At 62.1% G+C, this 165086-nt stretch carries 133 protein-coding genes and 2 tRNA genes (1 of these 135 only partly in view); 67 read left to right on the forward strand and 68 right to left on the reverse strand.

Annotation, left to right across the window (positions count from 1 at the left end):
• The 10 genes from Q5H92_RS21040 to Q5H92_RS21085 form a co-directional block, all read left to right on the forward strand.
• On the forward strand, positions 1–3152 hold the 3' portion of the coding sequence (locus tag Q5H92_RS21040) for a DUF4175 family protein (protein ID WP_305013532.1). The gene continues 418 nt to the left of window position 1, outside the view; the window shows 3152 of its 3570 coding nt (coding positions 419–3570); its start codon lies beyond the left edge, outside the window; the stop codon is at positions 3150–3152.
• Positions 3153–3318: 166 nt separating this feature from the next.
• The gene (locus Q5H92_RS21045) at positions 3319–3765 is read left to right on the forward strand and encodes an ATP-binding protein (RefSeq protein WP_305013533.1); all 447 of its coding nucleotides are present in this window, start codon (positions 3319–3321) and stop codon (positions 3763–3765) included.
• A gap of 16 nt (positions 3766–3781) precedes the next feature.
• A complete protein-coding gene (gene ybeY / locus Q5H92_RS21050; RefSeq protein ID WP_369811170.1) occupies positions 3782–4279 on the forward strand; it encodes an rRNA maturation RNase YbeY in 498 nt (165 codons plus the stop codon).
• A 200-nt stretch (positions 4280–4479) separates the two neighbouring features.
• Positions 4480–5211, forward strand: a complete 732-nt coding sequence (locus tag Q5H92_RS21055; RefSeq protein WP_305013534.1) for a GNAT family N-acetyltransferase — start codon at positions 4480–4482, stop codon at positions 5209–5211.
• A 218-nt stretch (positions 5212–5429) separates the two neighbouring features.
• Positions 5430–7298, forward strand: a complete 1869-nt coding sequence (mnmG, locus tag Q5H92_RS21060; RefSeq protein ID WP_305013535.1) for a tRNA uridine-5-carboxymethylaminomethyl(34) synthesis enzyme MnmG — start codon at positions 5430–5432, stop codon at positions 7296–7298.
• Between the two features lie 470 nt (positions 7299–7768).
• On the forward strand, positions 7769–8677 hold the full coding sequence (locus Q5H92_RS21065; protein ID WP_305013536.1) for a class I SAM-dependent methyltransferase: 909 nt from the start codon (positions 7769–7771) through the stop codon (positions 8675–8677).
• Positions 8678–8712: 35 nt separating this feature from the next.
• The gene (locus Q5H92_RS21070) at positions 8713–8970 is read left to right on the forward strand and encodes a hypothetical protein (protein ID WP_305013537.1); all 258 of its coding nucleotides are present in this window, start codon (positions 8713–8715) and stop codon (positions 8968–8970) included.
• The gene (locus tag Q5H92_RS21075) at positions 8954–10588 is read left to right on the forward strand and encodes an Ig-like domain-containing protein (RefSeq protein WP_305013538.1); all 1635 of its coding nucleotides are present in this window, start codon (positions 8954–8956) and stop codon (positions 10586–10588) included. The genes Q5H92_RS21070 and Q5H92_RS21075 overlap by 17 nt, the downstream gene beginning before the upstream one ends.
• 1028 nt (positions 10589–11616) lie before the next feature.
• Positions 11617–12111 (forward strand): DUF4385 domain-containing protein, encoded by a 495-nt coding sequence (locus Q5H92_RS21080; protein WP_305013539.1) that lies wholly within the window; start codon positions 11617–11619, stop codon positions 12109–12111.
• Between the two features lie 146 nt (positions 12112–12257).
• Positions 12258–12770, forward strand: a complete 513-nt coding sequence (locus tag Q5H92_RS21085; RefSeq protein ID WP_305013540.1) for a hypothetical protein — start codon at positions 12258–12260, stop codon at positions 12768–12770.
• Between the two features lie 186 nt (positions 12771–12956).
• Here Q5H92_RS21085 and Q5H92_RS21090 read toward each other — a convergent pair whose 3' ends face one another.
• Positions 12957–14360: an inorganic phosphate transporter gene (locus Q5H92_RS21090; RefSeq protein ID WP_305013541.1), complete on the reverse strand. Its 1404-nt coding sequence runs from the start codon at positions 14358–14360 to the stop codon at positions 12957–12959.
• A gap of 303 nt (positions 14361–14663) precedes the next feature.
• On the opposite strand from Q5H92_RS21090, the gene Q5H92_RS21095 reads away from it, so the two are divergent.
• The 11 genes from Q5H92_RS21095 (at position 14664) to Q5H92_RS21145 (ending at position 35498) form a co-directional block, all read left to right on the forward strand.
• Positions 14664–16166 (forward strand): glycine--tRNA ligase, encoded by a 1503-nt coding sequence (locus Q5H92_RS21095; RefSeq protein WP_305013542.1) that lies wholly within the window; start codon positions 14664–14666, stop codon positions 16164–16166.
• A gap of 215 nt (positions 16167–16381) precedes the next feature.
• The gene (locus tag Q5H92_RS21100) at positions 16382–20101 is read left to right on the forward strand and encodes a DUF7948 domain-containing protein (protein WP_305013543.1); all 3720 of its coding nucleotides are present in this window, start codon (positions 16382–16384) and stop codon (positions 20099–20101) included.
• A gap of 116 nt (positions 20102–20217) precedes the next feature.
• Complete coding sequence (locus Q5H92_RS21105; RefSeq protein ID WP_305013544.1) at positions 20218–22662, forward strand: efflux RND transporter permease subunit; 2445 nt, start codon at positions 20218–20220, stop codon at positions 22660–22662.
• Positions 22663–22829: 167 nt separating this feature from the next.
• Positions 22830–26234 (forward strand): isoleucine--tRNA ligase, encoded by a 3405-nt coding sequence (gene ileS / locus Q5H92_RS21110; RefSeq protein ID WP_305013545.1) that lies wholly within the window; start codon positions 22830–22832, stop codon positions 26232–26234.
• 167 nt (positions 26235–26401) lie between these two features.
• Positions 26402–27073 (forward strand): lipoprotein signal peptidase, encoded by a 672-nt coding sequence (locus Q5H92_RS21115; protein ID WP_305013546.1) that lies wholly within the window; start codon positions 26402–26404, stop codon positions 27071–27073.
• A 150-nt stretch (positions 27074–27223) separates the two neighbouring features.
• Positions 27224–27892, forward strand: coding sequence for a lipoprotein signal peptidase (locus Q5H92_RS21120; RefSeq protein WP_305013547.1), 669 nt, complete (start codon positions 27224–27226; stop codon positions 27890–27892).
• A gap of 506 nt (positions 27893–28398) precedes the next feature.
• The gene (locus Q5H92_RS21125) at positions 28399–30459 is read left to right on the forward strand and encodes an ABC transporter ATP-binding protein (protein ID WP_305013548.1); all 2061 of its coding nucleotides are present in this window, start codon (positions 28399–28401) and stop codon (positions 30457–30459) included.
• A gap of 336 nt (positions 30460–30795) precedes the next feature.
• Complete coding sequence (gene rnr, locus Q5H92_RS21130; RefSeq protein ID WP_305013549.1) at positions 30796–33282, forward strand: ribonuclease R; 2487 nt, start codon at positions 30796–30798, stop codon at positions 33280–33282.
• Between the two features lie 213 nt (positions 33283–33495).
• Positions 33496–34467 carry a polyprenyl synthetase family protein gene (locus Q5H92_RS21135; RefSeq protein WP_305013550.1) on the forward strand — a complete coding sequence of 324 codons (972 nt, stop codon included), beginning with the start codon at positions 33496–33498 and terminating at the stop codon, positions 34465–34467.
• A gap of 6 nt (positions 34468–34473) precedes the next feature.
• The gene (locus Q5H92_RS21140) at positions 34474–35124 is read left to right on the forward strand and encodes a rhomboid family intramembrane serine protease (protein WP_305013551.1); all 651 of its coding nucleotides are present in this window, start codon (positions 34474–34476) and stop codon (positions 35122–35124) included.
• 101 nt (positions 35125–35225) lie between these two features.
• Positions 35226–35498 (forward strand): PLD nuclease N-terminal domain-containing protein, encoded by a 273-nt coding sequence (locus tag Q5H92_RS21145; protein WP_305013552.1) that lies wholly within the window; start codon positions 35226–35228, stop codon positions 35496–35498.
• Positions 35499–35605: 107 nt separating this feature from the next.
• Here the strand turns inward: Q5H92_RS21145 and Q5H92_RS21150 are convergent, their stop codons facing one another.
• A complete protein-coding gene (locus tag Q5H92_RS21150) occupies positions 35606–36259 on the reverse strand; it encodes a hypothetical protein (RefSeq protein ID WP_305013553.1) in 654 nt (217 codons plus the stop codon).
• Positions 36260–36386: 127 nt separating this feature from the next.
• Here Q5H92_RS21150 and Q5H92_RS21155 point away from each other — a divergent pair, with 127 nt between their 5' ends.
• Both Q5H92_RS21155 and Q5H92_RS21160 read left to right on the forward strand, forming a co-directional pair.
• On the forward strand, positions 36387–37238 hold the full coding sequence (locus tag Q5H92_RS21155; protein WP_305013554.1) for a glycerophosphodiester phosphodiesterase family protein: 852 nt from the start codon (positions 36387–36389) through the stop codon (positions 37236–37238).
• 258 nt (positions 37239–37496) lie between these two features.
• Complete coding sequence (locus Q5H92_RS21160) at positions 37497–37883, forward strand: helix-turn-helix domain-containing protein (RefSeq protein ID WP_305013555.1); 387 nt, start codon at positions 37497–37499, stop codon at positions 37881–37883.
• Positions 37884–38097: 214 nt separating this feature from the next.
• On the opposite strand, the gene Q5H92_RS21165 is transcribed toward Q5H92_RS21160, so the two are convergent.
• Both Q5H92_RS21165 and recF read right to left on the reverse strand, forming a co-directional pair.
• Complete coding sequence (locus Q5H92_RS21165; RefSeq protein WP_305013556.1) at positions 38098–38406, reverse strand: DciA family protein; 309 nt, start codon at positions 38404–38406, stop codon at positions 38098–38100.
• Positions 38407–38478: 72 nt separating this feature from the next.
• Entirely contained in the window at positions 38479–39591 is a 1113-nt protein-coding gene (recF, locus tag Q5H92_RS21170; protein ID WP_305013557.1) for a DNA replication/repair protein RecF, read from the reverse strand.
• 74 nt (positions 39592–39665) lie between these two features.
• Here recF and pdhA point away from each other — a divergent pair, with 74 nt between their 5' ends.
• The 12 genes from pdhA to recJ all read left to right on the forward strand — a co-directional run bounded on the left by pdhA (position 39666) and on the right by recJ (position 54579).
• Complete coding sequence (gene pdhA / locus Q5H92_RS21175) at positions 39666–40832, forward strand: pyruvate dehydrogenase (acetyl-transferring) E1 component subunit alpha (protein ID WP_305013558.1); 1167 nt, start codon at positions 39666–39668, stop codon at positions 40830–40832.
• A gap of 115 nt (positions 40833–40947) precedes the next feature.
• Positions 40948–41727, forward strand: coding sequence for a tetratricopeptide repeat protein (locus Q5H92_RS21180; protein WP_305013559.1), 780 nt, complete (start codon positions 40948–40950; stop codon positions 41725–41727).
• Between the two features lie 156 nt (positions 41728–41883).
• Positions 41884–42360, forward strand: a complete 477-nt coding sequence (gene ribH, locus Q5H92_RS21185; RefSeq protein ID WP_305013560.1) for a 6,7-dimethyl-8-ribityllumazine synthase — start codon at positions 41884–41886, stop codon at positions 42358–42360.
• A 184-nt stretch (positions 42361–42544) separates the two neighbouring features.
• The gene (locus tag Q5H92_RS21190; protein ID WP_190926318.1) at positions 42545–42928 is read left to right on the forward strand and encodes a TraR/DksA family transcriptional regulator; all 384 of its coding nucleotides are present in this window, start codon (positions 42545–42547) and stop codon (positions 42926–42928) included.
• A 156-nt stretch (positions 42929–43084) separates the two neighbouring features.
• The gene (locus Q5H92_RS21195) at positions 43085–45076 is read left to right on the forward strand and encodes a pseudouridine synthase (RefSeq protein ID WP_305013561.1); all 1992 of its coding nucleotides are present in this window, start codon (positions 43085–43087) and stop codon (positions 45074–45076) included.
• Positions 45077–45185: 109 nt separating this feature from the next.
• On the forward strand, positions 45186–45926 hold the full coding sequence (locus tag Q5H92_RS21200; protein WP_305013562.1) for a type III pantothenate kinase: 741 nt from the start codon (positions 45186–45188) through the stop codon (positions 45924–45926).
• Positions 45913–47250, forward strand: coding sequence for a BamG family beta-barrel-assembly machinery protein (gene bamG, locus Q5H92_RS21205; RefSeq protein ID WP_305013563.1), 1338 nt, complete (start codon positions 45913–45915; stop codon positions 47248–47250). The genes Q5H92_RS21200 and bamG overlap by 14 nt, the downstream gene beginning before the upstream one ends.
• Before the next feature lie 23 nt (positions 47251–47273).
• Positions 47274–47834, forward strand: a complete 561-nt coding sequence (gene lptC / locus Q5H92_RS21210) for an LPS export ABC transporter periplasmic protein LptC (protein WP_305013564.1) — start codon at positions 47274–47276, stop codon at positions 47832–47834.
• A gap of 24 nt (positions 47835–47858) precedes the next feature.
• Positions 47859–48122, forward strand: coding sequence for a hypothetical protein (locus tag Q5H92_RS21215; RefSeq protein ID WP_305013565.1), 264 nt, complete (start codon positions 47859–47861; stop codon positions 48120–48122).
• A 175-nt stretch (positions 48123–48297) separates the two neighbouring features.
• On the forward strand, positions 48298–50421 hold the full coding sequence (locus Q5H92_RS21220) for a peptidylprolyl isomerase (RefSeq protein WP_305013566.1): 2124 nt from the start codon (positions 48298–48300) through the stop codon (positions 50419–50421).
• A gap of 245 nt (positions 50422–50666) precedes the next feature.
• A complete protein-coding gene (locus tag Q5H92_RS21225) occupies positions 50667–52493 on the forward strand; it encodes a tetratricopeptide repeat protein (protein ID WP_305013567.1) in 1827 nt (608 codons plus the stop codon).
• A gap of 346 nt (positions 52494–52839) precedes the next feature.
• Positions 52840–54579 carry a single-stranded-DNA-specific exonuclease RecJ gene (gene recJ, locus Q5H92_RS21230; protein ID WP_305013568.1) on the forward strand — a complete coding sequence of 580 codons (1740 nt, stop codon included), beginning with the start codon at positions 52840–52842 and terminating at the stop codon, positions 54577–54579.
• A 40-nt stretch (positions 54580–54619) separates the two neighbouring features.
• Here recJ and Q5H92_RS21235 read toward each other — a convergent pair whose 3' ends face one another.
• Positions 54620–55207, reverse strand: coding sequence for a hypothetical protein (locus tag Q5H92_RS21235; protein WP_305013569.1), 588 nt, complete (start codon positions 55205–55207; stop codon positions 54620–54622).
• A 62-nt stretch (positions 55208–55269) separates the two neighbouring features.
• Complete coding sequence (locus tag Q5H92_RS21240; RefSeq protein ID WP_305013570.1) at positions 55270–55626, reverse strand: DoxX family protein; 357 nt, start codon at positions 55624–55626, stop codon at positions 55270–55272.
• A gap of 192 nt (positions 55627–55818) precedes the next feature.
• On the opposite strand from Q5H92_RS21240, the gene Q5H92_RS21245 reads away from it, so the two are divergent.
• Both Q5H92_RS21245 and Q5H92_RS21250 read left to right on the forward strand, forming a co-directional pair.
• Positions 55819–56979, forward strand: a complete 1161-nt coding sequence (locus Q5H92_RS21245; protein ID WP_305013571.1) for an acyl-CoA dehydrogenase — start codon at positions 55819–55821, stop codon at positions 56977–56979.
• Positions 56980–57137: 158 nt separating this feature from the next.
• Positions 57138–58064 carry a helix-turn-helix domain-containing protein gene (locus tag Q5H92_RS21250; RefSeq protein ID WP_305013572.1) on the forward strand — a complete coding sequence of 309 codons (927 nt, stop codon included), beginning with the start codon at positions 57138–57140 and terminating at the stop codon, positions 58062–58064.
• A gap of 133 nt (positions 58065–58197) precedes the next feature.
• On the opposite strand, the gene Q5H92_RS21255 is transcribed toward Q5H92_RS21250, so the two are convergent.
• From Q5H92_RS21255 to Q5H92_RS21265, 3 genes are all read right to left on the reverse strand, one after another.
• Positions 58198–58785, reverse strand: coding sequence for a Riean_0653 family protein (locus tag Q5H92_RS21255; protein ID WP_305013573.1), 588 nt, complete (start codon positions 58783–58785; stop codon positions 58198–58200).
• A gap of 272 nt (positions 58786–59057) precedes the next feature.
• The gene (locus Q5H92_RS21260; protein ID WP_305013574.1) at positions 59058–59825 is read right to left on the reverse strand and encodes a hypothetical protein; all 768 of its coding nucleotides are present in this window, start codon (positions 59823–59825) and stop codon (positions 59058–59060) included.
• Between the two features lie 207 nt (positions 59826–60032).
• Complete coding sequence (locus Q5H92_RS21265) at positions 60033–60383, reverse strand: DUF4157 domain-containing protein (protein WP_305013575.1); 351 nt, start codon at positions 60381–60383, stop codon at positions 60033–60035.
• Positions 60384–60717: 334 nt separating this feature from the next.
• Between Q5H92_RS21265 and Q5H92_RS21270 the strand changes: the two genes are divergently transcribed.
• The 4 genes from Q5H92_RS21270 (at position 60718) to Q5H92_RS21285 (ending at position 65590) form a co-directional block, all read left to right on the forward strand.
• Positions 60718–61446, forward strand: a complete 729-nt coding sequence (locus Q5H92_RS21270) for a C40 family peptidase (RefSeq protein ID WP_305013576.1) — start codon at positions 60718–60720, stop codon at positions 61444–61446.
• Positions 61447–61726: 280 nt separating this feature from the next.
• Entirely contained in the window at positions 61727–63412 is a 1686-nt protein-coding gene (locus Q5H92_RS21275) for a DUF1800 domain-containing protein (protein ID WP_305013577.1), read from the forward strand.
• Between the two features lie 101 nt (positions 63413–63513).
• Positions 63514–65088, forward strand: coding sequence for a DUF1501 domain-containing protein (locus Q5H92_RS21280; RefSeq protein ID WP_305013578.1), 1575 nt, complete (start codon positions 63514–63516; stop codon positions 65086–65088).
• A gap of 190 nt (positions 65089–65278) precedes the next feature.
• Entirely contained in the window at positions 65279–65590 is a 312-nt protein-coding gene (locus Q5H92_RS21285; protein WP_305013579.1) for a hypothetical protein, read from the forward strand.
• Positions 65591–65669: 79 nt separating this feature from the next.
• Here Q5H92_RS21285 and Q5H92_RS21290 read toward each other — a convergent pair whose 3' ends face one another.
• The 4 genes from Q5H92_RS21290 to Q5H92_RS21305 form a co-directional block, all read right to left on the reverse strand.
• The gene (locus tag Q5H92_RS21290; RefSeq protein WP_305013580.1) at positions 65670–66803 is read right to left on the reverse strand and encodes an energy transducer TonB; all 1134 of its coding nucleotides are present in this window, start codon (positions 66801–66803) and stop codon (positions 65670–65672) included.
• 53 nt (positions 66804–66856) lie between these two features.
• On the reverse strand, positions 66857–67318 hold the full coding sequence (locus Q5H92_RS21295; protein WP_305013581.1) for an energy transducer TonB: 462 nt from the start codon (positions 67316–67318) through the stop codon (positions 66857–66859).
• A gap of 144 nt (positions 67319–67462) precedes the next feature.
• A complete protein-coding gene (locus Q5H92_RS21300; protein ID WP_305013582.1) occupies positions 67463–69916 on the reverse strand; it encodes a penicillin acylase family protein in 2454 nt (817 codons plus the stop codon).
• 168 nt (positions 69917–70084) lie between these two features.
• Positions 70085–70969, reverse strand: a complete 885-nt coding sequence (locus tag Q5H92_RS21305) for a septal ring lytic transglycosylase RlpA family protein (RefSeq protein WP_305013583.1) — start codon at positions 70967–70969, stop codon at positions 70085–70087.
• Between the two features lie 346 nt (positions 70970–71315).
• On the opposite strand from Q5H92_RS21305, the gene Q5H92_RS21310 reads away from it, so the two are divergent.
• Entirely contained in the window at positions 71316–72236 is a 921-nt protein-coding gene (locus Q5H92_RS21310; RefSeq protein WP_305013584.1) for a DUF72 domain-containing protein, read from the forward strand.
• Between the two features lie 87 nt (positions 72237–72323).
• Here Q5H92_RS21310 and Q5H92_RS21315 read toward each other — a convergent pair whose 3' ends face one another.
• From Q5H92_RS21315 to Q5H92_RS21375, 13 genes are all read right to left on the reverse strand, one after another.
• Positions 72324–72914 (reverse strand): arylesterase, encoded by a 591-nt coding sequence (locus Q5H92_RS21315; protein ID WP_305013585.1) that lies wholly within the window; start codon positions 72912–72914, stop codon positions 72324–72326.
• A 209-nt stretch (positions 72915–73123) separates the two neighbouring features.
• On the reverse strand, positions 73124–73426 hold the full coding sequence (locus tag Q5H92_RS21320; RefSeq protein ID WP_305013586.1) for a DUF4286 family protein: 303 nt from the start codon (positions 73424–73426) through the stop codon (positions 73124–73126).
• Between the two features lie 101 nt (positions 73427–73527).
• Entirely contained in the window at positions 73528–73974 is a 447-nt protein-coding gene (locus Q5H92_RS21325; protein WP_305013587.1) for a DUF6526 family protein, read from the reverse strand.
• A gap of 116 nt (positions 73975–74090) precedes the next feature.
• The gene (locus Q5H92_RS21330) at positions 74091–74498 is read right to left on the reverse strand and encodes a hypothetical protein (protein WP_305013588.1); all 408 of its coding nucleotides are present in this window, start codon (positions 74496–74498) and stop codon (positions 74091–74093) included.
• A gap of 84 nt (positions 74499–74582) precedes the next feature.
• Positions 74583–75824, reverse strand: coding sequence for an MFS transporter (locus Q5H92_RS21335; RefSeq protein WP_305013589.1), 1242 nt, complete (start codon positions 75822–75824; stop codon positions 74583–74585).
• A 172-nt stretch (positions 75825–75996) separates the two neighbouring features.
• Positions 75997–76962 (reverse strand): cation diffusion facilitator family transporter, encoded by a 966-nt coding sequence (locus Q5H92_RS21340; protein WP_305013590.1) that lies wholly within the window; start codon positions 76960–76962, stop codon positions 75997–75999.
• A gap of 41 nt (positions 76963–77003) precedes the next feature.
• Positions 77004–78446: a T9SS type A sorting domain-containing protein gene (locus Q5H92_RS21345; RefSeq protein ID WP_305013591.1), complete on the reverse strand. Its 1443-nt coding sequence runs from the start codon at positions 78444–78446 to the stop codon at positions 77004–77006.
• A 61-nt stretch (positions 78447–78507) separates the two neighbouring features.
• Positions 78508–79206: a ClpP family protease gene (locus Q5H92_RS21350; RefSeq protein ID WP_305013592.1), complete on the reverse strand. Its 699-nt coding sequence runs from the start codon at positions 79204–79206 to the stop codon at positions 78508–78510.
• 126 nt (positions 79207–79332) lie between these two features.
• Positions 79333–79599 carry a hypothetical protein gene (locus tag Q5H92_RS21355; RefSeq protein ID WP_305013593.1) on the reverse strand — a complete coding sequence of 89 codons (267 nt, stop codon included), beginning with the start codon at positions 79597–79599 and terminating at the stop codon, positions 79333–79335.
• A gap of 3 nt (positions 79600–79602) precedes the next feature.
• On the reverse strand, positions 79603–80178 hold the full coding sequence (locus Q5H92_RS21360) for an RNA polymerase sigma factor (RefSeq protein ID WP_305013594.1): 576 nt from the start codon (positions 80176–80178) through the stop codon (positions 79603–79605).
• 117 nt (positions 80179–80295) lie between these two features.
• Complete coding sequence (locus Q5H92_RS21365; protein ID WP_305013595.1) at positions 80296–82842, reverse strand: T9SS type A sorting domain-containing protein; 2547 nt, start codon at positions 82840–82842, stop codon at positions 80296–80298.
• 114 nt (positions 82843–82956) lie between these two features.
• Positions 82957–85395, reverse strand: coding sequence for a TonB-dependent receptor (locus Q5H92_RS21370; RefSeq protein ID WP_305013596.1), 2439 nt, complete (start codon positions 85393–85395; stop codon positions 82957–82959).
• Between the two features lie 169 nt (positions 85396–85564).
• Positions 85565–85909 (reverse strand): hypothetical protein, encoded by a 345-nt coding sequence (locus Q5H92_RS21375; protein WP_305013598.1) that lies wholly within the window; start codon positions 85907–85909, stop codon positions 85565–85567.
• Between the two features lie 142 nt (positions 85910–86051).
• On the opposite strand from Q5H92_RS21375, the gene Q5H92_RS21380 reads away from it, so the two are divergent.
• Together Q5H92_RS21380 and htpG are read left to right on the forward strand one after the other, a co-directional pair.
• Positions 86052–86558 carry a hypothetical protein gene (locus Q5H92_RS21380; protein ID WP_305013599.1) on the forward strand — a complete coding sequence of 169 codons (507 nt, stop codon included), beginning with the start codon at positions 86052–86054 and terminating at the stop codon, positions 86556–86558.
• Between the two features lie 136 nt (positions 86559–86694).
• The gene (gene htpG, locus Q5H92_RS21385) at positions 86695–88524 is read left to right on the forward strand and encodes a molecular chaperone HtpG (RefSeq protein ID WP_305013600.1); all 1830 of its coding nucleotides are present in this window, start codon (positions 86695–86697) and stop codon (positions 88522–88524) included.
• Positions 88525–88698: 174 nt separating this feature from the next.
• Here the strand turns inward: htpG and Q5H92_RS21390 are convergent, their stop codons facing one another.
• Positions 88699–89652, reverse strand: a complete 954-nt coding sequence (locus Q5H92_RS21390) for a ligand-binding sensor domain-containing protein (RefSeq protein ID WP_305013601.1) — start codon at positions 89650–89652, stop codon at positions 88699–88701.
• 306 nt (positions 89653–89958) lie between these two features.
• On the opposite strand from Q5H92_RS21390, the gene Q5H92_RS21395 reads away from it, so the two are divergent.
• Complete coding sequence (locus Q5H92_RS21395) at positions 89959–92067, forward strand: alkaline phosphatase (RefSeq protein ID WP_305013602.1); 2109 nt, start codon at positions 89959–89961, stop codon at positions 92065–92067.
• Between the two features lie 194 nt (positions 92068–92261).
• Here Q5H92_RS21395 and Q5H92_RS21400 read toward each other — a convergent pair whose 3' ends face one another.
• Positions 92262–93176, reverse strand: a complete 915-nt coding sequence (locus Q5H92_RS21400) for a class I SAM-dependent methyltransferase (RefSeq protein WP_305013603.1) — start codon at positions 93174–93176, stop codon at positions 92262–92264.
• Between the two features lie 129 nt (positions 93177–93305).
• Here Q5H92_RS21400 and Q5H92_RS21405 point away from each other — a divergent pair, with 129 nt between their 5' ends.
• On the forward strand, positions 93306–94271 hold the full coding sequence (locus Q5H92_RS21405; protein WP_305013604.1) for a YpdA family putative bacillithiol disulfide reductase: 966 nt from the start codon (positions 93306–93308) through the stop codon (positions 94269–94271).
• Between the two features lie 54 nt (positions 94272–94325).
• Here Q5H92_RS21405 and Q5H92_RS21410 read toward each other — a convergent pair whose 3' ends face one another.
• From Q5H92_RS21410 to Q5H92_RS21420, 3 genes are all read right to left on the reverse strand, one after another.
• Positions 94326–94796: a lipocalin family protein gene (locus Q5H92_RS21410; RefSeq protein ID WP_305013605.1), complete on the reverse strand. Its 471-nt coding sequence runs from the start codon at positions 94794–94796 to the stop codon at positions 94326–94328.
• A gap of 197 nt (positions 94797–94993) precedes the next feature.
• A complete protein-coding gene (locus tag Q5H92_RS21415; RefSeq protein ID WP_305013606.1) occupies positions 94994–96376 on the reverse strand; it encodes an SGNH/GDSL hydrolase family protein in 1383 nt (460 codons plus the stop codon).
• A 31-nt stretch (positions 96377–96407) separates the two neighbouring features.
• The gene (locus Q5H92_RS21420) at positions 96408–97736 is read right to left on the reverse strand and encodes an OmpP1/FadL family transporter (protein ID WP_305013607.1); all 1329 of its coding nucleotides are present in this window, start codon (positions 97734–97736) and stop codon (positions 96408–96410) included.
• 152 nt (positions 97737–97888) lie between these two features.
• Between Q5H92_RS21420 and lptB the strand changes: the two genes are divergently transcribed.
• The 3 genes from lptB (at position 97889) to Q5H92_RS21435 (ending at position 100684) form a co-directional block, all read left to right on the forward strand.
• A complete protein-coding gene (gene lptB, locus Q5H92_RS21425; RefSeq protein WP_305013608.1) occupies positions 97889–98620 on the forward strand; it encodes an LPS export ABC transporter ATP-binding protein in 732 nt (243 codons plus the stop codon).
• A 156-nt stretch (positions 98621–98776) separates the two neighbouring features.
• Positions 98777–100330, forward strand: a complete 1554-nt coding sequence (locus Q5H92_RS21430; RefSeq protein WP_305013609.1) for a GH3 auxin-responsive promoter family protein — start codon at positions 98777–98779, stop codon at positions 100328–100330.
• A gap of 144 nt (positions 100331–100474) precedes the next feature.
• Complete coding sequence (locus Q5H92_RS21435) at positions 100475–100684, forward strand: hypothetical protein (RefSeq protein ID WP_305013610.1); 210 nt, start codon at positions 100475–100477, stop codon at positions 100682–100684.
• Positions 100685–100748: 64 nt separating this feature from the next.
• Here Q5H92_RS21435 and Q5H92_RS21440 read toward each other — a convergent pair whose 3' ends face one another.
• Positions 100749–101531: a TIGR00266 family protein gene (locus Q5H92_RS21440; RefSeq protein WP_305013611.1), complete on the reverse strand. Its 783-nt coding sequence runs from the start codon at positions 101529–101531 to the stop codon at positions 100749–100751.
• Positions 101532–101684: 153 nt separating this feature from the next.
• Here Q5H92_RS21440 and Q5H92_RS21445 point away from each other — a divergent pair, with 153 nt between their 5' ends.
• Positions 101685–102293: a toxin-antitoxin system YwqK family antitoxin gene (locus Q5H92_RS21445; RefSeq protein ID WP_305013612.1), complete on the forward strand. Its 609-nt coding sequence runs from the start codon at positions 101685–101687 to the stop codon at positions 102291–102293.
• Between the two features lie 12 nt (positions 102294–102305).
• Here Q5H92_RS21445 and Q5H92_RS21450 read toward each other — a convergent pair whose 3' ends face one another.
• The 9 genes from Q5H92_RS21450 to Q5H92_RS21485 all read right to left on the reverse strand — a co-directional run bounded on the left by Q5H92_RS21450 (position 102306) and on the right by Q5H92_RS21485 (position 110826).
• Entirely contained in the window at positions 102306–102701 is a 396-nt protein-coding gene (locus Q5H92_RS21450; protein WP_305013613.1) for a hypothetical protein, read from the reverse strand.
• Between the two features lie 112 nt (positions 102702–102813).
• Positions 102814–103134 (reverse strand): T9SS type A sorting domain-containing protein, encoded by a 321-nt coding sequence (locus Q5H92_RS26725; RefSeq protein ID WP_369811171.1) that lies wholly within the window; start codon positions 103132–103134, stop codon positions 102814–102816.
• Positions 103016–103963, reverse strand: coding sequence for an FG-GAP-like repeat-containing protein (locus tag Q5H92_RS21455; protein WP_305013614.1), 948 nt, complete (start codon positions 103961–103963; stop codon positions 103016–103018). Before Q5H92_RS21455 ends, Q5H92_RS26725 begins: the two co-directional genes overlap by 119 nt.
• A 124-nt stretch (positions 103964–104087) precedes the next feature.
• Positions 104088–105638, reverse strand: coding sequence for a glutamate--tRNA ligase (gene gltX / locus Q5H92_RS21460; RefSeq protein WP_305013615.1), 1551 nt, complete (start codon positions 105636–105638; stop codon positions 104088–104090).
• Between the two features lie 145 nt (positions 105639–105783).
• Positions 105784–105975 carry a hypothetical protein gene (locus Q5H92_RS21465; RefSeq protein ID WP_305013616.1) on the reverse strand — a complete coding sequence of 64 codons (192 nt, stop codon included), beginning with the start codon at positions 105973–105975 and terminating at the stop codon, positions 105784–105786.
• A gap of 59 nt (positions 105976–106034) precedes the next feature.
• A complete protein-coding gene (locus Q5H92_RS21470) occupies positions 106035–106418 on the reverse strand; it encodes a RidA family protein (RefSeq protein ID WP_305013617.1) in 384 nt (127 codons plus the stop codon).
• Positions 106419–106551: 133 nt separating this feature from the next.
• On the reverse strand, positions 106552–108387 hold the full coding sequence (glmS, locus tag Q5H92_RS21475; protein WP_305013618.1) for a glutamine--fructose-6-phosphate transaminase (isomerizing): 1836 nt from the start codon (positions 108385–108387) through the stop codon (positions 106552–106554).
• 89 nt (positions 108388–108476) lie between these two features.
• The gene (locus Q5H92_RS21480; protein WP_305013619.1) at positions 108477–110030 is read right to left on the reverse strand and encodes a DUF4270 family protein; all 1554 of its coding nucleotides are present in this window, start codon (positions 110028–110030) and stop codon (positions 108477–108479) included.
• On the reverse strand, positions 110014–110826 hold the full coding sequence (locus tag Q5H92_RS21485) for a glycogen/starch synthase (protein ID WP_305013620.1): 813 nt from the start codon (positions 110824–110826) through the stop codon (positions 110014–110016). Before Q5H92_RS21485 ends, Q5H92_RS21480 begins: the two co-directional genes overlap by 17 nt.
• A 118-nt stretch (positions 110827–110944) precedes the next feature.
• Here Q5H92_RS21485 and panC point away from each other — a divergent pair, with 118 nt between their 5' ends.
• The 4 genes from panC to Q5H92_RS21505 all read left to right on the forward strand — a co-directional run bounded on the left by panC (position 110945) and on the right by Q5H92_RS21505 (position 114199).
• Entirely contained in the window at positions 110945–111790 is an 846-nt protein-coding gene (panC, locus tag Q5H92_RS21490; RefSeq protein ID WP_305013621.1) for a pantoate--beta-alanine ligase, read from the forward strand.
• Positions 111791–111883: 93 nt separating this feature from the next.
• The gene (locus tag Q5H92_RS21495; RefSeq protein ID WP_305013622.1) at positions 111884–112930 is read left to right on the forward strand and encodes a lysylphosphatidylglycerol synthase transmembrane domain-containing protein; all 1047 of its coding nucleotides are present in this window, start codon (positions 111884–111886) and stop codon (positions 112928–112930) included.
• An 84-nt stretch (positions 112931–113014) separates the two neighbouring features.
• Positions 113015–113494 (forward strand): D-glycero-beta-D-manno-heptose 1-phosphate adenylyltransferase, encoded by a 480-nt coding sequence (gene rfaE2, locus Q5H92_RS21500; RefSeq protein ID WP_305013623.1) that lies wholly within the window; start codon positions 113015–113017, stop codon positions 113492–113494.
• A gap of 27 nt (positions 113495–113521) precedes the next feature.
• On the forward strand, positions 113522–114199 hold the full coding sequence (locus tag Q5H92_RS21505; RefSeq protein ID WP_305013624.1) for a zinc metallopeptidase: 678 nt from the start codon (positions 113522–113524) through the stop codon (positions 114197–114199).
• 74 nt (positions 114200–114273) lie between these two features.
• On the opposite strand, the gene ettA is transcribed toward Q5H92_RS21505, so the two are convergent.
• Positions 114274–115938, reverse strand: a complete 1665-nt coding sequence (gene ettA, locus Q5H92_RS21510) for an energy-dependent translational throttle protein EttA (RefSeq protein WP_305013625.1) — start codon at positions 115936–115938, stop codon at positions 114274–114276.
• A 279-nt stretch (positions 115939–116217) separates the two neighbouring features.
• Between ettA and Q5H92_RS21515 the strand changes: the two genes are divergently transcribed.
• The 3 genes from Q5H92_RS21515 to Q5H92_RS21525 all read left to right on the forward strand — a co-directional run bounded on the left by Q5H92_RS21515 (position 116218) and on the right by Q5H92_RS21525 (position 118665).
• Positions 116218–117534 (forward strand): DUF349 domain-containing protein, encoded by a 1317-nt coding sequence (locus Q5H92_RS21515; protein ID WP_305013626.1) that lies wholly within the window; start codon positions 116218–116220, stop codon positions 117532–117534.
• Between the two features lie 102 nt (positions 117535–117636).
• On the forward strand, positions 117637–117858 hold the full coding sequence (locus Q5H92_RS21520; protein ID WP_035561220.1) for a DUF2795 domain-containing protein: 222 nt from the start codon (positions 117637–117639) through the stop codon (positions 117856–117858).
• 129 nt (positions 117859–117987) lie between these two features.
• A complete protein-coding gene (locus tag Q5H92_RS21525) occupies positions 117988–118665 on the forward strand; it encodes an ABC transporter ATP-binding protein (RefSeq protein WP_305013627.1) in 678 nt (225 codons plus the stop codon).
• A 52-nt stretch (positions 118666–118717) separates the two neighbouring features.
• On the opposite strand, the gene Q5H92_RS21530 is transcribed toward Q5H92_RS21525, so the two are convergent.
• From Q5H92_RS21530 to Q5H92_RS21540, 3 genes are all read right to left on the reverse strand, one after another.
• On the reverse strand, positions 118718–119887 hold the full coding sequence (locus Q5H92_RS21530) for a lycopene cyclase family protein (protein WP_305013628.1): 1170 nt from the start codon (positions 119885–119887) through the stop codon (positions 118718–118720).
• 150 nt (positions 119888–120037) lie between these two features.
• A complete protein-coding gene (locus tag Q5H92_RS21535) occupies positions 120038–120781 on the reverse strand; it encodes an LOG family protein (RefSeq protein WP_305013660.1) in 744 nt (247 codons plus the stop codon).
• Between the two features lie 370 nt (positions 120782–121151).
• Positions 121152–122381: a Glu/Leu/Phe/Val dehydrogenase dimerization domain-containing protein gene (locus Q5H92_RS21540; protein WP_305013629.1), complete on the reverse strand. Its 1230-nt coding sequence runs from the start codon at positions 122379–122381 to the stop codon at positions 121152–121154.
• A gap of 297 nt (positions 122382–122678) precedes the next feature.
• Here Q5H92_RS21540 and Q5H92_RS21545 point away from each other — a divergent pair, with 297 nt between their 5' ends.
• Positions 122679–122945, forward strand: a complete 267-nt coding sequence (locus Q5H92_RS21545; protein ID WP_223827754.1) for an ArsR/SmtB family transcription factor — start codon at positions 122679–122681, stop codon at positions 122943–122945.
• 50 nt (positions 122946–122995) lie between these two features.
• On the opposite strand, the gene coaE is transcribed toward Q5H92_RS21545, so the two are convergent.
• The 8 genes from coaE to Q5H92_RS21585 form a co-directional block, all read right to left on the reverse strand.
• The gene (coaE, locus tag Q5H92_RS21550; protein ID WP_305013630.1) at positions 122996–123601 is read right to left on the reverse strand and encodes a dephospho-CoA kinase; all 606 of its coding nucleotides are present in this window, start codon (positions 123599–123601) and stop codon (positions 122996–122998) included.
• A 1-nt stretch (position 123602) separates the two neighbouring features.
• Entirely contained in the window at positions 123603–124334 is a 732-nt protein-coding gene (locus tag Q5H92_RS21555) for a YbbR-like domain-containing protein (protein ID WP_305013631.1), read from the reverse strand.
• A 2-nt stretch (positions 124335–124336) separates the two neighbouring features.
• Complete coding sequence (gene yajC / locus Q5H92_RS21560; RefSeq protein WP_369811172.1) at positions 124337–124669, reverse strand: preprotein translocase subunit YajC; 333 nt, start codon at positions 124667–124669, stop codon at positions 124337–124339.
• A gap of 23 nt (positions 124670–124692) precedes the next feature.
• Positions 124693–125199, reverse strand: a complete 507-nt coding sequence (locus tag Q5H92_RS21565; protein ID WP_305013632.1) for a DUF1573 domain-containing protein — start codon at positions 125197–125199, stop codon at positions 124693–124695.
• Positions 125200–125299: 100 nt separating this feature from the next.
• Positions 125300–126298, reverse strand: a complete 999-nt coding sequence (locus Q5H92_RS21570) for an isocitrate/isopropylmalate dehydrogenase family protein (RefSeq protein WP_305013633.1) — start codon at positions 126296–126298, stop codon at positions 125300–125302.
• Between the two features lie 126 nt (positions 126299–126424).
• Positions 126425–126736 (reverse strand): YtxH domain-containing protein, encoded by a 312-nt coding sequence (locus Q5H92_RS21575; RefSeq protein WP_196287239.1) that lies wholly within the window; start codon positions 126734–126736, stop codon positions 126425–126427.
• Positions 126737–126985: 249 nt separating this feature from the next.
• Complete coding sequence (gene nusB / locus Q5H92_RS21580; RefSeq protein ID WP_305013634.1) at positions 126986–128182, reverse strand: transcription antitermination factor NusB; 1197 nt, start codon at positions 128180–128182, stop codon at positions 126986–126988.
• Between the two features lie 146 nt (positions 128183–128328).
• Positions 128329–129420, reverse strand: coding sequence for a Glu/Leu/Phe/Val dehydrogenase dimerization domain-containing protein (locus Q5H92_RS21585; protein WP_305013635.1), 1092 nt, complete (start codon positions 129418–129420; stop codon positions 128329–128331).
• A gap of 274 nt (positions 129421–129694) precedes the next feature.
• On the opposite strand from Q5H92_RS21585, the gene Q5H92_RS21590 reads away from it, so the two are divergent.
• Together Q5H92_RS21590 and Q5H92_RS21595 are read left to right on the forward strand one after the other, a co-directional pair.
• On the forward strand, positions 129695–131479 hold the full coding sequence (locus Q5H92_RS21590; protein WP_305013636.1) for an ABC transporter ATP-binding protein: 1785 nt from the start codon (positions 129695–129697) through the stop codon (positions 131477–131479).
• Between the two features lie 71 nt (positions 131480–131550).
• Entirely contained in the window at positions 131551–131946 is a 396-nt protein-coding gene (locus Q5H92_RS21595) for a VOC family protein (RefSeq protein ID WP_305013637.1), read from the forward strand.
• 64 nt (positions 131947–132010) lie between these two features.
• On the opposite strand, the gene Q5H92_RS21600 is transcribed toward Q5H92_RS21595, so the two are convergent.
• A complete protein-coding gene (locus Q5H92_RS21600; RefSeq protein WP_305013638.1) occupies positions 132011–132469 on the reverse strand; it encodes a T9SS type A sorting domain-containing protein in 459 nt (152 codons plus the stop codon).
• 190 nt (positions 132470–132659) lie between these two features.
• Between Q5H92_RS21600 and Q5H92_RS21605 the strand changes: the two genes are divergently transcribed.
• The 4 genes from Q5H92_RS21605 to Q5H92_RS21620 all read left to right on the forward strand — a co-directional run bounded on the left by Q5H92_RS21605 (position 132660) and on the right by Q5H92_RS21620 (position 134593).
• A tRNA-Pro gene (locus Q5H92_RS21605) sits at positions 132660–132733 on the forward strand.
• A 105-nt stretch (positions 132734–132838) separates the two neighbouring features.
• Positions 132839–132912, forward strand: a tRNA-Pro gene (locus Q5H92_RS21610).
• Between the two features lie 131 nt (positions 132913–133043).
• Positions 133044–133730 (forward strand): outer membrane beta-barrel protein, encoded by a 687-nt coding sequence (locus Q5H92_RS21615; RefSeq protein ID WP_305013639.1) that lies wholly within the window; start codon positions 133044–133046, stop codon positions 133728–133730.
• A 143-nt stretch (positions 133731–133873) separates the two neighbouring features.
• A complete protein-coding gene (locus tag Q5H92_RS21620; protein WP_305013640.1) occupies positions 133874–134593 on the forward strand; it encodes a hypothetical protein in 720 nt (239 codons plus the stop codon).
• 144 nt (positions 134594–134737) lie between these two features.
• On the opposite strand, the gene Q5H92_RS21625 is transcribed toward Q5H92_RS21620, so the two are convergent.
• Positions 134738–135256: a hypothetical protein gene (locus Q5H92_RS21625; RefSeq protein ID WP_305013641.1), complete on the reverse strand. Its 519-nt coding sequence runs from the start codon at positions 135254–135256 to the stop codon at positions 134738–134740.
• 88 nt (positions 135257–135344) lie between these two features.
• Between Q5H92_RS21625 and Q5H92_RS21630 the strand changes: the two genes are divergently transcribed.
• Positions 135345–136055: a hypothetical protein gene (locus Q5H92_RS21630; RefSeq protein WP_305013642.1), complete on the forward strand. Its 711-nt coding sequence runs from the start codon at positions 135345–135347 to the stop codon at positions 136053–136055.
• 9 nt (positions 136056–136064) lie between these two features.
• Here the strand turns inward: Q5H92_RS21630 and Q5H92_RS21635 are convergent, their stop codons facing one another.
• Entirely contained in the window at positions 136065–137855 is a 1791-nt protein-coding gene (locus Q5H92_RS21635) for an ABC transporter ATP-binding protein (protein ID WP_305013643.1), read from the reverse strand.
• A gap of 136 nt (positions 137856–137991) precedes the next feature.
• Between Q5H92_RS21635 and Q5H92_RS21640 the strand changes: the two genes are divergently transcribed.
• Positions 137992–139089 (forward strand): DUF5700 domain-containing putative Zn-dependent protease, encoded by a 1098-nt coding sequence (locus Q5H92_RS21640; RefSeq protein ID WP_305013644.1) that lies wholly within the window; start codon positions 137992–137994, stop codon positions 139087–139089.
• Positions 139090–139271: 182 nt separating this feature from the next.
• Here Q5H92_RS21640 and Q5H92_RS21645 read toward each other — a convergent pair whose 3' ends face one another.
• The 9 genes from Q5H92_RS21645 to Q5H92_RS21685 all read right to left on the reverse strand — a co-directional run bounded on the left by Q5H92_RS21645 (position 139272) and on the right by Q5H92_RS21685 (position 159957).
• Complete coding sequence (locus Q5H92_RS21645; RefSeq protein ID WP_305013645.1) at positions 139272–141173, reverse strand: T9SS type A sorting domain-containing protein; 1902 nt, start codon at positions 141171–141173, stop codon at positions 139272–139274.
• A gap of 156 nt (positions 141174–141329) precedes the next feature.
• Entirely contained in the window at positions 141330–145778 is a 4449-nt protein-coding gene (locus Q5H92_RS21650; protein WP_305013646.1) for a DUF7948 domain-containing protein, read from the reverse strand.
• Between the two features lie 146 nt (positions 145779–145924).
• The gene (gene truA, locus Q5H92_RS21655) at positions 145925–146683 is read right to left on the reverse strand and encodes a tRNA pseudouridine(38-40) synthase TruA (protein ID WP_305013647.1); all 759 of its coding nucleotides are present in this window, start codon (positions 146681–146683) and stop codon (positions 145925–145927) included.
• A gap of 30 nt (positions 146684–146713) precedes the next feature.
• Positions 146714–148156, reverse strand: coding sequence for a T9SS type A sorting domain-containing protein (locus tag Q5H92_RS21660; RefSeq protein ID WP_305013648.1), 1443 nt, complete (start codon positions 148154–148156; stop codon positions 146714–146716).
• Between the two features lie 169 nt (positions 148157–148325).
• Positions 148326–148535 carry a PID-CTERM protein-sorting domain-containing protein gene (locus Q5H92_RS21665; protein ID WP_305013649.1) on the reverse strand — a complete coding sequence of 70 codons (210 nt, stop codon included), beginning with the start codon at positions 148533–148535 and terminating at the stop codon, positions 148326–148328.
• Positions 148536–148597: 62 nt separating this feature from the next.
• Positions 148598–151972: a beta strand repeat-containing protein gene (locus Q5H92_RS21670; RefSeq protein ID WP_305013650.1), complete on the reverse strand. Its 3375-nt coding sequence runs from the start codon at positions 151970–151972 to the stop codon at positions 148598–148600.
• Positions 151973–152371: 399 nt separating this feature from the next.
• A complete protein-coding gene (locus Q5H92_RS21675) occupies positions 152372–153781 on the reverse strand; it encodes a T9SS type A sorting domain-containing protein (RefSeq protein WP_305013651.1) in 1410 nt (469 codons plus the stop codon).
• Positions 153782–153971: 190 nt separating this feature from the next.
• Positions 153972–154184: a PID-CTERM protein-sorting domain-containing protein gene (locus Q5H92_RS21680; RefSeq protein WP_305013652.1), complete on the reverse strand. Its 213-nt coding sequence runs from the start codon at positions 154182–154184 to the stop codon at positions 153972–153974.
• A 70-nt stretch (positions 154185–154254) separates the two neighbouring features.
• Complete coding sequence (locus tag Q5H92_RS21685; protein ID WP_305013653.1) at positions 154255–159957, reverse strand: DUF8693 domain-containing protein; 5703 nt, start codon at positions 159955–159957, stop codon at positions 154255–154257.
• Between the two features lie 407 nt (positions 159958–160364).
• Here Q5H92_RS21685 and Q5H92_RS21690 point away from each other — a divergent pair, with 407 nt between their 5' ends.
• Positions 160365–160523: a hypothetical protein gene (locus Q5H92_RS21690; protein WP_305013654.1), complete on the forward strand. Its 159-nt coding sequence runs from the start codon at positions 160365–160367 to the stop codon at positions 160521–160523.
• 86 nt (positions 160524–160609) lie between these two features.
• On the opposite strand, the gene Q5H92_RS21695 is transcribed toward Q5H92_RS21690, so the two are convergent.
• The 3 genes from Q5H92_RS21695 to Q5H92_RS21705 form a co-directional block, all read right to left on the reverse strand.
• A complete protein-coding gene (locus Q5H92_RS21695; RefSeq protein ID WP_305013655.1) occupies positions 160610–160750 on the reverse strand; it encodes a T9SS type A sorting domain-containing protein in 141 nt (46 codons plus the stop codon).
• 296 nt (positions 160751–161046) lie between these two features.
• The gene (locus Q5H92_RS21700; protein ID WP_305013656.1) at positions 161047–161253 is read right to left on the reverse strand and encodes a PID-CTERM protein-sorting domain-containing protein; all 207 of its coding nucleotides are present in this window, start codon (positions 161251–161253) and stop codon (positions 161047–161049) included.
• 63 nt (positions 161254–161316) lie between these two features.
• Positions 161317–165086 (reverse strand): beta strand repeat-containing protein (locus Q5H92_RS21705; protein ID WP_305013657.1); only part of this gene is annotated, 3770 nt, incomplete at its 5' end.

Here is a 165086-nt window from a genome sequence, read left to right on the forward strand (position 1 = left end):
GCCTGGAGCAGCGTGCCGCCCAGATGGGCGACATTTCCTTCGCCAAGGGCATCGACATTCAGCAGCAGAGCCGGCCACTGTGGAAGTACGCGGCCATTCCGGCGTCCGTGCTGCTGCTACTGCTGGCATTTTATCCCAGCTTTCTGGTGCAGGGCACCGAGCGCATCTGGCACTACAAGCGGGCATATTCGCCGCCGGCGCCGTTTCAATTTCTGATTAAGAACCCCAAGCTGACGGCTTTTAAGGGCGAAGATTTTACGCTGGACGTGGGCGTGGCGGGCCAGGCTCTGCCGGCCGATGTCAGCATTGCCTTCGACGAAGGCGAGCGCAAGCTGAGCAAGGTGGCGGGCCAGGGCGACCAGTTCCGTTACACCTTCGAGCAGCCGCAGGGCGACGTGACGTTTCAGCTAAAGGGTGCCGGCTTTGCCTCGCCCGAATACCAGCTCACGGTGCTGGAACGGCCCAATCTGCGCGATTTCAAGGTTAACATCACCTACCCGGCCTACACCGGCAAGGCGGCCGAAACCATTGAGAACGGCGGCAACCTGACGGTGCCCGAGGGCAGCACGGTGCGCTGGGAATTCGCCACGGCCGCCACCGATGAGTTGGCCCTTGTATTCCAGAACCCCGACGAAACCCTGGCCGCCACCGGCGACGACGGCACCTTCGTGGCTGAGCGGCGCATTATGCGCTCGCAGCCCTACCTGCTGCGCCTGAAAAACCCGGCCAGCCTCAACCGCGACCCCATTTCCTACCAGCTCACGGCCGTGCCCGACTTGGCCCCCACGCTCACGCTGGAAGCCTTTGCTGATACCGTGACGCGGCGCTACCTGGCCCTGGGCGGCACCGTGCGCGACGACTATGGCCTGACCCGCCTAAGCCTGCACTACGCCCTGCGCCGCGCCGGCCAAGGGCCTAATGCCGCGCCCGTCCGCCAGGGCAGCACTGCGCTAGGCCTTCCCCGCGAAAGCTCCGGCACCTACGCTTACACCTGGAACCTGAACCCGCTAAACCTGCAGCCCGGCGACCGCCTCGAATACTACGTGGAGGCCTGGGACAACGACGGCGTACACGGCCCCAAGGCCACCCGCACCCGCCCAGCCGAGTTCCGCCTGCCCAGCCGGCGCGAGCTGAAACAGGAAATGCAGGCCCAGGCCCAATCGGTGGCCAGCCAGATGAGCCAGGCCGCCAAGCAAAGCGAGAAGCTGGAGCGCGAGCTGGCCAAAACCCAGGACAAGCTCAAAACCAAGCGCGACCTGAGCTTCCAGGACCGCAAGCAGCTGGAAAACATGCTGGACCAAAAGAACCAGCTGAACCAGCAGATGGAGCAGATGCAGAAGATGTTCGAGCAGCTGCAGCAGAAGCAGGACCAGGCCAACCCCAAAAGTGAGGAGCTGGCCAAGAAAGCCGAGGAGCTGAAAAAGCTCATGGATAACCTCCTCGACCCCGAAACCAAGAAGCTCTACGACAAGCTGAAAAAGCTGCTGGAAGAGCAGAAGCAGCCCGATGCCGAGATGCAAAAGCTCCTCCAGCAGCTCGAAAACAAGGAAAACACCCTGCAAAAAGAGCTGGACCGCGCCCTCGAAATGTTCAAGCAGATGCAGCTGGAGCAGAAGGCCGAGGAAACCGCCAACAAGCTGGAAGAGCTGGCCAAAGACGAGGAAAAGCTGGCCGAAAAAACCGCCCAGAACGACAAGGAAAACCCCGACAACAAGCTCTCGAACCAGGAGCAGAAGGCCAAGCAGGAGCAGCTGAAGCAGGAGCAGGCCGAGAACCAGAAGGAATTCGAAGACCTGAAAAAGGACCTGCAGGACCTCAAGCAGATGGATAAGGAGCTCGACAACCAGAACGGCATGGACGAGCAGAAACCCGAGCAGGAGCAGACCGACCAGGACATGCAGGAAAGCCAGCAGAGCCTTAGTAAAAACCAGAACTCCAAGGCCGCCGCCAAGCAGAAAAGCGCCGCCCAGCGCATGAAAAAGATGGCGCAGAAAATGCGCGACCAGATGAGCGAGGAGGAAAGCGACCAGGCCCAGCAAAACATCGACGACCTGCGCGACATCCTCGAAAACCTACTGACCCTTAGCTTCGACCAGGAAAACCTGATGAAGGATTTCCGCAAAGTGGACCAGAGTGACCCGCGCTTCGTGCAGTTGGGTCAGACGCAGCGCAAGCTGCGCGACGACGCCAAAATCATCCAGGATTCGCTCTACGCCTTGGCTAAGAAGGAGCCCAAGATTCAGAGCTTCGTGACGCGCGAAGTGGGCGAGATGAACGGCCGCATGGACGAGTCGCTCACCCACATTCAGCAGCGCGACCTGGGCCGCGCTACCGCCACCGAGCAGCAGGCCATGACCAGCATGAACAACCTCGCCCTGATGCTGCAAAACTCTTTGCAGCAGATGCAGCAGGAGCAGCAGGCCGGCAAAGGCCAGCCCCAGCCCGGCGACGGCAAGCCCGGCAAGGGCAAGAAAAAAGGCAAAGGCCAGGGCCAAGGGCAGGGCAGCAAGCCGGGCCCCGGCAGCATGGGCAAGATGCAGCAGCAGCTCAACGAGCAGATTCAGAAGCTCTCGCAGAGCGGCAAGCAGGGCCGCCAGATGTCGGAAGAGCTGGCCAAGCTGGCCGGCCAGCAGCAGATGCTGCGCCAGGCCATGCAGCAGCTCGACAAGCTGCAACAGGGCCAGGGCAAGCCCGGTGGCAAACCCGGCGCGGCGGGCCAGCCCGGTGGCGCCGGCCAGCCCGGCGAAGGCCAACCCGGCCAGGGCAAGGACGGGAAAGATGGCAAAGAAGGCGGCCAGAATGGCAAAGACGGCAAGGGCGACCAGGGCGGCGGCGGCACCGGCGAGCTCAAGAAAATGATGGAGCAAACCGAAACCGACCTCGTGAACAAGCGCCTCACCGAAGAAACCATCCTGCGCCAGCAGCAAATCCTCACCCGCCTGCTGGAAGTGGAGAAATCGGCCCGCGAGCGCGACCAGGACACCAAGCGCGAAGCCCAGGCGGCTCAGTACAAACCCCCGGTTTTTCCGCCGGCTTTCGATAAATACAAGGGTACCAAGGAACGCCAGACGGAATTACTACGTAGTACCCCCCCGAACCTCACCCCGTACTACCAACGCGAGGTGGGCGAGTATTTCCAAAAAATCAAGTAGCCGGGCCTTCCATTCCATCCAAAACGGCCGCTGTCTCGTTAAGTGTTTAGCAATCTGTCGAAACCCTTTGGCGGCGTGCCACGCAAATTCTTGTGGCGCTTTGCCATTTAAAAGACTATTTTTGCCGCCCGCACAACTTGCCGCCGCTCTTCCTACAAACCGCCTTATGAAGCAGGTAAAAATTCAGATTCCGTCGCTCGTCGAGAACATCCGCGTAGTCGAAAGTTTCATCGATAACTCCAAGGATACCTTTCAGATTGAGGACGATATCTACGGCAACATCATGGTGGCCGTGACCGAAGCGGTGAACAACGCCATTCGCCACGGCAACAAGTTCGACAAGGACAAGAACGTCTACTTGTCGCTCTACGTGGAGCCCCAGCAGCTCAAATTCGAAATCGAAGACGAGGGCACGGGCTTCAATTACGACAACCTCGACGACCCCACGGCGCCCGAAAACCTCGAAAATCCGGGAGGCCGCGGCATCTTCCTCATCCGCCACCTGGCCGATGAGGTGGAGTTCAGCAAGGAGGGTCGCCGCGTGCTGCTCACGTTCCAGCTGGCTCCCGCGCCCGCCGACGAGCCCTCCACCGCCGACCAAATTGCCGCATAAAGCTGCCTGACGCTGCATGATGAGCACCCCGCCGGTGGGCCCGCCCCACCACGAAAGCTTCCCCCCCGGCGAGCTCCACCACGAGGCCCCCGGCATCGAGTTCATGGTGGAAGACGTGCCTGCGTTCGAGCTGTCCGACGCCGAGGAGCTGATTGGCTGGATTGAGCGCGTGGCGCGGGTGCATGAACACCGCATCGTGCAGCTCACCTACATCTTCTGCTCCGATGACTACCTGCACCGGCTCAACGTCGAATACCTCGACCACGACACGCTGACCGACGTCATCACTTTCGATAATTCGGACGACGCCGACATTCTCGAAGGCGACATCTTCATCAGCGTGGAGCGCGTGCGTGAGAATGCCCAAGACCTCGGCATCCCCTTTCGCGACGAACTACACCGCGTCATGATTCACGGTGTGCTGCACCTGCTCGGCTACCACGACAAAGACCTGCTGAGCCAAACAGCCATGCGAAAAAAGGAAGACGACTGCCTATCGCTTCGCACTTTTTAGCTCCTTCTGTTAACTAAAAACACCGACGCCCGCCCCAAAAGCGGGCGTTTGGCATATAGGGTGTAGAGACGCAATATCTTGCGTCTCGTCGTTGCTGATGTTGTTATGACCGCGCCGCCGATGTGGTTTTGCGTGGCCCCGACCGTTCAACGACGAGACGCAAGATATTGCGTCTCTACCTCGTTCTATCATCTTTTCTCATGTCTGCTTCCCCTTCCGGCTTTCCCATCATTCGGGGCGATGCCTTGGACTTCTACCTCGCCCAGGGCTACTACCGCATGCAGCAGGAGTTATTCACCTGCCACTTCGTGCCCTTCGGCAAACGCCTCTACACCGCCCACTGGCTGCGACTCGACCTAAGCCGCGTAACCTGGGGCCCGGAGCAGCGCCGGCTGCTGCGCCGCAACGCTCGGTTTACGGCCACCGTTCGACCATTCCGCCTCACCGAGGAATACGAGGCGCTTTATGCCCGCTACCACGCCTCCATCACCTTCGATGCCGCCCCCACCATCGAAGCCGTGTTACTCGGCGGGGAGCCGCACAACGCCTTCAACACCCAAGTCATCGAATTGCGCGACGGCGAGCGCCTGATTGCCGTCGGCATCTTCGACCGCGGCGAACGGACGCTGGCCGGCATCCTCAATTTCTACGACCCCGAATACCGCCAATTCAGCCTCGGCAAATACCTGCTGCTGCTGAAAACCGACCATGCCCGCCGCCTGGGGCTCGATTATTACTACCCCGGCTACCTGGTGCACGGCTACCCGAAATTCGATTACAAGCTATTCGCCTGCGCGGCGGCCACCGAGGTTTTTGATAACGTGCGAGGCTTCTGGCAGCCGTTTTCCTGGGAAATAGTCAACGCCCATTCAGCCGAACTGCTGGATGAATGGCTGCCCGAGGACCTGCGAGGAATGGTTGATAAAGCGTAAACCGTCCTGCTTAACCTGAATTCTTAAACCCGCAAGCCGTTTCACGTGAAACTGGTGTTGGGCGTGGAATGCGTAATTTTGTAATTATCAATCGCGCAAGGTTTCGCAAGGTTAAAAGAGGTTTCGCAACGCGTGGAACCGCCTACTCCTGCTTTGTGTAGATGATGAGAACCAAAACCTTGCGAGACCTTTTTTAACCTCGCGAAACCTCGCGCTATATGTTTCAGCAAGAAGAATACGACGTCATTGTAGTGGGCGCGGGCCACGCCGGCTGCGAAGCCGCTGCCGCCGCTGCCAACCTCGGCTCGAAAGTGCTGCTGGTGACGATGAACATGAACACCATCGCCCAGATGTCGTGCAACCCGGCTATGGGCGGCGTGGCCAAGGGCCAGATTGTGCGCGAAATCGACGCGCTGGGCGGCCAGTCGGGCATCATCACCGACCAGACCATGATTCAGTTTCGGATGCTGAACCGCTCGAAAGGCCCCGCCATGTGGAGCCCACGCGCGCAAAGCGACCGCATGCGCTTCGCCGAAGCCTGGCGCCTGACGCTGGAAGGCATCGCCAACGTGGACTTCTGGCAGGAAGCCGTGACTGGCATTGTGGTGGAAAACGACACCGCGGTGGGCGTGAAAACCGCCCTCGGCATCGCGTTTCGCGGTAAGTCGGTGGTGCTCACCAACGGCACCTTCCTGAACGGCCTCATCCACATCGGCGAGAAGAATTTTGGGGGCGGCCGGGCGGCGGAGAAGGGCAGCCGGGGCATCACCGAGCAACTGGTGGAGCTGGGCTTTGAGGCCGGGCGCATGAAAACCGGCACTCCGCCCCGCGTGGACGGCCGCAGCCTCGACTACTCCAAAATGGAAGCGCAGGGCGGCGACGAGGTGCCCAGCAAATTCTCTTACCTCGACACGCCGCGTCTCACCCAGCAGCGCCCCTGCTACATCACCTACACCAACGAGCGGGTGCACGACATCCTGCGCGAGGGATTCGAGAAGTCACCCATGTTCCAAGGCCGCATCAAGGGCCTGGGGCCGCGCTACTGCCCCAGCGTGGAAGACAAAATCAACCGCTTCGCCGACAAGGACCGCCACCAGATTTTCGTGGAGCCCGAGGGTTGGAGTACCGTGGAATGCTATGTGAACGGCTTCAGCAGCTCGCTGCCCGAGGACGTGCAGTACCGCGCCCTGCGCGAAATCGCGGGTTTTGAGAACGCCAAAATGTTCCGCCCCGGCTATGCCATCGAGTACGATTTTTTCCCGCCCACGCAGTTGGCGCTGACGCTCGAAACCAAGCTGATTGCGGGCCTGTATTTCGCAGGCCAGATTAACGGCACCACGGGCTACGAGGAGGCCGCCTGTCAGGGCCTGATGGCCGGTATTAACGCCCACAACAAAGTGCACGGCAAAGCACCGTTCGTGCTCAAAAGGAGCGAGGCATACATCGGTGTGCTCATTGATGACCTGGTGAACAAAGGCACCGACGAGCCATACCGCATGTTCACGAGCCGCGCCGAGCACCGCATTCTGCTGCGCCAGGACAATGCGGATTTGCGCCTCACGCCGCTGGGCCACGAACTGGGCCTGGCCTCGGATGAGCGGCTGGAGCGCGTGCGGATGAAGGAGGCGCAGACCGCCGAAATCGGCGTGCTGTTCCAGAAATTCGCCATCGAGCCGGCCGAAATCAACCCGCTCATGGTGGAGCTGGGCTCGGCCGAAATCCACGAAAAAACCCGCGCCGTGAACCTGCTGCGCCGCCCCAACGTGGAGCTGGCCGACCTGCGCCGCGCCCTGCCCGCGCTGGACGAGGCGCTGGCCGCTTTCGATGCCGAGGCGCTGGAGCAGGCTATCATCAACATTAAGTACGAAACCTACTTGCTGAAAGAGCAGCAGCAAGCCGAGCGCATGCAGGAGCTGGAGAACTTCGTTATTCAGGGCCGGCTCGACTACCGCGCCATGCCCGCTCTCTCGCACGAGGCCCGCGAAAAGCTGCTCAAGATTCAGCCCGAAACCATTGGGCAGGCCTCGCGCATCAGCGGCATTTCGCCGGCCGATGTGTCGGTGCTGATGGTGTATCTGGGGCGGTAGGATGAGTGCCGTGGCTCAATCTGGTGCTGTGCCAGCGTGGCGCTCTTCAAAGCGTAATTTTATAGCTACCCTGCTGCTTGTAGGCGTCCTGATTGGCGGCGCGCCCTGGCTGTATAATTCGGACCTGCTATCACTGCTGGCCTTTGGGCTATTGGTGGGTTTGTTTATGATGGGCGGGCTGGCGGTTGGCTCGTTACTCCAGAATCTCTGGCGGCAACAGTGGCAACGCTCGGCAATTTGGTTGCTGTTGGCTTTGCTCAATTTGGCTGGCTGGTGGGTAAGCTACCGAGTGTGCATTGAAGCAGTGCAGCTAACCCTCTCCCCCGATGCCCCGGCTTTAGGCCCCTTATTGCAAGGGGCATTCAGGTGACGGCTTGATAATTCCGCCGGTTCTTACTCCAACGCCTTATTTTTGTCTTCGGTCTTCGTAATCCATTTCGGTGGCCAGCTTTATCTGTTTGCCCAAATCCGTGTCCTACGAACGTTTAGATAATTGCCCGGTCTGCGGCAAAACCGACTTCAAAAACAAGCTGGTGGTGGAAGACCGCACGGTGAGCCACGAAAGCTTCGCCATTGTGCAGTGCGCGGGCTGCAGCTTTCAGTTTACCAACCCGCGGCCGAGCGAGGCCGAAATCGGCAAATACTACGAGTCGGACGCTTACGTGTCGCACAATAGCGCCGCCCAGGGATTCGTGAATAAGGCCTACAAGGTGGCGCGGTTTTTCACCATGCGCCGCAAGGTGAGCTTGCTGAACAAGCTGGCGCCGCGCCGGGGCAAGCTGCTGGACTACGGCTGCGGCACGGGGCATTTCCTGGCGGCGGCCAAGTCGGGCGGCTGGCAGGTGGCCGGGCTGGAGCCCAACGCCCGCGCCCGCGAGGAAGCCAGCCAGCGCCTCGGCCAGCCCATCGGGCAGGAGAGTCTGGTGCAGTTTCAGCCCGGCACGTTCGATGCGATTACGCTCTGGCACGTGCTGGAGCACATTCATACGCTGAATGAGACACTGGCCCAACTGGTGGCGCTGCTGAAGCCCGAAGGTGTGCTGCTCATTGCCGTGCCCAACGTGGAAAGCCTCGACGCCCAGCACTACCGCGAGCTGTGGGCCGCCTACGACGTGCCCCGCCACCTCTACCACTTCGCGCCCAAAACCATGGTCCAGCTGCTCAAGAAGCACAAGCTGGCCATCCGCCAGACGCTGCCCATGCCGCTCGATGCCTATTACGTGAGCATGCTCAGCGAGAAGCACAAGGCCGAGCGGGCGGGCGGCCTGCTCACCGTGCTCAAGGCCGGCTACAAGTCGAATGTGTACGCCGAGGAGCACGAAGGGCAGTATTCGAGCTTGCTGTACGTGGCCGGGCGGCGCGCCCCGGCCGGCGCCTGATGCGGCGGGCGGCGCGCCGGTGGGGGAGGGGCTTGGTGCTGGCCGCGTGCCTGCTGCCGGCCGCCCGCGCCCAAACGCTGCCCGCCACGCCGCCCGCGCCCGTCGTGGCGCCGCGCCCGGACTCGGTCAAAACTCCCGCGCCGACCTTTGTGGCCGATACCGCCCGCACGGTCACTGTCGTTACCACCGAGCCGAGCGATGCCGTGACGCGCCGCCTGGCGTGGCGCATCGGGGCGGCCATTGTTGTTCTCACGCTTTCCACGCTGCTTCTCTATAATGTCCGTTCGCGCTGAACTGCTGGCTCTGCTGGCGCTGGTTGCCTTGCTTGAAAGCTGCGCCGCCGTGGCCCCGCCCCTGGGCGGCCCGCGCGACCGAATTGCCCCGCGCCGCATCAGCAGCTCGCCCGACAGCGCAGCCCGCAACGTGAAGCAGCAGTTTGTGCGGCTCATCTTTTCGGAACCCGTCGTCACCAAAGACCTGAGCAAAAACCTGCTCATCACGCCCCAGCTGGCCGAAGACAACCCCTACAAGCTGCGCGAAGACCGCAACTCCGTCACGCTGCTCTTCGACAAGCCGCTGGACCCGAACACCACCTACAGCTTCAATTTCCGCGAGGGTATTGTGGACATCACCGAAGGGCTGCCGGCTAAAAACGCGGTAGTCAACTTCAGCACCGGCGCTGTGCTCGACTCGGGCCGCGTCACTGGCACCGTCACCGACCTGCTCACGGCCAAGCCCGTGGGCGAAGCCAGCATCGGCCTCTACCGTACCATCGACACGGCCGGCGTGCGCCGCGGCCGGCCCTACTACACGGCCCTCACCGACAAGGAAGGCAAGTTCAACCTGGGTTTTTTGAAGGACGGCACTTACAAAATCTACGCCATCGGCGACAAGAACAACAACGGCCGCTACGACGACGGCGAGAAGATTGGCTACCTGCCCGCGCCCATCACCATTGCCGGCCGCACCGGCCAGCCCGTGGTCCTGGTGCTTACCCAGCCCGACCGCCGTCCGCCGTTGCTCACCACCCGCACGCCCAGTCCCACGCAACTGCGTTTGGGGTTCAACGAAGCCTTGCGCACGGCCACCCTCATCACGCTGGGAGCCGGCCCTAAGCCCGAGGTGCTGGCCGAAGCTACCCAGCTCACCGACCGGGGCCGTACGCTGGTGCTTTATAAAACGCCCGATGTGGGCGACGGCCGCTACCTCCTCACCATGGCCGACAGCACCGGCAATGTGGGCCGCGACACCCTACAGGTGAAGTTCCCGGTGCCGCCGGCCACGGCCAAAAAAGTAGCCCTTCCCACGTTGTATAACGTGGAAGGCAGCCCCCGGAAGGTGTACCCCGAAGGCCAGGTACGCTTCCAGTTTCTGGTGCCGGTACGGGTGGCCAGCGGCAAGCCCTTCGGCACCCTCATCGAAGATTCAACCAAGCGCCGCCCCCTGCGCCTGCCCGCCGACGGCACCCTCAACGCCGACCGCACAGAGCTAGGCGTGCGCTTCAACAGCAAAGCCAAAACCCGGCTCGAAATCGTGCTCGACAGCACGGCCATCACCGCCATCACAGGCCAGGACCTGCGCCTGCGGCCTCTGCGCCTGGGTATCAGCGAGCAGGACGTGTCGACCAGCCTCTCGGGCACAATCACCACGAAGGAGAAGAACTTCGAGCTGCAGCTCCTCGATTCCAAGCTACAGGTGGTGGCCAGCCTGGCCTCGCCCAAAGGCAAGTACCTATTCTCCGACATCGCGCCCGGCACCTACCGCCTGCGCGTGCTCATCGATGCCGACGGCGACGGCCGCTGGCGCGGCGGCGACCCCAACCTGCTCCTCCCGCCCGAGCCCGTGTACCTCGACCCCAAGCCCCAGCAAATCCGGGCCGGCTTCGATATTGAGGAGCCGCTCAGCTTTTAGATAACCATTCCAGAGACTTTTCCGAGCCCCGGCCGGGCGGCACCTCTTCGGTTGAGGGCCGTTTGACCGGGGCTCTGGCGTTGGGGGTGGTTTTGAAGTCGCTACGCGGTGTCTCGGGTTGCATAGTGGCAGTGTAAGATGAGGGAGCTTTTAAAGCAATTTTCAGGTGGATGACTGGACGATGTCGGGGCGGGGCTTGCCCCCGCCCGCCGTTATACAGAATCGTTGCACTGGCGCAAGCGTCCGGGCGGGGGCAAGCCCCGCCCCTACATCGTTCAAATGCCCTAACCTGCCGTCAGGTGTTCGGCGTCAGTTGGGGTAGCGGTTAGCACCGCTTAATAGGTAATTAACACGCCCACCACAGCCTTTCGTGGATAACCAACCTTTGATTCCAGTTACTGCGGGCCGTTTTGAGCAATAATCCACCGGTTTTCCACGGGCTTTTCCACAGCGTTTTCGGCTTGTGGGAAATTTCGGGGATAACCTGGGGGAAACATGGGGAGAAGCGGGGGATAAATGGGGTACAAGTTTTTTTGGTGCTTTCAGCGCCCACACAGGGCATTTTCCCCGTGGATAACCGTGGATAACTTCCCCAGCCCAGCAGCCCTTCCCACACCCTCACTTTTCGTGGGGATAGGGAAATGTGGAAACCCGGTGTAGATGTTGAAAAATGAATTAACCTGTAGATAATCAGTAATTTGTTTTCCACAATGCCGCTGTATAGCGCGTGGATAAGGCCACTGTTTCCCCCACGTTATCCACGCTGGGGATAACCTCGCGGGCTTATCCACTTATCAACGGACCTAATGAGTGGAAACAAAAAGAGTTTTTAAGAAAAAAATTTAATCAAAAATTAAAAGTGGGGAAAACCCAAAGAGGAAAAGTCTGAGCTCCCAAAAGCCGGCTTCCAAAAAAAAGATGCCCAGCCGCCGCACTTCGCCAAAAGCCGGCTTGCGGTTTCGGCGCGAATCCGTATGGGTTATGCACACCGCGCTGATTGCGTTTCAAACCTTGATTCAGGTTCCCCCATGCCGTTCGATTACACTCTCGATTTCCACACCGTCGATTTCCGCCAGCACCCCGAGCTCTACCGCGTGGGCCGGGGCGAGCAGGGCGTGCTGCTGGTGCAGCCCTACAAGGGCGAAATTTTGCCGCACTGGCGATTCAAAGACGCGGCGGCGGCCCGGGAGTCGTCGGAGACGATTTACAGTCTGTTTGAAGCGTATTTGAATGCCCACGATTTTGTGGGGGCCGACATGGCCCGCAAATTCATCCAGATGGGTTTCACCCGGGCCCGGCGCTACGCCAACCACAAGGGCGGCAAGAAATACGCCGGCCCCGTGCCCGACGATAAAAAAGGCCAGAGCGGCGCCCACGGCCGCGCCGAGCTGCCCCGCACCACCCACCCCGATGTGGATAAGGTGGAAGCCGCCGCCATTTTCAAGCGCAAGTGGGACGAGGCCAAGGCCAACCCCGAATATATCCGGCAGAAGGAGGCGTTTGTGGAAAAGTATGGCAAGTGAGGGGATAAGTCAGCATTAAAAAAGAACGTCATGCCGAGCGCAGCGCAGCATCTCGCCCGCCTCCAGTAAACCTTTCGATTGGATTGCATTGCGCGGGCAAGATGCTGCGCTGCGCTCGGCATGACGTTCTGTATCCCTGCCTACCTTTGCTTACCATCCCTTACCCCAACCGCATGAGCACCACGCAACCCTCCAGCATCGAGGAAAACGAAATTATCCTGGGCACCGGCATGGGCCCCCTGCGCTTCGGCGCCACCATGGACGAAGTGCGCACCCTCGTGGGCGAGCCCGAAGAAATCGAAGAGTCCGACGACGACGACGATTTCGAGCACCAGGCCTGGAACTACCACGAGGAAGACTACCTGCTGTCGCTCTACTTCGACCGTGAAGACGATTTCCGCCTAAGCTGCATCGAAACCGACAACCCCAACATGCGCCTCTTCGGCGAAGCCATTTTCGGCCTCAGCCTTGACCAGGTGAAGGCGCTGATGGCCCGCCACAACCAGCCCACCCCCGAGGTGGAAACCATGGAAGAGGGTGCGGTGCGCCTCTCCTACGAGAAGTCGATGATTGACCTCTACTTCGAGGAAGGCGAGCTGCAGTTCGTCAATTTCGGCGTCTTCATCAACGACGACATGGAGGTGCAGTGGCCTAAGTAGAGGTTGGGTTATCCACATTTACCCGGTTTTTTACTGTGGATAAGTGGACAAGTCACTAAAAACAGCAGGGTTATCCCCCAAAATTGTCCTTTTACTAGCAAGCGACCCTTTTGCTAATTTGCCGAGCATGAAAAAGGCTGCCCCGTTGAAGGGCAGCCTTTTTGGCGTTTTAGCGGTTAGTTTCTGTTAGCCCAGCACGGCGCGGAACAGCAGGAACAGCAGGCCCGACAGTACCATCGTGACGGGCAGCGTGAGCACCCAAGCCAGGGCAATGTTGCGCACCATGCCGGGGTTGATGTTCTTCACGCCGCGGCTGGCCACCATGCTGCCCGCGATGCTCGACGTAAGCACGTGCGTGGTGGACGAGGGCAGGCCGAACTGCGTGCTCACGCCAATCATGGCGGCGGCCACCAGCTCGGAGCTGGCGCCCTGGGCGTAGCTCAGGTGCTCCTTGCCGATGCGCTCACCGATAGTTTTCACGATGCGTTGCCAGCCAATCATGGTGCCCACGGCCAGCGAGGTGCTCACCATGAGCAGCACCCACCAGGGCGCGTAGTCAGTGAAGGTTTTCATTTCCTTCGTGGCGTCGTCGTAGGTCTTGCGGTCGGCAGTGCTCAGGCTCACCTTCTCGGAGCCGAGGAGCTTCTTGGCGCGGTTGGTGAGCAGCAGCACGTCGCGGCGGATTTCGAAGCGCGTTTGCTGGGGCAGTTGCTTAATGTCGGTTTTGCCGGCGAAAATCCGGTCGAGGTCGCCGGTTTCGGCCTGGATTTCGGCCAGGTTTTTCTGGTCGTCGGGGCTGAGCTCGGCGGGGTTGACGCGGCTCATCACGTACTCTACTTTGGTGAGGGACTCGCGCAGGTCGAGCGGGTTTTTGGTTTCGTCGAGGGCGAAGCGGAAGGGCACGATGCCGATGAGAATCAGCATCACTAGGCCCACGCCTTTTTGGCCGTCGTTCGAGCCGTGGAAGAAGCTCACCAGCGTGCAGGTGGTGATGAGCAGCAGGCGAATCCAGAGGGGTGGGGGCTTGCGCTTGTGCGGCTCCTTGAAGATGGCCTTGCTGGGCGAAAAGCGCTTGAACAGGAACATCATACCAATGGTGAGCGCGAAGCCCAGCAGCGGCCCCACCAGCAGCGCAATGCCCGTTTCGCCGGCTTTAGACCAGTTTACGGCCGCGCCGCGCGAGCCTGGCAGCAGCGAAAATGCGATACCCACGCCCAGAATCGAGCCAATGAGGGCGTGCGAACTGGAAGCCGGGATGCCATAGTACCAGGTGCCCACGTTCCAGATGATGGCCGCCAGGATGAGGGCGCCCACCATGGCGATGCCGTGGTACACGTTCTGGTCGACCAGCGTTTCGACGGGCAGTAGGTAAATAATGCCCATGGCCACGCCGATGCCGCCGGCAAACACGCCAATGAAGTTCCAGAACGCCGACCAGACGACGGCCACCCACGGCCGCAGCGCGTTGGTGTAGATAACGGTGGCCACGGCGTTGGCCGTGTCGTGGAAGCCATTCACGAACTCGAACGCGCAGGCGGCCAGCAGGCATACGCCGAGAAGCAGAAGCACGTGAGGTTCTAAACCAAACATAAAAGGCGGTTTTGTGGGAAATTGATTGTAATCATGGGTCAAAGGTAGGGAGGTAGCTCAGAGCCGGTATGTTACCGAATTGTGACGCGGAGCGAAGGAACATCGAGAAAGAACGTCATGCTTATCTGGCGTCCGCGTGGCTAAAGCATCTCTACCGCGCAACGCAATTCAATCGATAGGATTAGTGGTGGCGGGCAAGATGCTGCGCTGCGCTCGGCATGACGTTCTGGAAATCACAGCTCAGATTTCGCGCCTTCTACGCACAAGTTTCAGCTTCAGCCGCATCGGCCTACTTTTGCGGGCATGAACCCAGCATCTGAACCTGCCCAACTAAAAGACATTGTGGCCCACGCCAAGGAATACGGCTTCGTGTTCCAGTCATCGGAAATCTACGACGGCCTAGCTGCCGTGTACGACTACGGCCCCAACGGCGTAGAACTGAAAAACAACCTCAAGCGCCTCTGGTGGGATGCCATGACCCAGCTCAACGGCAACGTGGTGGGCATCGACGCCGCCATTTTTATGGACCCGCGCACCTGGGAGGCCAGCGGCCACATCGCCGGTTTCAACGACCCGCTGATTGACAACCTCGACAGCAAGAAGCGCTACCGCGCCGACGTGCTGCTCGAAGAAAAAGCCGCCGAGTACGAAAACGCCGGCGACCCCGCCCGCGGTGCGGCCCTGACGGCCGAAATGGGCCGCCTGCTCACGGCCAACGACCTGGCCGGCGTGCGCCAGCTCATCCTCGACGAGAAAATTCTCTGCCCCATCTCGAAAACCGGCAACTGGACCGAGGTGCGCCAGTTCAACCTGATGTTCTCGACGCAAGGTTCGGCCGTGGATTCGGAAGCGCCGCCCGTGTACCTGCGCCCCGAAACGGCCCAGGGCATTTTCGTGAACTTCCTGAACGTGCAGAAATCGGCCCGCATGAAGATTCCCTTTGGCATTGCCCAAATCGGCAAGGCCTTCCGGAACGAGATTGTGGCCCGCCAGTTCATCTTCCGGATGCGCGAGTTTGAGCAGATGGAGATGCAATTCTTCGTGCGCCCCGGCACCGAAGGCGAGTGGTACGACACTTGGAAGACTTCGCGCCGCAAGTTCCACGAGGCGCTGGGGCTGCCGGCCGCCAAGCTGCGCTACCACGACCACGACAAGCTGGCCCACTACGCCAAAGCGGCCGTGGATATCGAGTATGAATTCCCCTTCGGCTTTAAGGAAATGGAGGGCATCCACTCGCGCGGCGACTTCGACCTGACCCAGCACCAGAACTTGAGCCGCAAAAAGCAGCAGTATTTCGACGCTGATATCGACCCCGCCACCGGCAAAGCCTACGGCAACTACGTACCCTTTGTGGTGGAAACCTCTGTGGGCGCCGACCGCCTGTTCCTGGCCACGCTCTGCAACGCCTACCAGGAAGAGCAAATCACGGAAGGGGAGGGCGACACCCAGACCACCAAAACCCGCACCGTGCTGAAGCTGCACCCCGCCGTGGCCCCCGTAAAAGCAGCCATCTTCCCGCTGGTGCGCAAAGACGGCATGCCCGAGAAAGCCCAGGAAATATTCGATTCGCTGAAGTTCGACTTCCGCCTCGTGCTGGAAGAGCGCGACGCCATCGGCAAGCGCTACACCCGCCAGGACCTCATCGGCACGCCCTTCTGCATCGTGGTGGATGGCCAGACGCTGGAAGACGAAACTGTGACCGTGCGCCACCGCGACTCGCGCGAGCAAACCCGGATGCCGATTTCGGAGCTGCGCGCCTACATCGGCGAGGCGGTGAGCTTCCGCCGCATTTTTGAGCAGCTGTAAGGCGCACAGTAACTGACGTCAACGAAAAGCCCCGGTCCCGAAGAAATTCGGGGCCGGGGCTTTTCGTTGGAAGCTATGGCTCAGTATTTGATGAATGTTTGGTGAAGAATAAATCGGCAATAATGGCTCTTAATAGGCAATCCGGGGCTGGATTGCCTGCGAAAGTCACTAGATACCTCCTTCAATAATCCACACTCCATTTATTTTTTTACTGCATGTCCAAATCTACTTTGGTTGGGCTCCGCATCAGCGGAGCTTTGTTTTTAATGGGACTCAGCGGCCTGGCTCAGGCGGCATCGAGGCCAGCCACCGAACCGGTAGCGGCCCACCCAAAAACGGTATCGGCCACGCAGGAGCCCGGCGGCCAGTTTGTGCAAAACCGCAAGCAGTGGCCCGACCAGGTGCTTTATGCCGTGGACGTGCCCATGGGCAAGCTGTTTTTGGGCAAGAACAAGCTAACCCACGCCCTCTACGACGTGCACCAGGCCGATGAGTTCCAGCACCACGGCGCATCCGCCAATGCCCGCGTGAAAGCCCACGCCTACTCCGTGACCTTCGACCGGGCCAACCCGAACCCGACCATCGAAACCACCGGCAAGGTGCCCACGGAGCGCAACTACTTCCTCGGCAACGACCCCAAGCTGTGGGCCACGCACGTGCCCGCCTTTGCGGAGGTGCGCTACGGCCAGCTGTATCCCGGCACCGACCTGCGGGTGTACAGCCAGAAAAACTCGCTGGAATACGATTTTGAGCTGGCGCCCCAGGCCGACCCCGCCCGCATCCGGCTGCGCTACGATGGCGCCGACCGCCTGGGCCTGGCCGAAGATGGCGCCTTGCGCATCACCACGTCGGTGGGCGAGGTGATGGAGCAGCGCCCCTACGCCTACCAAGTGGTGAACGGCCAGCGCAAGGCCGTGCCCTGCCATTTCCAGCTGAAAGGCCAGGTGGTATCCTTTGCGTTGCCCGCGGGCTACGACCACGCCCAGCCCTTGGTCATCGACCCGGTGCTGGTGTATTCTACCTACTCGGGCTCGACGGCCAACAACTACGGCTACACGGCCACCTACGACTCGGTGGGCAACCTGTACGCGGGCGGCGTGGTGTTCAGCCAGGGCTTCCCAGTGACCACCGGGGCTTATGACGTGAGCTTCGCAAGTTTGCGCGACATGGGGATTCTCAAGTTCAACCCGGCCGCCACTACGCCCGCCGCCTCGCTGCTGTACGCTACCTACATTGGCGGCTCGGGCACCGACCACCCCCACAGCATGATTGTGGACCACGCCGGCAACCTAGTCATTCTGGGGTCTACAGATGCCAGTTCGTTTCCTACCACCAGCGGCGCCTACGACGTATCTCACAACGGTGGAACCGATATTGTGCTCTGTAAGCTCAACAACAGCGGCAATACACTGCTGGCCTCTACCTTCATTGGTGGCAGCTCCGGCGATGGCCAAACCATTGGCACGCTGCAAAAAAACTACGGCGACAACTACCGCGGCGACGTGCAGGTAGACACCCAAAACAACGTGTATTTCACGTCCGTGACCCAATCCAGCACCTTTCCGGTGGTGGGGGGCTTCCAAGCCACGTTTGGGGGCGCCAGCGATGCCGTGGTGGGCAAGCTGAACTCCACGCTCAGTACCTTGCAGTGGAGCTCGTTTCTGGGCGGCACGGGCGATGAGTCGGGCTTTTCGCTGCAGGTCGACAGCGTGCGCAACGTGTTTGTGAGCGGCGGCAGCACCAGCGCCACCCTGCCCGGCACGGCCGGCAGCGCCGGGCCCAGCACCCACGGCGGCACCGAAGGCTTTGTGGCCTACATTGCGGCCAGCGGCAACACCCTGCGGCGCACGGCCTACCTGGGCACGTCGGGCTACGACCAGGCGTATTTCGTGCAAATTGACCGCGCCGGCGCCGTTTACATCCTGGGCCAAACCGATGGCACCTACCCAGTGACGGCTGGCAAGTATTCGGTCACGAATTCGCGCCTATTTATTCACAAGCTGAACCACGACCTGACCACCTCGCTGTTTTCGACGCAGGTGGGGGCGCCGGCTACCACCGGCGTTAACTTTTCGCCCACGGCTTTTCTAGTCGATAACTGCGGCCAGCTTCTGCTGTCGGCCTGGGGCGGCTCGTTTAACCTGGGGGCCATTACGGGGGCGCCGGTCACCCCGGGAGCCATTCTATCCACGCCCACGGGCGGGTCGTTCTACCTCATGCAGCTGGCCGCCGATGCCACCAGCCTGGTGTACGGTTCTTACTTTGGCACCAACTCGCCCCACGTCGATGGCGGCACTTCGCGCTTCGACAAGCGCGGCATCATCTACCAGTCGATGTGCGTGAGCGGCGGCATCGTGACCACGCCCAATGCGTATTCGGCCACCAACCGCAGCACCTACAACAACGCGGCTTTCAAGATGGACATCCTGCAGCTGCAGGCCTCCTTTGTGCAGTCGAACACCCCCACCGGCCCAAACATTCGCCGGGGCTGCGCGCCTTTGCTGGTGTATTTCCGCCCGGCCTCCCAGGCCGGTACCAACCTCAACTGGCAGTTCGGCGACGGCGGCACTTCGACTCAAACCACCGGGGTGAACCACCTCTACACCACCCCGGGCCGCTACGTGGTGCGCCTCACGGTGCTGGACCCCACGGCCTGCCTGCAAAACCGCACCGCCACCGACACCGTCGAGGTATACGCCGTGCCCACCTTCCAGCCCAGTGCCGACCGCACCATTTGCCGGGGCACTTCGACCACGCTCACGGCCGGCCCGGCCACCGCGGGCGTTGCCTACGTGTGGACCCCTGCCACTGGCCTGAGCAGCCAAAACGGCCCCACCGTGACGGCTACGCCCCTCGTGACCACCACCTACTACCTCACGGCTACTTCGCTGGGGGGCTGCCTGGTGCGCGACACGGTGGTGGTGCACGTGCGCCCGGCCTTGCAGGTGGCATTCACTCCCTTGGCCACGGCCACGGGCAACACGGTGCTGCGGGCCGGCTGCGCCCCGCTGAACGTGTTTTTCCGCCGCGACACTCCGCAGGCCGGCACCAGCCTGCAGTGGAGCTTCGGCGACGGCACCACCTCGGCCCAGGCCGGCGTGGTAAGCCATGTGTTTAATACCCCGGGCCGGTACGCGGTGCAGCTCACCGTGAACGACACCTCGGCTTGCCCCATTTCCCGGACCGTGACCGATACCGTGACCGTGTACGCCGTGCCCACGGCCTTGGCCGGCCCCAACCAAACCATCTGTCTCGGCGCTTCCGCCACGCTCACGGCCGGCAATGCCGGCGCGGCGGGCACCACTTTCCGCTGGAGCCCGACAACGGGCCTGAGCGCCACCACCGGCGCCCGCGTCACGGCCACGCCCGCTGCCACCACCACCTACACCCTGACCGCGACGGCTCCCGGCGGCTGCACCAGCCAGGCCACGGTGGTGGTGCAGGTGAACCCGCAACCGGTGGCCGTGCCCGGCACCACGGCCCGGGAGGTCTTCACCAACACTCCCGTGGCCTTCACCAACGCCAGCACCAGCGCCACCGACTACCTCTGGGACTTCGGCGACGGGCAAACCAGCACCCTGGCCACCCCCACGCACACCTACACCCAGCCCGGCGACTACCGAGTGCGGCTGCTGGCCCGGGTGGGCACCGCGTCCTGCACCGATGAGAAAACCCTGCTCATCATTGTTCGCCGCTACGACCTGCCCAACGTCATCACCCCCAACGGCGACGACCGCAACGACACCTTCAAGCCCTTCGTGAGCTTTCTGCCCGTCGATATCAAAATCTTCAACCGCTGGGGCCGGCTGGTGTATGAGAAAAAAGGCTATACCGACAGCTGGGGCGACGCCAGCACCCCCAGCGGCGTGTACTACTACCAACTGACCGGGGTCGAAGGCGCTAGCTGGAAAGGCTGGGTGGAAGTCGTGCATTAAACCGCAACGCCCCCAATCCGTTTGATGAAATACCCCCGGCACCCTGCCGAGGGTATTTTTTTGCGAGCCACCGCCCGCCCGCCTGTTGCGTAACTTTGCCTCTTAAGCAGGATTTTATGTGGGAAAAGCTCGCCGTCTTCATCATCCGTTTCCGTCTCTCGCTGGTCGCAATACTAGCCGCCATCACCGTCTTCATGGCCTACAAGGCCAAGGACGTGGAAATGACCTACGACTTTGCCCAAGTGGTGAGCGAGCAGGACCCGGACATGCTCTATTTCAAGCAGTTCAAGCGGACCTTTGGGGAAGACGGCAACGTGCTGGTTATCGGCCTGCAGGACAGCTCCATCTACAAGCTGGGTAACTTCAACGAGTTCCGCCAGCTCACCGATACGCTGGCTAAAGTGCAGGGCGTGAACGGCGTGCTCAGCGTGAGCAAGCTGCTCAACATCAGCAAGGACACGGCCAGCAACAGCTTCAAAGCCGCGCCCATCTTCAAAGCTCCGCCGCGCAGCCAGAAGGAATTGGATAGCCTGATGCGCGTTGTGAACAGCGTGGAGTTCTACAAAGGCCAGCTCATTAGCCCCAGCACCGGGGCCACGCTGCTGGCTCTTACGATGGACCCGAAATACCTGAACTCCTCGAAGCGGCAGGCGGTGATGAACAACATTCTGGGCTTCGCGGCGCAGTTTGAGAAGAAAACCAGCATCAAGCTGCACTACGCCGGCCTGCCCTACGTGCGCTCCACCATGACGAGCAAGGTGGCCGGGGAGATGAAATTCTTCACCATCCTGGCCATGATTGTGACGGGCATCACGCTGCTGGTGTTCTTCCGGACGTGGTCGGCGGTGCTGTTTCCGCTCATTGTGGTGGGCGTCACCGTTATCTGGTGCATTGGCTCGATTGTGCTGCTGGGCTTCAAAATCAACCTGCTCACGGGCCTGATTCCCAGTATCATCATCGTCATCGGCATCCCGAACTGCACCTACCTGCTCTCGCGCTACCACTACGACTACCGCAAATCGGGCAACCAGATGCTGGCCATGACGCGGGTAATCCGCAAAATAGGCCTCGTCACGCTGATGAACAACACGACTACCGCCGTGGGCTTCATCGTGTTTGCCTTCACCGACATCGCCATTCTTTACCAGTTCGGCCTGGTCGCCACCATCAACATCTTCGCGGCTTTCATCATCAGCTTCATCCTGATTCCGGCCGCCTTCACCTACCTGCCGCCGCCCACGCCCAAGCAGTTGGAGCACCTTGATGCCGCGCCCCTCACCAAGCTGCTGGAGTTCTTCGACCACCTCGTGCTCGACCGCCGGCCCACCGTCTACATCGCCGCGCTGGTGCTGGTGGCGGGGGCCGCCATCGGCATTTCGCGCATCGAAGCCGTGTCGTACATGGTGGACGACCTGCCCAAGAAAAGCTCCGTGAACTCCGATTTGGCCTTCTTCGAAAGCCACTTCAACGGCGTAATGCCGCTGGAATTTGAAGTTGACACGCACAAGAAAAAGGGCCTTTTCAAGCTGAAGAACCTGGAGAAAATTGACCAGTTCGAGAAGTACCTGCGCACCCAGCCGGAGCTGTCGCCGCCCGTCAGCTTGGTTACTTTCCTCAAGGCCAGCACCCAGGCCTTCTACAATGGCAACCCGTCGTTTTACCGTCTGCCCGATAACTCAGAGAAGAACTTCATCCTCAGTGCGCTAGCCAACTCCGGCGGCTCGGCTGGTGGCGCGGGCATGAACAGCAAACTGCTCCGCTCTTTCATCGACAGCACCAGCCAGAAGGCCCGTATCAGCCTGAAAATCGCCGACATCGGTTCCCAGAACCTGGATACGCTGATGAACACGAAAATCATCCCGGAGATGAATCGCATCTTCAAAGGGACGGGCATGGATATCCGCCCCACGGGCACGACCATCATCTTCACGAAGGGCAACGAATACGTTATTCACACCCTGCGCGACAGCCTGTTCATGGCTTTCGGACTGGTGGGTTTGGTGGTGCTCATCCTCTTCCGCTCGTTCAAAACGGTGCTTTTTGCGCTCATTCCCAATGCCGTTACGCTGATTCTCACGGCCGGCATCATGGGCTATTTCAACATTGCGCTTAAGCCCAGCACGGCCCTGATTTTCGTGATTGCGCTGGGGATTGATGGGGATAACTCCATCCACTTGCTGGCCAAATTCCGCCAGGAAATGGCCCTGAACGGCGGCCGGGTACGCGAAGCCGTATCTGTGACGCTGAGTGAGGCGGGCACCAGCATGATATACACGAGCATCGTGTTGTTCGTGGGTTTCAGCATCTTCGCCTTCAGCGAATTTGGCGGCACCAAGGCCTTGGGAATGCTAATGTCGGCGTCGCTGTTGATAACCAACTTCTCCAACCTGATACTGCTGCCCTCTCTGCTCGTGACGTTTGAGCATGGCAAAGGCGACACGGATACCAACGCCCTCATTCGGCACTACGATGAGTCGTACCACGAGGAGGATGATGATGCCGACCTGAACCTGAAAGAAATGCACAAAGCCTCCGACTACGAAGGCGATTACTCGATTTAACTGAACCAGCGGACTCCTAAAGAACGTCAAACAAGGAACGTCATGCTGAGCGCAGCCGAATAATCTCTACCGCGCAACTACTCCCGATGATTGGGTTTACTGTTGCGGTAGAGATGCTTCGGCTGCGCTCAGCATGACGTTCTAAAGAATTGAAAATAACCCAATTCATGAAATACCCCGAATACAAGCAGCCGCTCAACTACGGCCAGCTCGGCGAGGACATCCTCGCCTGGTGGAAGGAGCACGGCATCTTTGAAAAGAGCGTGAGCAGCCGCGAAGGCCAGCCTACGTTCGTGTTTTACGAAGGCCCGCCTTCCGCCAACGGCGCGCCCGGCATTCACCACGTCATGGCCCGCACGGTGAAGGACATTTTCGGCCGCTACCAGACGCTGCTGGGCAAGCAAGTGCCCCGCAAAGGCGGCTGGGACACCCACGGCCTACCCATCGAGCTGCAGGTGGAGAAGGAGCTGGGCATCACGAAGGAGGACATCGGCAAGAAAATCAGCGTGGAGGACTACAACCAGCGCTGCAAGGAAACCGTCATGCGCTTCAAGGCGCAGTGGGACGACCTGACCGAGAAAATGGGCTACTGGGTCGACCTCAACGACCCCTACGTGACCTTCGAGCCGGAATACATCGAAAGCTGCTGGGCGCTGCTCAAGAATCTCTACGACAAAGGCTTGCTCTACAAGGGCTACACCATCCAACCGTATTCGCCAGCCGCTGGCACTGGCCTTTCGTCGCACGAGCTGAATCAGCCCGGCACCTACAAGGACGTGAAGGACACGACCGTGGTGGCGCAGTTCAAGGTGAAGCATACAGAGGTTTCGGAGAAGCTTTTCGCCGCTGCCGGACCTGATGCCAACGTGTACATTCTGGCTTGGACAACCACGCCCTGGACTCTGCCCGCCAACACCGGTTTGGCGGTGGGCAAGAATATCCCGTACCAGCTCATCCGCACCTTCAACCCCTACACTTACGAGCCCATCCACGTGGTGCTGGCGAAGGCGTTGATGAGCCGTTATTTCAACGAAAAAGGGGCTGCGGCGCCGCTGGAAGGCTATGCCGAAGGCGACCACAAGGTGCTGCCTTGGCGCGTGGAAGGCGAGTTTACGGGCGCTGATTTGGTGGATATCAAGTACGAGCGCCTGTTCGATTTTACGCCCTTCGAAGGCGAGGAGCGGGCTTTCCGCGTCATCAACGGCGACTTCGTGACCACGGAGGACGGCACGGGCATCGTGCACATCTCGCCCACGTTTGGCGCCGATGACTTCCGGGCCGCGCAACTGGCCGACATCCCGGCGCTGATGGTGCCGGATGCCGACGGCACGCTCGGCCCCATCGTGGACCGGACGGGCCGCTACGTGCCCCAAATGGGCGAGTTTGCGGGCCGCTGGGTGAAGAACTACGACGGCCACGACGAAACCGGTGCCGACTATAAAACGCTGGACGAGAGCATCGTCATCAAGATGAAGGGCGACGGTACGGCCTTCAAAGTGGAGAAGTACGAGCACACCTATCCGCACTGCTGGCGCACCGACAAACCGGTGCTCTACTACCCGCTCGATTCCTGGTTCATCAAAACCACGGCGGTGAAGGACCGGCTCATCGAGCTCAACAAAACCATCAACTGGAAGCCCGAAAGCACCGGCACCGGCCGCTTCGGCAACTGGCTGGAGAACCTGGTAGACTGGAACTTAAGCCGCTCGCGCTACTGGGGCACGCCGCTGCCCATCTGGCGCACCCAGGACCGGACGGAGGAAATCTGCATCGGCAGCATCGCCGAGCTGAAGGCGGAGATTGACAAGGCCGTGGCGGCCGAAGTCATGACCCACAACCCCTACGCCAACGGCGAAAAAGTGGACCTGCACCGGCCCTACGTGGACGATATTTTCCTCGTCAGCCCCACCGGCCAGCCCATGTACCGCGAGGCCGACCTCATCGACGTGTGGTTCGACAGCGGTGCCATGCCGTACGCGCAGTGGCACTATCCGATTGAAAACGAGGGCCAATTCCAGAAGAATTTCCCCGCCGATTTCATTGCCGAAGGCGTGGACCAGACGCGCGGCTGGTTCTTCACGCTGCACGCGCTGGCCGTGATGTTGGAAGACTCCGTGGCCTTCAAAAACGTGATTGCCAACGGCCTAGTGCTCGCCAAAGACGGCCAGAAGATGAGCAAGCGCCTCGGCAACGCCGTCGACCCGTTTGCCACCATCAAGCAGTTCGGCCCCGATGCCACCCGCTGGTACCTCATCGCCAACGCGCCACCGTGGGACAACCTCAAGTTCGACCCCGCCGGCGTGACCGAAGTGCAGCGCCGTTTCTTCGGCACGCTCTTCAATACGTACTCGTTCTATGCGCTTTACGCGAACCTGGACGAGTTTCAGACCAGCGAATTTGACCGCGTGCCGCACGCCGAATTGAGCGAGCTGGACCGTTGGGTGCTGAGCAAACTGCAGTCGCTGATTGTGGAAGCGCGCGGGCACCTGGACAACTACGACCCCACGAAGGCCGCCCGTGCCATCCAGGATTTCGTGACCGACCAGCTCTCGAACTGGTACGTGCGCCTCTCGCGCCGCCGTTTCTGGAAAGGCGAACTCACTCAGGATAAGCGCGCTGCCTTCGAAACCTTGCAGGAATGCCTGGTGGTGGTGGCACAGCTGATGTCGCCCATCGCGCCCTTCTTCGGCGAGTGGCTGTATAAGAACATGACCGATGGCATGCGCGCCGAGGCCGTGGCCAAAAACACGCCCCTGGCCCCGGAATCGGTGCATCTGACGCTGCTGGTGGAGGCCGACACGGCCCGCATCGACCCGAAGCTGGAGGAGCGCATGGAGCTGGCCCAGCGCATCAGCTCGCTGGCCCACTCGCTGCGCAAAAAGTCGGTGCTGAAGGTGCGCCAACCCCTGCAACGCATCCTGGTGCCGGTGCTGAACGACACGACCAAGGAGCAAGTCGGCCTCGTGGAGGACCTGATTTGCGCCGAAATCAACGTGAAGCACATCGAATTCCTCGACGACGAGAGCGAAAGCGGCGTGCTGGTGAAGTCGGTGAAGCCCAATTTCAAGCGCCTCGGCCAGCAATACGGCCCGCGCCTGAAGGCCGTAGGTGCCCGCATTCAGCAGATGACGGCGGCCGAAATCTCGAAGCTGGAGAAGGAGGGAAGCCTCACGGTGGAAGTCGATGGCCAGCCCATCACCCTGGCCCCCGACGATGTGGAAATCCGTACCGACGACCTACCCGGCTGGCTCGTGGCCACCGACGGCCCCCTCACCGTGGCCCTCGACGTGACCCTGACCGACGAGCTGCGCCAGGAAGGCCTCGCCCGCGAGCTGGTGAACCGCCTCCAGAACCTGCGCAAAGACTCGGGCCTGGAAGTGCAGGACAAAATCCGCGTCACGTTGGCAGATGCACAGCCCGAGCTCACTGCCGCCGTGGCCGCGTTCGGCGACTACATCCGCACCGAAACGCAGGCCCTCGCGCTCACCTTCGCGGCCGATGTGAACGGCGGCTCGGTGCTCGAATTTGATGACTACTCCGTGCCGGTCCGATTGGAGGTCGCAACTGCCTGATGCTGAACGACTCGCCGGGAATAAAAAACCCCGGCGAGTCCTCGGTCGCACAAACAGTCAATAAGCTCGTCTTTGGTCGCACAAAACCTCAGACAATCAGTTGTAAAAGGTACAAAAGGACGGTAATAAAACAGGCCGTCGCTCCCGCCACTTTTGGCCCCGTCTGCATGCATCCAACGCTCACCACTCGCCAGCAAAACGCGGCTAAATTCTTCCTGCTGGCGCTGTTCGTCATTGCCCTCGACCAGCTCTCAAAGTGGGCCGTGCACACCTACATGCAGCCCGGCATGGCGGGCGAAATCCCGCTCATCGGCCACTGGGCCAAGCTGCACTACACGCTGAACCCCGGCATGGCCTTCGGGGCCGAGCTGCCCGCGCCGTATGGTAAGCTGGTGCTCAGCGGGTTCCGCTTGATGGCCGTGTTTGGTCTGAGCTACTACATCATCCGCCTCTGCAAGCAGCGCGCCGCTGGCGGCTACATCGCCTGCATGGCCCTCATCCTCGGCGGCGCCGTGGGCAACCTGATTGACTCGGTTTTCTACGGCATCATCTACGACAACGCGCCGTTTGGCTCGCCCACGCGCTGGTTCTACGGTCAGGTCATCGACATGCTCTACGTGGACATCTACGAAGGCTTCCTGCCCCAAAACTGGCCGCTGATAGGAGGGAAGTACGTCTCGCTCTGGCCCATCTTCAACATCGCCGATTCCTCCATTTTCATCGGCGTAGCGCTGATTCTGCTAAATCAGAGCCGTTTTTTCAAGCAGGAAGAGCCTGTGTCCGTGACTGAGAAACAGAGCGAGCCGCTGGTAGCTCCAGATTCGGAGAATCTGGGGTAGCGAACTGTAGCGTGGACTCTGCGAGTCCGCGCCCGTACGGGTGTCGTTCGGGAATTGTCGGGATGCGCGGACTCGCAGAGTCCACGCTACAACTTGCGGCATGCCGTTCTTTGTCCTTTCGTTCTGCTAAAGGACAACTTCCCCACTAAAATGCACCCAACGCTCACCACCCGCCAGCATTCTGCGGCTAAATTCTTCCTGCTGGCCCTGTTCATCATCGCGCTAGACCAACTCTCGAAGTATTTGGTGCACACCTACATGCAGCTCGGTTCGGCCGGCGAAATCCCGATTTTCGGCCAGTGGGCCAAGCTCACCTACACGCTGAACCCCGGTATGGCTTTCGGCGCCGAGTTGCCTGCGCCCTACGGCAAGCTGGTGCTCACTGGCTTCCGCATGCTGGCCGTGGGCGGGCTGATTTACTACATTATTCGCCTCTGCCGCCAGCGCGTGGCGGCCGGCTACATCGCCTGCATGGCCCTCATCCTCGGCGGCGCCGTCGGCAACCTGATTGACTCGATTTTCTACGGAATTATCTACAATAATGCCCCTGTAGGCTCGCCCACACGCTGGTTCTACGGCCAGGTAATCGACATGATTTTCGTGCCGCTGTACGTGGGTTATTTCCCCAAATCCTGGCCCCTCATCGGCGGCTCGTATAGCAACGGCTTCCCCATCTTCAACATCGCCGATTCGTCCATCTTCATCGGCGTCGCCTTTATTCTGCTCAACCAGAACCGCTTTTTCAACGAATCGCAGCCCGCTGCCGCTCCCAACGAGCCCCAGCCCCTAGTCGCCGCCGATGCTGAGAAGCTGGCGTAGTAGGGGAGAGGCAGCGTGGATAGAACGTCTTACCGAATGCGGTGAAGCATTTTACTGTTTCGGTTAGACCATCCTACACATCCAAAAAACGACTACGGTAAGTAACAGGAATCCGATGCCGTAACGGATAGCTTGGCTGTAATGGCCTGTGGCTAGTTTCCATAGAAACAGAACCAAATTGGCACCCATACCCAAGAGGGCTACTACGAACGAACCTATCAGTGGATTCAAGGCGGCTGAGCTGCCGTAATTCATGGCCACTACCAAAGCACATACCAATAAAATACTCCAAATAATGGCGTTTAAGTGCTTCGCGTTATTGTTTGAGTTAGGAGAAGGGGATGCAGGCGTGGGGCGCATGGAGGACAAGAAAAGAGGCTTTCCATTGGGTAAGATACGTCGTTGGCTACTACCAATCTTAAAATGCTCAAATACCTCCTCTGTATCTAAAATCATACTTTGCTACGTTCAACATTACGTTCTTGCGTATCTAAAGCCCTCCCTCCGTGCCCAACCCGCTGCTCACCGTTTCCAACCTCACCATTGACTTCTCCAGCCACCGCGGCGACGTGCGGGCCGTGGACAACGTGTCGTTTGAGCTGCATCGGGGCGAAACGCTGGCCATTGTGGGCGAATCCGGCTCGGGCAAATCCGTGACGTCGCTGGCGCTGCTGGGGCTGATTCCGATGCCGCCCGGCCTCATTGCCAGCGGCCAGGCAATCTTCCAGTCCGAAAAGCTGGGCCAGACCGACCTGCTGAAACTCTCCGAAACCGACCTGCGCCAGGTGCGCGGCAACGACATCGGCATGATTTTCCAGGAGCCGATGACCTCGCTGAACCCCGTGTACACCTGCGGCAGCCAGGTGGTAGAAGCCCTGCGCCTCCACACTGACCTCAGCGAGCAAGCCGCCAAGGCCCGCACCATCGAGCTATTCACCGAGGCGCAGCTGCCGCGCCCCGAAGCCATTTTCGGCAGCTACCCGCACGAAATCTCGGGCGGCCAGAAGCAGCGCGTGATGATTGCCATGGCCATGGCCTGCCGCCCGGCCCTGCTCATCGCCGACGAGCCCACCACGGCCCTCGACGTGACGGTGCAGGCCCGCATGCTGCGCCTGATTGATGACCTGCGCCGCCAGCACAACACGGCCGTCCTCTTCATCACCCACGACCTCGGCGTGGTGGCCGAAATCGCCGACCGCATTCTGGTGATGTACCGGGGCAAGGTCGTGGAACAGGGGAGGGTGCTGGATATTTTTTCAAATTCGCAACATCCGTACACAAAAGGCCTTTTGGCGTGCCGTCCGCGCCTCTCGGTGGGCAAAAAACGCCTCCCCGTGGTGGCCGATTTCATGCGGGAAGACGCCAGCGGGCAACTTTTGGCCCAGCCCGCGCCCGTACTTCCGCTGCCAGATGAGGCACTTGTGGAATCTTCGCCCGAAGTGGAGGCCCAGCAGTTACACGATAAAATCGAAACCGCCAAAACGTTCCCCGTGGAACATGGCGTTTTGGGGGATGTTCCACGGGTGGAAGCGGGCGCGGTCCCGTTCACCTCACCCCCTGACCCCCTCTCCCGCGGAGAGGGGGCACCGGCTCTGCGCGGTGATGCAGCAACCGTTTCAGAAGAAGCTTCTGCCGCTACTGATTCTTCGGTTTCATCTTTGGCTTCTTCTCAAACTCTAACCCAGCCGTCAGGCTCCCCCTCTCCGCGGGAGAGGGGGCCGGGGGGTGAGGTGAACGGAACCGCGCCGCTCCTGGAAGTAAAAAACCTCCAGGTCTACTTCCCGCTCCGCAAGGGCTTCTTCCGCCGCGCCACCGATTACGTGCGGGCCGTAGATGATGTCAGCTTCACGCTCTACCCCGGCGAAACCATCGGCCTCGTGGGCGAGTCCGGCTGCGGCAAGACCACGCTGGGCCGGGCGCTGCTCCGCCTCACGGAACCAACGGCGGGCAGCATCCTGTTTGAAGGGACCGATTTGGCGAAGCTGTCGAGCGGGGACTTGCGCCGCCGTCGGCGCGATTTGCAGCTGGTGTTTCAGGACCCTTACGCGGCTCTTAACCCGATGCTGACCGTGGGCGAGGCCATCTGGGAGCCGATGCGCGTGCACAACGTGGGCGGCACCCGCCAGCAGCAAAAGGCAAAAGTGCTGGAGTTGCTGCGCACCGTGGGGCTGCGCGACGAGCATTTCCAGCGCTACCCGCACGAGTTCAGCGGCGGGCAGCGGCAGCGCATCTGCATTGCCCGGGCGCTGGCCTTGCAGCCCAAATTGATTGTCTGCGACGAGTCGGTTTCGGCCCTCGACGTCTCGGTGCAGGCGCAGGTCCTGAACCTGCTCAACGACCTCAAACGCGAGTTCGGCATCACTTATCTGTTCATCACGCACGACCTGTCCGTGGCCCGGTTTATGAGCGACCGGCTGCTGGTCATGCACCAGGGCCGCATCGTGGAAAGTGGCCCGGCGGCGGCCATCTATGCCGCCCCCCAACACGAATACACCCAGGGCCTGCTAGCCGCCATCCCGAAGGACAGCCTGGCCGACATCGAAGCCGCCGTAGCCAGCCGGGCGTAGCTGGGCTGTAGCGTGGACTCTGCAAGTCCGCGCATCGTTGGTCGATTAGTCGTTCGCCCAGGCGCGGACTCGCAGAGTCCACGCTACAAGGTTCGCGCTACTCCGTGCTTGCCTCAATACCTTGCGCCGCCAGACGCTACTTAAGCAGCGCTGACGAAGCTCCAGATTCTGGTTGCTACTGCGTCAATCCCAACCCCGCGCGGACTCGCAGAGTCCACGCTACAACCTCCCGGCCCGGCCCGCGTTTCACTAAGCGGCGCGGCCCAGCCAGCCACTCATTTTTCCGCTCTCGCCGCCTGCGACCAAACCACTTTTCGGCGGCCACTTTTACCCCAAATGAATACCCCCGAAAACTCCCGGGCTCCCCGCGCCAAGCGTGAAAAGCCCGAACCCGCGGCCATCACCCAAGACCAAGTCCTGCGCGTCTTCGCCGACAACCCCACCAAAGTCCTCGCCTACCGCCAACTCTCGCGCCGCCTCGGCGTCACGACCAAGGGCCAGCGCGAGGAGATTTTTGCCCACATCAAGGTGCTGCGCAAAAACGGCCTCATTACGCTGCTCCAAAACGACGAATACCGCCTCGCCGATACCGACGCCGTAGCGGCGGCTTTGATGCCGTCCAGCGCCAAAAAATTAACCAAAAAAGGCGACTCGCCCATCGCCCCGCCCCGCAACCGTTCGGTGCAGGCCGAGTTCGGCCAGGACCCCATTGTGCACCGCCGCCGCTCGGCTGGCTTCGACTACGTGGACGGCGACGACCGCCCCGAGCGCGCCCCGTCGAACACGGTCATCGGCACCGTCGATTTGGCCACGCCCAACTTCGCCTTCGTGGTGCCGGAGGGCACGGGCGAGCACGACGACATCCGCGTGTTCACCGACCAGCTCAAGTTTGCCCTGCAGGGCGACGTGGTGCGGGTGCGCCTGCGCAGCGGCTCGCGCGACGGCCGGCCGATGGGCGACGTGGTGGAAGTCCTCAAGCGGGTGCGCCCCGAAATCGTGGGCCGCATCCAGATTCAGGGCACACTCGGCTTCGTGAAGCCGGATAACCGCAAGGTGTATTTCGACGTGTTTGTGCCGCCGCATTTGCTGCACGAATCGCGCAACGGCGACAAGGTGCTAGTCCGCATCAACGAGTTTCCGGAGGACAGCAGCCGGCAGCCGGTGGGCGAGGTCATCCGCAACTTCGGCGCGGCCGGCGGCAACGAGGCCGAGATAAACGCCATCATGGCCGAGTTCGGTTTGCCCTTCGAATTCCCCTCGGAAGTGGAGGAGGAATCGGAAGGCATTAGCGAGGTTATCGAGCAGGATGAAATTGCCCGCCGCCGCGACTTCCGCGCCATCACCACCTTCACCATCGACCCCGCCGATGCCAAGGATTTCGACGATGCCCTGAGTATTCAGAAGCTGGAAAACGGCCACTGGGAAATCGGTGTGCACATCGCCGACGTCACCCATTACGTGCGCCCCGGCACCGAGCTGGAGCGCGAGGGCAAGCACCGCGCCACCTCGGTTTACCTGGTCGACCGCGTGATTCCGATGCTGCCCGAGCGCCTCTCCAACGGCCTCTGCTCGCTGCGCCCGCACGAGGACAAGCTGACTTTTTCGGCCGTGTTCGAGCTCGATGAAAACGGCAAGCTCTACGAGTCGTGGTTCGGCAAAACCATCATTCACTCCGACCGCCGCTTCAGCTACGAGGAGGCCCAGGAGCGCATCGAAAGCAAGGAGGGCGAGTACGCCGAGGAGATAAATCTGATGAACGACATGGCGCATAAGCTGTGTGCGCTGCGCTTCAAGCAGGGCGCCATCACCTTCGAAACCCAGGAAGTGAAGTTCCGGCTCGACGAGCACGGCAAGCCGCTCGGCGTGTATGTGAAGGAGCGGAAGGACGCCCACAAGATGATTGAGGAGTTCATGCTGCTGGCCAACCGCAAGGTGGCCGAGTTCGTGTTCAACCTCAAAAAGACCAAGCCGCGCTTCACCATGGTGTACCGCACCCACGACGCGCCCGAGCCCGAACGCCTCCAGACCTTCGCCCTCTTCGCCCAGAAATTCGGCTACAAGCTCAAGCTCGAAAACCCGAAAAAAATCAGCACCGAGCTCAACAACCTTAGCTCCGAGGTGATGGGCAAGCCCGAGCAAAACGTGCTGCAGGGCCTGGCCATTCGCACCATGAGCAAGGCCATCTACACCACCGAGCCGCTCGGCCACTTCGGCCTGGCCTTCGACCACTACTCTCATTTCACCTCGCCCATCCGTCGCTACCCCGATATGATGGCCCACCGCCTGCTGGAGCACTACCTGCTCGGCGGCAAGAACGTGGCCGTCGAGCCTGTGGAGGAAGAGTGCAAGCACTCCTCGGCCCGCGAGAAACTGGCGGCCAACGCCGAGCGCGCCAGCATTAAGTTCAAGCAGGTCGAGTTCATGGCCGATGAAATCGGCAACACCTTCAAGGGCGTGGTATCGGGCCTGACGGAGCGCGGCATGTATATCGAAATCGAGGAGAACAAGTGCGAGGGCATGGTCCGCATCAGCGACATCCCCGGCGACGAGTACGAGCTCGACAAGGACAACTACCGCATCGTGGGCCGCCGCAACAAGCGCATCATCCAGTTCGGCGACGAGATGATGGTAGTTGTAAAATCCGCCAACCTCCTCGACCGCACCATCGACTTCGAGCTGGTGGACGACCGTCCCGACCATGTGAAAAAGCGCGAAGCCGACGAGCGCAAGCAGCGCAACAGCGAGCCCCGCGGCTACCGCGACCACAGTAGCGGTGGGAAGGGTGGAAGTAAGGGTGGGTTTAAGGGTAACAAGCGCCGCTAGGCGAACCCTGACGCCGGAACCTCACCCCCGGCCCCTCTCCAAAAGAGAGGGGAGCCTGACGATAACAGAAGCCCTGACTCAGCCAGAGTCAGGGCTTTTTTGTTGATACCGTCAACACTCAACTTACCCTTATAAGCGCCGCCCTGGCTCCCCTCTCTTTTGGAGAGGGGCCGGGGGTGAGGTTACCCGCGCCTGCCGTTCTTTGCACCACCTATGACCCCAGCCGACTTCCCCGCTAACATCACCGCCGCCCTCGCCCAACTCGATTACGGCCAAGCCCCCGACACCCTCTACGCCCCCATCCGTTACATCATGGGCCTCGGTGGCAAGCGCATCCGCCCGCTGCTCACGCTGCTCGGCGCCCACCTCTTCACCGACGACCTCAGCGGCATCCTCAAACCCGCACTGGCCACCGAAGTCTTCCATAACTTCACCCTTCTCCACGACGACCTGATGGACCAGGCCCCCCTGCGCCGCGGCCAGGCCACCGTGCACGAAAAGTGGAACCCCAACGTCGCCATTCTCTCCGGCGACGTGATGCTGGTGCGGGCCTACGAGCTGTTCCTGGAAGTGCCGCCGGCGCTGCTCCCACGCATCCTCGCCCGCTTCAGCCAGACGGCCGCCGAGGTCTGCGAAGGCCAGCAGTGGGACATGAATTTCGAAACAGAGCCCCAGGTCAGCATCGCCCAGTATCTGGATATGATTCGCCTGAAAACGGCCGTCCTCCTCGGCTTCTGCCTGGAGTTGGGCGCCCGCCTGGCCGGCGCTTCGGAAGAGGACTCCGAGCACCTCCGCCAGTTCGGTACCGATATCGGCCTGGCCTTCCAGCTGCGCGACGACCTGCTCGACGTCTACGGCGACGCCGCCACCTTCGGCAAGCGCGTGGGCGGCGACATCATTTCCGACAAGAAAACCTTCCTCCTGCTCTCCGCCCAGGCTCAGGCCAGCCCCGCCCAGAAAGCCACCCTAGCCCAGCACATCGGCCAACCCGTCGCCGATGCCGAAGCCAAAGTAGCCGCCGTGCGTGCCATCTACGACGAGCTCGAAATCCGCCCCCAGACGGAAGCTCTCATCAACTCCTACTTCCAGGATGCCCTCCAGCACCTGGAGCGCGTAGCGGTGCCCGCAGCCCGCAAAGAACCCCTTCATCGCCTCGCGCTCCAGCTCATGGACCGCGAAAACTAACCGCCTGTGCTCAATCCCATCTATATTCTCATTGGTCTCACGGTCGTCATTTCCATCTATGCTTGGTCGAAACAAGAGCTGATGGATTCCTGGATAATGCAGCCCTACCTGATGGCCCGTTCATCAGGCCAATGGTACCGCCTGCTCACCTCTGGCTTCCTGCACGCTGACTGGGCACACCTTCTGTTCAACATGTTTGCCTTCTACTCCTTCGGCCCGGTGGTGCTCGAGGCGTTGGTCGAAGGTTATGGCCAACTGCCCGGTATAGGCCTGTTTCTGGTGCTCTACCTCGGCGGTATTATCCTCTCCGATTTGCCCTCCTACTTCCAGCACCGCGACGACCGGGGTTACCGCAGCCTTGGGGCCTCGGGAGGCGTGGCATCGGTCTTGTTTGCTAGCATCCTGCTATTCCCGGTCAACACCAATGGCGGTGGCATCATCATCTTCCCCATTCCCTTTCCTATTCAGCCGTTCCTGTTTGGCTTCCTCTACCTCGTCTATTCCTACTACATGGCCCGCCGCCGGGCCGACAACGTGAACCACGACGCTCACTTCTACGGTGCGCTCTACGGCGTCGTGCTGCTCCTTGTCCTGATGCCGGCTGCCGGACCCGCCTTCATCGAACAAATTAGCCTGTTTATTAAGTCAAAATTCTGATTATCAACAAATTGTATTTAAAAATCTGACTTTTTATATCTATTTGAAGAGCATTCCGTAATGATGGGCAAGTACATTCTTTCACTTTCCCTTCTTTCACAATGAACACCCTTCGCCACTTCGCTTCCCGCCTGCCTCTCACGGCAATGTTGCTTCCCCTGATGTTGCTGGCCACTTCCTGCAGTCGCTACAACGACAACGGCAGCCTCTCCATTGCCGGTGTCATCTACCTCATTCTTGCCATCGCGGCCGTCATCAGCCTGTTGAAGCAGGACTGGGATTTAGGCAAAAAACTTATCTGGGGGGTTATTATTTGGGTTGCCCCCATACTCGGCTCAATCATCTACTTCCTGTTTTCGGGGCGTAAATCGTAGCCGTTTTCGATTTCATTTAAATAAAAAAGCCCCGACCATCTGGCCGGGGCTTTTTTATTTGAGTATTGCGGTTTCGCCAGTGATTGGTGCTAATGCCACGAAGTTATTTACTGGTTAAGCAGCCGCTTTTTTTCCAGCCGTGCCACGCCCCGCAGCAACTCGCCGCTGTTCGTAATCTGCGTCATTTGCCAATGGTCGCCCTGGCGGCGCATCTTCACTTCTACCACCATCGTGGTGTCATACTTAGGCTGGGTCACCTCAAGCCCCACGAAGGCGTTGTCGCCCTCCTCGCGGGTGTACTTGATACCTTTAAATTCACTTTCCGGGCTCACCACTCGTCCCGCCAGTCCCGTCAGCGAGATGTTCACCAAACGCTTCGGCGCCGCCGCCGCCGCCGCTTCCAGCGAACCCGTTTCGACGTAGCGCTGCACCTCCTGATGGGCTGCCTTGGCCAGCGCCGGCTTCAGCATACGCAGGGCGCCGCCCATCATTAAACTGCCACCAGGAAGCAGCGACGTCAACGCCGAGCCTTGCTGTGCTACGTCATCCACCAGATGGCTGGTCACGCTGCTCACATCCACATACTTTTCGAAAGCCGCCATGTCATGGCTTTGCACCGCCGCCGCTGCCGAAACCAGCGCGCCCTTGGGGCCATTCTTTAAGCTTTGGAAGTAATAATATCCTCCCCCTACCAAGGCTAATAGCAATACGAGAATTAACAGTCTTTTCATGTAAGCTTCGCTGTGAATGATGAGCTGCAAAAATACCCGCATTTCACGGCTTTGCGACGAGTAACGTATCCATCAGCATCCATTCCTCATTCTTTACTGTGGGCTTTACCTCGCGCTTAACCCATACGACACTTCACTTCCCTCCATCATCGTACCCATGCCTGCGCCCCAAACATCCGAAATACACGGTCACCGTGGTTGTCGTGGCCTTCGTCCCGAGAACACACTGCCCGCGTTCCTACATGCCCTTCAACTCGGCGTTGACGTCATTGAAATGGATGTCGTTATCTCGGCCGACCACCAAGTAGTGGTTTCCCACGAGCCTTGGTTCAATCCGCTCATTTGCCTCGACCCCGCTGGCCATCCCATTGCATCCGGTAGCGCCCGGCTGCACAATCTTTTCGAACTCGATTACGCTTTCATTCGCCAATTCGATTGCGGCTCCCGGGTCCATCCCGGCTTCCCTACACAGGTATCGCAGCCTTGCTACAAGCCCTTGTTACGGGAGGTCCTCAGCTTCATCGAAGCTGCTGCGGTGCGGTTGCCCCGTTCACCCGTTGGCTATTCTATCGAGATAAAAAGCAGCCCCGACGGCGACAATATCTTCCATCCATCTCCCGATATTTTTCTGTCGCTTGTGCTGGCCGAGCTCACCGCCGCCGGGGTAGTTTCCCGGACCACCCTACTTTGTTTCGACCCACGAATTCTTCGGCTGGCTCACCAACAACACCCAAACTTAGCAACCTGCCTCCTTGTCGAAGACCAGCGCCCCTGGTCTACTAGTCTTAACGAGCTTGGTTTCTTGCCTACCACCTTCGGTCCGGATTTCACCACTGTCACAGCAGAAGCTGTTCAGATGTTACGCAAGGATTTCCCCGGCCTTCGCCTTGTGCCATGGACAGTGAACGAGGTTGCCGACATGCACTTGATGTTCGAACTCCGAGTTGATGGAATAACCACAGACTATCCTGACCGCGGAATCCATCTGTTTGCCGCTACAACAGTATAAAAGGCGCTCCTCCTACACATCTAAGGGATTATACGAACTGTCAGCCCGTGTACGCCAAAACATGCATTTGTAAACAATGTTACAACATAACATGTTGTGTAACGCTTTGCTTGTATAGTGTAATTACTGTTACAGTGCGTTAAATGTATCATAATTTCATTTTATGTACAGTTACAATGTAATCTTATTGTTCGAACAAGTTTGTTTAATTCGAATACATATTACATATTTGCACAAGCGTTACGCAACTACCTAAATATGCCACACCAAGGCGAAATCCTGCAAGAAGCCATCAAAAACAGTGGTATTTCAATCACGCGTATTGTCGATGAGATGGGCATTACACGTCCTACTATCTATCGTAAATTCAAAGAAGAGACAGTTGATTACAACTTCGTAAAGCGAATTGGTGATATTATAAATCACGACTTTTCAAATGACTTTACATCTGTTCAACAATCAGCTTTGCCATTTGTAACATCTGCACAAAAACCTATTGTTACAAGTGTCGTTACATCTCGTGTAACACAACCGCAATCAATTGATACTGACCCTTCCAAACAGCTTTTATTACTCCAATCAAAGTACATAGCCTTATTGGAGGCCTACAACGAGCTTTTGCTGAAAGTGTATGGGCCGAAGTGACAAAAATGTTCCACGTGAAACATTTTTGTCCGTTTATTTACCCAGCGATGAATAGGATACAAAATGAGCACTAGGCGCTGAACATTGACACACAATCAAGATTGAGGCCAGCCAACACAAAGACATTCGTGACTGCCTAGTTCTAAGGAATGGCTTGAGTAGAATACCGCTAATAACAGGAAGCGTAAAGAGCCGGCCTGAAACAGATAAGCTATTAAAGGAAGATAACCTCTTTAATAACCGTTTCGCCAACCTCGGCATTGATAAGCTCCGCCACCCGAGTCTTTGCCATGAGGAGTTCGTGTTTGAGTGGGGCAGAGGTAAGTCGAACAAAAAGCCGACCTTGATTAACATAAACCTCTTTGGTTTTTAGAGCGACTGCTTTCCCCATCACCCGCTCCCAACTCGACACGACTGTTACCTCATTGAGCTTGCCCTGCAAGCGGTAGGCTTTCACTAACGCTTCGAGTCCTTCCTTAAGAGAAATGTCACCGGAACGAGAAGGGGAAGAAGGCTTTTTCACTGGGTCGGATGGGGCAAGCCGAAGGCACTATTTTGCATGCCTTCGGAAAGCCACAAAGGTACCGTCGGTAAACTAGACTGGCGCAACGGTACCGTTTTGGACCCGGAAACGAATGATAGGAATAGCAACCCGGGCAAGCGCCTGGTCGGTACGCTCCAGATTGGTGTCGGTGAGAAAAACCTGGCCGAAGATTTCGTCGGCCACAAGTTCAAGCAGGCGGGCAATGCGCTTGTCGTCGAGACGGTCGAAGATGTCGTCAAGCAGCAGCAACGGCTTGTGCTGCTGCTTGGCAGCCAGCATCTCAAACTGCGCCAACTTGAGCGCAATAGCAAACGACTTCTGCTGGCCCTGGGAAGCGTGGCTCTTTACTGGCATGTCTTCCATCAGAAAGATAAAATCGTCGCGGTGCGAGCCGGTGGTACTGCGTTGCAAAGCAAAATCGCGCCGCTCGTTTTGTCGAAGCAGTTGCGCAAAGTCGGTGCCGAGCAATTGGCTCTTGTAGGTGAGCGTAACAAATTCCCGTCCATCAGCCAACTGCTGATAGTGCCGTTGGAAGATGGGTACGTACTCGGCCAGGAAAGCTTCGCGTAGCTGAGTGAGCTGCTGGCCCAGAGGAGCTAGCTGTTCATCAAGGGCCAGCAAGTAGTCGCGGTCGAATCCATGGGAGGGACGGTCGCCTTGCTTCAGCACGGCATTGCGCTGGCGCAACAAGGCATTGTAGGAAATGAGAATTTCCAGAAACTCATGGTCTAGTTGCGACATGAAACTGTCGAAATACTTGCGGCGCTCCTCGCTGCCTTGGCGAATGAGGTCAGTGTCGTAGGGCGAAATCAGGACGGCGGGGTAGCGACCAATGTGGTCAGCCATGCGCTCATAGGCCTGCTTGTTGTGCGTGAGTGTCTTTTTCTGGCCCTGGCGCAGGCTTACTTGAATGGTTTCGGGACTGGTTGGTAATTCTGATGAAAAAACACCCTTAACTACAAAGAAATCAGCGCCTTGCTTAACGCAAAGGGTATCGGATGATGTTATGGCGCTCTTAGTCAGCGACAAATAGTGAATGGCGTCCAGCAGATTGGTTTTCCCGCTGCCATTGTCGCCAATGAAGCAATTGAGGCCGGGGCTGAGACGCAGGGCGGCATCGTCGTAATTTTTAAAAAAGAGCAGCTGCAGGGAGTCAAGGGTCATAGGGTTCGGTATTGCCAGCTCTTTTACGTAATTTCGCCCTCCCAACGCGAAATATTCTTTTCCTCAAACGTGCTATGGCGGATACGAAAGTAAAAGCGGCTTCTAAAAAAACGACGGCGACCAATGGCGCAGCAGCCAAAGGCAACAGCAAAGCCGCTGCCACCAAGAAACAGCCCGACCCGGTGATGCCGGGCACCGACGCGCCCGCCCTGGCCGCGTCGGGCACGGACCTTTCCAAGCAGGCGAAAGCCGGGACCAACTTCCCGAAGGAAACCTACCTGCAGTGGTACGAGCAGATGCAGCTCATGCGCAAGTTTGAGGACAAGGCCGGCCAGCTCTACGGCCAGCAAAAAATCAAGGGCTTCTGCCACCTCTACATCGGCCAGGAGGCCTGCGTAGCGGGCGCGGTGTCGGCGCTGGAGAAGGGTGATAAATACATCACCGCTTACCGCGACCACGCCCACCCGCTGGCGCTGGGCACCTCGCCCAATGCCGTGATGGCCGAGCTGTTTGCCAAAGCCACCGGTTGCTCGAAAGGCAAAGGCGGCTCGATGCACATGTTCGACAAGGAAGTGGGTTTCATGGGCGGCCACGGCATCGTGGGCGGCCAGGTGCCAATGGGCGCGGGCATTGCCTTCGCCGAGAAATATAACAAGACGGGCAAGCTCTGCATTTGCTACATGGGCGACGGCGCCGTGCGCCAGGGCGCCCTGCACGAAGCCTTCAACATGGCTATGCTGTGGAAGCTGCCGGTCATCTTCGTCATTGAGAACAACGGCTACGCCATGGGCACGTCGGTGCAGCGCACCTCGAACGTCACCGACCTCTACAAAATTGGCCTGAGCTACGACATGCCCTCCGAGCCGGTGAACGGCATGCGCGTGGAAGACGTGCACGAGGCCGTGGCCCGCGCCGCTGAGCGCGCCCGCGCCGGCGAAGGCCCCACGCTGCTCGAGTTCAAGACCTACCGCTACAAGGGCCACTCGATGAGCGACCCGGCCAAGTACCGCACCAAGGAAGAGCTGGAAGACTACCGCCACCGCGACGCCATTGAGGGCGTGCGTCACACCATCCTGAGCCAGAATATGGCCACGGAAGCTGACCTCGAAGCTATCGACGAGAAAATCAAAGGCCAGGTGCAGGAGTCGGTTGATTTCGCCGAAACCTCGCCCTTCCCCACGCCGGATGAGCTTTACAAGGACGTGTACGTGCAGGCCGACTATCCTTACATTCACGACTAAACGGACAAATCTGTCGGCTACTGATAATTAGCTGTTAACTTTGACGGATTCCGACCATTCTGATTTTAAATAAAAGGCTAGCAGCTGAGAGCAAATAGCTAGCAGCTTCTCTTATATGTCGAAGATTCCTTACACTGGTAAAAGCCAGCAGGCCCAGCAGAACCGCCAGGGGCAGCAAGTAACCCAGAACGTGCCGGTCGACCCGCTGGCCCCGGCCGAGAACCTCGCCCCCGAAAATCCGCTGCTGGAAGACCCGGACGCCCTGGCGGCCCGTTTGGCCGAGTCGGAAGATTTCGTGCGCAACAACCGCAACGTGCTACTGACCATTCTGGCGGTGGTGGTGTTGGCGGTGGTGGGCGGCTTCGGCTACTACACCTGGCGCAACCAGCAGGACGAAAAGGCCCAGGCCATGATGTTCCGCGCGGTGAGCAACTGGGAGTCTGACTCGCTGAACCAAGCCGTGAAAGGCGATGGCAAAGCGCCCGGCCTGGTGACCGTGGCCAACGAGTACGGTAGCACCAAAGCCGGCAACCTGGCCAACTTCTACGCCGGTGTGGCTTCGCTGAAGCAGGGTAAGTTCAAGGAAGCCCTCGACTACCTCGAAGATTTCAGCTCCGACGACTACCTGGTGCAGAGCCGGGCCTACGCGCTGATGGGCGACGCCCAGCTGGAGCTCAACAAGCCCAAAGAAGCCGCCGACCTCTACGCCAAAGCCGCCGACCACAACGCCAACGAGTACTTCTCGCCCGGCTACCTGCTGAAAGAAGGCACGGCCCGCGAAATTGCCGGTGACAACGACGGTGCCGTGAAAGCCTACGACCGCATCATCACCGAGTATCCCACGGCCCAGGAAGTAGCCGAAGCCCGCCAGTATAAAGCCAAGCTGGACAAATAAGCTTCTGCTGCGCCCGAATGACAAGCATCAAATTGCGCTTCCTCTAAGTTGAGGAGGCGCAATTTTTTTATTGCGTGGTACCAAACCTTTGCGGCAGCCGGTCTTTTCAAGCATGGGCGGCGCTGACCAACTTACTATTCAGACCAACGACACGACATGGCAACTGCTTTGCAAAACCTGAGCGACTACGACGCTTCAACTTTTATTGACATCAGCGAAAAGCGGTTTGGGCTGGTGGTAGCCGACTGGAACCGCGAGATAACCGACATCCTGAGCGCCGGAGCGTACGAAACACTGCTCAAGCACGGTGCTAAGGCCGACAACATCTTCCGCAACGCCGTGCCCGGCAGCTTCGAGCTGACGCTAGGAGCCCAGTTTCTGGCGCAGCACGAGGAGATAGATGCAGTGATTTGCCTAGGTGTGGTGATTCAGGGTGAAACCAAGCACGACGACTACATCTGCCACGCCGTGGCGCAGGGCGTTACCAACGTGGCGTTGAAGTTCAACAAGCCGGTCATTTTTGGGCTTGTCACGACCAACACCCTGGAGCAGGCTTGGGACCGAGCCGGCGGCAAGCACGGCAATAAGGGCGTGGAAGCTGCCGTGGCGGCCATTCAAATGCTGGGGTTTTAGCCAGGCAAGGAAAAGCGGCCCGAACCGCGTAACTTTGCACCCGCAAAATGAGGCCTGCAACGGCTTTAAGCCAAGGGGGTAGGCATTTTCAAGCGCTACTAAACCATTTAGCTTCCCGAAGCGTTGCCGCTACACCACGGGTAGCAATTTCTTAACATACTTCGCAGTCTTTTTTACCCATTCGATGAACGACGACAACATTCGCTATTCCCGGGAGGACTTGAACGAGTTCGACCAGATTATTCAGGAAAAACTGACGGCGGCCCGCAAGGAGTTGTCGTTCATCAAGGAAACCCTGAACCGCAGCAACGACTCCGGCACCGACACCACGGCCTCGTCGGCCAAGGTACTGGAAGACGGCGCCGACACGGCCGAGAAAGAAAGCATGAACCAGTTGGCCTCGCGCCAGATGAAGTTCATTCAGCAGCTCGAAAACGCCCAGGTCCGCATCAAAAACGGCACCTATGGCGTGTGCATCGGCACGGGCAAGCTCATCCCCAAGGAGCGCCTGCGGGCCGTGCCCCACACCCAGCACTCGATTGAAGCCAAAATGGCGCGGCGCGACTAGCCAGCCAACTTTTTTTGGAAGTCGGTACGGCATAGCCGGCAGTTAGAATTTTATTCGGGTTGATGACGTTGACCCGCTTCTGACTGCCGGCTACTTCGTGCCGACTCCTTTTTTTAACCAGTACCGTAGCGATACGGCACGCAAATTTTTCTCCCCATGGGCAAGAAACATTTCTCCGATAATAACAGCAACAAGGCGGACCGTCGCGGCGGCCGCCCCAGCACGGGCGGTCCCGGCGGCTTCGGCAACAGCGCCGGCCGCAGCAACGAACGCGGCGGCTCCGAGCGCGGTAGCTACGGCAGTGACCGTGGCGGCAACAGCCGCGGCGGTGAGCGCCCGGCCTACGGCAATGGCCGCCCGGCCAGCAACGGTGCCTTCGGGCGCCCCGCTACCAACGGCGCCTTTGGCCGTCCTTCGGGCGGAGCCTTTGGCGGCGGTAAGAAATTTGAGGGCGGCGAAAAGCGCCCGTATGGCAGCAGCTACGGCGGCGGCCAGCGCGAAGGCGGCAGCGGCTTCGGTGGCGGCAAAAGCTTTGGCAATGACCGTCCCTTCGAGCGCCGCGATGAGCGTCCCCGCCTGGGCAAGGAGCAGCGCACCGGCACCAGCTACGGCCGCACCGCCGAACCGCGCCCCGAGCGCAGCAGCTTTGGCGGCGCCCGCGACGAGCGCCGTGGTTCGGCGCCTGAACCGCGCCCCATCCGCGAGTATCAGCCCAAGGAAAACTGGAGCGGCCAGCCCTACCGCCGCGACGGCGAGAAGGCCGTGCCCCGCGGCCAGCCCGGCGAGCGCAACCGCAAATTCCAGAAGCAAAACCCCAATGAGGATGCCGAAAGCCGCGCCCCGCGCGTCGGCGGCAGCTTTGGCCGCAGCACGCCCCGCGAGCCCGAGAACTTTGACCGTAACGCCGACCGCGGCGAGGAACGGGGCCCGAACCGGCCCATCCGCGCCGCCCGCCCGTTTGTGGCAGAGCCGCCCCAGCCCCGCGAGGAGCGCAACGACCGCCGCGATGCCAACATCGAGCGCGCCAACGCTGGCGACGCCGACTACCGCGCCGACCAGGCCGCGTTTGGCCGGAAGTTCACGCCCGGCGCCTTTGGTCGCCGCGATGGTGCGCCCGGTAGCCGCAGCACCGGTGAGCGCCCCGGCGGCTACGAGAAGCGCAGTACCGAGCGCTGGACGCCCGCGCCCGGCAGCTTTGCCGAGCGCCGCGAGGCCCTGAAAGCAGCCGAGCGCAGCGTGCGCCGCTCGGGCACTGGCTATGGCGCCACGCCCGACAAGCCGCGTGCGGCCCGGCCCACCACTCAGGAAAACCGCGCCGACAAGCCCAAGTATGGCGAGAAGCCTGGCGAAGCGCCCGACTACAAAAACCTGAAGCACTACGAGCAGGACAAAACCCGCGGCAACAAGCGTCGCCGTGAAGAGCTCGAAGACTTCGGTGCCGATGAAACGCGTCTGAACCGCTACATCGCTAACGCGGGCATCTGCTCGCGTCGGGAGGCCGATACGCTGATTGCCGCCGGCGAAATCCGGGTGAACGGCGAGGTGGTGACGGAAATGGGCTACAAAGTGCAGCCTGAGGACACGGTGCAGTACGGCAAGACCAACCTCAACCGCGAAAAGGCGGTGTACGTGCTGCTGAACAAGCCCAAGGACTTCATCACCACCACCGAAGACCCCGAAGGCCGCCGCACGGTGATGGACTTGGTGGCCGGCGCTTCGAAGGAGCGCATCTTCCCGGTGGGCCGCCTCGACCGCAACACCACGGGCCTGCTGCTTTTCACCAACGACGGCGAAGTGGCCCAGAAGCTCTCGCACCCCTCGCACAAGAACAAGAAAATCTACCAGGTCGAACTCAGCCAGCCGCTTACGGAGGAAGACCTGCGCAAAATTTCGGAAGGCCTGGAGCTGGAAGACGGCAAAGCCGTGGTGGATGACGTGGCCGTAGTGGCCGGCAACGCGCACTTTGTGGGCATCGAAATCCACATTGGCCGCAACCGCATTGTGCGTCGCATTTTCGAGCACCTCGGCTACGAAGTGGTGGCGCTGGACCGCGTGCAGTACGCCGGCCTCACCAAGAAGGACCTGCCCCGCGGTAAGTGGCGCTTCCTGAGCGAGCAGGAGGTCATTCGGATGAAGTACTTCCTGTAAGGCTTATCAAGGGGTCAACTCACAGTTATGACTTGGGCAACTCATTACTATGAGTTGCCCAAGTCATAACTGTGAGTTGACCCCTTGCTTGCTTTCGCTAACTCCTAGCATGCGAACCCTTGTATTAGATATCGGCAACACGGCCGTGAAGGCCGGCTGCTTCGATGGCCTGGCCTTGCGTGAGATGGCCGTTGGCCTTACGCCGGCCGCCGTGCGGGAGCTGGTGCAGCGCTGGCAGCCGCAGCACGTCATCGTGGCTTCGGTGGCGGAGGCAGCGGTGCTGGCCGTGGAAGAGCTGCAGGACCTGGTGCCGGGCCGCGTGCTGGGTTTTAGTCCGGGCACCACGCCGGTGCCGTTGCGCAATGCCTACGCCACGCCCCACACGCTGGGCGCCGACCGGCTGGCCGCCGCTGTGGGCGCCGCCGCCCTCCGGCCGGGGCAGCCCACGCTCATCATCGATGCCGGCACGGCGCTGAAGTTCGACCTTGTGACGGCCGACGGCACCTATCACGGCGGCAGCATCGGGCCCGGGCTGCAGATGCGGCTGCGGGCGTTGCACACCTTCACGGGGCGGCTGCCGCTGCTGGATTTGCCCGCGCCCGATGCAACGATTCCGCTGGTGGGCGACTCCACTACCGGGAGTCTGCTGAGCGGGGTAGTGAACGGGGCCGTGGCCGAAATCACGGGCCTGCTGGCCCAATACCAGGCGCAGCACCCCGGCCTGGGCGTACTGCTGACCGGGGGCGATGCTGCTTTTCTGGCGGCCCGGCTCCCGGCTCGTATCTTTGTTGTGCCTGAGCTGGTGCTGCTCGGCCTAAATCGGATTTTAGCTTATCATGTTGAAGAATAAAGTGATGGGGTGCAAGGGCGCAAGCCTGGCGTTGGCAGGGATGATGGTGCTCGGAGCGGCCGGCGCGCAGGCGCAGGGGCTCGGCAATTCGCCGTACTCGCGCATCGGCCTTGGCGATTTTAACGCCAACACCGGCGGCGTGCGCCAAATGGGCATGGGCGGCGTAGGTCTGGCTGCGCCCAACAACGTCAATGTGAACGAGTTGAACCCGGCCCTGCTGTACTACACCGGCCGCACCACATTTGAGGCGGGCTTTAATGGCCAATACAAAACGGTGAAGAATGCCACGGCGTCGAACCGCAGCGGCAATGGCAACCTGGGCTACTTGGCGCTATCGGTGCCGCTGAGCACCAAGTGGGGCGCTGCCGTGGGCTTGAAGCCGCTCAGCACGGTCGATTACGAATCGAACATCCTGCAGGATGTGACCGGTACCTCGGCGGCCACGGTACTGAAACAGTACAAAGGCACGGGCGCCATTTCGGAGGCTTACCTGGGTCAGGGTTTCCGCATCACCAAAGCGCTGACGCTGGGCTTCACAGCCTCTTACGTGTTTGGGACGGTTGATGAAACGACCGGTACCACGGTCATCATCAACAACAGTATGGCCGCGCTGGAGCGGTCGGTGGAGCGGCAGCACGTGCGCTATTCCGACTTCGGCTTCCGGGCCGGGGCGCACTACCGCCAGAAGCTGGGCAAGGCGCTCAACATGAACTTAGGCGGTGTGTACAGCTTTGGCTATAACCTCAACGGCCAGCAAACCAACACTCAGGAACGGGAAGATGCCACTTCGGGCGCACAGCTCATTCCCGCTACCACCCTGAGCAACACGCGCGGCAGCAGCTACGTGCCGGCCCTGACGCAGGTAGGCGTAAGCTTCGACAACGACAAAAACTGGAGCCTCAACTTGGACGTGGCCCAGCAGCAGTGGTCGAAGTTCCGCAGCATCAACGCGACGGGCCCGGCCCTGGCCAACACCCTGCGCTTCGGCCTGGGCGGCGAGTTTACACCCGACCCGGGCTCGGTGGAGCATTATTTTCAGCGCGTGAGCTACCGCGGCGGCATCAACTTGGCGCAAATGCCTTACCAGCCGAGCGGCAAAACCCTCTATGACCGGTCGGTGAGCTGGGGCTTTGGCTTTCCGCTGCCCACGGCTACGGCGCTGGACGCCACCACCATCAGCCTGGCCTTCACCTACGGCATGCGCGGTAACACCGACGTGCTGAACTCGACCCTGGGCACCAGCAACGTGCAGGAAAGCTACATCCGCGGCCAGCTGGGCATCACGCTCAACAACCGTTGGTTCATCAAGCGCCGCCTGCAATAATCGGTTTTCCTAACCCTATACCAATGCACGTACTCGTAAAATTGGCAGGGAGCCTGGCCGTGGCGGCCACTGTAGCGTTGGCCGGCTGCGACAAGCAGAAGCTCAGCGGCCCACTAACCCCGTACACGGGCCCGCTGATGGAAACCACCAACGTGCTGACCCTCATCAGCGACTCGGCCAAGCTCAAATTTCAACTCACGGCCCCGCTCGAGCAGCAGTTCGAAAACGGCGACGTCATTTACCCCAAAGGCATGGTGGTGACGTTCTACTCGGCCGATGGCAAGAAAACAGTCATCAATACCCTCACGGCCAATTACGGCAAGGTGGACAAGGGCAAGAACCTCTACATCATGCGCGGCAAGGTGCAGGTGGTGAACTTGCCCAAAGAGCAGCGCATGGACACCGAGGAGCTGTTCTACGACAAAACCAAACAGGTGATTTACACCGATTCGGCCATGGCCGTGCGCATGGAAACGCCCACCGAAATCCTGTCCGGCAACGGCCTGTGGGCCAAGCAGGACCTGAACCCTTACCGCATCTACCACCCCACCGGCATCATCGATAAGGTGGGCACGGGCTTGTAGACATCCGCCCCCGCGGCTTTCCTTATGACTTTTGACAAATCTCTGCTGCGCACCGTCCTTTTCGCCGTGGGCGTGGTGGCCATGGTCATCGGCATTTACCAGACGATTTACTACAACGACCTGGGCCGCAACTACTGGATTTTCATGGTGTCGATGACGTGCTGGATGCCGCTGCTCTACTGGCGGCAGCAGGAGCGGCTCGAAGCCAAAGTAGCCGAGCAAAAAGCCAAATTAGCCCAGCAGGCCCGTGCCAAAACACCGGCCAAATCGACCAAAAAACGTCGCTAAAAACCTGCCGGACGACTAACGAACTCGTGCCCAATGCCTGAGCTACGGGAACGATTGGGAGGATTTTTGGGCCGATGGCAGCACTTAAAATTGGGTAAAACTTTGATTGCCGGTCAAATTCTGGTTATTTTGCGCCTCTTTTGACCAACACGACTTCGATTCTTTTGACAAGTAAATGGCTTTAATTAACACGATTCGGGAAAAATCTGGCTGGGCGGTAGGCACCGTGGCCGTCGGGATGCTGCTCTTCATTGTGGGCGGCGACCTGGTGGGCGGCAAAAACCGCCTCTTCAACCGCAACGATTCTGTGGTGGGCGAAGTGGCCGGCCAAAAGGTAGAACTCGCCGACTACAACAACGCGCTGGAGCAAGCCAAGCAGGCCTTCGCGGCCCAGCAGCAGCGCCAGCCCGACGAGCAAGCCCTCGGCTACTTGCGCGACCAAGCCTGGAACCAGACCATCTACAACCTGGCTTTCCAGCCCGAGTACGACAAGCTGGGTTTGAAAGTGTCGGACGACGAGCTGGTGGATATGGTGCAGGGCGACAACATCAGCCCCGGCATCAAGCAGGCCTTCACGGACCAGAAAACCGGGCAATTCGACAAGGCCCGCCTGATTGACTACCTGAAAAACCTCGACAAGCTGCCGCCCGAAAACCAGCTGGCCTGGCACAATTTCGAAGCCAACCTGCCCATTGAGCGTCTGCGCAACAAGTACAACGCCCTGCTGAAAAACTCGGTGTACGTGACGTCGGCCGAAGCCAAGCGCTTCGATGCCAACCAGAACGCCAAGGCCACGGTGAAGTACCTATTCGTGCCTTACGGCAGCATTTCCGACTCGGCCGTGAAAGTGACCGATGCCGAACTGCAAGCTTACCTCGACAAAAACAAGGGCAAATACAAAGTAGAAGACGGCCGCTCGGTGGAGTACATCAGCATTCCGGTGGTGGCTTCGAAGGAGGACAGCGCCGCAGTGAAAACTTCGATGGCCGAGCTGACCACGCAGTTCGCCTCGGCCCCGGTCGATTCGCTGTTCGTGTCGGCCAACTCGGAGCAGCCTTACAACAAGGCCTTCCGCAGCCCCGCCGACCTGCCCGAGCAGCTTCGCAAGCAGCTGCCCCTGACGCAGGGCCAAATTTATGGCCCTTACGCCGAGAACGGCACGTACTCGCTATATAAGGTGAGCGGTACCGGCACCGGCAAGCAGGCCGCCGCCCGCGCCAGCCACATCCTCATCAAGGCCGACGGCACTACGCCCGAAGCCAAAGCCGCCGCGAAAGCCAAGGCGCAGGACATCCTGAACAAAATCAAAGGCGGTGCCGACTTCGCGGCCATGGCCCGTCAGTTCGGCACCGACGGCACCAAGGACCAGGGTGGCGACCTGGGTTGGTTCGGTCAGGGCCGCATGGTGCCCGAGTTTGAGAAAGCTATTTTCGGCGCCACCAGCACCGGCCTGCTGCCCAACGTGGTGGAAACTTCGTTCGGCTACCACGTCATCAAAATCACGGCCGTGCCCACCAAGCAAACCTATCAGGTGGCCGAGGTGAAGAAGACCATCGCACCGAGCGACGCCACCCGCGAAGCCGCTTACGCCAAGGCCCAGGAACTGAAAGGCCAGGCCACCGACCTGGCCAGCTTCCGCGCCCTGACCACCAAAGACAAAACCCTGGTGAAGCAGGAAGCCAAGAACCTCGACCGCGGTGCCCGTAGCGTGAACAACCTGCAGAACGCCCGCGAAATGGTGCGTTGGGCCTTTGGTTTCAGCCCGAACGGTGGCGAAACCAAAGTGGGTGACATCTCGGAAGTGTATGAGATGGGCGACCAGTATGTCATTGCGGCTCTCACCGATGAGCGCGCCAAAGGCACTGCCACCATTGAAAGCCTGCGCCCCGAACTGACCGCCTTGGTGCGCAACGAGAAAAAAGCTGCGCAAATCATCAGCAAGCTGGGCACCAGCGGCACGCTGGAGGAAATGGCTGCCAAATACGGCCCCACTGCCCAAGTAGGCACGGCGCCCAACGTGGTGCTGGGCCAGGGCAGCATTGCCAACATCGGCTTCGAACCGCTGGCCGTGGGCCGTGCCTTCGCGCTGAAGCCGGGCCAGAAGTCGGCCCCCATCCAGGGCGAGCAAGGTGTGGTGGTAGTACAGCCCGAGAGCGTGACGCCCGCCCCAGCTCCCGCCAACCTGAAGAACGTGCAGCAGCAGCTGGCGCAGCAGCGCGCCCAGCAGCAGGACAGCAAGATTTACGAGGCCATCAAGGCCCACGCCAACGTGAAAGACAACCGCACCAAGTTTTTCTAGGTCGTCAATCCACGAGTTTGAAAAGGGCCGTACCTTCGGGGACGGCCCTTTTTTGTTTTTGAGGTCTTGTAATCTGCCGGAGCCGTGTGGCGCGAGTACCCCGAGGCTCCGCTTCGGCTTGTTGAACGAGGCAAACGCGCGTCGAAGCGGAGCCTCGGGGTACTCGCGCCACACGGCCCGAATGTATTGAACGAACCCACCGCAGGCCAATGTTTACCTGGATGCCAATTACTCAGCTCTTCCTTATGCGTCCGTATTCTTTTCTGATTGCTGCGTCTTTGCTTACGGCCGCCCCGGCGCTGGGCCAGCAGCCCGCCAAAGGCTGGGCACCCATGAGCAGTACGGCGCTGGCCCAGGACTACGCCCGCCGCGGCGAGCACGAGAAGGTGGTGTTTCTGTTCGAGAAGCTCTCGACGGAAGAGCAAGCCAGCCTGGCCGTGTTCCCAATTTACTTGAGCGCGCTGCAAGCTCTGAAGCGCTACAAGGAGGCCGAGAAAATAGCTAAGAAAGCGGTGAAGCTGCACCCGGAGGATGCCTCCATGGGCATCGCCCTGGGGGGAGTGTATGCCGCGGCCGGCGATAAAGCAGCGGCCGATAAGCAGTGGCAGAAGGTGCTGGCCCAGCTCACTACCGCCCAAGTGGTGCCGGTGGCCACCGAGTTTGGCCGCCGCGAGTTGCCCGAATGGACCGAGCGCACCTACCTGCGCGGCCGTACCCTGGCCAAAAACGACACCGAGTACGCCCCGCAGCTCATCCAGCTCTATACCCAAACCCAGAACCAACCCCAGGTGCTGGCCGAAACCCTCCACCTCGTAGCCCAGGACGAGAAGCAGCTGCCCTTTGTGCGCAACATGCTGCAAAACGCCCTGCGCGAGGAAAAAGACTTCGACGCACTGGAAAAGATGCTGCTCACTGCCACCCAGGAGCACCCCGACCAGACGGCCTACAGCGAACTGCTGCTGTGGCTGCAGGTGCAGCGCAAGGACTTCAGCGGGGCCTTGGTGCAGGCGCGGGCGCTGGACCGCCGCAGCCAGAGCGGCGGCGTGCGGGTGCTGGAGTTGGCCGCCATCGCCCAGCAAAATAAAGATTACGAAAGCGCCATCGACGGCTTTGCCTACGTGGCCAGAGAATACCGCAGCGGCCCTTATGGCAACCTGGCCCGCCAGCGCCTCCTGCAGGCCCGCGAGGCCCAGGTGAATACCACCTATCCGGTGGACTTAACCAAAGTGCGAGCCTTGGTTGCCGACTATGAGCAGCTGCTGACCGAGCTGGGCCGCACGCCCGACACGGCGCCCGTGCTGCGCAACCTGGCCAACCTTTACGCCTTTCAGCTCGGCGACCGGCCCAAGGCGATGACCTTACTGCAGGAGGTCATCGACATGCCCCGGGCCAGTGAGGAGGTGATTGACGAAGCCAAAATCACGCAGGGCGACCTGTATTTGCTGAAAGGCGAACCCTGGGAGGCCACGCTGCTGTATTCGCAGGTGGAGAAGTCGCACAAAGACTCGCCGCTAGGCTATGAGGCCAAGTTGCGCAACGCCCGCCTGAGCTACTACGCCGGTGACTTCAAGCTGGCCCAAAGCCACCTCGACATCCTGAAAGAGGCCACTACCCGCGAAATCGCCAACGACGCCATGCAACTCTCGCTGCTGATTCAGGACAACACCGTGGAGGACACGCTCGGCCTGGGCCTGAGGGCCTACGCGGCTGTGGAGCAGCTGGTGTTTCAGAACAAGATAAAGGAGGGCATTGCGGGCCTCGATGCGTTGCTGGAGAAGTTTCCCGGCCACTCCCTGTCCGACGACACCTACTACCTCAAGGCCCAACTGCAGCGCCGCACCGGCGACTTCCCCGGCGCCATCGCCACGCTGGAGCGCATCACCAATAACCCCAAATACGACGTGCTGAGCGACGACGCGTTGTTCCTGCTGGCCCGCATTCAGGAGGAAGACGTGAAAGACAAGGTGAAGGCACAGGAACTCTACAACCAGGTGATTACCAAATACCCTGGCAGCATCTACGTGGCCGAGGCCCGTAAGCGCTTCCGCCGCCTGCGCGGCGATGGGGTGTAGAAGTAGGGGGAAAAGAACGTCATGTCGAGCTTGCCGAGACATCTCGCGTGCCACCACTAATTCATTTCCCTACTACTGGATTACTGCCACACGCGAGATGTCTCGGCAAGCTCGACATGACGTCCAGTTGTAGCCTACCCAAAAAACACGAACATCAGCGCTAGCACCAAGATGAACGTGCCGTACATCAGCACATCCGTCCCGATGTATTGGCGGTATTTCCGGTAAAAGTCTTGCAGCTTGCGCATTGTGGGCGGCAGTAGGAGAGGGCCGGGGCCAAAGGTAAGCCGGCGGGAATGGGGCGGGGTTTGGTCGTACTTTTGACACCATTTTGACGAAGTATCCGATGCCCATATCCGCGAGTAAGCGCTGGAATTATATCCCCGAAACCGACCCTGCCGTAGCCCACCGCTTAGCGCAGGCCCTGTTCATCGCCCCTGAAATAGCCGCCTTGCTGGTGCAGCGTGGCCTCGACACGCCCGAAGCGGCGGCCGCCTTCTTCCACCCCGACCTGCGCCAGCTGCCCAACCCGCTGCTCATGCGCGACATGGACCGCGCCGTGGCCCGCTTGGCCCACGCCCTGCAGGCCGGCGAAAAAGTGCTGGTGCTGGGCGACTACGACGTGGACGGCATCACGTCCGTGGCCACGGTCATCAGCTACCTCACGCCCCTTTTTGGGGCCGAGCGGCTGCGCGACTACATCCCCGACCGCTACACCGAGGGCTACGGCATCTCGCAGAAAGCCATCGACTTTGCGGCCGATAATAGCTTCAGTCTCGTGGTGGCGCTCGACTGCGGCATCAAAGCCGTGGAGCAGGTGGCCTACGCCGCCAGCCGCGGCGTCGATTTCATCATCTGCGACCACCACCTGCCCGGCGAGGAACTGCCCGCCGCCGTGGCCGTGCTCGACCCCAAGCGCGCCGACTGCCCGTATCCCTACAAAGAGCTGTCGGGCTGCGGCGTGGGCTTCAAGCTGATGCAGGCGCTGGGCGAGCACCTGGGCCTGCCGACGGAGCCGTTGCACGATTTGCTGGATTTGGTGACGGTGAGCATCGCGGCCGACATCGTGCCCATTACCGGCGAAAACCGTATTCTGGCCTCTTACGGCCTGCGCCGTTTCAACGAGGACATTGCCCTGCTGCGCCCCGGCCTGGCCGCCCTGCGCGAGCTGGCCACCCTGCGCGAAGGCCCCCTGGGCATCAGCAGCCTGATATTCGGCTTCGCGCCGCGCATCAACGCGGCCGGCCGCATGGGCGACGCCCGCCGCGCCGTGGCCATGCTGCTGGCCCCCGACCAGCAGGAGGCCCGCTACACCGCCGAGGTGGTGGACCAGATGAACCAGCAGCGCCGCGGTTCCGACCAGCACACCACCCAGGAAGCCCTCGACATGATTGCCGGCGACCCCCTGCTGCAAAACGCCCGCGCCACTGTGCTCTACAAGGCCGACTGGCACCAGGGCGTGCTCGGCATCGTGGCCTCGCGCTGCTTGGACCAATACTACCGCCCCACCGTCATTCTCACCCAGCGCGACGGCAAGGCCACCGGCTCGGCCCGCTCCGTGGCGGGGTTTGACGTGCATGAGGCCTTGGAGGCTTGCGCCCCGTTGCTCGACCAGTTTGGCGGGCACCGCGCCGCCGCCGGCCTCACCCTGAAGGTGGAAAACGTACCCGCCTTCCAGCGCCGCTTCGAGGAAGTGGTGGCTGACACCCTCACCACCGAGCACCTCGTGCGGCCCGTGGAAGTGGCCGCCGTGCTGCCCATCGGCCGCATCACCGAAGAATTTTTCAACGAGCTGCGCCGCATGGAGCCCTTCGGCCCCGGCAACCCCAACCCGGTGTTTGCCTCGCGGCGCCTCATTGCCGTGCCCCACAGCGCTCGCATTGTGGGCCAGGGCCACCTCAAGCTGCGCCTCGCCTCGGCCGACGCTCAGGGACCGGCCGTGGACGCCATCGGCTTCGGCCTGGCCGACTACCTGCCCCAGATTGAGGAAGGCCAGCCTTTCAGCGCCTGCTACACTGTGGAACTGAACGAGTACCGCGGCCAGCGCAGCGTGCAGCTCCGCTTGCTGGACGTGCGCTGGGAGTAGGAAACCTCGTTTCTTCCTTGCGAGCAGGCAGGAATCGCTGTTATTCCGGTTTGGGCGTGGGCAGCGGGGTGAAGTAGAACAGCGTCTTTCTGGCCACTGAAGCCAGCGACGATTGGGTGACGTGCTTCAGGTAATTGCCCCGCACGAACAGCCAGTACGACGCTGGCCGGCTGAGCAGTTCGATGTATTCGAACGTTTCGAGTCGGGTGAGGCGGTGGTCTTCGTAGCGCTCCAAAAGGACTTTGCGGCCCTTCGCATCGTAATAGGCCACCTTCTCCAACTCAACGCCGAAGCGGCGCTTGACGACCTGTCTTTTGACAAGGCCGATGCCGCTGGGCGTTTTGACGCCGGAGTAGTCGATGTTGCCGCTGAAGGATGTTGCATAGGTTTTCACTCGGTGGTGCAGCCCGCCAAAGGTCCCTTTGGACGACTTAAAAAAGCCCATGTGCCCTTCGGCCTCCGTGCGCAGCTTGCCTACTAGGCGCAGTAGCGAGTCATTGGCAGCGGCATAACGGTCTTTTTGAATTTGCGCCAGCGTTTCGGGTGCAGGACGGGGCGGGACGGTCTGGGCCTGAGCCACCGTGCCAGCGGCCAGAAGCAACGTGGCGAGAAGGAGAAATGACTTCATTAAGTAGATATGAAAGGGCAGAATTTTGAAGGGAATATTCTGCCACAAGGTACTGTGCAGCCCTACTTCCGCATCACCCGCCACACCCACCACAGCAGCGGCAACTGCAGCGGCAGCCGGCCCCAGGCCACCCACCCGGGAATGCCCAACTGCTCGTGAATGAGCGCCATGTACACATTGGCCGGAAACACAGCGAGCAGCAGCGTCAGCAGGCCCCAGCCGGCTATGCGCCGCGTGGCATCAAACAGCAGCCCCAGGCCGCCCAGAATCTCGAAAACCCCGCTCACGTACACCAGTGCCAGCGGATTGGGCAGCTGTGGCGGCATGATGGCCAGGTAAGTAGCCGGGTGCACAAAATGCCAGATGCCAGCCAGCACAAAGAGCAGGGCCAGCGCGTAACGACTGAGACGGAGAAGCATAGGGCGTAAAAGTCGCGCAGAAAAACCCGGCAGAAGCGCGCCGCGTTTGCGCAATAGAAAAGCCCGGCAACTGAGGAATCTTTTGCTGCTCAGCGGTTGTCACTGACGCACGGCCAGGGTCTACGGCTCACCTTGCCTAACGCCCGTTAGCAATGTACTTTTGTGTCATCATTTAATCATTCCCACCGCCCCATGCAAACCGCCACATCCTCTAGTATTTACCAGTTGACTGAAGAACAGCTTGCCGTGCGCGACGCGGCCCGCGATTTTGCCCAGAGCGAACTGTGGGCCGGCGTGATTGAGCGCGACGAGCACCAGAAGTTCCCCACCGAGCAGGTGAAGAAAATGGGTGAGCTCGGCTTCATGGGCATGATGGTGAGCCCCGAATACGGCGGCTCCGGCCTCGACACCGTGAGCTACGTGCTGGCCATGGAGGAAATTTCGAAGGTGGACGCCTCCTGCTCGGTCATCATGAGCGTCAACAACTCGCTGGTGTGCTGGGGCTTGGAAAAATACGGCACCGAGGAGCAGAAGCGCAAGTACCTGCCGCGCCTATGCTCCGGCGAAATCATCGGCGCATTTGCCCTGAGTGAGCCCGAAGCCGGCTCCGACGCCACCAGCCAGCGTACCACCGCCGAAGACAAAGGCGACCACTACCTGCTGAACGGCACCAAAAACTGGATTACCAACGGCACCACCGCCTCGGTCTACCTCGTCATCGCCCAAACTCACCCCGAGCTGAAGTCGCGCGGCATCAACGTCCTCATCGTCGACAAGGACATGCCCGGCTTCATTCAGGGCCCGAAGGAGAACAAGCTCGGCATCCGCGGCTCCGACACCTGCTCGCTGATGTTTACCGACGTGAAAGTGCCCAAGGAAAACCGCATCGGCGACGACGGCTTCGGCTTCAAGTTCGCCATGCAGGTGCTGGCCGGCGGCCGCATCGGCATTGCCTCGCAGGCCCTGGGCATTGCCTCCGGCTCGCTGGAGCTCAGCCTGAAATACGCCAAGGAGCGCAAGGCGTTCGGCGTGGAAATCGCCAAGCACCAAGCCATTCAGTTCAAGCTGGCCGACATGGCCACCAACGTCGACGCCGCCCGCCTGCTCTGCCTGCAAGCCGCCTCCGATAAGGATGCCGGCGCCGATTACGGCAAGTCTGGCGCCATGGCCAAGCTCTTCGCCTCGAAGGTGGCTATGGACTCGGCCGTAGAGGCCGTGCAGATTCATGGTGGCTACGGCTTTGTGAAGGAATACCACGTCGAACGCTTCATGCGCGACGCCAAGATTACCCAGATTTACGAGGGCACTTCGGAAATTCAGAAAATTGTGATTTCGCGGGATATCCTCAAGTAAGCCCCGAATTGCCTAAAATTCAGATTCATTGCACAAAACCCAGCCACTTTTTGGCTGGGTTTTTAGTTTTTGTGAATTTCAAGGTGTTATCTTGCACTGCGATTTGTACGCATCCGTGTAAATCGTATCGCTAAAAGGCCGCATTGGCACCTCGAATTATGGAAGATTACAATAAAGTCATTGAATCGTTGGGCGTCCGCTACATCAAAGCGAAGAACCTGGTGCTGCACCAGCCGTTCACCGTGCGCAACTCCTACGACGTTGGTAATAACCTTATTCTGCTACACAAAGGGCGCCTGACTTTCGGCGAAGAAGAGATGGTGGTGGAAGAAGGCGAAATGCTCTTCATTCCCGGCGGCCGCCCCACCCGCGTGAGCTACGGCGTGGACCAGAAAAACCGCGTCATCACCAACGACGACCTCATTACCAACAAAGACAAGTTTTTTCACTCCAACGACAACCTCGACCTCATCGGCGAAGCCGAGGAAAGCCACAGCTTCGTGAGCTTCGAAGCCAAGGTGTTCGATTCGGTGAACTTCTTCGCCTCGCTCGACGTGCCGGCCTTCCTCATCTCGGGGCAGCAAAAGCTGGCCAACCTGGTGATTAAAGTGGTGGAAGAGAGCATTCAGGACCTACCCGGCCGCGAGCGCCTCATCAACATCTACACCGAAAACATTGTGGTGGAAGTGGTGCGCTACGTGCTGCGCAATAACATGTTTGTGGAGCAGCTGGCCACCAACAGCACCTACTTCAAAGACCCGCGCCTGATTGACCTGTTCAACTACATCAAGGAGAACCTGGGCGGCGACCTGTCGAACAAAGTCCTCTCGGGCGTGGCCAACGTGAGCGAGGACTACGTGGGACAGTATTTCAAGATGCTGACCAACATCAACCCGCAGGACTACATCGAATACCAGCGCATGGAGCGCGCCGTGTTCCTGCTGCGCACCACCAAGAAAAGCATCCGCGACATCGGCAAGGAAGTAGGCTACAAAGACACCGCCTATTTCTGCCGCCGCTTCAAGATGATGTTCGGCATCCCGGCCGGCAAGATGCGCCGCCGCGAGTCGGCCATGAACATCTAAACGCTATCAGTCTCACCGTTGAACAAAAAGCCCTGCTTCAAACGAAGCAGGGCTTTTTGCTTGGCCTATGTAAGCGTCGATAAGGTAATACTTATCAAGGCGAGGTATTTCAAATGCAAAGTGGAGAAATGCCTCATGGCTGCTTGCGGTCAAAACGCCCCTCGGTTACTTTAATAGTCTTTGTTGGGTCGAGGTTGCTGACGGCAGTGAACTCAAAAGAGCCGGCAGCTATACGTTTGACCATCACATTGCTTATGTCAACATATGTCAAATTAACAACTCCTTGGTGCTGTGTGTCAGTATAGTAGACTTCACTTGCATTGTCTTTGGGAAAGAAAGCAGCATAACTTAGGCATTGATAAGGAGACGCCGCAGGTAAAATCGGGGTTGACTTATTCAAAAGGTAAGGCCCGACCAATAATTGATTTTTGTAATCGGGCACGCTGTTTAGAAAAAGGTGCAGGCTGCCTTCCCGGTCGCCGAACTTTCCATTTAGGCGCAGGTAATAGGCGCTATCGTAGGCAAAGCCGCCGCCCATGCCTTCGACCTTGCCCAAGCCGCTGCCGTAGCCCGAGGCCACGAACACCTGACCGTTGATGCGGCAGCCGGCGGTGTTGGCCCCGGTGTGGGTGGCGGCGGGCAGCCCGGCCTCGGGGTCGTCCTTGGAGCAACTGCTGGCGGCAATTAGTAGCGTTAGCAAGAAATACACGGCAGGTTTCATAGGGAAGTAATGATTGAGAGGGACCAAGTCTAAATGTAGATTTGTATAGGCACGAATCGATTTTTAAATACTCCAAAATCCGACTTTTAAATTGGTCATCTTCACGCCTATCCAGTATTCAAAAACAGGCTCAGGTTACCTTGGCGAAGTAAATCGACCGCCTAGAAAAGGACTTTAGAGATTTCGTGCTGCTCTGCCACCATGGTACACTGGCCACAAAAAAGCCCCGCTTCAAATTTGAAGCGGGGCTTTTTTTAGTTCTTTAAAGTAGCTTATTCGATGCTGCGAAAGCCGTCATCTTTCGAGCGCTGGCCGTGGTCGGTGAAGGCTGAAGCACCGGTGCTCGTTTCCGAACGGCCGCTGCCAGACTTGATGCCTGCGTTATCGGCGCTGCTGCCGCTGCCGTAGCTGGAGCCGCTGCCACCGTAGCGACTGCCGCTGTTGCCATAAGGCGAGCCGCTGTCGGAGCGGCTGGCGGCGCCGGAAGCCGATTTGCGGCTCGTGGAGGCATCCGGAGCCTGGTAGCCGTAGCTGCGGCGGCCGTAGCTGCCGGTGTCGCGCTGCTTGCCGTAGTTGTAGCTCGCGCTGTCCGAGGACGACGAGGACTTGCCTTTTCGCAGGGCCAGCCAGCCCAAGCCGGCGGCCAGAATGGCACCGCCCACTACTTTTTGGGTGGTGCTGAGCTCGTTCACGCGGGCCACGGCGCGGTTGCCGAGGTCTTTCAGGCTCTGAGGCAGTTGGTTCACGCTGTCGAGCACGCCAGAGTCTTCAATCCATTTTTTGCCGCTGTTCAGGGCGGTGTCGAGTAGGGTGCCGTCCTGGGCGTTGGTTTGCTGGCCTTCGCCTTGGCGGTCGGTGCCGGCGTTGGCCGTGGTTTGGCTGCTGGCGTCCGGCGTAGCTGACGTGCTTTGCGCGCTGGGATTGGGGGCCGACTTGCGCGAGGAGGCCGAGGCGCCGCTGGCCGTGGCCGAAGTATTTTGCGAAGTGCGGCCGGCGTCGGCGGCGTTCGGCGTACCGAACTGGTCTTGCTGGTTATCCATGATAAGGAGACGGGAGGGAATGTGGAAAGAAAGGAAGAAGGTGCTTCCGCACGTAGCGGGCAAGCGTGGGTTTTATTCGTAATCGGCAGCCGGGAAGTTGCATGAAGCGGGCTTTATTTTGGTGAAGGCCCAAATTCCATTGGCGCAAAAAAGCCTTGCCGATTTTGCGGCAAGGCTTTCTGAATGAACTGATAACGGAGCGGTGGGCTAGGAGGGGCGGGCGTGGCGCGGCAGGGGACGCAGCACGTAGTCGGGGTTGGCCAGCACCACGCGGCGGGCTTCTTCGCGGGCTTCCACTTCATACTTGTTGAGGTAGTAGCCCACGCGGGCCGACTCGACCAGGTATTTCCAGAGGAAGGGCAGCAGGCCGTGTTCGCGGTACTGGCGCAGGTGCACGGCCTCGTGGGCCACCCATTCGGCATCGGCCAGGAATTCTTCGCGGGAGGTGCCGCTCAGGTGCACCGTCTGGCCCACCACCATGGCCACGCGCGGGGCTTTCAGTACCATGCGGGCAATGCGGGCCAGGGGAGAGCCGGTCCAGGTTCGGGGAGTTTGCATAAAGCAAGATAGCGAAATAGTTGAGCCGCGCTATTACGGCAAAGCTCGAAGCATGGTTGCAAACAGAAAGAATAATATTGGTTGAATTAATTGTGCTTAATAAAGAATATTTGAATTTTTCTTGTAAAAAGTGCGGTGCTTATGAAAAGTTTAACCTAGCTTTACCCAACGACCTATTCCAACGCGAATATAAATTTCCCGGTCCGACTTCTTTTCTACTGCTTTTCACTTGGCCCAACACGGCTTCGCCTATCGCCTAAGAAATCTACTAGCCCGGCTCTTTTTGCGCTTCTGCAGAAACCCGGATTTGTGCCCCAACCCCTAACGACGGACAATGAAAAATACGATTCTGTATTGCCTCGCCGCTGGCTCCCTTGCTCTCTCCTTCTTCTTTGAACGCGCCCCCGATGCTTCGGCGACGGCCCGTGCCATGGCGGCACCGGTCGCGGCCGAAGCATCGCTGCTTCCGGCCCTGACGATGGACGAGCCTGCTCTGGTAGCTAATCGCGGCGGCGGTACGCCCGCCAACACGCCGGTCGAAAAGCCCGCTGCGCCCACCGCCGCCGAACTGGCTGCCTCGCGCGACTCGCTCACCTACCACTACTACGCGCAGACCCTGGGCCTGCACCTGGCTTTCAACGAGAACAAGGACCTGCTCCGCACCGTCACCGATTGGATTGGCGCTCCCTACTCCTACGGCAGCAACTCGCGCCGCGGCACCGACTGCTCGGGCTTCGTGACCCGCGTGTTTCGTGAGGTGTACGGCATCAACCTGATTCACTCGTCGCGCGCCATGTTCAGCACCACCAAGCGCGTGGCCAAGAGCGAGATGGAAACCGGCGACCTGGTGTTTTTCCGCCGGGGCAAGGGCCCGATTTACCACGTCGGCATCTACCTGAAGGACGGTAAATTTGCCCACTCGGCCACCAACGGCGGCGTGATGGTGAGCTCGCTCAATCAGCCTTACTACCACCGCAACTTCTACGCCGCCGGCCGCGTGCGCGCCGCCAAAGCGGCTGATGAGGCGTTGGTAGCCGCTGCTACCGTTCCCACGCAGGAATAGGTTTCGTTTGCCATCATGCAAGGCATAACGCCCGGCCCCATCGGCCGGGCGTTTTTTTTGGTCCATTCACCAAGTAAATGAGGCCGTTGGCGGGAAAATTCATCGGAAGCTTATGCAGAAAGCGGCATATTGTGATTAAACCCCGGGCAGCCGTTTGGGTCTAGGGTAAACCATTGGGCCAGAAGTAAAAAGCGGCAGACTTCGGCAGTGGATTTCGGTTTCAATTTTTACGCGCTTGCTTATGAATCGTAGACATTTCCTCCATCGAAACGCCGCCGTAATGAGAGCCCCGGCCGTGGCTGTGCGGAAGGCGCCCGCCGCCACGCAGCAGGACCCGCCCGAAACCGTGAGCCGCTACGCCAACAAGGTGCTGCCTACGTTCGCGTCGCGCCTCACCAGCACACTCACCCCCTACACCGGCACCTGGGGCGAGGCGCAGGCCGCGCACCTGCTACGCCGCTGCTTGTTTGGCCCCACCCGCCCCGAGATTCAAACGGCCGCCGCTTCCACCCTCACGGCCGTGCTCAACGGCCTGCTCACGGCCCCCGCCACCGCGCCCGACCCGCCGCTGAATGTATCCACTACCGACACCAGCGTGGCCATCGGCACGACCTGGACGGCAGAGGTGTTCGACCAGAATTTTGAGGGGGTGCGGCGCACCTCGCTGCGCGACTGGTGGCTGGGCCAGTTGCTGACGCAAAACACCTCGCTGGCGGAGAAAATGACGCTGTTCTGGCACAACCATTTCGTGGTGGAGTTTGGCGACATCAACGATGCCCGCATGGGCTACGAGTACTGCCGCCTGCTGCGCCAGCACGCGCTGGGCAACGTGAAGCAGCTGGCCAAGGACGTGACCGTGACGCCGGCCATGTTGCGCTACCTCAATGGCAACCAAAGCGTGGTGGGTGCCCCCAACGAGAACTACGGCCGCGAGCTGCTGGAGCTGTTCACGGTGGGCAAGGGCCCGCTGATTGCGGCCGGCAACTACACCAACTACACCGAGGCCGACGTGCAGGCCGCCGCCAAAGTCCTCACCGGCTGGCGCGACCAGGCCGCGCCGGTGGGCAGCTACTTCACCGCCAGCCGCCACGACACGACTACCAAGACGTTCTCGTCGGCCTTCGGCAATGCCACCATCACCAGCAGCGGCGCTACGGAGTACCAGAGCCTCATCAACCTGATTTTCCAGCAGGCCGAGACGGCGCGCTTCATCGTGCGCAAGCTCTACCGCTGGTTTGTGTACTATGTGATTGACGCGCAGGTCGAAACCGACATCATTCGGCCCCTGGCTACGTTGCTGGTTTCCAGTAATTTTGAAGTGGCGCCGGTGCTGCGCACGCTGCTCAGCTCGGAGCATTTCTTCGATGTGCAGAATCAGGGCTGCCTCATCAAGAACCCGCTCGATTTCACGGTGGGGCTGTGCCGGCAGATGCAGGTGGCGTTTCCGCCGGCTTCCGGCGCGGTGGCGCAGTACGGCATGTGGAATTACCTGAACGCCGTGACGTCGCTGCAGCAGCAGGTTATCGGCGACCCGCCGAACGTGGCGGGCTGGGCGGCTTACTACCAGACGCCGCAGTTCCACGAACTATGGATAAACGCTGTGACGCTGCCCCGCCGCAACCAGATTACGGACCTGCTCATCGGCTCCGGCTACACGCGCAACGGCGTCAAGATTGTGATTGACGTGCTGGCGCTCACGCAGTCCTTCCCGGCCGCCACGGCTTCGGATTGCAACCTGCTCATTGCCGAGTATGTGAAGCTGATGGTGCCCATCACCCTCACGGCCAACCAGCTGGCTTTCCTGAAAACGGCGCTGCTGCCGGGCCTGCCCGATTTTGAGTGGACCGTGGAGTGGCAGCAGTACCTGGCCGCGCCCACCAACACGGCCAAAAAAGCCGCCGTGACCACCAAGCTGCAAGCCATGCTACGCGCCCTGATGGGCCTGGCCGAGTATCACCTTTCTTAAGCTGTTAGCTGACAGCTGCTAGCTGTTGGCTCTCGCAAATTCTCATTCGTCAATTGAAGCTGCTGGCTAATGGCTAACAGCTCCTAGCTAACGGCTTATTTATGAAACGTCGCGAATTTCTACAAACCACGGCTGCGGCCGCTGCCGGCACGGCTTTTTTGAGTGGAATGCCGGTGGGAGCCTACGGGTACTCGCCCGAGCTGGCGGCCCTCACCAATGCCACCACGCAGTCGGATAAGGTGCTGGTCATCATTCAGCTGCAGGGCGGCAATGATGGCCTGAACATGATTATCCCGCTCGACCAGTATTCGGCCCTGATGGCGGCGCGGCCTAACATCGCGCTGCCCCAGAACCAGGTGCTGACGCTCACCACGGCCACGGGCATTCACCCGGCCATGGCCTCGCTCCAGAACCTGTACCAGAACGGCAAGCTGGGCGTGGTGCAGAGCGTGGGCTACCCCAGCCCCAACTTCTCGCACTTCCGGGCCACCGACATCTGGACTTCGGGCTCCGACTCGAACGTGACCTGGAACACCGGCTGGGCCGGCCGCTACCTCGATGGCGAATACGCGGGCTTCCCCACCGGCTACCCCAACACCCAGAACCCTGACCCGCTGGCCATCAGCATCGGCTCGGTGGTGAGCAACTGCGTGCAGGGCCCCAGCGTGAACATGGGCATGGCCATTGCCAGCACGTCGTCGTTCTATCAGCTGTTGAGCGGCGGCGTGGACGCGGCCCCCAACACCCCCGCCGGCCACGAGCTGACGTTTATTCGGCAAGTGGTGAGCCAGACGCAGGTGTACACCACCACCATTCAGGCGGCGGCCCGGCGCGCCCAGAACCTCTCGCCGCTCTATCCCGCCGCCGGCCAGAACTCGCTGGCCGACCAGCTCAAAATAGTAGCCCAGCTGGTGGCCGGCGGCCTGCAAACGCGCATCTACGTGTGCACGCTGGGCGGCTTCGACACCCACACGCTGCAGGTGCCCGCCACGGGTAGCACTACCGGCGGCGCCCACGCCACGCTGCTGGGCAAGATTGCTGAGGCTGTGAACGCCTTCCAGGACGACCTGAGCCGCCTGGCGGTGCAGGACCGGGTAGTGGGCATGACCTTCTCAGAATTCGGCCGGCGCATCAAGGCCAACTCGGGTTTCGGCACCGACCACGGGGCCGCCGCGCCGCTGTTCGTATTCGGCACCAAGGTGAACCCCATCGTGCACGGCGCCAACCCCACGCTGCCCGCCAATGCCGGCGTGAACGACAACATCCCGATGCTCTACGACTTCCGCAGCATCTACACCAGCATTTTGCAGGACTGGTTCCGGGTGACGCCGGCCACGCTCACGCAGCTTTTCGGCCGCAGCTTCCCCTACGTGCCCGTGCTGCGGCCCGGCGCGCTGGCGACGGCCAAAACCCAGGACGTGGCCGATTTTACGGTGTATCCCAACCCCGTGGCGCGCGACGGCCGCACCACCGTGGCCTACGACAGCGCCGGCGGCCACGTGCAGGTGGTGCTGCTCGATGCGCTGGGCCGCGAAGTGCGCCGTTCCGTTGACCGTGTGCTGGCCAGCGGCCCGCAGTTCCTGCCGCTGGACCTGAGTGGTTTGGCTCCGGGAGCTTACCACTGCCAGGTGCGCGAAGCCCAACGGACGGGCTCGCGCATCGTGGTGGTCGAGTAGGCCGGCAAAGCATCAGGAAATAACCGACAATGGATTTGGCTGACCAAGAAAAGGTTAGTTGAATCCATTGTCGGTTATTTTAAATGAATGTATCGAAAAAGGTAGACGGCGCCCGGGGTTTTGCGTAGAGGATTTTCCGGGGCAGGCGCCCCGTTTCCCTTCATTCCTCCTTCAAAAATCCCTTCTTTCTATGGAAGCGCAAATCGAACAACAACTCGAAAAAATTCTGCCTGAAGACCTTGCCCGGACCTTCGAAAGTGCCTACCACGTATTCCAGGGTAACCACGACCACATGGACGACCTGCTGAAAAACGGCGGCATCCTCCTGCGCAAGGCCACCCGGAATTTCACGCCCACTCAAATGATTCTCGGCATCGCGGCCCTGGCTGCCGTGGCTGTGGTGCTCATCAACCGCGCCACCGATGACGACCACGAAGGCGAAGCCCACGACGTGAGCAAAGACGACAACAAGCGCCAGCTTGGCGATAAAGACAAGAAATAGAATAGGTTCGACCCCGAACCCAGAAAAGCGGTGCCAGCCCAGGCGCCGCTTTTTTTATGCCCTGCCCGCGCTGGTTGGGCTAGCGAATATTGACGACAACCGGCACCACCAGCCGCACCGCCACGGGTTGCCCGCGCTGCCGGCCGGGTTCGAAGCGGGGCAGGCGCAGCACCGCCGCCAGCACTGCCTCATCCACGGGCCCGCTGATGCTTTGGCGCATCACGGGGCGGGTCACGCGGCCGTCGGGCTCTACCACGAAGCTGACCTGGCCGTCGCCGTTGGTGATGTGCTCGGGGTAGGCAATCAGCTCCTGCAGAGTTGCTTGCACGGCGTCGGGGCCTGGCCGGCCGGGCAGGGTGGGCATTTGCTCAACCTGACTGTATACTTGGTTTTCGGGCACCGGGGGCGCCGTGCCGGCGGGTGGGGCCGGCGGCCGGAACCAGATGTTGAGGGTTTGGTACACGGCCACGGGCTGGTCGTCGTAGCCCAAGGCAGGCTGCCAGCGGGGCATGGCGCGCACAAAGCGCAGGGCCTCGTCGTCGCAGCTGGCGCACAGGGAGCTTTGGACCTCGCAGGCACCTAGCCGGCCATCGGCCTTAAGCACCGCTCGCACAGCCACGCGGCCCTGCAGGTCGCGCTGACGGACCTCGGCCGGCGTGGTCAGGTTCTTTTCGATGTACTGTTCCAGCGCCGCCTCGCCGCCGGGGAATTGCGCCTGGCGGGCTACCTCATTAGCAGCAAATACGTGGCGCGGCGACAGGAACATTACCGGCAGCGTGAGCAGAGTGGCTACGGGCTGGTTGTAAAAGCGGCCGGGCACGAGGCGCGGCAGGCGCCTGACGGCGGCCAGCGCAGCCGCGTCGCAGGCGGGGTTGAGGGACTGCACCACGGTGGCCTGCCGCCCCACGCCGCTCACCCCAATGACGACGCGCACGAACACGCGGCCCTCCACGCGGCCCTCGCGGACTTCGGCAGGCAACTGCACAAGCTTCTGCACGGCTTTCACCAACGCTACATTGCCCCCGCCGCCGGGCAGGGCGGGCATTTGCTCTACCTGGCTGAATACTTGGGTGGTATCGACGGCGTACTGGCCGTAGAGCTGCGCGACGGCGGGGCGAGCCAGACCGGGCAATAGCAGGAAAAGCAGCAGCGTGAGCCGCACCCCGGCGGGGTAGGCTAGGCGGCAAGCCGGTCTGAAAATGCGGGCATCCATACCGCAAAGGTATTGCAGACGCAAAACGACGGGCAATACCTGCGCGGGGCCAGCTATTGGGCCGCGGGCGGTGCTGCCACGGCAACTACGGGGAACACAATGGGCAGGCGCATCTGCACGGGCACGCGCTGGCCCTGCTGCCGGCCGGGCAGCAGGCGCGGCATCTTCTGCACAGCCGCTAGCACCGCACCATCCGGCCCGCTGCCGATGCCGGTGTCAATATAGCCATCCTTGAAAAGGCCATCGGCGCCAATGGTAAAGGCCACTACTACCCGACCCTTGCCACTTCTGGCCACGGCGGGATTGGTGCGCAGTATCGAGCGTTGAATGCCTTCGATAAGGGCCTGGCTGCCCCCGCCCGTGGGCAGCTGCGGCAGCTGCTCCACGTTGGTGTACACCTTCGCGGGCTCGGTGGAGGTGCTGGACGAGGGCGCGCCCTGCGCGGCCACGGTAGCAGGAGCCGTTGGCGCAACGAAGCAGCTCAATACCAGCAAAGCAAAATGACGGGTTTTCATGGCAAGGCCAAGGGGCGGTTTGAACTGGCAGAAAAAGGATTAGAGACGCAATGTTTTGCGTCTCGTCGGCCGCGCCGTTTGAGTGTCGGGCGGGCATCGTTCAACGACGAGACGCAGAATATTGCGTCTCTAATCCATAATAACTTATTGGCCTTGCAAGGTCCAGGCCGTGGACACGCGCGGATGGGCCTCCTGCACCGAGCGCAGAAACACCAGCTCGTCGAGCTGACCAACGCGCCAGGTTTCCAGCATATTGTTGTAGAAGGGCGAGCCGGGGTTGCCGCTCTGCCCGCCGGGGTACACGCCGTAGGCGCGCACCTGCGGGCCCAGGGCCACCACCATGCGCCAGCTGGGGCCGTTGCGCTCCGAAGTGGCGTTCACGATGCCCGCGCCGCCGCCGCAGTCCACGTCCATCTGCCCGAAGCCGGGGAGCTGGAGCAGGTGCAGAATGTCGGTGCTTTTCTGGCTGGCCCAGCGCCACTTGGGCGAGAGCGGCCCGAACTTGCGGGTGAGCGAGTCGGTGGCGAAGCGCAGGCTTTGCAGCGCCAGCTGCGGCAGCGTTTCCTTGGCCGGCGTGCGCCGGTCGTCAATCCACGGCGAAGTTGGTTCGCTTAGAATCAGGTTGTTGGTGCGGTCGCGGGCGGGGTAGCGGTAGGCCGGGCCGGTGGGGTCGGTGGGGAAGTCGTCGTCCCAGAGGCGCTTCACTAGGTCATTATACCAGAGGTTGAACACGCTGGGCCCGATGGCGTCGGCGGTGTACTGGTAGCGCCAGCGGCGCATTTCGGCCAGCACCCGGCCTTCAGGCGAGTCGGGAGTGGGCGGCGCGGCGCCGGCCGCTGGCTCGCTCACCAAGGCCAGCATTCGCGGCAGAATGAGCTGGGCGTTGAGGTCGAGCACGTCGTTCTGGAGCTGGCGCAGACTGTCGGGCGTCACCTGCGTCATGGCGGCCAGGCGCTCGTTGATGCGGTGGCCGCGCTCGTAGTTGGCGTAGGTCCAGTTCAGGTAATAGGGATAGTCGGGCCCGGCCGAAAACTGGTTGGCCGAGCTCACGAAGCCGCGCGCCGGGTTCTTCACGTGCGGGTTCTGGGCGGCCGGAATCCAGCCTTGCCAGTCGTAGGCCGGGTCGGTGCCGTCGAGGATGAACTTGCCCTGGTCGCGCCATTTCAGCGGGAATCGGCCGTTGGGCCAGATGGCAATATCCTTTTCATTATCAGCGAAAATGAAGTTCTGGGCCGGCGAGCCCCATGTAGTCAGTGCAGCCGTGTAGTCGGCGTAGGTGCGGGCCCGGTTGAGCCGGTAGAGCGTCATGATTTCGTCGGCGCCGTCGTGGGCCGTCCAGCGCATGGCGTGGGCAATGGGCGTCTGGTTCAGGAAAGGCTTTTCAGGCTTGTCGTACACCACCGGACCGTGGTGGGTGTAGAGCACGGTATCGAGCCGGTCGGGCTGGCCGCGCACCTTGATGCGCTCCACCACGCGGCGCACCGGCTTCCAGCGGCCGTCGTGCCAGTATTCGCGCTGGGTGTTGTCCTTGAATTTCAGCTGGTAGAAGTCGAGCACGTCGGCCGCCACGTTGGTCACGCCCCAGGTCGCGTTTTCATTGAAGCCGATGATAACCGTGGGCGCGCCCGGAATGGTGACGCCGTACACGTTCACGCCCGGCGCGCTCAGCTGAATCTGGTACCAGATGCTGGGTAGGTTGAGTTGCAAATGCGGGTCGTTGGCCAGCAACGGGTAGCCGGAGGCCGACTTCGCGCCGCTCACCGCGAAGTTGTTGGAGCCCAGCTCGGCGTCGGGCTCGTCACGCAGCTGCTGGGCCGCGTAAGCCGCCTCAAACGACTTCGGCACCGGCGGCGCGGCCAGCGGCTTGAAATCCAGCGGTGTGCCCACCGGCACAATGGGGTCTTCGCGGGTGGGGTAGTCCGGAAACAGGTCCTTGGTCACGGCCGGGCCGTACTTGCGCAGGATGTTGCTCATGCGCAAATCGTCGGTGCGTCCGCTCAGGTCCCAGGCCATGTACTTGAGCAGCAGCGCACATTTCAGCGGCTCCCAGGGCTCGGGCTGGTAGTCGAGCAGCTTGTACTCAAACGGCAGCGTCTTGGGGCTGAGCTGACCTATATAAGCATTCACGCCGTCCGAATACGAGGTGAGCACCGTGCGCGTGGTGGGGTCGGCCATCATCGTCTTCAGCGAGTTTGCCGCGCCGAAGGGCAGGCCCATGCGCCGGAAAAACTGGTCGGTTTCGAGCCGGGCCGGGCCCACGATTTCGGCCAACCGGCCGGCGGCCACGTGGGTCACGAAATCCATCTGCCAGAGCCGGTCGCGGGCCGTGAGGTAGCCTTGGGCGAAGTACAGGTCGTGGTCGTTTTGGGCGAAGACGTGCGGCACGCGGTGGTCGTCGTAGCGCACCGTCACGGGGGCCTGCAGGCCGGGCAGGGCCAGCGTCTGCTGGGCCGGGAAGTCGCCAGCCACCTCGCCGTTTTGCCAGAAGCCGCGGTAGGGGCTCAGCAGCTTGCCAAACGGCGGCACCGTGCCATGCGGCGTGTTCAGCGCCCACACGAGCGTGAGGCTGGCGGCCAGGGCCAACAGGGCTTTAAGCATGTTCGTTGTCAGTTGCTGGTTGTCAGTTGTTAGGTCGCTGGCCAAAAGCAAAGGCCAATTAACGACAATGTCGCCAATTGGCCTTCACCTAATGGTGTAGCGTCAACTCAACAACCGCTTTCTAGGCAAGCGGCCTAACAACTGACAACTAAAAACAAACAACTAAACTCATCGGAGCGCCACCTCGCGCACCAGCCCGCCGATGCCCCAGACGAGCAGCTGCTGACGCACGGCTTCGGCCTCGGGCTTCTCTCCGAACTGGCCCACGAGCACGCGGCTGCGCTGGCGGCCATCGAGCAAATCCTGCGACACCTCCACTTTCAGGTCGGGCATCAGGGACTTGATGCGGGCCTGCACAGCCACGGCGTTGGCCGCATCCACAAACGAGCCAGCCTGGATGAGGAACCCGGCGGGGCAGCTCACCACTTCGGCAGCGGTTACCACCTGGCCTTTGGTGAGTGTGGAAGCGGCAATGAGGGCGCCGTGCGCATCTACCGAAGCCGAATCAGACAGTACGGCCGGGCTGGCCGGAATCGAGTAGGTAGTGAAGGCGGCGTCGGGGTTGGGGTCGGCGGCGAAGAGGGCGGCCAAGTTTTCGGGGGTGGTGGCGGGGCCCAGGGGCGTTTCGTCGGCCACCACTTCGGCTACCACGGTGGCGGCGCCGCACTCGGTGATGCCCAGCGGGCGGGCGGCAATTTCCGAAAGGTCGAGGATGCGCTGGTGACGGAAGGGGCCGCGGTCCGAAACGCGCACCACCACCGATTTGCCGTTTTTCACGTTTGTGACGCGCAGCCGGGTGCCGAAGGGCAGGGTTTTGTGGGCGCAGGTGTATTTGAAGCGGTTGTAACGCTCGCCGCTGGTCGTTTTCCGTCCCTGAAACTGACTGCCATACCAGGAGGCCCGGCCGCGCAGCACGGTGGTGCGGGCGCTAGGGGCGGAAGCTGCGTTGGTGGTGCCACCGGTGGTGGCGTGCGCCGGAGCGCTCAGAAACGACAGCAGAAAGAAGAAGCAACTGGAAAGGACGAGTACAGTAGAGCGGCGAAATAAAATCATGCGTTTTGCAGATGGTGAGCAAAACAAACATAGGGCTACCCGCCGGGGCAATTGCTAAGTTTCCCATCCTGCTACCAAGCCAATTGGTCAAAAAATTGTCCTTTTTCCATAAAACTTGCATTTAATTAATCTTCATGTTGGCCCGAAAAGTAGCCGTGAGGTTGTCTCAAACTATATTTTGCCGAAACCGGGTCAATCCATTGCGCAGGTGCAAAAATTAGATTATGCGACGGGTATAAAATTTGGGCATTGGCCGCCCGGCTATCTCCGAAACCCGGTTGCAAAAGTCCGGTTTTATTCGTAAGTGCAGTGCCGGCTGCCGGGGCCCAAACCGTACCTTTGTCCCATGGATTTTGGCCGCCTGCCCGACCTGCGCTACGTTGATTTTCGGCTGCCGCCCGACCACCCCGAGACGGCCCGCGTGCTGGCCAAGGCCCGCGCCACGCAGCCCGCGCCCGCCCGCCTGCACGTGGGCTGCCCCATCTGGACCAACAAGGAGTGGCTGGGCAGCTACTTCCCCGCTGGCATCAAGGAGCCCGATTACCTGCACTACTACGCGCAGCAATTCAATAGCATCGAGCTGAATACCACCCACTACCGCATTCCGGATGCGGTTACGGTACGCCGCTGGCGCGAGGCCGTGGGGCCGGGTTTCAAGTTTTGCCCCAAGCTGCCGCGCAGCATCAGCCACGAGCGGGAGCTGTTTCAGGCCGACGACCTGGTGGTGACCACGGCGCGGGCATTCGAGGGGCTGGGTGAAAACCTGGGCTGGGCATTCCTGCAGCTGCCGCCGCACTTCGGCCCCGAGCACTTGCCGCGGCTGGAGCGTTTCCTGCTCGACTTTCCCGAAACCGTGCCGCTGGCCGTGGAGCTGCGCCACCCGCGCTGGTACGCCGACCACGGCCTGGCCGACGCCGTATTCGCCACCTTCGAAGCCCTGAACAAAACCCTGGTGATAACCGACGTGGCCGGCCGGCGCGACGTTCTGCCCATGCGCCTGACCACGCCCGTGGCCTTCATTCGTTTCAACGGCCATGGCCTGCACAGCACCGACTACCAGCGCGCCGACGCCTGGGCCGAACGCTTGGCCGCCTGGGTAGCCCAGGGTATCCACGACATCTACTTCTTCATTCACCAGAAGGACGTACGCCACGCCCCAGTGTTCGCCCAATACTTATTGGAGAAGGTGCGCCTGCTGACCGGTATTGTGGTGCCGCCGCCGTTCATCATCCCACAGCCGGTGCAGGGCAATTTGTTTGGGTTTTAACAGGGCTTTTCAATGCGCTAAAACGTCATGTCGAGCGCACGCGAGATGTCTCGGCTGCGCTCGACATGACGTTCTGTTTGAAACTCGTCAGGAACTGACAGGCTGCGCCAGCAGCGGGCCCAGCACCTGCCACACGTTTTCGGCCAGGATTTTCTGGCCGGCGGGGTTGGGGTGCACGCCGTCGGGCAGGTTGAGTTCGCGGCGGCCCAGCACGCCTTGCAGCAGGAAGGGCACAAAGGGCAGGCTATTTTTCTCGGCCAGGGTACGGAACAGGGCTTTGAACTCGGCCGCATAGTGAGCGAGGCGGTGGCCGCCGAGCGGGCCCAGGTCGAAGGGGAATTCGAGGCCAGCCAGCACGATTTGGGCCTGCGGATACTGGCGGCGCACGGCGTCGATGATGAACTGCAGGTTCTGGGTGGTTTCGCGCACTGGGATGCCGCGGATGCCGTCGTTGGCCCCCAGAGCTAGCACGAATACATCGACCGGGTGGCGGGCCAGTACCGAGGCCAGGCGCTGCCGGCCGCCGGCGCTGGTTTCGCCGCTCACGCCGTAGTTGTAGGCTTTATAGGAAAGGGTTTGCTCGTCGAGGCGCTGCTGGAGTAACGCGGGGAAACTTTCGGAAGCGCGCAGGCCGTGGCCCGCGGTGAGGCTGTCGCCGAAGAAGATGATGTTTTTCATATTGTGCTGTTTCAACAGCACGGAGGCCGTTTTCGTGCCCGTCAGGGTGGGCTGTTTGGGAAGATGGAATGCTGGAAAAAGGCCGTCATGCTGAGCGTAGCCGAAGCATCTCTACCGCGAGAGTAAACGAGTTACTTGCGCGGTAGAGATGCTTCGGCTACGCTCAGCATGACGGCCTTTTTATCCTTGAAAAACCCAGTAGTCCCAGCCTACTCCACCACTTCCAGGATGGTGCGGAACGAGACGTACTTGCCCGCGAAATGCTTTTCCATATCCGCCCGAAGAGCCGGGGCGCAGATGTTCTGGTAGTCTTCAAGCTGCTCCAGGCCGATGCAATAGTATTGCGCGGCGTAGGTGATGCCGCCCTCTTCCTCGTTGAGCAGGCGCAGGAGCTGGCTTTTGAGGAAAAAGCCGGTTTCCATCACCTCGGGCATGTGGGTGGTGCGCATGTAGTCGAGCCATTCCTCGGCGGCGGAGGGCTCAAGGCTGCTGGTGACGTTGTAGAGAATCATACTTCGTATGGTGGATTGGTGGGGTGGTGGATTGGTGGATTGCGTGGGGTGGTGACGCAAGGGCATCGTCCACCATTCCACTAATCCGCTAATCCACTAAATCAAACGCGCATGGCGTCGAACTGAAAATCGGTGATACGGGCCTGAATATCTTTGGGTAAAAGCTTTTCCGACGCAGCGGCCTGGGCCAAGGCGGGCAACTCGGCATCGCCGGCCAGACGCAGGCTCAGGATTTGAGGGAGGGTGAGCTGTTTTTCGAGGGACGCGAAGCGCTGGCCGCTCACTTCAAAATAGCGCTGGCGCACCTCGAGCCGGCAGATGCGGTCCTGCAATTGCAGGGCGTAGTGCTGGCGCAGCATCACGAGCACGCCCAAGCCGATGACGGCCAGCGCGGCCACCGTGAACCACAGGCGGGCAATCTGGTCGTCGTCGCCGGCCACTTTGGTATAGCGCAGTACGGCGTAGCCAGCCATGAGCAGGGCTAGGGGCAGCAGCACGAAATGGTGCCACGGGTAATACATGGTGGTGTTTTTGGTGGGGGTGGCCATGCGGAAGGGGGCGTTTGAGGGAGGCGAAAGTAGGGGAGAGAGGCGGAAAGCCGGGCAATAAAAAACTCCGGCCGGAGCCGGAGTCTTTCAGTAGATACGACGCGCTGGGGGCGTGGTTACTTCATTTCCTTGGCACGTTTTTTTTCGGCCTTGGCCATGTCGCGGGCGGCGCGCTCCTGCTTCTTGGCTTCGGAAGCGGCCTGGCGCTGCTCTTTGAGCTGGGCTTTCTGGGCTTTTTCCTGCTGACGCTGCTCGCGGAGCTGCTTCTTCAGGTCGCTTTGCTGGTTGGCGTTGTCTTTGAGCTGGCTGCGGGTGTCGCGGGCGGCCTGGTCGGAGTTGTTGGTTTGCTGCTTCTGGGCCTCGTAGGTGGCTTTGGCGTCGGCAGCGCGTTGGGCCTGCTGCTCGGGGGTGAGCGGCGTGGCCATGGCCGGGTCGGCGGTGGGGGCCGGAGTGGTTTGGGCTGAGGCGGTAAAAGTGCTGGCTACGGCGGCGAACAGGGCAGCCGCGAAAAGGAGAGATTTCATGGGAGGGAAGTGAATCAGCTACCTGCTGACTGCTCCCTCAAACGCAGGGCCGGGGCGGAAGTTGGAATTTGATTTTCAATTCCTTTATTCTTCTACATAGTTCAGGTCCTTGCCGTAGCTCTCGGGCAGGGTGCTCACGGCCCAGAAAGCCACCACCAGCGTGAGCCCGCCCAGCACCGCTGCGCCCGGAATGAAGCCCAGCTGCCCGCTCAGATACTTGAAGGCCGGCACCAGCCCCACCACGGCGCCGCGCGCAAAGTTGGGCGCGGTGGTGGCCACGGTGGCCCGCAGGTTGGTGCCAAACTGCTCGGCCGCCACCGTCACAAACAGCGCCCAGAAGCCCACCGACACGCCCAGCACAAAGCACACGCCGTAGAATGTGGCCGGCGAAGCACCCTTCACCCCAAACAGATACACGGCCACCAGCGTGGCGCAGAAGCCCAGAAACACCTTCAGCGCCTTGTTGCGCGAATGCCAAACTTGGCTGAGCGCGCCGCTGAAAAAGTCGCCAAACACCAGCCCGAAGTAGCACCAGAACACCGCCAGCCCGGCCGTGACCTCGCCCGTGAGGCCCAGGGCCTTGCCAAACTCCGGCGCCAGCGTGACGAGAATGCCCACCACGAACCACAGCGGCACCCCAATCAGCAAAATGCGCAGGTACTTGCCCAGTCGGGCGGGCTTGGTGAACAGGCTGAGAAAATTGCCGCGCGCCACCCCGGCCTGCGCCTGCACCTGCTCAAACATGCCCGACTCGAACACGCTCACCCGCAGCAGCAGCAGCGCCAGGCCCAGCCCGCCGCCTACGAAATAGGCCTGCCGCCAGCCAAACCCGGCCACCCAGTAGCCCAGCATAGCCCCGCTCACGCCCACGGTGGCCACTATCATGGTGCCGTAGCCGCGTTTTTCCTTGGGCAGGCTTTCGCTCACGAGGGTGATGCCCGCGCCCAGCTCGCCAGCCAGCCCGATGCCTGCGATGAGCCGCAGCCAAGCGTACTGGTCGATGGTCTGGACGAAGCCGTTGGCGATGTTGGCCAGCGAATACAGTAGAATGGAGCCAAAGAGCACCGAGAGCCGGCCCCGCTTATCGCCCAGAATGCCCCACAGGATGCCGCCGAGCAGCATGCCGCCCATCTGCATGTTGATTAGAAACAGGCCCTGGTCGGTCATGGCCGGGGTGCCGGGCGTCACGCCCAGCTCCGTGAGGCTGCTCACGCGCACGATGCTGAACAGAATCAGGTCGTAGATGTCGACGAAATAGCCGAGGGCGGCCACGATGACGGCGGCGCTGAAAAGAGTGGCCTTGGGAATGGGATGGGACGGTTGCATGGCCGAAATGTACTGCCAGCCAGCCGGAGACAGGATAATAAACGGTGTAGAGACACATCATTGCGTCTCGTCGTTGAACGCCAATCAATAGAATTCTAGAGCAAACGAAGCCCGCATGGCGCGGACGACGAGACGCAATTAGGCGTCTCTACATCGTTCTGTACGTGGCTGTTCAGGGGTGGACTGCCAGCGCTTGCGCCTCCGGGCTGGTTTCGTGGCAGCCGCTGTGGCAGCCGCCGGGCGTGGGGCCGTCCTCCACCTGCACGGTGGTGTGGTGGATGTGGAACTCGGCTTCCAAACCCTTAGATAGCGCAGCCAGCCAGGCGGCATCGGCGCCGCCGGGGCGCACGAGGTGGGCCATGAGGGCCGCGTCGTGGCCTGAGCTGCTGAGGCTCCAGATGTGCAGGTCGTGGACGGACTGGACTTCGGGCTGCTTTAATAAATAGGCGCGCACAGCCTCCAACTCAATGCCGTCGGGCACGGCCTGCAGGCCCAGACGGAGACTGTCGCGCAACAGGCCCCAGGAGCTGTAGGCGATGATGCCGAGAATGATGAAGCCGATAACCGGGTCGAGCCAGGCCCAGCCGGTGAGCAGCACGAGGCCACCGCCGGCTACCACGCCGGCACTTACCAGCGCATCGGTGAGCATGTGCAGGTAGGCGCCGCGCACGTTCACGTCACTTTTCTGGCCGCTGCGGAAAAGCAGGGCCGTGACGCCATTCACCAGAATGCCGATGCCGGCCAGCAGCATCACCCAGCGGCCGTTCACGGGCTCGGGGTGGCGCAGGTGGTCGATGGTTTCCCAGAGGATAAAGCCGAGGGCGGCGTAAAGCAGGGCCGTGTTGAGCAGCGCGGCCTGAATGGTGGCCCCGCGGTAGCCGAAGGTGTAGCGCTGCGTGGCGGGCCGGCCGGCCAGCCAGGCGGCGCCCCAGGCCAGGGCCAGGCTGAGCACGTCGCTCAAATTGTGGCCGGCATCGGAGAGCAGGGCGGCCGAGTTGGCCCAGAAGCCGCCAATGGTTTCGGCCACCACGAAAGCCAGGTTGAGGCCGATGCCAATGGCGAAGGCGGCGTTGAAGCCGCCGCCGGGCGGCGGGGCGGCGTGCTGGTGGCCGGCGTGGCTGGCGTGGTCGTGGGGCATGAGGGGCTAAACGCTGAATCGAGGGCAGGGTTCTGGGGCGGCTACTGCACCACCACCCGGCGGCTGAGGGTGCCCGTGGCGTACTCCACCCGCAGCACATACACGCCCGGGCGCAGCGCCTCGGTAGCCAAGCTGAACTCCGCCGTGGGCGGCACCGGCTGAGTGAGTACCGGGCGGCCCAGCACATCCAGCAGCACCAGCCGCCGGGGCCGGGCCGTGGCCGCGAGTTGGAGGTGCAGCTGGTCGTGCGCGGGGTTGGGATACACGACCAAGGCGTCGTCCGCTGCTGCTGCCGAACGGCGGGCCAGCGCCCCGGGAGCCAGCAGGCGGGCCAGGCCGTAGCGCCGCTGCCCGGCAATGCGCGGGAAGGCGCCGGCCACCAAGAGGTTGCCGTTGGGCTGCGCCACCAAGGCATATACGGCCGAAAAAGGAGGGCCAACCTGCGCCGGGTCCAGGTAATCGGGGTCGGGCGACCCGTCGGGCAGCAGGCCGCGTAAGGCAAAAGCACCCACTGCGCCACCAATGATGACCTTGCCCGTGGGCAGCGCCACTACGGCGTTGAGTTGCGTGGCGGGCATCACATTGGGCAGCGGCGAGGTGAAGGCGGGGTCCAGGGTGCCGTCGTTGAAGAAGCGCGCCACGCTGGCCCGCGTTTGGTTGCCCACGCTGATGAAGGCCCCGGCCAGCACAAACCCGTTGGCGGTGTTGGCCATCGAGAGCCCCCTGCCGGCCACGGTCTGGTTGGCGGGCACCGTGGTAAAGGCGGGGTCGAGGCCGCCGTTGGGCAGCAGGCGCCGCACCATCTCCAAAGAGGTGCCGTACATGTTGCCGGCCACCAGCAGCTTGCCTGACGGCTGCAACAGCAGGGCATTCACCGAGCCCGAATACGGCACGGCCGGCACGAAGCTGGCATCGGGCTGGCCGTTGGGCAGCACCCGCAGCACGTTGGGCACCGCGCTGCCGTTTGGCCCCGCCGCCACAAAATAGCCGCCCAGCACAATGTTGCCATCGGGCTGCACCAGTACCGCCCGCACCTGGGGCGTGAGGCTGGTGGGGGTGCGCATGTTAGGGTTGAAAGTAGCATCGAGCGCACCGCTGGACGAAAGCCGGGCCACGCCCATGCGAGCCTGCCCGTCCACGGCTGTGAATTCGCCCACGGCCAGCACACGGCCTTGCGCATCGGTGGCCAGGGCCAGAATCTGGCCGCCCGCAAACGCGGGTGCAACAAAGGTGGTGTCCACCTGGCCGTTGGGCCACAATCGCACGAGGCCGGCCACGGCCCGGTTGTTAAACATAGTAAAGTCGCCGGCCACCAGCAGGCGGCCGTCGGGCTGCTCCACCAACGCCCGCATGGTGGCCGGCTGCTGGCTGGCCGTGAAGGCCACCGTGGGCTCAAATGCCGGGTCCAGGCTTTGGGCCAGCAATGGGCAGTGGGCTGCGCTGGCCAGCGCTAACACCAGCAGCAACGGAGTAGAAAATGACATAAAGAAGGTCGGAACGGGGAAGATGCCTACAATATAAGGCGCCCTCCCGGCCCATGCCAGCTCAGGCGGGAAGCCGCGTCAGCACCTCGTCAATCAGGCCGTATTCCTTGGCCTCATCGGCCCGCATCCAGTAGTCGCGGTCCGAGTCGTCGTGGATTTGCTGGTAGGTTTTACCGGTGCGCTCGGCGTAAATCTGGTATAGCTCCTGGCGCAGCTTCACCACCTCGCGGGCCGTGATTTCGATGTCGGCCGACGGCCCCTGCACGCCGCCGCTGGGCTGGTGAATCATGACGCGGGCGTGGGGCAGGGCCGAGCGTTTGCCAATGGCGCCGCCGCAGAGCAGGAAAGCGCCCATGCTGGCCGCCAGCCCGGTGCAGATGGTAGACACATCGGGCTGCACATACTGCATGGTGTCGTATATGCCCAAGCCGGCGTACACGGAGCCGCCCGGCGAGTTGATATAGAGCAGAATGTCCTTGCGGGCATCGGCCGATTCCAGAAAAAGCAACTGGGCGTTGATGATGTTGGCGATGTTGTCGTCGACGGCCTGGCCGAGGAAGATGATGCGGTCCATCATCAGGCGCGAAAACACGTCGATTTCGCGGAAATTATGCGGCCGTTCCTCGATAACAGAGCGGGTCATGTTGTTGATGTGTGGCCGGGTCTGGCCTTCGGCGTGGGTGAGGTACTGGTCTATGGCAAGGCCGTTGAGGCCCTGGCCGTGGACGGCAAATTTTCGGAATTCCTGTTTGTTGAGCATGAGAAAGGTGATGGTGATAAGCGAAAACGAAAAGGCATCAGCCGCCCGGCCTCGCCAAAAATGACGAAGGGCGGGGCTGACCCGGGCGGAAGGTTTTGTCAGGTAGGGGCAGGGCTCAACGGCCGGCTACCAGGGCTTCAGTTGCTGCCACAGCCGGGCCCAGGGGCTGGCGGGCGGCCCATAAAGCCGGGCATGGATGCCGGCCAGCTCCCGCCGCAGCTGGCGCCGGCCGGCCAGGCGCAGGCCCTGATACAACTGCTGCTGGGCAGCCGTGTCGGCGGCCAGCTCGCCGTCGAGCAGCAGGCGCAGCTGCCAGTCTTTGGCCGGTAGCGTAGCGGGGCCATTCAGCAGTTGCTGCTCAATCAGGCGCAGGCGTTCGAGTTCGGGGCGCATGGCTTAGTATTCGATGGTTTCGGTTCGAAAGGCCGCCCGCACCGACTCGCGCAGCCGCTCCAGGCACTTAAACTTCTGCACCGTGGCCGAGCGCACGGAGCGGTAGTCGTGGTCGGCGGCAATTTGGGTGAGGGGCTGCTGGAAATAGTAGAAGGCCAGCAACATGCTTTTGCATTTCGCGCCTAGCTGCTCCACATAGTCAAGCACGGCGAAGCGAGTTTCTTCGGTTTCAGAAGCGGCATCAGCGGCCAGCGGGCCGGGGTCGTCGGGCAGGGCCTCGTGCGGGAGGCGGGCGCGGCGGCGCAGCTCGTGCCGCCACAGGTTGCGGCTGATGCCCACCAGGTAGGTGCTGGCGGAGGAGGTGAGCGTCAGGGTGCCGCCCACAGCTTGCTCGTACAGAATCACCAGCGCATCGTGGAAAATATCCTGTGCATCCTCGGCCGAGCCGCCGTGGCCGCATATATGCCGGCGCACCGGCGGGAAGGCTTGGCGATAGAGCTGCGTGAGGGCCTGCTCGCGGTTGGCGAGTAGGGCGGCGCGGAGATTGGGGGCAGATGAGAAATCAGGCGAAAGAACCATGGCGATGAGCGTTGTACCTAAGTAATCCACTTTTCAGCCAACTATCACCGCATCTATCAAAAAAACAGCTTGCCTCCGGCTGGGAAGCAAGCCGCTCAAGTGCCTACGAAGCCGTCGTTACTCCAGTACGACGCGCCGCGTGACGGTGCTCGTGGCGTATTCTATACGCAACAAGTAGATGCCGGGCGCCAGGGATGCCGTGGGCAGGCTCATTTCCGATTGAACCACGGGCTGACGAAGCACGGGACGGCCCAGCGCATCGAGCAAGGCCACCGACTGCGGCCGGGCCAGGGCATCGAGCCGCAGGTACAGCCGGTCATGGGCGGGCACGGGGAAAACCGCCGTTGCGGGCTGCGGCTGCCGGCTGCCCACGGCCAGCACGCCCGGCGCCAGCAGCCGAATCAGGCCCGCGCGGGCCTGCTGGCCCACCCGCCGGAAGGTCCCCGCCACCAGAATGGCGCCGTCGGGCTGCACGATAATGTTGCGCACCTGGCCGTCGGAAGGGCCTTGGGTAAAGTCGAACGTGCCATCGAGTTGGCCATCGGGCAGCAGGCGCTGCAGGCTGTAGGGGACGCCGCTGCCCACCAGCAGGCGGCCGTTGGGCTGCTCGGCAACCGCCGTCACCACGGTGGTGGCCCCGGCAATGAGAGCGGCTTGAAACGTGGGGTCGGGGCTGCCGTTGGCCAGCACCCGCACCACGCCGCCCGAGGCCACCGTGCCCGCGCCGCCCAGCTCGCCGAAGACCAACTGCCGGCCCGTCGCATCGCGCACCACCCCATAGGCCTGCGCGCGCGGGGCACCCGTTACCTGGCGAAGCGATACGGCCAGAAAGCTCGGGTCGAAGGCACCGGTGGCCAGATGACGAGTGAGGGCTGCACCGACGGAAGAAGTGTTGAGCAGCAGCGCGGTGCTGTCGGGCTGGGCAATGAGCTGGCTTTGCACCGAGGCCGGCACGTTGGTCCCTAACTGGTAGGCGGCATCGAAGGCGCCCGTGGCGGTGAGGCGCGCCCCGAGCGTGACCGAGTACGTGCCCGCTGGCTGCACAATGCCGGTGAGCAGCACCCGACCGTCGGGCTGCAACGACAGGCCCTGCACCACGCCCAGCCGCAGCCCGGCGCTGAACGTGGCATCGGGACAGCCGCTGGGCAATAGGCGTAGCACGCCCGCATACGAGGCCGGGTCGTCGGTGAGGCCGCTCACCAGCAGCTTGCCATCGGGCTGCAGCGCCAGCCGTGGCTCCACAAACCCATTGGCCCCGGGCACCGCATCCAGCAGCGGAAACAAGGCGCAGCCGGCCCGGTAGCTGGCGTCGAGGCGACCGTTGGGCAGCAGGCGGGCCAGGGCAGCCAAGGCCGTGCCGTTGACTTCCGAAAAGCCGCCGGCAATCAGGATTTTGCCATCGGCCTGCACGGCCACGCTGCTCACGTAGCCCGCCGTTTGGAGCGCGGGCTGCCAGGCCGGCGCGTAGGCTCCGGCGGCATCGAGCACCGCCACCGGGGCCGCGGGCGTGCCGGTGGCAAACAGCTTGGCCGCACCGGCTGCCGCCAGCACTTGGCCCGTAGGCAGCACCTGCACGCTCTGGGCTTCCTGCGCGGCGCTGCCGAGCAGCGGCACCAGCCAGGTGGGGTCGTAGGTGCCCGCCGCACTGATGCGGATGAGAAAGCTCTGCTGGCTGCCGCCGGCCGTGTGCATGCCAGCCAGCAGAATGGCTCCGTTGGCCTGCGCCTGCACCCGGGGCCACTTGGTGGTGCCGATGAAAGAGCTGAGCGAAACCGTGGCATCAAGCTGAAAGCTGGCGTCGAGGGCGCCCGTGGCGGGCAGCAGGCGCGCCAGGGTCCGGCTGTAGTTGGTAGCGGTGAGGTGGGCGCACAGCAGCCGGCCATCGGTGGGCTGCACAATAAGCTCGCGGCACCAGCTGCCGGGCGCCAGGTCGGGCAGGTAGCTGGCATCGAGGGCGCCGCTGAGCTGCAGGCGGGCCAGGCCGGGCCGTAGCGTGCCCTGCACCTGGTCAAAGTTGCCGCCGACCAGCACGCGCCCATCGGCCTGCTGGGCCAGGGCCGATACCTCGTCGCCCCCAAAAGCCCCGCCGTACTGCCGGGAAAAGGCGGTGTCGGCCATGCCGTCGGCCTGCAGGCGCGCCAGGCCGGTGGGCAGGCCCAGCAGCACGCGGCCATCGGCCAGCACCAGCAGCGCCTTAATCGGTGCGAACGGGGCCGGGGGCGAGGTGAAGGTACTGTCGCGGCGGCCGTTGGGCAGCAGGCGCACCAGGCTGGCGCAGGGCTGCCCACTCACCCGGGCCGTGTCGGCAAACTGCACCAGTAGCTTGTTGCCCGCCACTTCGCGCACGGACTCCACCTGCCAGGTGTTGGCCTGGACGCGGGCGTTGAAACCGGCATCGGGCAGGCCGGTGGGCAGGTAGCGCACCAGCCCGCTGCTGGCCTGCCCGTCGGCGTAGTCAATATCGCCCACGACGATGCGCGCGCCGTCGCTGAGCTGCAACGCCCCGCGCGCTATGGCCGGCCGCCGCAAGGTGGGCGACTGAAAAGCTGGGTCGAGCACCGGCCCGTACGGTACCTGGGCCGCGCCGATTAGCGGCCCGGCCAACAGCATCGCCATCAAAACCAACCCGTGCCAGCGGCACCGCAGATAGAAAAAACCGGGCATAACATTCGGAAAAGGAGTGGACTAGAAAGAGCCGCTGCCGGCCCCATCGGTTGCAGACGCCGCGCGCCGGCCCACCCGCTTTTCCGGACGCCATGCCCGGCTCACAAGCTATTTCTACTTAAAGCTGAGCGGCACCACCACCCGCACGCTCACATTGCGCCCTTGGTTGAACACGCCGGTGCGGCCGTTCGCGGCATTAAAATCGGCGTATTTCAGACGGCTGAGGTGGCTCTGGTAGCCCACGTCGAACAGGTTGTTGGCCGTGACGAAGAGCGAGAACAGCGTGCGGCCCTGGGCGTCGGCCACGTCGGTGCCCACGCCGGCGTTGAACAGGATGTAACCCGGCGTGGCAGTCTCGGTGTCGAAGGCCGAGAAGTAGCGGTTCTGGGCGAAGGTGCGCTCCATCTGCAGGCGGGCGTACGGATTGGTGAGGCGCTTGCCCTGGCGGCGGAAGTTGGCCCGCAGCTCCGACTGTAGCCGGTCGGCCGGGATGAAGGGCAGGTATTGCTGGGCGGCTTCCACGTTCAGCTGCCGGGCGCGCACCATCGAAAACGAGTTTTCGAAGTGCAGCCAGTCGAGCGGGTGGGGGTGGAAGTCGAGGCTCACCTCGCCGCCGTAGAGGCGGGCCTGGCCCTGCTCGTACTTGTAGGCGCCGGTGTTGTCGCCGCGCAGTGAGTCGGCCCCGCTGGCCGTGAGCAGGCGGCGCGTGAAAATGTAATTGCTGATGCTGTTTTCAAACGCATCGACGCTCAGGCGCACGTGGTCGGTCACGTAGCTTACGCCAGCGTCCACCTGCAGGCTGGTTTCAGCGGCCAGATTGGGGTTGCCGATTTCGTAGCGAATGGTACCCTCGTGCTCGCCGTTCGAGCCCAGCTCGGCAATGTTGGGCGCCCGGAAGCCGCGGGCTAGGTTGGCCTTCACCGTCAGGCGCTCATTGAGGCTGTAGGCCAGCCCCAGGCTGCCGCTGTAGTTGTGAAAGTTGCTCTTGAAACCGGGAAACTTCGTTTCGGCCGTGGGGTCGGTGCTGGGCCGCTCGTTGGCGTCGAGCAGCAGGCGGTCGGCCGAAATCTGCCGGATATCATAGCGCAGCCCGCCGCTGATGTCCAGCGCGCCAATGGTTTTCTTGGCCACCCCAAACACGCCGCCCTCGTTCACGCGGTAGGCCGGAATCAGAAATTCCACGCCCAAGTTGCGGTTTTGCTGGTGCAGGCCGGTGCTGCCCAGAGTCAGGTTCCAGCCGTTTTTCTCGGGCAGGAAGTAGCGCAGCGCGTAGTCCACGGTGCGCAGTTGGAAGTAGAGCGAGGTTTCCGACGGGTCAAGCACGTTGCCGAACTCGCGCCGCAGGTTCTGCTGGTAGCTCACCTGCAGGGTGAGGCGCCCGCCCTGGTCGCCCAGAATGAAGTTGTTGTCGGTGCCGATGCGCAGGTGGTTGATTTGCTGCTGGGGCACGGCCAGGCCGTAGCCGCGCAGGTCGGCGTCGGTCACGGGCACGCTCACCGTCGAATCGCCGCTGGGCACGTCCTTGGTGAAGCGGCCGGTTTCGTCGCGGGCGCCTTCCGTTAGCCCCAGTCGCTGGTTGAACGTGCTGAAGGTCAAGTGTGAATAGCCCCAGCTTTTGTTCACGCCCACGTAGCCGTTGGCGTCCCATTCGTTGAAGCCGGAGTTGTACACGCGGCCGTCGTAGCGGTTCTGGTAGGCACCGGCCACCTTGCGGGTGCCGCGCACCAGCCAGTTCAGGCCATTGAGGTTGCCCGCGTTCAGCAGCGAGTAGCCCTGCTGGTGGTTGTTGGTCTGGTAGCTGCCCGTGGCCGTGCCGATGATGCGGCCCTCGGCCACGGGGTCGGGCGCCACAAAGTTGATGACGCCGGCCATGGCATCAGACCCGTACAGCAATGAGCCCGGCCCCTTAATAATCTCGGCCCGGTCCACGCTAAACTCGTCAATCTCAATGCCATGCTCGTCGCCCCACTGCTGGCCTTCCTGCCGGGCGCCGTTGTTCAGGGTCACCACGCGGTTGTAGCCCAGCCCGCGCACCACGGGCTTGCTGATGGCTGCGCCGGTCGTAATCTGGGCCAGGCCGGGCGTATGGGCAATGGCATCCACCAGGTTAGTGGCCGAGGTCTGATTCAGCCGCGTCCGGTCGACCACCGAGGTGGGCACCGGCGAGCGCCGCAGCTGCGTGGCCTGCGACACGCCCGTCACCACCACCTGCCCGATTTCAGTAGCCGCCGCCGTCAGCTTGATTTCCAGCGGCTGGCCCGTGCCCGTGTCCACGGTCTGCGTCACGGTGTTGTAGCCCAGCGAACGGACTTGCAGGGTGAAGCGCCCGCGCGGCAGGTTGGCGAAGCTGAACGAGCCGTCGGGCCCGGTGGCCGCGCCCTGTTTCAAGTCATCAAACAACACGGTGGAACCCGGCAAGGCTTCACCAGTGGCGGCATCCAGTACGCGGCCGGTGAGGGGTGGCGCCACGGCCCGGCCGCGGGTGGCCGCCGGGGCATTCTGCCCGCTCTGGGCCAAGGCCGGCGTAATGGAACTGCCGAGTAAGCCCAACATAGTGAACGCAGCAGGGCGGATTTTTAGAAAATCAGATTTCGATAGGAAAGCAAACATGAAATGAAGGGAAGGGCCGCGCCAGGGCGGCATAAGCGCATGCGCCGGCCCCCGGACCGCGGCGCAGTCGGGGCAGGGCGTAGCTTAAAAATCACAGAAGCCGGGGTGCCGCTTAGGCGGCGGGTGGCCCGCGCAATTGGGCGGGCTGCCGGGCAATCCAGGGCGCCGTGGCCACGGTAGGCACAGGCGCGGTGGCAAAGCACGGCCGGGCCAGCGGCAGCGGCGTCAGCACGGGCGCGCCGGGCAGAAAGGGCACGTTGTACAGCTCCTCCACCGGGCAGTGCTTGTGCTGCTTGCCAATGAGGGCTTTGCCCTTGTGGTGGAAGGCCAGCGCGTGGGCCGGCTCGTCGGTGGTGTGTTCGTGCGGGTGCAAGGCCAGAATCCACGCCTCGGGCAGCAGCGTCCGCACGAGGCAGAGCAGTAACAGCAGGGCGAGATGAGAACGCAGGGCTTGCACGGTGCAAAGATGGGCGGAAACAACAAAAGCTGCCCACAGAAAAAAAAGTTGCCGAAATTGCGGCTTCAGGCAATCCGCAGCCCCAGCCTCTTACGTACGGCCCTCGGTTCCTAGCTTGGAACTGCCTGTTTTCCGCCTTTTTGTGATAATTACCAGCATTCCGGACCTTGCGCTGCAGTACGACGAAGCCCTGAGCTTGTTGCGCGTGGAATGGGCGGCGGGCGAGGACATGCGCTCTTTCCGGGTCAGCGCCGAGCAGTTGCTGAAGCTGGTGAATCAGCACGGCATCAGGCACATGCTATTGGAAATGAATACCTTTCCGGACATCTCGGTGTATGACCAGGTGTGGCTGGGCGTGAGCTGGATGCCCGTGCTGGTGAAGCTGCCGCTGGAGCGCGTGGTGCTGGCCATTCATCGGCGCCGGGTGCACAACCAGCTGGCCATCGACTCGCTGATTGCCTTGTTTCGGCCGTTCATCAAGTTCGATATCCAGTTTTTTTCCACCGCCACGCCCGGCCTGCACTGGCTCAGCGACTACTCCAGCCGCATCCCGGAGCTGCTTAGCGAGTGGGACGCCGTACACGGCCGCGGCCTCGCCCACGGCGGCGTGAGCGAGCCCCGGCCCGCCTACGGGCATCGGCCCGAATAGTAGCTGGCGCTGCGGTTGCGCTGTCAATCTGACAGCCGATTACCCCTTGGAACGGGCTTTGAATACCGGGCCGTACGCGCCAGGGTCCTCCACGCCCGGCCATTCCGTCTGTCTTCAACCGTTTCCAATTTATCCCATGCAAGAAACCGGCTCCATCTCCATCCACACCGAGAACATCTTCCCCATCATCAAGAAGTTCTTGTATTCCGACCACGAAATTTTCCTGCGGGAACTGGTCAGCAATGCCGTTGATGCCACCCAAAAGCTGAAAAGCCTGGCCCAGCTGGGCGAGTACCAGGGCGACCTGGGCGAGCTGAAAGTGCGCGTGACCGTGGACAAAGAAGCTCGCAAAATCACGATTTCCGACCACGGCCTGGGCATGACGGCCGAGGAAATTAAGAAGTACATCAACCAGATTGCCTTTTCCGGTGCCACCGAGTTTGTGGAGCAGTACAAGGAGAAGGATGCCAACGCCAAAGACCAGATTATCGGGCAGTTCGGTCTGGGCTTCTACTCGGCCTTCATGGTGGCGAAGGAGGTGGAAATCTGGTCGAAGTCGTACAAAAACGATACCCTGACGGCCCACTGGATTTGCGACGGCAGCACGCAGTTCACGCTCGATGAGCCCACCGGCGAGCACGCCAAAGCCGAGCGCGGCACCGACGTGGTGCTGCACGTGGCCGAGGATTCGGACGAGTTTCTGGAAGAGGCCCGGCTGCGCACCATTCTCACCAAGTACTGCAAGTTCCTGCCCATTCCGATTGAGTTTGAGGGCGAGGTTATCAACCAGACGACCCCGATTTGGACCAAGCAGCCCTCGGAGCTGACCGATGAGGACTACAAGAAATTCTACCAGGAGCTCTATCCCATGAGCATGGACGAGCCCCTGTTCTGGATTCACCTGAACGTGGATTACCCGTTCAATCTGACGGGTATTCTGTACTTCCCGAAGGTGAAGGACGAGCTGCAGTTCTCGCGCAATAAGATTCAGCTCTACTCGCGCCAGGTGTTCATCACCGACGAGGTGAAGGACGTGGTGCCCGAGTTCCTGATGCTGTTGCACGGCGTCATCGACTCGCCCGACATCCCGCTGAACGTGTCGCGCAGCTTCCTGCAGGCCGACGCGGCGGTGCGCAAAATCAACACCTACATCACCAAGAAGGTGGCCGATAAGCTGAGCAGCCTGTTCAAGCAGGACCGTGCCGGCTACGAGGAAAAATGGTCCGACATCGGCATGTTCGTAAAGTACGGCATGCTCTCGGACGAGAAGTTCTATGAGAAAGCCAAGGACTTCGTGCTGCTCAAGAACGTGGATGGCAAGCTGTTCACCATCAACGAGTACACCGAGCACATCCAGGCCAATCAGCAGGATAAGAACGGCAACACCGTCATCCTCTACACCAACGACGCCGAGCATCAGCACAGCTTCGTGGCCGCCGCCCAGGAGCGGGGCTACGACGTGCTGAACTTCGACCACATCCTCGACCCGCACTTCGTGGGTCAGCTGGAGCAGAAGCTGGAAAAAACCAGCTTCAAGCGCGTGGATGCTGACACGGTGAGCAAGCTCATTGAGAAGGACGATGCCGCCGAAAGCGTGCTGACCGAAGAAGACACCAAGAAGCTGGAGGAAACCTTCACCACGGCCATCGCCAACCCGGCCATGCACGTGAAAGTGGCCGCCCTGAGCCCGCAGGATGCCCTGGTGGTCATCACCCAAAACGAGTTCATGCGCCGCATGAAGGACATGCAGCGCACCGGCGGCGGCGGAGGCATGCAGATGTTCGGCGCCTTCCCCGAGTCGTACGACGTGACCGTGAACGCCAACCACCCGCTGGTGGCTAAAGTGCTGGCTGACGGTGGCGACAAGCTGGCCAAGCAAGCATTTGACCTCGCGCTGCTGTCGCAAGGCCTGCTGAAAGGCGAGGCGCTGACGGCGTTCGTAAAGCGCAGTACGGAGCTGCTGTAACCGTTCACCTCACCCCCTGACCCCCTCTCCTGCGGAGAGGGGACACCGGTCTTGCGTTATCTATTGATGACAATCTATTTTAATGAAAAAGCCTGCGTAAAAGCAGGCTTTTTCTTTTTTGCGTCAACTTACATAAAGTTCATAACCGGTGCCCCCTCTCCGCGGGAGAGGGTGTCAGGGGGTGAGGTTACCCGCCAGGGCTTTGGCAGGCACACCTTGCGCCAGCCGCCGCAATTCCTTGCCCGTCAGCACTGCCACACCTTCGGCGCCCACCAGCCACAGCCGCTGCTGCTTATCCGTTTCCAGCAGCACCGGATTGCCCGCATCAGCAGGCAGGGCCACCAGCACCAGCAGCCGCTTGGGCTCTACCTTGTCGGTGGCGGGGGCGAAGCTGGCGAAACCGGCGGGCTCGTTGGGCAGCAGGAGCAGGCCCTGCGCGGTGGCGAACAGGCGGCCCAGGCCCGGCACAGCGGCCACGCCCGTCAGCTCATTGCCGGGCCGGCCGATGAACTTCACGGTGGGCAGCTCCTCCTCGGCCGCGCCACGCTGGCCGTTGTGCTCGAACACGCAGATGGCGTCGGACATGATGACCCAGAGGTTGCCGGCGTTATCGGGCAGCAGCTTTTCCACGATGTTGTCGGGGATTTCGTGGTTGGCCACGCCTTCCTCGTTGTAGCGCGTCCACTCCGCGCCCTGCTTGCGGCTGAGGCCGATGCTGGTGGCAATCCAGACGGCGCTGTCGGCCGTGGCCACGCCGCCGTTGATGGCGGGCGTGTGCAACTCCTGCGTGAAAGCGTTGCCAGCCCAGCGGAACACGCCCGGGCCGTTGGCGCCCACCCACATGGCGCCCCGTGCATCGCGGAAAACGGCCGTGATGCTGGGCGCAGCGTCGGGACCGGGCAAGGGCAGCTGGTGCATTTTGAAAGAGGCCGTACTCACGCTTTGCACGCCCGCGCGGGTGCCCAGCCACAGGGCCGTATCGGTGGCGGCGGCGCACTGAATGGGCTGGCTAAGCTGCTGCTTGCGCACGAACGACCGGCCTTCGAGCCGGAACACGCTGCGCTCCGTGACGAGGTAGGTAGCGCGGCCGGCGTGCAGTAGGGCCACCGGCTTTTCGTGGCCGGGCACGGCATATTGCGGGCGCGGTTTTGCCGGCGCGGTCGCAGCAAAACTGAGCAGCGACAGACTTAGCAGGACTGAACAGAGGCGGGAGAAAGAGACGAAGGATGCAGCAAAAAACATGCGAGGACCGGCAAAGCAAAGGTTGCCGCAAAGGTAAAATCTGCTAGATAAGGTCTTGATTAGATAATTATTATCAATTGACAGGCCTGGCTTTTTAATAGTAATGAATGGTTGACGCGGCCGTAACGCCGGCCTCACGGGGGCCAGGGAATTTTGCGGCCGAAAACCAGTCACCTCATTTTTTAGGGATTTATGAAAGGGAAACTTTTACTCAGCGGCGGCCTACTGCTGGCGGCGCTGGCCGGGCAGGAAGCCCGCGCCCAGGCGGCCAACAACAACGTCATCATCTACATCGGCGACGGCTTCGGGCTGGCCCCGAAAACGGCCGCGCGCATGGCCATGGGCCAGGGCACCAACGGCAAGCGCTTCGCTTCCGACGCCAACTTTCAGGTGCTGAGCCTCGACAAGCTGAAGTACAACGCCACCGTCACCACCCACTCGCTGAACTCGTGGATTACGGACTCGGCCCCCGGCGCCTCGGTGTATGCCTGCGGCAAGCCCGGCAAGCAGGACAATGAGGTGATTTCGCTGAACCCCAGCTCGGGCGCGGCCATCGAAACCATTCTGGAAAACGCCAAGAAGCAGGGCTACGCCGTGGGCCTCGTGAGCACGGCCCGCATCACGCACGCCACGCCGGCCGCCTTCGCCAGCCACATCTGGTACCGCGACCTGGAGGACTACATTGCCGCCCAGTACATTGCCTCGACTCAAACCCAGTACGAAGCCATTTTTAACAGCAGCCCCACCACCTCGTACCGCTACACGGCGGCCCGCGACTGGGTGCTGCCCACCCCGAAAGTAGGCGTGGAGCTCGACGTGATTCTGGGCGGCGGCGCCCGCCACTTCATGCCCCGCACCCGCACGGCCGCCAGCTCCTACGAGGCCATCGTGGACCGCAACGGCACGGCCATCATCGACCCCGCCACCGGCAACGCCGCCACGCTGCGCGGCAACCGCGCCGACGACGTGGACCTGGTGAGCTACGCCGTGAACCAGCGCAACTACGGCTACGTGAACAGCCGTGACGCCCTCAACAATCTCAACCTGAGCCAGTACGGCGTGGGCGGCAAGAAACTGCTGGGCCTGTTCAACAGCTCGCACGTGAACTACGAGCAGGACCGCCAGACCGGCGCCGCCTGGGAACCCTCGCTGGCCGAGATGACCCACATGGCCATCGAAGTGCTGAAGGCCAAGAGCAACGGCAAAGGCTTCTTCCTGATGGTGGAAGCCGGCCGCATCGACCACCTGGAGCACGCCAATACCGGCGGTATCTCGGTGGTGGCCAACGCGGCGGGCGTCAACCAATACACCGTCGATTCGGACCGCCCGACCTACGCCACCAACGGCGGCGAGGCCAACTACACGGCCACGCCCAGCACGCCCCGCACCACCAACGTGTACGCTTCGGACTACATGATTAAGGAGGTAATGGCTTTCGACTACGCCGTGGCCGAGGGCCGCGCCCTGCTCGGCACGCCCTCCACTACCGGCAACACGCTTATTTTTAGTACTTCCGACCACGAGTGCGGCGGCTTTGCCGTGACGGGCCTGCACGACGAGGCCGACGCCCAGAACAACGGCACCAAAATCCGCACCTACTCGGGCCAGATTACCAAGTCGGTAGCGGCCGAAGCGGGCTACGCCACCCCCACCAACCTGGTGCGCGGCGACGGCGGCACCGGCGGCTGGTTTCCTGATTACGTGATGAATACCTTCCAGGGCAAGCAGTACCCGCAGCCGGCCTCGGCCACGGGCAAGCGCATTGTGGTGGCCTACGGCTCGAACCCGCTCACCAACGGCAACGGCGTGCGCGCCAGCACCGGCGTGGGCACCAACCAGGGCGGCACCCCCGGCAACCACACGCCCCAGGACATCTGGGTGGGGGCCGAAGACAACACCAACAACCCCTTGCACGCGGCGGCCATCACCGGCCAGGGCCTGCTCGACAACACGTCCATCACGCCCGTGATGGCCCGTTTCCTGGGCCTCACCAGCTTCTACACCACCATCACGCTGCGCACCACGCCCGGCAAACCCGACGAATTGCCGGGCCTGCAGCTGAGCCCCGTGCCCTTCCTCAACCAGTTTAACCTAGCCTTCACGCTGCCCACCGCCGGCGCCGTCACCGTCGAATTGTTCGACGAGATGGGCCGCCGCGTGCAAAGCGTAGTGACGAACCAGAATTTCAGCACCGGCGCCCACTCCGTAGCCGTGGACGGCAGCCGCCTCAGCGCCGGCCTCTACATCGCCGCCGTCACGATGAACGGCCAAGTCGTGAGCAAGCGCACGATTAAGCTGTAACGGCGGAACCCCACCCCCGGCCCTCGCCGCTTGATGCGCGGAATCCTCTGGGGGAGGGGAGCCTGAAGATTTTAACGAAAAGGCCCCAACTCATCTTTGAGTTGGGGCCTTTTCATGAACATTCATTCTATTACACCGTGGCTCTCCTCCCCCAGAGGATTCCGCGCATCAAGCGGCGAGGGCCGGGGGTGGGGTTACTTCACGTTCCGCGCCACCACGAACATTCTATCCCCAAACCGCCCCGTCAGCTTGTTCAGGTAGTATGTAGGGTACTGCCCGGCCAGCTTGCTCACTTTCTCCACCACGCTGCCGCCCAAGCGAATGTTCTTCGGCGGCTTCACCGGGTTCAGCAGCTCCGCCACTTCGAAGCCCTGCTTTTTGAGCATTTTGGTGATGGTGGCCGGGGTGAACTCGAACAGGTGGTAGGGCGGAATATCCATCTTGCGCTCCTTGCCCAGCGCGCCGTAGGCCGCGAAGCCCAGCCGCACGGCGGGCAGGTTGAGGGTGGCCGGCAGGGCCAGCACCAGCAGCCCGCCCGGCTCCAGTATGCGGTGGAACTTGGCCAGCGTGGCGCTGGGCGAGAGCAGGTGCTCCAGCACGTCGCCCATGTAGGCCAGGTCGAACTGGTTTTCGTGGAAGTCCTCGGTGGTTTCGATGTTGCCCGTGACGACGGGCAGGTGCAGCTCGCGGCGGGCAAAGTCGGCCGCGTGCTCGGATATTTCCAGCCCGTGGGCTTCCCAGCCCAGCCGCTCCAGGCTTTTGAGGGTGTAGCCGGGGCCGCAGCCCACGTCGAGATAGCGGAACTTGCGGCCGGGGTATTTCGCCAGAATGTAGTTCGTGAACTTGTCGGGCCGAACCTGGTTTAGAGCGTCCTGCTTCTGGCCTTCTTCGATGAACACCACGTCCTGCTGGGTGCGGTCGTAGTTGGGGCGCTCCGTGAAATAGTCTTTGCCGTATAGCCGTTCCAGCTGCGCCGGCGTGGGCTGCGGGTCCAGAAACATCAGGGCGCAGCTGCGGCACTGGGTGCCTTGCAGCCGCTGGCCTTCAAATTCGTAGTAAAAGGGCAGCTTCTTAAAATCGGTGCTGCCGCACAAGTCGCAGGTACGCATAATAGTAATAGTGGGGCGGGCTTCAGCCCGCCGTGCAAAGTTAGCCCCGCTTACATTGCTCTCGGCCTGCGGGCTGGCAGCCGTGGTCTTACATTCAATTTCCGGCGGGCTGAAGCCCGCCCCACCATCATGCTCGACGTTCTCATCATCGGGGCCGGCCCCGTGGGCCTGGCCTGCGCCCTCGAATGCCAGCGCAAGGGCCTCAGCTCCACCATCGTGGAGAAGGGCGCGCTGGTCAATTCCATCGTGGGCTACCCCACCAACATGGAGTTTTTCTCCACGCCCGACCTGCTTGAAATCGGCGGCTACCCCTTTCCCACGGCCCACTACAAGCCCCTGCGCGAAGACGCCCTCGACTACTATCAGCGCGTGGCCCGGAGCGAAAAGCTGGCCATCCGCCTGCACGAAACGGTGCTGAGTCTGAACGGCGAGCAGGGCAATTTCACCGTCACCACCGACAAAGGCGAAATTCCGACTCGCAACGTCATCGTGGCCACCGGCTTCTACGACCTGCCCAACCCGCTCGGCGTGCCCGGCGAAGACCTGCCCCACGTAAGTCATTACTACAAAGAGCCTTACCAGCATGTCCTGCAAAACGTCGTCGTCATCGGGGCCAAAAATTCTTCGGCTAAAGCCGCGCTTCAAATGACCCGCGCCGGTGCCCGGGTCACGCTCATCGTGCGCGGCCCGGAAATCAGCAATTCTGTGAAATACTGGATTCGGCCCGACCTCGTCAACCGCATTGCCGAGGGCCGCATCACGGCGCACTTCAACACCACCGTCACGGCCATTACCCCCGAAGCGGTCGAAGTCCTCATGCCCGACGGCCCACGCACCATTCCCACCGATTTCGTGTACGCCCTCACCGGCTACCACCCCGACGAAGCCTTACTCGGCCGCCTCGGCGTCGAGCCCGACCCGGACGACGAAGCCCGCGCCCCGCTCTTCGACCCCACTACGCACCAGACCACCCGGCCCGGCGTGTTCGTGGCCGGCACCGTGTGCGGCGGGCGCGCCACCAGCCGCTGGTTCATCGAAAACGGCCGGCACCACGCCCAGCTCATTGCTGCTCACCTCAACGGCCTTATGCGCTAGCCTGCCAAAGCCTTGCCGCTGGAGGGGCTTTGGCAGGTTAGGTCTGGTTTCTGGTTACCCCTTCCGATAAGTGATAGTAAACGTGTAGTTTACGTTGTTTTGCACGGCGCTGGTGGTGATTTTGAGTGAAGAATCCGTCAGTTCCTGAATGTTGAGGCTTTGCGGCGAGCCGCCCTGGGGCGTAATGGTAATGATGGTCTGGTCGGAATTGAATACCCAGGTGCCAGTGGTGGTTTGCGGGTCGGTCTGGGTGCATTTCACCGCCCCCTCGTCGTCCTTGAACACGTTAGGCTTTTCGAAGCGAATGAAGTCATCCTTCTGGCACGACTGAAATTGGCCGTACACATCGGTGATGGTTGCCCCCGCCACTACCACGCCGGGGCTGACCGTTTCGGCCGACACAATCCAGTTTTTATCCGACAGCAGGTCGGTTTTGGAAGGAGCCGGAGTTTCCTTGGTTTTGCTGCAGCCCAATGTGAGCAGGCCCAACGCTACGGCGGCAAAATACGAGTACGACTTTTTCATAAGATGGATATAGAAGGGTGGGAGTGAATGACGGCAGCGCAACAGCGCAACAGTGAAGTCGGCTTAAAGCAAATATATTTAGATTATCTAATTATAAGTGTTTAACTAAAAAATATAAATGTGAAAGAACAAAAAAAGGTCCTTTGCCATCGCGGCAAAGGACCTTTTTTAGGTTTAGTATTCTTAAATAGAATGCATTACGGGAACAGCACGCCGCGGTAATCGTTCGGGGCCACTTGTGGCACCATCGAGCCGTAGTAAGCATTGATAACGCGGATGAATTCGTTTGCCACCACCGCGTAGCCGCGGGGCGTGGGGTGCACACCGTCAAGGCTGAACAGGTTGCCCGAAGCAAACGTGGCCGTGTTATTCACGGCATTGGTCACGATGCCTTGCGAGGCAATGCTGTTGAAGAACGTGTTCATGTCGGCCAGGGCCAGCTTGTTCTGACGGGCCGTTTTGGCGATGATGGCGTTAAGTTGGGTGGTGCGGTTCACAACGGTGGTGATTTCCGTAGCGTCCAGCACGTACTGGTTCGGCACGGGGTTGGTGGGCGTCGAGCCGGCGCCCGTGGCCACTACCCCCTGTGCGGTCAGCGTGAGCAAATCGGCCGAGGTAGCGAGGCGAATCACCGGCGCGGTGGCTGTGCCCGTCGTAATAAACACGCCCGGCGAAGCCGCGTTGGCCGCTTTGAAAGCGGCTGCTACTGCCGTCACCGTCACCGTGTTGAAGTACGGAATATTCGTCACATTGGGAATATTGGCGCACACGCCTTTCACCGTGCCATTCTTGGAAATGGCGGCGATGATGTTGCGGTAGCCCTTGCCGAAGCTGGTGGTGTCCGTCAGGCCGCTGAAGGGGTTGGTAGCCGAGGCTACGCCGCCGGCCGTGGCATAAGTCAGTACGTCGTTGTTGCCCATCCAGCACGAGAAGAACGTGGGCGTTTTCTGACCGATGTAGGTCACGTAGTCCTTCGAGGTGCGGTCGGCTGCCGGCAGCAGGCGCTGGTAAAAGTTGTTGAGCGAGCCATACGCGGCGGCAGCGCCGCGCGTCTGGGCATCCACGACGGCGTTGCCAGTCGAGGAGGCGGTTTTGTCGGCGCTCAGCACCGAGATGCCGGGCACGCCTAGGTTGTCGGGCTGCGCGCCGGTGTAGGCCTCCAGCTCGGTGGGAAATGCGGCATTGGTGCCGGTGTAAGCCACCTGCTCGCCCAGGTAGTTGTTGGCGGCAGAGGGCTGCACAGGAACAGCGGCACCGTTCACCAGCTGCAGCTTCACGTAGCCCGAGCCATCTTTTTTGGCGGCCGAGAAAGCGGGCTGCACGAAGCTGGCTGGGCCTTTGCCGGTTTTGGCAAACTGCTGGGCCAGAATGGCGGGGTACGAAACGGCCTGCACCTCGTTGTAGAGGCCGCCATCGGAGTAGCCCGAGGTGAGGGAGTTGCCCACGGCCACGTAGCTGCTGAAATTCAGCTGGCCGGCGTCGGCAGTGGGGCGGTTATCGTCCAGCTCGGGCTGGCAGCTGCCCAGCGTCAGGCCCAACAGGGCCAGGGCCGGCAAAGAATATTTAGGAGAGAAAGTCATGGTTGTGCGTCAGTCAGGAAGCCGGTGGGAATTAGAATTTAACGTACAGCCCCACGCCGGGAACAGCAATGGTCGTTTTGTAAGTGCCGGCCACGCGGTCGGTGGTGCCGTTGTTCAGCAGGTCGCTCTGGCTCTGGCTGCGCTTCAGGAAGTCCTCGAACAGGAACGACGCATCGATGCCGAAGCGCTTGCCGAACTCGTAGGAAGCGCCGGCCGTCAGGCCAATGCGGTCGGCATCAGGGGTTTCGGGGCTGATGTAGCCGTCCTTCACGGCCGCCATGTCGTAGAAGCCACCGGCGCGCACCGTCAGGCCATCGGTCACTTTGTACTGGCCGCCGAGGCGGAACGCCAGCGCGTCCTGATAGTAGCGCTTGGCCGACGATGTGGTGCTGCCGCCCAGCAGGCCGGGCGTGCCCACCACGGCCGGCGTGGTGGCGGTAGCGGCGCGGTCGCCGTAGCCGTTGTTACCGCTGAAGGTGAAGTCCAGCGTCCGGTAGGCGCTCCAAAACACCAGGTTGGCGTCGGCCGAAATCGTCAGCTTCTCGTTGGGCATCACCGCCACGCCCACGCTGGCGGTGGCCGGCAAGGGCAGGGTGGCCGAGAAATTGGTGGCCGTGAAGTTGCCGCCGGTCGAGTAAATCACGTCGCGCAGGCGCACGTCGCCGTTCTCAATCTTGGCGTCCACCTGCGAGCGGTAGCTCACGCCCACGCTCAGTTTATCGCTGGGCTTGAAGTAGATGCCGGCATTGTAGCCGAAGCTCTGCTTGGCTTTGCCGTTGAGGGTGACGTGGGGCGTGGGGGCGCCGGTCTGGGCCGTGAGGGGCACGTCTTTCTGCAGGTCCACGTCGCCGTAGGCCAGCATCACCAGGCCTGCGCCCACGCTCAGCTGCGGCGTGATGGCGAAGGAGGCCGTGAGCTGCGCGAAAATGGAGCGCAAGTTGATGTCGGTCAGGCTGTAGCGGCCTTCCCAGTTCTTATTGTAGTGCAGCTCGCTGCCGAAGGGCGTGTAGGCGCCGATGCCGATTTTCCACTTGCCTTCCTTCGGGCCGAAGGCGGCGTAGAAGTTGGCGGGCGTCACGAGCTTGTTATCGAGCGTGCTCTGGCCGCCCCCGCTTTCGGGAATGAAGGCGTTGCGGGCCAGGGCAGCGTTGAAGCCCACCTGCACGCCGTTGTCGCGCACCATGGCCAGGGCGCCGGGGTTGTAGAACATGGCGGCCTGGTCCAGCGTCAGGGCTACTCCGACGCCGCCCATGCCGATGTTTTTCTGCCCGCCGAGGTTCACCTGAAAGCCGCTGGCCGATGCAGCCGACGCGCTGACCAGCAGCGTGCCCCCCGCAAGGAGTAGTGTTTTAACCGTCATATTAAAAGTAAAGATTTGGGGTGGGTGTGATTTAGGGGTTAAAAGTAACGGAAAAAATCAACCCAAATGTTAGGCTTGCCGAATATTTTGGGGCGTTCAATCGTTTGGAACCAATTATTCTTCCCTTCGTCCCAACCCGTACCTTTGCCCGCATGATTCTTCGCGCCGACCACCTGGTTAAAAAATACAAAGCCCGCACCGTCGTCAACGACATGTCGGTAACCGTGGAGCAGGGCGAAATCGTGGGCCTGCTCGGGCCCAACGGCGCTGGCAAAACCACCTGCTTCTACATGATGGTGGGCATGGTGAAGCCCAACTCCGGCCGCATCTTCCTGGATACCACCGAAATCACGACCATGCCCATCTACCAGCGGGCGCGGCTGGGCGTGGGCTACCTGGCCCAGGAAGCCAGCGTGTTCCGCGACCTGAGCGTGGAGGAAAACATCATGGCCGTGCTCGAGATGACCAGCATGAAGAAGGACGCCCGCCAGGCCAAGGTGGAGGAAATGCTCGAAGAATTTAGCCTGGGCCACGTGCGCAAAAACCTGGGCAAGGTGCTGAGCGGCGGCGAGCGCCGCCGCACCGAAATCGCCCGGGCGCTGGCCGTCGACCCCAAGTTCGTACTCCTCGACGAGCCCTTCGCTGGCGTCGACCCCATCGCCACCGAAGAAATCCAGGGCATCGTGGCCAAGCTCAAACACCGCGGCATCGGCGTGCTCATCACCGACCATGACGTCAACTCCACCCTCAGCATCGTGGACCGCGCCTATCTGCTCTTCGAGGGCAAGCTGCTGAAAGCCGGCACCGCCGAAGAGCTGGCCAGCGACGAAACCGTGCGCCGCGTGTACCTGGGCAAGAATTTCGAGCTCAAGCGCAACGTGTAGCGCAATCTGATTCACAGAACGTCATGCCGAGCGTAGCCGAGGCATCTCGTGTGCTGCAGTAATTCTCTTCTTCAACGATTGAGTTGCTACTCTACGCGAGATGCCTCGGCTACGCTCGGCATGACGTTCTTTTGCATCCGGCTGTCCTTTCATCCCATGCTTGACCAACTCCTTGCCCGCGCCGTTCAATGGAGCAGCCTGTCCCGGCTGGCCCGCGTGCGCGAGCAGCCGGAAAAGTTGCAAAGCCAGCTGCTGGCCCACTTATTGCGCCAAGCCCAAGCCACCGAGTGGGGCCAGCGTTACGGCTACCGCGAGCGCCCAACGGCCGCCGAGTTTGGCCGCCGCGTACCCGTGAGCACCTACGAAGAGCTGTACCCCGAGCTGGAAAAGGTGCTGCGCGGGCAGCCTGATGTGCTGTGGCCCGGCCGGCCGCGTTGGTTTGCCAAAAGCAGCGGCACCACCAACGCCCGCAGCAAGTTCATCCCCGTCACGACTGAGGCGCTGCACGACTGCCACTACCGCGCCGGCCGCGACATGCTGGCCCTGAGCACGTACTTATACCCCGAAGAGCGGCTACTAGCTGGCAAAACGCTCTCATTGGGCGGGGCGCACACCGCCAACCCATTCCGGCCACAGGAGCCGGCCTCGCGCACCGGCGATGTGTCAGCCGTCATCATGGCGCAGCTGCCGGGCTGGGCCGAGGGGCTGCGCACGCCCCCGCTGCACCTGGCGCTGCTTGATGAGTGGGAGGAAAAAATCGAGCGCATTGCCCACCACGTGCTGCGCCAGGACGTGCGCGTGCTGGCCGGCGTGCCCACCTGGATGGTGGTGCTGCTGCGCCGCGTGGTGGCCCTGGCCGGCGCCGACAACATCATGCAGGTGTGGCCGCAACTGCGGCTGTTTCTGCACGGCGCCGTGGCCTTCGGCCCCTACCGCGAGCTGTTCCGCCAGCTTATTCCCGATGCGCGCATGCGCTACCTCGAAATCTACAACGCCTCCGAGGGTTACTTCGCCCTGCAGGACCAGCCCGACAGCGAAGACCTGCTGCTGCTGCTCGACCACGGCATCTACTACGAATTCCTGCCCGCCGACCAGTGGAACACCGTTCACCCCCAGCCCGTGCCACTGGCCGAAGTGGAGCTAAACCGGCCATATGCGCTGGTCATCAGCACCAACGCCGGGCTGTGGCGCTACCTGGTGGGCGACACCGTGCGCTTCACCTCGCGGGCGCCCTACCGGGTGCGCATCACGGGGCGTACCAAGCACTTTCTCAATGCTTTCGGCGAAGAAGTGGTGATTGAAAACGCCGAAGCCGCCGTGGCCGCCGCCAGCCAGGCCACCGGTGTGGCCGTACGCGACTTCACGGCCGCCCCCGTTTGGTTCGCGGCCGGCGATGCGGCCTCGCGCGGGGGCCACGAGTGGGCCGTGGAGTTTGCTTCGGCCCCGGCCCGGCCCGATTTGGACCGTTTTGGGGCTGTGCTCGATGCCACGCTCTGCGAGCTCAATTCGGACTACGCGGCCAAGCGCCACCGCAGCCTGGCCCTGGCGCCGCCGCAACTGCGCGCCGTGCCCGCGGGCACGTTTGAGGCATGGCTGGCCGGGCAGGGCAAGCTGGGCGGGCAGCACAAAGTGCCGCGTCTGCTCAACACCCGGGAGGTACTGGAAGCGGTGCTGCGGGCGGCCACGCAGGTCGTCAGGCAGAGCGGATAAGCGCTTGCTGCTGAATGCACCAACTATTTTTGCAGAATGAAAATGAGCTTTGGCCGAGGGAAATGGCATATTTCGCCGAATGCCTTTTCACGCAAGCAACGGAATTAACGGATATGTAGTAATATTACCGTAATATTCCTGCCTATGTCCAATGTTACTCAAATTCCGTCGGCACGTAAATCGGCGTATAAACGTCCTTACAAATCGCGCAGTCAGCGCCGGGAAAGAGACCGTCGCAAGCACGACGAATCGAAAGACGTTAAATTCTTGATGCGCGTCGGCGTTGGCGTGGCGCTGCTTCTTGCCGTGGCCGTAGCGTTTGCCGTGCAGGGCATGGGCGAAACCGGCCTGTAGGCCCCGCCAGCTTCGCCAAGGTAGGATAGGCAACATCGATGCCGGCTCTGGGCCAGCCTTGGTTTTACTCGTCCAGCACGCCTCCAAGCAGCCCGCCTAGTACGGAGCCGCTTTCTTTCCGCGCATTGCCGCCAGACGGCGCCAGCGCCTGAATCAGCTTTTTAACGGGCATCGACTGTATCCAGACGCGGCCGGTGCCGCGCAGGGTGGCCAGTAGCAGGCCTTCGCCACCAAATATCATCGATTTGAGGCCGCCGGCCCGGGCCACGCTGAAATCAATGCCGGGCTCGAAGGCCACCACGCAGCCGGTGTCCACGCGCAACAATTCGTTATTTAGTCGTTTCTCAATAATGGTGCCGCCGGCGTGTACAAACGCCTTGCCGTCGCCGGTAAGCTTCTGCAGGATAAAGCCTTCGCCGCCAAATAAGCCGGCCCCGAATTTCTGGTTGAAGTGCAAGCTGATTTTGGTGCCCCGGGCCGCCGCCAGAAAGCCGTCTTTCTGCACAATGAGGCCGGCGGGCATCTCGCCTAAGTTAATGGGAATGATAGTACCGGGATAAGGCGCCGAAAACGCCACCCGGCTTTTGCCGTAGCCGCCGCGGTGGGTGAAGTGCGTGAGAAACAACGACTCACCGGTGATGAGGCGGGTGCCGGCCGAAAATAGCTTGCCCATAAAGCCCTGGTCGGGCTCGGAGCCGTCGCCCATCTTGGTTTCAAACGCGATGCCTTCTTCCATGTACACCATGGCCCCGGCCTCGGCAATGACGGTTTCGTTGGGGTCGAGCTCAATTTCCAGCACCTGAATGTCGGAGCCGAGAATGCGGTAGTCAACGTCGTGGGATTGCATGGCGCAGAAGGAAAGGGTTGGTGCTGCCAAAGATAGGAGCGGGCTCGAAGTGGCACCGAAAAAACTTATGCCTCAGCCGAACAATATTTCGAGGAGCTTGCGTTAGCAAAGTGTTTCAACTAAATTTATAGTTAAACTCAACCCCTTCAGCTTATGCGTCTTTCCCGCTTGCTGCTATTGTGCGGCCTCACCGCCTTGCTAGGCGCCTGCGCCAGCTCAAAGCCATCCAGTCAATACGGCCGGCGCGGCTTCTGGCGCCCCAACCACTTCGATGGCCACGGCCGCGAAAACGGCCGCTGGCGCACTTACTACGACGACGGCAAAAAGCAGCCATTCACCACGGGCCGCTACCGCCACGGCCGGCCCATCCGCACCTTCAACTACTACAGCCCCACGGGCCAACTCGACCATACCGAACAATACCAGAAAGACGGCCTGTGCGAGGTGACCTACTGGCACCCTGACGGCCAGATGGCCCGCAAAGGCTCGGCCCAGTGGGTGACCGGCAAGGGCCGGGTCCCGCGCTTCTACTGGTATGGCCAGTGGACGAGCTACACGCCCGCCGGCCAAATCACCGACGTGCAAACCTATACCGACGGCACCATCACGCGCGCCGAAAAGTACGAAAACGGCCAGCTCTCCCGCGTCGAAACGTACGAAGGCAACCGAAACACACGCACCGAAATCTACCAGAACGGCCAGCTTTTCAAGGTCGAAACCTACGAAAAAGGCTTGCGTACTGGCGTTATCAATACGCTGTAGGTCAGGCGCGTTCTACTCGTCGGCCGGTAGCTCGCTGCGCGTTTCGGCGGCTTCTTTGTCGGGGTCTTCTACTGATTTTTTGCGCTTGGCCTCGCGGCTGGTGCGCTTCATGAAGTCCTCGTCGGATTCTTCTGGCTCGGGGTTGTGCTCGGCATCGGCAATGGGGAATGCTTCGTCCTCCGATTCGTCGGGGGCCGGCTTTTCGCCAAACTGGCCGGCGCGGTCCACAAGCTTTTTGTCGCGCACGTGGCGGCCCAGAAACTGGTTTATCTGCTCGATGCTATAGTTGGAGGTAATTTCGCCCAGCGGGTTCACGCCAATCTCGAAGCCTTCCAGCTCTTTGTGCACGCGGGCTTTTTTGTCGGGGTCGACAGCGGATTTCTTGGGCTTGACAGGTTTCTTGGCCATGATGGAGAAAGGCAGGAGCGGACGAAAGGTGTTTCTGAGCTCTACGCGAAAACCTGCCATGAGGTGGCAGCCGGCGGTCTAAACGTGCACCGCACCACGCCACGGGCAGCCACTATTCCAGCAGTAGCCGCTGGCTATGCGTCCCCGAGCGAAGTATGTAAAAGCCCCGGGCCAGCTCAGCCGGCAGGGTCAGGACGGCGGATTCGCCGGGATAGGGCCGGGTATAGACCAACCGGCCGGCTGCGTCGAAAAGACAAATCGGGGACTGGGCCGACAATCCCGTTACCCGAAGCACCGACTGAACCGGATTGGGGCTAACCACCAAGCCTTGCGCGGCTTGGGTTGCGGGGGGGGGCCGCCAGCGCCAGGTTGCCATTAAAACGAATGAAGGCGCCGCCGCCCGCATTGGGGCCAAGGAAATCCAGGTCGCCATCGCCATCTAAATCACTCAGCGAAATATTGCCTCCGCAACCATTGGAAATGGGAATTGAATAATTGGCGGTTCCGGCGAAAAATCCTTGTCCGTTGTTGACCATCAAGGCAATGTTGTTGGTGTTGACCACGATATCCAGGTCGCCGTCGTTGTCTAGGTCGCCTATGGCCAAGCCGCAAGGGTCAGGCCGCACAGTGGGAGACGGATTTGCCGGTGCCAGCGAAAATATGCCGCTACCGTTGTTGAAACAAACGTCGACGCATCGACGGCTAATGTTGGCCGACAGCATATCTAAGTCGCCGTCGTTGTCAACGTCGCCCGCTACCAACGCAAAAGAGCCCTTGAACAGGGTTGGGTCATATCCGGTGCTGAAATACCCACGGCCCGGACCCGAAACCCCCGCCCCGAATTGCCATACGTAGGGGCGGGAGAGGGCCAGCCCGGCGGTGTTTCCGGCCGCCGTGGTGGCGGTGACTGAAATGAGTTCTCCTGGACTAAAGGAATAGGTAGGCGTAAAAACCAGCGCGTTGCCGTTGGCCGCCACCGAGCCCGCACGGCTTGAGCGCATGCCACCGCGTTGCATCGAATGAACTTTCAGCGCGTTGACCGAACTGCTGGCTAGAGCCTGATTGAATGCAGCGCTAACCGTTGCGTTTGGTAGCAAACCAAGCTGATTGACAGCTGGTGTGGTAGCCGTAACGGACAGCTGAGCCATGGCCAGTCCGGGCAGCAAACTCAAAGAAATCGGTACAAAAAGGCGTACAAAATGGGAGATAATGAAAGGGTTTTGGAAAGGAAAAGGATTGTAAATCAGTCCTGAAAACGTCAAAAAATATGCCTATAGTGTAGTTCATATTACGATTATGCAGAAAACAGCAAAAGGCCCGTCGGGCATCACTCGTTGTATACGAGTGATGCCCGACGGGCCTTTTGATAAGTAAAAACGACTAAAATTAAGCCGCAGCGGGCAGCGTAGCCACGGCTGTGCGCAGGCGCTCGGTCACTTCCGGCACGCCCAGAATCACGAGCGTCTCGAACAGGTCGGGGCCGGCGGCGGCGCCCGTCACAGCCACGCGCAGGGCCTGCAACACCTGGCCGGGCTTGAGGCCCTGGGCCGCCATGGTGTCGTTGAACAGTGTTTTCAGGCCTTCAGCCGATACTTCGGGCGCCGTGGGCAATGCTTCGGCGTAAGCCGTGAGGGCGGCGGCCACGGCGGCGTTCCACTTCTTGCTCACCACGGTTTCATCGTACTCCGTGGGGGCCTGGAAGAAGTACTTGGCTTCCTGCCAGAAGTCGTTCGGGAAGCTCACTCGCTCCTTCATCACGCCCACAATCTGCTCGGCTTTCTCCTGGCTGCACACAATGGCGTGCTCGTGCAGGGCCTGCAGCAGGTAGGGCGCCAGCTCGGCGTTGGACTTGGCGCGCAGGTAGTGCTCGTTGAACCACTTCACCTTGTTCTGGTCGAACTTGGCCGGCGACTTGCTCACGCGCTCAATCGAGAAGGCCTGAATCAACTCGTCCATCGAGAAAATCTCCTGCTGCGTGCCGGGGTTCCAGCCCAAGAAAGCCAGGAAGTTTACCAGCGCCTCGGGCAGGTAGCCGTCTTCGCGGTAGCCGCGGCTGATGGTGGCTTCGCCGGTTTCAGCGTCGGTGCCATGCCATTCCAGCGGGAACACGGGGAAGCCCAGGCGGTCGCCGTCGCGCTTGCTGAGTTTGCCGGTGCCGTCGGGCTTGAGCAGCAGGGGCAAGTGGGCAAACTGGGGCATGGTGCTTTCCCAGCCCAGGTAGCGGTAGAGCAGCACGTGCAGCGGCGCCGAGGGCAGCCACTCCTCGCCCCGGATGACGTGCGAGATTTCCATCAAATGGTCGTCCACGATGTTAGCCAGATGGTAGGTCGGCATGCCGTCCGACTTCATCAGCACCTTGTCGTCAATGGCCGAGGAATGCACCACCACCCAGCCGCGAATCAAGTCCTGAAAGCGAACTTCTTCTTTACGAGGTACTTTTAGACGAATAACGTACTGCGCGCCGCCATCAAGCAGGGCCTTCACCTCGTCCTCGGGCAGGGTGAGGGAGTTGCGCATCTGAGCGCGGGTGATGCTGTTGTACTGCGGGTTGGGCACCTTGGCGGCCTGCAAGCGGGCGCGCATGGCGTCCAGCTCCTCGGCCGTGTCGAAGGCGTAGTAGGCGTGGCCGTCGGCGATGAGCTGGTCGGCGTACTGCTTGTACATGGGCTTACGCTCGCTCTGCTTGTAGGGGCCGTGGGGGCCGCCCACGCCCTGGCCTTCGTCAATCACGATGCCGCACCAGGCCAGGGCTTCGAGGATGTACTCCTCAGCGCCCGGCACGAAGCGGTTTTGGTCGGTGTCTTCGATGCGGAGGAGCATCTTGCCGCCCAGCTTGCGGGCCAGCAGGTAGTTATACAGGGCCGTGCGCACGCCGCCAATGTGCAGCGGGCCGGTGGGCGAGGGAGCGAAACGCACCCGAACTTCTCTTTCAGTCATAACGGAAAAAAGCGCGCCCCGGAGTTCGGAACGCGCTGCAAAGGTCGGGGTCATTTATCATTTAACAATTATCATTTAACATTTAACAGCCGTTCGGCCTGACCATCAAGAGCAAGTCGAACGGCTGTTAAATGTTAAATGATAATTAGTCCCGGTTCCTGAAGCCCAGCCAGAGCACCAGCCCCAGCAGCGTGATGCCGCCTCGGATAGCCCAGGCTATGGTCGGGCCCCATTGCTCAATCCAGGTCAGGAAAACGTAGTGGAGGTTGGGGTTAATGAGGGGCAGTACCAGTGAAATGAGCCCAATGATGAGCAGTCCGAGTCCAAGTTCTTTCATGCGAGCAGGGGTTAGGGGTTGGAAATGAATGCTTCCCAACGCCTGCCCTGCCCCGGATATTATGCGCCCACGGCAATGCACGAAATTTCCACCTGCACGTCGCGTGGCAGGCGAGCCACTTCCACCGTTTCGCGGGCCGGCGCCGTGGCCTCGTCGAAGTAGGAGCCATACACCTGGTTGATGGCCGCGAAGTCGCCGAGGTCCTTCACAAAGATGCTGCACTTCACCACGTCGGCCAGCGTGAGGCCCGCCGCGGTGAGAATAGCCGTCAGGTTTTTCAGCACCTGATGCGTCTGGGCTGTGATGTCGCCCGCCACAAGCTGCCCGCTGGCGTCCAGCGGAATCTGGCCCGAAACATAAACGGTGTTGCCCGCCTTCACGGCTTGCGAATAAGGGCCGATGGGGGCCGGGGCCTGGTCGGTAAGGATAATTTGGTGAGGCATACGGTGAAACAGTGAAGGGTGAGATGGTGAGTTTGTCGCCGCAAATAACGCGAAAAGCCGCCCCTGTTTCCAGAAGCGGCTTTTTTGGGGCAAGCGTTAAAAGCTCACCATTTCACTATCTCACAACTCACCACTACTCTACCGTTACCGATTTGGCCAGGTTGCGGGGCTGGTCCACGTTGCAGCCGCGCAGCACGGCAATGTGGTAGCTCAGCAGCTGCAACGGAATCACCGATACCAGCGGCATCAGCACTTCGCTGGTGTGAGGCACTTCAATCACGTACTCGGCCATGGCCGGAATCACCTTGTCGCCCTCGCTCACGACGGCGATGATGCGGCCTTTGCGGGCCTTCACTTCCTGAATGTTGCTCACCACCTTCTCGTACGAGCTGTCGCGGGTGGCAATCACCACCATCGGCATGTTCTCGTCAATCAGGGCAATAGGGCCGTGCTTCATTTCAGCGGCCGGGTAGCCCTCGGCATGAATGTAGCTGATTTCCTTGAGCTTGAGTGCGCCTTCCAGCGCTACGGGGAAGTTGTAGCCCCGGCCCAGGTACAGGAAGTTGGTGGCATCCTTGAACTCCTCGGCAATTTCCTGAATCTGGGCATCCAGCTCTAGGGCCTTGGTCACTTTGGCCGGAATGGTGTCCAGCTCCACCATCAGCTCGCGCAGCTTGGTGTCGGTGATGGTGCCGCGTTTCTGACCCATAATCATGGCCAGCAGTGTGAGCACCGTCACCTGGGCCGTGAAGGCTTTGGTGGAAGCTACGCCGATTTCGGGGCCGGCGTGGGTATAGGCACCGGCGTCGGTGGCGCGGGCAATACTGCTGCCCACCACGTTGCACACGCCGAAAATGGTCGCGCCCTTGCTTTTGGCCAGTTCGATGGCGGCCAGCGTATCGGCCGTTTCACCGCTCTGCGAAATGGCAATCACGATGTCGCGCTCCGTGATAATGGGGTTGCGGTAGCGGAACTCCGACGCATATTCCACTTCTACCGGAATGCGGGCCAAGTCCTCAATAAGGTACTCGGCCACCAAGCCAGCGTGCCAGCTCGTGCCGCAGGCCACGATGATGATGCGCTGGGCGTTGATAAATTTCTGCTCGTAGGCCCGGATGCCGCCCATGTTGAGGTGGCTGGCGCCCAGTTCCAGGCGGCCGCGCATCGAATCAAGAATGGAGCGAGGCTGCTCAAAAATCTCCTTCAGCATGAAGTGAGGATAACCACCTTTCTCAATGCTGTCGAGCTCCATCTCCAGCTTCTGGATGTAAGGCGTCTGGCTCACGTCCTCTTTCGAGCGGATTTCCAACTGGCCATCGCGAATGACCACGATTTCGTAGTCGTTCACGTACACTACTTCGTTGGTGTATTCAATGATGGGCGTAGCATCGGAGGCAATGAAAAACTCGCCGTCGCCAATGCCAATCACCATCGGCGAGCCCTTGCGAGCAGCGATGAGCTGGTTGGGAGCGTCCTTGCTGAGCACCACAATGGCGTAGGCACCCACCACTTCGTGCAGCGCCAGGCGCACGGCTTCCTCCAGCGAGCAGCTATTCTGCTTCTGAATCTCCTCAATCAGGTTCACGAAAACCTCCGTGTCCGTGTCGGAATGGAACGTGTGGCCCTGCTGCTGCAAGTGGGTTTTCAGCGCCGCGTAGTTCTCAATGATGCCGTTGTGAATGATGGCAATGCGCTCCGATGTGGAGTAATGCGGGTGGGCATTCTCGTCGTTGGGCTCGCCGTGGGTGGCCCAGCGGGTGTGGCCCATGCCCACGTTGGCGTGCGTATCCTTCGCGCTGATAAACGATTCTAGGTCGGCGACTTTGCCTTTCTTCTTATAGACCGTCAGGTCACCGTTGAGCAGCGCGACGCCAGCAGAATCGTAGCCGCGGTATTCGAGGCGGTGAAGACCTTTGAGAATGATGGGGCAGGCCTCACGATGGCCCAAGTAAGCAACAATGCCGCACATGGCAGGAAGGGTTAAATTCGAAAAATATTGATAATCAGAGAGGTCAAAAACGTAAGTCAGACCTTAAGCAGTACCGCAGATGAAAGGTATTAGCGCTTCCGCGAGTAGTACACGCGCAGGCGGATGTTGGTGGCATCCAAGGCTGCCCGGTTGAGCGACAGCGTACCGGACGACCGGATGCTGGGAGTCAGCACCAGATACTTCGGGTTCGCCGCCGGGTCGTTATACAGGTAGTTTTGCAGGTACGAAGTTACCGGAATGGTGTAGTAAGACTGAGCTGCCGCGTTGGTGAGCAGGCCGGTCGCCGGGTAGCCCGTGCCAACGGGGCTCTGGCCATCGGCCTGCACCACCCGGTCGACCGGCAAATAGTTGATGGTGCGCTGCAGCACCGCGTTGTTGGCGTCTACTTCCAGCGCGTACAACTGGCTGGGGTTGGTGTACAGCACGTTCGTGTATGGCTTGATGGGCACAATCAGCTCGGCCCGGTTGATGACCACGCCGCTGGTGTCGGTGGACTGGGTCAGCGACTTCAGCGTCACGCGGCCCTGCAGAGTCACGCGCGTGGCTAGGCCCGTGCCTTCCTGCGCGTAGCTGGTGCCGCTCAGCGCCGCCGCAGATACCGCGCCGGAACGAGTGGCCAAAGCTGCTAGCGGGTTCGGCAACGTGTTGTCGACCGTGGTGTAGTAGCGAGGGTCGCGCGAGGAGGGCAGCCCGAGGCCACTATAAGCAGGGCCGAAGTAGATGGAATACACGCGCTTCAGGGTATCGGCGGCGTGGTAATACACCACAATGCGCGATTTGTAGCCTTTGCTGAAGCTCACTAGGCTGCCCGTGTGGTTGACGTTGGGCAGAATGGCAATGCCCTTGAGGGCCGCATCGAGCTTGGCCTGCGAGAAGCCGGGCGCCTTAAGTTGGGCAAACAAGTCGGTGGCAAACTGTGAGGGCACGGCGCTGACGGGCGGGCGAGTGCCGCTGGCGGGCGCGGCCGTGCGCTGTAGCACCAGCCGCACCGTTGGGTCGGGCACGGTGGTGGTCACAGCGGGAGTGCCCGTCGTGGTCGCCGTGGCCGCCACAGCGGCTGTCACCACTTGCGTCTGCGTCCGGTCGAGCCGGCTGGTCAGGTTCTGGCCCAACCGGCCCTGCGGCGTCAGGTCGAGCGCGGCCGGCGTGCTGCTGTCGTAGCCGGCCTGTCGCTCGTCGAGCGGCGCGGCCAGCTTGAAAACATCAAAGCTTACCGGCGCCGACGTGCTGCCGTACACCCGGTCGAACCCGGCCACAAGCACCACCGAATCCAAGCGGGTGGTGGTGTACAGCGAAGGCAGCGAATCGGTCGGAATGCCGCCGGTCGCCGTAATGATGGTGTTGATGCCGCCCGCGTCGACGACGTTGGAGTACGTGCCGGCAACGGTGGTGCCGGCCACGTTATCGGCCAGACGCCCCACCATAAAATGGTCGGCTTTGAGGGTTTGCACTGGCGAAAGGCGCACGGTGGCCACTTCCAGCGGAATGTCTTTGTAGGAAGTGTTGACGGCCGTTGTTTCGGGCAGGTCCACGTTCAGGTCGGTGCCCTTGTCGCAGCCGGCGAGCACCGCCACAGCGGCTACGGCAACGAGGGGAGCACAGCGGCTAGTTAGCCAATTCATTGTACAGCGCTAGGTAAGAGGAGTGCAGGTTTTCATCGGTAGCTACCTGGCTGAGCTTGTTGTGGAGGGCGTATTCGTGAAACATGCCGTTCATGTTTTCGCTGAAGTCCTCGTCGGACCGCACCACAGTGTCAGCATACTCCATGCCCATTTTGATGAAACCGCTGAAATCGGCGGTTTTCAGCGAAGCCAGCATCTGGTCGTCGATGTCAAGCATCTTCGCTTTTTCCAGAATGTTGCCCTCAAATTTGTCGTCGAACTCGTTGTTGTAAATCGAGAACACCGACTTGGCATCCTTGAACACCGGGTCTTTCTTGTAGGTCGTTTTCAGGTAGAGCGGAATCAAACCGGTCATCCAGTCGGAGCAATGCACAATGTTGGGCGACCAGCCCAGCTTCTTCACCGTCTCGAGCACACCTTTGCAAAAGAAGATGGCGCGCTCGTCGTTGTCGGCGTAGAATTTGTCATTTTTGTCGACCAAAGCCGACTTGCGGTGGAAATAATCTTCGTTGTCGATAAAGTACACCTGCAGCTTGGCCGTCGGGATAGAAGCCACTTTAATCACCAAGGGCTTTTCGTCGTCGCCCACGGCGATGTTGATGCCCGAGAGGCGCACTACTTCGTGCAATCTATTTTTGCGTTCGTTGATAATGCCGAAACGGGGCACGAAAATGCGAATTTCGCAGCCCATCTCCTGCATGCTGGCGGGTAGGCGCCGGAGCATTTCAGCCACTTTCGTGGTCTGCAGAAACGGGTCAATTTCGGTGGCCGCGTAGAGGATTCGTAGCTTCGACATAAGGGATTATTGAAGAGAATGGGACAAGGCCATACTATGGGTGCACAAAATTAAACAATTTTGAGCGGAAAATCAATAAAACCTACTCCGGGGGCCGCTCCAGTTGCCTCCTTTCTTTATGCAGATACTCAATACCGCCGCCGCGTTGCACGCCTTCACCGAACACGCCCGCCAGACGGGGCAGCGCGTGGGCTTGGTGCCCACCATGGGCGCCCTGCACGATGGGCACCTGCAGCTGGTGCAAGCCGCCCGCGCCGAATGCAACGAGGTGGTAGCCACCATTTTTGTCAACCCCACGCAGTTCAACAACGCCGAGGATTTCCGCCTCTACCCGCGCGTGCCGGAAGCCGACGCGGCCCTGCTGGCGCCGGCCGGCTGCACGGCTTTGTTCGTGCCCTCGGTGGAGGAAATGTACCCTCAGCCTACCGTGCTGCGCTTCGATTTTGGCGAGCTGGAGCGGGTGATGGAAGGGGCGCACCGGCCCGGCCATTTCAACGGCGTGGCCACGGTGGTGAGCAAATTGTTCCACATGGCCTGTCCGCACCGCGCTTATTTTGGACAGAAGGACTGGCAGCAGGTGGCCATCATCCGGCAACTGGTGGCCGACTTGTCGTTCGACCTGGAAATCGTGACGTGCCCCACCATCCGGGAGGCCGACGGGTTGGCCATGTCGTCGCGCAACCGGCGGCTCGACGGCCCGGCCCGGGCCGTGGCGCCGCTGCTGCACCAAGTGCTGGCCGCCGCCGCTGCCCAGGTGCGCCAGGGCGTGCCCCCGGCCCAAGTGCGTGCCGCCGCCGAAGCCACGCTGGCCCGCGAACCGCTGCTGACCCCCGAATACGTGGAAGTGGCCGACGCCCAGACCCTGCAGCCGCTGGCTGCCTACGCCCCCGGCCGGGCCGTGGTGCTGTGCCTGGCCGCCCACCTAGGCGGCGTGCGCCTGATTGATAACGTGGTGGTGGAATAAGGACGGGAAGAAGCTGGCGGGGCGGGGCGTAAGTCGTTTTACCTTTGCCGGGATTTTGCCTTCGGCGCCAGCTTCTATTTGTTCGACTTTCTATTGAAAACGGTATTCAACATTCTTAAATACGCGCTGCTGCTCAGCATCTCGGGCGCACTGATGTGGTATGCGGTGCGGGGGCAGGACTTGTCGCGCATTGGCCACTACATTGCCACGGCCAACTACTTCTGGCTGGCCATTACGCTGACGCTCTCTGTGTTGGGTTACTTCAGCCGAGCCTACCGCTGGCAGATGCAGCTCAAAGCTGCGCAAAATCCGGCGCCTTATTGGGCGGTGTACCACGCCAGCATGGTGGGCAATCTAGCTAATCTGGTGCTGCCGCGTATGGGCGAAGTCATTCGCTGCTCGGTGCTGCGACGCACCAGTGGCGTGCCGGTGCAGGTGGCTATTGGTACGGTGGTGACGGAGCGGGTGATTGACGTGCTGGTGTTGTTGGGCCTTATCGGTAGCTTGCTGCTGCTGGATTTCAACACCTTCTGGAACTTTGTGACAGAGCACGTGCTAGGCGACCAGTATGCTGCCGTGGCCCGCAACCGAACGCCGCTGCTCATCGCAGCTGTGGTGGGCGTGCTGCTGCTGTTGGTAGCAGGCTTCGCGCTGTTTCGTAACCTGGAGCGGCTGCGGCAAAACGCTATTTTCAACAAAGCCATTGTGTTTGTGCAAGGCCTGCTGGCGGGCGTGTTCAGCGTGGTGAAATTGGAAAACAAATGGCTGTTTTTATTCCATACGGTCTTCACCTGGGTGGTGTATTACCTGATGGATTATCTGGCATTCTTCTGCTTTCCCGAAACGTATAACCTCGACATGCGCGCCGGTTTGGCTGTGCTCACGTTTGGGGCGCTTGGCATGGCAGCGCCGGTAGCCGGCGGCATTGGGCCGTTCCACGTGATGGTGCAGGGCGTGCTGATGGTGTATGGGGTGAGCCGGGAAGCCGGCATTGCCTATGCGCTGGTGGTGCACGGGGCCCAGACGCTGCTGGTGGTGCTCATGGGCGGCATCAGCTTCGTGGCCGTAGCCGCCGCCGACAAGGGCAGCGTGCTGACCGAAGCCGAAGCCCTGGCCGATGAGCCGCTTACCAGTGAGTAAAATGGTAAATGAACAGGTGTGTAAATTCTTTGCTTCTCCTGCTGTTCGCACATTTGCTCACTTACTCATTTACCGTTTTACCGCATGTGGACGAAAGATAAAATCCTGACCCGGGAGCAACTGCCCGCCACTGTGGCCGCCTGGCGCGAACAGGGCCGCAAGGTGGTGTTCACCAACGGGTGTTTCGATTTGCTGCACCTCGGCCACGTCGACTACTTAGAGCAGGCCCGGCACCTGGGCGACGCCCTGGTGGTGGGGTTGAACACCGACGCTTCGGTGGGCGCCCTTAAGCCCGGCCGGCCCATTCAGGACGAGGACGCGCGGGCCCGGATTCTGGCCTCGCTGGCCTTTGTGGATGCCGTGGTGCTCTTCGGCGAGCCTACGCCGCTGGCCCTCATCGAACTGGTGCAGCCCGATGTGCTGGTGAAGGGCGACGACTATGCCATCGACGGAATTGTGGGGCATGAGTTGGTGTTGAACAGGGGCGGGCAGGTGCTAACCGTGCCATTGGTGCCGGGGTATAGCACCTCGCGCATCGTGGAGCGCATTTTGCACACTCCCTAGCCGTTCTCACTTTTTTCTTTTTCAGCCATGTATTTTCTGTTGATTTTGCTGATGCTCGTTAGTTGGGGCATTCAGTGGCGTCTGCGCAGCAAGTTCAAGCAATACGCCCACGTGGGCCTGCATGCCAACTTGTCCGGGGCGCAGATTGCCGAGCTCATGCTGGCCGACCACGGCATCACCGACGTGCGCATCATCAGCACCGAGGGCCGCCTCACCGACCACTACAATCCCACCGACAAAACCGTGAACCTGAGCGAGGGCGTGTACGCCGAGCGTAGCGCCGCCGCTGCCGCTATTGCGGCCCACGAATGCGGCCACGCCGTGCAGCACGCCACCGCCTACTCCATGCTGCAATTTCGCTCGGCCATGGTGCCGGCCTTGAGTGCCGTTTCCACCTATATGCCGTGGATTCTGCTCGCCGGCGTGTTCCTGATTAACCGCTCACTGATTCCGCTGGGCGTGGGCATTGTGCTGTTTTCGCTCACCACCCTGTTTTCGTTTGTGACGCTGCCCGTCGAATTCGACGCCTCGCGCCGGGCCCTGGCCTGGATGGACAAGCGCGGCGTGGTGACTGTGCAGGAGCATGCTATGGCCAAAGATGCCCTCTGGTGGGCGGCCATGACGTACGTAGTGGCGGCCATCAGTTCGTTGGCTACACTGCTGTACTACGTGAGCATTTTCATGAGTGGTAGCCGGCGCAATTAACGTCGTTGCTTATAATACCTCATAAAAAAAGCCGCCCCGAAAGAGGCGGCTTTTTTGTGCAAAAAGGGTGGCGATTACCCCAGCTTCTTGTACCGCACGCGCTTCGGCTCCACGTCGCCCAGGCGCTTGCGCTTGGCTTCCTCATAGTCCGAGAAGTTACCCTCGAACCACACCACCTCCGAGTCGCCCTCGAAGGCCAGGATGTGCGTAGCCAGCCGGTCCAGAAACCACCGGTCGTGGCTGATGATGACGGCGCAGCCGGCGAAGTTTTCCAGCGCGTCTTCTAGGGCCCGGATGGCGTTCACGTCCAGGTCGTTGGTGGGCTCATCGAGCAGCAGTAGGTTGGCGCCTTGCTTCAGCGTCATGGCCAGGTGCACGCGGTTTTTCTCGCCGCCCGAGAGCGTGCCCACCTTCTTCTCCTGGTCGCCGCCGCCGAAGTTGAACTTGCTCACGTAGGCGCGCGAGTTCACCGGGCGGCCGGCCAGCAGCATGGTTTCGGTGCCGCCCGTGATGGTGTCGAACACCGACTTGCTGCCGTCGAGCGTGTCGTGCTGCTGGTCGATATAGGCCGTCTGCACCGTGGGGCCCACCTCAAACGTGCCCGCGTCGGGCTGCAATTGGTCGGTGATGAGGCGGAAGAGCGTGGTTTTGCCCGCGCCGTTCGGCCCGATGATGCCCACGATGCCGCCCTGCGGGAGCGAAAAGCTCAGGTTCTCAAACAGCAGCTTGTCGCCGAACGACTTGGTGATGCCCTCGGCCTCAATCACCTGCGCCCCCAGGCGCGGGCCGTCCGGAATGAACAGCTCCAGTTTCTGCTCCTTGTCCTTGGCTTCTTCGCTGGCCAGCTTGTCGTAGTTGGCCAGGCGGGCCTTGCCCTTGCTCTGGCGGGCTTTGGGTGACATCCGCACCCATTCCAGCTCGCGCTGCAGGGTTTTGGCGCGCTTGCTTTCCTGGTTTTCCTCCTTGGCCAGGCGGTCGGTTTTCTGCTCCAGCCACGATGAATAGTTGCCCTTCCACGGAATGCCCGAGCCGCGGTCCAGCTCCAGAATCCAGCCCGCCACGTTGTCGAGGAAGTACCGGTCGTGCGTCACGGCGATGACCGTGCCCTTGTACTGCTGCAAGTGCTGCTCCAGCCAGTACACGCTTTCGGCGTCGAGGTGGTTGGTGGGTTCGTCGAGCAGCAGCACGTCCGGCTCCTGCAGCAGCAGGCGGCACAGCGCCACGCGGCGTTTCTCGCCGCCCGAGAGATTGCCGATGAGGGCTTCTTCGGGCGGCGTGCGCAGGGCGTCCATGGCGCGCTCCAGCTTGGTGTCGAGGTTCCAGGCGTCGAGCTGGTCCAGCCGCTCCTGCACCTTGCCCTGGCGGTCAAGCAGCTTGTCGAAGTCGGCATCTTCGGCCCCGAAGGCTTCGTTGATTTCGTCGTATTCCTTCAGCAGGGCCACGGTTTCGGCGGCGCCTTCTTCCACCACCTCGCGCACGGTTTTGGTGGGGTCGAGCTGGGGCTCCTGCTCCAGGTAGCCCACCGAATAGCCGGGCGAAAACACCACTTCGCCCTGAAACTGCTTGTCGACGCCGGCAATGATTTTCAGCAGGCTCGACTTACCCGAGCCATTGAGGCCGAGCACGCCGATTTTGGCGCCGTAGAAAAACGAGAGATAGATATTTTTGAGAACTTGCTTCTGGGGTGGGTAAATCTTACTCACGCCGGCCATGCTGAAGATGATGGTCTGGTCGCTCATGGGATTGGGAAGGGGCTAATGGACGAATTTCGGACGCAAAGAACGACAAACCCGGCTTGCGGGCCATGCGCCGGCCGGCGGCATTTGCGCGCCGGTGGCCGGCCGGGCTCAGCCGTTGAGCCGGGGTTTCGGCCACGTTTCCTTGCTGCTACATCTTTTCATCACGTTTTTCACGTAAACTTGTAGTCCCTTCCCGGCCCACGTTCCAGCAGCACCACCCCTTTTTAACCCCTTCTGCCCCCGTATTCCGCCCTCCTGCCCACGAGTTTACACATTAGTATGGAACCAACCGACCACTTGCTGGCCGAAGCCCAGCGCTACGGCTATGTGGAAGCCGACGGCGTGTGGCTGCGCCCCGTGCTTGCCCAGCCCGCCCGCCAGATTGGCCTGGTCAAAGACACCGCCGCCGCCGCCCTGCTGTATTTTGCCCAACGCTTCGAAACCCTGCGGGCTAAAGTTGATGAGTTGCTGGCCAAAATGGACGCCAGCGACAACAAAGGCTCCTTCCTGATGAAGGCCCTGCACCTCAAAGAACAGCTGCTGACCTACGACGGCCTCGGCGACTTTGTGGCGCTGCACCGCCGCCTCACCGACGCCGAAGAAGCCATTGCCGTGACCGTGGCCCAGAACCGCGAGAAAAACCTGGCCACCAAGCTCGGCTTCATTCAGGAAGCCGAAGCCCTGGCCGACACCGTGGAGTGGGTTTCGGCCAGTGAAAAAGTGAAGGACCTGCGCCAGGGCTGGCTCAAAACCGGCCCCGTCGACAGGGCCATGACCGACGAGTTGGAAGGCCGCTTCCAAACCGCCATCCAGGAGTTCTTTGACCGGCGCAAGGCTTTCCAGTCCGACAAGAAGGCCATGACGATGCGGGTGCAAAACCGCTACCGCGACCTCATTCAGCAAGCCGAAAACCTCAAGAATTCCGACCAGTTCGAAACCACTTCCCGCCAGCTCAAGCTGTTGCAGCAGGCTTGGCGCGAAGTAAACGGCACCCTGCCCAAAAAGCAGGCATCGGAACTCTGGACGCGTTTCCGGGCAGCCAACAATCACTTTTTCGAGCGTCTGAAAGCGCACATTGCCACGCAGCAGGCCGCCGGCGCGGGCGCCGCGGCCACGCCCGAGCAGTTGCTGGCCCGCAAGCGTGCTCTCGCCGAGCGCGCCGAAGCCCTGATGGCCGTGCCCCCGCAGGAGGCCATTCATCAGGCCAAAGCCCTGCAGGCCGAATGGAAGCAGGTGGGCACTGTGCGCGGCGAAGAATCGGACCGCATCTGGCAGCGGTTTATGGTGGCTTGCGACAAGATATTCGAGCTCAGTGCCTTGGAATACCACCTGCGCAAGCGCGCGGCCACCGAGGCCCTGCCCACCAGCCCCGCCGAGCGCGCCCGTTTCCGGGCCAGCACCCTGCGCGAATTGCTCAAGGAAGACCACGCCGAACTCGAAACCTTGCGCGACAACTTGGACAAGCTCAGCCCCAGCGCTGCCAACGATGCCTTCCGGCAGATGCTGCAAACCAAAGTCCGGTCCTTCGAGCGCAAAATCCGCACGAAAAACGACCTGATTGAGCTATTCAGCCAACAAGCGCAAGCCGCCGGTTAAAACTTTGGGCCGCGTTTTGCGTTGCCGAAAAGGCCGCTGTTTCAGGCTTGTTTCCTGACCGGAAATTGTTACCTTCGCCCACCCTTTTTTATCCGACTCCCTATGTATTGGACACTCGAACTGGCTTCTTACCTGGAAGATGCCCCCTGGCCCGCCACCAAAGACGAACTGATTGACTTTTCCATCCGCTCGGGTGCGCCCATGGAAGTGGTCGAAAACCTCCAGGCCCTGGAGGACGACGGCCAGCCCTACGAAAACATCGAGGAAGTGTGGCCCGACTACCCCACCAAGGAGGACTTCATGTTCAACGAGGACGAGTATTAATCTAAATGGTGAGTTATGAATTATGAGTTGGCCGGTGATTTATTTCCCAAACAGCTCATAACTCACAATTCACAACTCATAACTCCCGCGCTCAACGCGGAAAATCTGGTTGCGGGCTACCCCGGAAGGGTGTTGGTCCGCAACCTTTTTTTGTGCCTGCCGGGCCCGGCTTTCGTGGCCGTAGTGGGGCATAATGGCAGCGGCAAAACCACCTTGTTTCGGGTGCTCACGGGCCAGTTGCCTTACCAGGGTAGCGTGCAGCTGATGGGGCGCGAAGTGCGCGGGCTGCGCCGGGCCGCCGCCGCAGGCCTGCTGAGCTACCTCCCGCAACGCGGCAGCCTCGATTTTGCCATTGCTGTGCGCGAGCTGGTGGTGATGGGCCGCTACCGCCACCACAGCCTGCTCAGCGCCTACGCTCCGGCCGACTATGCTCTGGCCGATGCCGCGCTAGCCCGTGTGGGAATGGCGCATCTGGCCCTCCGCAACTTTACCCAACTCTCTGGTGGCGAGCAGCAATTGGTATGGCTGGCTCAGCTTAGCCTGCAGGACGCACAAGTGTATCTGCTCGATGAGCCTACCCAGCAGCTCGACGTCTATTACCGCCGCCAGGTGTTCAGCCTCGTGCACGACTGGGCCACCACGCAGGGCAAAACCGTGCTCTGCAGCACCCACGACCTCGACAACCTACCCGAGCTAACGGGCTACCTGCTGAATCTGTCGGAACCCATGCCACAGTTGCGGCCCATCAGTGCGGCCACCGTGCAGGAAGCGCGCCGGTGGCTGGAGCAAGCGCCGGTATTGTATTGAAAAGGAGCGTTATGTCGAGCTTGCCGAGACATGACTTTGCTTTGCTCACCACTCACCGACGCCTCCCCGGCCGGCCGCGCAGCATCTGCAAGATGGAGCGCATAAACGGCCACGGCGTCACCGAGTTCATTACTCGGAAGTTATCGGCCCACGAGGTGGTTTCGTCTAGAAAGCGGAAAATGCGCTCCACCGGGTTGCGCTCGAATAGTTGCCGGAAAATGTCGCGTGTGGTTTCGCCCCGGCGCTTCATGATGTCGAGTAGCAAAGTGTCGAAAAGGTGAAACTGCCACTTGTCGCCGGTGGCATCCTGAGGCGGGTGGCCGGTGCTGGCTAGCGCTGCAACAAGCCGCGCCGAGTGCTGCTGGATGCGCTTGAAGGCATAGCCCGTGCTGGGCTTGGCGCGCCCCCCGCGCGTGCCCAAGTTGATGATGTGCGCCCCGTAGCGGGCAGGCAGCGGGTGGTCCGTCATCGGAATAGCCCCCACTTCTTCGGCCGTAATGCGGTATGTTTTGGCCCCAAGTGTCGTGCTTAAGTATTCGCGTAGGGCCGCTTCGTATTCGGCTTTTGGTAAAACGGTTTCTGAAAATAACGTGTACTCTACCAATGCTTTGCGGGACGTGTAGGGCAGCACGTAGATAAATCGAGCTTCTTGGTGCTGTTCGCCGCGGAAGTCCATAAACTCCATCGTGGACGGGTCGAACACATCCGCGGCGGTTTCGATTTCCCAGCCTACAAAGTGCTGCAATAGGTAACGGTGTTTCGCAGGTTGCTTCAGCTTCACTAAGTCCGGTGGGCGGCTATCGAAGCCGTAGCCAGCCGTGAAATCCCCCGTGGCGGTGGTAGCCCGTACGCCGGCCACCGTATTTTCCAGCCCGGTCACGCTGCCTTGCTCGAAGCGGAATTGCGGATTATCGGCCAGGGCGCGCCGCACAAAGCGGTAGTAATCCAGGCCGTTGATGGTTTTGTAACGGTAGCGCCCCAGGTCGATAACACGCTCGTAGCCGGGGCTGCGGAAGGCAATCTGCCGCCACTCGTGTGCCACAATGCCATCGAAAGCAGTCGGCTCATCGGCCCAGAACGACCAAGTGCGGTCGTTCTGGTTTTTGGCCTCGGGTTCGATGAGCAACACTCTTTTCGTGGCCAAACGCGGCTCCTGGGCAATGTGAAAAGCCAGGCTCAGGCCCGCTGCGCCACCGCCCACAATGAGGTAGTCAAATTCCAAAGTAGGGGAGGCCGTAGCTGATGACATATGACGAAACCCGCCAGGCTGGCGGCAAACGGACGAAGCTAGCCACAAAAAAAGCCGCTTCCGAAGAAGCGGCTTTCCTTTGCAATGGTTTCGAAACCGCACATTATCCACCGAATCCGTGGCTTAGAAGTTCGGCGACAGCAGGTACTTGTGGTAGAAGTCGTCGATGATTTTCACGGCTTCACTGGCGTCGTCCACAATCTGCACCAAGTTCAGGTCTTCGGCCGAAATGTTGTGCTCCTCGTGCAACATCACGTCTTTAATCCACTGAAACAGGCCGTTCCAATAGGCCGAGCCCACCAGAACGATGGGGAAGCGGCTGATTTTTTTGGTCTGAATCAGCGTCATAGCCTCGAACAACTCATCCAGTGTGCCGAAGCCGCCGGGCATGCCCACGAAAGCCTGCGCGTACTTCACAAACATCACCTTGCGCACGAAGAAGTAATCGAAATCGATGCACTTATCCTGGTCAATGTAGATGTTGTGGGTTTGCTCAAAGGGCAATTCAATGTTGAGGCCCACCGACTTACCGCCTTCGGAACGGGCGCCCTTGTTGCCGGCTTCCATGATGCCGGGGCCACCACCCGTGATAACGCCATAGCCATGGCGCACCAGCTTGGCCGCAATCTCTTCGGCCATTTGGTAGTACTGATTGTCGGGCTTGGTGCGGGCCGAGCCGAAGATGCTCACGCAAGGGCCAATTTTGGACATCTTCTCGAAGCCCTCCACAAACTCGGCCATCACCTTGAAAATCTGCCAGCTGTCGGCTATTTTAATCTCGTTCCAGTCCTTGTCCACGAAGGCTTTGCGCAAGCGCTGTTCGTCTTCCAAGGCCATGGCGCTTTCGCCGTTGGCGGACTGGCGCATCTCCGTGATGGAAGTTAGCTTGTCGTCGTTGACGTTGGGTTGCTTGATGGTTTTGCCGCTGCCGGCGTTCAGCATGTCGTCAGCAATTTTGGTTTTGCTGGTTTTGGGTTTTTTCAGCGTAGACATATTATTCAGTTGGGAATTCTTTCAAAAACAAAATCGCCCCGAAATCGGGGCGACCAAAAGTAGGGCGTCAAAGTTATCGAATTGTTAGCAAATAAAAATGCTGCGGGTTTTAAGGACGTAAAACAACCAGAATGGTCATGCTGAGCGCAGCCGAAGCATCTCTACCGCGAGAGCAAACGAATTGCTATTGCGGTAGAGATGCTTCGGCTGCGCTTGGCATGACCGTTCTTTTTCGCCGGTTTTCCTACACCAACTGCCGCAGCGCCATCTCAAACGAGCGCTGGGCAATGCCGGTGGGCTGCGCATTCTCAGCGTGGGTGCGCTCCAGCGCCGCGCCGATGATGCGCGAGGTATCGGCAAAAATGGCTTGGTCGGTGATTTCGGCGCCCGTTTCCATGAGGTAGGCAAACACGCGGGCCATGCCGCAGTTGGCGATGAAATCGGGAATCACAGCCGTGCGCTCGTCGGCAAATACGCCGGTGGGGCCGAAGAAAATTTCGGGGTCGGCAAAAGGAACATTGGCCCCGCAGCTAATCACCTGGAGGCCGCCGGCCAGCAGCTGCTCCACCTGCCCCCGCGCCACGAGGCGCGACGACGCGGCGGGAATAAAGATGTCGGCCCCTACGGACCAGATTTTCTCGTTGATTTCATCGAACGGCAGCAGGTTGCTGTCCGTCAGGGTGTTGCCTTGGCGGGCTAGCAGCAGGGCCCGCACTTCTTCCAGGCCCAGGCCTTCGGTGCTCAGCAGCCCGCCGGCCCGGTCGATGATGCCCACAATGCGGACGCCCTGCCCGGCCAGGTAGTAGGCCGCCGCCGCGCCTACGTTGCCCCAGCCCTGAATGATGGCCCGCTTGCCGCGCAAATCGGTGCCGGCCCAGAGGCGATAGTAGTGGCGCACGGCCTCGGCCACGCCGTAGCCGGTGATGAGGTCGGCAATGGTGTATTTCCGGGCCAGGTCGGGCGAGAAAGTGGCGTCTTCCACCACTTTAATCACACCTTGGCGAAGCTGTCCCAGCTTCTGGATTTTTTGGGGTTCGGTGGCGCGGTAGTGGCCATTCACCACCCCTTCCTGCGGGTGCCAAAGACCATATTCTTCAGTAATAGGGATAACCTCATGTATCTCATCCACGTTAAGGTCCCCACCAGTGCCGTAGTAGTTTTTCAGCAGTGGAATAACGGCCCGGTACCATCGTTCCAGTACGCCGCGCTTGCGCGGGTCCTGTGGGTCGAAATTGATGCCCGATTTTGCTCCGCCAATTGCCGGCCCTGATACCGTGAATTTGACCTCCATTGTTTTTGCCAGGCTTTCCACCTCGCGCTTGTCGAGCCCCTTGCGCATGCGCGTGCCGCCCCCGGCGGCGCCTCCGCGCAGGGAATTGATGACGACCCATCCTTCGGCTTCGGTTTCGGAATCCTGCCACTCGAAGACAATTTCGGGGCGCTTGTTTTCAAATTTTGTGAGGAGGTCGAGCATCGGCTGAATCCAAAAAAACGTCTCTGATAACTGAACCCTAAAGGTACGGGCCCGGCAGTGGTCCGGCCATTACTTCAAATTGTATTTCGAGTAGAAATAAAATCTGTAGATACTTAAATATTATAGGCAAAATACCCGATTCTGCCCCTATTTTGCATAAGTCTTCAGGAACTACCACCGTAGTACAACTGTATTGCACTTATTCTACTCTTCCTTTTTTCCCGTTCACTTTTTATCGACTTCATGAAACCATTGCATTCGCGTGTTGAAGCGCAACAGTTGGACCGTGCCGCGGCTATGCTTAAGGTTCTCTCGCATCCCAAACGACTGGCTATTGTTGACCTGCTGGGCAAAACCAAAGGCAAAGACAGCCAGATGTCCGTTACCGATATCTACCAGGCCCTCGACCTGCCGCAGGCCATTGCCTCGCAGCACCTCATCACCCTCAAAGACCGGGGCGTGCTGAAATCGAGCAAAGTGGGTACCAAGATTTATTACTCCCTGGCAGTGCCGCAGCTGCTCAAGGTAATCGACACTTTGGAGGACTACTCGGGTCGGCTGTAACCTTAGCAGACTAATTTAAGAGGAGGCTGTTTCGGAAGGAGCAGCCTTTTTTATGTGCCCGCCGGCTGGCTGAAGGCCGCGTGCAGGGCCAGCACCTGGGGCAGCAGCGGCTGCACGTCGTCGTTGGTCAGCACGTAGTCGGCCCGCTGCATTTTTTCCTCTTCGCTCATCTGCTTCGCCATAATGGCCTGCACGTCAGCAATGGAGCGGTGCGGGTCGCGCCGCAGTACCCGCGCCTCACGCACGGCCAGCGGCGCAAATACCGTGATAATGCGGTCGAGTTGCTTATAGGAGCCCGCCTCAAAGAGCAACGCGGCTTCCTTCAGCACATAGGCGTGGCCGGCGGCGGCCTGGGCTGCCGCCCAGGTTTCAAAATCGGTGCCTACGTGCGGGTGCACCAAGCCGTTGAGCTGGGCCAGTAGCGCGGGGTTGTTGAACACGGTGCCAGCCAGCACCGAGCGGTTTAGCCGGCCAGCGGCATCGTACGTATCCGGCCCAAAGGCGGCGCTGAGCTGCTGACGCAATTCCGCGCCGTTTTCCATCAGCCAGCGGGCGCGCGAGTCGGCATCGTATATAGGGACGCCCAACGCCTGAAACAAGCGGCTGGCAATGCTTTTGCCCGAGCCAATTCCGCCGGTGATACCGATGCGTAGCATATCAGTTTTTGGATGTTTTGGAAGTCCGGCGTCGCCCACGTACGGATTCAGCGGCCTGAGCCATTTGGTTGATGCGGATGGTGGACACCGACGGCCGCACCCGCGTGGGCGTCACCAAATCTACTTCGGTGCCATCGGTGTCGGCCGTGCCGGGAGGCAAAGCCACTGGGTAAGGGCTGGGCAGGGCGTTTATCAGCGTGGCAGGGCCTCGAAAAGCAGCCACGGCAGGCGTTAAGCGCACTGATTTTTCCATCGCTGAATCGGAAACCAGCACCAGGGGCAGCCGCCGGGTGGCGTAGCGGTCGAAAGTGAGGCGGAGGGTATCGCCGGCCCATTCGTTTACCTGCACGCCTTCTAGGGCGGTTTGCAGGCCGCGGCGCCAAGCTTCGGGCGGCAGGTATCGGGTGCCGGGCAGGGGCACGGGGCGCAGGTCGGCGGGGTGCGTGCCCCAGCCCATGTTGGCCCGTAGCAGGCGCCAGCCCTGGCCCGTGACGGTGACCGGCAGCGCCGCGGGCAGCGGCCGTAGCGGCACGTAACGGGCCGAGTCGTAGTGCCAGGCCAGCGGGCAGCTCACGCGGGTGGTGTAGGTTTTGTTCAGAGCATTCATCTGCCAGAACAAGCCGGCTGCCAGCAGGCAGGCCGTCACGGCGCGGTAGAAGCTGGGTTCCTGGCCCGCAAAAGGCCGCACAAACCAGCGCACGAGCCGGCCGGCCCGGGTCAGCGGCCCAGCCATGACTAGCTGGCGGCGGGCACTTCCGCAGCCGCCGCCGTGGTTTTGCTGCCTACTTCGCGGGCAATGGCCGAGCGGTCGAAGCGCAGCTTTACGCCGCGGTCCACTTCCACCACCACGGTTTCGTCGGTGAGTTCCACCACCAAGCCGTGCAGGCCGCCGATGGTGACGATACGCGAGCCCTTGGCCAGCGACTGGCGGAAGGCTTTCGCGTCGGCGGTGCGCTTCTGCTGCGGGCGCACCATGAAAAAATAAAACACCAGGCCAATGGCGATGGGGATAATTAGCTGGGTCACATCCAGTCCTCCGGCAGCCTGTAAAAGCAAAGTCAACAACATAGCGTTAAGATTAAAAGGATGAATTAGAGGGGCTTTTTATCGCCAGCCGTTAGCACGTTACCTTTGATGAGGATGGTGGTGATGTTGGGCTGGGTGTTGGCCCGCACGGCCACCTGTTTGCTGATGATGCCCTGCTTGCCGTGGCTATCGAACTGCACTTCCATTTTGCCCTCGGCGCCGGGCGCAATGGGCTCTTTGGTCCAGCTGGGCGTGGTGCAGCCGCAGGAGGCCACCGCATCCTCAATCAGCAGCGGCGACTTGCCAGTGTTGGTGAAGGTGAAGGTGTGGCGTACTTTGCTATCGGGTTGAATATCACCGAAGTCAAATTCCGACTCGGCAAATTTCATTACCGGAGCATTGGGGTTCACGGCTTCGTTTTCGCTCACCACATTGGGGTTGTCCACAGTGGGGTTGGCGGCGTCGGAGACTTCGGTGGCGGCGGCGTTCATGCCTTCGGTACCCACTTCGTTCTTGTCGCGGTTGCAGGCGGCCAGCAGAAGCGTGGCGGCCAGGAGAATCTGGTATTTCATAATATGTAGGTTAGCAGTAAGTATTAAGTAGTGAGTAGATAGACTGTTCCATTGGAAATCTAGCCTATCTACTCACTACTTAATACTTACTACTAATGAATTACAGCTTGGCAATAATGCTTTGAGCGAACTGGCTGGTGCTGGCCTGCCCGCCGAGGTCGCCGGTGCATTCGGCTTTGTTCAGTAGGGTGGCTTCCAGGGCTTTGTCGATTTGGTCGGCTTTGGCGTGCTCGCCGAGGTGGTGTAGCATCATCAAGGCCGAGCGGAGCAGGGCGGTGGGGTTGGCTTTGCCTTGGCCGGCAATGTCGGGGGCGGAGCCGTGCACGGCTTCGAAAATGGCCATGTTGTCGCCAATGTTGGCGCCGGCCACCACGCCCAAGCCGCCCACCAAGCCAGCGCAGAGGTCCGACAACAAGTCGCCGAACAGATTGGTGGTTACAATCACGTCGAACTGCTCGGGCTTGCCCACCAGTTGCATACACATATTGTCGATGATTTTATCCTCGAACACAATCTGCGGAAACTCCAGGCTGGCTTCTTTGCAGGCGTTAATCATCAGCGTGCCAGCCATTTTGATGATGTTGGCTTTGTGGGCCAGCGTCACCTTTTTGCGGCCGTGCTTGGCGGCGTAGGCAAAGGCCGCGCGGCATATTTTGCGCGAGCCTTCTACCGTGACGCGGGCAATGGCATCGGCAATGCCGAGGCGCTCGTCCCACAGTTCCAGACCGGAGTACAGACCTTCGGTATTTTCACGGAAGAGCACCAGGTCAATGCCCTCGTAGCGGGTTTGGATGCCGGCCGTGGTTTTGCTGGGGCGTACGTTCTGGTAGAGGTCGTACTTCTGGCGCAGCGTCACGTTGATGCTGCGGAAGCCCTTGCCTACCGGCGTGGTAATCGGGCCTTTGAGGGCCACCTTATTCTTTTCCAATGACTTGAGCAAGGCATTCGGAATCAGCTCGCCCGACTGGTCGAAGGTAGTTTGGCCGGCGTTCTGCTCTTCCCATTGCACGGGGACCTGCGCTGCGGCGAAAATGTCGGTTACCGCTTTCGTGATTTCGGGGCCTATGCCGTCGCCGGGAATAAGGGTTACTACGTGCATCGTACGGGGTAATGAGTGGTTGGGAGTAAGCACAAAGGACGGAATGGATGAATGAGTGAAGACTGAAATTTATCGGTCGTTCCCTCATTCACCCATTCCGTCAAGTACTTAGCAGCCCGAAAAAAATTAAGCGCCCTTGCGGGAATTGATTTGGTTGATGAGCTGGTCGACGTCGCCGAGCAGTTGTTCGGCTTTGGATTTGGCGTCGGAAATCACGCGCTGGCCTTCGCTTTTGGCCGAGGACTGGCCCAAGCCTTCGCGGCTGGTCACCAGGCTGTCGGTGAGGTCGGCCAGCACGGAGCGGTATTTCTCCAGCTGGTAGCTGAGCCAGGAACGGGTTTCGCTGCCGGGTTCGGGGGCGTAGAGCAAGCCAAGGGCCGCGCCGGTGAGCGCGCCGCCTGCGAAGCACAGGATGCCGGTGGTGGTTTTGCTGGCCATGGTCGTCGAGGTTAGGGGAAGAAAGGTGAGAATGTTTTCAGGGCTGCGTACGCAGAAACGCGGCCGTAGATGCAAAAGTGGCTATGTCTGCTTAATGTTGCACGTCATGCAGAGCGCAGTGAAGCATCTTGCGTGCAATAGTAATAATTACTTGTTGCAACGAAGCGAGCGAGATGGTTCGCTTCGCTCTGCATGACGTTTTGCTACGACGTTCTTTTGGCGCCAATGCGCTATCAACAGGCCAGACGATTACTGGTTGTCCAACAGGCCGCGGCCCGATTTGCGAATGTCGCCGCTGGCGGCCAAATCCGTCGCCAGCTTGTCCAGAATGCCGTTAACAAATTGTTTGCTTTTGGGCGTGCTGTAAAGCTTGCTGATTTCAATATACTCGTTGATAGTGACTTTCACCGGAATGCCGCGGAAGAGCTGCATCTCGGTGAGGGCCATTTTCAGGATGATTTTGTCGAGCAGGGCCACGCGCTCCACGTCCCAGTTCTGCACCGAGCCGGCGATGAGCTTCTCCATCTTATCGTCCTCGATGAGCGTCTGCTTGTAGAGCGTTTCGGCAAACTCGCGGTCGTCCTGCCAGTTGGCCGAGAGGTTCATGAGCTCCTGCTTCTCGTCGGCGCCGAAGGGCAGCATCTTGAGCGTCTTCAGCACCAGGTTGCGCACGATGGGTCGGTTTTCCTCCCAGTTCAAATCATCGGCTTCGAGCTGGCGCGGCAGGGCTTCACCCTTGAACACAAAGTCCTTATAGATGTGCCGCAGGATTTCGAGGTCGGTGTCGTAGTCCATTTCGGGCTGGGCGATGTCCTTGCCGGCCAGGTAGGCCTGCACGGTTTCGTCGGCCTTCATCTCGTTCCAGGCGGCGCGCAGGGCTTCCACTTCGGCCGCGCCCTCCCAGGCCAGCTTGCGCCGGATGGTGGTGCCCTGCAACTGCTCGTTGGCCATGAGCTTGGCAATGGCCTTGTTCTGGTGCAGGCGGGTGGCGTCGATGGCGTTTTCGCTGGGGCCCAGGCGGCGGCGCTCCTCACGGCTCTGCTCTTCCTCAATCACGCCCAGCAAGGCGGCGGGCAGGTTGAGTAGGTGCAGGTACTGGTCGTGAATGCTTTCGGCGCCCACCAGCAACTGGCCGGCGTAGAAATCGGCGTCCTTCTTCACCTGGTTCTGGAAGGAGTTGATGGCGTCGGTCACGGCCTTGTCCACGGCCTTGTCGTCCGTTTTCTCGGGCATGGTGCCGGTGCGATACCAGTCGCGCAGCTGGGCTTCGCCCAGCTTGCGCTGGCCTTCCAGCATGCGGCGGTCGGGCGCCTCTTTGGCCGTCAGGTCGGGCTCGAAAGCAGCCGCGATGCGGTCCTGCGCCAGCATTAAATCGGCTCCCACCGCCTGGTGGTAGGAGTAGAGCGACTGCATGACTTTGATACGGAGGAGGCGGCGGTTGAGCATATTGGTCTGGTAATCAGTATTGGTTTCAGTAGTCGAAAAAAGAACGTCATGCTGAGCGCAGCCGAAGCATCTCTACTGCACAAGTAATCAATGCTGTTGCAACGAAGCAATAGAGATGCTTCGGCTGCGCTCAGCATGACGTTCTTTTAATACGTCGACTTCACCCGGCCCACGCTGGCGATGCGCTCCTTGGCCTGCTTGATGGCGGCGGCCTGCGGGTGCGTGCCTTCTTCTTCGGCTTTCGCGAGCACCTGGAGGGTGAAATCGTAAATCTTTTCGGTTTGGGTGAGGGCGCCCTGGCGGCTGGCTCCCGTCACTTCGGAATACACATTGATGAGGCCGCCGGCGTTGATGAGAAAGTCGGGGGCGTATACGATGCCGCGGCGCACGAGCTCGGGGCCGTGCTGGTTTTCCACTTTGAGCTGGTTGTTGGCGCAGCCGGCCACCACCTGGCACTTGAGGCGGGCAATGGTGTCGTCATTCAGCGTGGCACCCAGCGCGCAGGGCGAGTAGATGTCCACGTCCTGGTCGTAGATATCTTCCAGGCCCACGGCTTTGGCGCCGAAGCGGTTGGCGGCGTCGAGGGCGCGGTCTTCGTAGTAGTCGGTCACGATGAGCTTGGCGCCTTCTTTCTGGAGGTGCTCGAGCAAGTAGGTGCCCACGTGGCCCACGCCCTGCACGGCAATGCGCTTGCCGGTGAGGCTTTCGGAGCCAAAGGCTTTTTTGGCGGCGGCTTTCATGCCCATATACACGCCGTAGGCCGTCACGGGCGAGGGGTCGCCGGAGCCGCCCATGCTCTCGGGCAGGCCGGCTACGTGCTTGGTTTCCATGCGGATGTACTCCATGTCCTTGGTGGTCATGTTCACATCTTCGGCCGTGATGTACTTGCCGTTCAGGTTCTGCACGAAGCGGCCAAACTTGCGCAGCAGTGCTTCGGTCTTCAGCGTTTTGGCGTCGCCGATGATGACAGCCTTGCCACCGCCCAGGTTCAGGCCCGAGATGGCCGCTTTGTAGGTCATGCCGCGCGAGAGGCGCAGCACGTCGTTCAGCGCCTCGGCGTCGGAGGCGTAGTGCCACATGCGGGTGCCACCGAGCGCGGGCCCGAGCACGGTGTTGTGGATGCCGATAATGGCCTTGAGGCCCGTCTCGTGGTCGTGGCAGTACACGACTTGCTCGTGCTGGTGCTCCGCAATCTGGCCGAAAATCGACTCAGGGGCGACAATTTTGGTTTCAATCATGGGAATGAATTGAAGGTTGGTGGGAATTGTGGGAATGGATGGTTGGGAACTGTGCGGCGTAACTTTGTTGGGACTTATACCTATACGGAAAAACAAGAACGTCATGCTGAGCGGAGCCGAAGCATCTCTACCTCAATACTAAAAATGAATTAGTTGCGCGGTAAAAGATGCTTCGGCTCCGCTCAGCATGACGGGCTTTCTGAATGGGTGCTTGGCCTTTCAAGCCGCAAAAGTACCGCTATTTTCCCGAACCGGCCCTTTCCCCACCCTACCCGTGCGCGCCCTCTCCGCTGTTAACCCCTTCATCTTCCGCTACAAGTGGCATTTCCTCGCCGGGGTGCTGTTTGTGGCGCTGAGCACGCTGCTGGCCATTTTCCCGGCCCAGCTGGTGCGCTACGCCTTCGATTTGGTGAACGAGGGCATAGACCTCTACCACCTTTACGCCGGGACCGAGGCGCAAAAGGGCGTGTACCAGCTGTTTGGACGCAATGTGCTGTTTTACGGCGTGCTTATCATCGTGTTGGCATTGCTGCGCGGCATCTTCCTGTTCTTCATGCGCCAGACGCTCATCGTGATGTCGCGCCACATCGAAAACGACCAGAAAAACCAGATTTACCAGCACTACCAGTCGCTGCCGCTCAGCTTCTACCGCCGCCACAGCACCGGCGATTTGATGTCGCGCATTTCGGAAGATGTGAGCCGGGTACGGATGTACCTGGGGCCAGCCATTATGTACTTTCTACAGCTCGTGCTGCTGTTCCTGCTCATCGTGCCGCTCATGCTCATGGTGAACGTGAAGCTGACGCTCTACACGCTGCTGCCGCTGCCGGTGCTGTCAGTCAGCATCTTCTACGTCAACAACTTGATTGAGCGCAAGTCCGACGAAATCCAGCGGGCGCTGTCGGGCATGACGACGTTTGTGCAAGAGGCTTTTTCGGGCATTCGGGTGCTAAAATCCTTCGTGCGCGAGGCCGATTCGCACGAGCAGTTTGCCCAGGCCAGCAACGACTACAAGGAGAAGTCGCTGAGTTTGAACTTCGTGAACTCGCTGTTCTTTCCGCTCATCCTGTTCCTCATCGGCCTGAGCACGCTCATTACGGTGTGGGTTGGGGGCCAGGAGGTTATTCGCGGTACCATCACCACAGGCACCATAGCCGAGTTCCTGATTTACGTGAACCTGCTCACCTGGCCGGTCACGGCGCTGGGCTGGACGTCCTCCCTCGTGCAGCGGGCGGAGGCCTCGCAGGCCCGCATCAACGAGTTTCTGGACCAGAAAACCGACATTATCTCCCGCCAGAACGTGGAGCGCGAGCTGGCCGGCGACATCGTGTTTGAAAACGTCTCGTTCACCTATCCCGACACCGGCATTCAGGCCCTGAAAGACGTGAGCTTCCGCGTGCGGCCGGGCCAGACGCTGGCCGTCATCGGCAACACGGGCTCGGGCAAAAGCACGGTGGCCGCGCTGCTCTGCCGCCTCTACGACGTGACGGCCGGCGGCATCAAAATCGACGGTACCGACGTGCGCGACTACTCCCTGCGCGCCCTGCGCGGCCAGATTGGCTACGTGCCGCAGGACGTCTTCCTGTTCTCCGACACCATCCGCAACAACATCAACTTCGGCCTCGATGCGCCCGCCGAAACCCGGATGCTGCAAGCCGCCAAAGATGCCGACGTGTACGAAAACATCCTGGCCTTCCCCGAAGGCTTCGATACCAAGGTGGGCGAGCGGGGCATCACCCTCTCCGGCGGGCAGAAGCAGCGCGTGAGCATGGCCCGGGCGCTGGTGAAGGAGCCCAAAATTCTGATTCTCGACGACTCACTTTCGGCCGTCGATACCAAGACGGAAAATGCCATTCTGGGGTCGTTGCAGCGCATCATGGCGGCGCGCACCAGCCTCATTATCTCACACCGCGTGAGTTCGGTAAAGCTAGCCGATGAAATCCTGGTGCTCGATGACGGCGTAATTGTACAGCACGGCACTCACGATGCGCTGATGGCCGAGACGGACGGGCTATACCGGGCGCTGTATGAGCGCCAGTTGCAAACGGAAGAAGCGTAACGTAGCGCGGACTTTTAGTCCGCGACCCAAGTCCAATCACTCGCGGACTAAAAGTCCGCGCTACTGACCTCATGACCCAACGCCTCGCCCTTGTCACGCTAATTGTTCGCAATTACGACGAAGCCATTGCCTTCTACACTCAAGTGCTGGGCTTCCATCTAGAATCTGACCTAGACATGGGCGGCGGCAAACGCTGGGTAGTGGTGGTACCGCCCGGCCCGGGCGGGGGCAGCGGCCTGCTGCTGGCCGAAGCCAAAACTGAGGAGGAAAAAGCCGCCGTGGGCTGGCAGGGCGCCGGCCGCGTCTGGCTGTTTCTGTACACCGACGACTTCTGGCGCGACTACCCGGTGCTGCAAGGCCGGGGACTAAAGTTTCTGGAGACGCCGCGCAGCGAAGTATATGGGCACGTGGCTGTTTTTGAGGACCTGTATGGCAACAAGTGGGACTTGCTGGAGCCGTTGGGATAAACCCGCTCAAAACGGAAAAAGGCCGCCCTGCTTAGCGAGGCGGCCTTTTTTTATAAATTCCCAATTATTGCCCGATGATGACGCGGCGCATGCCGGTTTTCTCATAAGCGGTGCAGTGCACGATGTAAGAGCCGGCCGGCAGTTGGCTTACGTTGAGCACGGCAGCAATCTGGCCGTTCATCATGGTGTGGGTGATGACGGGGCGGCCGCCCGCGTCGGTCACTTCCACGCGGGTGGGGCCGGGGTTGTCGGTTTTCACAGTGAGCTTGCCGCCTACCGACTCGGCTTTCACCTTGATGGCGTTGGGGTTAGCTGCCGGAGTTTCGGGGGCGGGGGCGATGAGGGCGGTGCCGGCCGGCGTGGTGGTAGGGGCGGCTACCGGGGCGGGGGCAGCCACGGCGCCGTTAGGCAAAATGGCCTCTTCTTTGGCCGGCGCGGCGGCTGGTGCGGCGCCAGGGGTTTGGGCCTGCGCTGCCACCGATATCAGGGCGCTGGCCAGCACGAATAGTAATAACTTTTTCATAAGTAGGATATGAGCGGGATGAAGTAAAGTGGCTACTGTAAAGCTACGCAATTATGAGGCCGAATTGGGCCAGGCAGGTGCCTGATGCAAAGCGGAAACGCCTTTTAAACGGGCTTATTGCAAAACTTTATTTGGACCTGGCTTGCATTAGAATCAAATAAAACCTTACCTTTGTCGCTCCAATACCAATCGGGGTGTAGCGTAGCCTGGTATCGCGCCAGCATGGGGTGCTGGAGGTCGTAGGTTCGAATCCTGCCACTCCGACTGAAAGAGCAGCCGCTCTCCAAAAGCCTCCGAACTTCCGGGTTCGGGGGCTTTTTTCGGCCACTCATTGGAACTAGAAAACAGGTCGCCCCATCGGCCTGATTTCGGGGTGTAGCGCAGCCCGGTAGCGCGCGTCGTTCGGGACGACGAGGCCGTAGGTTCGAATCCTGCCACCCCGACCCGAAAACAAACTGAAAAGGCCCGTTCCAATGCTGGAACGGGCCTTTTCGATTTTAAGCCTTCGCGGCCCGGCTGCTCTGCCCGGTCTCCCTACCTTTGCGGCTTATCCGTTTTTCACCTTATTTCTCCAATGAAAAAAGTACTTCTTTTCGCGCTGTTGGCCGCCAGTGCCCAAGCCAGCCACGCCCAAAGTATTGCGGCGGGCACCGTTTCGCTGGGTGGCAGCGTGGGCTACAGCCGCAACACCGGCAAATACAGCTACACGCAAGGCTCCACCAGCTACACGCAGGAAACGACCAGCAGCCAGTTCACTTTTACCCCATCGGTGGGGTATTTTGTGAAAGACAACCTGGCCATCGGACTCAACGCGGGCTATTCGGCCTACCGCAAGTCGTACACGAGCTACACGCCGGCGCCGACCGTAGTGCGGGCCGAACTGGACCCCACCACCACGCTGCGCCTGGGCGCCTACGTGCAGTATTACAAGATGCTGACCGAGCAGTTTGGCGTTCTGGGCACACTCAGCGGGGGCTACCAAAGCTCGCGCGATTCGCAGTACAACGGCAACGTTATTCAGGAATTCAAAAATTCGGGCTACTACGCGGAGCTGACGCCGGGCATCATTTTCTTCCCCATTCCGAAGCTGGGCATCAGCGCATCCATTGGTTCGCTGGCCTACAATCACCTGAGCTACGACTACCCCACTGCGTCCAACAACCCGGCCCCGGCCGGGTACGAAAGCACCGCTAGCACCTTCGGCGCCCGTTTCGGGCTCGACCAGCTGTTGTTTGGCGGCACGTACTACTTCGGGCACTAATTATTTTTCGCCTTCGCAAAAAGCCTTTAGCTAACCAGCTAAAGGCTTTTTGCATTTTGGGCAAGAAGAGGTGAATGCTTGACCTTCATGGAATTATCATCGTAGACACGTTATTTTCATCAACATATTTACTACTTCCTGTCATGAAACAACCCCTTACGCTGCTGGTCCTGCTGGGGGCCGCCTGGGGCGGAAGCCCCGCCCGCGCGCTGGCCCAATGCCATTTTGCTTACGTGCCGGTGTATGCGCACCACACCTGCCACTGCCGCCACGACTCGTGCGAGGTGAAAAAGCCGTTCGTGCCCGCGCGTTGGGGCGGCTACCTCGGCGCACTGGGCATGGTCGACCAGCAGCGCACGCCCTACGCCGGTGTCGATGCGATGGGCTACTATTGGTTGCGGCCCCGCTGGGCTACCGGCCTGCGCGGCAACCTCACCGGCAAAATGCCCGTGGGGGCGGCCCCCGAAACCGTCGGGGCCCAACAGCCGCTGGTGGACCAGTACGCTATTACCTGGACCAACAACCTGCTGCTGCTCGACCAGCCCCGCTGGCGCGTGATGGCCGTGGCCGGCGCCGGCGTGGGCGGCGCCCGCCTCTACGACAAAGCCGTGCAGGTGGCCACCAAAGGCAACTGTGGCTGTGGCACTACAGCCAAAGAAGTGGCCGGGGCCGCCGCGCCGGTGACGGAAGTGGGCTTGGCCGCGCTATACAAGCTGAAAGGGCCCGATGCCCCCTGGCTGACGCTGCGCGGGGAGTACCGGCAGTGGAACGGCTCGGCTCCCTTCGGCCTGCCGCAGCAGTTTTCGAGCTACGTGCTGAGCATAGGTGTGAGCCTGCCCGATGCGCCGCCAAAGGGGCGGTGATTGGGGTAGGGTGATAAAAAGAGAACGTCATGCTGAGCGAAGTCGAAGCATCTCGCGTGCCATAGCAACCCATTCGATTGAGTTACTACCCCACGCCAGGTGCTTCGACTTCGCTCAGCATGACGTTCTCTTTTCTTCTACTTCCTATTTCACTCCAATCCAGACCTCCGAAGCGTCATTGGCGCCGAAGCGCTCGAGGTAGAAGTCGCCGCGCTGGGTGAGCTTCTGGGTTTTGATGGCTTCGAGGGCAGCGGGGTAGAGCTTGTTGGGTGCCAGCAGGTAGCTCACGCCCGCTAGGCGGGCGGCCACCACGCGCTGGCCGGCGGGCACCAGGCGGTAGCGGAAGCCCGCTGGCAAGGGCTTGGTGGTATCGGCCACAGCCAGGCCGATGAAGGCGGTGATGGTGTCGTGGGCGGTTTCGGGGTCGTTGAGGTAAAGGTTGGCGAGGTCGCCGCCGAGGCGGGCCTGGGCGTCTTTGGCGCTTCGGAAGAGCTGGCCGAAGGCATCGCCCGTGACTTTGCCGTGGTAGGGCTGGCCGGCCAAGTAGAGCGGCGCGGCGGTGGTTTCGAGGGCTACGGTGGGGCTGCGGTTGCCGCCGAGGTAAACGTAGACGCCCGCGGCGAGGACAGTGAGCAGGATGATGGCGAGGAAGAGGTAACGCACAGTGTAAGAGAATGGTCTATATTGCAGGGAGGTAGGACGGCCACGCCGGCCCGCTAATTTGTCCAGCCACAAACTTACTCGCGCGCCCATGAAGCTCTACCTAATACTCTTGGTGGCCTTGCTGGCGGGAGGCCGGCCGGCAGTCGCACAAGCGCCGATTGCCCCCGCCGAGTGGGCCCCGCGCCGGTGGACGGTGGGCGTCCAAGCCGCCTTCTACCCGCGCATTGCCTACGAGCCCGCCACCGATGGGAGCGGCGCAGTTTTCGTGCGGCCTTGGCCGTTGATGCCCACCATTGCCTACCGGATAAAGCAGAAGACCAGCCTGGAACTGGGGCTGTTGCTGCGAACGATGCCGCAGCGCACCAGCGCCTTCAGCGATGGCTATGGCACCAGCGTTACGCAGGCTAACGCCACCTCCTGGGCGGTGCCCATCATCACGCGGGCGCACTTACTGCTGCCTAATCCGGGGCGCTGGCAGGCCGATTTTGAAATTGGCTTTATGCCCCTGTCAGCTTCTTACCGCCAAGAACAATTTTATACCAATGCCCAGACGGGCCAGCAATCAAAGTCCGGAGAGGTTAGCTACTCCTACAACGACTTCCTGTTCGTGGGCGGGGTGGGCGGCGCCTATGTCCTCACGCCCAACCTGCGGCTCACGGCCGATGCGCGGGTGACGTATTCGGTGCTGCTGGCCGTGGTCGGGGTAGCGCTTTCGAAATACGGCATTCAGAACAGCATCTCGGCCTTTGCCCCGGCCCTGAGCGGAGGCATGAGCTATCAGTTTGGGAAGACGCTCTGAGCCGACCGGCTATTTTCCGTCTGGCGAAGTGTCCGCCACCACGTACTGCATGCGGTAGAGCTGTGCGTAGTAGCCGCCCTCGATGCGCAGCAGTTCCTCGTGGGTGCCGGTTTCCTTGATTTCGCCTTTGTCGAGGACGATGATTTTATCAGCTTTCTGGATGGTGCTCAGGCGGTGGGCGATGACGAGCGAGGTGCGGCCCTGCATCAGCTTTTCGATGGCGGACTGAATGAGTTCCTCGGTTTCGGAATCGACCGACGAGGTAGCTTCATCGAGCACGATGACGCGGGGCTGGTACACCATGGCCCGCACGAAGCTGATGAGCTGGCGCTGGCCCACCGAGAGCGTGGCGCCGCGCTCCATCACGGGGTAGCCGAGGCCGTCGGGCAGGCGCTCGATGAAGCGGCGGGCGCCCACAAGGTCGGCCGCTTCCCAGATTTGCTGGTCGGTGATGGTTTTGTTGCCGAGGGTGATGTTGTCGCGGATGCTGCCGGCGAAGAGGAAAACGTCCTGCAGCACCACGCCGATTTGGCGGCGCAGCAGACTGAGGTCGTACTCGCGCAGGTCGCGGCCGTCGATGCAGATGCTGCCTTCCTGAATGTCATAGAATCGGCTCAGCAGGTTGATGATGCTGGTTTTGCCGGCGCCGGTGGCGCCCACGAAGGCGATGGTCTGGCCGGGCTTCACGTGAAAGCTGATGTCCTTGAGCACCCAGTCGGGCTCGTTGTAGGCAAACTTGACGTGCTTGAATTCCACGTCGCCCTGGATTTCGGCCGGCGCAAAGGTGCCGGTGGTGGCTATCAAATCCTGGTTATCGAGGAGCTTGAGCAGGCGCTCGGTGCTCACCAGGCCCAACTGCAGGGTATTGAACCGGTCGGCAATCTGGCGGATGGGGCGGAAAAACAGCGCGTTGTACATGATGAAGGCGATGAGCGCTCCCTTCGAAATCGAGCCCTCAATCTGGCCCTGGGCGGCGTACCACACCAGCAGTCCTACGCCAATGGCGCCCAGCACCTCGGCCACCGGAAAGTAGATGCTGTAGTAGAGCACCGAGCGGATGTTGGCGTCGGTGTGCTCCTGGTTGATGGCTTTGAACTTGCGGTATTCGCGGTCTTCGTTGTTGAAAATTTGGACCACGTTCATGCCCGTGAGGTGCTCCTGCACGAAGCTGTTGAGCTTGGCCACGGCCGTGCGCACGTCCTGAAACGAGCCCTTAATTTTCTCCTTGAAAACATAGGTGCTGAAGAGCAGCGGCGGAATGACGGACAGGCTGATGAGCGTCAGGCGCCAGTCAATCCAGAACATGAAGGCCATGATGAAGAGCAACTGCAGAATGTCGCCCACCATGGCGGCCAGGCCCTCGCTGAACACATCGGACAGGGTTTCGACGTCGGAGATGTTGCGCGTCACGAGCACGCCGATGGGCGTCTGGTCGAAGAATTTGAGCTTGAGGCTGAGCAGGTGGCGGTAGAGGTCGGTGCGGATGTCGCGCACGATGTATTGGCCCAGCCAGCCGCCGTAGTACGTCTGCAAATAGCTTACGCCGGCGTGAGCCACCAGCAGCACCAGCAGCAGCAGAAACATGGTGTTCAGCCCGCGCATGTCGTTCTGCTCGATGCTGACATCGACCATGCGCTGGATGAGGAAGGGGCGCAGCGTGCCCAGCACGGCTGTGGCCACGGTGAGCACCACGAGGCCGATGAACACGCGCCGGTAGGGGCGCACGTAGCTGAGCAGGCGGCGCAGCACGGCCCAGTCGAATACCTGACCAGTTTTGGTAGCGGAAGTGGTGGGGTCCATAAGTGGAACAAAGGTCGGGAAGAAACCGCGGGCGGGGCCAAAGAGTTGGCGAGCGTTTATTGCTGGGGAGAATTGGCCCAGGCAACGGTCAAGCGCTTTTCTTCATCTTCGGGTACATCACCCTTCCTGCAACGCCATGACCCGTCTGCTTCCAACTTTATTTCGCTTTCTTTTCTTTGGCCTGTGCCTGCTGCTGGCGGGCGCCGGCTGGGCCCAAACCGTGAACGTGGACGCTGTGACGCGCTACTGGGAAATCACCGACGGCCTGCGCCAGAATAAGCCCATCACCGACGCCGTGTGGCAGGAGTTTCTGGAGATACCCGGCAACAAGGTGTATGCGCGCGGCATCTTCTCGCCCGAAGACCTGGTGGCCTACCGCCGGGCCATGGAGGTGGTGTACATGCCCCGCTACGACTCGCTGCGGCAGGTGCGGCTCAAAAAACAGTCGTGGTACTATGTGCTGGTGAACGACTATAAGGAGCGCGAGGCCGAGCACCGCGCCTTCATCGCCACGGTGGCCAAGAGCCCGGAGGCCATCGACCTGATGTACCAGAAAGCCTACCAGTACCTGCCCGCCCGCAACCACACCAAGGTGGCCAACCTGAAAATCTACTACGAAGCCCTGGGCAACGACGCCACCTCGCAGCAGGAAGGCCTGTTCTACAGCCTGCGCGCCACTTTCGACGCCCGCGAAGTGCAGCCCGGCCTGCTCGAAGGCCACGAAATGCACCACCAGCTGCGCACCGGCCGGGACTTCGGTTCCATTGCCGACGACGACCTGGGCCTGCTGGAAATCCTCTACAGCACCCAGAACGAGGGCCTGGCCGACCTCATCGACAAGCCCGCCACCCTGGCCCTGCCCGGCGACACCCACAGCATCCGCGAGTGGGCCCTGGACCCCGCGCCCGCCTTCCTGCACAAGCTCGATTCTACTATTCAGGCGCGGGCCAAGGGGGGCGCCCCGGCTTCCGGGCGCTACTACCGCCGCCTTTCCAACGGCTCGAACGGCCACGTGCCCGGCTTCTTCATGGCGCGCACCATCCAGCGCAACGGCTACCTCAAACCGCTCATCAAGGCCGCCGACGACCCGTTTGCCTTCTTCTACCTCTACCAGAAGGCCGCGAAAAAAGACAAGGAGCACGCCCCGCTCTTCTCCGACGACGCTATGCGCTACCTCAAAGCGCTAGAGGCCCGCTACCCCAGGCCCAAAGGCCACCCCGCCGCCGCTTCCTAGCCCCCGACCTGTACGCCGCCTACAAGCGCGCCCACCGCGTGGGCAGCACCGGCGGCAAGAGCGGCAAGGAAAAGGCGCAGTAGGGAAAGAGGGAAGGAAACGTCAAATCGGCTGTCATCCTGAGCATTCTGCAATTAAAGCAGGATGTTCAGGATGACAGCCGATTTAGTAGCTGACCGCGTCTACTCCACTACCAGCTTTTTGACAAATGCCACGCCGGCCACCGCCACGCGCACGGCATACATGCCGGCCGGGCGGCTGCCGAGGTCGAGGCGCAGGGCGCCGGTGCCGTCGGGCGCGATGACCAGGGCGTGAGCCGGGCCCAGCGTGCGGCCCAGCGCGTCGAGCAGCTGCACGGTGGCCGGGGCGCGGGGCGGCAGGCCGGCCAGGGCCACCGTGGCCTGCCCGCCAGCGGCGGGGTTGGGAAACACCGTGGCCTGGGCGGCAAAGGTGCGGGCCTGCTGGGCGGCTGTGGGCGAGCCAAAGGGGTAAAGCGTTTGGGTACTGGAGCAGCCGAGGTTATTCGTCACGGTGAGCGTGACGGGGCTGCCCGGCGCGGGCGGGGTAGCGAAGCGGTGGGGCGGCGGGGTACGGCCCTCGAAGAAGGTGCCGTCGGGGAAGTGCCAGCGCCAGCGCTCCAGGGTGGCGTAGCGGGGGCCGGCGGCGGAGAGGTCTACGAGGCGCAGCGTATCGCGGGCGGGGCTGAGCGTGAAGCGGGCGCTGGCCGTGGGCGGGCGCTGGCACAGGAGCGTGGCGGCGGGGTAGGGCGCGCCTACATTGGCGAAGCGGGTGAGCAGCCCGGCCTGGTCGTTGGTGGTGACGCCGTTCGCGGTGTGGGGAATGAGGCGCCGTCCGACCAAGGTAATGGTGCCGTTGGCTTGCAGGGCGGTTTGCTGGGAGGCGGGCTCAAAGTAAGTTTCCCAAACCGGGGTGGCCCCGCCACTGCGGGCGGGGGTATATTCAGCCAGATAGCCCCAGTTGAGGTTATTGAGGGCGACGGGGGTGCGGTAGCCCGTTATTAAGTAGTTGCCATTGGCCAGCACCTGTACATGGTCGAGGCCGGCGTCGGGGTCCTGCGTGGTGAGGCCACTCACCCGCTGCTCCCACTGCACGGCGCCCAGGCTGTCGAACTTGGCCAGGTAGCCGGTAGGTGCAAAGTAGAGCGAGAGTACGGGCAGGTACTTCTTGGCGTACACGTTGCCGGCCACCACAAAACCGCCGTCGGGGGTGGGCTGCACGTCCTTAGGCTCGTAGAGTTCAGAAATGCTGCCGAAATACTCGCGGGCTAAGCGAATGGTGTCGCCGTTGGCCTTGAGGCGTTGAAGCCAGCCGCTACGCACCACGATGGGGTTGCTGGCATAAGGCGCCTGCCAGCGCCTGCCTTTCTGGCCCACCAGCACGTAGGAGCCGTCGCGCAGGGCGGCCATCGTCGTCACGCTCACCCCGTCGGGGGCGGTCGTGTTGCCCGGGTACTGGCGCCGCCACACCACGCGCTGAGCTGAGTCGAGGCGCACGACTTGCACGGCGTCGAGGGTGCTGTAGCCGTTCGACGCGTAGGGCTGCGTGTCGACCGTGTGGGCCCACAGGGCACCGTCGGCGGGCAGGCGCAACGCCGCCGTCGGCGCATTGCTGAAATTGCTGAAGCGGTACTGGGGCAGGTAGCGGGGCCGGCCGCGCCAGGTGCCCAGCGAATCGGTGCGGACACTGAAACAGGCCATGTTCAAGGAATTGGCTAGGCCCGACGTATCAGTGCAACCGGTGATGAGCCAGTCGCCGCCGCGCAGGGGCAGCAGGTTGAGGTAGCGGCCGCTGTTGAGGCCGTAGCCCCGGCTCGATAGGGTGTCGCCTTGGCTGTTGAATCGCCATAAGCGAGAGCTTTGCTGCACTATTGCTCGGTTACTCGCGTAGCGGACGAACCCTCCTATAACAGCCAGGCGGGAGGGCCGAACCGGTTGCATTTCTCCGACTGAAATAGCTACGTTGGGGGCCTCCCCAAACACGCGCTGCCACACCCGTGTGGGCTGGGCCGAGGCCGACGTGCTGAGGCCCATCCCCAGCATCCAAATCCAGAAAGAGAAACGCATAGGCTTGCTTAGTTTCATGAGCTTACTTAGTTTTTAATGGCCAGTCAACGCGGAGCGGTCGGACACTATACCCGGTGCATAGTCCTGCAAGGGTAGCTCGAATAGAATATCGTTAAGGAGTATTACCCGGTAACGGGTTGCCCGTCTATTCCCCGCCTACCGCACGATTTCCACCCAGCCCTTTACTCGCTCGCCGCCATCGGCCCGGCTGAAGAGGTAGTAGTAAAGCCCAGCGGGCAGGCCCGCGCCATCCCAGTCGTTGTGGTACTCGGGCACGTCGAACACCCGCTGGCCCCAGCGCGAGAACACCTGCAGCCGGCCCGGGCAGCCGCCCAGCCGCGGGGCAAAAAAGTCGTTCTGGCCGTCGTTGTTTGGCGTGATGATGTTGGGGAGTAAGGCGGCCTGCACCTCCACCGGCGCCAGTGTTACTTGGCGCTGGCAGGGGCCGGGCGGGCCGCTGCCATTGGGCAGCATGGCCCGGGGCACGAAGCGGCCATCGGCGTAAGTATGCTCCACGGTGGCGCCAGTGGCGGCGGGGCTGCCGTCGCCAAAGTCCCACTCCACCTGGCTGGCCGTGGCGCCAGAGGCCGCAAAGCGCAGGCGTAGCGGCGCCACCGGGTTATCGGCGCAGTCGAGGGCCGTCCAGGTGGCAGTGAAGCCCGGCGCGGCCGGTATCGTAATGCGGTAGGGCGCCGTGGCGCAGCCACCGGGCAGCTCGTAGTAGAGCGCCACGGTGCCCGGCGTGGTGGGCGGGGTGAACATGCCGTTGGCCGTTACGCCCGGGCCGCGCCAGGTGCCGCCCGCCGGCGACGCGCGCAGCTGAAACGGCCCCTGGCTGTTGCAAAGCGTGGTATCGGTGGGCACCTGCACGTTGGGCACCACGCTCACCACCACGGTTTGCGATACCACAATGGGGCAGCGCAATTCGGGGAAATCCCAGGTGTAGGTGAGGGTGTAGCGCCCGGGGCCCACGTCGCCGGGGTTGAAGCGGTTGCCCACCACGCCCGGCCCGCCAAACGTGCCGCCCGCCGGCGAGGCCGAGAGCACCACGCCGTGCGGCGGCGCCGCCAAGCAGATGCTCACCGCCCCCACCGGTGCAAACAGCACCAGCGGCAGTGGCAGCACCCGCACCTTTAGCTGCCCGGCATAGGCGCAGCTGGTATCGGCCGGCGTGGGGCCGGTGTACGACAGCGTTTGCACCCCCGCCAGCGCCGCCGAAGGCGTGAACGTAAAGCCCGCGCTCACCGAGCCCGCCACGCCCGGCCCCGTCCACCGGCCGCCGGGCGGCGTGGCGCTGAGGGCCTGGGGACCGGCCGCGGCGCACACGATGCTGTCGGTTACGCTCAGGGTGGCCAGGCCGGCGCTGCGCACAAAGACGAGCCGGCGGGCGCGGCCGGGGCAGAGCGGCGTATTGCCGGGCGGGCCGGTGTAAAACAGGTACTGACCGCCCACCAACTGCGGCGTCGGCGTGAAGGTGTAGCCCGTGGCCAGCGAGCCCGTGACGCCCGGCCCGGCCCAGGTGCCGCCCGCCGGGGTGCCGCCCCACAGCCGCATGGGGCCGCCCGAGAGGCAATAGGCGGTGTCGCGCGGCACCCGGGCCGTGCCGCCCGCGGGCAGCACTAGGATGCGCATCGTGTCGGTCACCGGGGTGCAGTCGGCGTCGCCCTGCAGGGAATATACCAGCAGGTGCGGTCCCCCCACCATCGCCACGGTGGGAGAAAACGAGAAGTGGTCGATGGAGCCCAGCACGCCCGGGCCCGTCCAGATGCCCCCGGGCGGGGTGCCAACCAGCTGAATCGGCGGGTCATTCGCACACATCATCAGAGGAGGGTGGGGCGTAATGACGGGCTGGACTTTTACCACCATCACCAGCGTCGCCACCACGGGGCAGCGCCCGCCCGTCACCTGATACACAATGCTGTGGTTGCCCCGGCCGGCCAGCATGGGGTCGAACAGGGAAGTGCCCGGCACCACGCCCCGCCCCGTGAACGTGCCCCCGGCCGGCGTGCCCGTGAGCTGCACCGGCGCCACGGTAGTGCCCGGCAGCAGGCAAAACACCTGGCGCGGAGCCGTGAGGGTGGCCGTGGCCTGGGGCAGCACCGTGATGCGCCGCGTGCTGGTGCCGGCGCAGCCGCTCACGGCGGCCGGGCTGGTGTAGGTGAGCACCTGCTGCCCCACCGGCGCCGCCGAGGGCACAAAGAAGAAGCCCGTGCTCAGCGAGCCCGACACGCCCGGCCCCGTCCAGGTGCCGCCCTCGGGCGAGCCGCTCAGCAGCACGGGATTGCCCCGCGCGCACACCGACAGCGTGTCGGTGCCGGCCGGCGAAGTATTGGCCTGAAATGCAAACTTGAACGCGGCGTTGTTGCAGTGGGGCGAGCCGTTGGTGCTGGTGTAGGTGCCCGCGCCGGGCGGCACCGGAATGCCCGTGCCGCCGCCCTGGTCGCAGGCGCACACGGCCTGGTAGAGCACATTCTGGCCGTCGAAGCGCGACATGCCGCCGTCCACATGGTCGTCGGCGGTGGTGCCGAAGAAGGTGGCGTAGTCCAGCCCGCGCGCGCCGTCAGACAGCTGCATTAGGTAGAAATCGACGCCGTCGGTGGCGCGTTGCAGGGCGTCGGGGGTGGTGGGCAGGCCGGTGGTGGAGCCGTTGTTGGGGTCGAGGCCGCCGCCCCAGCCGGCCAGGGCCATGCGTCCGTAGCAGTCCACCCCAAAGGCGGTGGGCGAGATATCCGTAGTGGTGCGCCCGCTGCCGAACACGGTGGCAAAGCCTGCCGTGCGCAGGTTGGGCTGCAGCTGCTGAATGAACTGCTGCCCGTGCGCCACGTGGTAGCGCGTGGTATCCAGGCCCGGCCAGGTTGGCCCCAGCGTCTGGCCCAGCACATACACCCGCCCGCCCGGCCCCGAGCGCACAAAAAACGCCTGGTCGTAGCCGCTCGTGCCCAGATAGGTTGATTGCGTGAGGGCCCCGGCGCCCGTGAGCCGGGCCACAAAGCCATCCACATTGCCGGCCAGGCCGACCTGATACCCGCTGGCCGACCCGTTCAGGGTGGCGCTGGTGGTGCCGCCGGCCACCAGCAGGTCGCCGCCCACGTCTTCGCGCTGCAGCGAGTAAATGGCATCGGCGCCGGCGCCGCCCACCAGGGTGGTCCAGCGCACCCGGTTCAGGGTGGAGTCGAGGCTGGTGACGAGGCCATCGGAGCTGCCGCCGCGGTAGGCGCCCGCCACCAGACCGGGGAAATTGGCCGAGCCCGTGACGCTGGCTACGTACACGTTGCCCTGCGGGTCGAGGGCGAGGTCGCCGCGGAAGGCGTCGCCGTAATTGTGGCGCAGGCGGGGCGCGGCGGCGGCCGGGTCGAGCAGGCCGTCGGTGCCGGTGCCGCCCAGGTAGGTGCTGGCCCGCAGGCCGCCCCCGCTGGCACTCAGCCGCGTCAGCACCAAATCGGACCCGCCGGTGAGTACAAAGGGCGAATTCAGCCCAAATGGCGCCACTGCTGGCCCACCGCGCAGGCTGCGATTGAGAGCCGTGGTGGTGGTCGGGTAGTCGGTGGAAGAGGTGGTGCCCAGCAGCAGCAGCTCGTTGCGGGCATTCACCAGCAGGCTGTGCGGAAACTCCAGGTTGTTGCCGCCCAGGTAGGTGGCCCAGGCCCGCGCCGTCGTCCCCGTAGCGCTGGCATTGAACTTCATAATGGTAATGTCGATGCTGCCGCTAAAAGCCGTCAGGTAAGCCCCCGAAGTAGTTGGGTAGCCTGGTTCAAACACCACGCCGGCGGTGTAGAGGTTGCCCCGCGCGTCGTGGGTGGCCGCAAAGCCCCAGTTCTCCACCGAGGAGCCCGTGTAGGAAGCAAACTGCACCGCCGGGTCAATGACGAGCGGACGCTGCCGGTCGTAGGCGCCCAGCCGGAAGCTCACCGCCGTGCCCTGCAGCTCGAAGGCGCAGGCCACGGCTTGGGGCTGGCCGGTGGTGGGGTCGGTTTGCCAGGCGCGGGGCGCCAGCTCCGTCAGCAGGCCGGCGGTGGTGCGCACTTCCAGGCGGCCGGTGGCGGGGTCGAGGCGCAGGGCGTCGGCGCCGCGATAGTTCCAGCGGGCCTGGGCGGGGTCGGCGCCGGGGGCCAATAGCAGGTCGTACTCAAATTGCTGCGCGGTGTTTTCCTTCAGCACCAGGTCAATACCGGGCCAGAGCTGGCGGTAGCGCAGGCCGTACCAGGCGCGCACATCGCGGGCCCAGCGGCGGGCGTCGGCGCCGCGCAGGTAGTGGCGGCGGCCGGGGGCGGCCGCTTCAGCAGCCGGTTCCAGCGTGGCAGTGGGGGAGGGGGCGATGAATTCCAGGCGCAGGCCGTGGGCTTTCACCTGTCCGCCGGGCAAGATGGCCGGCTTGCTTTCCGCCTGTGGCCCATGGCCCGGCAGACCGGTGGTGAGGGCGTAAGTCAAGCCAGTAGCTTCCACAAACAGCCGGGCGCTGGGCGCTACCTGGGCGGCGTAGCGCGCCCGAGCGTCCCATTGCCCCCGGTTTTCAATAAATTCCAGCGTGGGCCGGGCCTGCTGCCCGCGCACGGGCAACGACAACAGCGCGCCCCACAAAATGAGCAAGGTAAAAAGTAGACGCATAAGCAATTCAGTGGAAGAAGGATAGCAGTAAAGCTAGACCGCAGCGCACAAAAACCATGCGCTGTTTCCGCTTTTCTTCATCTTTATTTCCAATGGCTTGCCATGAAGCAGTGCCGAAATCCGAAGCCAGGCGTTGGCCGGCCTGGCTACTCCGGCTCCGGCACCACGCCTTCTTCGTACTCCACCCGGCTCAGGAACAGGCCGCAGGCCGGGGCCGCGTTGCCGGCATCCACCCGCTTCTGGGCCCACAGCAGCTCCTGGAACTGGCGCGGCGTGAGCTTGCCCCGGCCCACATCGAGCAGGGTGCCCACCACCAGCCGCACCATGCCCCGCACAAAGCGGTTGGCCCGGATGTGGAAGCGCCAGCCGCCCGGCGCGGGGTGCCAGCCGGCGGCCGTGCAGTAGCACACGTAGTGGTTTTCACCGCCTTTCACCTTCGAAAACGTGGTGAAATCGAACTGGCCCACCAGGTAGCCGGCGGCCTCGTTCATGGCCGCCACGTCGAGGGGGCGGTCCACGTACAGGGCGTGGTCACGGCGGAAGGGGTCGGGCTGCGTCACCACAAAGTAGTCGTAGTTGCGCTCCTCGGCTGAGAAGCGGGCGTGGGCCCCGGCGGGCACGGGGTGCAGGCGCAGGGGGGCAATGTCGGGCGGCAGGGCACGGCGCAGGCGGTAGAGCAGCTGGTCGAGCGAGAGCGTATCGGGCAGCTCGGCATCGAAGTGGGCCACCTGGTGGCTGGCGTGCACGCCGCTGTCAGTGCGGCCGCTGCCCAGGCAGTAGGTGGGGTGGCGTAGCACTTGGCTCAGGCAGCGGTCGAGCTCGGCCTGCACGGTGGGCATGCCCGGCTGAATCTGCCAGCCGCAGTAGGAAGTGCCGTCGTAGGCGAGGTGCAGGAAGTAGCGCATGAAGCGCAAAAGTACGGCCCCGGGTGCGTGCTACTCCACCACCACGCGCCGGGCCAGGGCCGCGCCGCCGGCCCGCAGCCGCAGCGTGTACACGCCCGGCGCCAGCCCGGCCGTCTCGACCCGGAAGCTGGCCCCGGACCCAGCGGGGCGGCGCACCACCTGGCCCAGCGCGTTCAGCAGCTCGGCGTGCGTGGCGGGGGCGCCGGCCGGCAGCGTCACCGTGAAGGCGTCGTGGGCGGGGTTGGGGGCCAGGGAGAGGTCGGCAGCGGTGGGGCGGGTGGCAGACAAGTAAGTGCCGGTATTGAGAAAAACACCAACCGCGCTGTAGCTAAGCGCAACGATATCCAGCCGGCCGTCGCCGTTCAGGTCGTGCAACAGTACCCCGACGGGGTTGCTGTTGGGCCCGGTGGGGTAGCTGCCAGTGGCTACAAAACCACCGCCGGCCTGTCCTTGCAAAACCGCAATATTATTTGTGGTGTAATTGTCCGTGGCCATATCCAGCCGGCCATCGCCATTCAGGTCGCCCAGCGCCACGGTATGCGGAAGGGTGCCGCCACTCGGGTACATGACGAGCGGCGCAAATCCGCTGGCCTGCCCCGCCAGCACGCCGATGGCCCCAGCACTGTTGGCAAAAGGCATAACGGAAACGATGTCCACCCGGCCATCCCCGGTCACATCGGCGAGTGCTACATCATCAACCAGGCCCATGCCGCTGGCATACGTGCTGGCGGGTGCAAAGCCACCAGTGGCCTGTCCGAGCAACACCCCCACGTTGGTGTTGTTGGCGACGGCAATATCCAGGCGTCCGTCGCCATTGATATCGCCCAGCGCCAGGCCATTGGGGCTGCCATACTGGCCCGGTGCGCCGGATGCATACGTACTGGCCGGTGCAAGGCCTCCGCCGGCTTGCCCCAGCAACACGCCCACCACGTGCGCTCCGTGGATGGTGGCAACAACATCGGGACGGCCGTCGGCATTCACGTCGCCCACGGCTACCCCCCGCGGCCCGCTGAGTCTGCTGCCAATCAGGCCGGTAGAGTACAGCGTTACCGCCCCAAAGCTGCCACCCGCTGCGCCCAGCAGTACCCCAATGCTGTTGGAGTCGCCATTCGCCGAAACAATATCGAGCCGCCCATCCCCATTGACGTCGGACAAAGCCACTTCTGACGGACCACTGCCTGGTCCCGTAGAGTACGTGCTGATTGGTGCAAAGCCACCACCGGTCTGGCTCAGCAGTACGCCGACCAGGTTCACATTGTAGTGTGTGGTAACGATGTCGGGTCGGCCGTCGCCGTTCAAATCACCCAACGCCAGCCCATTGGGCGAGTAGCCGGGGCCGGTAGCATAGCTGGTCATCGGCCCGAAGCTCTGGCCCCACGCCGCCGGCCCGACCGCGCCCAGCGCCAGCAGCAGCGCCCCGCGCCGGGCGTGGCCGGAGAAACGGCCGGTTGAAAAGGAGAAGAAGTGTTTCATGGAAAGAAAAGACGATGAAGCACCGGCCCCGCGCCCGGCGGGCCCAAGATACACGGTGCCTGGCGTTTCGGGAGTAGCAGGCAGGTTCGGTTTCCTTATTAATTAAGCAGAAACGCCCCCGCTACAACTCGTAGCGGGGGCGTCGGAAGCAGCGGCGAAGCGCAGGCGGCTAGCGGGCCAGCTGGCGGCGCTGGCGCAGCTTTCTCAGGCCCAAGGCCACGCCGGAGGCGAGCAGCAGGGAGGCGCCGCCGTCGAGGGGTACGTCGGTGGTGGCGGGGGGCGTGGTGGGTGTGCCCGGGCCGGGGCCGCCCGAGCCGGGTTGGGCCGACGCCGCCGAAACAGCCAGCGCAAAAGCCGCCGTGAGGAACAAAGATTTCATGGGAAGCAGCAAAAAGGCCGGGCCGACTGCCGGGAGAAGCCGGCCCGGGCGTTGAGAGGGAGTTATTGGATGACGACGCGCTTGGCCAGCGTGGCGGTGCCCACCCGCAGGCGCAGGGTATAAACGCCGGCGGCCAGGCCGCTGGTCCCGAAGCTGAGGCGCGTGCCCTGGGCCGTGGCAGCGCCCAACTGGGTGCGTACGGTCTGGCCCAGGGCGTTGAGCAAGGTGCCCTGCACCTGCGTAGCGCCGGCCACGGCGGGCACGAGCACGCTGAACCGGTCGTGGGCCGGGTTGGGGTAGAGCGTCACCTCGGCGGCGGTCAGGGCCGAGGCCGTGGCCAGGGGCGAGGAAGCGGCAAAGCGCAGCGTGAAGCGGCTCGTGAGCACCGCGTTGGCCTGGGCCGTGCTCACCGAGAAGCTGTAGCTGGGCTGGGTACGCAGGTTCACGGTCTGGCCGGTGGCGGCGTCGGTGAGCAGGGCGTCGAGGCCGGCGGGCAGGTTGTTGAGCTGCGCGGCGGCGAAGGAATAGGTGCCGGCGGCGGGCACACCCACGTTCAGGGACAGCACGGTGGCGGCCGTGAAGGCGGCGCGGCCGTCGATGGCCAGGCGCTCGCCGGTGGTGGCGGCGCTGCTCAGGTTCAGGCCCGTGGAGTTGGCCAGCTTCACGGCGTCAAACGCAATGTCGTAAGCGGGCGTGGCGCCGGTTTCGGCGTAAGCGAAGAAGTCGTCGGCCGCGCCAGTGGCGCCGCGCAGGGCCAGCTGCACCAGGGACCGGGCATCGGCAGTGGTGCGGTACACGGGCGCCTGGGTGGCAAAGGTTGTCAGGCGCTGGTTGTTGCGGAACGTGAACGAGCCGGCGGTCTGGCCGTCGCTCACCCGCACAAAGAAGCTCTGGCCGCTGCCAACGAGCGGGCTGCTGCCCACCCCGTTCACAAAGGCGCGGTACGCCCCGGTGTAGGGCCCGCTGCTCTCGATGACGTACACGCTGGCATCGAGGTTGGCGCGGTCGGCGGCATCCACCAAGCGGAAGTCGATGGGAGCCGGATAGGGGTTGCCCAGCAGCTGCCAGCCGGCTTCGGTGGCGCCGGGGGTGGCGGCGGCGTTGCGGTCGAGGGCCAGCGTGTAAGGGCCGGTGTTGGGCTGGCCGGTGAAGTCAACGAGCTGCGCAGCCCCGATTTGCACCACGTAGCCCCGGCCCACTTCCAGCGGCGTGCTCAGGGCGGCGGGCACAAAAAAGCCCTTGTCGAACGCCGAGTAGTTGCTGGTCACCGTGGCAATGCGGGCCTGGTCGTAGCCGTACACGGTGGGGAAGGGCGTCACCAGGCCCGGCGTGGCCGAGGTGTTGTACACGCTGCCCTGGCTGATTTCGGGCGTGAAGCCGGCGGTGGCCAGGTCGGCCACGGTACTGCCGCTCACCGGCGCCGAGTAGTGGCGGTAGCCCAGCCCAGGGTTTTTGCTGGGGTTGAGGTAGCGTTGCACGGTGGCCGTGCTGCCACTTACCACGCCCGTGCCGCTGTTCACCACCAGGGCCGTGCCGCCGGGCCCCGAGGGCAGCGTCAGGGCCTGGCCGTTGAGGGCGAAGTTGCCGGCTCCGCTCAAGGCGAGCACCTGCGCCACCGTCAGCGGCGCCGACAGCGTGACCGTGCCGGCCCCCGCCACTGTGAGGTTGCGCACCGCGGCGGGCAGCCCCGTGCCCGTCACCTGGGCGGCCGAGCCGTTGAAGCGGTAGCTGGCATCGGCCGCAAACGAGCGGGTGCCCGTGCCCTGAATGGCGCCGCTAGCGCCTGTAGCCGCCAGGCCGCCCGCGTTGCAAATGCCCAGCGTGGCCCCTGCCGCCGCCACAAAGCTCCCGTTGCTGGTAAGCACAAAGCAGTTATCGTTGAAGGTGCCGCCGTTCTCCACCGTCACCGCGCCGATGGTGGTCACGTTGTTGCCCAACTGCGCCGTGGCCCCGTTCCGGACGGTGATGTTGTTGTAGGTGCCCGGCTGAATGGTTTGGGTGCCCGTAATAATCAGGTCCTGCACGTAGTTGAAAAATATGCTGAAGTTCGTGGGCGAAGTCCCGACTGCAGTCACCACCTCTACCGGGCCACTACGCACAAAATTGGGGGCCACAATGCCCGTAATCTGAGTGCCGGCGGCATTCACTGTAAAGCCCGACGTCACGTCGCCGCCCCCCGGCACGGCCGGCGTGGTGGTAAACCGCACCACCGTGGCATTGGAAAGGCCCGTGCCCGTGAGCGTGACCACCGTGCCCACCCCGCCGGTGCTGGGCGAAATGCCCGTGAGCACCGGCGTGCCCTGGTTCAGCAGCACCGAAACCGAGTTGGCGCCGCTGTTCACGGTCGCGACGTCGAACTTGCCGTCGGCGTTCAGGTCGGCAATGGCAATGCCCCGGGGGTTGAGCCCGGTCGGAAACAGGGCGCTGGCCGCGTAGCCGGTGCTCGTGCTCAGCAGCTCCGACACCCAGTTTGTGCCGTTCCCGTAGCCCGCCGTCACGATGTCGAGTTTGCCATCGCCGTTCAGGTCCTTCAGCGCCAGGCAGTCGTTGTAAATCGCCGTGGTATAATCCGTTTTGGCACCCAGCCTACCCCCGGCCTGGCCCAGCAGCACCGATACCGAAGTGGCCAGGGAATTGGCCACCACCACATCGGGGCGGCCGTCGTTGTTCACGTCGCCCACGGCCACGGCCTTGGGAGAGGTTCCCGCCGTGTAGTCGATTTTGGGGCCGAAGCCCCCCGCCGCCAGCCCCGGCAGCACCGACACCGCGCCGCTCTGGTGCGTGGTGATGATGTCCGGCCGGCCGTCGGCCGTCACATCGGCCACCGCAACATCGTTGATGTATGAGGCCGTGGTGGTATAGCCCACGCGGGTGCCAAACGTGCCCCCGACCAGCCCCGGCAACACCGAAACCGTGCCGTTGCTCGAATTGCCCGCCACGAGGTCGAGGCGGCCGTCCCCGGTCACATCGGCCACTTTCACCACGCTGGTGTTGACGTTGAGCGCGTAGTCGGTTTTGGGGCCAAAGCCGCCCCCTGCCAGCCCAAGCAGCACCGAAAGGGTGCTGTTGTTAGGGCCGCCGTCGTAGCCCGTCACCACGTCGAGGCGGCCATCGGTGTTCACATCGGCTAGTGCCATGAACTGGGAAAGGGCCGTGTAGTCGGTTTTGGGGCCAAACGTGCCCCCGGCCAGCCCCGGCAGCACCGAAAAGCTGTTGCCACTCGCGTTGGCCGTTACGATATCGGGCCGGCCATCACCGGTTACGTCGCCCAACGCGAAGGCGAACGGTTGAACGCCGGTGGTATAATCCACCTTGGGGCCCAGGTTTTGCCCGAAGGCCATAGGGGCCAGGCCGGCCAGCAGGCCCGCCAGCATCCCCATCCGCCGCCCGAAACCGGGTACCGGATGAAGCAAGATGGTGCGAGAGAATTGTTTCATGAAACTACAGAAAAGACGAATGAAAACTCCCGGGCACCATGCCCGAACAGTGCCACAAAGCACGGCGCCCCACCAATGCCGCGGTATGACATGAACATGTTGTTTTTGCTCTCCGCGCAATTCGGCTCCCCGCTGGTCTTTTCCACCTCCGCTAGTCGCAAAAGCGACTCCATGTCTCAGAAACGCAGAAAAGGAGCCCCGCCGCATTGGCAGAAGCTCCGTTTCAGGGTTCTTAACAAAAGCGCTGACCGCGCCTGGCCCACGCCCATGTGGCCGCCAGGCCGTAGTGCATGCGCTCACCGCGGTGAGGCATCTTGTGCAGCCGCGTGGCTGTGATGCGGGCGCCCGAACCGCCTGACTGTCGTCAGGACTTCTCCCGTTCAACAACACGACGGGCCTCTACTCCACTATCACGCGCCGGGCCAGCACTGCTTCGCCGGTTCGCAGCCGCAGTGAGTACACGCCCGGCGCCAGCCCGGCCGTCTCCACGGTGAAACGCGGGCCGTCCACGGCCGGGCGGCGCACCACCTGGCCCAGCGCATTCAGCAGTTCGGCCCGCGTGGCGGCGGTGCCGGCCGGCAGTGTCACGCTGAAGGCGTCGTGGGCGGGGTTGGGGGCTAGGGCGACGTCGGGCGCGGCCGTGGCGCGAGTGGCTGCCAAGGGCATACAGGTGCCGGTATTGAGCAGGACGGAGACGTCATACGAAAGCCAATTCGCAGTTACAATGTCCAGCCGGCCGTCTCCGTTCAGGTCGCTCAACGCAACATCCTGCGCATTGCGCCCACCCCCGCCAATGGGGTAGGTGCTGATGGTGGTGCTAAAACCACCTACCTGCCCCGTTAGCACGCCGACCAGCGGCCCGTTTGTCAGAATCAGGTCGGGTAAGCCGTCGCCCGTTACATCGCCCAGTGCCCTAATCAGGCCACTGAAAGTGCCCAGGGAATAAGCGGAAAACGAGGCAAATCCCCCCGGTTGCCCCAACAGTACCGTGTAGGCCCCCGTTGTTGTGCTGGAGAAGTCGGTGGTCACAATATCTTGCCGGCCATCGCCATTGACGTCACCTATAATAAAGGTGCCGGATGTTCCTGTGCCATTGGAGTAGGTAACAGCGGGTGCAAGCCCGCTCGCCTGGCCATATAGCACGGCTATCTGGCCACTTTTTGCGCTAACCGCGTCCAGCCAACCGTCTCCATTCACGTCCCGGACGACCCCGGCTTGACTTACAGCACTGGAATTGTAAATTACAACCGGCGCAAACCCTCCGGTGGCCAGGCCCAAAAGAACTTTTACTCCAAGACCGTCAAACATGACAATGTCAGGGCGGCCATCCCTGTTCATATCGCCCACTGCTACCCCCAGCCCCGCACCCACCCCACCTGCCGGGTAACGGCTAATCACTGGGAACCCGCCACCGGCCTGCCCGTAGAGCACGGGTACTGCTGCCCCAAAAAAGCTCGAAACAAAGTCGAGCCGGCCGTCGCCGTTGAAGTCGCTCAGTATCGGGGTGTAGAACCCGTCGCTGGCATAGGAAGCGGCTGGCGCAAAGCCATTGGCCTGGCCATACAGCAACGTGACCCGGGCACTCGAATAGCTGGCCGTGACAATGTCCGGCCGCCCGTCGCCATTCACGTCACCCACTGTCACCCCTACGGGGGCACTCCTTTCGCCGGGGGTGCTTTCGGTCGAATAAACGCTCGCCGGCCCAAAGCTCTGCCCCCACGCGGCCGGCCCGGCCACGCCCAAGGCCAGCAGCAACGCGCCACGCCGGGCAGATTTCAGGAAAGGAATAGAAGTAGAAACGTGTTGCATAACCAGCAGAAGGCGCGCTCACGCCAGTAGTAGCCGGGCCGCCCCAAGATACGGGTGCTGCCCAGGTTTTGGCGGCCAATGTGCTGCGCCGTATTGCCAGATGCCATCGGCTGCTGCAACAATGCACTCCACCAAAAAGCCCCCGCTGCCACAGGGGCAACGGGGGCTTCTCAGCCGGTGCGGGCAACTGCTACCGGGCCAGTTTTCGGCGCTGGCGGAGCTTTTTCAGGCCCAGGGCCACGCCGGAGGCGAGGAGCAGGGAAGCGCCGCCGTCGAGGGGGGTGGCAGTGGGGTCGGGGGCGGTGGGAGTGCCGGGGCCGGGGCCACCCGAGCCGGGCTGGGCCTGGGCCACGGCGCCGGCCACGAGCAGAAGGGCGGCGGCGAGGAAGAGACGTTTGAACATAACGAGGAAGAATAGAAGATGAGAGAAAAACCGCCCGGCTAGGCCGGGCGGCTTTGATGCGACAGCGGGTTTATTCCACGACCAGCTTCTTGACAATGATGCCGGCACTGGTTTTCAGGTGCAGCGTGTACACACCGGCGGCCAGCTCGGCCAGGTCCAGGCGGTGCGCCGCGGCGCCCTGGGCGGGCAGCAGCTGCGTGCGCACCGAACGGCCCAGCGCATCAACCAGCGTGGCCGATACAGCCGTGCGGCCCAGGGCAGCGGGCAGTTCCACAAAGGCCGCGGCCGTAGCCGGGTTGGGGTAGAGGCCTACCTGCGCCGCCAGTGCGGCCGGGGCCGTGGCCAGCGGGGCCTGGGGCGAGAACACCAGCTCGAAACGGCCGGTGATGAGCGCCGAAGCGTTGCTCACCGTGAACGAGTAGCTGGACTGGGCGCGCAGGTCTACCACAGCGCCGCTTTGCAGGTCGCGCAGGTACACGGGCGTGTTGCCCAGGTTCAGCAGTTGGGCGGCCGTCAGGGTGTAGCTGCCCACGGCGGGCACGCCCACGGCCAGCGGCACCACGCGCTGGGCGGTGCCCAGCGGGGCGCGGCCGTCGATGGACAGGCGCTGGGTGGCCGACAAGCTCGTGCTCAGGTTCAGCCCGCTGGGGTTGGCCAGCTTCTCGGCGTCGTATTGAGCGTCGAAGCTATCGGTGGCGCCTTGCTCGAAGTACACGAAAGCCGCGTCGGTGAGGGTGCTGCCCGTGCCGTGCAGATTCATCTCCACCAGAGGCCGGGTTTCGGTGGTGCGCTGGTAGGTCGGGCTGGTATAGCTGGTCGGGCGCTGGCTGTTGCGGAAGGTCACCGCCCCGGCCGTCTGCCCGTCGGCCACCCGCACGAAGAAGCCCTGGCCCTGGGCCAGCACCGGGCTGGTGGTGCCGATGCCCGCGTCCGCGCTGTAGAAGCCGTAGACGCCGGTGTAGGGGTTGGCCGGGTCGGTGCTCTTGTACACGTACACCGTGCCGCCCACGTTGGGACGGTCGGCCGGGCTCACCTGCGACCAGTCCAGGGGCGAGGGGTAGGGGTTACCCACCAGGGCGTAGCCCGCGTCGGGGGCCGTGGCGCCGGCGTTGCGGGCCAGATTCTGCGTCACGTTGCCGTTGTTGAGCGGGCCGGTGAAGTTCCAGGTCTGGCCGCCGCCGATGAGCACGGTGTAGCCCTGGCCCACAGCCAGCGGGTCGCTGGTCGCGTTGGGCGAGTACCAGCCCTTGTCGAAGGCGTTCACGTTGTTGTTCGTGGTGGCCAAACGGCTTTGGTCGTAGCCGTACACGGTGGGGAAAGGCACGGTCAGCAGCGGCGTGGGCGAGGTGTTGTAGGCCGGGTTCACCACCGGCGTGAAGCCGCTGGTGGCCAGGCTGCCCACCGTGGCGTTGCTGATGGCGGCCGACACGTGGCGGTAGCCCCGGTTGGGGTTCAGGCTGGGGTCGATGTAGCGCTGCACCGTCACGTTGCCGCTCACCACGGCACTGCCGTTATTCACCACCATCGCCGTACCCGCCGCATCCGAAATCAGGGTGAAGGGGTTGCCGTTGGCGGCGAAGGTGCCGTTGAGCGTGAGCACGCGCCGCACCGAGGTGACGTTCGGGTTGTTCAACTGCGCGCCGTTGGCCCCCACGGTCAGGTTCCAGAAACGGTTCACGCCGCCGCCGTTGAGCAGGGCCGGGGCGCTGCCGCCCAGCGCGAGCGTGCCGCCGTTGCTGCCCGAGAAGCCGTTGAACGTGCCGTTATTGGCCAGGTTGGCCGCGAGGATGAGCGTGTTGGCGCTCATCGTCAGCGAGGCCCCGGCGGCGATGCTCAGGTTGCGGGCGTTGGCCGGCGAGGCGTTGGCCACGATGATTGGGAAGCGGTTGCCGCTGGGCGAGGTCGGGATGGTGGCATCGATAGTAGCGTCGGGCACCTGGTTGGACGTCCAGTTGCTGGCCGTGAACCAGTCGGTACTCACGGCGCCGGTCCAGGTCACCGCCGTGGTACTGACAGTGAACACCGGTCCGTTGTAGCGTGTGAGGGTGGCCGAGGACACGCTCACCGGGCCGGTCGTCGCGCCCGTGGGAACGGTGATGGTAGCCGCCAGGTCGGAGGTGGGCGTAGTGAAGCCCGTCGTACTCGTGCCGTTGAAAGCGAAGCCCGTAGCGTCAAGCAGGTTGGTGCCCGTGATGCTCACGCTGGTGCCGACCACGCCGCTGGTGGGCGTGATGCCCGTGATGGTGGGGAAGCTACGCACCCAGTTGCTGGTGGTGCCCGTCAGGGCGAAGTTGGTGAGGGTGCCGGTGTTGCCGGTGCCGCTTAGGTCGGGCAGAGCGGTGAGGCCCGCGTTGTTGCCGCCGGCAATGCCCTGGTCAAAGTTGAAATACGCTACCAAATTGCTCGGCACCGCCGCGGCCGTGCTGAACATGTCGGCCTGCACCTGGGCCTGCGTCAGCACCGTGTTGTACACCCGCGTCTCGTCGAGGGTGCCGCGGTAATACTCGCCGTAGCCCGGCTGAGAGCCGATGGTCAGGGGGTTGGTGTTCGTGGCCACGGGGCCAGTCACCACGTTGCCGGTGGCCACTGGCGTCACCGCGGCGCCGTCGATGTACATGCGCACGGTGGTGCCGTCGTAGGTGGCGGCCACGTGGTGCCAGGTGCCCACGTAGGCAGCGTAGGGCACCGTGTACTGCGACCAGCCGCCCGCGCGGTGCAGCCAGATGCGCAGCGAGTTCCAAGTGTCGTCGGTGCGGGGGAAAATGTAACCAGTGTTCTGCGAGATAGAAGACTTACAGAGCACGTTCTGGGTGGCGTTGCCGCTGCCGACCGGCTTCAGCCACGTCTCAATGGTGAAGCTGGCGGTCAGGTCGTAAGCCGTCGACGTGGGCAGGTTGACGTAATCGTCGTTGCCGTCCAGAGCCAGGGCATTGTTGGCGGGGGTGCCCACCACGAAGGCCAGCCCGTTGCTGGTGCCGCCGGGGGTGGTCACCGTCACCAGGCCGCTGGTGGCGCCGGCGGGCACGGTGGCCGTGAGGGTGGTGCCGGTGCCGGTGCTGAAGACCGTGGCGGCCGTGCCGTTGAAGCTAACCCCCGTGGCGCCGGTCAGGTTGGTGCCCGTGAGCGTCACGCTCGTGCCGGCCGGCCCGCTGGTGGGGCTGAGGCGGGTGAGGGTGGGGGCGAAGGCCACGGTAAAGGTGTTCGTGTTGCTGTTGGCGCTCACCGTCTGGCCGGTGGCCAGGGCGGTGGCATACACCGCGTACGTGCCGGCCGGCAGGGCCGTGGGCTGCGCCAGGCTGAAGTTGCCGGTACCGGTGGTGCCGCTGGCCGTGGTGGTGCCAATGCTGGTGCCATTCACATACACTGTGACGGTGCTGCCGGCCGGGGCCGTACCCGCGTAGGTGGGCAGGCCGCTGGCCAGGGTGCTGTTGTTGGCTGGGCTCGTCAGCACCGGGGCCGTGGTGGGCACGTTGTAGAAGATGGTGTAGGACGCCGCCGGGCTGGCGTTGCCGGCCGCATCGGTGGACGTGTTGGGGTTCACAGTCAGCCGGACTGAGCCGGGGCCGCCAGGCGTAACGCTGACCGCGAAGGTGTTGGCACTGGTGCGGGTCAAGCTGCCGCCGCCGAAATTCGTAACGCTGACCGTTGGGGACGACACATCCTCCGAAAACGTGAGGACGTAGGTCAGCGGCGAGGTCGTGGTGTAGCCGCCGTCAGGTGCCACCGGGCTGGTGATGGTCACCGTCGGCGCCGTTTTGTCAATTGTGTACACCTGCCCCACGAAGGGCAACGCGTTCGAGAGGCCGGGGGTCAGGCCGGCGGCGGTGGTCAGGTTCAGGCCCAGCGTGCCGTCGCCGGTGCCGGTGCTCACGGCCACAGTGTAGGTGGTGCCCGAGCCGGTCACGCCCGTAATGCTGGCCCCGGCCACGCTGCCGGTGGCCACCAGGCCGAAATTGCTCGCCGAGAGCCCCGTCACGGAGGCGGCAAAGGTTACGGTGTAGCTCACGCTGGCGGCGTTGGTGGGGTTGCTGCCCGCCCGGTTGATGGAGACAACGCTGGTCGGCGCGGCCGGGGTCGTGAAGCTGAGCGGGCTGCCGTAGCTGGTGCCCGCGTTGTTGGTGGCGTAGGCCCGCACGTAATACGTGGTGTTGGCCGCCAGGCCCGAGATAGTTTTCGAAAAGTTGCCCGTGCCCGTGCCGTTGATATCCTGGGTCACCCCGGCCGCGCCGATGGTGGGGTTATTATTGGTGCTGCTGTACACCACGCCGCGCTCAGTCACGATGGCGTTGCCGTCGGCCGTCACGCTGCCGCCCAGCACGGCGCCGGTGGCCGTGATGCTGCCGGGCGTGTCCGTGCTCACGGTGGGCACCACGCTTACCGCAAAGGCCAGCCCGTTGCTGGTGCCGCCAGGCGTGGTCACGGTCACGTTGCCAGAGGTGGCGCCGGTGGGCACATTCACCGTAACGCTGGTGGGGCTGTTCACCACGAAGCCGGGGGCGTTGGTGCCGTTAAAGCTCACGCCCGTGGTGCTGCCCAGGTTGGTGCCCGTGAGGGTGACGCTGGTGCCCACCGGCCCGCTGGTAGGGTTAAGGCTGGTGAGGGTGGGGGCGGCAAATGCCGTGGTGTTCAACAACACGCCGAGCGTGTTGTTGTTGCGGTTGGCCGTGAGGATGTCAAGTTTGCCGTCGGAGTTCACATCGGACACGGTCACGCCCTGCGGGCCATTGTTGCCTGCAAACGTGGTTATCGGCCCGAAGCCGCTGGCCTGCCCCAGCAATACGCCAATCAGGCTGCCTTGAAAATTACCCGCCACCAGGTCGGGGCGGCCGTCACCGTTCAGGTCGCCGATGCTCACCGCATACACGCTGGCAATGCCCGTAGTGGGATAGTTAGCACTGGCGGCCAGCGTGCCGCCGGCCTGCCCCAGCAACACCGATACCGACGTATTTTGATTGCCCACCACAACGTCTAGGCGGCCATCCAGGTTTACATCGCCCAGCCGCACGGCCACCGATGAGCTATTGCTGCCGGTGGAGTAGCTGGTGAAGGTTCCGAACGTGCCGCCGGCCACGCCGGGCACCACATTCACGGAATTCGTGGCATAGCTGGGCGCCACGATGTCGAGTATCCCATCGCCCGTCACATCGCCCACGGCCACATCGAAGTTCTGGCCGCTCGTGGCGTAGAGCACCGGGGCCGCAAAGCCCCCGCCGGCTTGCCCCAGCAGCACCGACACGCTGTTTGATGCCGAGTTGCCCGTCACGATGTCCAGCCGGCCGTCGTTATTCACGTCGGCCAGGGCAGCATTGCGCGGCTCGGTGTTGTTGCCGGTGGTATAGCTCGTATAGGCGCCAAATGTGCCCCCGGCCTGCCCCAGCAGCACACTCACGGTGTTGTTGCCGTTGTTGGCCGTCACGATGTCGAGCCGCCCGTCGGCGTTCACGTCGCCCAGGGTCAGCCCCTGCACCTGCACGCCGTTGGGGGCCACGGTGTAGAGCGCGGCCGTCCCAAAAATACCGTTGCCGCTATTCAGGAAAACGCTGACGTTGTTAGAAATTATGTTGGCCGTCACGGCGTCCGGGCGGCCGTCGCCGTTCAGGTCGCCCGCCACCACCCGCAGGCTAATGCTGCCCAACGTGGGGTAAGTTACCGCGGCGGCAAACGTGGCGGGCGTCTGGGCCTGGGCCGCGCCGGCCGTGGCCAGCAGCGCTAGCGCCACCAGGGGGCGGGCCAGCCGCGCGGGCAGGCCCTTCAGAGAGGAGAAGTTTATCATGCGGAATAAAAAAGATGTAGTTAGACCGATGCCGCGCACCCGCGCAGCACAGTAAAAGTCTGCCGCAAACTCCGCATATTCCATAACATAACCATGTTTATTCTTCATTACGCCGGGCGAGGCCGTTTGCCGGTTGGGCGCAGGTGCCCTGGCTGTCAGGCTGGTTGGTGTGCCAGGTACAGCAGGGTGCCTTTCCGCACCGGCAAAGGACACCCTACCGTTGTTAGGGCATCCTTCTGCATCGGCGAAACGCACCCTAGCAAGGGTAGGGTATTCTTCTGTTTCGGCGAAAGGCATCTACCCCGGGTAGCCGGCCCGGCGGCCCTATGGTAGCTAAGTGGCTGACTGTCTACATGGGGGTGGTGGGTATATCGATAAATAATGGTGTCGTTACGGGGCGTTCGGGCTTGCACCACCGCCAGGACCTAACCCTGCGCCTGAGCGATGCTGTGAAGCTCGTAGCGGCTCAGTTCTCGCGCGACGAGGCCCGCACCACCGCCTACTTCCGCGTGGGCCTGCTGCAAGCCCCGGCGGCGGCCAAAGCCACGGTGAAGCCCCCCGCCTAGCCGCCCGGTGCCGCCTTACGTGCAAGCAAAAGCCCTTGCCGGATGTCGGGCAGGGGCTTTTGCTGCGCTCAATTGGCGGGCCGCGGCTATTGCACCACCACCCGCTTGGTGAGGGTGCCCGCGCCCGTGCTCAGGCGCACCGTGTAGATGCCCGGCCAGCCCGGCGGTTTCGACCCGGAAGCGGGCTGCGCCAGTGGCGGGGCGGCGCACCACCTGGCCCAGCGCATTCAGCAACTCGGCCTGACTGGCGGCGGTGCCGGCCGGCAGCGTCAAAGGCGTTGTGGGCGGGGTTGGGGGCCAGAGTGATGTCGGCGGGCGCGGCCGTGGAGCGGGCGGCGGCCAGGGTGGTGAAGGTGCCCGTATTCAGGAAATGCCCGCTGTGCCACTGCCGCCGCCGGTGGTGGTGGTCGTCACAATGTCCGGTCGCCGGTCGCCGGTCACATCGCCCAGGGCCACGCTACAAACGCCAAAAGACCCCTGCCAATAGCTGGCAGGGGTCTCATTATTGAGGCAATGGGCATGGCTATCGAGCCAGCTTTCGGCGGTTGCGGAGTTTTTTAAGTCCAAGGGCGATGCCGGAGGCGAGGAGCAGGGAAGCGCCGCCGTCGAGGGGGGTGGCGGTGGGGTCGGGGGCGGCGGGGTTGCCGGGGGCGGGGCCGCCGGAAGCGGGCTGGGCCCGGGCCGAGAAGAGGGCCAGCGCGCAGGCGGCCGTGAGGAACAGGGATTTCATGGCAAGGAAAAAAAGGCCGGGCCGGCCGCTGAGCAAAGCGCCGGCCCGGCCGGTGGAAGGAAGTTATTGAATGACCACGCGCTTGGCCAGCGTGGCGCCGCCCACCCGCAGGCGCAGGGTATAGACGCCGGGGGCCAGTCCGCTCGTCTCGAAGCCCAGGCGGGCGCCGGTGGCCGTGGCGGCCGCCGACTTGGTGCCGACCACCTGGCCCAGGGCGTTGAGCAGGGTGGCCTGCACCTGCGTAGCGCCGGCCACGGCGGGCACGAGCACGCTGAACCGGTCGTGGGCCGGGTTGGGGTACACGCTCACTTGGGCGGCCGTCAGGGCCGGGGCCGTGGCCAGGGCCGTGCTGGCGGCAAACTGCAGCGTGAAGCGGCCCGTCAGCAACGCCTGGGCCTGGGCGGCCGTCACCACAAAACCGTAGCTGGGCTGGGTGCGCAGGTTCACCATCTGGCCGGTGGCGGCGTCGGCGAGCAGGGCGTCGAGGCCGGCGGGCAGGTTGGCCAGGGCGGCGGCGGTGAAGGTGTAGGTGCCGGCGGCGGGCACGCCCACGCTCAGCGGCAGCACAGTGGCGGCCGTGAAAGCCGGGCGGCCGTCGATAGCCAGGTCATCGGGGGCGCCGGCGCTGCTCAGATTCAGCCCCGAGGAGTTGGGCAGCTTCACAGCATCGAAGTGCCGGTCGAAGCCGGCGCTGGCGCCGGTCTGGGCGTAGGCGGTCCAGACATCGGCCAGGCCGGCGCCGGCCAGGTCGAGCTGCACGCGGGGGCGCGGGTCGGGGGTGCTGCGCTGGAAGGCGGCGCCCTGGGCCGTGGCGTAATCCGTCACGCGCTGGGCGTTGCGGAAGTGGAAGCTGCCGTTGGTCTGCCCTGCGCTCACACGGGCAAAGAAGCCCTGCGCCACCGGCACCAGCGGGTTGCCGATGTTGTTGATGTAGCTGCGGTACTGGCCCACGTAGGGGCCGGTGCTCTGGAACACGTAGAAGGATTGGTCCAGGCCCGGAATGTCCGTGATGTCGGGGTTGCCTTCGAGGGCGCTCAGGTCGAGCGGGGCGGGGTAGGGGTTGCCCAGCAGCGCCCAGCCGGCGTCGGCGGCGGTGGCACCGGCGTTGCGGGTCAGGTTCACCGTCAGGTTGCCGCCGTTGAGGGTGCCCACGAAGTCAACGAGCTGGCTCGCGTCGAGGTTGACGGAGTAGCCCCGGCCGGGCACGAGCGGCGCGGTGGCGGCGGCCGGCACCACCCAGCCCTTGTCGAAGGCCGGGGTGTTGTTTGCGGTGGAGGCCAGGCGGCTCTGGTCGTAGGCGTATACGGTGGGGAAGGGCGTCACTAGGCTCGGGGTGGGCGAGGTGTTGTAGGCGGTGTTCAGCCCGGGTGTGAAGCCGCTGGTGGTCAGGTCGGCCACGGTGGTGTTGGCCACGGGCGAGCTGTAGTGGCGGTAGCCCCGGCCGGGGTTGAGGGCGGGGTCGATGTAGCGTTGCACGGTCACGGTGCCGCTCACCACGCCGGTGCTGGTGCCGTCGTTCGCCACCAGGGCCGTGCCGGCGGCCGAGGAGAGCAGCGTCAGCATCTGGCCGTTGGTGATGAGGTTGCCGTTGTCGTAGAAAGTAAGCTTCTGGGCCACGCTCAGGGGCTGGCTCAGGGTCAGGGCGGCTGTGCTGTACAGGCCGATGCTGCGCACGCGGGCGGGCAGGCCCGAGCCGGTCACGCTGGCCACGCTGGCATAATACATGTAGCGCGCATCGGTGCTGAAGGTGCGCGTACCCGTCACCCGCACCGCGCCCGTAGCCCCGCTGGCGCTGATGCCGGCCGGGCTGGAGATGTAGAGTTCGGCGCCGGCTCCCAGCGTGAAGGTGCCGGCCCCGGTCAGCAGGAAGCCATTATCGTCGAAGTTGCTGCCATCGCCCTGTACCAGCACGAAACTGTTCACCACCACGTTGCCGGAGAGTTCGCCAGCCCCGCCGTTGCGCACGGTGATGGAGTTGTAGGTGCCCGGCGCAATGGCCTGGAAGGTGTTGTCAATCACCAGGTCAGGAAACGTTACGGCAAAGGCCACGCCGTTGCTGGTGCCGCCGGGCGTGGTCACCGTCACATTGCCGCTGGTAGCGCCGGCGGGCACGGTGGCCGTCACGGTGGTGGCGTTCACCACGGCAAAGGTGATGGCGGCCGTGCCGTTGAAGCGCACGCCCGTGGCCCCGGTCAGGTTGGTGCCCGTCAGGGTGACGCTCGTGCCTACCGACCCACTCGTGGGGCTCAGGCTGGTGAGGGTGGGCAGCGCGCTCACGGTTGTAAAGGTTTCCACCCCTCCATAGCGGGTACCCAGGCTGTTGGTGCCGTACGCCTGCACGTAATACAGGGTGCCGGGCTGCAAGCCCGTCACGTTCTGGCTAAACGTGCCCGTGCCGGTAGTCCCCGTCACGATGAGGACGTTGGTGCCGCCGGTGCTGGGGGTGGGGTTGGTGGCGCTATACACCACGCCCCGCGAGGTAACAAAGTCCCCGTTGGTGCTCACGATGGTGCCGCCCAACGTGGCACTGGTCGTAGCAACGGCGGCCGGCGTGGCCGTGGTCACGGTCGGCGCCGCTATGGTCCGGAACTGCTGCACCGTGCCGTAGCTCGTGCCGGCGCCGTTGGTGGCATAGGCCCGCACATAGTACATGGCCGACGGCGTGAGGCCCAGGATGGTTTGGCTGAAGGTGCCCGTGCCCGTGCCGTTCTGCGCCTTCGTGTCGGCGGTGGTAGGCGCCGTGTTGGTGGTGCTGTACACCACGCCCCGGTCCGTTACGGTCGCCCCGCCGTCGGCGGTCACGCTGCCGCCCAGCGTGGCACTGGTCGTGGTGACGTTGGCGGGCACCGCCGTGGCCACGGTGGCCAGGCTGGCGACGGCAAAGGCCAGTCCGTTGCTGGTGCCGCCGCCGGTGGTCACCGTCACGTTGCCAGAGGTGGCGCCGGCGGGCACGGTGGCCGTCACGGTGGTGGCGTTCACCACGGCGAAGGTGGTGGCGGCCGTGCCGTTGAAGCGCACGGCGGTGGCCCCCGTCAGGTTGGTGCCCGTCAGGGTGATGCTCGTGCCCACCGACCCACTCGTGGGGTTCAGGCTGGTGAGGGTGGGGGCGAAGACAGTGGTGTTGAGTAGCACGCTCACACTGCTGCCGTTGGAATTGGGCGTGAGCAGGTCGAGCTTGCCGTCGCCGTTCACGTCAGCTGTGGCCACGCTATAGGGCATGAGGCCGGTAGCGAAGGTGACCGGGGCAGCAAAGCTGGCCGTGGCCGCGCCCGTCGCCGTGGTGTTGACCACCACACTCACGTTGTCGCTGCCGTTATTGGCCACGAGCAAGTCAGGCTTGCCGTCGCTATTCACGTCGGCCGCCGCCACGCCTATGGGGAAGCTGCCGGTGGCGAAAGTGACCAGGGCAGCAAAGCTGGGTGCGGCCGCGCCCGTTGCCGTGGTGTTGAGCAGCACACTGCCAGGCGTGAGCAGGTCGGGCTTGCCGTCGCCGTTCACGTCGGCCGTGGCGATACTAAAACTGCTGTTGCTGATAGTGAAACTGGCCGGGGCGGCAAAGCTGGGCGTGGCTGCGCCCGTCGCTGTAGTGTTGAGTACCACGCTCGCGGTATTATTGCTATTGGCCACCAGCAGGTCGGGTTTGCCGTCGCCGTTCACGTCGGCCGCCGTCACGCCAGAGCCGCCGCCGCCGAAGGCGACCTGGGCGGCAAAGCTGGGCGTGGCCGCGCCCGCCGCCGTGGTGTTAAGCCGCACGTAGCCAGGCGTGAGCAGGTCGGGCTTGCCGTCGCCGTTCACGTCGGCCGTGGCGATACTAAAACTGCTGTTGCTGATAG

This window comes from Hymenobacter mellowenesis (genome assembly GCF_030581005.1).
Classification (GTDB): Bacteria; Bacteroidota; Bacteroidia; order Cytophagales; family Hymenobacteraceae; genus Hymenobacter; species Hymenobacter mellowenesis.

What these genes read in the sequence shown, in the direction of transcription:
- Q5H92_RS21045 (WP_305013533.1), top strand. Translation starts at nt 3,319, where the DNA reads ATGAAGCAGGTAAAAATTCAGATTCCGTCGCTCGTCGAGAACATCCGC.
- ybeY (WP_369811170.1), top strand. Translation starts at nt 3,782, where the DNA reads ATGATGAGCACCCCGCCGGTGGGCCCGCCCCACCACGAAAGCTTCCCC.
- Q5H92_RS21055 (WP_305013534.1), top strand. Translation starts at nt 4,480, where the DNA reads ATGTCTGCTTCCCCTTCCGGCTTTCCCATCATTCGGGGCGATGCCTTG.
- mnmG (WP_305013535.1), top strand. Translation starts at nt 5,430, where the DNA reads ATGTTTCAGCAAGAAGAATACGACGTCATTGTAGTGGGCGCGGGCCAC.
- Q5H92_RS21075 (WP_305013538.1), top strand. Translation starts at nt 8,954, where the DNA reads ATGTCCGTTCGCGCTGAACTGCTGGCTCTGCTGGCGCTGGTTGCCTTG.
- Q5H92_RS21080 (WP_305013539.1), top strand. Translation starts at nt 11,617, where the DNA reads ATGCCGTTCGATTACACTCTCGATTTCCACACCGTCGATTTCCGCCAG.
- Q5H92_RS21090 (WP_305013541.1), bottom strand. Translation starts at nt 14,360, where the DNA reads ATGTTTGGTTTAGAACCTCACGTGCTTCTGCTTCTCGGCGTATGCCTG.
- Q5H92_RS21095 (WP_305013542.1), top strand. Translation starts at nt 14,664, where the DNA reads ATGAACCCAGCATCTGAACCTGCCCAACTAAAAGACATTGTGGCCCAC.
- Q5H92_RS21100 (WP_305013543.1), top strand. Translation starts at nt 16,382, where the DNA reads ATGTCCAAATCTACTTTGGTTGGGCTCCGCATCAGCGGAGCTTTGTTT.
- Q5H92_RS21105 (WP_305013544.1), top strand. Translation starts at nt 20,218, where the DNA reads ATGTGGGAAAAGCTCGCCGTCTTCATCATCCGTTTCCGTCTCTCGCTG.
- ileS (WP_305013545.1), top strand. Translation starts at nt 22,830, where the DNA reads ATGAAATACCCCGAATACAAGCAGCCGCTCAACTACGGCCAGCTCGGC.
- Q5H92_RS21115 (WP_305013546.1), top strand. Translation starts at nt 26,402, where the DNA reads ATGCATCCAACGCTCACCACTCGCCAGCAAAACGCGGCTAAATTCTTC.
- Q5H92_RS21120 (WP_305013547.1), top strand. Translation starts at nt 27,224, where the DNA reads ATGCACCCAACGCTCACCACCCGCCAGCATTCTGCGGCTAAATTCTTC.
- rnr (WP_305013549.1), top strand. Translation starts at nt 30,796, where the DNA reads ATGAATACCCCCGAAAACTCCCGGGCTCCCCGCGCCAAGCGTGAAAAG.
- Q5H92_RS21135 (WP_305013550.1), top strand. Translation starts at nt 33,496, where the DNA reads ATGACCCCAGCCGACTTCCCCGCTAACATCACCGCCGCCCTCGCCCAA.
- Q5H92_RS21145 (WP_305013552.1), top strand. Translation starts at nt 35,226, where the DNA reads ATGAACACCCTTCGCCACTTCGCTTCCCGCCTGCCTCTCACGGCAATG.
- Q5H92_RS21155 (WP_305013554.1), top strand. Translation starts at nt 36,387, where the DNA reads ATGCCTGCGCCCCAAACATCCGAAATACACGGTCACCGTGGTTGTCGT.
- Q5H92_RS21160 (WP_305013555.1), top strand. Translation starts at nt 37,497, where the DNA reads ATGCCACACCAAGGCGAAATCCTGCAAGAAGCCATCAAAAACAGTGGT.
- recF (WP_305013557.1), bottom strand. Translation starts at nt 39,591, where the DNA reads ATGACCCTTGACTCCCTGCAGCTGCTCTTTTTTAAAAATTACGACGAT.
- pdhA (WP_305013558.1), top strand. Translation starts at nt 39,666, where the DNA reads ATGGCGGATACGAAAGTAAAAGCGGCTTCTAAAAAAACGACGGCGACC.
- Q5H92_RS21180 (WP_305013559.1), top strand. Translation starts at nt 40,948, where the DNA reads ATGTCGAAGATTCCTTACACTGGTAAAAGCCAGCAGGCCCAGCAGAAC.
- ribH (WP_305013560.1), top strand. Translation starts at nt 41,884, where the DNA reads ATGGCAACTGCTTTGCAAAACCTGAGCGACTACGACGCTTCAACTTTT.
- Q5H92_RS21190 (WP_190926318.1), top strand. Translation starts at nt 42,545, where the DNA reads ATGAACGACGACAACATTCGCTATTCCCGGGAGGACTTGAACGAGTTC.
- Q5H92_RS21195 (WP_305013561.1), top strand. Translation starts at nt 43,085, where the DNA reads ATGGGCAAGAAACATTTCTCCGATAATAACAGCAACAAGGCGGACCGT.
- Q5H92_RS21200 (WP_305013562.1), top strand. Translation starts at nt 45,186, where the DNA reads ATGCGAACCCTTGTATTAGATATCGGCAACACGGCCGTGAAGGCCGGC.
- bamG (WP_305013563.1), top strand. Translation starts at nt 45,913, where the DNA reads ATGTTGAAGAATAAAGTGATGGGGTGCAAGGGCGCAAGCCTGGCGTTG.
- lptC (WP_305013564.1), top strand. Translation starts at nt 47,274, where the DNA reads ATGCACGTACTCGTAAAATTGGCAGGGAGCCTGGCCGTGGCGGCCACT.
- Q5H92_RS21215 (WP_305013565.1), top strand. Translation starts at nt 47,859, where the DNA reads ATGACTTTTGACAAATCTCTGCTGCGCACCGTCCTTTTCGCCGTGGGC.
- Q5H92_RS21220 (WP_305013566.1), top strand. Translation starts at nt 48,298, where the DNA reads ATGGCTTTAATTAACACGATTCGGGAAAAATCTGGCTGGGCGGTAGGC.
- Q5H92_RS21225 (WP_305013567.1), top strand. Translation starts at nt 50,667, where the DNA reads ATGCGTCCGTATTCTTTTCTGATTGCTGCGTCTTTGCTTACGGCCGCC.
- recJ (WP_305013568.1), top strand. Translation starts at nt 52,840, where the DNA reads ATGCCCATATCCGCGAGTAAGCGCTGGAATTATATCCCCGAAACCGAC.
- Q5H92_RS21235 (WP_305013569.1), bottom strand. Translation starts at nt 55,207, where the DNA reads ATGAAGTCATTTCTCCTTCTCGCCACGTTGCTTCTGGCCGCTGGCACG.
- Q5H92_RS21240 (WP_305013570.1), bottom strand. Translation starts at nt 55,626, where the DNA reads ATGCTTCTCCGTCTCAGTCGTTACGCGCTGGCCCTGCTCTTTGTGCTG.
- Q5H92_RS21245 (WP_305013571.1), top strand. Translation starts at nt 55,819, where the DNA reads ATGCAAACCGCCACATCCTCTAGTATTTACCAGTTGACTGAAGAACAG.
- Q5H92_RS21250 (WP_305013572.1), top strand. Translation starts at nt 57,138, where the DNA reads ATGGAAGATTACAATAAAGTCATTGAATCGTTGGGCGTCCGCTACATC.
- Q5H92_RS21255 (WP_305013573.1), bottom strand. Translation starts at nt 58,785, where the DNA reads ATGAAACCTGCCGTGTATTTCTTGCTAACGCTACTAATTGCCGCCAGC.
- Q5H92_RS21260 (WP_305013574.1), bottom strand. Translation starts at nt 59,825, where the DNA reads ATGGATAACCAGCAAGACCAGTTCGGTACGCCGAACGCCGCCGACGCC.
- Q5H92_RS21265 (WP_305013575.1), bottom strand. Translation starts at nt 60,383, where the DNA reads ATGCAAACTCCCCGAACCTGGACCGGCTCTCCCCTGGCCCGCATTGCC.
- Q5H92_RS21270 (WP_305013576.1), top strand. Translation starts at nt 60,718, where the DNA reads ATGAAAAATACGATTCTGTATTGCCTCGCCGCTGGCTCCCTTGCTCTC.
- Q5H92_RS21275 (WP_305013577.1), top strand. Translation starts at nt 61,727, where the DNA reads ATGAGAGCCCCGGCCGTGGCTGTGCGGAAGGCGCCCGCCGCCACGCAG.
- Q5H92_RS21280 (WP_305013578.1), top strand. Translation starts at nt 63,514, where the DNA reads ATGAAACGTCGCGAATTTCTACAAACCACGGCTGCGGCCGCTGCCGGC.
- Q5H92_RS21285 (WP_305013579.1), top strand. Translation starts at nt 65,279, where the DNA reads ATGGAAGCGCAAATCGAACAACAACTCGAAAAAATTCTGCCTGAAGAC.
- Q5H92_RS21290 (WP_305013580.1), bottom strand. Translation starts at nt 66,803, where the DNA reads ATGGATGCCCGCATTTTCAGACCGGCTTGCCGCCTAGCCTACCCCGCC.
- Q5H92_RS21295 (WP_305013581.1), bottom strand. Translation starts at nt 67,318, where the DNA reads ATGAAAACCCGTCATTTTGCTTTGCTGGTATTGAGCTGCTTCGTTGCG.
- Q5H92_RS21300 (WP_305013582.1), bottom strand. Translation starts at nt 69,916, where the DNA reads ATGCTTAAAGCCCTGTTGGCCCTGGCCGCCAGCCTCACGCTCGTGTGG.
- Q5H92_RS21305 (WP_305013583.1), bottom strand. Translation starts at nt 70,969, where the DNA reads ATGATTTTATTTCGCCGCTCTACTGTACTCGTCCTTTCCAGTTGCTTC.
- Q5H92_RS21310 (WP_305013584.1), top strand. Translation starts at nt 71,316, where the DNA reads ATGGATTTTGGCCGCCTGCCCGACCTGCGCTACGTTGATTTTCGGCTG.
- Q5H92_RS21315 (WP_305013585.1), bottom strand. Translation starts at nt 72,914, where the DNA reads ATGAAAAACATCATCTTCTTCGGCGACAGCCTCACCGCGGGCCACGGC.
- Q5H92_RS21320 (WP_305013586.1), bottom strand. Translation starts at nt 73,426, where the DNA reads ATGATTCTCTACAACGTCACCAGCAGCCTTGAGCCCTCCGCCGCCGAG.
- Q5H92_RS21325 (WP_305013587.1), bottom strand. Translation starts at nt 73,974, where the DNA reads ATGGCCACCCCCACCAAAAACACCACCATGTATTACCCGTGGCACCAT.
- Q5H92_RS21330 (WP_305013588.1), bottom strand. Translation starts at nt 74,498, where the DNA reads ATGAAATCTCTCCTTTTCGCGGCTGCCCTGTTCGCCGCCGTAGCCAGC.
- Q5H92_RS21335 (WP_305013589.1), bottom strand. Translation starts at nt 75,824, where the DNA reads ATGCAACCGTCCCATCCCATTCCCAAGGCCACTCTTTTCAGCGCCGCC.
- Q5H92_RS21340 (WP_305013590.1), bottom strand. Translation starts at nt 76,962, where the DNA reads ATGCCCCACGACCACGCCAGCCACGCCGGCCACCAGCACGCCGCCCCG.
- Q5H92_RS21345 (WP_305013591.1), bottom strand. Translation starts at nt 78,446, where the DNA reads ATGTCATTTTCTACTCCGTTGCTGCTGGTGTTAGCGCTGGCCAGCGCA.
- Q5H92_RS21350 (WP_305013592.1), bottom strand. Translation starts at nt 79,206, where the DNA reads ATGCTCAACAAACAGGAATTCCGAAAATTTGCCGTCCACGGCCAGGGC.
- Q5H92_RS21355 (WP_305013593.1), bottom strand. Translation starts at nt 79,599, where the DNA reads ATGCGCCCCGAACTCGAACGCCTGCGCCTGATTGAGCAGCAACTGCTG.
- Q5H92_RS21360 (WP_305013594.1), bottom strand. Translation starts at nt 80,178, where the DNA reads ATGGTTCTTTCGCCTGATTTCTCATCTGCCCCCAATCTCCGCGCCGCC.
- Q5H92_RS21365 (WP_305013595.1), bottom strand. Translation starts at nt 82,842, where the DNA reads ATGCCCGGTTTTTTCTATCTGCGGTGCCGCTGGCACGGGTTGGTTTTG.
- Q5H92_RS21370 (WP_305013596.1), bottom strand. Translation starts at nt 85,395, where the DNA reads ATGTTGGGCTTACTCGGCAGTTCCATTACGCCGGCCTTGGCCCAGAGC.
- htpG (WP_305013600.1), top strand. Translation starts at nt 86,695, where the DNA reads ATGCAAGAAACCGGCTCCATCTCCATCCACACCGAGAACATCTTCCCC.
- Q5H92_RS21395 (WP_305013602.1), top strand. Translation starts at nt 89,959, where the DNA reads ATGAAAGGGAAACTTTTACTCAGCGGCGGCCTACTGCTGGCGGCGCTG.
- Q5H92_RS21400 (WP_305013603.1), bottom strand. Translation starts at nt 93,176, where the DNA reads ATGCGTACCTGCGACTTGTGCGGCAGCACCGATTTTAAGAAGCTGCCC.
- Q5H92_RS21405 (WP_305013604.1), top strand. Translation starts at nt 93,306, where the DNA reads ATGCTCGACGTTCTCATCATCGGGGCCGGCCCCGTGGGCCTGGCCTGC.
- Q5H92_RS21410 (WP_305013605.1), bottom strand. Translation starts at nt 94,796, where the DNA reads ATGAAAAAGTCGTACTCGTATTTTGCCGCCGTAGCGTTGGGCCTGCTC.
- Q5H92_RS21415 (WP_305013606.1), bottom strand. Translation starts at nt 96,376, where the DNA reads ATGACTTTCTCTCCTAAATATTCTTTGCCGGCCCTGGCCCTGTTGGGC.
- Q5H92_RS21420 (WP_305013607.1), bottom strand. Translation starts at nt 97,736, where the DNA reads ATGACGGTTAAAACACTACTCCTTGCGGGGGGCACGCTGCTGGTCAGC.
- lptB (WP_305013608.1), top strand. Translation starts at nt 97,889, where the DNA reads ATGATTCTTCGCGCCGACCACCTGGTTAAAAAATACAAAGCCCGCACC.
- Q5H92_RS21430 (WP_305013609.1), top strand. Translation starts at nt 98,777, where the DNA reads ATGCTTGACCAACTCCTTGCCCGCGCCGTTCAATGGAGCAGCCTGTCC.
- Q5H92_RS21435 (WP_305013610.1), top strand. Translation starts at nt 100,475, where the DNA reads ATGTCCAATGTTACTCAAATTCCGTCGGCACGTAAATCGGCGTATAAA.
- Q5H92_RS21440 (WP_305013611.1), bottom strand. Translation starts at nt 101,531, where the DNA reads ATGCAATCCCACGACGTTGACTACCGCATTCTCGGCTCCGACATTCAG.
- Q5H92_RS21445 (WP_305013612.1), top strand. Translation starts at nt 101,685, where the DNA reads ATGCGTCTTTCCCGCTTGCTGCTATTGTGCGGCCTCACCGCCTTGCTA.
- Q5H92_RS21450 (WP_305013613.1), bottom strand. Translation starts at nt 102,701, where the DNA reads ATGGCCAAGAAACCTGTCAAGCCCAAGAAATCCGCTGTCGACCCCGAC.
- Q5H92_RS26725 (WP_369811171.1), bottom strand. Translation starts at nt 103,134, where the DNA reads ATGGCGACCTGGATTTCCTTGGCCCCAATGCGGGCGGCGGCGCCTTCA.
- gltX (WP_305013615.1), bottom strand. Translation starts at nt 105,638, where the DNA reads ATGACTGAAAGAGAAGTTCGGGTGCGTTTCGCTCCCTCGCCCACCGGC.
- Q5H92_RS21465 (WP_305013616.1), bottom strand. Translation starts at nt 105,975, where the DNA reads ATGAAAGAACTTGGACTCGGACTGCTCATCATTGGGCTCATTTCACTG.
- Q5H92_RS21470 (WP_305013617.1), bottom strand. Translation starts at nt 106,418, where the DNA reads ATGCCTCACCAAATTATCCTTACCGACCAGGCCCCGGCCCCCATCGGC.
- glmS (WP_305013618.1), bottom strand. Translation starts at nt 108,387, where the DNA reads ATGTGCGGCATTGTTGCTTACTTGGGCCATCGTGAGGCCTGCCCCATC.
- Q5H92_RS21480 (WP_305013619.1), bottom strand. Translation starts at nt 110,030, where the DNA reads ATGAATTGGCTAACTAGCCGCTGTGCTCCCCTCGTTGCCGTAGCCGCT.
- Q5H92_RS21485 (WP_305013620.1), bottom strand. Translation starts at nt 110,826, where the DNA reads ATGTCGAAGCTACGAATCCTCTACGCGGCCACCGAAATTGACCCGTTT.
- panC (WP_305013621.1), top strand. Translation starts at nt 110,945, where the DNA reads ATGCAGATACTCAATACCGCCGCCGCGTTGCACGCCTTCACCGAACAC.
- rfaE2 (WP_305013623.1), top strand. Translation starts at nt 113,015, where the DNA reads ATGTGGACGAAAGATAAAATCCTGACCCGGGAGCAACTGCCCGCCACT.
- Q5H92_RS21505 (WP_305013624.1), top strand. Translation starts at nt 113,522, where the DNA reads ATGTATTTTCTGTTGATTTTGCTGATGCTCGTTAGTTGGGGCATTCAG.
- ettA (WP_305013625.1), bottom strand. Translation starts at nt 115,938, where the DNA reads ATGAGCGACCAGACCATCATCTTCAGCATGGCCGGCGTGAGTAAGATT.
- Q5H92_RS21515 (WP_305013626.1), top strand. Translation starts at nt 116,218, where the DNA reads ATGGAACCAACCGACCACTTGCTGGCCGAAGCCCAGCGCTACGGCTAT.
- Q5H92_RS21520 (WP_035561220.1), top strand. Translation starts at nt 117,637, where the DNA reads ATGTATTGGACACTCGAACTGGCTTCTTACCTGGAAGATGCCCCCTGG.
- Q5H92_RS21535 (WP_305013660.1), bottom strand. Translation starts at nt 120,781, where the DNA reads ATGCGCCAGTCCGCCAACGGCGAAAGCGCCATGGCCTTGGAAGACGAA.
- Q5H92_RS21540 (WP_305013629.1), bottom strand. Translation starts at nt 122,381, where the DNA reads ATGCTCGACCTCCTCACAAAATTTGAAAACAAGCGCCCCGAAATTGTC.
- Q5H92_RS21545 (WP_223827754.1), top strand. Translation starts at nt 122,679, where the DNA reads ATGCTTAAGGTTCTCTCGCATCCCAAACGACTGGCTATTGTTGACCTG.
- coaE (WP_305013630.1), bottom strand. Translation starts at nt 123,601, where the DNA reads ATGCTACGCATCGGTATCACCGGCGGAATTGGCTCGGGCAAAAGCATT.
- Q5H92_RS21555 (WP_305013631.1), bottom strand. Translation starts at nt 124,334, where the DNA reads ATGGCTGGGCCGCTGACCCGGGCCGGCCGGCTCGTGCGCTGGTTTGTG.
- yajC (WP_369811172.1), bottom strand. Translation starts at nt 124,669, where the DNA reads ATGTTGTTGACTTTGCTTTTACAGGCTGCCGGAGGACTGGATGTGACC.
- Q5H92_RS21565 (WP_305013632.1), bottom strand. Translation starts at nt 125,199, where the DNA reads ATGAAATACCAGATTCTCCTGGCCGCCACGCTTCTGCTGGCCGCCTGC.
- Q5H92_RS21570 (WP_305013633.1), bottom strand. Translation starts at nt 126,298, where the DNA reads ATGCACGTAGTAACCCTTATTCCCGGCGACGGCATAGGCCCCGAAATC.
- Q5H92_RS21575 (WP_196287239.1), bottom strand. Translation starts at nt 126,736, where the DNA reads ATGGCCAGCAAAACCACCACCGGCATCCTGTGCTTCGCAGGCGGCGCG.
- nusB (WP_305013634.1), bottom strand. Translation starts at nt 128,182, where the DNA reads ATGCTCAACCGCCGCCTCCTCCGTATCAAAGTCATGCAGTCGCTCTAC.
- Q5H92_RS21585 (WP_305013635.1), bottom strand. Translation starts at nt 129,420, where the DNA reads ATGATTGAAACCAAAATTGTCGCCCCTGAGTCGATTTTCGGCCAGATT.
- Q5H92_RS21595 (WP_305013637.1), top strand. Translation starts at nt 131,551, where the DNA reads ATGACCCAACGCCTCGCCCTTGTCACGCTAATTGTTCGCAATTACGAC.
- Q5H92_RS21600 (WP_305013638.1), bottom strand. Translation starts at nt 132,469, where the DNA reads ATGAAAAAGTTATTACTATTCGTGCTGGCCAGCGCCCTGATATCGGTG.
- Q5H92_RS21615 (WP_305013639.1), top strand. Translation starts at nt 133,044, where the DNA reads ATGAAAAAAGTACTTCTTTTCGCGCTGTTGGCCGCCAGTGCCCAAGCC.
- Q5H92_RS21620 (WP_305013640.1), top strand. Translation starts at nt 133,874, where the DNA reads ATGAAACAACCCCTTACGCTGCTGGTCCTGCTGGGGGCCGCCTGGGGC.
- Q5H92_RS21630 (WP_305013642.1), top strand. Translation starts at nt 135,345, where the DNA reads ATGAAGCTCTACCTAATACTCTTGGTGGCCTTGCTGGCGGGAGGCCGG.
- Q5H92_RS21635 (WP_305013643.1), bottom strand. Translation starts at nt 137,855, where the DNA reads ATGGACCCCACCACTTCCGCTACCAAAACTGGTCAGGTATTCGACTGG.
- Q5H92_RS21640 (WP_305013644.1), top strand. Translation starts at nt 137,992, where the DNA reads ATGACCCGTCTGCTTCCAACTTTATTTCGCTTTCTTTTCTTTGGCCTG.
- Q5H92_RS21645 (WP_305013645.1), bottom strand. Translation starts at nt 141,173, where the DNA reads ATGCGTTTCTCTTTCTGGATTTGGATGCTGGGGATGGGCCTCAGCACG.
- Q5H92_RS21650 (WP_305013646.1), bottom strand. Translation starts at nt 145,778, where the DNA reads ATGCGTCTACTTTTTACCTTGCTCATTTTGTGGGGCGCGCTGTTGTCG.
- truA (WP_305013647.1), bottom strand. Translation starts at nt 146,683, where the DNA reads ATGCGCTACTTCCTGCACCTCGCCTACGACGGCACTTCCTACTGCGGC.
- Q5H92_RS21660 (WP_305013648.1), bottom strand. Translation starts at nt 148,156, where the DNA reads ATGAAACACTTCTTCTCCTTTTCAACCGGCCGTTTCTCCGGCCACGCC.
- Q5H92_RS21665 (WP_305013649.1), bottom strand. Translation starts at nt 148,535, where the DNA reads ATGAAATCTTTGTTCCTCACGGCGGCTTTTGCGCTGGCTGTTTCGGCG.
- Q5H92_RS21670 (WP_305013650.1), bottom strand. Translation starts at nt 151,972, where the DNA reads ATGAAACAATTCTCTCGCACCATCTTGCTTCATCCGGTACCCGGTTTC.
- Q5H92_RS21675 (WP_305013651.1), bottom strand. Translation starts at nt 153,781, where the DNA reads ATGCAACACGTTTCTACTTCTATTCCTTTCCTGAAATCTGCCCGGCGT.
- Q5H92_RS21680 (WP_305013652.1), bottom strand. Translation starts at nt 154,184, where the DNA reads ATGTTCAAACGTCTCTTCCTCGCCGCCGCCCTTCTGCTCGTGGCCGGC.
- Q5H92_RS21685 (WP_305013653.1), bottom strand. Translation starts at nt 159,957, where the DNA reads ATGATAAACTTCTCCTCTCTGAAGGGCCTGCCCGCGCGGCTGGCCCGC.
- Q5H92_RS21695 (WP_305013655.1), bottom strand. Translation starts at nt 160,750, where the DNA reads ATGCGCTGGGCCAGGTGGTGCGCCGCCCCGCCACTGGCGCAGCCCGCT.
- Q5H92_RS21700 (WP_305013656.1), bottom strand. Translation starts at nt 161,253, where the DNA reads ATGAAATCCCTGTTCCTCACGGCCGCCTGCGCGCTGGCCCTCTTCTCG.